The 214,943-nt window shown below is 64.3% G+C and carries 205 protein-coding genes, 3 tRNA genes and 1 pseudogene; 102 read left to right on the plus strand and 107 right to left on the minus strand.

The genetic code is table 11. The features are described from left to right. Window positions 1-365: 365 nt before the first annotated feature. Both LWE61_RS14490 and gltX read right to left on the minus strand, forming a co-directional pair. A complete protein-coding gene (locus LWE61_RS14490) occupies window positions 366-1,652 on the minus strand; it encodes a citrate synthase (protein ID WP_234151365.1) in 1,287 nt (428 codons plus the stop codon). A gap of 17 nt (window positions 1,653-1,669) precedes the next feature. Then, window positions 1,670-3,157 carry a glutamate--tRNA ligase gene (gene gltX / locus LWE61_RS14495; RefSeq protein WP_267961743.1) on the minus strand — a complete coding sequence of 496 codons (1,488 nt, stop codon included), beginning with the start codon at window positions 3,155-3,157 and terminating at the stop codon, window positions 1,670-1,672. A gap of 105 nt (window positions 3,158-3,262) precedes the next feature. On the opposite strand from gltX, the gene LWE61_RS14500 reads away from it, so the two are divergent. Beyond that, window positions 3,263-5,473, plus strand: coding sequence for a ComEC/Rec2 family competence protein (locus tag LWE61_RS14500; RefSeq protein ID WP_234151366.1), 2,211 nt, complete (start codon window positions 3,263-3,265; stop codon window positions 5,471-5,473). Here LWE61_RS14500 and lexA read toward each other — a convergent pair. The 3 genes from lexA to LWE61_RS14515 all read right to left on the minus strand — a co-directional run bounded on the left by lexA (window position 5,464) and on the right by LWE61_RS14515 (window position 8,181). Next, the gene (gene lexA, locus LWE61_RS14505; protein WP_234151367.1) at window positions 5,464-6,150 is read right to left on the minus strand and encodes a transcriptional repressor LexA; all 687 of its coding nucleotides are present in this window, start codon (window positions 6,148-6,150) and stop codon (window positions 5,464-5,466) included. The genes LWE61_RS14500 and lexA overlap by 10 nt on opposite strands. 98 nt (window positions 6,151-6,248) lie before the next feature. Further along, window positions 6,249-7,325: an aldo/keto reductase gene (locus LWE61_RS14510; RefSeq protein WP_234151368.1), complete on the minus strand. Its 1,077-nt coding sequence runs from the start codon at window positions 7,323-7,325 to the stop codon at window positions 6,249-6,251. Between the two features lie 55 nt (window positions 7,326-7,380). Next, window positions 7,381-8,181 carry an enoyl-CoA hydratase/isomerase family protein gene (locus tag LWE61_RS14515; RefSeq protein ID WP_234151369.1) on the minus strand — a complete coding sequence of 267 codons (801 nt, stop codon included), beginning with the start codon at window positions 8,179-8,181 and terminating at the stop codon, window positions 7,381-7,383. 317 nt (window positions 8,182-8,498) lie between these two features. Between LWE61_RS14515 and LWE61_RS14520 the strand changes: the two genes are divergently transcribed. Then, complete coding sequence (locus LWE61_RS14520) at window positions 8,499-9,764, plus strand: amidohydrolase family protein (RefSeq protein WP_234151370.1); 1,266 nt, start codon at window positions 8,499-8,501, stop codon at window positions 9,762-9,764. Window positions 9,765-9,871: 107 nt separating this feature from the next. On the opposite strand, the gene LWE61_RS14525 is transcribed toward LWE61_RS14520, so the two are convergent. Beyond that, the gene (locus LWE61_RS14525) at window positions 9,872-11,530 is read right to left on the minus strand and encodes an arylsulfatase (RefSeq protein WP_326490651.1); all 1,659 of its coding nucleotides are present in this window, start codon (window positions 11,528-11,530) and stop codon (window positions 9,872-9,874) included. Window positions 11,531-11,828: 298 nt separating this feature from the next. Here LWE61_RS14525 and LWE61_RS14530 point away from each other — a divergent pair, with 298 nt between their 5' ends. After that, window positions 11,829-13,886: a M3 family metallopeptidase gene (locus tag LWE61_RS14530; RefSeq protein WP_234151371.1), complete on the plus strand. Its 2,058-nt coding sequence runs from the start codon at window positions 11,829-11,831 to the stop codon at window positions 13,884-13,886. Continuing rightward, window positions 13,883-14,677 carry a transglutaminase family protein gene (locus tag LWE61_RS14535; protein WP_234151372.1) on the plus strand — a complete coding sequence of 265 codons (795 nt, stop codon included), beginning with the start codon at window positions 13,883-13,885 and terminating at the stop codon, window positions 14,675-14,677. The genes LWE61_RS14530 and LWE61_RS14535 overlap by 4 nt, the downstream gene beginning before the upstream one ends. A gap of 37 nt (window positions 14,678-14,714) precedes the next feature. Here LWE61_RS14535 and LWE61_RS14540 read toward each other — a convergent pair whose 3' ends face one another. From LWE61_RS14540 to LWE61_RS14570, 7 genes are all read right to left on the minus strand, one after another. Beyond that, window positions 14,715-15,914, minus strand: a complete 1,200-nt coding sequence (locus LWE61_RS14540; RefSeq protein ID WP_234151373.1) for a molybdopterin molybdotransferase MoeA — start codon at window positions 15,912-15,914, stop codon at window positions 14,715-14,717. Then, a complete protein-coding gene (moaC, locus tag LWE61_RS14545; RefSeq protein WP_234151374.1) occupies window positions 15,911-16,384 on the minus strand; it encodes a cyclic pyranopterin monophosphate synthase MoaC in 474 nt (157 codons plus the stop codon). The genes LWE61_RS14540 and moaC overlap by 4 nt, the downstream gene beginning before the upstream one ends. 4 nt (window positions 16,385-16,388) lie before the next feature. Next, window positions 16,389-17,180, minus strand: a complete 792-nt coding sequence (gene trpC, locus LWE61_RS14550; RefSeq protein WP_234151375.1) for an indole-3-glycerol phosphate synthase TrpC — start codon at window positions 17,178-17,180, stop codon at window positions 16,389-16,391. Continuing rightward, window positions 17,177-18,166, minus strand: a complete 990-nt coding sequence (gene trpD / locus LWE61_RS14555) for an anthranilate phosphoribosyltransferase (RefSeq protein WP_234151376.1) — start codon at window positions 18,164-18,166, stop codon at window positions 17,177-17,179. The genes trpC and trpD overlap by 4 nt, the downstream gene beginning before the upstream one ends. Further along, complete coding sequence (locus LWE61_RS14560; RefSeq protein ID WP_234151377.1) at window positions 18,163-18,747, minus strand: anthranilate synthase component II; 585 nt, start codon at window positions 18,745-18,747, stop codon at window positions 18,163-18,165. The genes trpD and LWE61_RS14560 overlap by 4 nt, the downstream gene beginning before the upstream one ends. A gap of 63 nt (window positions 18,748-18,810) precedes the next feature. Continuing rightward, window positions 18,811-20,451 (minus strand): anthranilate synthase component I family protein, encoded by a 1,641-nt coding sequence (locus LWE61_RS14565; RefSeq protein WP_234151378.1) that lies wholly within the window; start codon window positions 20,449-20,451, stop codon window positions 18,811-18,813. Further along, window positions 20,448-22,391 carry a peptidylprolyl isomerase gene (locus LWE61_RS14570; protein ID WP_234151379.1) on the minus strand — a complete coding sequence of 648 codons (1,944 nt, stop codon included), beginning with the start codon at window positions 22,389-22,391 and terminating at the stop codon, window positions 20,448-20,450. The genes LWE61_RS14565 and LWE61_RS14570 overlap by 4 nt, the downstream gene beginning before the upstream one ends. Before the next feature lie 210 nt (window positions 22,392-22,601). Between LWE61_RS14570 and tpiA the strand changes: the two genes are divergently transcribed. From tpiA to LWE61_RS14585, 3 genes are all read left to right on the plus strand, one after another. Further along, window positions 22,602-23,351 carry a triose-phosphate isomerase gene (gene tpiA, locus LWE61_RS14575; RefSeq protein ID WP_234151380.1) on the plus strand — a complete coding sequence of 250 codons (750 nt, stop codon included), beginning with the start codon at window positions 22,602-22,604 and terminating at the stop codon, window positions 23,349-23,351. 145 nt (window positions 23,352-23,496) lie between these two features. Then, a complete protein-coding gene (secG, locus tag LWE61_RS14580; protein ID WP_234151381.1) occupies window positions 23,497-23,883 on the plus strand; it encodes a preprotein translocase subunit SecG in 387 nt (128 codons plus the stop codon). A gap of 87 nt (window positions 23,884-23,970) precedes the next feature. Continuing rightward, the gene (locus LWE61_RS14585) at window positions 23,971-25,608 is read left to right on the plus strand and encodes a CTP synthase (protein WP_234151382.1); all 1,638 of its coding nucleotides are present in this window, start codon (window positions 23,971-23,973) and stop codon (window positions 25,606-25,608) included. 93 nt (window positions 25,609-25,701) lie between these two features. Here LWE61_RS14585 and LWE61_RS14590 read toward each other — a convergent pair whose 3' ends face one another. The 3 genes from LWE61_RS14590 to LWE61_RS14600 all read right to left on the minus strand — a co-directional run bounded on the left by LWE61_RS14590 (window position 25,702) and on the right by LWE61_RS14600 (window position 28,485). Further along, entirely contained in the window at window positions 25,702-26,466 is a 765-nt protein-coding gene (locus tag LWE61_RS14590; RefSeq protein WP_234151383.1) for a hypothetical protein, read from the minus strand. 99 nt (window positions 26,467-26,565) lie between these two features. After that, window positions 26,566-27,015 (minus strand): DNA polymerase III subunit chi, encoded by a 450-nt coding sequence (locus tag LWE61_RS14595; RefSeq protein ID WP_234151384.1) that lies wholly within the window; start codon window positions 27,013-27,015, stop codon window positions 26,566-26,568. Window positions 27,016-27,030: 15 nt separating this feature from the next. Beyond that, on the minus strand, window positions 27,031-28,485 hold the full coding sequence (locus tag LWE61_RS14600) for a leucyl aminopeptidase (RefSeq protein ID WP_234151385.1): 1,455 nt from the start codon (window positions 28,483-28,485) through the stop codon (window positions 27,031-27,033). A 237-nt stretch (window positions 28,486-28,722) separates the two neighbouring features. Between LWE61_RS14600 and LWE61_RS14605 the strand changes: the two genes are divergently transcribed. The 4 genes from LWE61_RS14605 to rsmA all read left to right on the plus strand — a co-directional run bounded on the left by LWE61_RS14605 (window position 28,723) and on the right by rsmA (window position 34,312). Beyond that, the gene (locus LWE61_RS14605; RefSeq protein ID WP_234151386.1) at window positions 28,723-30,981 is read left to right on the plus strand and encodes an LPS-assembly protein LptD; all 2,259 of its coding nucleotides are present in this window, start codon (window positions 28,723-28,725) and stop codon (window positions 30,979-30,981) included. A 90-nt stretch (window positions 30,982-31,071) separates the two neighbouring features. Next, window positions 31,072-32,439 carry a peptidylprolyl isomerase gene (locus LWE61_RS14610; RefSeq protein WP_407696246.1) on the plus strand — a complete coding sequence of 456 codons (1,368 nt, stop codon included), beginning with the start codon at window positions 31,072-31,074 and terminating at the stop codon, window positions 32,437-32,439. A gap of 3 nt (window positions 32,440-32,442) precedes the next feature. Next, window positions 32,443-33,471, plus strand: coding sequence for a 4-hydroxythreonine-4-phosphate dehydrogenase PdxA (gene pdxA, locus LWE61_RS14615; RefSeq protein ID WP_234151387.1), 1,029 nt, complete (start codon window positions 32,443-32,445; stop codon window positions 33,469-33,471). A gap of 4 nt (window positions 33,472-33,475) precedes the next feature. After that, complete coding sequence (rsmA, locus tag LWE61_RS14620) at window positions 33,476-34,312, plus strand: 16S rRNA (adenine(1518)-N(6)/adenine(1519)-N(6))-dimethyltransferase RsmA (RefSeq protein WP_234151388.1); 837 nt, start codon at window positions 33,476-33,478, stop codon at window positions 34,310-34,312. A gap of 315 nt (window positions 34,313-34,627) precedes the next feature. Here the strand turns inward: rsmA and LWE61_RS14625 are convergent, their stop codons facing one another. The 5 genes from LWE61_RS14625 to LWE61_RS14645 are packed head-to-tail and all read right to left on the minus strand — an operon-like array spanning window position 34,628 to window position 36,642. Continuing rightward, window positions 34,628-34,861, minus strand: coding sequence for a DUF4170 domain-containing protein (locus LWE61_RS14625; RefSeq protein WP_234151389.1), 234 nt, complete (start codon window positions 34,859-34,861; stop codon window positions 34,628-34,630). Between the two features lie 44 nt (window positions 34,862-34,905). Beyond that, complete coding sequence (locus LWE61_RS14630) at window positions 34,906-35,349, minus strand: hypothetical protein (RefSeq protein ID WP_234151390.1); 444 nt, start codon at window positions 35,347-35,349, stop codon at window positions 34,906-34,908. Beyond that, window positions 35,346-35,678 (minus strand): hypothetical protein, encoded by a 333-nt coding sequence (locus tag LWE61_RS14635; protein WP_234151391.1) that lies wholly within the window; start codon window positions 35,676-35,678, stop codon window positions 35,346-35,348. The genes LWE61_RS14630 and LWE61_RS14635 overlap by 4 nt, the downstream gene beginning before the upstream one ends. Then, complete coding sequence (locus LWE61_RS14640) at window positions 35,675-36,070, minus strand: phage holin family protein (RefSeq protein ID WP_234151392.1); 396 nt, start codon at window positions 36,068-36,070, stop codon at window positions 35,675-35,677. Before LWE61_RS14640 ends, LWE61_RS14635 begins: the two co-directional genes overlap by 4 nt. A 41-nt stretch (window positions 36,071-36,111) precedes the next feature. Next, window positions 36,112-36,642: a hypothetical protein gene (locus LWE61_RS14645; protein WP_234151393.1), complete on the minus strand. Its 531-nt coding sequence runs from the start codon at window positions 36,640-36,642 to the stop codon at window positions 36,112-36,114. A gap of 177 nt (window positions 36,643-36,819) precedes the next feature. Here LWE61_RS14645 and eno point away from each other — a divergent pair, with 177 nt between their 5' ends. The 4 genes from eno to LWE61_RS14665 all read left to right on the plus strand — a co-directional run bounded on the left by eno (window position 36,820) and on the right by LWE61_RS14665 (window position 41,185). Next, window positions 36,820-38,094: a phosphopyruvate hydratase gene (gene eno / locus LWE61_RS14650; protein WP_234151394.1), complete on the plus strand. Its 1,275-nt coding sequence runs from the start codon at window positions 36,820-36,822 to the stop codon at window positions 38,092-38,094. A 106-nt stretch (window positions 38,095-38,200) separates the two neighbouring features. Next, the gene (locus LWE61_RS14655) at window positions 38,201-38,512 is read left to right on the plus strand and encodes an FtsB family cell division protein (protein ID WP_234151395.1); all 312 of its coding nucleotides are present in this window, start codon (window positions 38,201-38,203) and stop codon (window positions 38,510-38,512) included. A 196-nt stretch (window positions 38,513-38,708) separates the two neighbouring features. Next, window positions 38,709-39,776, plus strand: a complete 1,068-nt coding sequence (pdhA, locus tag LWE61_RS14660) for a pyruvate dehydrogenase (acetyl-transferring) E1 component subunit alpha (protein WP_234151396.1) — start codon at window positions 38,709-38,711, stop codon at window positions 39,774-39,776. Then, window positions 39,776-41,185, plus strand: coding sequence for a pyruvate dehydrogenase complex E1 component subunit beta (locus LWE61_RS14665; RefSeq protein WP_234151397.1), 1,410 nt, complete (start codon window positions 39,776-39,778; stop codon window positions 41,183-41,185). The genes pdhA and LWE61_RS14665 overlap by 1 nt, the downstream gene beginning before the upstream one ends. Before the next feature lie 173 nt (window positions 41,186-41,358). Here the strand turns inward: LWE61_RS14665 and LWE61_RS14670 are convergent, their stop codons facing one another. From LWE61_RS14670 to LWE61_RS14680, 3 genes are read right to left on the minus strand one after another with little or no spacing between them, the layout of a single operon-like run. After that, a complete protein-coding gene (locus tag LWE61_RS14670; RefSeq protein ID WP_234151398.1) occupies window positions 41,359-42,030 on the minus strand; it encodes a TadE/TadG family type IV pilus assembly protein in 672 nt (223 codons plus the stop codon). Then, window positions 42,027-42,695, minus strand: coding sequence for a TadE/TadG family type IV pilus assembly protein (locus LWE61_RS14675; protein ID WP_234151399.1), 669 nt, complete (start codon window positions 42,693-42,695; stop codon window positions 42,027-42,029). Before LWE61_RS14675 ends, LWE61_RS14670 begins: the two co-directional genes overlap by 4 nt. Beyond that, on the minus strand, window positions 42,695-44,677 hold the full coding sequence (locus LWE61_RS14680; RefSeq protein WP_234151400.1) for a TadE/TadG family type IV pilus assembly protein: 1,983 nt from the start codon (window positions 44,675-44,677) through the stop codon (window positions 42,695-42,697). Before LWE61_RS14680 ends, LWE61_RS14675 begins: the two co-directional genes overlap by 1 nt. Before the next feature lie 133 nt (window positions 44,678-44,810). Here LWE61_RS14680 and LWE61_RS14685 point away from each other — a divergent pair, with 133 nt between their 5' ends. After that, on the plus strand, window positions 44,811-45,488 hold the full coding sequence (locus tag LWE61_RS14685) for a hypothetical protein (RefSeq protein ID WP_234151401.1): 678 nt from the start codon (window positions 44,811-44,813) through the stop codon (window positions 45,486-45,488). A gap of 41 nt (window positions 45,489-45,529) precedes the next feature. Then, a complete protein-coding gene (locus LWE61_RS14690; protein ID WP_234151402.1) occupies window positions 45,530-45,994 on the plus strand; it encodes a hypothetical protein in 465 nt (154 codons plus the stop codon). A gap of 54 nt (window positions 45,995-46,048) precedes the next feature. On the opposite strand, the gene trmFO is transcribed toward LWE61_RS14690, so the two are convergent. Together trmFO and LWE61_RS14700 are read right to left on the minus strand one after the other, a co-directional pair. Further along, the gene (gene trmFO / locus LWE61_RS14695; protein ID WP_234151403.1) at window positions 46,049-47,434 is read right to left on the minus strand and encodes a methylenetetrahydrofolate--tRNA-(uracil(54)-C(5))-methyltransferase (FADH(2)-oxidizing) TrmFO; all 1,386 of its coding nucleotides are present in this window, start codon (window positions 47,432-47,434) and stop codon (window positions 46,049-46,051) included. A 2-nt stretch (window positions 47,435-47,436) separates the two neighbouring features. Further along, window positions 47,437-47,784, minus strand: a complete 348-nt coding sequence (locus LWE61_RS14700) for a DUF952 domain-containing protein (RefSeq protein WP_234151404.1) — start codon at window positions 47,782-47,784, stop codon at window positions 47,437-47,439. 50 nt (window positions 47,785-47,834) lie between these two features. Between LWE61_RS14700 and LWE61_RS14705 the strand changes: the two genes are divergently transcribed. After that, window positions 47,835-49,022 (plus strand): serine hydrolase domain-containing protein, encoded by a 1,188-nt coding sequence (locus tag LWE61_RS14705; protein ID WP_234151405.1) that lies wholly within the window; start codon window positions 47,835-47,837, stop codon window positions 49,020-49,022. 24 nt (window positions 49,023-49,046) lie between these two features. Here LWE61_RS14705 and LWE61_RS14710 read toward each other — a convergent pair whose 3' ends face one another. The 4 genes from LWE61_RS14710 to LWE61_RS14725 form a co-directional block, all read right to left on the minus strand. Continuing rightward, window positions 49,047-50,336, minus strand: coding sequence for an MFS transporter (locus LWE61_RS14710; RefSeq protein WP_234151406.1), 1,290 nt, complete (start codon window positions 50,334-50,336; stop codon window positions 49,047-49,049). 151 nt (window positions 50,337-50,487) lie between these two features. Next, complete coding sequence (locus LWE61_RS14715) at window positions 50,488-50,877, minus strand: VOC family protein (RefSeq protein ID WP_234151407.1); 390 nt, start codon at window positions 50,875-50,877, stop codon at window positions 50,488-50,490. Between the two features lie 83 nt (window positions 50,878-50,960). After that, a complete protein-coding gene (gene fghA / locus LWE61_RS14720) occupies window positions 50,961-51,797 on the minus strand; it encodes an S-formylglutathione hydrolase (RefSeq protein WP_234151408.1) in 837 nt (278 codons plus the stop codon). Next, window positions 51,797-52,909 (minus strand): S-(hydroxymethyl)glutathione dehydrogenase/class III alcohol dehydrogenase, encoded by a 1,113-nt coding sequence (locus LWE61_RS14725; RefSeq protein ID WP_234151409.1) that lies wholly within the window; start codon window positions 52,907-52,909, stop codon window positions 51,797-51,799. The genes fghA and LWE61_RS14725 overlap by 1 nt, the downstream gene beginning before the upstream one ends. Window positions 52,910-53,022: 113 nt before the next feature. Here LWE61_RS14725 and LWE61_RS14730 point away from each other — a divergent pair, with 113 nt between their 5' ends. Genes LWE61_RS14730 through LWE61_RS14755 form a run of 6 tightly spaced genes read left to right on the plus strand, consistent with a single transcriptional unit; the run spans window position 53,023 to window position 57,799 of the window. Continuing rightward, a complete protein-coding gene (locus LWE61_RS14730; RefSeq protein WP_234151410.1) occupies window positions 53,023-53,934 on the plus strand; it encodes an MBL fold metallo-hydrolase in 912 nt (303 codons plus the stop codon). After that, window positions 53,931-54,536, plus strand: coding sequence for a DUF4230 domain-containing protein (locus tag LWE61_RS14735; protein WP_234151411.1), 606 nt, complete (start codon window positions 53,931-53,933; stop codon window positions 54,534-54,536). The genes LWE61_RS14730 and LWE61_RS14735 overlap by 4 nt, the downstream gene beginning before the upstream one ends. A gap of 26 nt (window positions 54,537-54,562) precedes the next feature. Continuing rightward, window positions 54,563-55,552 (plus strand): quinolinate synthase NadA, encoded by a 990-nt coding sequence (nadA, locus tag LWE61_RS14740; RefSeq protein WP_234151412.1) that lies wholly within the window; start codon window positions 54,563-54,565, stop codon window positions 55,550-55,552. Next, window positions 55,552-56,115, plus strand: a complete 564-nt coding sequence (locus LWE61_RS14745) for a DUF924 family protein (protein WP_234151413.1) — start codon at window positions 55,552-55,554, stop codon at window positions 56,113-56,115. Before nadA ends, LWE61_RS14745 begins: the two co-directional genes overlap by 1 nt. Before the next feature lie 54 nt (window positions 56,116-56,169). Then, window positions 56,170-57,060, plus strand: a complete 891-nt coding sequence (gene nadC, locus LWE61_RS14750) for a carboxylating nicotinate-nucleotide diphosphorylase (RefSeq protein ID WP_234151414.1) — start codon at window positions 56,170-56,172, stop codon at window positions 57,058-57,060. Further along, complete coding sequence (locus LWE61_RS14755) at window positions 57,047-57,799, plus strand: ribonuclease T2 family protein (protein ID WP_234151415.1); 753 nt, start codon at window positions 57,047-57,049, stop codon at window positions 57,797-57,799. Before nadC ends, LWE61_RS14755 begins: the two co-directional genes overlap by 14 nt. Here the strand turns inward: LWE61_RS14755 and LWE61_RS14760 are convergent. The 9 genes from LWE61_RS14760 to LWE61_RS14800 form a co-directional block, all read right to left on the minus strand. Next, the gene (locus LWE61_RS14760) at window positions 57,796-58,224 is read right to left on the minus strand and encodes a DUF4112 domain-containing protein (RefSeq protein WP_234151416.1); all 429 of its coding nucleotides are present in this window, start codon (window positions 58,222-58,224) and stop codon (window positions 57,796-57,798) included. The two genes, LWE61_RS14755 and LWE61_RS14760, sit on opposite strands and share 4 nt — an antisense overlap. A gap of 32 nt (window positions 58,225-58,256) precedes the next feature. Further along, window positions 58,257-59,732 carry an ABC transporter substrate-binding protein gene (locus tag LWE61_RS14765; protein ID WP_234151417.1) on the minus strand — a complete coding sequence of 492 codons (1,476 nt, stop codon included), beginning with the start codon at window positions 59,730-59,732 and terminating at the stop codon, window positions 58,257-58,259. Between the two features lie 294 nt (window positions 59,733-60,026). After that, window positions 60,027-62,120, minus strand: coding sequence for a transglycosylase domain-containing protein (locus tag LWE61_RS14770; RefSeq protein ID WP_234151418.1), 2,094 nt, complete (start codon window positions 62,118-62,120; stop codon window positions 60,027-60,029). A gap of 293 nt (window positions 62,121-62,413) precedes the next feature. Continuing rightward, entirely contained in the window at window positions 62,414-62,689 is a 276-nt protein-coding gene (locus LWE61_RS14775) for an HPr family phosphocarrier protein (protein ID WP_234151419.1), read from the minus strand. Next, the gene (locus LWE61_RS14780; RefSeq protein WP_234151420.1) at window positions 62,686-63,090 is read right to left on the minus strand and encodes a PTS sugar transporter subunit IIA; all 405 of its coding nucleotides are present in this window, start codon (window positions 63,088-63,090) and stop codon (window positions 62,686-62,688) included. The genes LWE61_RS14775 and LWE61_RS14780 overlap by 4 nt, the downstream gene beginning before the upstream one ends. After that, window positions 63,087-64,115 (minus strand): RNase adapter RapZ, encoded by a 1,029-nt coding sequence (gene rapZ / locus LWE61_RS14785; RefSeq protein ID WP_234151421.1) that lies wholly within the window; start codon window positions 64,113-64,115, stop codon window positions 63,087-63,089. Before rapZ ends, LWE61_RS14780 begins: the two co-directional genes overlap by 4 nt. Next, window positions 64,112-64,570, minus strand: a complete 459-nt coding sequence (locus LWE61_RS14790) for an HPr kinase/phosphorylase (protein ID WP_234151422.1) — start codon at window positions 64,568-64,570, stop codon at window positions 64,112-64,114. Before LWE61_RS14790 ends, rapZ begins: the two co-directional genes overlap by 4 nt. Next, the gene (locus LWE61_RS14795; protein ID WP_234151423.1) at window positions 64,567-66,126 is read right to left on the minus strand and encodes a sensor histidine kinase; all 1,560 of its coding nucleotides are present in this window, start codon (window positions 66,124-66,126) and stop codon (window positions 64,567-64,569) included. Before LWE61_RS14795 ends, LWE61_RS14790 begins: the two co-directional genes overlap by 4 nt. A 47-nt stretch (window positions 66,127-66,173) precedes the next feature. Next, window positions 66,174-66,917: a response regulator transcription factor gene (locus LWE61_RS14800; RefSeq protein ID WP_234151424.1), complete on the minus strand. Its 744-nt coding sequence runs from the start codon at window positions 66,915-66,917 to the stop codon at window positions 66,174-66,176. Between the two features lie 216 nt (window positions 66,918-67,133). Between LWE61_RS14800 and LWE61_RS14805 the strand changes: the two genes are divergently transcribed. After that, window positions 67,134-67,445 (plus strand): site-specific integrase, encoded by a 312-nt coding sequence (locus tag LWE61_RS14805; RefSeq protein WP_234151425.1) that lies wholly within the window; start codon window positions 67,134-67,136, stop codon window positions 67,443-67,445. A gap of 100 nt (window positions 67,446-67,545) precedes the next feature. On the opposite strand, the gene LWE61_RS14810 is transcribed toward LWE61_RS14805, so the two are convergent. Beyond that, window positions 67,546-68,025 (minus strand): MaoC family dehydratase, encoded by a 480-nt coding sequence (locus LWE61_RS14810; protein WP_234151426.1) that lies wholly within the window; start codon window positions 68,023-68,025, stop codon window positions 67,546-67,548. Between the two features lie 119 nt (window positions 68,026-68,144). Between LWE61_RS14810 and LWE61_RS14815 the strand changes: the two genes are divergently transcribed. From LWE61_RS14815 to LWE61_RS14825, 3 genes are all read left to right on the plus strand, one after another. Further along, window positions 68,145-68,612, plus strand: a complete 468-nt coding sequence (locus LWE61_RS14815) for a hypothetical protein (RefSeq protein WP_234151427.1) — start codon at window positions 68,145-68,147, stop codon at window positions 68,610-68,612. A gap of 146 nt (window positions 68,613-68,758) precedes the next feature. Then, complete coding sequence (locus tag LWE61_RS14820; protein ID WP_234151428.1) at window positions 68,759-70,270, plus strand: CpaF family protein; 1,512 nt, start codon at window positions 68,759-68,761, stop codon at window positions 70,268-70,270. A gap of 123 nt (window positions 70,271-70,393) precedes the next feature. Beyond that, window positions 70,394-71,464, plus strand: a complete 1,071-nt coding sequence (locus LWE61_RS14825) for a mechanosensitive ion channel family protein (RefSeq protein ID WP_326490652.1) — start codon at window positions 70,394-70,396, stop codon at window positions 71,462-71,464. Between the two features lie 3 nt (window positions 71,465-71,467). Here LWE61_RS14825 and LWE61_RS14830 read toward each other — a convergent pair whose 3' ends face one another. The 6 genes from LWE61_RS14830 to LWE61_RS14855 all read right to left on the minus strand — a co-directional run bounded on the left by LWE61_RS14830 (window position 71,468) and on the right by LWE61_RS14855 (window position 83,342). Continuing rightward, window positions 71,468-71,923, minus strand: a complete 456-nt coding sequence (locus LWE61_RS14830; protein WP_234151429.1) for an NfeD family protein — start codon at window positions 71,921-71,923, stop codon at window positions 71,468-71,470. 6 nt (window positions 71,924-71,929) lie between these two features. Continuing rightward, on the minus strand, window positions 71,930-72,928 hold the full coding sequence (locus LWE61_RS14835; protein ID WP_234151430.1) for an SPFH domain-containing protein: 999 nt from the start codon (window positions 72,926-72,928) through the stop codon (window positions 71,930-71,932). A gap of 69 nt (window positions 72,929-72,997) precedes the next feature. Next, on the minus strand, window positions 72,998-73,729 hold the full coding sequence (locus tag LWE61_RS14840) for a PEPxxWA-CTERM sorting domain-containing protein (protein WP_234151431.1): 732 nt from the start codon (window positions 73,727-73,729) through the stop codon (window positions 72,998-73,000). 259 nt (window positions 73,730-73,988) lie between these two features. Then, window positions 73,989-78,239, minus strand: a complete 4,251-nt coding sequence (gene rpoC, locus LWE61_RS14845) for a DNA-directed RNA polymerase subunit beta' (protein ID WP_234151432.1) — start codon at window positions 78,237-78,239, stop codon at window positions 73,989-73,991. Between the two features lie 73 nt (window positions 78,240-78,312). Next, window positions 78,313-82,479: a DNA-directed RNA polymerase subunit beta gene (gene rpoB / locus LWE61_RS14850; protein ID WP_234151433.1), complete on the minus strand. Its 4,167-nt coding sequence runs from the start codon at window positions 82,477-82,479 to the stop codon at window positions 78,313-78,315. 302 nt (window positions 82,480-82,781) lie between these two features. Further along, on the minus strand, window positions 82,782-83,342 hold the full coding sequence (locus LWE61_RS14855) for a superoxide dismutase family protein (RefSeq protein WP_234151434.1): 561 nt from the start codon (window positions 83,340-83,342) through the stop codon (window positions 82,782-82,784). A gap of 588 nt (window positions 83,343-83,930) precedes the next feature. On the opposite strand from LWE61_RS14855, the gene LWE61_RS14860 reads away from it, so the two are divergent. The 6 genes from LWE61_RS14860 to LWE61_RS14885 all read left to right on the plus strand — a co-directional run bounded on the left by LWE61_RS14860 (window position 83,931) and on the right by LWE61_RS14885 (window position 89,567). Continuing rightward, window positions 83,931-85,841 carry a DNA cytosine methyltransferase gene (locus LWE61_RS14860; RefSeq protein WP_234151435.1) on the plus strand — a complete coding sequence of 637 codons (1,911 nt, stop codon included), beginning with the start codon at window positions 83,931-83,933 and terminating at the stop codon, window positions 85,839-85,841. Continuing rightward, complete coding sequence (locus LWE61_RS14865) at window positions 85,838-86,296, plus strand: hypothetical protein (protein ID WP_234151436.1); 459 nt, start codon at window positions 85,838-85,840, stop codon at window positions 86,294-86,296. Before LWE61_RS14860 ends, LWE61_RS14865 begins: the two co-directional genes overlap by 4 nt. A 229-nt stretch (window positions 86,297-86,525) precedes the next feature. Continuing rightward, complete coding sequence (locus LWE61_RS14870) at window positions 86,526-87,758, plus strand: phosphoadenosine phosphosulfate reductase domain-containing protein (RefSeq protein WP_234151437.1); 1,233 nt, start codon at window positions 86,526-86,528, stop codon at window positions 87,756-87,758. Next, window positions 87,755-88,273, plus strand: coding sequence for a hypothetical protein (locus LWE61_RS14875; protein WP_234151438.1), 519 nt, complete (start codon window positions 87,755-87,757; stop codon window positions 88,271-88,273). The genes LWE61_RS14870 and LWE61_RS14875 overlap by 4 nt, the downstream gene beginning before the upstream one ends. Window positions 88,274-88,702: 429 nt before the next feature. Next, window positions 88,703-88,924 (plus strand): hypothetical protein, encoded by a 222-nt coding sequence (locus LWE61_RS14880; protein WP_234151439.1) that lies wholly within the window; start codon window positions 88,703-88,705, stop codon window positions 88,922-88,924. A gap of 184 nt (window positions 88,925-89,108) precedes the next feature. Continuing rightward, window positions 89,109-89,567: a hypothetical protein gene (locus LWE61_RS14885; protein WP_234151440.1), complete on the plus strand. Its 459-nt coding sequence runs from the start codon at window positions 89,109-89,111 to the stop codon at window positions 89,565-89,567. Between the two features lie 262 nt (window positions 89,568-89,829). Here LWE61_RS14885 and LWE61_RS14890 read toward each other — a convergent pair whose 3' ends face one another. Then, a complete protein-coding gene (locus tag LWE61_RS14890; RefSeq protein ID WP_234151441.1) occupies window positions 89,830-90,279 on the minus strand; it encodes a hypothetical protein in 450 nt (149 codons plus the stop codon). A 142-nt stretch (window positions 90,280-90,421) separates the two neighbouring features. Between LWE61_RS14890 and LWE61_RS14895 the strand changes: the two genes are divergently transcribed. Then, a complete protein-coding gene (locus LWE61_RS14895; RefSeq protein ID WP_234151442.1) occupies window positions 90,422-90,727 on the plus strand; it encodes an SOS response-associated peptidase family protein in 306 nt (101 codons plus the stop codon). Window positions 90,728-90,742: 15 nt separating this feature from the next. Here LWE61_RS14895 and LWE61_RS14900 read toward each other — a convergent pair whose 3' ends face one another. From LWE61_RS14900 to LWE61_RS15085, 38 genes and pseudogenes are all read right to left on the minus strand, one after another. Further along, window positions 90,743-91,591 (minus strand): right-handed parallel beta-helix repeat-containing protein, encoded by an 849-nt coding sequence (locus tag LWE61_RS14900; RefSeq protein ID WP_234151443.1) that lies wholly within the window; start codon window positions 91,589-91,591, stop codon window positions 90,743-90,745. Then, a complete protein-coding gene (locus LWE61_RS14905) occupies window positions 91,588-94,494 on the minus strand; it encodes a hypothetical protein (protein ID WP_234151444.1) in 2,907 nt (968 codons plus the stop codon). Before LWE61_RS14905 ends, LWE61_RS14900 begins: the two co-directional genes overlap by 4 nt. A 3-nt stretch (window positions 94,495-94,497) precedes the next feature. Beyond that, entirely contained in the window at window positions 94,498-94,791 is a 294-nt protein-coding gene (locus LWE61_RS14910; protein WP_234151445.1) for a hypothetical protein, read from the minus strand. A 10-nt stretch (window positions 94,792-94,801) separates the two neighbouring features. Further along, window positions 94,802-95,035, minus strand: coding sequence for a hypothetical protein (locus tag LWE61_RS14915; protein WP_234151446.1), 234 nt, complete (start codon window positions 95,033-95,035; stop codon window positions 94,802-94,804). Then, window positions 94,992-95,342, minus strand: coding sequence for a hypothetical protein (locus LWE61_RS14920; protein WP_234151447.1), 351 nt, complete (start codon window positions 95,340-95,342; stop codon window positions 94,992-94,994). The genes LWE61_RS14915 and LWE61_RS14920 overlap by 44 nt, the downstream gene beginning before the upstream one ends. Further along, window positions 95,339-95,893, minus strand: coding sequence for a glycoside hydrolase family 108 protein (locus tag LWE61_RS14925; protein ID WP_234151448.1), 555 nt, complete (start codon window positions 95,891-95,893; stop codon window positions 95,339-95,341). Before LWE61_RS14925 ends, LWE61_RS14920 begins: the two co-directional genes overlap by 4 nt. Beyond that, window positions 95,890-96,036, minus strand: a complete 147-nt coding sequence (locus LWE61_RS14930; RefSeq protein ID WP_234151449.1) for a hypothetical protein — start codon at window positions 96,034-96,036, stop codon at window positions 95,890-95,892. The genes LWE61_RS14925 and LWE61_RS14930 overlap by 4 nt, the downstream gene beginning before the upstream one ends. Next, the gene (locus LWE61_RS14935; RefSeq protein WP_234151450.1) at window positions 96,029-96,403 is read right to left on the minus strand and encodes a hypothetical protein; all 375 of its coding nucleotides are present in this window, start codon (window positions 96,401-96,403) and stop codon (window positions 96,029-96,031) included. Before LWE61_RS14935 ends, LWE61_RS14930 begins: the two co-directional genes overlap by 8 nt. 199 nt (window positions 96,404-96,602) lie before the next feature. Further along, a complete protein-coding gene (locus tag LWE61_RS14940; protein WP_234151451.1) occupies window positions 96,603-110,795 on the minus strand; it encodes a PLxRFG domain-containing protein in 14,193 nt (4,730 codons plus the stop codon). Between the two features lie 27 nt (window positions 110,796-110,822). Next, window positions 110,823-112,019: a hypothetical protein gene (locus LWE61_RS14945; RefSeq protein WP_234151452.1), complete on the minus strand. Its 1,197-nt coding sequence runs from the start codon at window positions 112,017-112,019 to the stop codon at window positions 110,823-110,825. 16 nt (window positions 112,020-112,035) lie between these two features. After that, a complete protein-coding gene (locus LWE61_RS14950; protein WP_234151453.1) occupies window positions 112,036-113,145 on the minus strand; it encodes a tail fiber domain-containing protein in 1,110 nt (369 codons plus the stop codon). Beyond that, window positions 113,135-113,602 carry a GNAT family N-acetyltransferase gene (locus LWE61_RS14955; RefSeq protein WP_234151454.1) on the minus strand — a complete coding sequence of 156 codons (468 nt, stop codon included), beginning with the start codon at window positions 113,600-113,602 and terminating at the stop codon, window positions 113,135-113,137. The genes LWE61_RS14950 and LWE61_RS14955 overlap by 11 nt, the downstream gene beginning before the upstream one ends. A gap of 62 nt (window positions 113,603-113,664) precedes the next feature. Then, the gene (locus LWE61_RS14960; protein WP_234151455.1) at window positions 113,665-113,988 is read right to left on the minus strand and encodes a hypothetical protein; all 324 of its coding nucleotides are present in this window, start codon (window positions 113,986-113,988) and stop codon (window positions 113,665-113,667) included. Next, on the minus strand, window positions 113,985-115,727 hold the full coding sequence (locus LWE61_RS14965; RefSeq protein WP_234151456.1) for a hypothetical protein: 1,743 nt from the start codon (window positions 115,725-115,727) through the stop codon (window positions 113,985-113,987). The genes LWE61_RS14960 and LWE61_RS14965 overlap by 4 nt, the downstream gene beginning before the upstream one ends. Window positions 115,728-115,731: 4 nt before the next feature. After that, entirely contained in the window at window positions 115,732-115,977 is a 246-nt protein-coding gene (locus LWE61_RS14970; protein ID WP_234151457.1) for a hypothetical protein, read from the minus strand. A gap of 78 nt (window positions 115,978-116,055) precedes the next feature. Further along, window positions 116,056-116,601, minus strand: coding sequence for a DUF4376 domain-containing protein (locus LWE61_RS14975; RefSeq protein ID WP_234151458.1), 546 nt, complete (start codon window positions 116,599-116,601; stop codon window positions 116,056-116,058). Continuing rightward, the gene (locus tag LWE61_RS14980; protein ID WP_234151459.1) at window positions 116,601-120,467 is read right to left on the minus strand and encodes a hypothetical protein; all 3,867 of its coding nucleotides are present in this window, start codon (window positions 120,465-120,467) and stop codon (window positions 116,601-116,603) included. Before LWE61_RS14980 ends, LWE61_RS14975 begins: the two co-directional genes overlap by 1 nt. A 12-nt stretch (window positions 120,468-120,479) precedes the next feature. Beyond that, the gene (locus LWE61_RS14985) at window positions 120,480-121,079 is read right to left on the minus strand and encodes a phage adaptor protein (protein ID WP_234151460.1); all 600 of its coding nucleotides are present in this window, start codon (window positions 121,077-121,079) and stop codon (window positions 120,480-120,482) included. Next, entirely contained in the window at window positions 121,079-121,807 is a 729-nt protein-coding gene (locus LWE61_RS14990; protein WP_234151461.1) for a phage adaptor protein, read from the minus strand. The genes LWE61_RS14985 and LWE61_RS14990 overlap by 1 nt, the downstream gene beginning before the upstream one ends. A gap of 9 nt (window positions 121,808-121,816) precedes the next feature. Continuing rightward, on the minus strand, window positions 121,817-122,548 hold the full coding sequence (locus LWE61_RS14995; protein WP_234151462.1) for a hypothetical protein: 732 nt from the start codon (window positions 122,546-122,548) through the stop codon (window positions 121,817-121,819). Between the two features lie 73 nt (window positions 122,549-122,621). Then, entirely contained in the window at window positions 122,622-123,065 is a 444-nt protein-coding gene (locus LWE61_RS15000) for a hypothetical protein (protein WP_234151463.1), read from the minus strand. A gap of 12 nt (window positions 123,066-123,077) precedes the next feature. Further along, window positions 123,078-124,178, minus strand: coding sequence for a N4-gp56 family major capsid protein (locus tag LWE61_RS15005; RefSeq protein WP_234151464.1), 1,101 nt, complete (start codon window positions 124,176-124,178; stop codon window positions 123,078-123,080). A 98-nt stretch (window positions 124,179-124,276) separates the two neighbouring features. Next, window positions 124,277-124,447 (minus strand): carbon storage regulator, encoded by a 171-nt coding sequence (locus tag LWE61_RS15010; RefSeq protein WP_234151465.1) that lies wholly within the window; start codon window positions 124,445-124,447, stop codon window positions 124,277-124,279. Window positions 124,448-124,481: 34 nt separating this feature from the next. Beyond that, window positions 124,482-125,429 carry a hypothetical protein gene (locus LWE61_RS15015; RefSeq protein ID WP_234151466.1) on the minus strand — a complete coding sequence of 316 codons (948 nt, stop codon included), beginning with the start codon at window positions 125,427-125,429 and terminating at the stop codon, window positions 124,482-124,484. Between the two features lie 27 nt (window positions 125,430-125,456). Next, window positions 125,457-127,739: a portal protein gene (locus tag LWE61_RS15020; protein ID WP_234151467.1), complete on the minus strand. Its 2,283-nt coding sequence runs from the start codon at window positions 127,737-127,739 to the stop codon at window positions 125,457-125,459. After that, on the minus strand, window positions 127,732-128,157 hold the full coding sequence (locus tag LWE61_RS15025) for a hypothetical protein (RefSeq protein WP_234151468.1): 426 nt from the start codon (window positions 128,155-128,157) through the stop codon (window positions 127,732-127,734). Before LWE61_RS15025 ends, LWE61_RS15020 begins: the two co-directional genes overlap by 8 nt. A gap of 1 nt (window position 128,158) precedes the next feature. After that, window positions 128,159-129,727 (minus strand): hypothetical protein, encoded by a 1,569-nt coding sequence (locus tag LWE61_RS15030; protein ID WP_234151469.1) that lies wholly within the window; start codon window positions 129,725-129,727, stop codon window positions 128,159-128,161. After that, window positions 129,724-130,428, minus strand: a complete 705-nt coding sequence (locus LWE61_RS15035; RefSeq protein ID WP_234151470.1) for a terminase small subunit — start codon at window positions 130,426-130,428, stop codon at window positions 129,724-129,726. The genes LWE61_RS15030 and LWE61_RS15035 overlap by 4 nt, the downstream gene beginning before the upstream one ends. Before the next feature lie 470 nt (window positions 130,429-130,898). Beyond that, the gene (locus tag LWE61_RS15040) at window positions 130,899-131,090 is read right to left on the minus strand and encodes a hypothetical protein (protein WP_234151471.1); all 192 of its coding nucleotides are present in this window, start codon (window positions 131,088-131,090) and stop codon (window positions 130,899-130,901) included. Next, window positions 131,087-131,245 carry a hypothetical protein gene (locus LWE61_RS15045; RefSeq protein WP_234151472.1) on the minus strand — a complete coding sequence of 53 codons (159 nt, stop codon included), beginning with the start codon at window positions 131,243-131,245 and terminating at the stop codon, window positions 131,087-131,089. Before LWE61_RS15045 ends, LWE61_RS15040 begins: the two co-directional genes overlap by 4 nt. Then, the gene (locus tag LWE61_RS15050; RefSeq protein ID WP_234151473.1) at window positions 131,242-132,309 is read right to left on the minus strand and encodes a helix-turn-helix domain-containing protein; all 1,068 of its coding nucleotides are present in this window, start codon (window positions 132,307-132,309) and stop codon (window positions 131,242-131,244) included. The genes LWE61_RS15045 and LWE61_RS15050 overlap by 4 nt, the downstream gene beginning before the upstream one ends. 2 nt (window positions 132,310-132,311) lie before the next feature. Then, the gene (locus LWE61_RS15055; protein WP_234151474.1) at window positions 132,312-132,782 is read right to left on the minus strand and encodes a hypothetical protein; all 471 of its coding nucleotides are present in this window, start codon (window positions 132,780-132,782) and stop codon (window positions 132,312-132,314) included. After that, window positions 132,779-133,165, minus strand: a complete 387-nt coding sequence (locus LWE61_RS20965) for a DNA translocase FtsK (RefSeq protein WP_407696248.1) — start codon at window positions 133,163-133,165, stop codon at window positions 132,779-132,781. The genes LWE61_RS15055 and LWE61_RS20965 overlap by 4 nt, the downstream gene beginning before the upstream one ends. Then, window positions 133,160-133,399 (minus strand): annotated as a pseudogene (locus LWE61_RS15065) (DUF2312 domain-containing protein); the annotation flags it as partial. The pseudogene LWE61_RS15065 and the gene LWE61_RS20965, both read right to left, overlap by 6 nt. 17 nt (window positions 133,400-133,416) lie before the next feature. Next, window positions 133,417-133,563 carry a hypothetical protein gene (locus tag LWE61_RS15070; RefSeq protein WP_234151475.1) on the minus strand — a complete coding sequence of 49 codons (147 nt, stop codon included), beginning with the start codon at window positions 133,561-133,563 and terminating at the stop codon, window positions 133,417-133,419. Beyond that, complete coding sequence (locus tag LWE61_RS15075) at window positions 133,560-134,159, minus strand: MT-A70 family methyltransferase (RefSeq protein WP_234151476.1); 600 nt, start codon at window positions 134,157-134,159, stop codon at window positions 133,560-133,562. Before LWE61_RS15075 ends, LWE61_RS15070 begins: the two co-directional genes overlap by 4 nt. After that, the gene (locus LWE61_RS15080; RefSeq protein WP_234151477.1) at window positions 134,156-134,299 is read right to left on the minus strand and encodes a hypothetical protein; all 144 of its coding nucleotides are present in this window, start codon (window positions 134,297-134,299) and stop codon (window positions 134,156-134,158) included. The genes LWE61_RS15075 and LWE61_RS15080 overlap by 4 nt, the downstream gene beginning before the upstream one ends. A gap of 177 nt (window positions 134,300-134,476) precedes the next feature. Next, window positions 134,477-134,701, minus strand: coding sequence for a hypothetical protein (locus LWE61_RS15085; protein ID WP_234151478.1), 225 nt, complete (start codon window positions 134,699-134,701; stop codon window positions 134,477-134,479). Between the two features lie 19 nt (window positions 134,702-134,720). Between LWE61_RS15085 and LWE61_RS15090 the strand changes: the two genes are divergently transcribed. The 24 genes from LWE61_RS15090 to LWE61_RS15205 all read left to right on the plus strand — a co-directional run bounded on the left by LWE61_RS15090 (window position 134,721) and on the right by LWE61_RS15205 (window position 147,351). Beyond that, window positions 134,721-135,233 carry a helix-turn-helix transcriptional regulator gene (locus tag LWE61_RS15090; protein ID WP_234151479.1) on the plus strand — a complete coding sequence of 171 codons (513 nt, stop codon included), beginning with the start codon at window positions 134,721-134,723 and terminating at the stop codon, window positions 135,231-135,233. A 148-nt stretch (window positions 135,234-135,381) separates the two neighbouring features. Continuing rightward, complete coding sequence (locus LWE61_RS15095; protein WP_234151480.1) at window positions 135,382-135,828, plus strand: hypothetical protein; 447 nt, start codon at window positions 135,382-135,384, stop codon at window positions 135,826-135,828. Window positions 135,829-135,945: 117 nt separating this feature from the next. Then, the gene (locus tag LWE61_RS15100; RefSeq protein WP_234151481.1) at window positions 135,946-136,170 is read left to right on the plus strand and encodes a hypothetical protein; all 225 of its coding nucleotides are present in this window, start codon (window positions 135,946-135,948) and stop codon (window positions 136,168-136,170) included. Next, a complete protein-coding gene (locus LWE61_RS15105; RefSeq protein WP_234151482.1) occupies window positions 136,167-136,466 on the plus strand; it encodes a hypothetical protein in 300 nt (99 codons plus the stop codon). The genes LWE61_RS15100 and LWE61_RS15105 overlap by 4 nt, the downstream gene beginning before the upstream one ends. After that, window positions 136,463-137,239 (plus strand): Rad52/Rad22 family DNA repair protein, encoded by a 777-nt coding sequence (locus LWE61_RS15110; RefSeq protein ID WP_234151483.1) that lies wholly within the window; start codon window positions 136,463-136,465, stop codon window positions 137,237-137,239. The genes LWE61_RS15105 and LWE61_RS15110 overlap by 4 nt, the downstream gene beginning before the upstream one ends. After that, window positions 137,236-137,379: a hypothetical protein gene (locus LWE61_RS15115; RefSeq protein WP_234151484.1), complete on the plus strand. Its 144-nt coding sequence runs from the start codon at window positions 137,236-137,238 to the stop codon at window positions 137,377-137,379. The genes LWE61_RS15110 and LWE61_RS15115 overlap by 4 nt, the downstream gene beginning before the upstream one ends. Continuing rightward, a complete protein-coding gene (locus LWE61_RS15120; RefSeq protein ID WP_234151485.1) occupies window positions 137,372-137,677 on the plus strand; it encodes a hypothetical protein in 306 nt (101 codons plus the stop codon). The genes LWE61_RS15115 and LWE61_RS15120 overlap by 8 nt, the downstream gene beginning before the upstream one ends. 95 nt (window positions 137,678-137,772) lie before the next feature. After that, a complete protein-coding gene (locus LWE61_RS15125) occupies window positions 137,773-138,609 on the plus strand; it encodes a hypothetical protein (protein ID WP_234151486.1) in 837 nt (278 codons plus the stop codon). Then, window positions 138,606-138,857 carry a hypothetical protein gene (locus tag LWE61_RS15130; protein WP_234151487.1) on the plus strand — a complete coding sequence of 84 codons (252 nt, stop codon included), beginning with the start codon at window positions 138,606-138,608 and terminating at the stop codon, window positions 138,855-138,857. Before LWE61_RS15125 ends, LWE61_RS15130 begins: the two co-directional genes overlap by 4 nt. Then, a complete protein-coding gene (locus LWE61_RS15135) occupies window positions 138,854-139,801 on the plus strand; it encodes a phage Gp37/Gp68 family protein (protein ID WP_234151488.1) in 948 nt (315 codons plus the stop codon). Before LWE61_RS15130 ends, LWE61_RS15135 begins: the two co-directional genes overlap by 4 nt. Further along, on the plus strand, window positions 139,794-140,714 hold the full coding sequence (locus LWE61_RS15140; RefSeq protein ID WP_234151489.1) for a hypothetical protein: 921 nt from the start codon (window positions 139,794-139,796) through the stop codon (window positions 140,712-140,714). The genes LWE61_RS15135 and LWE61_RS15140 overlap by 8 nt, the downstream gene beginning before the upstream one ends. After that, on the plus strand, window positions 140,711-141,301 hold the full coding sequence (locus tag LWE61_RS15145) for a sulfotransferase family protein (protein WP_234151490.1): 591 nt from the start codon (window positions 140,711-140,713) through the stop codon (window positions 141,299-141,301). The genes LWE61_RS15140 and LWE61_RS15145 overlap by 4 nt, the downstream gene beginning before the upstream one ends. Further along, window positions 141,294-141,587: a MarR family transcriptional regulator gene (locus LWE61_RS15150; protein WP_234151491.1), complete on the plus strand. Its 294-nt coding sequence runs from the start codon at window positions 141,294-141,296 to the stop codon at window positions 141,585-141,587. Before LWE61_RS15145 ends, LWE61_RS15150 begins: the two co-directional genes overlap by 8 nt. Beyond that, window positions 141,587-141,859, plus strand: a complete 273-nt coding sequence (locus LWE61_RS15155; protein WP_234151492.1) for a hypothetical protein — start codon at window positions 141,587-141,589, stop codon at window positions 141,857-141,859. Before LWE61_RS15150 ends, LWE61_RS15155 begins: the two co-directional genes overlap by 1 nt. Continuing rightward, window positions 141,859-142,230 (plus strand): hypothetical protein, encoded by a 372-nt coding sequence (locus LWE61_RS15160; protein ID WP_234151493.1) that lies wholly within the window; start codon window positions 141,859-141,861, stop codon window positions 142,228-142,230. Before LWE61_RS15155 ends, LWE61_RS15160 begins: the two co-directional genes overlap by 1 nt. After that, on the plus strand, window positions 142,223-142,858 hold the full coding sequence (locus tag LWE61_RS15165) for a hypothetical protein (protein WP_234151494.1): 636 nt from the start codon (window positions 142,223-142,225) through the stop codon (window positions 142,856-142,858). Before LWE61_RS15160 ends, LWE61_RS15165 begins: the two co-directional genes overlap by 8 nt. Continuing rightward, the gene (locus tag LWE61_RS15170) at window positions 142,855-143,073 is read left to right on the plus strand and encodes a hypothetical protein (protein WP_234151495.1); all 219 of its coding nucleotides are present in this window, start codon (window positions 142,855-142,857) and stop codon (window positions 143,071-143,073) included. Before LWE61_RS15165 ends, LWE61_RS15170 begins: the two co-directional genes overlap by 4 nt. Then, complete coding sequence (locus LWE61_RS15175) at window positions 143,070-143,552, plus strand: hypothetical protein (RefSeq protein WP_234151496.1); 483 nt, start codon at window positions 143,070-143,072, stop codon at window positions 143,550-143,552. Before LWE61_RS15170 ends, LWE61_RS15175 begins: the two co-directional genes overlap by 4 nt. Beyond that, window positions 143,542-143,841 (plus strand): hypothetical protein, encoded by a 300-nt coding sequence (locus LWE61_RS15180; RefSeq protein ID WP_234151497.1) that lies wholly within the window; start codon window positions 143,542-143,544, stop codon window positions 143,839-143,841. The genes LWE61_RS15175 and LWE61_RS15180 overlap by 11 nt, the downstream gene beginning before the upstream one ends. Next, window positions 143,838-144,053 carry a hypothetical protein gene (locus LWE61_RS15185; protein WP_234151498.1) on the plus strand — a complete coding sequence of 72 codons (216 nt, stop codon included), beginning with the start codon at window positions 143,838-143,840 and terminating at the stop codon, window positions 144,051-144,053. The genes LWE61_RS15180 and LWE61_RS15185 overlap by 4 nt, the downstream gene beginning before the upstream one ends. Continuing rightward, window positions 144,046-144,246 (plus strand): hypothetical protein, encoded by a 201-nt coding sequence (locus LWE61_RS15190; protein WP_234151499.1) that lies wholly within the window; start codon window positions 144,046-144,048, stop codon window positions 144,244-144,246. The genes LWE61_RS15185 and LWE61_RS15190 overlap by 8 nt, the downstream gene beginning before the upstream one ends. Before the next feature lie 16 nt (window positions 144,247-144,262). Further along, a complete protein-coding gene (locus tag LWE61_RS15195; protein ID WP_234151500.1) occupies window positions 144,263-144,487 on the plus strand; it encodes a hypothetical protein in 225 nt (74 codons plus the stop codon). Then, window positions 144,471-145,490, plus strand: a complete 1,020-nt coding sequence (locus LWE61_RS15200) for a site-specific integrase (RefSeq protein ID WP_234151501.1) — start codon at window positions 144,471-144,473, stop codon at window positions 145,488-145,490. The genes LWE61_RS15195 and LWE61_RS15200 overlap by 17 nt, the downstream gene beginning before the upstream one ends. Before the next feature lie 151 nt (window positions 145,491-145,641). Then, window positions 145,642-147,351: a methyl-accepting chemotaxis protein gene (locus tag LWE61_RS15205; protein ID WP_234151502.1), complete on the plus strand. Its 1,710-nt coding sequence runs from the start codon at window positions 145,642-145,644 to the stop codon at window positions 147,349-147,351. 77 nt (window positions 147,352-147,428) lie between these two features. Here the strand turns inward: LWE61_RS15205 and LWE61_RS15210 are convergent, their stop codons facing one another. Further along, window positions 147,429-148,229 (minus strand): glutaredoxin, encoded by an 801-nt coding sequence (locus LWE61_RS15210; protein ID WP_234151503.1) that lies wholly within the window; start codon window positions 148,227-148,229, stop codon window positions 147,429-147,431. Between the two features lie 47 nt (window positions 148,230-148,276). Here LWE61_RS15210 and LWE61_RS15215 point away from each other — a divergent pair, with 47 nt between their 5' ends. Beyond that, complete coding sequence (locus tag LWE61_RS15215; RefSeq protein ID WP_234151504.1) at window positions 148,277-148,681, plus strand: MerR family transcriptional regulator; 405 nt, start codon at window positions 148,277-148,279, stop codon at window positions 148,679-148,681. Between the two features lie 37 nt (window positions 148,682-148,718). Here LWE61_RS15215 and LWE61_RS15220 read toward each other — a convergent pair whose 3' ends face one another. Beyond that, on the minus strand, window positions 148,719-149,378 hold the full coding sequence (locus LWE61_RS15220; protein WP_234151505.1) for a 5'-methylthioadenosine/S-adenosylhomocysteine nucleosidase family protein: 660 nt from the start codon (window positions 149,376-149,378) through the stop codon (window positions 148,719-148,721). Window positions 149,379-149,384: 6 nt separating this feature from the next. After that, window positions 149,385-149,942 (minus strand): adenine phosphoribosyltransferase, encoded by a 558-nt coding sequence (locus LWE61_RS15225; RefSeq protein ID WP_234151506.1) that lies wholly within the window; start codon window positions 149,940-149,942, stop codon window positions 149,385-149,387. Window positions 149,943-150,115: 173 nt separating this feature from the next. On the opposite strand from LWE61_RS15225, the gene LWE61_RS15230 reads away from it, so the two are divergent. Beyond that, complete coding sequence (locus tag LWE61_RS15230; RefSeq protein WP_234151507.1) at window positions 150,116-151,141, plus strand: hypothetical protein; 1,026 nt, start codon at window positions 150,116-150,118, stop codon at window positions 151,139-151,141. 108 nt (window positions 151,142-151,249) lie between these two features. On the opposite strand, the gene rplL is transcribed toward LWE61_RS15230, so the two are convergent. Together rplL and rplJ are read right to left on the minus strand one after the other, a co-directional pair. After that, window positions 151,250-151,621, minus strand: coding sequence for a 50S ribosomal protein L7/L12 (rplL, locus tag LWE61_RS15235; protein ID WP_234151508.1), 372 nt, complete (start codon window positions 151,619-151,621; stop codon window positions 151,250-151,252). A gap of 75 nt (window positions 151,622-151,696) precedes the next feature. Further along, window positions 151,697-152,212 carry a 50S ribosomal protein L10 gene (gene rplJ / locus LWE61_RS15240; protein ID WP_234151509.1) on the minus strand — a complete coding sequence of 172 codons (516 nt, stop codon included), beginning with the start codon at window positions 152,210-152,212 and terminating at the stop codon, window positions 151,697-151,699. Window positions 152,213-152,667: 455 nt separating this feature from the next. Here rplJ and LWE61_RS15245 point away from each other — a divergent pair, with 455 nt between their 5' ends. Next, window positions 152,668-152,913: a diguanylate cyclase gene (locus tag LWE61_RS15245; RefSeq protein ID WP_234151510.1), complete on the plus strand. Its 246-nt coding sequence runs from the start codon at window positions 152,668-152,670 to the stop codon at window positions 152,911-152,913. Between the two features lie 29 nt (window positions 152,914-152,942). On the opposite strand, the gene LWE61_RS15250 is transcribed toward LWE61_RS15245, so the two are convergent. The 4 genes from LWE61_RS15250 to aroQ form a co-directional block, all read right to left on the minus strand. Then, a complete protein-coding gene (locus LWE61_RS15250; protein ID WP_234151511.1) occupies window positions 152,943-153,287 on the minus strand; it encodes an arsenate reductase family protein in 345 nt (114 codons plus the stop codon). Next, window positions 153,284-154,633, minus strand: a complete 1,350-nt coding sequence (gene accC / locus LWE61_RS15255; protein WP_234151512.1) for an acetyl-CoA carboxylase biotin carboxylase subunit — start codon at window positions 154,631-154,633, stop codon at window positions 153,284-153,286. Before accC ends, LWE61_RS15250 begins: the two co-directional genes overlap by 4 nt. 13 nt (window positions 154,634-154,646) lie before the next feature. After that, window positions 154,647-155,123: an acetyl-CoA carboxylase biotin carboxyl carrier protein gene (gene accB, locus LWE61_RS15260; protein WP_234151513.1), complete on the minus strand. Its 477-nt coding sequence runs from the start codon at window positions 155,121-155,123 to the stop codon at window positions 154,647-154,649. A 77-nt stretch (window positions 155,124-155,200) separates the two neighbouring features. After that, complete coding sequence (gene aroQ / locus LWE61_RS15265) at window positions 155,201-155,650, minus strand: type II 3-dehydroquinate dehydratase (RefSeq protein WP_234151514.1); 450 nt, start codon at window positions 155,648-155,650, stop codon at window positions 155,201-155,203. A 151-nt stretch (window positions 155,651-155,801) separates the two neighbouring features. On the opposite strand from aroQ, the gene thiS reads away from it, so the two are divergent. The 14 genes from thiS (at window position 155,802) to purU (ending at window position 166,486) form a co-directional block, all read left to right on the plus strand. Next, window positions 155,802-156,821: a sulfur carrier protein ThiS gene (thiS, locus tag LWE61_RS15270; protein ID WP_234151515.1), complete on the plus strand. Its 1,020-nt coding sequence runs from the start codon at window positions 155,802-155,804 to the stop codon at window positions 156,819-156,821. 117 nt (window positions 156,822-156,938) lie between these two features. Further along, window positions 156,939-157,121: a CsbD family protein gene (locus LWE61_RS15275; protein ID WP_234151516.1), complete on the plus strand. Its 183-nt coding sequence runs from the start codon at window positions 156,939-156,941 to the stop codon at window positions 157,119-157,121. Between the two features lie 150 nt (window positions 157,122-157,271). Beyond that, the gene (locus LWE61_RS15280; protein WP_326490653.1) at window positions 157,272-157,979 is read left to right on the plus strand and encodes a CoA transferase subunit A; all 708 of its coding nucleotides are present in this window, start codon (window positions 157,272-157,274) and stop codon (window positions 157,977-157,979) included. Beyond that, entirely contained in the window at window positions 157,979-158,614 is a 636-nt protein-coding gene (locus tag LWE61_RS15285; RefSeq protein WP_234151517.1) for a 3-oxoacid CoA-transferase subunit B, read from the plus strand. The genes LWE61_RS15280 and LWE61_RS15285 overlap by 1 nt, the downstream gene beginning before the upstream one ends. A gap of 138 nt (window positions 158,615-158,752) precedes the next feature. Next, complete coding sequence (locus LWE61_RS15290) at window positions 158,753-159,880, plus strand: glycosyltransferase family 2 protein (RefSeq protein ID WP_234151518.1); 1,128 nt, start codon at window positions 158,753-158,755, stop codon at window positions 159,878-159,880. Window positions 159,881-159,892: 12 nt separating this feature from the next. Next, window positions 159,893-161,419, plus strand: coding sequence for an ArnT family glycosyltransferase (locus tag LWE61_RS15295; protein WP_234151519.1), 1,527 nt, complete (start codon window positions 159,893-159,895; stop codon window positions 161,417-161,419). A gap of 102 nt (window positions 161,420-161,521) precedes the next feature. Further along, window positions 161,522-161,674 carry a hypothetical protein gene (locus tag LWE61_RS15300; RefSeq protein ID WP_234151520.1) on the plus strand — a complete coding sequence of 51 codons (153 nt, stop codon included), beginning with the start codon at window positions 161,522-161,524 and terminating at the stop codon, window positions 161,672-161,674. Between the two features lie 646 nt (window positions 161,675-162,320). Next, window positions 162,321-163,772 (plus strand): 3-isopropylmalate dehydratase large subunit, encoded by a 1,452-nt coding sequence (leuC, locus tag LWE61_RS15305; protein WP_234151521.1) that lies wholly within the window; start codon window positions 162,321-162,323, stop codon window positions 163,770-163,772. Next, the gene (locus tag LWE61_RS20650; RefSeq protein ID WP_267961745.1) at window positions 163,769-163,900 is read left to right on the plus strand and encodes a hypothetical protein; all 132 of its coding nucleotides are present in this window, start codon (window positions 163,769-163,771) and stop codon (window positions 163,898-163,900) included. Before leuC ends, LWE61_RS20650 begins: the two co-directional genes overlap by 4 nt. Further along, window positions 163,900-164,493 (plus strand): 3-isopropylmalate dehydratase small subunit, encoded by a 594-nt coding sequence (leuD, locus tag LWE61_RS15310; protein ID WP_234151522.1) that lies wholly within the window; start codon window positions 163,900-163,902, stop codon window positions 164,491-164,493. Before LWE61_RS20650 ends, leuD begins: the two co-directional genes overlap by 1 nt. A 126-nt stretch (window positions 164,494-164,619) precedes the next feature. Continuing rightward, window positions 164,620-164,943, plus strand: coding sequence for a DUF1476 domain-containing protein (locus tag LWE61_RS15315; RefSeq protein WP_234151523.1), 324 nt, complete (start codon window positions 164,620-164,622; stop codon window positions 164,941-164,943). Between the two features lie 14 nt (window positions 164,944-164,957). Continuing rightward, window positions 164,958-165,191 carry a BolA/IbaG family iron-sulfur metabolism protein gene (locus LWE61_RS15320; RefSeq protein ID WP_234151524.1) on the plus strand — a complete coding sequence of 78 codons (234 nt, stop codon included), beginning with the start codon at window positions 164,958-164,960 and terminating at the stop codon, window positions 165,189-165,191. 57 nt (window positions 165,192-165,248) lie between these two features. Next, entirely contained in the window at window positions 165,249-165,581 is a 333-nt protein-coding gene (gene grxD / locus LWE61_RS15325) for a Grx4 family monothiol glutaredoxin (RefSeq protein WP_234151525.1), read from the plus strand. A gap of 50 nt (window positions 165,582-165,631) precedes the next feature. Further along, entirely contained in the window at window positions 165,632-166,486 is an 855-nt protein-coding gene (gene purU / locus LWE61_RS15330; protein WP_234151526.1) for a formyltetrahydrofolate deformylase, read from the plus strand. On the opposite strand, the gene LWE61_RS15335 is transcribed toward purU, so the two are convergent. Beyond that, a complete protein-coding gene (locus LWE61_RS15335) occupies window positions 166,476-168,101 on the minus strand; it encodes a hypothetical protein (RefSeq protein ID WP_234151527.1) in 1,626 nt (541 codons plus the stop codon). The genes purU and LWE61_RS15335 overlap by 11 nt on opposite strands. Window positions 168,102-168,354: 253 nt before the next feature. On the opposite strand from LWE61_RS15335, the gene LWE61_RS15340 reads away from it, so the two are divergent. Further along, window positions 168,355-168,431 (plus strand) — tRNA-Arg (locus LWE61_RS15340). A gap of 61 nt (window positions 168,432-168,492) precedes the next feature. Here the strand turns inward: LWE61_RS15340 and mobA are convergent. The 8 genes from mobA to LWE61_RS15380 form a co-directional block, all read right to left on the minus strand. Next, entirely contained in the window at window positions 168,493-169,032 is a 540-nt protein-coding gene (mobA, locus tag LWE61_RS15345) for a molybdenum cofactor guanylyltransferase (protein WP_234151528.1), read from the minus strand. A 61-nt stretch (window positions 169,033-169,093) separates the two neighbouring features. Next, window positions 169,094-169,582 carry an Hpt domain-containing protein gene (locus LWE61_RS15350; protein WP_234151529.1) on the minus strand — a complete coding sequence of 163 codons (489 nt, stop codon included), beginning with the start codon at window positions 169,580-169,582 and terminating at the stop codon, window positions 169,094-169,096. Between the two features lie 204 nt (window positions 169,583-169,786). Further along, window positions 169,787-170,017 carry a sulfurtransferase TusA family protein gene (locus tag LWE61_RS15355; RefSeq protein ID WP_234151530.1) on the minus strand — a complete coding sequence of 77 codons (231 nt, stop codon included), beginning with the start codon at window positions 170,015-170,017 and terminating at the stop codon, window positions 169,787-169,789. Window positions 170,018-170,027: 10 nt separating this feature from the next. Continuing rightward, window positions 170,028-171,419 carry a ribosome biogenesis GTPase Der gene (der, locus tag LWE61_RS15360; RefSeq protein WP_234151531.1) on the minus strand — a complete coding sequence of 464 codons (1,392 nt, stop codon included), beginning with the start codon at window positions 171,417-171,419 and terminating at the stop codon, window positions 170,028-170,030. 77 nt (window positions 171,420-171,496) lie between these two features. Continuing rightward, window positions 171,497-172,855, minus strand: a complete 1,359-nt coding sequence (locus tag LWE61_RS15365; protein WP_407696247.1) for an outer membrane protein assembly factor BamB family protein — start codon at window positions 172,853-172,855, stop codon at window positions 171,497-171,499. After that, entirely contained in the window at window positions 172,845-173,561 is a 717-nt protein-coding gene (locus LWE61_RS15370) for a tetratricopeptide repeat protein (RefSeq protein ID WP_234151532.1), read from the minus strand. The genes LWE61_RS15365 and LWE61_RS15370 overlap by 11 nt, the downstream gene beginning before the upstream one ends. 110 nt (window positions 173,562-173,671) lie before the next feature. Then, complete coding sequence (gene panB, locus LWE61_RS15375) at window positions 173,672-174,544, minus strand: 3-methyl-2-oxobutanoate hydroxymethyltransferase (protein ID WP_234151533.1); 873 nt, start codon at window positions 174,542-174,544, stop codon at window positions 173,672-173,674. Window positions 174,545-174,634: 90 nt separating this feature from the next. After that, window positions 174,635-175,549 (minus strand): TraB/GumN family protein, encoded by a 915-nt coding sequence (locus LWE61_RS15380; RefSeq protein WP_234151534.1) that lies wholly within the window; start codon window positions 175,547-175,549, stop codon window positions 174,635-174,637. A 133-nt stretch (window positions 175,550-175,682) separates the two neighbouring features. Between LWE61_RS15380 and LWE61_RS15385 the strand changes: the two genes are divergently transcribed. From LWE61_RS15385 to recQ, 11 genes are all read left to right on the plus strand, one after another. Beyond that, the gene (locus LWE61_RS15385; RefSeq protein WP_234151535.1) at window positions 175,683-176,597 is read left to right on the plus strand and encodes a glycine--tRNA ligase subunit alpha; all 915 of its coding nucleotides are present in this window, start codon (window positions 175,683-175,685) and stop codon (window positions 176,595-176,597) included. Next, complete coding sequence (gene glyS, locus LWE61_RS15390) at window positions 176,594-178,948, plus strand: glycine--tRNA ligase subunit beta (protein ID WP_234151536.1); 2,355 nt, start codon at window positions 176,594-176,596, stop codon at window positions 178,946-178,948. The genes LWE61_RS15385 and glyS overlap by 4 nt, the downstream gene beginning before the upstream one ends. Window positions 178,949-179,086: 138 nt before the next feature. Next, complete coding sequence (ppdK, locus tag LWE61_RS15395) at window positions 179,087-181,753, plus strand: pyruvate, phosphate dikinase (RefSeq protein WP_234151537.1); 2,667 nt, start codon at window positions 179,087-179,089, stop codon at window positions 181,751-181,753. Window positions 181,754-181,855: 102 nt separating this feature from the next. Beyond that, window positions 181,856-181,932, plus strand: a tRNA-Arg gene (locus LWE61_RS15400). Between the two features lie 492 nt (window positions 181,933-182,424). Next, window positions 182,425-183,474, plus strand: coding sequence for an ecdysteroid 22-kinase family protein (locus tag LWE61_RS15405; protein WP_234151538.1), 1,050 nt, complete (start codon window positions 182,425-182,427; stop codon window positions 183,472-183,474). Further along, complete coding sequence (locus LWE61_RS15410) at window positions 183,474-184,562, plus strand: phosphotransferase family protein (RefSeq protein ID WP_234151539.1); 1,089 nt, start codon at window positions 183,474-183,476, stop codon at window positions 184,560-184,562. The genes LWE61_RS15405 and LWE61_RS15410 overlap by 1 nt, the downstream gene beginning before the upstream one ends. Before the next feature lie 46 nt (window positions 184,563-184,608). After that, window positions 184,609-186,198, plus strand: coding sequence for a spinster family MFS transporter (locus LWE61_RS15415; protein WP_234151540.1), 1,590 nt, complete (start codon window positions 184,609-184,611; stop codon window positions 186,196-186,198). A 55-nt stretch (window positions 186,199-186,253) separates the two neighbouring features. Continuing rightward, window positions 186,254-186,577, plus strand: a complete 324-nt coding sequence (locus tag LWE61_RS15420) for a cupin domain-containing protein (protein WP_234151541.1) — start codon at window positions 186,254-186,256, stop codon at window positions 186,575-186,577. Beyond that, the gene (locus LWE61_RS15425) at window positions 186,578-186,760 is read left to right on the plus strand and encodes a DUF4169 family protein (RefSeq protein ID WP_234151542.1); all 183 of its coding nucleotides are present in this window, start codon (window positions 186,578-186,580) and stop codon (window positions 186,758-186,760) included. It abuts the gene before it with no gap. Further along, window positions 186,760-186,957 (plus strand): hypothetical protein, encoded by a 198-nt coding sequence (locus LWE61_RS15430; RefSeq protein ID WP_234151543.1) that lies wholly within the window; start codon window positions 186,760-186,762, stop codon window positions 186,955-186,957. The genes LWE61_RS15425 and LWE61_RS15430 overlap by 1 nt, the downstream gene beginning before the upstream one ends. A gap of 38 nt (window positions 186,958-186,995) precedes the next feature. Further along, a complete protein-coding gene (gene recQ, locus LWE61_RS15435) occupies window positions 186,996-188,771 on the plus strand; it encodes a DNA helicase RecQ (RefSeq protein ID WP_234151544.1) in 1,776 nt (591 codons plus the stop codon). A gap of 36 nt (window positions 188,772-188,807) precedes the next feature. On the opposite strand, the gene LWE61_RS15440 is transcribed toward recQ, so the two are convergent. Then, window positions 188,808-191,060, minus strand: a complete 2,253-nt coding sequence (locus LWE61_RS15440) for a YadA family autotransporter adhesin (protein ID WP_234151545.1) — start codon at window positions 191,058-191,060, stop codon at window positions 188,808-188,810. A 391-nt stretch (window positions 191,061-191,451) separates the two neighbouring features. Here LWE61_RS15440 and LWE61_RS15445 point away from each other — a divergent pair, with 391 nt between their 5' ends. The 3 genes from LWE61_RS15445 (at window position 191,452) to LWE61_RS15455 (ending at window position 198,784) form a co-directional block, all read left to right on the plus strand. Further along, entirely contained in the window at window positions 191,452-192,339 is an 888-nt protein-coding gene (locus LWE61_RS15445; RefSeq protein WP_234151546.1) for a PAS domain-containing protein, read from the plus strand. Window positions 192,340-192,689: 350 nt separating this feature from the next. Continuing rightward, window positions 192,690-197,333, plus strand: a complete 4,644-nt coding sequence (gltB, locus tag LWE61_RS15450; protein ID WP_234151547.1) for a glutamate synthase large subunit — start codon at window positions 192,690-192,692, stop codon at window positions 197,331-197,333. A gap of 14 nt (window positions 197,334-197,347) precedes the next feature. Next, entirely contained in the window at window positions 197,348-198,784 is a 1,437-nt protein-coding gene (locus LWE61_RS15455; RefSeq protein ID WP_234151548.1) for a glutamate synthase subunit beta, read from the plus strand. 160 nt (window positions 198,785-198,944) lie between these two features. On the opposite strand, the gene LWE61_RS15460 is transcribed toward LWE61_RS15455, so the two are convergent. Continuing rightward, the gene (locus LWE61_RS15460) at window positions 198,945-199,595 is read right to left on the minus strand and encodes a TetR/AcrR family transcriptional regulator (RefSeq protein WP_234151549.1); all 651 of its coding nucleotides are present in this window, start codon (window positions 199,593-199,595) and stop codon (window positions 198,945-198,947) included. A gap of 147 nt (window positions 199,596-199,742) precedes the next feature. Between LWE61_RS15460 and LWE61_RS15465 the strand changes: the two genes are divergently transcribed. The 5 genes from LWE61_RS15465 (at window position 199,743) to LWE61_RS15485 (ending at window position 204,699) form a co-directional block, all read left to right on the plus strand. Next, on the plus strand, window positions 199,743-200,507 hold the full coding sequence (locus tag LWE61_RS15465) for an SDR family NAD(P)-dependent oxidoreductase (RefSeq protein ID WP_234151550.1): 765 nt from the start codon (window positions 199,743-199,745) through the stop codon (window positions 200,505-200,507). A gap of 156 nt (window positions 200,508-200,663) precedes the next feature. After that, window positions 200,664-201,839: a DUF1214 domain-containing protein gene (locus LWE61_RS15470; RefSeq protein WP_234151551.1), complete on the plus strand. Its 1,176-nt coding sequence runs from the start codon at window positions 200,664-200,666 to the stop codon at window positions 201,837-201,839. A 5-nt stretch (window positions 201,840-201,844) separates the two neighbouring features. Beyond that, the gene (locus tag LWE61_RS15475; RefSeq protein WP_234151552.1) at window positions 201,845-203,047 is read left to right on the plus strand and encodes a sulfotransferase family protein; all 1,203 of its coding nucleotides are present in this window, start codon (window positions 201,845-201,847) and stop codon (window positions 203,045-203,047) included. Continuing rightward, the gene (locus LWE61_RS15480; RefSeq protein ID WP_234151553.1) at window positions 203,044-204,039 is read left to right on the plus strand and encodes an alcohol dehydrogenase catalytic domain-containing protein; all 996 of its coding nucleotides are present in this window, start codon (window positions 203,044-203,046) and stop codon (window positions 204,037-204,039) included. Before LWE61_RS15475 ends, LWE61_RS15480 begins: the two co-directional genes overlap by 4 nt. A 21-nt stretch (window positions 204,040-204,060) precedes the next feature. Then, the gene (locus LWE61_RS15485) at window positions 204,061-204,699 is read left to right on the plus strand and encodes a sugar phosphate isomerase/epimerase family protein (protein WP_234151554.1); all 639 of its coding nucleotides are present in this window, start codon (window positions 204,061-204,063) and stop codon (window positions 204,697-204,699) included. A gap of 157 nt (window positions 204,700-204,856) precedes the next feature. Here the strand turns inward: LWE61_RS15485 and gyrA are convergent, their stop codons facing one another. After that, a complete protein-coding gene (gyrA, locus tag LWE61_RS15490; protein WP_234151555.1) occupies window positions 204,857-207,586 on the minus strand; it encodes a DNA gyrase subunit A in 2,730 nt (909 codons plus the stop codon). A 259-nt stretch (window positions 207,587-207,845) separates the two neighbouring features. Between gyrA and LWE61_RS15495 the strand changes: the two genes are divergently transcribed. After that, a complete protein-coding gene (locus LWE61_RS15495; protein ID WP_234151556.1) occupies window positions 207,846-209,135 on the plus strand; it encodes a hypothetical protein in 1,290 nt (429 codons plus the stop codon). 34 nt (window positions 209,136-209,169) lie between these two features. After that, window positions 209,170-210,408, plus strand: a complete 1,239-nt coding sequence (locus tag LWE61_RS15500) for a hypothetical protein (RefSeq protein ID WP_234151557.1) — start codon at window positions 209,170-209,172, stop codon at window positions 210,406-210,408. A 119-nt stretch (window positions 210,409-210,527) separates the two neighbouring features. On the opposite strand, the gene LWE61_RS15505 is transcribed toward LWE61_RS15500, so the two are convergent. Continuing rightward, on the minus strand, window positions 210,528-211,010 hold the full coding sequence (locus LWE61_RS15505) for an Lrp/AsnC family transcriptional regulator (RefSeq protein ID WP_234151558.1): 483 nt from the start codon (window positions 211,008-211,010) through the stop codon (window positions 210,528-210,530). Window positions 211,011-211,170: 160 nt separating this feature from the next. On the opposite strand from LWE61_RS15505, the gene LWE61_RS15510 reads away from it, so the two are divergent. The 4 genes from LWE61_RS15510 to LWE61_RS15525 all read left to right on the plus strand — a co-directional run. Further along, window positions 211,171-213,027: a histidine kinase dimerization/phospho-acceptor domain-containing protein gene (locus tag LWE61_RS15510; protein ID WP_234151559.1), complete on the plus strand. Its 1,857-nt coding sequence runs from the start codon at window positions 211,171-211,173 to the stop codon at window positions 213,025-213,027. A 59-nt stretch (window positions 213,028-213,086) separates the two neighbouring features. Beyond that, the gene (locus LWE61_RS15515; protein WP_234151560.1) at window positions 213,087-214,124 is read left to right on the plus strand and encodes a polysaccharide deacetylase family protein; all 1,038 of its coding nucleotides are present in this window, start codon (window positions 213,087-213,089) and stop codon (window positions 214,122-214,124) included. Window positions 214,125-214,180: 56 nt separating this feature from the next. Then, window positions 214,181-214,256 (plus strand) — tRNA-Ile (locus LWE61_RS15520). A 443-nt stretch (window positions 214,257-214,699) separates the two neighbouring features. Continuing rightward, a partial coding sequence (locus LWE61_RS15525) for a transposase (protein WP_234151561.1) occupies window positions 214,700-214,943 on the plus strand: 244 nt, incomplete at its 3' end.

The raw sequence follows: 214,943 nt of genomic DNA on the forward strand, positions 1-214,943 counted from the left end.
CAATATCAACATCCCGATCCCGCCGTCTGGTCATCACCAAACGGACGCAACTAAACCATCGAGATGGGGGTCCCTTTTAGACGCCGATCACCCCCATAACGGGGTCCTTTTTGCACGCCGATCCACAGCCAAGCTGGGCGCCTGGTATCTGCTTATGTACATCTCTTTCATTCTCGTGGCGTTGGTGCATCCGCCTGCCAGTCGTGAACGGCCAAGCCTTTCGCGAGGATAAGCTATCCTAACGACATTCGCCGCTCTTCATCGGCCTGACCGGCTGGTGGCGAGCAACGATCCTGCCGACTTTCCCCTACAAAAAAAGGGCCGCTCCGGTGGGAGCAGCCCTTCGCAATCTTCTGTCGATGCGATCAGCGGTTGCCGATGGCCACATAGTCACGCTCGGTCGGGCCGTTGTACAGCTGACGCGGGCGGCCGATCTTCTGCTCTGGGTCGGAGATCATCTCGTTCCACTGCGCGACCCAGCCCACTGTGCGGGCGAGGGCGAAAAGAACAGTGAACATGTCGGTCGGGAAGCCGATGGCCGACAGGATGATACCCGAATAGAAATCGACGTTCGGATAGAGCTTCTTCGAGACGAAATATTCGTCGCTCAGCGCAATCCGCTCCAACTCGCGGGCCACGTCGAAGATGGGGTCGGTGACGCCCAGCTTCTCCAGCACCTCGTTCGCGGTCTTTTGCATCACCTTCGCGCGCGGATCGTAATTCTTGTACACGCGGTGGCCGAAGCCCATCAGGCGGAACGGATCGTCCTTGTTCTTGGCGCGGGCGATATATTCGGGGATGCGGTCGACGGTGCCGATTTCGCGCAGCATGTTGAGCGCAGCTTCATTCGCGCCGCCATGCGCCGGACCCCACAGGCAGGCGATGCCCGCCGCGATGCAGGCGAAGGGGTTGGCGCCCGACGAACCGGCCAGACGAACAGTGGAGGTCGATGCATTCTGCTCATGATCGGCGTGGAGGATGAAGATCTTATCCATCGCGGCCTCGACGACCGGATCGACGACATATTCTTCCGCCGGGACCGAGAAGGTCATACGCAGGAAATTGCCCGCATAGGACAGGTCGTTGCGCGGCGACACGAACGGCTGACCCACCGAATATTTATAGGCCATGGCGGCGATCGTGGGGATCTTCGCGATCAGGCGGTGGCTGGCGATGGTGCGCTGCACCGGATCGTTGATGTCCGTCGAATCATGATAGAAGGCCGACAGGGCGCCGACCACACCGCACATGATCGCCATCGGGTGCGCGTCACGGCGGAAGCCGCGATAGAAGGTGGTGAGCTGTTCATGCACCATCGTGTGGCGCGTGATCGTGCGGGAGAATTCCTCCAGCGCCTGCGCCGTGGGCAGTTCGCCGTGGAGCAGGAGGTAGGAAACCTCCATGAAGCTCGACTGTTCGGCAAGCTGGTCGATGGGGTAGCCACGGTGCAGAAGGATGCCTTCGTCGCCGTCGATATAGGTCAGCGCCGAATGGCAGCTTGCCGTGGAGGTGAAGCCGGGGTCGTAGGTGAACAAACCCGTCTGACCGTAGAGCTTGCGAATGTCGACGACCTGCGGGCCAATGGTACCCGAGAGTACGCCATAATCCAGCGTCTTGTCATCAACGTTCAAGCTAACCTTGTCAGTCGCCATTAACCGCCCCCTTCTTTCTATGAATTGTGCCCGTCGGCGACATAGTGGGACATGTCGGACAGGCGTGCCAATGTCTCGTCTTTTCCAAGGAGGAAAACAACGTCGAATATCCCCGGCGAGGTCGTCCGGCCCGTCAGCGCAACGCGCAACGGCTGGGCAACCTTGCCAAGGCCAATACCGGCATCCTCTGCGGCGGCGCGAACGGCGGTCTCGATTGCCTCCATCGTCCAGTCTGTCAGGACGTCGAAGCGATCGGCCACGCTCTTTATCAACGCAAACGCAGCATCATCTAGCAGCACTTTGGCGGCCGCGTCGATGGGAATCGGACGGGGAGTGAACAGGAATCGTGCACCGTCCGCCACATCATGCACCGTCTTGGCACGCAGCTTCAGCGACGGCATGGCGGATTCGAGGAGGGTGGCATCCACCGTAAGGCCCTGAGCGGACAGCAATGGCGCGACCAGTGCGGCCAGACGCGCATCGTCCGCCTCCCGCATGTAATGGCCGTTCATATTCTCCAACTTCTTGATATCGAAGCGAGAGGGAGAGCGGCCCACGCCAGCCAGGTCGAACAGTTCGATCGCACGAGCGATGCTGAGCGTCTCCTCGTCGCCATGGCCCCAGCCGAGGCGCAGGAGATAATTGGCGACAGCCTCCGGCAGCATGCCCAGCTCATCGCGATAGGCATCGACGCCCATGGCGCCGTGGCGCTTGGAGAGTTTTGCCCCGTCCGCTCCGTGGATCAGCGGGATATGAGCGTATACGGGCTTTGGCCAGCCGCCCTCGATCGCGTCCATCGCGGTGATGATGCCGAGTTGGCGGAAGGCGTTGTTGAGATGGTCGTCGCCGCGAATGATATGGGTTACGCCCATGTCATGGTCGTCCACCACCACCGCCAGCATATAAGTGGGCGTACCGTCGGAGCGGAGCAGGATCATGTCGTCCAGTTCCACATTCTGCACGACGACGCGGCCCTGCACGGCATCCGCGATCACCGTCTCACCCTCTTTGGGGGCCTTGAGGCGGATGACATAGGGCTTGTCGCCGCCTTCTGCGGGGTCGCGATCGCGCCAGCGGCCATCATAGCGCATCGGCTTTCTGGCGGCGCGCTGCTCCTCACGCAGGGCGGTCAGTTCGTCCGGCGTGGCGAAGCATTTATAGGCATGGCCGTCAGCCAGCAATTGATGCGCGACCTCCGCATGGCGAGCGGCGCGGGCGAACTGGAACACAGGCTCCTCGTCGCCGCCCAGGCCCAGCCAGTCGAGGCCGTCGAAGATGGCGGCAATTGCTTCCTCGGTGGAGCGGGCGCGGTCGGTATCCTCGACGCGCAACAGGAACTTGCCGCCATGATGGCGCGCGAACAGCCAGTTGAAAAGCGCGGTGCGTGCGCCCCCGATATGCAGATAGCCCGTGGGAGAGGGCGCGAACCGGGTGACGACATTGGCCCCGGCGGCATCATTTGCACCGGTCGCATCATTTGAACTTTGTGGGCCGGCGTCTGCCAAGCTAGATCCTCACTTCGGAAAGGGCTGTACCCCGTGAACGCAGACGCCCCTAGCATGGCTTTTCAGCCGCGACAAACCCCCGTCGCCGGGCGCGGGGGACGTGCCGTGCAATGGCTGGGCCGTGTGTTCGACCCCGTGCTGGAACGGCTGCTGAGAGGAGAGCCGGAGCGGGTGCTGGAGGCGGAGCGGGCGCAATTGCCGCTGTGGTCGCCGGTCGCGCTGGGTGTGGGCATCGTCGCCTGGTTTCTGCTGCCCACGCGGTTGGACTGGATGCTGCTCATCGGGCTGTGTCTGGGTGGCGCGGCGCTGTTGCTGGGCTTTGGTGCGGCGGCTGGGCGGCTGGTTCGGGCGCTGGGGATCTGCTTGCTGCTGGTGGCTCTGGGATGTCTGCTGCCATGGGGGAAGGCGATGCTGGTGGGGCAGACGGTGCTGGCCCGGCCCGCGATGGTCCGCATGGAGGCGTCGGTCATCACTGTGGAGGCGATGAGCGGGCGGGGGATCGCGCGCATCCTGCTGAAACCGGTTGATCGGCCGGATTTGCCAGACTTGATTCGGGTGAACGCCGATCTGGAGGATATGCCGCGCGAGATTGCGCTGAGACGCGGCGACAGGCTGCGGCTGCGCGCCCGGCTCATGCCGCCGGCGGGGCCGGCTTTTCCCGGCGGCTATGATTATGCGCGCCGTGCGTGGTTCGACGGCATTGGCGCGACGGGACGGTTGCTGCCACCGCTGGAGGTGGTGCATCGCGATGCCGGGACCGGGCCGGGAATACGTGAGCAACTGTCGGGTCATGTCGCGAGCCGGGTCGGCGGTGGAGCGGGCGCACTAGCCGTGACGATGGCGACGGGTGACCGGGGGCGTATCGCGCCGGAGGATGAGGACGCGATGAGGCAGAGCGGGCTGACTCACCTCCTGTCGATCAGCGGCGTCCATGTCACTGCGCTGATCGGCGGCGTAGTGTTCCTGATGTTCAAACTGCTGGCGCTGTCGTCCCGGCTGGCGCTGCGCTGGCCGCTGTTGCTGATCGCGGCGGGCGCGGGGGCGGGTGCGGGGATCGGCTATACGCTGTTGACCGGCGCGGAGGTGCCGACGATCCGGTCCTGCGTGACGGCGCTGTTGGTGATGGCGGGGCTGGCGCTGGGGCGGGAGGCGATCAGCATGCGCTTGCTGGCGTGTGGCGCGTTGTTCGTCATGTTGCTGTGGCCGGAGGCTGTGATCGGACCGAGTTTCCAGCTTAGCTTTGCCGCCGTTGCCGCCATCGTGACTCTGTATGAGCATCCGCGTGCCCGCGCGCTGGTGCAGGCGCGGGCGGAGCCGGTCTGGGCCAAGGCGTTGCGGTTCCTGGCGGGATTGTTCATCACCGGCGTCGCGGTGGAAATGGTGCTGATGCCCATCGTGCTGTTCCATTTCCACAAGAGCGGCCTGCTGGGCGCCTTCGCCAATATGGTCGCGATCCCGCTGACCGAACTGGTAGTGATGCCCGCCGAGGCGTTGGCGCTGGCGCTCGATCTGCTGGGGCTGGGCGCGCCGTTGTGGTGGGTGGTGGAGCAGGCGCTGAGGTTGCTGTTGTTCATCGCGCATCTGGTCGCGGGGCAAAGCCTGGCCGTGGCGTTGACGCCCGCCATTATGCCGCTGGCGTTCGGACTGGCCATGACTGGGCTGCTCTGGTGCTTGTTGTGGCGGACACGGTTGCGCTGGTGGGGGCTGCCCTGTCTGGCGCTGGGGCTGTCAGGCTATGCGCTGGCCCGTGCGCCGGACATATTGGTGAGTTCGGACGGGCGACATGTGGCGGTGCGAACCAGGGATGGCGGGGTGGCGCTGCTCCGCGACCGGGCAGGGGACTATATGCGCGGGCAGATGGCGGAACAGGCGGCGTTCGGTGGGCAGTTGCAGGCGCTTGCCGACCTGCCCAACGCCCATTGTTCGGAGGATTTCTGCACGCTCGTTTTGATTGGCAGTGGCAGGCGCTATCATGTTCTTGTGACGCGCAGCCGTCTCTCGGTGCCGTGGACGGAGTTGATCCGCCATTGTGGTGCGGCGGACATCGTCATCGCGGATCGCCGGCTTCCGACGGCCTGCCGGGCGCGCTGGCTGACTCTCGACCGGAAGGATCTGGCACTGTCGGGTGCGGCGGCGATTGACCTGACGACGGGGCAGGTCCGCCGAAGTCGCGATCCACGCGATGAACATCCCTGGCAATTGCGCCTTGGCCAGGGGATGCCCGGTCCGAACGGCAAGCCCCCGACAACACTCGACCCATTGGACGGGGCATCGCCGGGGGCAGGCTCCGGGCCGGATAAGGCGCCTCAGTTGTAACGGCGCAGCAGGCCGGCCAGCTTACCCTGAATGCGCACCCGATCCGCATCATAGATTTGCGGTTCATAGGCGCCATTGGCGGGGTCGAGCCGGACCCGGCTGCCCTCTCGCCGGAAATATTTGAGCGTCGCGTCGCTGTCATCGACCAGCGCGACGACGATCTGGCCGTCGCGGGCGGTCTCGCTGCGCTGGATGAGGGCGAAATCACCGTCGAGGATACCGGCTTCGACCATCGAGTCGCCTGCCACCTCCAGCGCATAATGTTCGCCAGATCCCAGCAAGGCGGCTGGAACGGACAGGCTGCTGCTGCCCTCCATCGCCTCAATGGGGACACCCGCCGCGATTCGACCATGCAGCGGCACGTCGATGACATCGTTCGCGGCGACAGGCGGGCGAGCAGGAGCCGAGAGGATCGGTGACGGGGCAGTGGGTGCCGCCGCCTTCTTTGGCAGGACCGCGAGGCCGTCCGGCAGCTTCACCACCTCCAGCGCCCGCGCGCGATTGGGCAGGCGGCGAATGAAGCCACGCTCCTCCAGCGCGCTGATAAGGCGGTGGATACCGGACTTCGACTTGAGGTCGAGCGCCTCCTTCATCTCCTCGAAAGAGGGGGACACACCCCCAAGTTCAAGATGCTGCTTGATGAACAGAAGCAACTGTTGCTGCTTGGCGGTGAGCATCGCCTTATCTCCCTCGCCCATGGAACGGACAGGGAACATGTAGGCAACGAATCGCGTCAGGTCAAGTCGTTGCGCATGACGGGCGCAAGGGGCGGATTTCAGGGCCGCCGCGGCTCCACATTGAGCGTGCCTAGCATGGTCTGTGCCATCGGCATGGACAATATGTCATGCGGGAAACCCATCGCAATCGCACTGGCCGCGTCGAGGCGACGGATATGATCGTCACTGAATGTGATGTCGAGTGCGGCCAGATTATCCTCCAACTGGGCGAGAGTGCGTGCCCCGATGATGGGGGACGTCACGCCTGGATTGAGCAGCGTCCAGGCAAGGGCGACCTGCGCGATGGAACAGCCGATGTCGGCTGCCACAGCCTTGGCTGCATCGACGATATCGAGGTTCTTTTCGCTGAGGCGTCCCGTCGCGAGGTTGATCGCCTTGCGGGGAAGGTCGTCCTGTCCGTCGGACGCGGCATCCGGGACGACGAGATCGGCGCGGCTATATTTGCCGGACAGCACGCCACCCGCCAGCGGGGACCAGGGGATGACCCCCATGCCCATCTCCCGCCCCATGGGGATAAGCTCGCGTTCCACTGTGCGTTCAGTCAGATTATAGGCGATCTGGAGCGCGACGAAGGGCGTCCAGCCGCGGAGGTCCGCGATCGCCTGCATCCGCGACGCCTGCCAGGCGGGAATATCGGACAGGCCCGCATACAGCACTTTGCCTGACCGGACGAGGTCGTCGAACGCCCGCAATATCTCGTCCACCGGGGTCAGCCCGTCCCACATATGCAGGTAGAGGAGGTCGATATAGTCGGTGTCGAGCCGTTTGAGGCTGGCCTCTACGGCCTGCACCATATTCTTGCGATGGTTGCCGCTGGCATTGGGATCGCCGGGAGCCATCGACATCGTATATTTGGTCGACAGGACGATGCGTTCGCGACGGCCCTTGAGCAGTGGGGCCAACACCCGCTCAGACCCGCCCAGTTCGCCATAGAAATTGGCGGTGTCGATGAAATTTCCACCTGCGTCGACATAGCGCGCGACCATCTCCGCCGCCTCTGCATCACTGGTGCCCCAGCCTGTTGTCACGCCAAAGGTCATGGTTCCGAGAGACAGCGGGGAAACCCGCAAGCCTGAGCGGCCCAGCAGGCGGTAGCGGTCGAGGGTGGTGGCCATGGCGTCGTCTCCGTGGGATCGCTTGAAAGGCTTCTGAAGGTCTGTGGTGCTGGCGCTATCGGCCGGTGAAATGGGGTGCGCGCTTTTCCGCAAAGGCAGTGGCGGCTTCCCGGAAATCCTCCGTGAGAAGAGCGGCCACCTGGACATGATTCTCCAGTTCGAGTGCACTGTCGAGGCTGGGTGCGTCCAGATTGGTGTGCATGATCTGCTTGCTGTGCTTGATCGAATAGGGGGCGTTTGTCGCAATGGACCGGGCGGTTTGCAAGGCTTGCTTCAACAGATCATCCATCGGTGCGATGGCGGTGAGGAGGCCGATGGCAAGGGCTTCGTCCGCCGGAACAGGGCGGCCGGTCAGCATGATCTCGAACGCGCGACCGGCGCCGATCAGCCGGGGGAGGTGATAGCTGATGCCACACTCCCCGGCGCTCAACCCCATCTTGACCGCGCCCACATGGAAACTGGTCGAGGGCGTGCCGATCCGAATGTCGCTGGCAAGTGCCAGCCCAAAGCCAGCCCCGACCGCAGCACCCTGAACCGCGGCAATGACGGGTTGGCGCAACCGGACGATCCGGCGCATCAGAGTCGCGAACACCTCCTGCAACGCAATCCAGTTGTTCACATCCTGTGGAGCGTCGTCACCGCTCAGGACATGCTTGAGATCGAGACCGGCGCAAAAGCCCTGCCCCTCTGCAGTCAGAATGACCACGGAGCAGTCCCGGTCAGCCTCCACCGAGTCCAGCAGATCGGTCAGGCGATAGGCCAATTCTGTCGTTAAAGCGTTCCGTGCGTGCGGCCGGCTGAGGGTTATTATGGTTATGCCATCGCTCTGGCGATCAAGCCGGAAGTCACCTGTCACTTGATTTTGCTCCTTTTGACAAATGCCCCGCCCACGGGCATCGCCCCTATTGTCGGACAAAGGTTCTGGTGATGGCATTGTCGCCTGTGACGCCGCCCGGCAAGCGATCTGTGGAAGGATGCTTGCTCGCGGAGGCAAGATGGTGCGATTGGCGCTGCAATGTCTCGACGACTGGTGCGTTACGGAAGAGACTGCCCATTTTTCCGTAACGGGAGTATGGTGGATCGTTCGGCACAGCAGATCGCAGTGCGTGAAGCCCGATCGGGTCAACAGGTCGCAGTCATCGAAGCGACCGATGAGTTTTTTTGGAGGAAGACATGGCTGAGGCAGATACCAACGAAATCGCCCAGAATGCGCGGAAATACTGGTCGGCGGACGGCTATAAGGAAGGCGGCGTCATCCGCGAGGTCGACTATGCCTCGCAGTCCGGCGGCCTCGATCCTTCGCTCGAAGGCATCAAGATCGTCGACACCGACACGCACATCACCGAAGCGCCCGAACTCTTCACCAGCCGCGCGCCCGCCGCGTACAAGGACCGCGTTCCCCATGTAAAGCGCATCAACGGCACGGACCGCTGGTTTGTCGGCGACCGCGATTTCGGTACGCTGGGCGGCAACGTGATCCGCAAGGACAACAACAAGCTTCTCGGTCGACTCGCCTTCCCCAAGCTGGAAGAAGCGCATCCGGGTGGCCACATCATCTCCGAGCGCCTGAAGGCGATGGATGACATGGGCGTCTATGCCCAGATCTGCTTCCAGAATTCGGGCGTGACGCAGGCCGGTTCGCTGATGTCGCTGGGCGATCCCGATTTGGCGCTGAAGATTGTCGAGATCTTCAACGACGCCTCTGCCGAATATCAGCAGGAGTCGGGCCAGCGCATCTTCAACATGGCGCATCTGCCTTTCTGGGATCAGAAGGCGCTGGAGAAGGAAGCACGCCGCTGCATCGACATGGGCCTGAAGGGCTTCGTGCTGCCCGACACGCCTGAGCGCGTGGGCGTGCCAAGCTTCAACCATGACTATTGGACGCCGTTCCTGGAGATGTGCGACGCGACCGGCACGCCGATCAACTTCCACCTCAACGCCGCGATCGACCCGAACACGCTGACCTGGGAAGGTTTTGAGTTCGAGCAGACGCTCTCCGTCGTCGCCACCATGTTCTCCATCGGCAATGCCGCCACGATGGGCAACTGGATGGTGTCGGGCCGTCTGGACCGTCACCCCGGCCTCAAGATCGGCCTGATCGAAAGCGGCATGGGCTGGGTGCCCTTCGCCGTCGAGGCTCTGGAGCATCAGTTCAACGAGATGCTACCGCGCTTTTCCAAGATACTGACGCGTCGCCCGTGGCAGTATATGCGCGATCACTTCTACTGCACCTTCTGGTTCGAGAAGGTCGGTCCGAAGCTGCTGCTGGAGACGATCGGCGTGGACAACGTGATGTTCGAGACCGACTTCCCACACCCGACCTCGCTCTATCCGGGCGTTCAGGACCACATCAAGGATGTGCTGGGCGGCTATAGCTATGAGGTCAAGAAGAAGGTTCTGCAGGACAACGCCGTCAAGGTGTACAACCTGCCCTTCTGACCGGTGGTTCATCGACAAAGGAAAGGGCGGTCGCGATGCGGCCGCCCTTTTTACATTGTGGGATGTTGCTTCGCTCACAAGGATGCGCCGAAGTGTCGGTGTCGCTCTTACGGAGAGTGGGAACGGCCCGTGGGCAGGACGACCCCAACCCGTTCGGCATAGCGATCCCACTCGCCCATCAACTCGGTCAACTTGGCATCGTTGCTAGCGGAGAGGTCATGTGTCTCGCCAGGATCGGCGGCAAGGTTGAACAAATGCCATTGGCCGTCGCCGGTATCGGTGATTTTCCAGTCGCCCTTGCGGATCGAACGGGAACCGAACAATTCGGTGCCGAACGCCTCGTCCGGGGCATGAACGCACTGCGCCTTGCCTGTCAGATAGGGGCGTAGGGACGTGCCCTCCATCGCCTCTATCGTGCGCCCGTCGAAGGTTGCGCTGGGCCTTGCCACGCCCGCCATGTCGAGGAAGGTGGGTCCCACATCCGCAGCGGTCAGGAAAGCGCGGGCGATGCGTCCCGGCCCGACAAGATGGCCGGGGCCAGACAGAAAACTGACGCTCCGCGTTCCGCCTTCGGTCGCATAGGTCTTATAGAGCCAGGACGGTGCGGCAGATGCGCCCGCCCAGCCGGGGCCGTAGCCGACAAAGCTGGTCGCCGCACCCAGATTATCCAGTCGGTTGTCGGCCTGTTCATAGCGTCGGCGCAGTGAGGGCAGTTCATTATCGGCGTAATCCATGCCTTCCGGCCCATTGTCGGATAGGAACAGGATCACCGTATTATCAAGGTGCTTCGTCCGCCGCAGTTCCGCGATGACGAGGCCGACGTCATGATCCAGCCGCTCCACCATGGCGGCATAGATTTCCATCTCGCGTGCAGCCTGCGCTTTCTGCGCGGGCGTCAGGGCATCCCAGCCTCCTTGCGGTTTGGCACGGTCATGGGCTGGTTTTGAGGGATCGTAGAGGCCGAGCTTTGCCTGCCTTGCCAGCCGTTGATCACGCAGGGCGTCGAAGCCGGCATCATAGCGTCCCCGATAGCGGGCAATATCCTGTGGCCTGGCCTGCAACGGCGCATGGGGGGCGGTGAAGGCCAGATAGGCGAAGAAGGGCCTAGCTTTGTCCGGCCTCTTGGCTGCCTCCCGCAGGAAGCCGATCATCTTTTGCGCGAAATAGTCGGAGGAGTAGAAGTCGGCGGGGAGTTGGGGGACGATCCGGCCATCCTCCGTATAGGTGACCCCCTTGGCCGGATCGGTCGCCAGACCCAGCCCGAAATGATTATGCGCAGCGGGCAGGACCGCAAAGCTGCGCTGGAAGCCGCGATCATGAGGATCCTGTCCCGGCGCGCTGCCCAGATGCCATTTGCCGGAGAGGAACGTGCTGTAGCCGTTCGCACCCAGCAGTTCCGCCAGCGTCGCATTGTCGGGCCGCAAATAACCTTCCAGCCCTCGCTTGCCTCGCTGGTTGGGCGTGGTCAGTTCCATGGCGCCCAAGCCGACACGGTGCGGATCGGTGCCGGTCAATAGCATGGCGCGGGTTGGGGAACAGGCGGGCGCAGTGTGGAAGTCGGTGAAGCGGACGCCTTTTCGGGCCAAATCATCCAAACGGGGTGTGCGGATTTCCCCGCCAAAGGCTCCCAGATCGGAAAAGCCGAGATCGTCGGCGACGATGATGAGGAAATTGGGCGGAGGCGCTTCCTTCGCCTGCGCCGAGGCCATGCCAAGCGACGTCAAAGATAACGCCGCCAGCAGGCGGATCAATGTCTTGCGGCGCATCTCTCATCCTCCGGTCTGGTGCGGGCGGCCCTGTGCCTATGATCTTATGCGGGAGGTTGCCGCCAACCAGAAGCATTTGTGTCGATGGCCGGACATCCCTGTCGCATCCGGCACTGATCGACGACCAAGTGGATACAGCGACCGTGCTGTGCAGCAGCTTGCCGCTCTACAGCCTGAATCGGACAGGTGTGCGGTCTCTCGCCTTTACAAAGAGATTGTCATCGGGTCGGATGAGGCTTGAAGCGTGTCGATGCACGCACGACATGCCCTTTGACCCCACTGCTGCCTGCGAGTTTCGATGACCGATACCACCACCTTCCCGACCGCCAACCCGCTCCTCGATGCGACCGACCTTCCCGATTTTACGGCTGTGCAGCCGGTTCATGTCGTGCCCGCCATAGAGCAGGCGATTGCGTCGCATAGGGCGATCATCGCCGAGGTTAGCGAGGGTGCGCGGGACGATTTCGCGTCGGTCGTGTTGGCATCCGAACGGGCGGATTTCGACCTGTCTCGTACTTGGTCGCCGGTCGGTCATCTCTCTTCTGTCGCGGATACGCCTGAATTGCGGGAGGCGCATGCGGCGGGGCAGTCGCTGATGACAGCCTATCTGATGGAAGCTGGGCAGAATTCTGCCCATTATGCGGCGCTGGGCCGGGTGGCGGCGCGACCCGACTTCCGTACCTTGCCAGTGGCGCAGCAGCGTGCGGTCGATCTGGCGCTCCGCGGATTCCGACTGGCCGGCGTTGCGCTGGAGGGAGAAGCGCGTCAGCGTTTTCTTGAAATCGGTATGGAACTCAGTGAGTTGTCGACCAGCTTTGCCAACGCGGTGATGGATGCCACCGAAGCTTGGACCGAGCATGTGACCGACGAGCGCGCACTGGCGGGCGTGCCGGACAGCGACAGGGCCATCCTCGCATCCTATGCGAAGGAGAAGGGGCTGGATGGCTGGCTTATCACCCTGCGCCAGCCCAGCGTGCAGGCGATCCTGTTGCATGCATCGGATCGGGCGTTGCGGGAGCGTGTCTATCGCGCCAATGCCACCCGTGCCTCCGAACAGGCGGAAGACAAGAATTTTGATAATAGCGCGCGGATCGAAAAGATCATGGCGCTACGCCACGAGGCCGCGCAGATATTGGGATTTGCCGATGCGGCGGCCCATTCGCTGGAAACAAAGATGGCGACGGATGCGCAGGAGGCATTGTCCTTCCTCGCCGACCTTGCATCCCGCGCTCGGCCGATGGCGGAGACGGAACTGGCAGAGGCACGGGCCTTCGCCACGGCGCATTTGGGGCTGGAGGAGCTGGCGTCCTGGGATTTGTCTTATGTTGCGGAAGCGATGCGACGGACCCTGCATGGCGTGGATCAGGAGGCGTTGAAGGCCTATTTCCCGCTGCCCCGCGTGCTCGCAGGAACGGAAGCCTTGTTCGAGCGGCTCTTCGGCGTGCGGCTGGTGCCCCGGCCCGGCGTAGCGGTGTGGCATGATGACGTTATTTTTTATGACCTGCTGGACGCCAATGGACAGGTAATTGCAGGGGTTTACCTCGACTTGTTTGCACGTGCCGGAAAGCGGGGCGGAGCGTGGATGGATGTGTGCCAGTCGCGGTTCCGGGATGCGGATCGCTTTCACCTGCCCATTGCCTATCTGACCACCAATTTTGCACCGGCGGCGTGGGATCGCCCTTCGCTGCTGACGCATAATGATGTGGTGACGTTATTCCATGAGTTTGGCCATGTCTTGCATCATCTGCTTAGCGAGGTGGATATTCCCTCCGTCGGCGGCATTTCTGGTGTGGAATGGGATGCCGTGGAACTGCCCAGCCAGTTCATGGAGAATTTTGCCTGGGATCGTGCTACGCTGATAGGCCTGTCGGGCCATGTAGAGACAGGCGAGCCGCTGCCGGAAGCGATGTTCGACCGCCTGCTGGCCGCGCGCCAGTTTCAGGCGGGGTTGGCGTTGCTTCGTCAGGTCGAATTCGCGACATTCGACCTGCAATTGCACCGGGATTATGATCCGGTGGTTGGTGCGCGGGTCGATGCGACGCTGGAGCGGGTGCGCAAGGAGGTGGCGGCCATTCAGCCACCGTCCTGGAACCGCTTTGCCCATGGCTTTACCCACATTTTTGCAGGTGGCTACGCAGCGGGATATTACAGCTACTTATGGGCGGAGCTTCTGTCCGCCGATGCATTTGAGCTGTTCGCGCATAGTGATGTGTCGGGGGGCGGTGGCACAGCCTTTCGCCGAGAGATATTGGCGGTCGGGGCGAGCCGAACGGCGGCCGACAGTTTCCGTGCCTTTGCGGGCCGCGCGCCGGAAATCGATGCGCTGCTCAAGATACGGGGGCTTGTGGCGGGATGATTGCGGGTTTTGGCCTGATGGAGGATGAGGAGATCGAAATCGATCTCGCCGCCCTGGCGCTGAGCGAACTGGATCATGAGGGGGTGGACCTGGCTCCCTATGCAGAACTGTTGCGAGAGATGACCGAGCGTCTGGCGGTTGTCGGTGCGCCCGCAGTGACGGCGGTGGCGCAAGCGCAGGCGCTGGCAGCGGTGATCGGCGGCGAATATGGGTTTATGGGCGACGTCGCCAGTTATGACGCGCCGCTCAATGCCGATTTTATTCGGGTGCTCGACCGGCGGCGGGGTCTGCCGGTCAGCCTGTCCATTCTTTATGTCGCGGCTGCTCGGCGGCTGGGCTGGGCTGCTCATGCGCTTAATATTCCGGGGCATGTGCTGGTGCGGATCGGCGAAAAAGCGGCGGTGGTGATCGACCCGTTCAACGGTGGTGGAGAGGTGGCGCCAGATCGGCTGATCGCGCTGCTGGCGCTGGGTGCAGGGGAAGGTGGTGCGGGACGTCAAGAGGATGTGGCGCCCATGGCTAATCGGGCGATATTGGTGCGCCTGCTGCTCAATCAGGCGTCACGGGCGGAACAGGCGGGTGATGCGGCGCGAGCCATGACGGTCTATGATCGAATGACGGTAGTGGCGCCGGACCATGTCGAGGGTTGGTGGGCGCTAGCGCGATTGCAATTGGGGTCGGGTGAACTGGATGGCGCCCGGCAAAGTCTGAGCGCGATGCTGGAGGTGACGCGGGATCCGCAGCGGCGTGAACTGGCGACCGCCGCGCTGGAGGCAATTGCGCCTCGATAATAAAAAGCCCTGCTATTACAGGTATTTGGTGTAATTTTTAAAACAGGATTGCACGAACCTGTTCGCCCGGTAAGGCGGCTGCCGCATCTATGGGTCTTTCGACCAGCGCGTTGGAGTGGGCAAGGGGCAGGAGGGCGGCGCTATCGCGTCCCGCCACCTGTGCCACTACGCCATCCTTTACCGTCGCGCGTAGATATTCCGCACGAAGGCCTCCCTCTGGAAGGGGTACGGAGGTCGTCAGGCTCGACCAATGGGGCAGGGGAGATTCCGCTCCGCTAAAACGACGTACCAGCGGGAGCAAGAAGAGCGTTGCGCCGACGAAGGCGGACACGGGATTACCCGGCAGGCCGAGCATAAGGGCGTCGCCCAGTCGCCCCGCCATCAGGGGCTTTCCGGGGCGCATCGCGATGCGCCAGAAATCGAGGGTGCCGCCAGCCTTCAGGATGGCCGGTGCGACCAGATCATGATCGCCGACGGATGCACCACCTGTGGACACAATGATGTCGGCCTCCGCTGCCGCTCGAAAGGCTGCGGTCAGGCTGTCCAGATCGTCGGGGAAAAGGCCCATGTCTACCACCTCCGCCCCCGCCTGTGCGAGCATGGCGGCCAGCATGATGCCGTTGGAAGCTGGTATCTGTCCCGGACGGAGTGCGCCGCCGATGGCCACCAGTTCGTCTCCCGTGCCGATCAGGGCAACCCTGGGCCGACGGCGCACCGGGAGAGTGGCATGTCCCGCCATCGCAACGAGCGCGATGTGCGCGGGACCGACAAGGCTGCCCGCATCGAGGAGAGGGCTGCCAATAGCAAAATCCGTGGCGCGGGCGCGGACGTTGCGGCCGGGATAGCCCGGACCTTCGCCATTCAGTCGAATATGATCGTCGGCCGCCAGTGCCTCTTCCTGCACCAGCACGGCGTCGGCGCCGTCTGGCAAAGGCGCGCCGGTGAATATCCTCATCGCCTCGCCAGAACGTAGCAATGTGGAAGGCGATGCCCCCCCGGCGCGGGATTCGCCTGCCAGACGCCAGGGGCCGGGCAGGTCGGCATGGCGAATGGCATAGCCGTCCATGGCCGAAAGATCGGTCCATGGCTGGTCGCGCAGGGCCGTGACCGGCTTGGCGAGGAAACGGCCCTGCGCGGCAAGGAGGTCGACATGCTCGATAGGCAAGGGTGTGGCCAGTGCGAGCAGGCGTGCCTGCGCCTCTGCAACTGGTAGCAGCCCTGCCGGTGTGGCGCTCATGGCGCGGTCCAGTCGCCGGACTTGCCGCCCCGCTTTTCGGTAACGCGAATCTGGCCAATGACCATCATCTTGTCGATGGCCTTGAGCATGTCATAAAGCGTAAGGAGTGTAGCGGAAGCGGCCGTCATCGCTTCCATTTCTACGCCGGTCTGGGCGGCGGTGCGCGCAGTGGCGATCACCTCTATGCCGCTGTCGTCGGGCAGGATTTCTACCGTCACCGCTGCCAGCGGCAGGGGATGGCACAGCGGGATGATGTCGGCGGTGCGCTTGGCCGCCATGATACCCGCGATCCGAGCGGTGGCAATCACGTCGCCCTTGGCGATCGACCCTTCGACAATGGCGGCGAGGGCTGTGGGATCGACACTGATCCGGCCACGCGCGGTGGCGCTACGCACAGTCGTGGGCTTGGCCGAGACATCGACCATATGCGCCTCGCCGGTGCCGGTCACATGGCTCAGTCGTTCGGGCATTACCTTATTGACCGAGCATGGCGCGGGTGGCCGCCGCGACATCGGCCTGTCGCATCAACGCCTCACCGATCAGGAAGCAGTTGACGCCATGCTGCGCCATGGCTTTCAGATCGTCATGGCCGGTCAAGCCGCTCTCCGCAACGAAGGTGCAGCCTGCGGGCGCGCGCCCGACCAGTTCATAAGTTTTGGCGAAATCGACCGAGAAATCCCGGAGATCACGATTGTTCACGCCGATCAAACGCGATTCCAGTGCGAGCGCACGCTCCAGCTCGGCGGCGTCATGGACTTCCACCAGCACATCCATGCCATGGGCGAGGGAGGCCTGTTCTATGTCCTGCATCTGATTGTCATCGAGTGCGGCGACGATGATGAGTATGGCGTCGGCACCGATGGCGCGCGCTTCTGTCACCTGCCACGGATCGACCATGAAATCCTTGCGGATCACCGGCAGGGAAACAGCGGCGCGGGCGGCGATCAGATAGTCTTCATGCCCCTGAAAATAGGGGGCGTCGGTCAGGACAGAGAGGCAGGATGCGCCGCCTTCCTCATAGGCACTGGCATGGGCTGGCGGATCGAAGTCTGCGCGGATCAGGCCCTTTGAGGGGCTGGCCTTCTTGATCTCCGCGATCAGACCGAAGCCGCCGGCCGCGACATGGGTATCCAGCGCACGACGAAAACCGCGCGGGGGCGTCTGGGCGGCGATCAGGGCATCGAGGGCGGAGCCGCTAGTCGCGGCCTTGCGGGCGGCGACTTCCCCATATTTGGTGTCGCAGATTTCGATGAGCTTGTTGGTCATGTGTAGGCGATCCAGCAATTGAGGAGCGCGTTGGCAAGCCCCTTGTCAATGGCCTCTGCGGCTTCCTCGACGCCGCTGCGGAAGTCGGTGGCGACACCTGCGACGATCAGGGCGGCGCCCGCGTTAAACAGGACGGCGTCGCGGTAGGCGCCCGTCTCCCCCAATAGCAGGCGACGCAGGGCGGCGGCGTTGTAGTCCGCGTCGCCACCGCGAATAGCCTCTGGCGCATAGGATGGCAGGCCTGCGTCCGCGCCGGTCAGGGAATAGGTGCTGATGCGGTCATCGGCGAGGTCCGTCACATGGTTGGCGGCGCTGAGCGACAGTTCATCCATGCCGTCTTCTCCCGACACGATCATGGCGCGGGTCATGCCGATCCGCTGCATAGCCTCTGCATAGAGGGGGGCGTAATCGACCCGCGCGATGCCGACCAGTTGGCGAGTGACATTGGCGGGATTGGCGAGGGGGCCGAGCAGGTTGAAGATGGTGCGCCGTCCCAAGGACTTGCGAATGGAACCGATGCGGGCCAGCGCCGGATGGTGGGTCTGCGCGAAGAGGAAGCAGATGCCGAGATCGGCCAGTGTGGCTTCCGCCGTGCGCGATGCGCGGTCGAGATCGAGGCCCAGCGCCTCCAGCGTGTCCGCTCCACCCGCTAGGGACGTGGCGGCGCGATTGCCATGCTTGGCGACGGGCACTTCGCAGGCGGCGACGACCAGGGCGACGGCGGTGGAGACATTAAGCGTATGCAACCCGTCGCCCCCGGTTCCGCAGACATCGATGGCGTTGTCCGGTCCCTTGATGGCGATCATCCGGTCGCGCATCGCCCGCGCGGCAGCGGCGATTTCGACGGCTGTCTCGCCCCGGTCGCTGAGGGTGACGAGGAAGGAGGCGATTTCCGCATCGCTGGGCGTGCCGTCGAGCAGCGTGGCGAAGGCGGCGTTGGCGCTCGCCTCGTCCAGCGGTAGCGAGGGATCGGGGAGCAGGCTCATGAGCGGCTGGCCGGGGTCAACCCCGCGATCCGCAGGAAATTGGCGAGCATCGCATGGCCATGCTCTGTCGCGATGCTTTCGGGATGGAATTGAACGCTGTGGATGGGAAGGGTCGCATGGCGAAAGCCCATGACGGAGCCATCCTCCGCCGTTGCGTTGACCACCAGAGCATCGGGAATATCCTCCACCACCAGCGAGTGATAGCGGGTCGCGGTGAAGGGCGAGGGCAGTCCTTCGAACAGGCCAGTGCCATCATGGCTGACCGGCGAGGTTTTGCCATGCATCAGTCCGCCGCGAACGACATGGCCGCCGAAATATTGCCCGATGGACTGGTGGCCGAGGCAGACGCCGAGCAGCGGCCGACCGGCAGCCGCGCAGGCGCCGACGAGGTCGAGGCTGATGCCTGCCTCATTGGGGGTGCAGGGGCCGGGGGAGAGAAGGAAGGCGCTTGCGCCGGTGGACAGGGCCTGTCCCGCCGACAAGGCGTCGTTCCGGACAACCTCCACCTCGGCTCCCAGCTCCATCAGATAATGGACTAGGTTCCAAGTGAAGCTGTCATAATTGTCGATGACGAGGATCATGGCGCGGATATAGCGGCATCATCCCGGTCGTCCAATGGAATCGGGCCAGCGGGAACGGCTGTTTTATTGACCATAGCCTGGCGTGGCGGCAATCGCGATGGCTTCCCGCGCGGCGGCGATGAGGGCGCCGGACTTGGCCTCGCATTCGCGCTGTTCATAGGCAGGGTCGCTGTCGGCAACGATGCCCGCGCCCGCCTGCACATGGAGTGTGCCGTCCTTGAGTAGGCCGGTGCGCAGCACGATGCAGCTGTCCATGTTGCCGTCGGGTGAGAAATAGCCGACGCCGCCCGCATAGGGACCGCGCGTTTCCGGTTCCAGCTCCGCGATGATCTGGCACGCGCGGATTTTGGGCGCGCCGCTGACCGTGCCAGCGGGGAAGCCCGCGAACAGGGCGTCGAGCGCGTCTTTGTCGGGCGACAACTGACCGACGACGTTCGAGACGATGTGCATCACATGGCTGTAGAATTCGACGGTGTAGCTGTCGGTCACGGTTACGCTGCCCGCGGTGGAGACACGACCGACATCGTTGCGGCCCAGATCGAGGAGCATGAGATGCTCGGCCCGTTCCTTTGGGTCCGCAAGCAGGCTGTCGCGGTTATGCGCGTCCTCCGCCGCTGTCGCGCCGCGCGGGCGGGTGCCGGCGATGGGGCGGATGGTGACTTCGCCGTCGCGGGCGCGCACCAGTATCTCCGGGCTGGAGCCGACCAGAGCGAAGCCGGGGAGGTCGAGGAGATAGAGAAAGGGCGACGGATTGATCCGGCGCAGCGCGCGGTAGAGGGCGATGGGCGGCAGCGCAAAGGGCAGGGTGAAGCGTTGCGCCAGCACCACCTGGAAGATGTCGCCTGCGACGATGTAATCCTTGGCCGCGCGCACCATCTCGCCATAGCGGCCGGGCGGTAGAATGGCGGTCGGAGTGGCGTCTTCGGCATCCTCTTCATTACAGGTTTTACAACCAAACGGGTGGTTTGAAGAGGCGGGGGTGGACGAGGCCGAGGACCAGGACGAGGCTGGGGCTGGGGCTGGGGCTGGGGCTGGGGCTGGGGCTGGGGCTGAGGTGGGGGCCGGGAGCGGTGCGGCGAGGCGGGCGGCGGCGGCTTCCACCCGGTCGCGGGCGGTGGCGATAGCCGTTTCGGGGTCGACATGATCCCCGGCCCAGATCGGCGCGACGAGGAAAAGGGCGTCGGCCAGCCGGTCGAAGACCAGCAGCAGCGTCGGCCGTACGAAGATCATGTCCGGCGTGCCCAGCCCATTGTCGGGCGCGCGGGGCAGTTCCTCCACCAGTCCAATCGTTTCGTAGGCGAAATATCCGACGAGGCAGGAAAGCGCGGACGGCAGCGCGGGATCGCTGTCCGCACGGCATTGCGCGACGAGCGTGCGCAGCGCGTCCAGCGGCTGTTGCGCCAGCGGTTCGAAGGCGTCGCGGTCCGTCGTCCAGCGGCGGTTGACCTCCGCCTGCCGGTCCCGTGCGCGGAAGACGAGATCGGGCGCGAGGCCGATGATCGAATGGCGGCCACGCACCGCGCCGCCCTCCACCGACTCCAGCAGGAAGTCGCCGCGCTCCGGCTCCATCAGCTTCAGCGCGGCGGAGATGGGCGTGTCCGTATCGGCCACCTGCCGATGCCAATAGAGCGCCGACCGCCCGGCGCGCAGCGATGCGGCGACGGTTTCGACATCGGCCTGCCGGGGAGCCTGCGGACGGGTCACTGGGCCGCGCCGCCCTTGCGCAGGTCCGCCTCGATCCGCGCTATGGCGGCCTCGTTACGGGTCACGCCGACGGCGGTGCGGATCGCGCCGGTGAACTGCTGCGCATATTCCTGGCTCAGCACGCTGCGAAGACCCTGCCCGGTGGCGCCGAGCAGCTTGGCATCCTTGCCCGCGTCGCCCGGCTGGATCTGGTCCAGATGCAGGACCATATAGCCCTGACCATTGGGCAGCGGCAGCGCGCGCACGGCACCCTGCTTCATGGAGAAAAGGGCGATCATCGCCTCCGGCACGCGGCCATTCTGCTGCCCCAGTTGCGAGCGTTGCGCGCCGACCCGCTCCACGGGTGGAAGCGGCACGCCGACGGCGGCGACAGCCGCGGGGATGGCGGCGCCGCCCGCGATCTTCTTGCGGAGCAGCTCGGCCGCGGCCTGCGCCTTTGCCGCGCCCTGCGCGAGGACGACGGCGCGTTCCACGTCGGGGCGGATCCTGGCGAGCGGCGGGGGACCGGCGGACACGACCTGGCTGACCGCGACGAGCGCGATGCGCTGGTCCGGCACCAGCGGCACCACCTGCGGATCATCATCCTGTTCCATGGAGAAACCGGCGGTGATGATCGGCGCGATGGCCGGATCGGCGGGCTTTTCCGGCGCGCTGATGTCACGCCCCTGCGCGGTCAGCGTGGCGGTTTCCACCGCGGTCAGGCCGTTCGCCTTGACGACCTGATCGAAGGTGGAGCCACCGCCGATCTGGTCGTCGATGCTGTTCGACAGGTCGGCCAACGCCTGCTTCGTCTTGGCGTCGGTTAGCGCCTTGACGATTTCGGGCCGCGCCGAATCGAGCGTCTTCGCGGGGGTGGTCTGAATGTCCGCGATGCTGAACAGCGCCCAGCCGAGGCCGGTCTTGACCGGGCCGACGAGCGCGCCGCGCGCCGCGCCGAATACCTGCGTCGCGGCGGCGACGCTGGTCTGCCCGGCAAAGGCGGGCTGCGTCTGCGCCTCCGACACGGTGGTGGAGAGGCCAGCGTCGGACGCGGCCTTTTCCAGCGTCAGGCCCGGGCCGACCTTGGCGGCGACAGCCTTTGCCGCGCTCTCGCTGGGCAGGATGAGCTGGCGCACGACGCGCTTCTCACTGGCGCCATAGCGGGCGGCGTTGCTCTTGAAATATTGGGCGATTTCCGCCTCGGTCGGCGTGACCTTGCCCGCGAAGCGCGTGGCGTCGATCACGGCATAGCGCATACGGCGCTGCTCCGGCAGGGCGAAGAGATCGCCATTGGCGGCGTAGAAACGCTTGACCGCCGCATCGTCCGGCTTGGCGGCGGTGACAAAGGCGGCGGAGGGCAGGATGGCGACCGTTCCCGCGCGCTTTTCCAGCAGCATGGAGGCATAGGGCAGGGTCATGCCCTGTGGCGTGCGGGCGCCCGCGCCCGACGGGCTGAGCAGCAGCCGCTCCACGATCTGACGCGTGATGTCCTCGCGCAGGGCCGCTTCCGACAGCTTCTCGCGCGCCAGCAGTTCGGTGAACTGGCGCTGGCTGAACTTGCCGGTCGCATCCTGAAAGGCGGGGATGGCGGCGATTTCCGCATCGACCAGCTTCTTGCTGACCCGCATGCCATTATCGTCCGCAAATTCACCCAGGGCGAGATTGTTGACGAGCTGGCCGAGCACTTCGGAGATGGCTCCCGCGTTCAGGAACTGGCCGATGGTGAGGGCAGGCGTTTCCCGGCGGTTGTTGTCGAAGACGCGCTGGAGGCGGCTCTCCACCTCTGTCGTGCTGAGTTTCGCGCCGCCGACCGTGGCGGCCGACGCGGTGCTCTGCCCGATATTGCCGGAGAAATTCTGGAGATCGCCCGCCACGAAGGCAAAGGCGATGGCGCCGAGAAAGAGCAGGCCCACCAAGGCCCCGTACCGGGACCGGATCATCCGCCTGAAGAAACCCAACATTGCCTTAAAACTCCCGCGCCTGGGCCATAGGGTCGCCGCTTTAGGGCCAGCGGGCGCAGGCTTCAAGTCCGGCTGACGTCAAAGGCGCGGATAGCGTGGCCTGGGGCGGCACAGGAGGGCGGCGGATGGTTGAGGGGCTGGACATGCCTGTCGCTTCGCGCCATCGGCGTGCCAACGGATCAACCCCTATACGCTGAGGATGACAGGCCCATGACCACGCGCCGCCCCCTGATTGCAGGCAATTGGAAGATGAACGGCCTGAAGGCCAGCCTGGGCGAGATCAGCGCCATCGCGGCGGAAGCGGCGGCCAGCCCGGCGGTCGATGTGGCGCTGTTCGTGCCCGCGACGCTGATCGCGCCGGCTGCGGCCGCCGCGCCGGACTTTCTGATCGGCGGGCAGGATGTGCATGAGAATGAGAGCGGCGCGCACACCGGTTGCGTCTCCGCCGCGATGCTGGTGGAAGCGGGCGCGAAAGGCGTGATCGTCGGCCATAGCGAGCGGCGCACCGACCAGCATGAGACGAGCGACACCGTGGCCGCCAAGGCGAGCCGGGCGAAGGCGGCGGGCCTGTCCGTCATCCTGTGCGTGGGCGAGAGCCTGGCCGTGCGCGACGCGGGCAACGCCGAAGAGGTGGTGAGCGCGCAGTTGATCGAGTCCCTGCCGCAGGAGGCCGCGTCCGACTGGCTCTCCATCGCCTATGAGCCGATCTGGGCCATCGGCACGGGCCGGGTGGCGACGGTGGAGGCGATCGACGCGATGCACCGCGCGCTGCGGGCCGCGCTGCGCGGCGTGATCGGCGAGGATGCCGACAAGCTGCGGATCCTCTACGGCGGTTCGGTCAATGGCGAGAATGCGGCGGAGATTTTCGCGGTGGCCGACGTGGATGGCGGACTGGTCGGCGGGGCCAGCCTGACGGCGGGCAAGTTCGTGCCGATCATTAAGGCGGCCCGGAGCGCCTGATCGGGGCGCATTGAGAGACGCCTGAGAGGGCGCCTGACGGGGGACCGGGATCGCCCCGGCTGACGGCGGGGCGATCAAGGCTATTCCCTTTACGGGTCAAAGTGGGTAGGGGCACCGCGACGGTTCGCCCCCAGGGATATTCTGCATGCTTTTCACCTTCATTCTCGTCGTTCAGGCAATTGTCGCGGCGGCCCTTGTGACCGTGATTCTCATGCAGCGGTCCGAAGGCGGCGGCCTGGGCATGGGCGGCAGCCCGTCCGGCTTCATGTCGGCGCGGGGCGCGGCCGATTTCCTGACCCGCGCGACGACGGTGCTGGCGACGATCTTCGTCGGCCTCTCCGTCGTGCTGGCCTTCATCGCGGCGACTCGCCATGCGGGGTCGAGCATCGACACGTCGCTGGTCGGCAAGACGGCGCCGCTCAGCCAGGGCGCGCCGGTGCAGGGTGCAGGCGACGACGGGTTGGGCGGTGCGGCCAGCGCGGCGGGCAATGCGGGCGAAAGCGCCAATGGCGCGGTGCCGCTCGCGCGCTGACGTCCGCTACCATCGTTAAATATTTCGACGGGCGGCAGTCATGCCGCCTTGCGCTTTCGCTCATTTAAGGTTTAAGCCTCCACTCCCATGGCGCGGTTCATTTTCATCACCGGCGGCGTGGTCTCCTCCCTTGGCAAAGGCCTCATGGCCGCCAGCCTCGCTGCGCTCCTTCAGGCGCGCGGCTATCGGGTGCGGATCCGCAAATTCGATCCCTATCTCAATGTCGATCCGGGCACGATGTCGCCCTATCAGCATGGAGAGGTCTATGTGACCGATGACGGGGGCGAGACCGACCTCGACCTCGGCCATTATGAGCGATTCACGGGCGTGCCGACCCGCAAGTCCGACAATGTCACGCAGGGGCGCGTCTATCAGACGATCATCCAGCGGGAACGGCGGGGCGACTATCTGGGCGCGACGGTGCAGGTCATCCCGCACGTCACCGACGAGATCAAGGCGTTCGCGCTGGCCGAAACCGACGATGTCGATTTCGTGCTGTGCGAAATCGGCGGGACGGTCGGCGATATCGAGAGCCTGCCGTTCATGGAGGCGATCCGCCAGTTGCATAACGAGCTGGGCGATAAACGCTCCATCTTCGTGCATGTGACGCTGGTGCCCTATATCGCGGCGGCGGGCGAGCTGAAGACCAAGCCGACGCAGCATAGCGTGCGGGAACTCACCTCGCTCGGCATCCAGCCCCATATCCTGCTGTGCCGGTGCGAGCAGCCCCTGCCCGACAGCGAGCGGGCCAAGATCGCCCTGTTCTGCAACGTGCGCAAAGAAGCGGTGATCCCCGCGCTCGACGCCGCCAGCATCTATGCCGTGCCCCAACAATATCATGCCGAGGGCCTGGACGAGGAAGTGCTGCGCGCCTTCGGGATCGAGGGCGCGCCGACGCCCGGCCTCGCCCGCTGGGACGACATCATGGACCGTCACCTGAACCCGGAGGGCGAGGTGACGATCGGCGTGGTCGGCAAATATGTCGGCCTGCCGGACGCCTATAAATCGCTGCACGAGGCGCTGATGCACGGCGGCCTCGCCAATCGGGTGAAGGTGCGGGTCAAATGGCTCGACGCCGAACTGTTCGAGTCCGATGACGGGGCGGAGATCGCGGCGCAACTGGAGCCGATGCACGGCATCCTGGTGCCCGGCGGTTTCGGCGTGCGCGGGTCGGAGGGCAAAATCGCCAGCGTGCGATTCGCCCGCGAACGCGACGTGCCCTTCTTCGGCATCTGTCTGGGGATGCAAATGGCCTGCATCGAGGGTGCGCGCAACACGGCGGGGATCGCCGCGGCGTCCACCACCGAATTCGGCACCACCAGCGAGCCGGTCGTGGGCCTCATCACCGAATGGATGACCGCGGACGGCCTCCAGACGCGCGAGGCGGGCGGCGACCTGGGCGGCACGATGCGGCTGGGCGCCTATCCGGCGAAGCTTACCGGCAACAGCGTCGTCGGCAGCATCTATGGCGAGGAAGCGATCAGCGAGCGGCACCGCCATCGCTATGAGGTCAACGTCAAATATCGCGACGCGCTGGAAAAGGGCGGCCTGATCTTCTCCGGCCTGTCGCCGGACGGCACCCTGCCGGAAATCGTCGAGCGGCCCGACCATAGCTGGTTCATCGGGGTGCAGTTCCACCCGGAACTGAAGTCCAAGCCCTTCGACCCGCACCCCTTGTTCGCGAGCTTTATCGCGGCGGCTTTGAAGCAGAGCCGGTTGGTGTGATGTGCGCTGCGCCCGCTGCCCCTGTGAGGGGTGGCGGGGATGGGCGGAGTTCAGACTGGCGGCTTTCGGTGGAACAGGCAGAGAAAGTAGCCACTAGTTCCTGGCCGCACCGTCACGGACGGGGGGCGTCGTTGCCCTATTCGTGCAACGATAAAGCCAACTTCCTTCTCGGGTCAGGCATGCGAAGTCTACCGGAATAGCAGAATCGGTCACTTGCTGCTGTCCGGTACGCTTGTCGTTACGCGGCGCATGCCATCGCCATAGGGCAAACCCTTGGTCGATCGTCATGACATGACTAGCAGGTAGACCTCTTTTCTGCGAACAGGGATGCGCCGTAAACGACTGCGCCCAAAGGCCACCTAATCGGCCCTGTTGGACGATTCCGGTAAGGCAATCACCTTCGCGAACCTCTTTCCCGCGAATTAAAGAGGCAGGGATATTAACTTGATACGTTGGGAGGACCGGCGCGAGTGTCGCAATCTGGACCGCGTCACCTCTTCGCGAGGAACGTAACTGTTTAATCTTTACGATCGGCAATTCCACGGCAAAGGCATTTACGACGTGGCCTTCGTTGAGCAACGCGGCTCCACTTGCACCTCCAAAAATACCGAGTGACAAAGCACTTAAGATACCGGCGATCCTTTCGCCCGATTTACGTTGTCCCAAGATCGGCCAGTACAACAGCATCACTGCGAGGCTGCTGCCGATACCAATGACGGCGCCCCATCCCGCCACACGCAATTGAGCCATACCGAACGGGATCGGGGGATTGCGCAAATATAGAAAGGGCAAGCTAAGGCCAGCAATGAGAAACACGAGCCAAATGCCCGTCCTAGACAGAAATTGCGCTTTGCTCATGTACGAGCTTTATGACCGCTTCCCGGATCGCGAAAGTGAGAATTAGACGACCATAATTGGTCGAAAATGGCACGGCAACAAATGCTCGTCCCACCCCCCTCACGGCCCCTGCCGCCAGCGGCCGCCCTCCTGCCGCCAGAAGTGGGTCGCTATGTCGTCCCGCTTGGCCAGCGTGCGCCAGCTTTCGCGGGCGGCGGTGATGGTGTCGGCGTCGAAGAAATAGAAGATGCGGGCGAAGGCCAGCGCCTCGTCACGGAACAGGCCGTCGGTCAGGGCGATGCGGGTTGCGCCATTGGTGGCGGCGCAGGTGGAGGACAGCAGGATCGGCTGTACTTCCGGCAAGGGTGCGTCGGCATGGTCGTTGGCGAGGAAACTCTCCGGCCCGGCGTCCCAGAGCCGGGCGGAGATGCGGACAAGCTGGTCGCGGTCGGAGGACACGACGAGCAGCCGTGCCCCCTCGTCCAGGATGCGCGCGGCGACCTGCGGCAGCACGCGCTCCACGGGATCGCGGCTGAGCTGGTAGAAGTCGACGCGCGCGCCCTCTGTCATGGGTGACCGTCGTCGTCAGGCGGTTTCGAGCAGGTCCGCGACCACCCGGTCGAGCAGGCGCACGCCATAGCCGGTCGCGCCCTTGTCGTGCAGGGTGCCGGGCTTGTCCGCCCAGACCATGCCGGCAATGTCGAGATGCGCCCAGCTGACCCCTTCGAGAATATAGCGTTTCAGGAATTGCGCGGCGGTGATCGACCCGGCGTAGCGCGCGCCCATATTCTTCATGTCAGCGATGGGGCTGTCGATCATCTTGTCATAGACGTCGCCCATCGGGAAACGCCACAGCTTCTCGCCGGTCGCCTCGCCCGCGGCGGTCAGTTGACCGGCCAGCGTGTCGTCATTGGCGAAGAGGCCGCCATATTGGTCCGCCAGCGCCGCGATGATCGCGCCGGTCAGGGTGGCGAGGTCGATGACGGTCTTGGGTCCGAACGTCTTTTGCGTCCACCAGAGGGTGTCGGCAAGGACGAGGCGCCCCTCCGCATCGGTGTTGATGACCTCGACCGTCTGGCCGGACATGGTCGTCACCACGTCGCCGGGGCGCTGGGCGTTACCGTCGGGCATATTCTCGACCAGGCCGCAGACGCCGACGACATGCGCCTTTGCCTTACGCAGGGCCAGCGCCTTCATGACGCCCGCGACGGCGCCCGCGCCGCCCATGTCCCACTTCATGTCCTCCATGCCCGCGCCGGGTTTCAGCGAGATGCCGCCGGTGTCGAAGGTCACGCCCTTTCCGACGAAGGCCAGCGGTTGCGGCTGTGCGCCCGCGCTGCCGTCCCAACGCAGGGCCAACATGCGCGAGGGGCGGACCGAACCCTGCCCGACGCCGAGCAGCGCGCCCATGCCGAGGGCGGCCATGTCCTTCTCGTCCAGGATGCTGACTTCGATGCCGAGGTCGGTGAGCGACTTGCAGCGTTCCACGAAGCTTTCGGGGTAGAGGATGTTGCCCGGCTCCGCGACCAGTTCGCGCGTGAAGCTGACGCCGGAGACGATGGCGTCGGCATGGACGAAGGGGGCCGCGTCGGCGGATTCGGCGGTGACGATGGCGAGCGTCTCCACGCTGGGCTTCTGCGCCTCCGTCTGCTTGGTGCGATAGGTGTCGAATCGCCATGCGCGCAGACGTGCGCCCAGCGAGAGGGCGGCCAGCGCATCGGCGGACAGGGCGCCGCCGATGACGGCGACATGCTTGACCCCGGAGGTCAGCAGGCGTGCCGAGATGGTGCCGCCCGCCTTCTCCAGATCCGCCACCTTGCCCTCGCCCGTGCCCAGCAGGACGACGCGCAGCGTCCGCCCGCCCTCGCTGACGAACAGTTCGAACCAGCCGCCCGTGTCGCCGGTGAAGCGCGACGCCTTGGCCGCTTCCGCGATCAGGGTGGCGGATTCGAGGGGGAGGTCGACCGCTGCATCCCTGGCGATGGGATAGACCCGGCAATCGGTGTCGGCGGGGAGCGTGGCGGTCAGGGTGACGAGCATGATACGGCCTGTTCCTCAGTTTCGAATAGTTATGGCGTGTTCGGGAGATAGTGGGGAGCGCCCGCCAATGCCATCGCCAATTGCCCTTTTGTACCGATGCGAGGGCAATTGCGGGCCGGGCGGCGGGCGAGCGGCGCACGGATTCGTCGCAAGCGGGACGCATGGGCGTTGCAGCCCGGCGCAAGCAATGCGATAGGCGGCCTTTCCTATTCCCTGAAACGGCCACCGCGAACACGCATGGATTTCGTCAACAGTCGTGATTTGGGGCGAAAAGCGCCAGCGGCCAGCCTGGCCTTGCTGGCCGCGCTCGGTTGTGTCCCCGGCGCGCAGGCGCAAGACCTCAGTAAGCCGCATGAGGCGGAAGCCGTCGCGGCCAGCGCGGACGCGCCCAAGGCGGTGGGCGACGACCTCGGCTTCACCGCCGACGAACTGCTGTACGACAATGACCGGGACGTGGTGACGGCGACGGGCAATGTCCTCGTCTCCCGCGAGGGCAATGTGCTGCGCGCCGACATGGTCACATGGGACCGGGCGTCGGGCAAGGTCGTGGCCAAGGGCGACGTCTCCATCACCAACCCCAATGGCGACATTGCCTATGGCGATGTAGTAGAGGTGACCGACAGCCTGAAGGACGGCATCGTCAAGGGCCTGTTGCTCGTCACCCAGCAGGGCGACCGGATCGCGGCGGAGCAGGGGGAGCGGCGCGGGGCCATCTTCATCCTGAACCGGGCCGCCTATTCACCGTGCCGCGTGGTGGACGACAAGGGCTGCCCCAAGGAGCCGAGCTGGCAGATCAAGGCGGCGCGCGTCCTCTATGACAGCGACAAGGAGATGGTGCGCTACACCGGTGCGCGGCTGGAGATGTTCGGCCTGCCGCTGGTGCCGCTGCCGGGTCTGGCGCATCCGGTCGGCAACCGGTCCGGTTCCGGTTTCCTGGTGCCGGAGGTCGGCATCGTGCAGAACGGCCTGGAACTGGCCGTCCCCTATTATTTCAGCCTGGCGCCAAATCGCGACCTGACCGTCACGCCGCATGTCTATACCAAGGTGCTGCCCATGATTCAGGGCAAGTATCGCCAGTTCATGGACCGGGGCGCCTTTGCGATCACCGGCTACCTGACCCATGGCCGCCGGTCCGACCCGGCGACGGGGGCGACCACGTCCAAGCGGGACGTGCGCGGCTATATCGACGCCAGCGGCAAGTTCCAGCTCAGCCCCGAATGGTCGATTTCGGGATCGCTGCGGCGGGTGACGGACCGGACCTTCCTGAACCGCTACAACATCAATTATGACGACCGGCTGCGGTCGCACATCACGGCGGAGCGGATCGGCGACAAAAGCTATCTGTCCATCGCCGGCTGGGCGTTCCAGACGCTGCGCCCCGGCGATCCGCAGGGGCAGGTGCCCATCGCGCTGCCCGCCATCGACTATCGCCTGCGCCTGCGCGACCCGTGGATGGGCGGCACGCTCCAGTTGCAGGCGAACAGCCTGGCGATCACCCGCACGGCCGGGCAGGACACGCAGCGCGCCTTCGTCGGTGCGCAATGGTCGCTGCGGCGGCTGACCGGCTGGGGGCAGGAGGTCGCGCTGACTGGCTATGCGCGCGGCGACGTGTATCACAGCAGCGACAACAGCCTGACCAACACGGTCATCTATCGCGGCACGCCCGGATGGCAGACGCGCGGCATCGCGGCGCTGGCCGCCGATGTGCGCTGGCCCTTCGTCGGGCAGATGATGGGCGGCACGCAGCATATCGTGCCCCGTGTCCAGCTCGTCGCCGCACCGGCCCTGTCCAACCTCGACGTGCCGAACGAGGATGCCCGCGCCGTCGATCTGGACGACAGCAACCTGTTCGCGCTGAACCGCTTCCCCGGCTATGACCGGTTCGAGGACAGCAGCCGCATCACCTATGGCGTCGATTATCGCTATGACCGGCCCTATTTCTCCATCGAGGCGACGGTCGGGCAAAGCTATCGCCTGAACAACCGCGCCAGCATCCTGCCCAACGGCACCGGGCTGTCGGAACGTTTCTCCGACTTTGTGGGGCGCACGGATATTCGCTATCGCGATTTCCTGACGCTGACCCACCGGTTCCGCCTCGACAAGGACAATCTGGCGGTGCGCCGGAACGAGGTGGACGCGACCATCGGATCGCGCACCAACTATGCGCGGATCAGCTATCTGCGGCTCAACCGCAATGTGACGACGGGGATCGAGGATCTGCGCGATGTCGAGGAGGTCCGTCTGGGCGGGCGGCTGGCCATCGCGCGCTACTGGTCCGTGTTTGGATCGACCAGCATCGACCTGACCGGGGTGGACGACGACGCGCAGACCGCGCTGGACGGCTATACGCCGCTGCGCCACCATGTCGGCGTCGCCTATGAGGATGACTGTATCAACGTCGAATTCACCTGGCGGCGCGAGTATCAGAGCTTTGGCGACGCGCAACGTGGCAATTCGTTTCTCGTGCGGCTGGCGTTTCGCAATCTAGGCATATAAGAGAGCTGTTCCCTGGGGAGGGCGCTCAGCTTTCGTTCAGCCGCGAGGCGGCAGGCTTGTCGCTGTATATTTGGAATTGGCTTTCCTGACATGGAGAGAGAGTTGAAGGCAGTTTTGTCACGCGCGGTGCGACGGGCGCTTCTTGGGATTTCACTGGCGGCGATGGTGTCGAACGGCGTGGCCGTTCAGGCGCAGTCGGTGCCGGACGAGGTGGGCAGCAACCAGCTGGACATCCCCAAGGACGTGATGCTGTTCGGCAAGAACGACCCCACCGTGCGTAAGCCCACGGCCATCATCAACGGCACGGTCATCACCGGCACGGACGTCGACCAGCGACTGGCGCTCGTCGTGCTGGCCAACGGCGGCAAGGTGACCGACGAGGAGCGTGACCGGCTGCGCCTCCAGGTCCTGCGTAACATCATCGACGAGACGCTCCAGATCCAGGAAGCGGCGGCGAATGACATCACCATCTCGCAGGGCGAGATCGAACAGAGCTTTGCGCGGGTCGCGGGCAATTTCAAATCCACGCCGGAAGGCTTCGTCGGCTATCTGAAGAGCAACGGCTCCTCCGCCGCGTCGATCAAGCGGCAAATCGAGGGCGAACTGGCCTGGCAGCGCCTGTTGCGGCGCAAGGTGCAGCCGTTCGTCAATGTGTCGCAGGACGAGGTCAACGGCCTGATCGACCGGATGAAGCAGGCGAAGGGCAGCGAGGAGTTTCGCGTCGGCGAAATCTACCTGTCCTCCACGCCCGAAAATGGGCAGCGGATTCACGATAACGCCGAAAAGATCATCGAGCAGATCAAGCAGGGCGGATCGTTCCAGGCCTATGCCCGCCAATATTCTGAAGCGTCCACGGCGGCGGTCGGCGGCGACCTGGGCTGGGTGCGCCCCGCGCAGTTGCCGGACGAGCTGACCGCGACGGTGCAGCAGATGCAGCCCGGCCAGATCGGCGGGCCGGTGGCGCTGCCCGGCGGCTTTTCCATCGTCTATCTCATCGACAAGCGGCGCGTGCTGGCCGCCGATCCGCGCGATGCGACATTGAGCCTCAAGCAGATCGGCATCAATTTTACGCCCGGCACATCCGCCGCGCAGGCCAAGGCGACGGCGGACAGGTTCGCGTCGCAGGTCAAGGCGATCCAGGGTTGCGGCACGGCCAACGCCGTCGCGCAGAAGCTGGGCGCCGAAGTGGTGGACAATGACGGGGTGAAGATCCGCGACCTGCCGCCGCAGCTCCAGCAGATCATGGCGGGCCTTCAGGTCGGTCAGGCGACGCCACCGTTCGGCGCGGTGTCCGACGGCGTGCGCGTGCTGGTGGTGTGCGGCCGCGACGATCCGGTCGAGGGCGCGATGCCGACCTTCGACCAGGTGCAGGGCCAGATTGAGGAGGAGCGGGTGAACAAGCGCGCCCGCATCTACCTGCGCGATCTTCGCCGCGACGCGATCATCGAATATAACTGATTGATGGGGCAGGCTTCGGCAGAGACGGGGACACTCCCACCGCTCGCGGTGACATTGGGCGATCCCAGCGGTATCGGGCCGGAAATCATCGCCAAGGCATGGCAGCAGCGCGAGACGGCGGGGCTGCTCCCCTTCTTCGCGGTGGGCGACATGCGGTCGATCACGCAGGTGTCGGACGTGCCGGTCGAGCGTATCCTCGACCCGGCGGACTGCATCAAGGTCTTCGACCGGGCGCTGCCCTGCTTCCATGTGGAGGAAGGCGACACCGCCGCACCGGCCCAGCCGACGCTGGACGGCGCGCGCTGCGCCTTTCACTCGCTGGAGATCGCGACCGGGCTGGTCAAGGCGGAGGGGGCGTCCGGCCTCGTCACCGGGCCAGTGTCCAAGGCGCGGCTGGCGGAGGTGGGCTTCACCTTTCCGGGCCAGACCGAATTTGTCGCCGAACGCTGCGGCGTGGCGCGCAGCAATGTGGTGATGATGCTGGCCGGGCCGTCGCTGCGCGTGGTGCCGATCACCATCCATATCGCGCTGCGCGACGTGCCGCAGGCGCTGACCACCGACCTGATCCGCAGCCGGGCGCTGGTGACGGCGCGCGGGCTGCACCGCAATTTCGGTATTGCGCGGCCCCGGCTGGCGGTCGCGGCGCTGAACCCACATGCCGGGGAAAATGGCCATATGGGCGATGAGGAGGAGCGGATCATCGCTCCCGCCATCGCCGCGCTGATTGAGGATGGGCTGGACGTGACCGGACCCCATCCCGCCGATGCGCTGTTCACGCCGCGCGCGCGCACCCGCTATGACGCGGCGCTGTGCATGTATCATGATCAGGCGCTGGTGCCGCTGAAGGCGCTGGATTTCGACGAGGGTGTCAATATCACGCTGGGCCTGCCCATCGTCCGCACGTCGCCCGACCATGGCACCGCGTTCGACATCGCCGGGCAGGACAAGGCCGATCCGCGCGCGATGATCGCCGCGATCCGCATGGCGCGGGAGGCCGATCTGCGCCGCCGGGCGACCAGCGCGGGAGTTTGACAGCATGACATTACCGCCGCTGCGCGAGGTGATCGCCGCCCATGGCCTGCGCGCCAGCAAGGCGCTGGGCCAGAATTTCCTGCTCGACGGACAGTTGCTGGCGCGCATCGCCGCCGTGCCGGGCACGCTGGCGGGTGAGCGCGTTTTCGAGGTGGGACCGGGGCCGGGCGGCCTGACCCGCGCGCTTCTCCACGCCGGGGCGGATGTCGTGGCGGTGGAGCGGGACGAACGCTGCCTGCCCGCGCTGGCCGAACTGGCCGACGCCTTTCCGGGCAAGCTGCGCGTGATCGACGGGGACGCCATGGCGGTCGACGCGCAGGCGGAAGCGGGGGAGGGCGCGCATATCGTTGCCAACCTGCCCTATAATGTCGGCACGGCCCTGTTGATCGGATGGCTGGAGGCGGATCGCTGGACGCCTTGGTGGCGATCGGCGACGCTGATGTTCCAGCAGGAAGTGGCGGAGCGGATCGTGGCGGGACCGGGATCGGGCGCCTATGGCCGCCTGTCGGTGCTGGCCCAGTGGCGATCCTCCGCGCGGCTGGCGATGAAGGTGCATCGATCGGCGTTCACCCCGCCGCCCAAGGTGATGTCCGCCGTGGTGCATATCGTGCCGCAGGCTGCACCGGAGGGTGTGGATGCGCCCCTGCTGTCGCGGATCACGGCGGCGGCGTTCGGGCAGCGGCGCAAGATGCTGCGCCAGAGCCTGCGCGGTGTGCCGGGGGCGCTCGACGCGCTGGCCGAATGTGGCATCGACGGGGAGCGGCGCGCGGAGACGGTGTCGGTCGAGGATTATGTGCGGATCGCGCGGACGCTGGGGCGGATGCTGCGCGACGCGGGATAGGGGGTGGTGCTCCACTCAGTTCAACCATTGCGATGGTGGTGAGGAACAGGTCTGTCACCCTATAAGGCAGGGATTGCCGATCCCCCTATACAAGGGAAGGCCTCATCTGCGCTTCGCGGCGAGAGACTCAGGCGGGCGGGCGCATGGATGCGGTATCCGCCAAGGCACTGGCAGTCGAGGCACGGACGGCCTTCTGTCCGCTAGCTATCCAGCGATCGTCACTCGGTGCCAAACGCAAAAAAACGCAGCCGGGACGATGAGCCGGCTGCGCTGATCTGTATCCTGCAATCACCAGCCCATCATCGTATGCGCGGGTTATGCCTGCGATGCCGTCGGTTCCGCATCCGGGTCGAGCAGGCGATGCAGATGGACGATGACATATTTCATCTGGGCGTCGTCGACGGTGCGTTGCGCCGCGCCGCGCCATGCCTTTTCAGCGGAGTTGAAGTCCGGGAAGACGCCGACATATTCGATGGTCTTCAGATCCTCGAACTCCAGTGTCCGAGGGTCTTTGACCCGGCCACCCATGACGAGATGCAATTTGCTCACTTGTGATCCCCATCTGCTCTTGACCCGCCATCATGCGGGTGTCGTCAGTCCTCTCCCGCCTTGACCGTGCGGCTGACCGTGTTCGCCACCTTCTCCCCCGCCTTGTGCGCCGTTTCGCTGGCCCGTTCAAGGGCGCGCTTGGCGCCGGCCTTGACCGTTTCGGCGTCGGGGACATGATCCGCGAGGCGGTGTGCCCCCGCCTTGACGCTGACGGTCGCGGCCGTCAGACCGGACAGGACGGTACGAGCGGTCTCGGCCGCGGCAACCGCTTTAGCAGCCTGTTTCGCCGTGCGGACAAGGGCGGACCCGGCGGCCGCGCCTACGCGCCAGCGGGGCAGGGCGAGACCGATGACCGCGCCGACCGCGATGGCCGCGCCCGCCGCGGCAAAGGGATGCTCGCTGACGAACGCGCCGATCCGCGCCGTGCCGCTTTCCTCCGCGGCTTCGGCATCGGCGGCGAGGACTTTTTCGATGGAGGTGTCGGTCATGTCTGTTTCCTTCGTACGAAGCGGTTTCGCAGCGCGCGGGCCGCGTCGATGGTCGCGCGCGTCAGGGTGATGGCGGGACGGCGCAACAGCCAGGCCAGAAGCGCGGCAAGTCCGGCCACGGCGGACCATGTCGCCAGCGGGTGCCGGGTCGCGGACCGTCGCAGAGCCTTCTTGGCCTCGCCAATCTGCTGGTTGGCGGCCAGCGCGGCCTCCGCCTTCAGCCGGTCCGGCGAGAGCCAGCCGAGGGCGTCGTCGAGCGCGGCGTGCAATTCGGTCCGGGCGGTCGTGGCGCGCAGCCGTGCCGCATCCAGCGTGGGAACATCGCTCATCGCACGATCCCCTTCACGCGGGCGACCTGCGCCCGGATACCCAGCCCGCACAGCAGGATAGCGAGCAGGGCGACGCCCGTCACCGCGAGTAAGGCCCAGCCCAGACCCCAGAGCTGCGATAGCGCCAGCAGCGCACCGATCATCAGGGTAACGATCATGGCAAAGGCCGTGATGACAGCGATCACCGCCAGCACGGCGATCCATTTGGTGGCCGTGCCCAGCAACGCGGCGCGCAGGCGGACGAGGGACAGTTCGGCGTCCACGCTTTCGCGCGCGGCATGGCTCAGCCGCTGGACGGTCTCGCCCAGCGACGGGCCGTCGTCCCGCACCCTTTCCTGTTCCACCTCACCCATGGTCGATCGGTCGCCCCGGTCCAAATCATCGTCTGCCAAATGGGTCGCCCTCCGGCGGCCGGATGCTTGCCGAACGCAGATCAGCTCTCCTTCGAACCCCCGCGCGCAAGGCGCATCAGCACGAAGCCCACCAGTGCAGCCGCGCCAATGGCGACAGCCGGGCTTTTCCGCACGAAGTCGCGTGCGTCGCTGACGAGCTGGTCGATGTCCTTCTCATCGAGCGACTGGGCCGCGCCCGCAACGCTCTCCGCCGCCTGACGCGCGTAATCGCCATATTGCGGGCCAAGCTTGCCATCGACCGTTTCGGCGGTGTCGGCGATCAGCTTGGAGAGGCTGTGCAGCGCGGTGCCGGTGCGATCCTTGACGGAGGTGGCGGCGGCGCGGGCGCTTTCCACGGCCTGTCCGGCGGCGACGCCCGCCTGCTCCCGCCAGGCTTCGCCGGTTTCCTTCGCATGGGATGCGGCGGCGGCGGCGGTTTCCTTTGCGGCGCCGGCGGCGGCCTTGAGCGAAGAGACCGTATCCTTGGCGCCCTGCTTCACGGAAGGTGACTTCAGGCCTTCGAGATCGGCGGTTTCGAGAGGTACGGTGAGATCACCAGTTTCGTTGGACATGACGGAAATTCCCTGATTGATCGCCCGAATGCACGCTTTTTGAAGCCCGCTACGGTGCTGCAACGATATAGAAATGCACGAGCGATTCAACAGTTCCCCCCGCTTTTCGTTGATCTCCCCGGCTGCGCTGGCTAAGCGGCTCGCAACCCAGCATCGCAAGTGCGAAAAGGATAGCCGATGACCGAGATTATTTCTGTCCACGCCCGCCAGATCATCGACAGCCGTGGCAACCCCACCGTCGAAGTCGACGTCGTGCTGGAAGATGGCGGTTTCGGTCGTGCGGCGGTCCCGTCGGGCGCGTCCACCGGCGCCTATGAAGCGGTCGAGATCCGCGATGGTGACAAGGGCGTGTTCCTGGGCAAGGGCGTGCTGAAGGCCGTCGCCGCCGTCAATGGCGAGATCGCCGACGAGATCATCGGCCTGGACGCCGAGGACCAGCAGGACATCGACGCCGCGCTGATCGCGCTGGACGGCACGGAAAACAAGTCGCGCCTGGGCGCGAACGCCATCCTCGGAGTCAGCCTCGCCATCGCCAAGGCCGCCGCCAATTCGCGCGGCCTGCCGCTGTACCGCTATGTCGGCGGCGTGCAGGCGCATGTCCTGCCCGTGCCGATGATGAACATCATCAATGGCGGCGAGCATGCCGACAATCCGATCGATTTTCAGGAATTCATGATCATGCCGGTGGGCGCGACCAGCATCGCCCATGCCGTGCAGATCGGTTCGGAAATCTTCCACACGCTCAAGAAGGGTCTGCATGACAAGGGTCTGGCGACGTCCGTCGGTGACGAGGGCGGCTTTGCGCCGAACCTGTCGTCCACCACCGACGCGCTCGACTTCATCATCGAGTCCATCGAGAAGGCCGGGTACAAGGCGGGCGAGGACGTGGTGCTGGCCCTCGACTGCGCCTCGACCGAATTCTTCAAAAACGGCAAATATGAGATGGTGGGCGAGGGCAAGAGCCTGACCCCGAAGGAAATGGCCGAATATCTCGCCGACCTCGTTGCCAAATATCCGATCAAGTCGATCGAGGACGGCATGAGCGAGGATGATTTCGAAGGCTGGAAGATCCTGACCGACCTGATCGGCGACAAGGTGCAACTGGTCGGTGACGACCTGTTCGTGACCAACCCCAAGCGTCTGTCCATGGGCATCGAGCAGGGCCTCGCCAACTCGCTGCTGGTCAAGGTCAACCAGATCGGCACGCTGTCGGAGACGCTGGAGGCGGTCGAGATCGCGCATCGCAACCGCTACACCGCCGTCATGTCGCACCGTTCGGGTGAGACGGAGGACAGCACCATCGCGGATCTGGCCGTCGCCACCAACTGCGGCCAGATCAAGACGGGCAGCCTCGCGCGCTCCGACCGGCTCGCCAAGTATAACCAGCTCATCCGTATCGAGGAGGAGCTGGGTTCGGCCGCCCGCTATGCGGGTCGCGGTATCTTCCGCTGATCGACCGGCGGTCCTGACTCTGTTGGTGCGCGGCGGGATGCATCTCGTCGCGCATTAACCAAAAAGGCCTTGCGCCGCGCTCAACTTCATGATTCCAATAGAGTCGATGGCACAGCTCGCAAAATTACGTTTCCTTCTGGGGTCGGCACTGGCTCCTGCGCTCGCGACGGCTCTTCTGATCCTGTTTATCGGCTATGCGATAATCGGGCCGAGCGGGCTGCTGGCGTGGGGCAATTACACGCGCCAGCTCAAGGACCGCCGGGCCGAATTGCGGGTGGTGGAGGCGAAGCGCGCCGAACTGGCCAACCGGGTCGATCTGGTCGATCCGCGCCATGCGGACCCGGACATGGTGGACGAACTGCTGCGCCGCAAGCTGAACGTCGTGCACCCCGACGAGGTTGTCGTTCCCCTCAAATGAGCGGGTCGCCGAAGGGCGGCGGGTCGCGTCATCCTGCCGGTTCAGCCCATATGGTCCCGTTGTTCCGTGCGCCGGGTGGCGCGCCTTTCGGCTGAGCCGTCGGTCGCATCCGCCGGCCTGTGGATAGTTCCAATTGCGCCCGCCCCTGTGAATTGCCTATATCGCGTCCTCAGATAAAGAACGTGAGGATAGTTCGTTGGCCAAAACTCCGTCCCGTGCGCGTGCGGCGAAAACGCCCGATTCCCCCCCGGCGGGGCACCACAACCAGCCGACACCGGGCGAACCGACGGATTATGACGCGAGCAAGGACGAACTGCTCGAATTCTATCGGCAGATGCTGCTGATCCGCCGCTTCGAGGAGAAGGCGGGCCAGTTGTACGGGCTGGGCCTGATCGGTGGTTTCTGCCACCTCTATATCGGGCAGGAAGCGGTCGCGGTCGGCATCCAGTCCGCGCTGGTGCCGGGCAAGGACAGCGTCATCACCGGATACCGCGACCATGGTCATATGCTGGCCTATGGCATCGACCCCAATGTCATCATGGCGGAGCTGACCGGTCGCGCGGCGGGCATCAGCCGGGGCAAGGGCGGCTCCATGCACATGTTCAGCGTCAGCCACAAATTCTATGGCGGCCATGGCATCGTGGGCGCGCAGGTGTCGCTGGGCACGGGCCTGGCGTTCAGCCATAAATATAATGACGATGGCGGCGTGTGCGTCGCCTATTTCGGCGATGGCGCGTCGAACCAGGGTCAGGTCTATGAAAGCTTCAACATGGCCGAGCTGTGGAAGCTGCCGATCATCTTCGTGATCGAGAACAACCAATATGCGATGGGCACCAGCGTCAATCGCTCCTCCGCCGAAGACCAGCTTTATCGGCGTGGTGAGAGCTTCCGCATCCCCGGCATCCAGGTCGATGGCATGGACGTGCTGGCCGTGCGCGGCGCGACGGAAGAGGCGCTGAAATGGGTGCAGGGTGGCAATGGCCCGATCATCCTGGAGATGAAGACCTATCGCTATCGCGGCCACTCCATGTCCGACCCGGCCAAATATCGGTCGCGCGAGGAAGTGCAGTCGGTGCGCGAGAAGTCCGACCCCATCGACCATGTGAAGAAGATTTTGGAGGGAGCAGGCGTGACAGAGGCGGATTTGAAGGCGATTGACCAGAAGATCCGCAAGATCGTGAACGACGCCGCAGACTTTGCCGAAAATTCGCCGGAGCCGGATGCGCCCGAACTCTACACCGACGTATTGGTGGAGCGTTACTGATGGCGATCGAGATCAAGATGCCCGCCCTGTCCCCCACGATGGAGGAGGGCACGCTCTCCAAATGGCTGGTCAAGGAGGGGGACAGCGTCTCCTCCGGCGACATCATGGCGGAGATCGAGACCGACAAGGCGACGATGGAGTTCGAGGCGGTCGATGAAGGCGTGATCGGCAAGATCCTCGTCGCCGAGGGAGCCGAGAATGTGAAGGTCGGCACGGTCATCGCCACGCTGATCGCCGAGGGTGAGGAAGCGGATGCCGCGCCTGCGCCCGCCGCCGATAATACGGCCGAGGAGAAGCCCGCTCCCGAAGCGAAGGCGGAGGAAAAGCCCGCCGAAGCCGCGCCGAAGAAGGCGGAGAGCGGCACGGACAAGCTGGTGCAGGACGCGCCCGCTCCCCCCGCCGACATATCCGTTCCCGCCGGGACCGAAACGGTCAAGACGACCGTGCGCGAGGCGTTGCGCGATGCGATGGCGGAGGAAATGCGCCGCGACCCGCGCGTGTTCGTGATGGGCGAGGAAGTCGCGCAATATCAGGGCGCGTACAAGGTCACGCAGGGCCTGCTGGAGGAGTTTGGCGACAAGCGCGTCATCGATACGCCGATCACCGAATATGGCTTTGCCGGTGTGGGCACGGGCGCGGCGATGGGCGGCCTGAAACCGATCGTCGAGTTCATGACCTTCAACTTTGCGATGCAGGCGATCGACCACATCATCAATTCGGCAGCCAAGACCAATTATATGTCGGGTGGCCAGATGCGGTGCCCGGTCGTGTTCCGTGGCCCCAATGGCGCGGCCAGCCGCGTGGGCGCGCAGCATAGCCAGAATTATGCGCCCTGGTATGCCAGTGTTCCCGGCCTGATCGTGATTGCGCCCTATGATGCGGCGGATGCCAAAGGCCTGCTGAAGGCGGCGATCCGGTGCGAAGACCCGGTGGTCTTCCTGGAGAATGAGCTGGTCTATGGCCGCAGCTTCGACGTGCCTGCGGTGGACGATTATGTGCTGCCCATCGGCAAGGCGCGGATCGTGCGTCCGGGCAAGGATGTGACGGTGGTCAGCTACTCGATCGGCGTCGGCCTCGCGCTCGAAGCGGCGGAGACGCTGGCGAAGGAAGGCATTGACGCGGAGGTGATCGACCTGCGCACGCTGCGTCCGCTCGACACGGTGACGGTGCTGGCGAGCCTGGCCAAGACCAACCGCATGGTGGTGGTCGAGGAAGGCTGGCCGACCTGCTCCATCGCCAGCGAACTGGCGGCGGTCGTGATGGAGAAGGGCTTTGACGACCTCGACGCGCCGGTGCTGCGCGTGACCAACGAGGATGTGCCGCTGCCCTATGCCGCCAATCTGGAGAAGGCGGCGTTGATCGACGCGGGCCGGGTGGTCGCGGCGGTCAAGAAGGTCTGTTACCGGTAAAGGCGCGGGCGGGGTCCGGTGTTAAGACTGGACCCCGGCGGTGGCGGCTGAACCTGATGGCGGTGGCGTCCGACATGCAGCGCATAGCGCACGCGTGTCGATGCCCGCATGGGGTGTTGGGGGGTGCCGCCGGGGCTTGCTGCCTGTGCCTGCCTTCCCGCTGAGGCAGGGCGTCAGGTCGCCGTGAACAGGTTGCAGGTGGAGGCGGTCACGCCCACCACGGAATAGACGCCGGTGTTGCTGTTGCCATTATAGTCGCGCTTGTCGCGGATGGTCATGGCGGCGACCTCCCGGATTACGGTGCTGGGGGCTACGCTGGCGAAGAAAATCGGTTTATAGTCGTAGTTTAGCTCGACATAGATGACACCGCCATCCGATGGTGCTGTCACCTGGCGACCGGCCGGTCCCATGTTCGTCTTGTTCCCATCGCCCTGCACCCCATAGCTGGAGGTCCAGTTCTTGGTGCCTTTGCACCGCTGCCAGTGGATGCGATATTTGCCAGAGTAGCTGGGGTCCGGCTCCAGGCTGGAGATAATCACGCGGCCGCGTGTGTACAGATCCAGCCTGCCCGCCTGAAGCCCCGCGCCGGTCAACAGATCGTTGATATTGGCCTCGGTGATCTGCGGCGAGGTCAGCGGATTCTGGGTGCCGATGCGCGCGCCATTGTCCGCGATATGCAACGCGATCTGGCTCATCCGCATCTTGGCGATCGTGTAATAGGTCAGTTCGATGCCCGCCGTTACCGTACCCAGCACGAGCGGCAGGGCGAGGGCGAACTCGACGAAGGCGAGGCCCGATGCGTCGGCGCGAAGGGTGCGCAGCAGGGCGGCGGTCCGGGTCATCATGATGCGGGACAGACTCCGGCGGTGGCGGTGCCATAAGTGCCCTGATCGCCATAGGGCTGGTTGGTCAGGACGGTGGTCGCAAGGAAATTATTGGTGCCGCTGCCGCCGACGAACTTGTCGACGGGGAGCAGGCGCGGATAGGTGACGGTGACGGTATAGACCACCACGTCGCGCGCGCGGCCCTGACCCGCGTCGCCGCCATCCTTGTCCCACACGCCATTATTGTTGGCGTCGACAAAGGCTTCGCCATTGTTGCACAGGCCGTCGCGCCAGATATTGCCGACCGGCGAGTCCACAAAGGTTTCGGCCTGCGCGGCGGCGGCCTTGCTGAAACTGCGGTAGAAGCGACGGCTGAAGCTGACGGTGGCGTCCTTGTACAAGGCCTGGATCTGATCGCGCACCTTTGTATCCAGTTCGGTTTGCTTCGCGGCCTCGGTGCCGGTTTCGAGTGAACTGTCCCGCGCTGCCTTTTGCAGGCTGCCCTGAAGGACGGACTGCATGTAGAGGCTGTGTGCAAAGTCGAGCGCGCCGAGCAGTAGAGTGCACAGCACGGGCAGAATCAGCGCGAACTCCACCATGGTCGCGCCCTGCTGGTCGGGGAGGAGGCGGCGGCGGCCTCGGCTTTGGCCCCGATTGCGACCTTTGTTCGGATGATGCGCGGCCATCAGTTGGTCAACCGCAGTTCGGCGATGTCCGCCGCGATCTGCTGAAAACGGGAGATCAGCGTGGTGGTGTTGGTGGCGCTGTAATATTTGCCCGTGGTCGCGCAGGCGGTGAGCCGCGCTTCCGTATCCGCATTGATGCCGCCGCCATAGGAGATAACCCACAGCGTGATCTGCTTCGCCTTGATCGCGGTGCACAGACCCTCCAGCTTGGCGTTCATGATGTTGGCGATGTCGCTGTCATAGCCATTGTTGTTGACGGGCGCATAGGTCGTCTGGCGACGATCCCACCAGTGGACGCCATAGGCGGAGTAATCGTCGGTGTAGGACATGGTGTCGCCGTCGGTCATGAAGATCAGGTGGCGGTCGATGCGCGGCTTGTTGTCATTGGCCGTCGCGAACATGCCGGTGCGCGACAGGAAGCGCGCGCCCCAGATCAGGCCGATGTCATGATAGGTGTTGCCGATGGCGACCAGCGAATTGACGTAGGTTTCGAACGGCGCCGCTGTGTCCCATGCCTGGAGTTTCTTGGCCTCTGTGGTGCAATAGGCGGTGGGGCGGGTCAGGTTGTCCGTGGTGGTCACGTCGTCAATCGTGTCACCGCCGCTGTTGTAGCGTTCATACACCGCATTGGGCAGAAGCGGCCCCCATTGGGTTCCCGCCACGCTGCTGCTCGCGGGCTTGTCGATGTCCATGTCGAAGGCGTCGGTGGGGATCGGATCCCATTCGCCCGCAGGCGTCCGGTCGCTGTTCTTGACCGTATTGCGTTCCTCGACGCACCCGCCCCAGGCGACGCTGGTGTTGGCGCCGCTGGAACCGATGGGCAGGGAGACGCTGTTGTTCCAGGTCGATCCGCCAGCCTTGAGGCCGCTGACATCCAGCAAAGACTGTTTGTAGGTCCAGTTCTTGAACAGGCGATAGGTTTTGGCGGTGACGGTTTCCGTCCGCTTGCGGCGGCAACTGCGGTTGGTGCCGCTGGTGTCGGGGGCGCCGCTCCAGCTCCATTCGCCGTCGGAACCGCCCGATGTCGCTACGCCATCGTGGGGAAACGTAACCGCAACCTGATCGTAGGAACCGCCGCCGAGCGAAGTCGATGAAGGCCAGAAGCCGGAGAAGCTCTCGTTCTTCATATATTTCAAACATTCGGACTGGTCTATCGAGTCGCCATAGACTTCCCAGGCAGGGCCATTGGTCACATAATAATTGGCGACGCGCGTCTGATAGTTCCAGCTATCCGCCAGCGCCGTATTGGGCAGCAGCTTGCCGACGTTCACGTTGACCGAATAGGGGACGAAGCCGATGCGGATTTGTGCGGTCTGGTTGTAGGTGGTCGCAACCGGATCGGAGGCTCCGCACACCTCGGCGGTGTTGACCTTGACCAGCGCCTCGTAAAAGCATTTCACCGCGCGCTTGATGCCCACGATCTTGCCGTTGAGGGCGGGGACGTTGCCATTGTTGGTGCAATAGGCGTCGCCCGCGACGCAGTTCATCGACCCGGTGACGTCGAGGACGAACATGACATCGGTATTGGGGATGGCCAGCTTTGCGGTGCAGGTGACGGTCAGCGAACGGTTGGTGATGCCGAAAATCTGCATGATCGTCATCGGCACGATGGAGGTCGCGGTGCCGGTAACGGAGCCATCGGATTCGGCAAAGCTGCGCGTGCTGGTGCCGGTGCCATAGTCGCCAGCCTTGAAATTCCCGTCGAACATGGCTTTGGCGACGCCGTCGCTGTTGTCCGTACCGCTGGTCGTCCAGGCGTTGGTGCCCATCGCCTTGCGCCCCGCGAGCGCGCCTGCGTCGCAAGCATGTTGCAGCCGCGTCTTGGTGAGGTACAGGCGACTCATGTCTATGCCACCACCCAGCAGGCCGACGAGCGGAATCATCAGCGCCGCGATCAGCGCCAGCGTGTTGCCGCGCGAATCCCGAAGCAGGCGGGCCAGAAATCCGTTTTGGCCGTCCGTGCCGTTCGATGCGTTGTTCATGCCGCCTGATGCCCAGTGTATCGGGTTGGCAGGTCGATGATGCCTGCCGCCAGAGCGCCTCTTACCCCCATCGCGGTTAATAAACGCCCAAGGCGGATCGTTAACGGCGCGCCACCCGTTGGAAGCCTGTCCCATGTCTGAACACACATCGTCCGTCCCGCCCGCGCCGGACCAGCCCGAATTGCCCCAGCCGCTGCCCCTGCTGATCGCCCATGCACGGGGCGCGGACCGGGCGTGGCATGCGCTGTGCTGGCACATCGACGACCGCATGGCGCGGATCGTGCTGACCGCGCGGGAGGGCGCGGTGGCCGCCATCCGGCTGGCCTGGTGGGAGGAGGCGCTGACGTCCGACGGGTCCAAGGGGCGGGGCGAACCGATGCTGGAACGCTGGCACGCGGCCGGACCGGGCGAGGGTGACAGGGGCCATGTCCATGCCATGGCGGCGGCGTGGCGCATGTTGCTGGACCCCGAACCGATGGGCGAGGCGGAATGGGCGGAGTTCGGGCGGGGACGAGGCGCTTTGTTTCCCCTGATCGCACGCGGCGGTGATGCCGGGGTGCTGGGGCAGGGGGGTGCGGTCTGGGCCTTGTGGGATGTCGCCCGGCGCGATCCCGACCGGCAACGGGGCGAGGGGGCCTTTGCCGCCGCGATCCTGGCGGGGGAGGAGAAGCCCCGCCCGCGCATCGTGCCCCGCCCACTGTCGCTGGCCGTCGCGATGGCGATGGACGATGTGCGGGAGCGGACGTTGAGCGACCTGCGCTTCACGCCGCGCCAATATATTCGCCTGCTGCGCCGCGCCATCTTCGGCTGACGGCTTGGCAGGCGGCTGCGGTCTGCATAAGGTCCGTCGCCATGGGACGTTTCGTGGCAGGATCAATCTCGGCACTGGCGCTGGCGGCGGCGGGCCTGTTCTGGTGGACGGGGCAGGCCTCGCGTGAGCCGGTCGCCGTGACCGCACGGGCGGAGCCGCCCGCGATGTTGGGCGAGGAACTGCCGGAGGGGGACGACAATGCGATGGGCGCGGCCCCGCCTGCGCCGCCAGCCGCCACGGCGCGGACGCGGGAGGAGAAGCGTTTCGACCGCTATGATCGCGACCGGGACGGCATCATCGGACGCAACGAGATGCTGGGCAGCCGGGTCAAGGAGTTCCGCAAGCTGGACGTGGACGGCAACAACCTGCTGTCGTTCGAGGAGTGGGCGGTGCGCACGGTCGAGAAGTTCGACGGCGCCGACGCGAACAAGGACGCTCGCCTGACCCGCGCGGAATTTGCGACGACAGCCCCGCCGCCCAAGCCACCCGCCAAGTGCAAATGTTGAGGCTGGTCGCTTCCGCGTCAGCTTAGCAGGCGGGAGCGCCAACCGGTTGCGGGATCAGGCGTCGCCTGCCCCGCTATCCACCGTCAGGGACGCCAATGCCGTCTCGGTCACGCCCTGCGCCGCCATCCACTCCCCGAAGGACAGACGGGCGCGGTCCGTATAGCCCGCCTTGCGCTGTTTCTTCTTCACATCGTCGGGCAGTGGCGGGAAGAGGCCGAAGTTGACGTTCATCGGCTGGTAGGTTTCCGCGTCCGCGCCGCCGGTTATGTGGCTCAGCAGTGCGCCCAGCGCCGTATCGGCGGGCGGCGGCGCGATGGTGCGCCCTTCCAGTTCCGCGGCGGCATAGAGGCCGGACAGCAGGCCGACCGCCGCGCTCTCCACATAGCCTTCGCAGCCGGTGATCTGCCCCGCGAACCGGATATGGGGCCGCGCCTTCAGCCGGAACTCATGATCCAGCAGGATGGGGCTGCGGATGAACGTGTTGCGGTGCAGCCCGCCCAGCCGCGCGAACTGGGCATTGGCGAGGCCAGGGATGGTGCGGAACAGTTCGACCTGCCCGGCATGTTTCAGCTTGGTCTGGAAGCCGACCATGTTCCACAGCGTGCCCAGCGCATTGTCCTGCCGCAACTGCACCACCGCATAGGGCCAGCGGCCTGTGCGCGGATTGTCGAGGCCGACGGGCTTCATCGGGCCGAAGCGCAGCGTCTCCACGCCGCGTTCCGCCATCACCTCGATCGGCATGCAGCCGTCGAAATAGGGCGTGTCCTTCTCCCACTGCTTGAACTCGGTCTTCTCGCCGTCGCGCAGGCCCTTCACGAAGGCCGCATATTGCTCCCGGTCCATGGGGCAGTTGATATAGTCGCGGCCATCGCCCTCCGGCGATCCCTTGTCCCAGCGGCTGGCCTTCCAGCAAATGTCCATGTCGATGCTGTCGACATGGATGATCGGCGCGATGGCGTCGAAGAAGGCGAGCTGGTCGCTGCCCGTGCTGGACCGGATATCCTCCGCCAGCGCCATGGCGGTCAGCGGGCCGGTGGCGATGATGGTCGGGCCGCTGTCCGGCAGCGCGTCGATCCGCTCGCGCACGATGGTGATGTTCGGGTGGCCGGTGATCGCGGCGGTCACGCCCTGCGCGAAGAGGGTGCGGTCGACCGCCAGCGCGGAACCGGCGGGCACGCGGACCTTGTCCGCCTCCCGGATGATGAGGGAGCCGAGGCGGCGCATTTCCTGATGCAGCAGTCCCACCGCATTGCTGGTCGCGTCGTCCGACCGGAAACTGTTGGAGCAGACCATCTCCGCCAGCGCGTCGCTCTCATGCGCCGCCGTCATGTCGCCGCCGCCGCGCATTTCGGACAGGCGAACCGTATGACCCGCCTCCGCGAGTTGCCACGCGGCCTCCGACCCGGCCAGCCCGCCGCCGATGATGTGGATGTCGGTCATGCTCAGAATCCCTGCGGAAAGACATGGCGGCCATCGTCGCCGAGGCGCAGGATGCTGTGGCCGGAAACGGCCTTGAACGGGATTGCGCCATAGACATGGGGGAAGAGGGCGCCGCCGCGTGATTCCTCCCATTTCAACGTCTCGCGCACCGCCGCCAGATCGACCATCGCCACGACGAGCGGATCGGTGGCGCTGAAATATTTGGCCGCTGTCTCCGCCGTCTGGGCGGCGGTGGACAGGTGGATGAAGCCGTCGCGCACATCGTCCGGCGATCCGGTGAAGCTGCCGCTGTCCTTCCATTCCCGGAACGTCGGCTGGTCGAGCAATTTATAGGCAAAGAGTATGGTCATGCCGTCCCTCTAGCCCTTGCGCCCGCCCTTGTCAGTCGCGAAGAAGCGGCATGACGACGACTCCCCCGCTTTCGCCGCAGCGTTTCGAGAGGGTGGAGGCGCATGTGCGGGCGCTGGTGGAGAGCGGGGCGCTGCCCCATGCGCAATGGCTGGCGGCTCGCGATGGGGAGGTGCTGCATCGCTTCACCATGGGCCGGGCGCGCGCGGACGGCACACCGCTGCGCGAGGACGCCGTCTTTCGCATCGCGTCGATGACCAAGGCGGTGACGGCGTTCCTGTTCCTGATGCTGTGGGAGGAGGGGCGGGTCGGGCTGCACGATCCGCTGACATCCGTGCTGCCGGAACTGGCCGACCTGCGGGTCTATGACGGGGGCAAATTTGCGCCCTTCGCCACACGGGCGGCGACGCGCCAGCCGGTGATGCTGGACCTGCTGCTCCACACCGCCGGGTTCAGCCATGGCTTTCAGCAGAATCACCCCGTCGATCAGGCCTATTGGACGGCGGGAGTCGATAATTTCAAGGCGGTGAAGACGGCGGACGGGATCGTTGCCGCGCTGGCGGGCCTGCCGCTGCTGCATGATCCGGGGACGGCGTTCACCTACTCCATTGCAACCGACCTGATCGGCATCATCATCGAACGGCTGACCGGTCGTCCGCTGGACCAATTGTTCGCAGAGAGGATTTTCAGGCCGCTGGGCATGACGGATACGGGGCTCGTGCTGCGGGACGATCAGGCAGACCGTTTCACGGACGCCTGGGCCGAACACCCCCGGCGGGGCCATTATGTCTATGACACGGCGCTCGACGGTCTGTGGTCGCGGCCCTTGACCTTCGCGTCGGGGGGCGGGGGGCTGCTGTCCACCACGGCGGACTATCATCGCTTCTGCCGGATGTTGCTGGGCGAGGGCGCGCTGGATGGCGTGCGGTTGCTGAAGCCGGAGACGATGGCGATGATGGTCCGCAACCATCTACCCGATGGGCAGAGCATCGGGGCGATGGCGCAGGGCATGTTTGCGGGCGATAGCTGTCGCGCCATCGGGCAAGGGCTGGGCATAGCGGTGACGCTGCCGGGCGGGCAGGGCGCGCGACCGGCGGGGGAGATGCACTGGACCGGGCTGTTCTCCACCTTCTATTCGGTGGTGCCGTCGGAGCGGCTGATCCTGATCTTCATGACGCAGTTGCTGCCGCTGAAGCAGGATGATCTGCCGGACGCGCTCTATCGGATATTGATGGGGTGAAGCGGATGGCCCAGGCGGCCCGCTTCAGTCCTCCCGCATCGTCCCATGCGCCCTTGTGTCCCGCATCACCAGATAGGCGACTAGCGACAGGGCGGCCATGCCGCTGACATACCAGAAGAAAATGCTCTCCTGTCCCGCGCTCTTCAGCCAGAGGGCGACATATTCCGCCGACCCGCCGAACAGCGCGTTGGCGATGGCATAGGGCAGCGCCACGCCCAGCGCGCGGATATGGGCGGGGAAGAGTTCCGCCTTCACGATGGCGTTGATCGCGGTATAGCCGCTGACGATGACCAGTCCCGCCAGCACCAGCAGGAAGGCGGTGACGGGCGAACCGCCCCGGCCGATCAGCGTGAACAGCGGCACGGTGAAAAGCGTCGCGCCGATGCCGAAGGCGATGAGCAGCGGCCTGCGCCCGATCCGGTCGGACAGCGCGCCGATGACGGGTTGCAGGATCATGTAGAGGAACAGCGCGACCGTCATGATGCGCGCGGCGGTTTCTCGGTTATATCCCGCTGAATTGACGAGATATTTCTGCATATAGGTGGTGTAGGCATAGAAGGCCAGCGTGCCGCCCGCCGTGAGGGCGACGACGAGCAGCGCGGTGCCGGGATGCTCGCGGAAGAGGGCGAGGGCGGACGACGCCTTGTCCTTCGCGCGGGAGGTGAAGTCCTGCGTCTCCGCCAGTCCCCGGCGGATCAGGAAGACAGAGACGGCGAGGGTCGCGCCGACGAAGAAGGGGATGCGCCATCCCCACGCCTCCATCGCGGCCTCGCTCATCACGGCTTGCAGGACCAACTGGACGGCGAGCGCCACCAACTGTCCGGCGATCAGCGTGACATATTGGAAGCTGGAGAAGAAGCCGCGCCGCTCGCGCGTCGCCATTTCGGAGAGATAGGTGGCGCTGGCCCCATATTCGCCGCCGATGCTGAGGCCCTGGAGCAGGCGCGCGAGTAGGAGCAAGGCGGGCGCGGCCAGGCCGATGCTGGCATGGCCGGGCGTGACAGCGATCAGCAGGGAGCCGCCGCCCATCATGAGGACGGAGAGGGTCAGGCCCGCCTTGCGCCCATGGCGGTCGCAATAGACGCCCATGATCCACGCGCCGATGGGCCGCATGAGGAAGCCGACGCCGAATATGGCGGCGGTGCTGAGCAATTGCGCGGTCGGGTTGCCTTTGGGGAAAAAGACCGGCGCGAAATACAGGGAGAAGGCCGCATAGGCGTACCAGTCATACCATTCGACCAGATTGCCGAGTGACCCGCCGATGATGGAGCGGAGGCGATGCTGGTTGCTGGGCTGGCTGCTGGTGTCGGTCATAGGGCCCCCGTCCGGTTGTCGACGGTGGTTAGCCTGTGTCGCCGATGGGGGAAAGGGGTGATGGGGAACGCTTTATTGCGCCCGGTCCTGCGAAACCCGTCTGTGGAGGGGGTGGGGAGGGGCAAGTGAAGCCACCCCTCCCCGCAAAAGATCAGCCGCCGATGAAGCGCATCGCGCACAGCTTGTTTCCCGCCGGATCGCGCAGATAGGCGAGGTACATGGCCATGGGCGTGCCCGCGTGGCGGATGCCCGGCGCGTCCTCGATCGCGGTGCCGCCATTGGCGACGCCCGCTGCGTGCCATGCGTCGATCTTGTCATCGGTATCGACGCCAAAGCCGATGGTGTTGCCATTGCCGGGGGTGGCGGGCTGGCCGTCGATCGGCGGTGTGATGGCAAAGCGGCCACCCTGCGGCGTGGACCAGAAAACGCGCCCCTTGGGATCGTCAAAGCTGTCGGTGTAGCCGAGCGCGGCGAAGGTCGCGTCGTAGAATTTGCGCGATGCCTCGATGTCGTTTGCGCCGACCATGATGTGACTGAACATAATTGCTCCTGCTCCTGATGATGAAATGGGGGTGGTGATAGGCTTTTGTGACGTCGTGCCGGCCTGACCGGGCGATGCCTTCGCTATTCGTCTGACGACAGCCGCGCCGCGTGCCAGCCGACATGGTCCGCCATGAAGGTGGAGATGAAATAATAGCTGTGGCCATAGCCGGGCTGCATGCGGATCGCCGCCGGGAAGTCCGCCTTCTTCGCCGCGATGGCGAGGAGGCCGGGCTGGAGGTCGGCGAGGAATTCATCCGCATCGCCCTGATCGACCAGCAGGTTGGGCAGGCCCGCGCCATCCGCGATCAGGGCGCAGGCGTCATAGGCGCGCCATGCGTCTTCGTCCGGGCCGAGATAGCCGGTCAGCGCCTTTCGGGCGAGGGCGGACTGCGACGCGCTGCTGATCGGGGCCAGTGCGCTGACGGAGCGGAAGCGGCCGGGATTGCACAGAGCGATGGTCAGCGCGCCATGGCCGCCCATGCTGTGCCCCATGATCGACTGGCGATCCGCATCGACGGGGAAATGGTCTGCGATGAGCGCGGGCAGTTCCTCCTCGATATAGGTTCGCATGCGATAGTGCTGTGACCATGGCTCCTGCGTGGCGTCGAGGTAGAAGCCAGCACCCTTGCCGAAATCCCAGCCGTCGTCGTCGGGCACATCATCACCGCGCGGGGAGGTGTCCGGCGCGATGAAGATGATCCCATGCTCCGCGCAGGCGGCACGATATTCGCCTTTTTCCGTCACATTGGCATGGGTGCAGGTCAGGCCGGATAGATACCAGAGGACAGGCAGCTTCGCGCCCGGCGCATGGTCGGGCACGAAGATGGAGAAGGTCATCGGTGTGCCCGTGGCCGTGGACGCGTGGGTATAGACGCCCTGCGTGCCGCCATGGCTTTTCCAGCTTGAGACCTGCTCCATCAGAACACCACGACGCTGCGGATGCTCTTGCCCTCATGCATCAGGTCGAAGCCCTTGTTGATCTCGTCCAGCGTCAGGACATGGGTAATCATCGGGTCGATCTCGATCTTGCCGTTCATATACCAGTCCACGATCTTGGGCACGTCCGTGCGCCCCTTGGCCCCGCCGAACGCACTGCCCTGCCACACCCGGCCGGTGACGAGCTGGAAGGGGCGTGTGCTGATCTCCTTGCCCGCTTCCGCCACGCCGATGACGGTGGAGACGCCCCAGCCGCGATGGCAGGCCTCCAGCGCCTGGCGCATGACTTCGGTATTGCCGGTGCAGTCGAAGGTATAGTCGGCGCCGCCATCGGTCAGGGCGACGAGATCGGCCACCACTTCGGCTGTCGTCTTGCCTTTGGGATTATAGAAATGAGTCATGCCGAAACGGCGGCCCCATTCCTCCCGCTCCGGGTTGATGTCCACGCCGATGATGCGGTCTGCGCCGACCAGCCGCGCGCCCTGCAACACGTTGAGGCCGATGCCGCCAAGGCCAAAGACGATGACGTTGGAGCCGGGGGTGACCTTGGCCGTGTTGATGACCGCGCCGACGCCGGTGGTGACGCCGCAGCCGATGTAGCAGCTCTTGTCGAACGGCGCGTCTTCGCGGATTTTCGCGACGGCGATTTCCGGGAGGACCGTGAAGTTCGAGAAGGTGGAGCAGCCCATATAATGGAAGATCGGCTGGCCCTTGTAGGAAAAGCGGGTTGTGCCGTCCGGCATCAGGCCCTGTCCCTGTGTCGCGCGGATGGCGGTGCACAGGTTGGTCTTGCCGGACAGGCAGCTTTTGCACTGGCGACATTCGGGGGTGTAGAGCGGAATGACATGGTCGCCGGGCTTCACGCTGGTGACGCCGGGGCCGACTTCGCGCACCACGCCGGCGCCCTCATGGCCGAGGACGGAGGGGAAGATGCCCTCCGAATCGAAACCGTCCAGCGTATAGGCATCGGTGTGGCAGATGCCGGTCGCCATGATCTCCACCAGCACCTCGCCCGCCTTCGGTCCCTCCAGGTCGATCTCGACGATCTCCAGCGGTGTCTTGGGCGCAAAGGCGACGGCGGCGCGGGTCTTCATGGTGGCTTCCTTGGAACTTGGGAACGACAGGCGCCTGTCATAACGCCGGTCGATGACGCCGCAAGGGCCGGTTGCATCTTGCAATCCGACGGCGAGGGGGCACATGGAAGGGCATGACCGATACTCCGCCCGCCGGGCCAGACCGCCCTGCCATCCCCCAGCGCATCCCTATGCCTACCGGGGACGCCATTGCCCTGTCGCCGCGGGTGACGCGGGTGCTGGCCCCCAATCCGTCACCCTTCACCTACACCGGGACGCAAAGCTATCTGGTCGGGACGACCGAACTGGCGGTGATCGACCCCGGCCCGGCGGAAGAGGCGCATCTCGCCGCACTGCTGCGCGCCATTGGGGAACGGCCGGTCAAGGCGATCCTGTGCACTCACACCCACCGCGACCATAGCCCAGCCGCCGCGCCGCTGGCCAAGGCGACCGGTGCGACGATCATCGGCTGCGCGCCTTTCGCCATTACCGATGACGGCCCGCGCGCCGACGCGGCGTTCGACACAGGCTATGCGCCGGACGCGATCCTCACCGATGGCGATGCCGTGATAGGCGAAGGTTGGACGTTGCGGGCCGTGCATACGCCGGGCCATACCTCCAACCATCTGTGCTACGCGCTGGAGGAGGAGGGCGCGCTCTTCACTGGCGATCATGTGATGGGCTGGTCGACCAGCGTCGTTTCGCCGCCCGATGGCGACATGACCGACTATATGCTGTCGCTGAACAAGCTGATGGAGCGGGAGGATGCGATCTTCTACCCCGCCCATGGCGAGGCGATCGAGAATCCCCGCCGGCTGGTGCGCGGCATGATCGGCCATCGCAAGATGCGCGAGGGGCAGATATTGCGCTTTCTGGGTGCGAACGGCGCCTCCGCCATCCCGACGATGGTGCTGGACATGTATAAAGGCGTCGACCCCGGCCTGCATCCTGCGGCAGGCCGTTCGGTGCAGGCGCATCTGATCGACCTCGACGCGCGTTCCAAGGTTCGACTGAGGGACGATGAACGTTGGGAACTGGTCGCATGAAATCATTCCGTACCGCCGCGATACTGGTCGCGATCCTCATCGCCATCGGCGGCGGCCTCTGGTGGCTGGAGCGGTACACCAACCGCCAGATAGAAGGTTCGGTAGAGACCATCGCCACCGCCAGCCTGCAAGGTCTGAAGGAGCAGGCGCGGCTGGTGCCGTTCGTCGCGCGCTTCGTGGCGGTGACGACCAGCGAGCAAAGCCGGTTCGGCCTTTCCGCGAAACAGACGATGATCCTGCCCGGCGTGGTGCGGTACGAACTGGACCTCAATCAGATCACGGCGCAGGATGTGGCGTGGGACGAAGCGAAGAAGACGCTGACCATCTATCTGCCGCCGATCATCCTGACTGGTCCGGAAATCGACCTGAAGGGTATGCAGGTCTATGACGGTGGTGGCCTGTTGATGGCGCTCACCGATGCGGAAAAGACGCTGGACGCCGCCAACAAGACGAATGGCCAGAAGGCGCTGATCGCGCAGGCCCGCGGCGAGGTGCCGATGCGGCTGGCTCGCGATGCCGCCCGCAATGCGATAGAGCGCAGTTTTGCTATGCCTTTGCGCGCCGCTGGGATAGAGGCGCGCGTAACCGCGCAGTTCAAGTAAGCGCGACAGTTTCGAGGACGAGACCGATGACCGCCCAACCCCGCGAAAATCTCGCAGGCGTCGACCTGCTGGCTGAGATCAACCGCCTCCGCAAGGAGAAGAACGCCGTCATCCTCGGCCATTATTACCAGCGGCCGGAGATTCAGGACCTGTCCGATTTCGTCGGCGATTCGCTGGAACTGTCGCGCAAGGCGGCGGAGACGGACGCGGATGTAATCGTGTTCTGCGGCGTGCGTTTCATGGCGGAAACGGCCAAGATACTGTCGCCCGACAAGATTGTGGTGCTGCCCGACATGGACGCCGGCTGTTCGCTGGAGGACAGTTGCCCGCCGGACCGGTTCAAGGCGTTCCGCGAGGCGCATCCAGACCATATCGCGCTCAGCTATATCAACTGTTCGGCGGAGGTGAAGGCGTTGTCCGACATCATCGTGACCAGCTCGTCGGCTGAGAAGATATTGAGCCAGATCCCGAAGGACCAGAAGATCATCTTCGGCCCCGACAAGCATCTGGGCGGCTATCTGGCGCGCAAGCTGGGCCGGGAGATGCTGTTGTGGCCCGGCGTGTGCATCGTGCATGAGGCGTTCAGCGAGACGGAACTGCTCAAGCTGAAGGCCGAGCATCCCGACGCGCCCATCGCCGCGCACCCGGAATGTCCGCCGTTCATCGTGGACCATGCGGACTATGTCGGTTCGACCAGCGGCATCCTCGACTATGCCAAGGCGATGCCGGGCGACACGCTGATCGTCGCGACGGAACCGCATATCATCCACCAGATGCAGAAGTCGGTGCCGGCGAAGACGTTCATCGGCGCGCCGGGCGCGGACGGCAACTGCAACTGCAACATCTGCCCCTATATGGCGATGAACACGCTGGAAAAGTTGTATATTTGCCTGCGCGACCTCAGCCCCCGGATCGAGATGGAGGAGGGGCTGCGCCTCGCCGCCAAGAAGAGCCTCGACCGGATGCTGGAAATGGCGTCGGGCACGGTGGGCAAGGGCGACCTGGGCAACCGCTGATGGCCCCGGCTGTCACCATGGCCGAACAGGCTGAGGCCGTCCTGCACTTCTGGTTCACGGAAGTCGGGCCGGAGCGGCAGTTCGCCAAGGATGATGCGCTGGACGCGGAATGTGCGGCGCGGTTCGGGCGGTTGCGGGATGCCGTGGTGGCCAGCGATGCGGCGGAATGGCGCGGTGATGCCGATACGCTGCTGGCAGCCATCATCCTGATCGACCAGATTTCGCGCAACGTCCACCGGGGCAGCGCGGCGGCGTTCGCGGCTGATCCGCTGGGGTTGGAACTGGCGCTGTCAGGGATTGCGGCGGGCTATCATCGGCTGTTGCCGCCCGACCGGCGCGCTTTCCTCTACATGCCGTTGATGCATGCGGAGGATCGCGGAGTGCAGCACTTTGCATTGCGTTGTTTTGCCGATGAAGGGCTGGAGAAGAACCTCGACTTCGCGCGGGCGCATCGCGACGTGATCGAACGATTCGGGCGTTTTCCGGGGCGGAATGCTGCGCTGGGCCGTGCCTCCACGCCGGAGGAGCAGTCGTTTCTGGCCGAGGGTGGCGGCAACTGGTGAACGGCCGTCGCGCAGGCTGATTGCATGGGCCGCAAAATCGGCTAATCCGCCCTTATGACCTTATCGCATCCTCCCCTCGCACTGGCCCCTTTCGAGCTGGCCGGTTTCGACCTTGCCGCCTTTGTCGCCGCCACATTGGCCGAGGATCTGAACGGCGCCCCCGGCGCGGGTGGGCGTGACCTGACGTCGGAGAGCGTGATCCCCGCCGATGCTGTCTTCACGGGCGTGATGGACAGCCGGGACGCGGTGGTGGTCGCGGGCCTGCCGATCGCAGCGGCCTTCTTTCGCGCGCTCGATCCCGATGTGGAGATTGAACTGCTGGTCGCGGATGGCGATTCGGTGAAGGCGGGGAGCGACCTGTTGCGGCTGCGCGGCAATGCCCGTGCGCTGCTGACGGCGGAGCGGTCGGCGCTCAACACGGTGCAGCATCTGACCGGCATCGCCACCATGACGCGCGACTATGTGCGCCGGATCGAGGGGACGGGGACCATCCTGCTCGACACCCGCAAGACGATTCCCGGCCTGCGTGTGCTGGAGAAATATGCGACGCGGCAGGGCGGCGCGCAGAACCACCGCATGGGCCTGTGGGACGCGGCGATGATAAAGGACAATCATGTCGCGGTCGCCGGATCGGTGGAGGAAGCCGTGCGCCGCGCGGTCGCCGCCGGGGTGGAGCGGATCATCGTGGAGGTCGACCGGGTCGATCAGGTGGAACCGGCCATCGCGGCGGGGGCGACCCACCTGCTGCTCGACAATATGGAACCCGCGGTGCTGCGCGGCGCGGTGACGCTGGTCGGCGGGCGCGTGCCGACGGAGGCGTCGGGCGGCGTGCGGCTGGACACGATCCGGGCCATTGCGGAGACGGGTGTGACCTATGTGAGTGTCGGGCGGCTGACCCAGTCGGCCCCGGCGGCGGATGTGGGGCTGGACTTTGCGGCCGCCTGAACGGCTGGCCGCGCTGGCGCTGCTCCTCGCGGGAGTGTTGCCGGCGTCTGCGGGCGCGCAGGCCCTGTCCTGCGCCTTACCGGAGAGCCTGCCCCGGCCGCGAGAGGCGCTCGCGCCTCCCTCCGACCCGGCGCGCATCGTGCCGGTCACGGCCTATACGCTGGCGCTGAGCTGGTCGCCGCAATATTGCCGCCAGAGGAATGGCGAAGGGGCGTCCTTCCAATGCGGTGGGCGGTCGCGTTTCGGTTTCATCCTGCATGGCCTGTGGCCGGACGGGGACGCCCGGCAATCGCCGCAATATTGCCGGCCGGTCGCGGTGCTGCCGCCGCGCCTGTTGCGTGACATGCTGTGCACCACGCCGTCGGTTGACCTGATCCAGCATGAATGGGCCAAGCATGGCAGTTGCGGTGCGGACCGTGACCCGGCGGCCTATTTCGGCAAGGCGAAGGCGCTCTATGCGCAACTGCGCTTTCCCGACATGGTGGCGCTATCCTATCGCCGCGACCTGACCGTGGGCGATTTTCGCGATGCGTTCGCCCGCGCCAATGCCCATGTGCCCGGTGTGACGCCAGCGTCGGTGCGAGTGCGGATCACGCGCGACCGCTGGTTGTCGGAGGTGTGGCTGTGCCTGGACAAGGGGCTGGCCCATGCACGATGCGGACGGGGGCAGCAGCCCGGCTATGCCTTGCCGCTCCGCCTCAAGATATGGCGTGGCGGGACGGGCGCAATCCGCCGTTAACGCGGCTGGTCGATCACCACCGTTGCGGGGTGATGACGGTCGAGGTGCCGGCGGATGATCCGCAGGTTACGGCTGTTGGAGCGGAAGAAGAAGTCGAACGCATCGCCCACCAGCGGTATGGCGCCGATGGCGGTGTCCACCCCGACATTGGTGGCCATGCGGGCGATCTGGAATTTCGACATGCCGAGGTTGCGCGCCTCCCACACGATCCATGCGCCGATGGCCGCGCTGGCCAAGTCGCCGACGATGGGGATGAGGCCGAGGATCGCGTCCAGCCCCATGCGCTGCCGCGTGCCGGGCAGGGTGACCATCCCCTCCATCAGCCGCTCCAGAGCCTCTACGCGCTGCCGCACGGATGCAGCATCACGGCCCATGCCCGGAAAATTGCCAGCCATGCGGTCGAACTGCTCTGCGGACATCTTCACCAAAGTCGGGGCCTTTCGCGGGGTGGAGCCATCTATCTGGGGTCGCGGAACAAGCTATTCAACGGATGGCGGGCGCGGGGGGAGGGCTGGTAGCCGGTGAGCCGGTTGCGGACCAGCGCAAAGCGAATCGGCATGCCGAGCGGGATATAGGTCGCCTCCGCCAAAGAGAGGGTTTCGGCGGCGGCGAGGGCGGCGGCGCGCTCCGGTTCCGTCGCGGCATGGCGGGCGATGGCGAGTTGCGCGGCCGCATCCGCGCTGCACAGGGCGTTGAGGCCGCAGCCGATGCGGGTGAGATACCAAAGTGCGCTGTCGAACGGCGCGACCTCGTCGATCAGGCGCATGTCCGCGTCCTTCGCGGTCCAGTCGACCAGCGTGACGGGCAGGCCGATCGCGGCATAATCCTGGCGCAGGCTTTCGTGGAGCATGCGCGCACCCGGCCCGGCGGGAAGGGCGATGCGGATCGGACCCGGTGCCCCATGCGCCCGCGTCCAGTTGGTGACGACGGAACGGGCATAGCTTTGCCGCAGCGCCAGTTCCCGTTCCGACCAGGGGATTTGCGCGGGCGGGCGGGGCAGGTCCATCTGCGCGGGCAGGATGTTGGTGGCGGTTCGCCATCCGGCGAGGTTCAGCCGCTGGGCCAGTCGTTCCCGATTGATCGCCATGGCCAGCGCATCCCGCACGTCACGGTTGGCCAGAAAGGCGGAGCGGCCCTCCACCACCAACCCCAGCAAGCCGTTTACGGGGTCCGCCCGCACCGCCCGCGTCGGGGGGCTGGCGGCGGTGACATAGGGCAGGTGCTGGAAACGGCCGCCCAGTAGCAGGTCGGATTCATGCCTCTGGAAACGGGCAAAGCCGATAGCGGGGCGCACCGCGCGGACATAGAGGGGCAAGGGTGCCTCGGCATCCGCCGCCGTTGTCGCATCGTCCCGCCTGTCGCCGGGCGCGACGGGAGTCAGGGTGACGAGATCGCCCTTGCGAGTCTTGCGGAAAGGACCGGTCCCGCCGTCGCGTCGTGCGACCGCCAAGGCGGGATGGGCGAGGATTTGCAGGAAACTGGGCGCGGAGCCGGGCAGTCGGATTTCCAGCACCTCGTCCGTCATGCCCCTGACCTGTGGCGTGAGTCCTGCCAGCAGGGCGGGATTGGCGGCGAAGCGGGCGCGGAGCAGGCGGGCGACTTCCTCCGCCTTCACCGCGCCACCATCGGCCCAGTGGGTATGGCGCAGGCGGAAGATATAGCTTTCCCCGTCATCCTCCACGATCCAGCGTTCGGCCAGCGCGCCGATCAGGTCGCCGCCCGCGTCGAAGGCGACCAGCCCCTGCGACGCGGAGGCCAGCATGACCTGACCCGCCGCATTGCCGCCGTTGTCGAGCGGCTGGGCGATCTGTTCCTGTGTCCCGATGATGTCGACACGGACCGGGCCATCGTCGCCTTCCAACCCGCAGCCGCCAAGGAGCAGCAACGGCGCCAGCACCATGGGGCGAATGAGGCGGGGGAGATGGTGGCGCATGGGATCAAAAACCGAGGGTGCGAGGCATCATAGTCGCGTCAATTGTCGTGGGATGACCTTCGCCATGGTTTGTCAGGACCATGGCCTGTCTCCCATCCGCCATGGCCATTCTTCTCTCCGTCCCTGTCATCGTCCATCGTCATGCCATCCGCCTTGCCGATGAAGGGCGGTATCCCGGCTGCGGATGTCTTCCCTGCTAGGAAAAGGCCGTTTCTCCCTACCCTGTCGCTAGCGCAACGCCAACCCATGGCCTGCTTGCTCAACGCTTTGGCAGCGGGAGCGTTGCGGTCATTGTCAGGGCGCGGCGGGTGGTTCCGCAGGCGCATCGGTCGCGGGCAGGCGTGGCGGCGGCGTGGGGCCAGTCGGTGTGGCGGGCAGGGGAATGTCGAGGCGAAGGTCGCCCGCGCCACGCAGGCGGATCGTGTCGGGGGAAATTTCCACCGAAACATTGCCTGCGTCCGCGCCGATGGTGGCGTTGACGATCGCGTTGGTCGCCTCCTCCACGGTCGGGACGGGCGCGGCGTCGACCGGATCGCGGCGGATCTCCCCATTTTCCACCGCCGTGACCATGATGTCGCGCCAGATGCGCGCGGGCATGCCACCGCCGGACACGCCGGGCAGCGGGCTGTTGTCGTCATTGCCGACCCAGACCGCCGTCACCAGCCCACCGGCATAGCCGACGAACAACGCATCGCGATTATCCTGCGTCGTGCCGGTCTTGCCGAACGTCGCGGTGTGCAGCGCGGCGCGATGCCCCGTGCCACCGCGCGTGGCGGAGGCGAGGAGGTCGCGCATACTCTCCAGCGTATCGTCGCTGAAACGGCTGGGCCGGTCGAGGAGGCCAGTAAACCAGGAGCGTTCCTTCTCCGGCAGGCCGTGCGCCTTCACCGGATATTGGCCCGCTGCGATGGCGGCATAGGCCTGCGTCAGTTCCAGCAACGACAGGCCGGACGACCCTAGCGCGATGGAGTAATTCTCCGGCAGGGGCGATGTGATGCCCAGATCGCGAGCGGCGCGGATCACGGCCTTGATGCCGACTTTCTGCGCGAGGCGCACGGCGGCGACATTGCTGGATGCGGCGAACGCCTGACGCAGGGTGATGCGGCCCCGATAGTGGCCATCATGGTTGGACGGGCGATAGTCACCCTCTGTGATCGGGCTGTCGTCGACGATGTCGTCGGGTGTCATGCCGGAACGGATGGCGGCGAGATAGACGAGCAGCTTGAAGGTCGATCCCGGCTGGCGGCGGGCCTGTGTGGCGCGGTTGAAGGCGCTTTGCCCATAATTTTTGCCGCCGATCATGGCGAGAACGGTGCCGTCCGGCCGCATGACGACGATGGCGACCTGCGCCTTGCCCAAGGGTGCGCGGCGGGCGGCGCGGGCGACGATGCGCTGGATATTGCTGTCGAGCGTGGTGGTGATGGTCTGCACGCCATAGACGCTGCCCGCACGGTCGCGTGCCTCGCGGAGCACCCAATCGCTGAAATAGGTGCCGCTGGTGCTTTCCGCGACCGGCGCGACGTTGAGGCGGGCGGGGCGCAGGGCCTTGCGCTCCGCCGCGGTCAGGAAACCCGCCTCGACCATCGCGTTCATCACCAAAGTTGCGCGCGCGCGCGCGCCCGCCAGATTTTCGGTCGGAGCGAGGCGGGAGGGGGCCTTCAGCACGGCGGCAAGGATGGCGGCCTGCGGCACCGTCAGCGCCTCTGGCGGCCGGTTGAAATAATGGCGCGCGGCGGCGCGAAGGCCATAGACGTTATCGCCGAAATAGACGTTGGACAGATAGCGTTCGAGGATCTGATCCTTGGTCAGCCACAGTTCCAGCCAGAAGGCGATCATGACTTCGCGGATCTTGCGCCCTGCGGTGCGGTCGGCGGTCAGGAAGGCGCCCTTGGCAAGCTGTTGCGTGATGGTGCTGCCGCCTTGCCGCACGCCGCCCGCGCGCAGATTGCTCCACATCGCGCGGGCAATGCCGCGCGGGTCGATGCCCCAATGACTGTAGAAGCGGCGATCCTCGATGGCGATGAAGGCCTGTGGGACATGGGTGGGGAGGTCGGCGATCTTCACCGGCTCGCCCACATTCGCGCCCTTGCGGGTGATGAACTGGCCGTCCGCCGTCTCCAGCGTGATGCTGGGCGGCACATTGGGCTGGAGCGAGCGGGACAAGGGAGCGGTGATCGCCAGCCAGATGGCGGAGAGCATCAGCAGGGCAAGGAAACCGGCCGCCACCCACGCCGCGACATGAGCGCGCCTGCGCCAGCGGGGGCGGGACCGCAGACCGACCTGCGCGCCGCCATCGGGTTCGCCGCTGAACGGGTCCAGAGCCTCGAACGGCGGGGGCGACCCGGCCTGCGGCGCGGTGGGGCGATTATAGGGGTCGATGCCTGGCATGCGCGCTTATAGCTGTATTATGATTGCGATACAGTCAAGCGGCGATGATGAGGAGCTAGGCAGTTTATGATGCTTGGCAGGGCTATGGAGTGATGCAGAAGGTTGTCCCAAATTAGGACAATCATTTAAGCATAGCCGCATGGGACGGGAGCGTTACGGCCGTTGGGTGGCGACCTGATTCATCGAACGAACGCGCGAGCCAATCCGGTGGAAGAAAAGTCTGCATGGTTCGATGGTCGATTCGCAAATATTGTCCGTCAATCAGGGTGCCCCGGCGGAGAGGTGCTCCACGGTCACTCCTCGCCGAACTTGTCCTCGACCAATGTCACCAACTGTTCCAGCGCGACATGGGCGTCCTGCCCCGTGGCGCTGATCGTGATGCTGTCGCCCATGGCGGCACCCAGCATCATCAGACCCATGATCGACGTGCCGACCACCGCCGGGCCGTCCTTGGCCACCTGAACGTCGGCGGTCAGCCCGCTGGCCATCGTCACGAACTTGGCACTGGCCCGCGCATGCAGGCCCCGCCGGTTGGTGATCTTGACCGTCTGCGACAATGGCTCGCTCATCCATTCTCTCCCAGCAAGTCGGATGCGACACTGATATATTTGGTTCCCGCTTCCCGTGCGGCTGCCACCGCCTGCTTCACCGTCATCGCCTTGCGCGCGCTTTCGAGGCGGATCAGCATGGGCAGGTTGACGCCCGCAATCACTTCCACATGGCCCGCGCGCAGCAGGGAGATGGCGAGGTTGGAGGGCGTGCCGCCGAACAGGTCGGTCAACAGGATGACGCCGGAGCCATCATCGACACGGGCCACGGCAGAGGCGATGTCGGCGCGGCGCGCCTCCATATCGTCTTCAGGCCCGATGCAGATCGCCTCGATCGCTTGCTGCGGGCCGACCACATGCTCCATCGCGATGCGAAATTCTGTGGCGAGCCGCCCGTGCGTCACCAGGACAAGACCAATCATTCGGATTTCACGCCCCGTTTTGCTTCGGCCCGTCCTTGTTCGACGTCGCCGGTTCCGACCTGCTGTGTTTCGGTTGCTGTCATATCGGTTCTTGCCGCCCCCCGGCGGCGATCCTCATAGGCTTCCAAAGGTTGCGATTCCAGATTCCTGTGGGAAATGGTGAGTGAAAATCCTGCGTCGCGCAAGCGTTTCGCCATATCCTGCGCGACACAGACCGAACGATGCTTTCCACCCGTACAGCCGAAAGCGACGGTAACATAGGCCTTTCCTTCCGCAATATAGCGGGGAAGGACGGTCAGCAGCAGTGCCTCTATCTGCCCCGTCACCAGCGTATAGAGCGGGTCGGCGGTGACATAGGCCACCACATCCGTCTCCAGCCCCGTGCGCGGGCGCAGGTCCGGATCCCAGTGCGGATTACGCAGGAAACGCATGTCGAACACCAGATCGGCGTTGCGCGGCACTCCGCGCGAATAGCCGAACGACAGGATGGAGAGGGTGGTCGCCATGTCCTGCCCGAAACGCGCCCGTATCTCCTGCTGGAGCGCATTGGCGTTCAGGTCGCTGGTATCCACGATCTGGTCGGCATGGCGGCGCAGCGGCTCCATCAGTTCCCGCTCGCGGGCGATGCCGTCCGACGCGGGCCGGTCGAGCGCCAGGGGATGCCGCCGCCGCGTCTCGGCAAAGCGTCGCTCCAGCACGGAGCCGGAGCAATCGAGGAATAACGTCTCCACCGTGGCGCCGTCCGACCGCAAGGCGCGAGCGCGTTCCACGATGTTGGCCGCGTCAAAACCGCGGGTCCGGCTGTCGATGCCGATGGCCAGCGCGCGTTCCTCCGCCGGGTCATGCCCCGCCGCGACCGGGGCCGCCAGCAGCGTATCGAGCAGCATCAGCGGGAAATTATCGACCACCTCCCAGCCAATATCCTCCAGCGTACGCAGGCTGGTCGATTTGCCCGCGCCGGACAGGCCGGTGACGATCAGGATAGATTTGGGCTGGGCCGTGGAAAAGGGAGAGGAATGTGTCATTGACCCGGAAAATCCTCGATCCCCATGTCCCGCAAGGCCAGTTCCACCTTGATCGGCGCCGACCCCTCCCGTGCGTCCAGACACAGGACGGGGATTTCGACTCCGGATAGGGGGATGGACTGGCGGCGGTCGGGCATACGCTCAGGCTTATCATCCAGCCGAATCGCCAGTGCAACCGGAAGATTGTGCAGATGCGGGAATGATAGGATCCCGACATGGCGCACTTCCATCTGTCCCGCGATGGTGGCGGGCGGGGAGGCGAACAGGCGGCCGTCGCGCAGGGCGAGCTCGGTATAATCGTCGCTGACCAGTGTCGCGCCCCGGTCGATCAGGCGCAGACCAAGGTCGGACTTGCCCGAACCGCTCGCCCCCATCAGCAGAACGACGCGTCCGCCAATCGCCACGCTGGTTGCATGGAGGAGATGGGGGGCGGATGCGGCGGCCGCATCGCTCATTCCTCCCGCTCCTCATGCCCCGGCAGTTCCTCGGCCAAGGGCAGATGGACGATGAAGCGGGCGCCGGGCTGGCCGTCCGCCCGATCCTCTATGGTGATGGTGCCATTATGCCCATCCAGAATGGATCGGGCGATGGCGAGGCCCAGTCCGCTGTGCCGGCCGAAATCCTCGCCGTCCGGCCGGTGCGAATGAAAGCGGCGGAACACCGATTCCCGGTCGTCGGCATGGACGCCCGGTCCCTCATCCTCCACCGTCACCACCGCCCAGTCCTCGTCCGCGTCCAGCCCGATCCGCACCGTGCCGCCATGGGGGGAGAAACTGATGCCGTTGGCGATCAGATTTTCGAACACACGCGCGAGCCTTTGTTCGTCCCCCGCGATGGCGGGCACAGAGTTGGGCGCTTTCACGAAGCGCAGCCGCACATCATTGTCCACGCCGCGCATTTCGTGCGCGCGGATCAGGCGGCGCAGCAGCAGGGACAAGTCGATGGCGCGGAAGGTCGCGCGGGAAAGCTGAGCGTCCATCCGGCTCGCCTCCGCAATGTCCGACACCAGCCGGTCCAGCCGCAACACGTCATCCTCCGCAATCGCCATCAGGCGCGAACGCAGCGCGGGATCGTCGATCCGCCGCAGTCCTTCCAGCGCGGAGCGGAGCGAGGCGATGGGGTTTTTCAGCTCATGGCTGACATCGGCGGCAAAGCTGTCGGTCGCGTCGATGCGCTTGCGCAGTGCCTGGCTCATGTCCGAAATGGCGCGGGCGAGCAGGCCGATCTCGTCCCGCCGGTCGGGCAGGCGTGGCACGATCACCTCCCGCGCGCGCCCCAGCCGCACGCGCACGGCGGCACGGGCCAGGCGTTGCAGCGGTTGCACGATGGTCCGCGCCAGAAAGCGGGAGAGCAGGTAGGAGATCAGGATCGCCGCGCCCAGCACCAGACTGAGCCGCAACCGCTCGGCCCGCACGGTGATGGTGATATCGCGTGCGTTCTTGGTGGCGAGCAGGATCGAGCCGCGCGCGTCGAACGGTGTCGCGATGGTCAGCATGGGTGTACGGTCGGGGGCGAGGCGAAAGGCGCTGGCGGCGGTGTGCGTGGCGCGCGCCGTCAGCGCCTCCGGCCAGGCCTCGACGCTATCCTGCCGGGGTTCGGCATGGAGCGGGGGGACGCGGGCAAAGACGATGCTATCCACCACCTGGTCCAGCACGCGGGCGGCGCGCATGTTCAGCGGTTCGGTGGCCGGATCGACCATCGCATCGCCCGTGACGCCCAGCGCTACGCTATCCTCCTGCCGATGTCCGTCGGGACCGTAGAGCCGCACGCGATAGCCGGTCAGCCCTGCCAGCCGCGCGATCATCGCGGGCCGTTCATCGGCGGGCAAGGCGCGCAGGGCCGTGCTCATCAGCACCATCTCGCGCGTGATGCGGTTGATCCGCTCGTCGATGATGCGGGTGCGATAGCTGTCGAGATAGAAGAAGCCGCCGGCCAGCAGCGCGAGCGCGAGGATGTTCACCGCCAGGATGCGTCGGGCGAGCGACACGCGCAAAGGCCAGACACGCGGCATGGGCCTTGGCCTACGCATATGTCATGCTGCCCGTCGCCGCTTCGGTCCTATTCCTCGGCAAAACGGTATCCGGCGCCATAGAGGGTGTCGATCGCGTTGAACTCCGGGTCCGCCTCGCGGAACTTGCGGCGCAGGCGCTTGATATGGCTGTCGATGGTACGGTCATCGACATAGATGTCGTCATGATAGGCGGCGTCCATCAGTTGGTTGCGGTTCTTCACCACGCCGGGCCGCTGCGCCAGCGCCTCCAGGATCAGGAATTCGGTGACGGTCAGGGTGACGGGGACGTCCTTCCACGTCACCTTGTGCCGGGCAGTGTCCATCGCGAGGGCACCGCGCACGAACGGTTCCGGAGCGCCGTTGGTCGGCTCCGCATCCTTGCGCGCCATTTCGGCCCGCCGCAGGATCGCCCTGATCCGTGCGATCAGCAGCCGCTGGGAAAAAGGCTTGGCGATATAGTCGTCCGCGCCCATCGACAGTCCCAGCGCCTCGTCCGTCTCGTCCGTCTTGCTGGTGAGCATGATGACCGGCAGCGCCGAACTCTGGCGCAGGCGGGTCAGGAGTTCGATCCCGTCCATGCGCGGCATCTTGATGTCGCACACCGCAAGGTCCGGCGGATTGTCGAGCAAGGCGGTCAGCGCCGACTGCCCGTCCGAATAGAGGCGTGTCGCAAACCCCTCCGCCTGTAGCGCGATGCTCAGCGAGGTGAGGATGTTCCGGTCGTCATCGACCAGAGCGATGACGGGGGCGGTGACGTTTGCGGCGGGCGGCGGGGTGTTGGTGGCGCTCATGCGCGGTCTGCTTCCAAAAAGGGCGGGGCGCGGGCTGGGGGCTATAGGGCGCGAAGGGATAGACCATGGCGGGTCCGGCGGCAAGCTGTGGCCGTTGCCGTCGAAACGACCGGCGCGTCTGGTCGGGTTACAGGATGTTACGCGACCGTGCCTTTCGCGGACAGGTTCGTCATGCTACTCTACGGCCTTCACTTCACTCTGGGTATTGAGGTCGGCATGAGCATTTTCGACGGCATTTTGGGCAATCTCGAAGGCGTAGCCGAAAAGCTGGGTATCCCGGCGGACACGCTGCAGTCCATCGCGGCCAACGCGCAGGAGAAGCTGGCGAATGGCGGGGATCTGTCCTCGTTGCTCCAGACCGCGCAGGAGCACGGTATCTCCCTCGACAAGGTGCAGGAGCTGCTGGGCCATGCGTCGGTCGGCGACCTGATGGGCAAGGCGCAGGATCTGCTCGGTGGCGCGAGCGGTAGCGAAAGCCCGCTGGGTGGCCTGGCGGATATGGCGAAGGGCTTCTTCGGTAAGGAATGAAGGCTGGCGGACGGTGTTCGCTGGTGTTCGCGTAGAATGAAACGGCCCCTGTTCCCATCGGAGCAGGGGCCGTTTCATAGTAAGCTGACCGCCGTCTTTCTTATCCTGCCGTGCGCGCCTTCATCCAGCGTGCGGGGGTGTAGGTCATCACCAGCGTGCCGTCTTGCTTATAGACATCATTCCGGGTTCGCACGACGCCGCGCTCCGGCTTGCTGCGCGACCGCTTGGCCTCGATCACTTCACACACCGCATGGACCGTATCGCCCACGAAGGTGGGGGCATGCACCTTCAACTCGCAGTCGAGAAAGGCAAAGCCGGTGTGCTGGCCGGTATAGTTCAACACCAGTCCGTCGATGAAGCTGAAGATCATCGCCGCAGGCACCAGCCGACCCTTGATGTCGCTATGCGTTTTCACAAATTCGCTGTCGGTGAACAGCACCTCGCCATAGCCGGTGCAATGGACGAAGGCCATCAGGTCGGCTTCATAGAATGTCCGGCCCAGCGTCTTGAACCGGCGGCCGACGGGCAATTCCTCAAAGAAGAAACCATGTCCCACCATCTCTATGTCGTCGGAATTCATCTTTGCGCTCCCCCCTGCCGATAACCCCCTGTCTGGCATAGCCGTGCACCTGTGAAAAGCGGGGAGCATCACCCGATGCACATATGGACGACCCCATCCATCGGCGTTACTGTACCGTCATGATGATATCGCGTGAGGATGCTGAGCGTGCGAGAAAGCGCGCCGACCAGAAGCGGGACACGTCGGTAATCGGCATAGGCGGGGCCATTTTTCTGGTTCTGGCGGCGTTCGGCATTTATCTGTTCGTCACGGCCCAGCCCGATGAGAAGCCGGTTGTCCCCTATTCCAGCAACATGGTCATGTCGGATTCGCTCCAGTGTGACCGGCTGGTCGAGATCAGTCGGCGCGAAGGCATTGTGAAGGGCGAGCGCGCCGGCAACCGCATTCGGGTGGACGAGAAGCGATGGGCCGCGATGACGGACGAGGGACGCCGCAACCTGCTGCAATATGTCGCCTGCGCCGCCTTTGCGGGGCGTGGCCTCGACGCGCTGGACGATGGTGAAACGGTTGTTGCGATCGGCGCTGCCTCCCGCAAGGTCGTCGCCAGTGCGGGGCGGGATGGCATGAAGCCTGCCCCGTCGCGCTAGTCGCCGAGGGTGCGCCACGCTCCATGTTCAGGGCATCCGCGCCGCACTCTTACCCAAAAGCCTTAACCGGACTTAGGACTTTCTAAAAAGTTTGTCGGCTATCGTCGGCCCGATACATGCTGCAACGTTGTCGGGCTTCACAAGATATGAGCGCATTTGGACGGAAAAATGGCCTGACCGGGCGCGGTTCCTTCGGCGTGGCGCGTCCCATGCAGGGGCCTGGCGGCGGCCAGCCCGCTACCACTGCGGGCAGCCAGTTCCCCCCCATTCCCGCACCGCCGCCCCTGCCGACGCCGGGGGAAAGCAACCCCGCATCCGATCGTAACGCCGATGCCATGCAGCGGCTATCGGACCGGATGAACAACGACCACACGCCGGTCGACCAGAATCAGGGGTTCGAGGCGTCGGTCCACAAGATCAAGGAACAGGTGCTCCCCCGCCTGCTGGAGCGCGTCGACCCGGAAGCGGCCGCGACCCTCAGCAAGGACGAACTGGCCGAGGAGTTCCGCCCGATCATCATGGAGGTGCTGGCCGACCTCAAGCTGACCCTCAACCGGCGTGAGCAGTTTGCGCTGGAAAAGGTGCTGGTCGACGAACTGCTGGGCCTCGGTCCGCTGGAGGAATTGCTGGCCGACCCGGACATCACCGACATCATGGTGAACGGACCGCAGCAAACCTATATCGAAAAAAAGGGCAAGCTCCAGATCGCGCCCATTCATTTCCGGGATGAGGAGCATCTGTTCCAGATTGCACAGCGCATCGTGAACCAGGTCGGCCGTCGCGTCGACCAGACCACGCCGCTGGCGGACGCCCGCCTGCCCGATGGCTCCCGCGTCAACGTCATCGTGCCGCCGCTGTCGCTCAAGGGCACGGCCATCTCCATCCGTAAATTCTCTGCCAAGCCGATCACGCTGGACAATCTGGCCAACTGGGGCGCGATGAGCCAGAAGATGTGCACCGCGCTGAAAATCGCGGGCGCATGTCGGTTCAACGTCGTTATTTCGGGCGGTACGGGTTCGGGAAAGACGACAATGCTCAACGCCCTGTCGAAGATGATCGACCCCGGCGAGCGCGTGCTGACCATCGAGGATGCGGCAGAACTACGCCTGCAACAGCCGCACTGGCTACCGCTGGAAACCCGTCCTCCCAATCTGGAGGGTCAGGGCGCGATCACCATCGGCGACCTCGTCAAGAACGCCCTGCGTATGCGTCCGGATCGCATCATCCTGGGCGAAATTCGTGGCGCGGAGTGCTTCGATCTCCTCGCCGCGATGAACACCGGCCATGACGGCTCCATGTGTACGCTCCACGCCAACAGCCCGCGCGAGTGCTTGGGCCGTATGGAGAATATGATCCTGATGGGCGACATCAAGATCCCCAAGGAAGCCATTTCCAAGCAGATCGCCGACTCGGTCGACCTGATCGTTCAGGTCAAGCGCCTGCGCGACGGTTCGCGCCGCATCACCAATGTGACCGAGGTGATCGGCATGGAGGGCGACGTGATTGTGACGCAGGAACTGTTCAAATTCGAATATCTGGACGAGGATGCCGAGGGCAAGATCATCGGTGAATATCGCTCCATGGGTCTGCGCCCCTATACGCTGGAAAAGGCGCGTAGTTTCGGCTTCGATCAGGCGCTGCTGGAAGCCTGCCTGTGAGGGGGTGATCCGGGGGATTTAGCGGTCCGACCAATGGATGGGAGGGATGCCGGTGAGGGCCTTTCTCCGTCATCCCACCAACATCGACAGGGAACCGCTGCGGTGCAGCATGGTTCACCCGATATGATGGACCGCATCGCCCAGTGGAGCCTGCCGATCTGGCTCATCGACACGGCCGTCGTGGCGGTGGCGATCTTTTCCGCACTGGTTATCCATGCCGTCGCCATGAGCCTGTTCCGGCGTCTGGCGGCGCGCACACCGGATAGTATCGACGATATTCTCGTCGCCCATGCCCGTTCACCGCTGCGCTGGTTGATGATCGGTTTCACGCTCGCCTTCGTACGGGAGCAATTGCATCTCACCGCTGGCGCGTCGCTCTTGTGGAGTCAGGCGGCGGGCATCATCGTGCCTGGCCTTGGCGGCTGGCTGGCCATCGCGCTGATCCGTGCGGGCGCGCGTATCGTCGAACATCGTTACGACATCACGGTCGCGGACAATCTCTCCGCCCGCCGTCGCCGCACACGCAGCGCGATCATGACGCGCATCCTCGTCCTGACGGTCGGCTTCGTCACTATCTGTCTGATGTTGCTCAGCATCCCTAGCATCCGGACGGTCGGTGTCACTCTGATGGCGTCGGCGGGCATAGCGGCGCTGGCGGTGGGTGCAGCCGCCCAGCCTGCGTTGAAAAACCTCATTGCGGGCATCCAGATGGCCTTTACCGAGCCGATCCGCATTGATGATGTGGTCATCATCGACAATGAGTGGGGCCGGATCGAGGAGATTTTCCTGACTTATGTCGTCGTCGCACTGTGGGATGAGCGGCGGCTGGTCGTGCCGGTGTCGCGTTTTTTGGAGCAGAGTTTTCAGAACTGGACGCGTCATTCCTCGCAATTGCTGGGGTCGGCTTTCCTCTATCTCGACCCTTCGGCGGATATTGCGCGGCTGCGAGCGAAGTCGGCTGAACTGATCGAGTCCAATCCGCGCTGGGACAGGCGCTTCCACAACATGCAGGTGACGGATGTAAAGCCGGAGGCGGTGGAGGTACGTATCCTCGCCACCGCGCGTGATGCTTCGACTGCTTTCGACCTGCGATGCGACATTCGCGAGGGGCTGCTGGCCTTCGTCCGCGACGAAATGCCCGAAGCTTTGCCGCGCAGCCGGCAGATCAACCAGCCATCGCCCTTGCCCGCCTGACGGTCAACCCGCAGCGACATCGACTGTCAGCGTCGCACCATGCGCCGCCACAACGACCAGCCGCGCGCCCAGTGGCGCATCCGGTCCCACGGCGGTCCATGTGCCATCGTCTAGTCTTACCCGGCCTTCGCCATCGACGATCGGTTCTACCACCGTCACCTGTCGTCCGATCAGTCGGGCAGCCCGATCGTTGAGGAGGGGATCGGACGATTCCACGGGATTATCCCGATACCAGCGCCGCCCTGCCCAGGTGGCGAGGAGGCAGGCAAGCGCGAAAACCAGAATTTGCGCGGGAAGGGGCAGGGGGATGAGGAAGGCCACGCCGCCGGCGATGGCCGCTGCAATCGCGATCCAGATCAGGAAGATGCCAGGAAGCACGATCTCCCCGATGGCCAGCACCACGGCAAAGACCATCCAGCCGACCCATGGCGTCATATCGCCCGAAAAAAGCCCGCCCATCGCGCCTTACTCCTGCGGGCGGGGGCTGGATGGGCCGCTGGCGGGTATGCCGCTGCCACTGGTTGGGCGCCGGGGCGGTGTGGCACCACTCTCAGGCCCCTTTCCACCAAAGGCGTCGCGCGCCAGTTCGCCGATGCCGCCCAGTGTGCCGATCAACTGTGTGGCCTCGACCGGGAAGAGGATCGTCTTGGCATTGGGGGAGGTTGCGAACTGGCTGACCGCCTCCACATATTTCTGCGCGATGAAATAGTTGATGGCCTGGGCATTGCCGCCTGCGATCGCCTCGCTCACCATCGCTGTCGCCTTGGCCTCCGCCTCCGCCTCGCGTTCGCGGGCTTCTGCATCGCGGAAGGCGGCTTCGCGGCGGCCCTCGGCCTGAAGAATCTGCGATTGCTTCTCGCCCTCCGCACGCAGGATTTCGGCGTTCTTGAAGCCTTCCGCTTCTAGCACATTGGCGCGCTTCTCGCGTTCCGCCTTCATCTGTCGGCCCATGGCGTTGACGATGTCGGCGGGCGGGCGAATGTCCTTCAATTCGACGCGGGTGATCTTCACGCCCCAGCTGTTGGTGGCATGATCGACCACCGAAAGCAGCCGGGCGTTGATCTCGTCACGCTTGGAAAGGGTTTCGTCCTGGTCCATCGACCCCATCACGGTGCGGAGGTTCGTCGTCGCCAGTTGTAGCAGCGCCACATTGAGCTGGCTGACCTCATAGGCAGCCTTGGCCGCATCCAGCACCTGGAAGAAGACCACGCCGTCGACGGACACCATCGCATTGTCGCGGGTGATGATCTCCTGCGAGGGCACGTCGATTACCTGCTCCATCATGTTGATCTTGCGGCCGACCGCATAGAAAAAGGCCGGGAAAAAATTGAGGCCGGGATGGGCGACCTGCGTAAAGCGGCCAAATCGCTCGATGGTATATTGATAGCCTTGTCGCACGATCTTCACGCTTGCGGCCAGATAGAAGAAAACAAGGACGGCGACGAAGACGGCGAACATGCCCATGGGGATGAATCCTCTCAATATCCATCCATGACAATGCCGCGATTGGGGTCGTTAGAGAAGTGCAATTGTCTAATCATGGCCGATTTGATGCGGGAAGGGATGCTGAGCTATCCATTCCATTGGCGAGAGGTGCAATGCAAAGGCACCGCCGGATCGCTCCGTCGGGGCCTTTATCCTATCTGCGGCAGGATCAGGCGTAGCTGACCGATAATGTCTGCTTGCCTTGGCGACTGCGCGCATCGCGTAGCCGACCGCGCCGAAACCGAACAGCATCATGGCCCAGGTCGCCGGTTCCCCGACCGCGCCGGTGCTGACAAAGCTGATCGGGCCAAGCGAAGCAAAGCCGTCCGTCACGCCCGCGCTGTCAAGGCGCAGCCTCGTGATCGAACCGATGCCGTCAACACCGAAGAAGGAGAAACTGTCATGGACGCCGCCCACGATGGGCGTCCCCGAATATATCTGGGTCGCGCCATTGTAGAGCGAGATACCGATCGGCGAGGAGCCATAACCGCCCGCGACATAAAAGCCGATCGCAGAGGTGGCAGCGAAATCAACCTCGATAAAGCCGTTGAACTGGTTCGCCAGGATGCTGTCGACGGAACCCCAGAAATGGGTGCTGACGGCATGGATCGCGCTGCCGCTGATCGTAATGCCATCCTTGGTGAACGGAGACGAATAGGGTGTCAGCGACAGGATCAGGCGAGAGAAAGCGAAGTGGTCTTGACCGGATGGCGGCGGTGAACGCTGCTTCCGAAATATAGACGGCGGCGGATGCCATGTTGGACCCGCTGGCCAGCGCAACGGCTGCGCAGAGTGCGAGTGCCCGAAATTTCATAATCACCCCCCTGACTATCGACAGGATGGCGCCGGGTGGATTCATCCCCAATCATGTCCGCGGATAGGGCGATGCCATGTCGTTGCTATAGGCCGATTATTCAGGATGGCGGGATGCAGGCAAGATCGTTCACCCTCTCCGTTAAAAGAGATGCTTCGCAATGAAACAAAAAGGCCCCGGAGAAACGAATCTCTCCGGGGCCTGCTGATTATCTATTGATCGAGATTAATCCAGATCTTCCGTGGTGAAGTCCTCACCCTGGATCTTGCCTAGAACATCGTCGCCAATCGCGGCTTCCGCCGGCTGGCGTAGTTCCGCGGCATGCTCTTCCGCAGCGCTTTGCGGTGCGACGAGGTGAACCTCGTTCGCGGTCCGCATGGCGGCGCGCAGGGCGGCGTCGCGGCTGTTCGCGGCAATGCGCATGCGGCTCATGGAGGAGCCTGTGCCCGCCGGGATCAGACGACCCACGATCACATTCTCCTTCAGGCCGATGAGCTGGTCCTTCTTGCCCTGAACCGCTGCCTCGGTGAGGACGCGGGTCGTTTCCTGGAAGGACGCAGCCGAGATGAACGAACGGGTCTGGAGCGAGGCCTTGGTGATGCCGAGCAGCACGGGCTTGCCCTGCGCCGGAAGCTGACCTGCCTCCAGCTTGCTGTTCAACTCGTCCATTTCCTCGCGGTCGACCTGCTCGCCCGCCAGCAACGTGGTGTCGCCGCCGTCAGTGATTTCAACCTTCTGCAACATCTGACGAACGATCGTCTCAATGTGCTTGTCGTTGATCTTCACGCCCTGAAGTCGGTAAACTTCCTGGATTTCCGACACGAGATATTCTGCCAGCGGCTCGATGCCGAGCACTTCCAGAATGTCGTGCGGGTCCGGGGAACCGCCGATCAGGTTGTCGCCACGCTTGACATAGTCGCCTTCCTGAATGTCGATCACCTTGGACTTGGGGATCAGATATTCGACCGGCTCGCCGCCGTCCTCGGGGACGATGGCAATCTTGCGCTTGGCCTTATAGTCCTTGAGGAACTGTACGCGACCCGATGCCTTGGCGATGATCGCATTGTCCTTGGGCTTGCGGGCTTCGAACAGTTCGGCGACGCGCGGCAGACCACCGGTGATGTCGCGGGTCTTGGCCGCTTCGCGGCTGACACGGGCCAGAACGTCACCGGCCTGCACCTGCGCGCCGTCCTCGACCGAGAGCGTTGCGCCGATGGCCAGCATGTACCGTGCCGTCTCGCCGCTGGCATCGTCCAGCAGGGTGAGGCGAGGACGCAGGTCGTCCTTCGAACGCGATCCACGGAACTCGATCACCACGCGCTGCGCGATGCCCGTCGCTTCGTCGGTCTGCTCGATCAGCGTCTTGCCGTCGATCAGATCCTGATACTTCACGATACCGGGCTTCTCGGTGATGACCGGCATGGTGAACGGATCCCATTCGGCAATCCGGTCGCCCTGCTTCACTTCCGCACCATGGGCGAACAGGATCGCCGCACCATAGGGCAGGCGATGGGTCGCGCGCTCGCGGCCCTCATGGTCGATGATCGCCAGTTCGCCGTTGCGGGCGAGCGAGAGATTACGGCCATTCTTGTCCTTGATGGTCGGCATGTCGCGGATTTCCAGCGTGCCGTCCGCAATGGCTTCGAGGTTGGACTGCTCGTTGAGCTGTGCCGCGCCGCCGATGTGGAAGGTACGCATGGTCAGCTGGGTGCCCGGCTCGCCGATGGACTGTGCGGCAATGACGCCGACAGCCTCACCGATGTTGACCGGCGTACCGCGGGCAAGGTCACGACCATAGCATTTGGCGCAGACGCCCATCTTGGCTTCACAGATCAGCGGGCTGCGGATCTTCATGCCCTGGATGCCGATCGCCTCGATCCTGGCGACCATCGCTTCGTCGAGCAGCGTGCCCTCCGGAACGATGACGGAACCATCCTTACTATCGATCACGTCTTCCGCGGTCGTACGACCCAGGACACGCTCGCCCAGCGAGGCGATGGTGTTGCCGCCCTGAACGATTGCCTTCATCTCCAGCGCCTTGGACGTGCCGCAGTCCACTTCGACGATGACGCAATCCTGCGACACGTCGACCAGACGGCGGGTCAGGTAACCGGAGTTCGCGGTCTTCAACGCCGTATCCGCGAGACCCTTACGAGCGCCGTGGGTGGAGTTGAAGTACTCAAGGACGGTCAGGCCTTCTTTAAAGTTCGAGATGATCGGGGTCTCGATGATCTCGCCCGACGGCTTGGCCATCAGGCCGCGCATACCGGCAAGCTGCTTCATCTGCGCCTGCGAACCACGAGCACCCGAATGCGCCATCATGTAGATGGAGTTGATCGGGGCCATGCGGCCATTCTCGTCCTTCGGCTGGGCACGGATCTCGTCCATCATGGCGTTCGCCACCACGTCGCCGCAACGGCTCCAGGCGTCGATCACCTTGTTGTACTTCTCCTGCTGCGTGATCAGACCGTCCTGATACTGCTGCTCATAGTCGGCGACCATGGCCTTCGTCTCGTCGACCGTCGCGATCTTGGAGTCGGGGATGACCATGTCGTCCTTGCCGAAGCTGATGCCGGCCTGGAACGCGTGGCGGAAGCCCAGCGCCATGATGGCGTCAGCGAACAGCACCGTGTCCTTCTGGCCGGTGTGACGATAGACCTCGTCGATCACGTCGCCCACGTCCTTCTTGGTAAGAAGGCGGTTGACGGTGTCGAAGGGCACCTTGTGCGCCTGCGGCAGGCATTCGCCCAGCAGCATGCGACCTGGCGTCGTCTCGAACCGCTTCATATACTGCTTGCCATTCTCATCGGTCTGCGGAACGCGGCTGATGATCTTGGTGTGCAGCGTGACGGCCTTGATGAAGAGCGCCTGATGCACCTCTTCCATGTCCGACAGCAGCATGCCCTCGCCCGGCTCGCCTTCGCGCTCCATGGAGAGATAATAGATGCCCAGCACCATGTCCTGCGACGGCACGATGATCGGCTTGCCGTTTGCGGGCGACAGGATGTTGTTGGTCGACATCATCAGGACGCGCGCTTCCAGCTGCGCTTCGAGCGACAGCGGAACGTGCACGGCCATCTGGTCGCCGTCGAAGTCGGCGTTGAACGCGGAGCAGACCAGCGGGTGAAGCTGGATCGCCTTGCCCTCGATCAGTACGGGTTCGAACGCCTGAATGCCGAGACGGTGGAGTGTCGGTGCACGGTTGAGCATCACGGGATGCTCGCGGATCACCTCGTCCAGGATGTCCCAGACTTCCTTGCGCTCCTTCTCGACCCACTTCTTCGCCTGCTTCAGGGTCATGGACAGACCCTTGGCGTCGAGACGGGCGTAGATGAACGGCTTGAACAGCTCGAGCGCCATCTTCTTGGGCAGGCCGCACTGGTGCAGTTTCAGTTCAGGACCGGTCACGATGACCGAACGGCCGGAATAGTCGACGCGCTTGCCGAGCAGGTTCTGGCGGAAGCGACCCTGCTTGCCCTTGAGCATGTCGGACAGCGACTTCAGCGGACGCTTGTTGGCGCCGGTGATGACGCGGCCACGGCGGCCGTTGTCGAACAGGGCGTCGACGGCTTCCTGCAACATGCGCTTTTCGTTGCGGACGATGATGTCCGGTGCACGCAGCTCCATCAGGCGCTTCAGGCGGTTGTTACGGTTGATCACTCGGCGATAGAGATCGTTGAGGTCCGACGTCGCGAAACGGCCGCCGTCCAGCGGGACCAGCGGGCGCAGGTCTGGCGGGATGACGGGGACGACTTCGAGGATCATCCATTCCGGGCGGTTGCCGGATTCGATGAAGCTCTCGACGACTTTCAGCCGCTTGATGATCTTCTTGGGCTTCAGTTCCGACTTGGTGACGGCCAGCTCGTCCTTGAGGGCCTGCTGCTCGCCTTCCAGGTCGAGGTTGATGAGCATGTGCTTGACCGCTTCCGCGCCGATGCCGGCGGTGAAGGCGTCTTCGCCATATTCATCCTGCGCGTCGATCAACTCGTCTTCGGTCAGCAGCTGGTAGCGGTCGAGGGGGGTCAGGCCCGGCTCGATCACGATATAGCTCTCGAAATACAGCACGCGCTCAAGCTGCTTGAGCTGCATGTCGAGAAGCAGGCCGATGCGCGACGGCAGCGATTTCAGGAACCAGATGTGCGCAACGGGCGCGGCCAATTCGATATGGCCCATCCGCTCGCGGCGGACCTTCGACACCGTGACCTCGACACCGCACTTCTCGCAGACGATGCCCTTATACTTCATGCGCTTATACTTGCCGCACAGGCACTCATAATCCTTGATCGGGCCAAAGATGCGCGCGCAGAACAAGCCGTCACGTTCCGGCTTGAACGTGCGATAGTTGATGGTCTCCGGCTTCTTGATCTCACCGAAGGACCAGGAACGGATGCGCTCTGGCGAGGCGATGCCGATCTGGATCTGGTCGAACACCTCGGTCTTGGCCATCGGGTTCGCGAAATTGGTCAGTTCGTTCATGTCTTCAATCCCTCATGAGGGCTAAATCTTGGGCGAAGGGAGGGGCGCGGCATGTCCACCGCGCCCGACCTCCTTATTCCGCGGCCAAAGGCGTGTCGTCTTCGTCGCTGAGGTCTTCCAGAGCGGCGAGTTCGACATTCAGGCCCAGCGAACGCATTTCCTTGACGAGAACGTTGAAGCTCTCCGGGATGCCCGCCTCGAACGTGTCGTCACCCTTGACGATCGCCTCATAGACCTTGGTACGGCCGACCACGTCGTCCGACTTCACCGTCAGCATTTCCTGAAGCGTGTAGGCGGCGCCATAGGCCTGGAGCGCCCACACCTCCATTTCACCGAACCTCTGGCCACCGAACTGCGCCTTACCACCCAGCGGCTGCTGCGTGACGAGGCTGTAGGGGCCGATGGAACGGGCGTGGATCTTGTCGTCGACAAGGTGATGCAGCTTCAACATGTAGATGATGCCCACCGTGACCTTGCGGTCGAACTTGTCGCCGGTACGACCGTCGAACAGATCCGACTGGCCGGAACGGTCCAGACCGGCGAGTGCCAGCATGTCCGACACGTCCTGCTCGCGCGCACCGTCGAAGACGGGGGTTGCGATGGGGACGCCGGTGAGGACGTTCTGCGCCAGCTCGATGATCTGGTCCGGGGTACGGTCCTTGATCGCATCGACATAGGTCTCGCCATAGGCGTTGAGGAGCCGATCCTTGACCGCTTCCGGCATATCACCGGCGGACGGGTTCGGATTGGCTTCGCGCCAGTCTTCGAGGGCATGCTTGATCTGCTGGCCCAGGCCACGTGCGGCCCAGCCCAGATGCGTCTCGAAGATCTGCCCGACGTTCATGCGCGACGGCACGCCCAGCGGGTTCAGCACGATATCGACCGGCGTACCGTCCGCGAGGAACGGCATGTCCTCGGCGGGCAGGATGCGGGAGATAACGCCCTTGTTACCATGACGGCCGGCCATCTTGTCGCCCGGCTGAAGCTTGCGCTTCACGGCGACGAAGACCTTGATCATCTTGAGCACGCCCGGGGGCAGTTCGTCCCCACGCTGAAGCTTCTCGACGCGATCCTCGAACTTGTCGACGATCACCTTGACCGCTTCGTCATACTGCGCCTTGACCGCTTCCAGATTCTGCTGGCGCGCATCATCGGCGACGGCAAACTTCCACCAGTCGTACTTTTCGGTGCTGTCGAGAAGATCGGCGTCGATGTCGATGCCCTTCTTGACACCCTTGGGTGCGGCGGCAGCTGTCTGGCCGATCAGCATTTCGCGCAGGCGGTTGAAAGTCGCACGGTTCAGAATGCCGCGCTCGTCCTCCCGATCCTTGGCGAGACGGTCGATCTCCTCGCGCTCGATCGCCATGGCACGCTCGTCCTTGTCGATACCATGACGGTTGAACACGCGAACCTCGACCACCGTGCCGGCCACGCCGGGGGGCAGACGAAGCGACGTGTCGCGCACGTCGGATGCCTTTTCACCGAAAATGGCGCGCAGCAGCTTCTCTTCCGGCGTCATCGGGCTTTCACCCTTGGGCGTGATCTTGCCCGCCAGAATGTCACCCGGCTCCACTTCGGCGCCGATGTACACGATGCCCGCCTCGTCGAGGTTGCGCAGGGCTTCCTCGCCGACGTTGGGGATGTCGCGGGTGATGTCCTCCGGGCCAAGCTTGGTATCGCGCGCCATGACCTCGAATTCCTCGATATGGATCGAGGTGAAGACGTCATCCTTCACGATACGCTCGGAAATGAGGATGGAATCCTCATAGTTGTAGCCATTCCAGGGCATGAACGCGACGAGGCTGTTACGGCCCAGCGCCAGTTCACCGAACTCGGTGGACGGGCCGTCCGCAATGACTTCGCCAGCGTGGATCTGGTCGCCCACCTTCACCAGCGGACGCTGGTTGATGCAGGTGTCCTGGTTGGACCGCTGGAACTTCATCAGCGTGTAGATGTCGACGCCCGACTTGCCGGGTTCGACGTCTTCGGTTGCGCGGATGACGATACGGGTTGCGTCGACCTGGTCGACCACGCCCGAACGCTTAGCCGCAATGGCCGCGCCGGAGTCACGCGCCACCGTCTCTTCCATGCCGGTGCCCACGAAGGGAGCCTCTGCACGGACGAGCGGAACCGCCTGACGCTGCATGTTCGATCCCATGAGCGCGCGGTTGGCGTCATCGTTTTCCAGGAACGGAATGAGCGATGCGGCGACCGAGACGAGCTGCTTGGGGCTGACATCCATCAGAGTGATGTGATCGCGCGGCGCCATCAGGAATTCGCCGGCTTCACGCGCGGAGATGAGGTCTTCGGCGAAGGTGCCGTCGGCGGTCACTTCGGCGTTGGCCTGCGCGATAGTGTGCTTGGCCTCTTCCATGGCGGAGAGATACACGACGTCGCTCGTGACCTTATGGTCGATCACCTTGCGATACGGCGTCTCGATGAAGCCGTACTTGTTCACACGGCTGAACGTTGCGAGGCTGTTGATCAGACCGATGTTCGGGCCTTCCGGCGTCTCGATTGGGCAGATACGGCCATAGTGGGTCGGGTGAACGTCGCGGACTTCGAAGCCGGCGCGCTCACGGGTTAGACCGCCTGGGCCGAGGGCCGAAACGCGGCGCTTGTGGGTGACTTCCGACAGCGGGTTGGTCTGATCCATGAACTGCGACAGCTGCGAGGAGCCGAAGAATTCGCGCACGGCGGCCACGGCGGGCTTGGCATTGATCAGATCGTTCGGCATCACGGTCGACACGTCGACCGAGGACATGCGCTCCTTCACGGCGCGCTCCATGCGGAGCAGGCCGACGCGATACTGGTTCTCCAGCAACTCGCCCACCGAACGCACGCGGCGGTTGCCGAGATTGTCGATGTCGTCGATTTCGCCCTTGCCGTCCTTGAGGTTTACCAGTTCCTTGACGACGGCGAGGATGTCCTCGCGGCGCAGGGTGGTGATCGTGTCCTCGGCGTCGAGGCCCAGACGCATGTTGAGCTTCACGCGACCCACGGCCGAGAGGTCATAGCGTTCCGGGTCGAAGAACAGGCCAGCGAACAGCGCATCGGCCGTCTCGCGCGTCGGCGGCTCGCCGGGGCGCATGACGCGGTAGATGTCGCTGAGGGCGTGGTCGCGGTCCTCGGCCTTGTCGACCTTCAGCGTGTTGCGGATCCACGGACCCGTGTTCACATGGTCGATGTCGAGCAGTTCGAGACGGTCGATACCGGCCTGATCGAGCTTTTCGAGATTTTCCGGCGTCACTTCGTCGCCAGCCTCGATATAAATCTGGCCGGTGGCATCGTTGACGAGGTCGAGCGCGGAGTAGCGGCCGAAGATTTCCTCGGTCGGGATCAGCAGCGTCTCAAGGCCATCCTTTGCAGCCTTGTTGGCGGCGCGGGGGCTGATCTTGGTCGCGGCGGGGAAGATGATCTCGCCAGTCTTGGCGTCGATCACGTCGAAGCTGGGCTTCAGGCCGCGCCATTGCTCGACGACGAACGGGATCTGCCAGCCGCCTTCACCACGCAGATAGGTGATGCGGTTGTAGAATTCGGCGAGGATTTCCTCGGCGTCCAGACCCAGCGCATAGAGCAGCGCGGTGACCGGCAGCTTGCGCTTGCGGTCGATGCGGACGTTGACGATGTCCTTGGCGTCGAACTCGAAGTCGAGCCACGAACCACGGTAGGGGATGACACGCGCGGCGAACAGATATTTGCCCGACGAGTGGGTCTTGCCACGGTCATGGTCGAACAGGACGCCTGGCGAACGGTGCATCTGGGAGACGATGACGCGCTCGGTGCCGTTGACGATGAAGGTGCCGTTGCCCGTCATCAGGGGCATGTCGCCCATGTAGACGTCCTGCTCCTTGATATCGAGGACCGAGCGGGTTTCGGTGTCTTGGTCCACTTCGAACACGATCAGGCGCAGGGTAACGCGCATCGGCGCGGCATAGGTGATGCCCCGCTGGCGACATTCCTCGGTGTCGTACTTGGGATCTTCGAGTTCGTAATGAACGAAGTCGAGTTCCGCCGTACCCGCGAAATCGCGGATCGGGAAGACGCTGCGCAGCGTCTTTTCCAGACCGGACACATAGCCGATCGAGGGATCGGACCGCAGGAACTGCTCATAGCTCTCGCGCTGAACCTCGATGAGGTTCGGCATGCGCACGACTTCATGGATATTCCCGAAGACTTTGCGGATGCGCTTCTTGGTCGCGTCGCGATTGGCGACGGGAAGGAGGGGCTTAGTTGCCATAAGGAGTTCCTGCCTCGATTGGTCCCGAAATTCTTTCCGTATCCCGACGGACGCTCAGCCCAGAGCGAGTCTCACGAGAGATCCGCCCTGTTGTTCAGACGCAAAAAAGTGCGGGCCGGGGCTGTCCGATCCGCACTTGAGCGATTGATAATCCCCGACTTTCGCCCCAATTCATGGATGTCATTCGCAAGGTGACATCCTTCCCGGACGAAGGAGGACGGGTGGCTCCGGTTGACCGCAGCCGCCCCTGTTGGATCGCGATATAGCGAGCTGTTGGATGGTTGGAAAGGGGTAAGTCCCGCTTATTTGCCGATTTTCTCGATCACGCCGCACAGGATACGCCCGCCGCTGTTGCCGCTGGGGTCGGTCTTGTTGTCATCGGGACCGGCATGGACGACGAAAGCCGCGCCATCCGCGTCCAGGAGCGTGGCAAGAGCCGAATGGGCCATGAACGTGCCGCTGCCGGTGCCGTCCGCACCGACCACGATGTCGGGCAGGTCGCCCTGATGCGGGCCTTGCGGATTCTGGAGGCCATGCTGCTTGGCATCGGGATTGAGATGCCCGCCCGCCGTGGTGAAGCCGGGTACCTCGCACTTGCCGGTGGTGTGGATATGGATGGCGTGCAGGCCGGGCGAGATGCCGTTCACGCTGGCCGTGCCATGCAACATGCCATCATGGACTGTCAGCGTGACCGTGCCCGCTTCGCGTCCCTGCGCATCATGCAATGTTGCCTGCGCCACATTCTTGGCGACGACGGGCTTGGACTTGGATGCGGCATAAGCGGAGGATGCGCCGAGTGCAGCAACTCCGGCCATCAGGGCGAGGGCGAGGGCGAGGGGGGCGGGGCGACGATGCTGCGGCATTGGCATATTCCCTTTGCAATGATGGCGGCCACGGGCCGGGCATGCCGGTCTATCCCCTCTCCGGGCGGAAGCGGCAATCGGAAAAGTATGAGGGGGCAAAAGAGTTCCGGTCGGGCCTTCAGAAAGGCGCCGATTGTGCATTACGGCCTGTTAAGAGGGCAGTGAGATTTTCTGGCCTGTTCAGGTCGTTACGGCAGCAAAACCGCCGTAATTTTATCAATATCTTGCACGGTGAGAGCAAAACCGATTTCGCGCGCGAAATGGGTGTTTTTGACGGTGTGCCGGCATGATGCGCGGCCCCGATATGACCTCCGTACCAGACCTCCGCCGGAGGATAGGCCGGGCATGGCAGCTCTACCGGCGTGACCTTCGGATCGCTCGTCGAGAGCGGTGGAATTTGCCGTTCGTTGACCTATTCACGGCGGCGCGGCTGGGCGTCTTTTCCGGCAATAGGGCGCTTCTTATGCCGGGAACCGTCACTCGGATGGTTCGTGGCCTTACGAAGTTCGGGTTCCAGCCGCTGGCAGACGCGCCAGGTTGTATATTCGAAAGTCTGCCATGCGAAGCATCCGTACGGAGGCCCGTCGCATGAAGCTGTTCGAGGGCCTCTTCATCGACGGCTTCGCAGGTGGCGGCGGTGCGTCCACCGGCATCGCCCAGGCCATTGGCCGCGACGTCGATCACGCCATCAACCACAGCGAAACCGCGATCGCTATCCACCGGGCCAATCACCCCGGCGCTGAGCATCATTGCACGGACATTCGCATCCCGATGCTGCCCCAGACGGTGACGCGCGGCCTGCCTGTGGCGGGTGCGTGGTTCTCCCCTGACTGCAAGGAGTTCAGCAAGGCGAAGGGCGGGCCGGTGAAGGACCGGAGCATCCGCGCCCTTTGCTGGGAGGTCGTGGCCTGGCTGAAGGATGTCCGCCCTGAGCGCGGCTATCTGGAGAATGTCGAAGAGTTCGAATACGCCGCGCCGCTGGACGAGGGTGGCAACCCGATCAAGGGGCAGGAGGGTCGCGAGTTCAAACGGTTCGTCAAGGCGATCCGCGCGCTCGGCTATCGGGTCGCATGGAAGATCCTGCGCGCCTGCGACTATGGCGCGCCGACCAGCCGCAAGCGGCTCTACATGGTGATGAGCCGGGACAAGGGGCCAATCTTCTGGCCGAAGCCCACGCATGGCGCGCCGAACTCGCCGGGCGTGCGCAGCGGCAAGCTGCTGCCCTACCTGACGGCGGCGTCCTGCATCGACTGGAGCATCCCGTGCCCGTCCATCTTCGGCCGCGCACGGGAGCTGGCGGAGGCCACCAAACGCCGGATCGCCCATGGCGTGATGCGCTATGTCGTCAATGCGGCCCGGCCGTTCATCGTCGGCAGCGACCGTGCCCCGCACATCACCAAGTTCCGCAATGGCAGCATCGGCTCGGATATGGCTCTGCCCATGCCCACCGTTACGGCGAACGGCGAGCCAAAGCGGCCAGCCGGAGCGACGCCGCTGGGGATCGTGGACACCGTCCTCGCTCCCCACATCATGACCAACCGCAATTCGCAGAAGCCCTTCAACGGGGCGGACGAGCCGACACACACCATCACCGCCGGCGGGGCACACCTCAACGCGGTGCAGGCGTCCCTTGTGACCTATGGCCAGCACGGCGGGCGCAACCGTCCAGTGGATGAGCCGCATCATACCGTCGCGGCTTCGAAGAAGGACACGAACGGCGTCATCGGCGCAACACTGGTCGGGGTTGGAGGCCGCCGTGGACAGAGTCCGCCGATGGCCGTCGACGGCGTCTACCCGACCACGACCACGAAAGCGGATGCTGCGGTTGCGACGGCCTTCTTATCGCACTTCTACACCAGCAACACCAATGGGGGCGAAGGCGACCCGGAGGCCCCAGTAAAGGCGATCACGGCAGGCGGCCAGCACCACGCCGTCGTCACTGCCCACCTGGAGCAGGCGAACGGCGGCCCGCGCAACAAGAATTCGGCGGGCCGGTCCGCCGAGCGCCCCCTGTCCACCGCCACCACGACGGGATCGCAGCAGCGCATCGTGCAAACGACGATGATCGCCAACGATGACCTGCCGCCGGAGCTGATGGACCGGGCGGTGCAGACCGCCGCCTTCCTCGTGAAATACTATGGCACCGACAGTGAGAACGAGGCGGCCCAGATCCAGCCCGTTGACCGCCCGCTGGACACGGTCACCACTAAGGCCCGCTTCGCCGTCGTCACCGTCACCATTGATGCTGTGACCTATGTCATCGTGGACATCGGCCTGCGCATGCTCAAGCCGCGCGAGCTGGCGCGGGCGCAGGGCTTCCCTGACGACTATGTGCTGGATCCCATCGTGCGGAAGTACCTTCGCGGGAAATGGGTCGAGCGTCCGCTGACCATCGCGGAGCAGATCAGCGCCATCGGTAACAGCGTCTGCCCGCCGGTCGCGCGGGCGCTCGTGGCGGCGAACCAGCCGGGCCTTCCTGAAATGCGGAGGGCGGCATGAATATGCTCCTCCCGCTTGCGACGTGGGTGCCGATCCTCGATGGCGACGATATAGCCGCACGCATCTACCTTGAGCATTATGCCAGTGAGCGCAGCCGTGCGCGCCGTATCGAGCGCGATACGAAACTTATCATGGGGCCGGGGCAGAAGCTCCTGCTCGCCACGCCATGCCGCCGCGCATTATTCGGCTGGCGGGTGTTCATAGACGACGCTGGGCAATCGGGGGTCAACTGCGCCGTCTTCTCGAACCGAGGCGCAGGCCGAGCCTCAGACTTGATCCGCGCAGCTGATGTTATCGCCGACCGTCGCTGGCCGGGCGAGAGGCATTACACCTATGTCGATCCGCGCAAGGTCGGAGGCAACCCACCGGGAAATTGTTTCCGGCACGCGGGCTGGCGGGAGTGTGGCTTGACGAAGAAGCGCGGGCTTCTCGTTCTTGAGCGGAGGGCAGCATGAGCGGCTGGCACCCCAATCCCGGCTATCCGCCCACATTCACGCCGTCTAGCGACGGCGACGAGTGTCCGCCTGATCGCATCTTGGCGACGGAGGCAGAAAGCGCGCGTGTGTTTGTGCGGCTTGCGAACGGCCGGGAGTGCGCTGGGCACTGGCCGGTGCTGGGCAGGCCAAAACCTACCCGGTGGAGCGTAATGGGCAGCGACTGGGATATAGCGTTTTGGAGGCGAGGATGAGCATCGACAATCTGTTCGCCCGTGGCGCCCGTATGGTCCATCAGGAAGCCGTAAATCTTACCCTGGCAAGCCTGCTCGCCTATTGGGATCGTCACCAGCACTATGCCATTGCATGGTCGGGCGGGAAGGACAGCACCGCCACGCTGACGCTACTCATCCATCTGATCGAGGCGGGTGAAATCCCCCAGCCAGAATGTCTTCACGTTTTTTACGCTGACACACGGCAGGAGATGGCACCAATACAGGTGGCCGCCGAGCAAATCATTGCACAGTTGCGCCAACGCTGCTGGATCGTCGTCCATGTCGTTCGCGCTGCCATGGATAAACGGTTCATGGTCTACATGCTGGGCCGGGGCGTACCTCCTCCAAACAACAACACCCTGCGCTGGTGCACACGGCAGATAAAGGTCGACCCAATGTCGATGGCGCTGGAGCAGGCACTTGAGGGTGCACCCGGCACCGCGCTGATGATTACGGGCGTGCGACAAGGCGAGAGCGCGATCCGCGACGGGCGGATCCGCATGTCCTGTTCGAAGGATGGCGCGGAATGCGGCCAGGGCTGGTTCCAGGAGGTGCTGCCCAATGCGAAGGGCATTAAAGGGCGGCTGGCGACGCTTGCCCCTTTACTGCATTGGGGGGTCTGCATCGTCTGGGACTGGCTCAAGGTGTACGCCCCGCAGCCGGAATTTGGGGGCTGGCCTACAGCAATCCTTGCCGACGCCTATGGTGGTGACGATGCTGTCGAGAAAAATGCCCGGACGGGGTGCATAGCGTGTCCGCTTGCTGAGGACGACACCGCCATGCGCAACATCGTCGCGATGCCCCATTGGGCACATCATGCACCACTGCTCGACCTGAAGGCTGTTTATCGCAAGCTGCGTGAACCAACTATGCGGCTTCGGAAGGCAGGGGCGGAAACCCTCAAGGACGGTTCGCTGGCTTCCAACCCACAGCGAATGGGACCGTTAACGTTTGAAGCTCGCCTTTGGGCACTTCAAGAGATCCTCGCCATCCAGGCGAAGGTCAATGCTGACGGTGAACGTCTCGACCTGCCCGGCATTGATATTCTGAACAGTGAAGAGGAAGCACGCATCCGAGAAATGATCGCGGCAAAGACCTGGCCCAACGGATGGACTGGCGATGAACCGGCCGCCGATGTTTGGCTTGATGCCGTCTATGGCGATGGCTCCGTTCAGCCGATCCTGTTCCGGGAGCTTGTGGGGCTATGACAAGCGAGGGTAAGATCGTCAGCCAGTTGGAGCTGACCCCGCTCGGTTCGGCCGATAGCCATTGGAGGATCAATGATCTGCGTTCGGGCGTGGAGTGCATGGTATGGCCTTGGACGCGCGACCGCCCTGATCTGACCGACTGCATCGCAGAACGCCTTCCCGGCCGCCCGTGGCTCCTCCAGCTATGGGAGCCGATCCAGACCAAGGCCCCATCGCCCGCGCACTGCACACCACATTGCTGCTACAGCCGGACGGTCATCTTCTACCACCAGCCCTACATTCGCGGTCCCAAGAGCATATCCAGATGGCGGGATGGGAAAGTCCACGTTTCGGATGGCGGGTTCGCCGATTATGGTCAGGTCGAAACTCGGCTGTCGTGGGATGATGTCGTTGCGTTCGACGGCGACCATTTCAAGATCAATGGCGGCCGGGTGGTCTGGCGCCACCAACGCTGGTGGATGTTCCGCGCAGCGCGGCGGGTAGCGCAGGTCGTGCTGCTGGGTGAAAAGGAATGAGCGTTTCGCCACACCCGGCCGACATATGCGCTTGTGGCCATGACCGGGATGAACATGGTGCCGATGGCCATTGCCAGCACCATCACGCCCCGACCCCATGCACATCCTTCCGGCTGTCCTGTACCGCTGCGGAAATGGCGGAGGCATATGATGAGTGGTCGCGCATCTGCGAGGAGCGGGGGGTATGACGTGCGAGCGCGTAACCCTGCCCGTCGGCGGGACGGCATTCGTCTGCTCGTCTCGTCGCCGCCAGAAATGCCACTGCGGCCGGACAGCGTCGTTGCTGTGCGATTGGAAAATGCCTGACCGCGAAAGCGGGACATGCGACGTGCCGATTTGCAAGGATTGCGCCACGTCGCCAGCGCCGGGCAAGGATCTGTGTGCGGCGCATGCCGAAGCATTCGAAAAGTGGAAGCGGGATCGGCAACCATGAGTCTCGATCTGAGCAGCGAATTTGAGAATATCGTTACAGCACAGGTGACGCGCTTCACTGCATGGGCGTCGAAAAACTGGCAGCTCGACAGCAAGGACGAACTGGAGATGCGGCGGCAGGGTCATTCTGCGGACTATCTTGCAGGCTATAATGCTGCCTTGGACGGACTTCAGATGGCGATTGAGGTATGGATCGATGAGGGAGGGCCTTCATCGTGAGCCGCTCCTGTATAGTCACCGCCTGCGAGGGCGAGGTAGGCCACGGCCAACGTATTTGCCGTACCCACTATGCGAAGCTGTCCGGCCGCACTCGGTCACGCCTGTCGTTGACCGCCCGGAACCGACGGTCTGACGTCACCGATGAGATATGGGACCGCGCACGGCGCGAGATTGAGGGAGAAGCATGAGCGTCGAGAATATCCGCGAATTGCGCTGCGACCGGTGCGGCGAGGCGGTCACGCTTCGGAGCCATGAGGACACCCCAACCCCTTGGGGGCAGCTCACTGTCCTGCGCGGCTTCCGGGGCGATCAGTCGGACGATCTTTGCACGGCATGTGTGGACAGCCTCAAACTGTGGTTTTCCGCCGCTGACCAGCCGCCAACGATCGCAGAAGCGTTGCCGATGGAGCCTGCGCCCGCGCCTCTGGCGCTCGGACCCACGGCGGAGCAGCACCGGGCGGCTGTCGGTATCGTCATCGCGCAGATGCGCGCCCAGGTCGCATCCGTACTGGAGCTGAGCCTATCCCTGAACCTGCCAAAGGACGCCGCTCAGCCTTTTCCGATGTCGTACGAGGGCATTGAGGAGCGCGCGCAGGTGGCGGTGGACACGCTCTTGATGCTGTTCGAGCCGGTCGCTGCATGAAACCCCGGCGTCCGCGACATGAACCCAGCCGACCGTGGGAGCCGCATGAGGACGAGAAGCTCGCAGAGATCACGCGGATAGGGTTGGATAATCATTGGTGGCCTCTGGCTCTGCCCGACCGGGGCTATCATGAAATCGACGATCGGCGGCGCGCGCTCGACATTCGCAAGGCCCCACTGCTTTGATCGACGTCACACCGTCGCAACCCGCTTGACCGAATCACGCCGAATGTTCTCATCTTGTTCTCATGGGAACGAGAAAGTCACAGCGGTTCATTTGGGCAGGCGCTGCCACGGTAGGCGCGATGATCCGTGAGGGATGCGTGGTGCAGGCGACATGCACGGACTGCGGCGGTGTCGCGCCCATTGATCTGCATAAGTTGCTGGCTACCAAAGGCCCGGATTACAGCCTCGTCAATCGCCACTGCCGCTGCCGTCTGACCGAGGGATGCGATGGCTGGAACCGGTTCCTTTACCTGCGGGGTGTGATGGTGCCGCTGTGGACCGTTGAAAGAGCCGATGACGTGTTGCGCCAGGAGCGAGCCATGCGGGAGGAGGCGAGGGCGTTTGGCGTTTCGTTTGACTTCTCGACCACCCCGCGATTGTATCCCGCCATGTGCAACAGAGCAGAGCGCGGCGACACCCATCATATCCGCACGCTGTTTGGCGCTGCGATGCTGCGGGAGTTCAACGATGGCCCGCTGGTCGTTCATCCGAAAGAACCCGGCGTCGTGGTTCGTCAGCAGGACGGGCAACTCGTCGTGGAGCAGATGACATGGGGCTTTCCGGTGTCGCTGGCGAGCAAGCGTGATCCCCACCGCTCGATATGCGGAGGCCGTGGGCGAAAAAGGGCGCATGACGGAGACGTGGCTATCGGTGACGGACCAGCCTGTCTTCGCATGGGCGGGCCTATGGCGGGAGTCCGACGAATGGGGCACCGTCTATACGGGCGTCATGACGGCCAACGCTCCAGAGCTGGCCCACATCCATGATCGCTCGCCCGTCATCATCGATCCTGTCGACTGGATGACCTGGCTTACGGCACCGCTGCCGGATCTCTATCAGTTCGACCGGCCATATCCGGCCGATCGTATGATCGTTGAAGCGACGGAAGTCCCATGGTTCCAGCGACCAGTAGCGCCACCGACGGCGCGATCATAGAATAGTTCGTCGGTTCTAGCAGCTCCCGTCAGGGCGCTCGTCCTGCACATCGTTCCCGCACCGCCGCGCAAGGCCGGGCCGGATTACGGCCTTGTAGATCGACCCCGCGCCGCGCGTGACCTTGTTCCACTCGATGCGGCACTCCCGACATTCGCCCAGCGTGATCGTGTGGGGCGTGGTGACGGCGATGCGGTTGGCCCGCGCGGTGATCCGCTCGAGCGGCGCGTCACCGGCCGTGTCGAACTGCCCAATGCCCTGCATCGCGCCCGACAGCTCGTTGTTCTCGATCAGCGCGTCCGTGACGCCGTTGCGCATCTGCACCCCATCGGCGTGGAACCCGTCGGTCCATGTGCCGGCACAGGCGCGCTGCGGCACGTTCAGCGTGACCGAGCCGCCGACGCGGCACTCGGTTGGCTTGCCGATCACGTCGGCGAAGCGGTTGCGGACGACGGTCAGGCCCGCGACCCGGCTGGCAATGATCCCGTCCTCGCCCAGCAAGAGGAATCGGCTGTCGGCGATAGTCACTCCGGCCGCCTGATCGATGACGATGCCCTTCTTGGCGTCCGTCACCAGCGCGCCATCGATGCGGATGCGTCTGCCCGCGATCTTGATGGCATAGCCGTTCGGTCCCAGCGCCATGGCACCACCGGTCGCGCGGTAGGTTCCCGACCGCAGCCGCCAGCCCGCTCCGGTGATGACCAGACCACGCAGGGTGGACCCGCCCAGATTGAGCGTGGTCTGTTTCGGCATATCGCGGGCAATGCGGACACCCGCGCAATCGCTGCCCTTTGCCACCGATATGGTGCTGCCGGGCGCGGCGGACGCCAGCACGGCGGCGAGGGTGGCGCAAACCACGGCGCTCATGCTGCACGCTCCCGAACGCCAGCCGCGCCTGTGCCGTCATCGAGACGCGGAAGGCCATACAGGTCGAAAGGCATTGCAGCACGCCCGGCCGGGACGCGATTGAGTAGGGGGCTATCTACGCCATCGACGGCCAGCGTCTTGGGCCGATAGTCCCCGCGCGACGACAGCGCGCCGCCACCCGTCGCCGCCTTGTACCAATCGCTGTAGTTGATCGCGATGGCACCAAGCCGGCTGTTGCGCTCCGGCAAGAACGCGGTCGCGTCGCCCAGCGTCGAATTGCCCTGCGCGTCGCCCGCCATAACGACGCCGATATGGCCGACCTGGTGCCGCATTCTCCAATTGCCGGTGCGCAGCGGCTGGCGGCCATAGGGAATCCCATTCACCTGGCCTATCGTCTTCCACAAGGCTGGGTTCGGCAAATCGCCAGCGACCGAAAGCGGCATCTCAGCAACAGCCTGATACCAGACACGGCTGGCGGTGGTCGCGTTGCCGTCATGGACCAGATAGCCCTTGGGGTAGAAGCGGCCCGCCGCAAAGGGAACATCGACCGGGGTTTCCGGTGCGTAGAACCCTTCCGTTTTGGTGTTGAACGACGGGACGGCGCAATAAAGGAGCGTCATCTCCGCGACTTTGTGCAGATAGCCCTGATCGTTATAGTCGACGTTCAAGCGCGCTTTTGCCTGATGAGCGCGTGTTGGCGTGACCGCGTCGAACCCGCCATCCGACCCGCAATAATGCATGTCGATGTTCGTCATGTCGGAGAGCGTTCCGTCGCCGCCGATGCGGAATGACGGCTGGCTTGCTGCGCCAGCCTGCCGCACGAAGACATTGGCGAAGCCCATGCCCATGACCGTGGATTGCTCGCTTCCGCACAGCGCGATCGCGGAAGACGTGTTGCCGTCGACCGTCGTCTCGACGTTCGTGAAAACATGCCCGTCGACCTTGTGGACACCGGCCAGCGTGATCTGACCCTGACCGCCAATAGGAAGATTGTCGAAACGGCACCCGGCGGCAAAAACCGGGTACATCATTGGGCCGATAGTGTCGTTGTGATACCAACTCCCGACCATTCGTTGGGTGACTTGCCATGTCCCCATATAGCCCGCGCCGGTGATGCCTGCCGCGCCGGTCACATTGGCATGCTCGACCCGAACGTCCGACCGGAAGCCGAACCGCCAGATTGCATTGTTGGCACTGCCGGACCCGATCCGCTCGAAAATGTCACAGTCCCACAGCGTCATATGACTGAGGACATTGGCAATGCCCGTCACGACAGAGCCGGTTACGCCGTCGACCACGATGTTGTTGACGTTGGACGAGACGCCCTCGCTGTCGACCATGATGTTGTGGAACTCGACCCGGCGGCTGATCGCGCGCGAGGCGGGCGCACTGCCATCCGGCAGTTCGCCGCGCATGCGGCATAGCTGCGAGGTCGCGCCCGAAGCTGCCACGATGTGCAGCGGGACCAGCGTCCCGCCCGTCGTGGCCGCCCGGACGGAATAGGCACCGGTGTTGCCGCCACGGACCGAACCGGCAACGTCGCGCAGCATGATGAAGCCGCCGTCAGGGTCGTTGTGCGCCAGCCCGCCGCCGCGCGCGTTGTTATAGGCCGCAATGGCCGCTGATGCGGTCGCCATGTTGGCATAGCTGGCGGCGCTGCCGGGGTCTGCCGTGGTGCCGACCTGGACCGCAGGGGCCGCGCCCGCCGTGCCATCCTGATTGACCCACGCATGTACCGCCGAATATTTGCCTGCATAGTCGCGGACGAACGGCAACTCCTGCTCGACCAGGGCGGACGGGAACGCCACGCCCTCTACCCAGCTATCCCACGCCTCGCCGACGAACGGATAGACGCGGACGCGGATGCCGCCACCGCCATCGGCCAGACCGGCACCGCTGACCGCGACGCGGTAGCTGGCGGCAGGGAGACCAGAAGGGAGGCGTCCCGCCTCTGGCGTGTACGCGCTGCGGCCCATAACCTGCGTGCCGGCCGCCGCACCATCGACCCCGGCGACGCGCGCCCACATCTCAACCTTGTCCCACTGGCGACCCGCACGCGGATAGCGGTGCGTCCCGGTCACTTCGACATCAAGCGTGCCGGCTGCGGTCATCCGCTGGTGAGGCGGTGTCAGGATGCGGACCTTGGGCTTAGGGTATGCGCGGCTGTCGTTGCGGACGACGCCCGCATTGACGACGATCTGGGCGGAGCCTTCGATAAAGCCTGCCGCAAAGGTGAAGACGACATCGACGTCCGGCTGATGGACCTGTTCGTCCAGCGTCACATAATAGCTGTTCGCCCCGGCAGGCAGGAACGTGAGGTGATTGCCGCCCGATGACCATGCGCGGCGAAGCAGTCCGGTGCCGCGTGCCGTATAGGCCCGTGTCGTCGGCGCGCCGTTGGCAAAGCCCTGCTTGCCCATGCTCACGACGAGCTTGCTCCAGTCCAGCGGGATCAGGCCGTCGGCAAGCGTCACCTTCACCACCCAGCCGTTCGTGGGGAGCAGGATGGGGTCGCCAGCGGCAAGGATGGGGGAGGTGGCAGCCGCGAGATCAAGCAGGTTGCCCATCACCTCGACGCCGACGATGGCGTTCGGTGGAGGGAGAACGACGGCCTCAGCCGTCAGTGCGAGGCTCCATGGTATGACGACGCCGTCAGCCCCGGTGGCCGTGCCGTTGATGTTCTGGGTGTTCCCCGCCCCGATTGCTGTCGTTGCCGAGATGACGCCGGTCGCGACATTCAGGGTAAGATTGTTGCTACCGCCCGCCTTTGCATAGGTGACGGGAGCCTTGAGGCCAAAGAGGCCGAGCGTGCCCAGAACGCCGGATGCGCTGGCAACCTTGCGGGTGAGAACCTTCGCGCGCGGTGAGCCGCCGGAGGTCCGGTTGGGGAGAAAGCCGCCCATGGATCAGGCAACCTCAGCGCAGGCAATGACCATGCCGCTTTCCAGCCACCAGACTTCAACCGACCCGGCCGGGAAACGAGCGCCGCCATTAGCGTTGGCCAGTCCAGTGCCAGCGCGCACCCGGCAATCGGTCGTGGCGTAGATGCGATAGAGGCCCGGTCGGGTGACGGGCGCGCTGACCGCTGCATTGACCTCGAACATGGACCCTTCTGCCCCCTGCGGCTGCGCCGCCAGCGCATCTAGGGTGTCGTTCTGATCGACTGGGCGGCGGCCATGCGGCGTCACTTCAATGGACATGACAGGATTCCTACTTGGTGGAGGCGGCGAAGAAGTCGGCCAGCCAGTGGAGCTTTTCGTTGGCGGCGGTCAGCGCGGCGTCATAGGCCCGCAGCAGCGAGCCATTCTGGCTGTCGCTGAGGCAGCGACGCGCGGGATTGTCAGGACAGGGTACGTCCCCGTCCGGGATGGCCGGATAGGGCGTGGGTTCGGTGCGGGTGCTATCGGGCAGGCTGAGCCGCCCGCTGGCGGCGCAGCTCGTCAACGACAGCGCCAGTAGCGGGGCCAACAGGGCGGGCCGCGCCGACCGGATCGTGCGACTGAGCTGATTGCTGGGCATCGTGCAAATCCTCCTCGTTGCGCCGGGCGACATCCTGCCGGGCGGCGGAGTTGATGTTGGCGGCGCGCTCTGCACCGAGCGTACGGACCGCTGTGTCTGCGGCCTGCCGGGCGTCGTGGTCCCTGATGACGGCGGCGTCGTGCCGAGCGAACCAGACCAGCACAGCGGTCAGGATCGCGCCCGTGATCGCAATGCCGAGAGCGGCGCGGCCCAAGACGGGCGACGGCATCATGCGGCTACCCGCGTACGCATCCAGCCGTAGGTGAAGTCCTCGTTGGCTTCCCGCGCGCGCGTGATGGTCTTGTAGCGTTCGCCCTGCGAGCAATTCAGCGCGGCGACCATGACCTTGTCGGCTTCCGCTCCCCGTGCCTTGCGATAGGCCGTGAGGGCACGGATCGTCTCACCCTGTGGCCGTATGTCCCCATCTTCCTTGATGTCAGGATAGAGCTTGCCACGCTGGTTGAAGGCGTTGAGCCATTCCTGAAGCCAAAGCGCGGGCCGGGCGACGCCCAGGTTCACGCCGGAATCGAACAGCTCAGCACCAACGGCAGGACTGATCTCGGCGACAGCGGCAAAGCCAGGCTTCACGGCATATTCCGTGTAATAGATCCTGACGGCTGTTTCCCGCGGCAGGTTCCTCATCGGGCCGACGTAGCCGTTTGCCACCGCCACGCGCTTTGTGATGCCCCACATCGTTTCTCCGCCTGGATCTGACGGATGGTTGGAATAACCACCCTCCACGCCGATGGTCCGATTGATGATCGCGAGAATGACCGGATTCATGAGCGTTTTCCTTTTTCGCAAGATCGGTGCCGCCCTGCCTGCCGCTGCTTTTCGAGCTGATAGGCGTGGTAGAGAGCGACGCCCGCACACGGCACGCTGACGACGACGCTCAGAACGGTGAGAATCTCGACGAACTCAGGCACCGCTGGCCTCCTCTCCGGGAAGGGAGATGCCGAGGCGCTTCAACCTGTCCCGGTACAGAAGTTGGGCACCATGCAGCAGCAGCGGAAATCCGACGGCGCCGAGCGTCATCGAGATCGGCACGGCCGCGATGGGATTGAGGGCGCCGTAATAGACCGCCACGACGCCTATGGTGGCGAAGGCAGGCAGGGCCGAGATTTCGGAATAGGCGCTCCAGCGCCGACGGCGTTGCCAGCGCGAAAATTCCGCCGGATCGCTGGGCGGCTCGGCGGCCAGTCCCCAGAAGACGGCACCCAGCTTGCCCCCGATTACCGTGGATGTGGCCACGATGCACAGGAACCAGAGCCAGACGGACTCGCGCAGCTCCATGGGGTCAGCCATGGCGGGCAGCGGTCTGCGGAGAGGGGGGAAATCGCGTCACGGTTCGGCCTCGTCAAAGGACCGCACTCATGCGCGATAGATGTCTGAACGAACTCTAGAGGATTGAGGTTGCGGTGCCAATCGCAAATGCGGCACCGAACATCATGCTCGGTGCCGCCTGTTCGCCGACGAGCGCGGGGGTGGGAGCCTACTCGTCAGAAGAGTATAACAGCTCCGGGGCCTCTTCGTTCAATCGGTCCGCCAATTTCGGATTGAGAGCCACGCCGCCGATTTTCCTCTCACGCATGCCGGCGCGCGACCGCATCGACTGCCTGATGGAGCGGACGGTGATGGGATAGTCTGGGTTGGCGTCATTGAATTTCGCCATCCGTTCCTCGATCGGCGTCGTGTCCTCGTCCGCAAGCACCGCGGCGTCCATGTCGTTGAGAATGCCCCGCCGCTCATCAAGGATGCGCTGTTCCCGGTTCTTCATCGATCGGTTGCGTTCGTACCGCTCGGCCAGCTCGGCCGGGGTGAAGCCCAGCGCCTGCTTGATGGCCGACGATGCATCCATCTCCTCCATGATCGGATCGCCCTGAAGCGTCCGAGCGCCCTCGGTCATATACCGGGTCGCGCGCATGAGATCCTTGGCGAACTTGGGCGACATGGTTTCAATGCCCCGTTCGACATGACCGTTGAGCGCCTGCGACGTCCCGACCCACGCATTGCGAAGCATCCCGACGCCAGCGCCGAGGATTTGCATCGCCCAATAGTCGAACTCGGTTGCGCCTTCCATTTCCCGGTCAGGCGAGCGGAACCACAGGTCCGGCATGCCGATGCGGTTGGACAGGTCGATGCCCAGAAGGTCGCCCGGCACGCCATTCAGCGCCATGCCGCCCAGCCGGTGGCCAAGTACGTCAACGACGGCGCGCTTGAAATCGTCCTCAGCATCGTCACCGAACATGAGCGAGGCCAACATGATCGCGATACCGTACAGCCAGGTGCCGCGCACGCCCGCCGACAGCATCATCATGCCGGTTGTGCCTGCGAGCTGGGTCAACGCCTCACGCCGGTCTGACGTCGTCCCGCCCTTCACGGCCTGATGGGCGTCGCGGAACAGCCGCCAGAGCATGTTGGCGTTGAAATTGCGGAACACCAGCAGCGCCTTGGCGGTGTCGGACTGCATGACGCGGGGGCGGCTGGTGTTCTGATAGTCAAAGTGGATCTTCCACGTCAGTTCCGCAGCCTTGTCGATAGCCATGTCATGGGAAAGGCCCTTCTGCGTCCCCATGCGATAGGCGGCGAGAAAGGTCACTTCGCGGTTCATCCGCTCCGTGTGGTGAAACGCTACGCTGATCGCGGCCATGACCTTTGCCCGGACCGGGCTGTAGGCCACGCCGGAATCGCCTACACCCGCGAGGTCGTGGGATTGCGTCCGCTCGATCAGCCCCGTTTCATAGGCCGCCTCCATCGCTTTGCGTTCGAGGTCGGTCAGAGCCTTGGCCTTTCCGGCGTGCCCTCGGCCGAGAGCGAAGTCGCGCAGGGATTTGCTCAACTCCGCAGAAGCGCGGGCCGCACCCCGGCCGGGCCGTCCGTCATAGGCGGCGAGGATCGGGACGCCCAATACTGCCGTTTGCGCGGTGTTGACCAGAGCGGCGGCAGGACTGACCGAGAGGAAATAGACGAACGCGGCCGACGTCACCCGTTGCGCCAGCGCGCCGCCGGTCGGGTTCATGATGAATTGGTGCCGCCGCGCCATCTCGTTGACGACAAGACCGGCGCGCACAGGGTCGGGCATGGTCTTGCCCTGATCGCCAGCCAGAGCCAGAGCCTCGTCAAGATCGAGCGCATATTTCAGGCGCGCGAGCTGGTGGGAGCCATGGAACATGTGGTTGCCGAACGCGCGCAGGGCGTCGGTGGTGAAACCGGCCCGTCCTTTTCGGTGGATGCGGCTGGTTCGCACCGACATATCGGGCATCGTCTCCAACCACCGCTGCCAGACTGCGTCCTTCACGCCGTCGCCGACGTCAGCACCCTCCAGGATGCTTTCAATGTCGGCGATGAACCGCGCATCCACCTGGTTACGGAGTTTTCCGCCATCCTGAAGGACGCCATGCTCGACGTCGTGCCCCGCTTTGCGCATCTCGGCCGCGAAAGCCTGTTGAGGCCCCGTTTTCTCGAACCGGGAAAAGCTGATGACGTCGCCGCTGTCCCTACTCTTCACGGACACGAAGAAATTGCCGAACCGGGCGAGAGGGAAATAGGGGCCGGACAGATTGTTCGTCTCGAAGAAGGCCCTCATGCGCGTCATGCGCGCACCTTTTGCCCAGCCCTGCATCTGCTTGGCCCGCGCCAGCTCCTGCTCGGCAGCCTTCACCCTGTCGTCGCGCTCCGCGTCAGCGGCCCCGCTGTTGGCGATGTCCCACATCTCGGTATCGAACGCGCGCTGCGCCTGCCGGAATTTGATGTCCAGCGCCTTGGACAGATTGTCGAGCAGGATCTGTTCGAAAGCGTCGGACAGCGCCTTATAGCTGTCGCGCACCTGCACATAGATCCGCTGAGCCTCTGGCGAGAGCGCCTTGAACAGCGGCGTGAGTCGGTCGTGGGCGACCTGTCGCGATGTGTCGCGCGCGACCTTCGCCGCGGCGGCCTCATAAGCCTCTGTGCCCGCGCCCTCCGCGAGTATTTGGCGATCCAGCTTGGTGATGGAGGATGTGAACGCCTCGGCCGGGTCTGCGCCGTCCAGTGTCGCCTCATGCATAAGGTCCATGAGGGCGGTGTTTTCGGCCCGGTGCAGCACACGATATTTGAGCCAGGGCTGAGCGACATCGTCTGCCCGCGCGTGCCAACTGTCGCGCATCTGGTCCATGGCCTGCTTCAGGCGCAGATATTCCTGCGCGGCGGGCAGGGGGGCGGCCAGTTCCGCGAGCAATGGTCGTAGCGGAACAGCAGCGAGGATGCTGGCGCTGCCATCCATGGCGTTTGTCACGAGATTGTGGACGAAGCCGGGCGTCACCGCATCGATCACGCTCTCAGGCGGCACGACGCGGCTGTAGAATGTCTGCCCGGCACCGGCCGGACGCGCGACCGTGGTGTGGGAGTGGATCGCGGCAATTGCGAGCGCCTGCAATTGCGCTGGCGTCACGGCGCCGATCTGACGGCCGAAACGTCGCAGGAGCCACGCTTTCAAGCCACCGAGGAGGCGGTCAACCATCTCACCCACCCCGGCTGGAGCCAGTGCCCGAAGCTCGATGGCATAGGCGGCGAATTCTTCCACCTCTTGACCGAGCGGCGGGCCGGCCGCTTCCACGCGCGCCAGGGCTTGCTGCCAATATGCGGCGTTGCCGCGATCTGCCGTGGCCTCGCGGAGAGCAGCGGAGCGATAGAGCGTGGAAAGACGGCCTAGGAGGCGCTGCCATGCCGCATCACCCACCAACGGACGGACGCCGGCATGGAACATCTCATGGAACAGCACCGGAAGGGCGGTGCGGCTGGTGAGACGATCCGCGACCAGGTGGATACGCCCATCGGGCGTGGTCATGCCCTGGACTGCGCCTTGCTCGCTGCTCTTCTTGACCACGTCACGCGCCGATAGTATCTTGCGCGCTGGTTTGGTCGACACTCCAGACGCAACAGGAGCGTGCGGAGGGGCAGCCCCCGGCAATCCCTTGGGATTGACTAAAGCGTCGGCCAAACCCTCCCGCACATAATGCAGACGATTTTCGCTGGCGGCGCGTTTGAGATCGGCCGCGATGACGCTGTCGCCATCGTCCTTGCCATAGACGGACAGGACAATCGTCGTGCCGTCCGCGCTTGCCGTGACGGGAACGAAGATGGGGTCGTTCTGGGCGTCCCGCCCTTCGATGACAATCACGAGAGAGCCGTCATCACGGCGCGACGGGAAAACCGCGCGCGGGTCGGCGATCAGGTCAGGCAGCGCCTTCCACACCGACAGAGGGACGGCGGGATGTTCGCGGCGTGCCTTGGCAACCTTCGCCCGCGCCATCATGATTTCGCCATCGGGCATGCCGAGCGCCTTGAGGACGGCAGGGGTCTTGCCGAGGCGGACCAGCGCCCGCCCAACGCCATCGCCGCGCACGATGGCGTCGATGGCGCGCGACCATGCATTGGTATCTGCGCGGCTCTGCGCGCTCCGCAGTCCCGCACCTGGCAAGGTTGCGCCTGTGGTGTGCAGGACGATGCTGCCTGCGTCGATCAATGGCATGATCGACGCTCCCACGCCGGTGTCCGCCAGATGAGCGGCAAGGCCTTCCGTGGAGGTGAAGCCGCCGCCCTCCAGATTGCCTATGCTGTGCGCGGATGGTTCATCCGCGTCGACCCCGGCGTCCTGCTTCACGCTCTTCGCTTCCACCACTTCGGGGGCCTCGAACGGACGCTCTTCGTAAAGGTCGATGCCTTGGGCATCCTTGGCCTGCATGTAAGGGATGCTCACCGTGCCGCCATCGTCCTCGGCCTGCACATACCAGCCGCTGTCGTTCCAGCGATGACCGGAGACGGTGAAGGATTTTCCGTGCCAGAACATTTCCGTATCGACGGGCGCGCCCGCGCGCAGCCATGCCGGCGGCGGGACGGGGTTCGTCCGGATGTCCACCTCAAGGTCGGAGAGTGCCTTGTCATAGCGGGCGAGGTCCGCCGCCATGTGGAACGGCTCGGCCGCGACCGCGCGCAGGCGCTCTATAGACGCCTCGCTCTCCGAGATGCCTGCCCGCTGGCGCTCGATGTCAGGCCCGAACCGACGCAGCGACTTTTCAAGCCCCTGCATCGATCCACCACGAAATTCCTCGCCATCGATCTCCATGCGCAGTTGCGGGTCTGCTGAAGTGCCCGGCCAGTAGATGGTCAGGTCATGGCCACCGAACATGCCGAGAGCCTTAGGTTCGTCTCCGACATGCATATTGTGCGCGGCCCAAGCCTGAATGGCCTCGTCTGCGTCCTTGCGCTTGTCGTGGATCTTGCCGTCGATGGTGACGCTGAACCCGTCTGCTGTGTTGTCGGCAACAATCTTCCCTACCGTCGCCGCCGTTCCCTTCTCCTCGATCGCCCTCAGTTCGGCGCGCGTGTCGGCAATCAGGTTGGTCAGACGCCGGGATTGGCTCAGCGCATTGGCGACGCCTTGCGTGTGCAGACGCTCGCGGCGCTGCGCGCCGTCGAGCTGCTTGCGTAGCTTTTCCCGGATCAGGATGCGGGGATCGCCAGCGGCTTCAGCGAACGATTGGAGGATGTCGCTCTGCTCATCGGCCGCCGCTTCGCCCTCTATGACGCGCGTGCTGTCGTCAGCCTTGAGGAACGCGGTGATGAACCGCTGCTTGATCGCCAACACCTGCCAGCGTCGGCCGTCCAGCCGGTCGGTAAGATAGCGATATTCCTCGACGGTGTTCCACTGGTTGCCCTGCCGTTGGCCCCGACCGTTGCGCTGCTCCAGGTCGCCCGGCATCCATGGCGCGTCCATATGGTGCATGGCGCGCAGGTTGCGCTGCATGTTGACGCCGACGCCGAGCGTGGCGGTGCTGCCGATGACGACGCGGATTTTCGCCGCGTTCATCTTGAGCGCGATTTCCTTGCGCTTGTCCTTGCTGGTGCTGCCGTCAACGACCGCGATCTGTTCGCGCGAGATGCCCGACGCCACCAGCCGCTCCACCACGTCGCGGATGGTTGAGAAGGACGGGAAGGTACGTGTCTGGCGGTTGCCCTCGCCGTCCTTGCCCAGACTGCGGGTCACGCGATTGGAAAAGCCCTGTTCGGCGAAAATCACCTGTGTCGTCTGGGGGTGCCAGTCGTAGATCCGTTTCACATTATCCACGACGTTGGACGCCTTGCTGCCCGGATCGTCGAACGACGTCCCTTCCTGCCCGGCGAGGGCCTCGCCGTCATATAGACGCACGTCGAAGCTGGCCTTGGCCGCCAGCCCCTCGGTAATGATGGGCGATTCTGGCGCACCCGACGCCATCGCGTCCTTGCGCTCCTTGCCGGTCATGGACCGCCACCGGCGCGCATAACCGCGGAGCTGCTCGAATATGACCTTCTGCTGTGGTGTCAGGTCGGATGTGACGTTGATGACCCGCTTATAAGGGCGGTCCTGCGCGCCCTCCGTCCGGCCGTTCAGCAGTTCGGCGCGCTCAGCTTCGGTCAGCTCATCGGCCATGGTCTTGCCGGACGCCGTGCGGCGTGGCTGCATTTCCGGCATGTCGTCGGCGAACACCGTGTCCATGTACTGGCCGATCATGCGGCGCAGCTCTGGGACGTTGATGAAGCCCGCCAGCCGGGTGACGGCTTCATATTCCGCCGCGGCGTTCTGCTCGACGTCCATGACCTCACGGGCGAAGCTGCCGAACCAGCCGTCCCACTGATCGATGCCGGCGGCCTGCATTTCCTCCTGCATGATGTAGCGCATCATGTGGAAGACTTCGGTCAGCGTGTTGGTGACGGGGGTGCCTGTGAACAGATGGACGTTGCCACCATTGTTCTGCGCCCGGACATAGCGGGTCATGAACGACAGCGCGATGGAGCGATCGGAGGTCTGGGTGTTCAGACCCTTCATCTTCATCCTGGTGCTGATTGGCGGCTTCTTGAATTCGTGCGCCTCGTCCACCTGAAGCATGTCGATGCCGAGATCCTCGAACGCGATGGCGCCCTCGCGGCTGGCCCGGCTGGACTGCTTCTTGATCGTTTCGATGATGCGCTGACGCATCTTCACCAGCTCTTTGGCCGTGGGTGAGCGGAGCTTCTTCAGCTCCTCCGGATCATCCCACATCTCGTCTTTGATGGTCGCGCCGTCCTCTACGGCTGCTGCATAAGCCTCCTCTTCAAGGGCCGCGATGTCCTCGCGTGCCATTTCCATCAACGTCTCTTCCTTGAAGGCGAAGCGATCAATGAGGCTGTGCGGGACGACGACCGCGTCCCAATCGTCATTGGCGATCTGGCGCATCTTCACGTCGATGACGGCGGGCGTGAGATTGTCGATGTAGAGAATTTTGGCCGCTGGATACATCATCTGGATTTCAGCGGCGACGGTCTTGCTGTTGGCATTGTGGGCCAGGATCAGCGGCTTGCGGGCGATGCCATAGCGGCGGCTCTCGACGGCAATGCCTCCCATGGTGAAGGTCTTGCCAGTGCCCACCTCATGAGCGTTGAGGCTGCGCCGCGATACGATGCCGCGCCAGATGGCGTCGCGTTGATGCGAGCGAAGATCGAACGGGCCTTCGCCCAACGACAGCGCCATCCCTTCGAACCGCAGGAACGATCCGTCGAATTTCGGCGTGGCAAAGGCGTTGCGCACCTCGTTGTATTCGGCCTCGACCGCGACCCGCCGTTCAGGGTCCGACCAGAGCCAGTCCGCGAACTTCGTCCGCATCTCAGAAATCTTGCCGTTGACCTCCTCGGTCGCGGCGTTGTCGACATATTGCCCGCCTTCGCTGTCGCGCCTGCGGATGGTAACAGTCTGATTGCTGAAGGCCGCGTTGACGAGCCGCTGAAAGCCATATTCGGCCGTGCCGAAACCTGTGCGCGCCTCTGGGCGGCTCTTCGCGCGATCATCGATCCGAACGGACCAACGCCCGGCATTGTAGCGGACCTCCACACCCTTCGGGTCGGGCAGGGCAAGCATGTGGGCGACGAACTGCCCATAGACATCGGGCGAAATCCATGTCGCGCCCAGTTGCGTCTCGATCTTGAAATAGGGCACGTCGGCGGGGACGACGGCCGCCAGCGCGTCTACATTGCGCTGGAGATGGGTCATTCCCTCGGCAACGGCGGCCTTGGCCTGTCTCAGCTTCTCGCGGACATTGCCCGACAGGTAGAGGTCGGACGGCAGCACATCACCGCTGGCCAATTCGAACGCGGCCCCGTTGGCGAGCAGCTCGGCCTTGGCTTCGTCGCGGCTGACCTTCGCCCGCGCCGCGATGGCGTCGAGCGAGGGATTAACGCTGCTGTTGCGCTCCAGCACGAACGCCTCAGCTATCGTGGGGTTGTCGATGCTGGGCGCGGCGCGCGTCGTCGTGCGCGACAGGATGGCGGCAGGCTTTCCGTCGATCTCCAGCGCGGCAAGGGCTGGATAGAAAGGATCGTCGATTTTCTTCAGGTAGGAGAGGCCGAAGGAATCCGCGAGCGCGCCGTGCGCCTTGCGGAACGCGGTAAATGCCGAACTCAACGCCTTGCGTTCAGTGGATGGGTCGCCTTTCCGCTCCGCATCGATCAGAGCCGCATATTTTTGCCGCATGTCGATGAGCTTGCCGAGCTGCTCCACGCGCTGCGCGGTCGCGGCCTTGTCCTTTACGGCATAGGCGCGCACCTCCGCCGCCGGTGCCAGATGCTCACCGCGCACGATAAATAGGCCATCCGCCGTCCTCGTCAGTGCGCCCTCGCGGTCCGCCGTGTGGTTGGCGATAAAGCTCAGATGCTGCACGCGCTGTTCGGCCTGATAGGCGCCCTCCGGCACGGCGGCGACGATGCGCTGGAGCTGAGCGGCCATATCGTCCGGTCGATGGACGATCAGACCCGGTTGGCCGCGCGTGGTTCCATGCCCGAAATCGATCTTGCCAATGACGTGGGCGGGATTGGCGGCATAATATTCGTTGAGGAACACCTCACCATTGGCGGTTTGGAATGGCGCAGACCGTATCCAGCCCTCGCTATCGGCGAGGCTGATCGGCTCGGCCCGTTTGCGCAGGATGATGATGTCGGTCACCACCTTCGTCCCAGCATATTCGGCGAAGGCCCCGGATGGCAGGCGGAATGCGGCCACCAATTCGGCCCTCTTCGCCAATTCGCGGCGTATGCCGGTAGCCTTCTTGTCCATCGTGCCAGACGACGTGATGCCCATGACAAGGCCACCAGCGCGCACCTGGTCGATGGCCTTCAGGAAGAAATAATCATGGAGGAAAGGGGACAGCCGATCATAGCGCCGGTCGGAAATGACAGTGTTCTCGAACGGCCAGTTGCCGATGACGGCGTCATAGAAGCCGTCGGGCGTCTTGCTGTCCTGATAACCCATCACGCGGATATTGGCGTCAGGATAGAGGAGCTGGGCCATCCCGCCGGTCAGGCTGTCCAGTTCGATCCCAGCGAGGCGCGACCGGGCGGCGACATCCTGCGGCATCATGCCGAAGAAATTGCCGATGCCCATGGATGGCTCCAGCACCCGGCCGCCCTGAAATCCCATGCGCTGCATCATGGCCCACATCGCCATGACCGTTGGCGGGTCAGTGTAATGGGCATTGGTGATGGAGCGTTGGGCGCTCTGCCACTCTTCCTTTCCCATCTGGTCGCGCAACCAGCGGTCGCGCTCCGCCCACGCTTCCTTGGGCATGGGGCGGTCCCATGTGCCCTGGAACAGCTCCTGCCCGAAGCTGCCCCAGCCGGTATAGCCCGCCAGCACGCGCTGCTCCTCCGCCGTGGCGGCGCGAGCTTCCTCGCGGATGGCGTTGTAGGTTTCGATGGCCTGCCGGTTGCGGTCGAACCGGGCGACCGGGCCACCGCCAACGATTTCTAGCGGGTTGGCGATATGGAAGTTGCCGGGACCGGATCGAGCCGGGCTGGCGACTATGGAATCAGATTGGACCTTTTTCGGCGTGTCCCGAAAAAGGTCTACGCCTCCGTCTGTTCCTGCTGGCTTTCCGGCTCCAGCAGCAGCTCCTCGCGCTCCGCCTGTTCGCGCGCGTCCGTCACCGGCATCCCCGCCTTCAACAGCTCGTCGTTCCGGCGCCACATCCGTTCCTGCACCACGAACGCCAGCTTCTCCGTCAGGCCCTGCGCTTGCAGGTTGGCCCACATCTGCGGGCTGTCCTGTTTCCAAGACGCCAGTATCCGGTCGCGCAGCGGTATCGTCTCCGACACCTCTTCCGTCTTGTACCGGCGATACTCCGCCTCGATCGCCGCCTTGTCCAACAGGTTGGGATTCTCGGACATGATCGCGTGCCAGCTCCGGTGTGGTGCCGCCCGCTTCGCGCTCGATGAGTTGTGCGAGGTCGGCGGCCGTCAAATCAACAGGTGCCCAACGGTTTACACCCTGCGATGCGAACTTGTCGCCGTCTTTCTGCGACACGCGATAGAGGATGCTCACCCCGGACTTGCTGGTCGGCACCGCGCCGCGCATGGCGCTGGCACCGATATGCACCCACACATTGACGCCGGTGTCCTCATGGCGGAGCGAAAGGCCCACATCGCCCGACACGGCAACACCGCCCTCATTCTTGGCGACAGGGTTGCCCGGTTTTCCGTTCCGGCCCGCATGCGGCGCAAAACCCGCCGGGACCAGCGTGGAAGATACGGCGCGCAGATAGGCCGTGGTGTCGGAAAGGAAGGCATCCTTCACCCCTCCGATCAGCCCATAATCCGTGTCGCGGTTCTTGCCGCCTTCGATGGGGGTGTAGCCGTCGATATGCTCGACGTTCCAGTCATCGCGCAGCGTCCGGGCCGCGCCCGTAGATTTGGGCTTCGCCGCTTTCGACGGCCGGGCGACTTCCGATCCCAACGCGCCTGCTTCCTCAACGGGCAAGCCCTCGGCCAGCAGCGCAGTGTGGAGTGCTCGCGATTCGTCTGGCGTGGACATGCCATTCGTGTCGAGGCCAGGATAGTTGCGCGCGCCTTCCCAGAAGGAGAGGAGGTAGGGCGTGATCCTGTTACCGAAGTCTTCGCGCATCGCCTTGGCGTAATCGGCAAAGCCGCGCACGCCCGCCTCGATATAAGCGCCCGCGATCGTCATGCCCGCAACGAGGGCCTCCGGATCGACGCCGCTGTTCAGATTGCCCATCTTGGAGCGCAGCAGCGCGCGGGCGGCCTCGACCTTGTCCGCGGTAAACAGTTTGTTCGCCGCGAAGGGGTCGGCCTTCGAATCTTGTTGGGTCGAAGGCATTGGCGTGGCGATCCCTGGAGACACCTTCGCTTCGCGGGCGGGCAACTTTTCAGGATCGCTTAATGGTTCGACCGACGGTGCTGGCGGCGCGGGCTTTTCTGCGGTTTCTCCGGCACCCAGCGCGCGGAGCAGCATAGCCTCCTGCGCCTCACTCCCATCGGTGCGCCCACGTTCGAGCATGGCGGCCCGCACCGCCTGTTCGTCGGCGTCGGTGGGCTGATACGCTTCAAGCGACTGTCGCTCGTTCGGAAGCAGGATTTCGTGATCGTCTCGGGCCTCCTGAACAGCCTTGTCGATCTGGCCCTGCGTCACGGACCCCACTGGGCCAAGCGTGACGTCGCCGCCATCACCCACACCACCGTTCGCAGACTGGAAGACGATATGTCCGTCGCGCTCGATCAGCTTATAGCCCTTCGGCAGAGCGGCCGCGCTGATCGCACGACGCGCATCGAATTTTGGCTTGCTGCGCGAACTCATCTCTTTGCGCGCTGCCTTGGCGCCAGCCGCGAAGGCTTCGGGATGCGCGGTATTGTCTGCCGTAATGGGTGCGCCGCTATCCCGCGAGGGCACGCCCAGTTCATTTGCAGCACCAGCGCGGAAGGCTGCACGCTCGGCCGCGGGCGCTGTAGCGCGGCGGACCATATTGTTGGCATCGACCACAGCAAGGGCGTCCTGGCGGTCTGAAACGTCGTCAGCATCGGCCACAGGAACAGCGGCTGGGGCGGAAGCCAACGCTGCCGCTACTTTCGTGCCCGCCGGTCGCAAGGTCTGTGCCGGATCTTTCACCCATTGCTGGAACTGGTCGAATGGCATCGGGGTGATGTCGCCCAGACCGGCCCAGCCCTTCTCATAATTCGCAAGATAGCCCCGCCGCGCCGCGCCTTTGTCCGGGAAGCCGACCATGACTTTATGTTCGTCGAAGCTGCCGTCCTCATTGATCTGATCGACGATGAAGACGGGATTGGTGGCGTCGTCGGCCTTTGGGCCAAGGAACACGTCGACGTGATCGCCGTCGGCGCCCTCGCTGCGCTTCACATAGCCGTAGGTATGCTTGAGCGGGGGCCATTCCGGGCGGCGGCTGGTGCCGGCAGGGTTCTCGATGCTGACGTCCAGGCCACCGATAGCGACATGGCCTTTGGCGTAATTGCCCGCTTCTTTCTGCGCGTCGGTCGGTTCGGGCAGGTCATTGAGCGGGGAGGTCGCTGCCTGCGCCTCGGCTGCGGCGATGGGCGATGCCGGGGCGGCGATAGCGTCGATGGCGGCTGTGACGCGCTTTCTCTCGGCCAATAGCGGCTTCGTCCAACCGTTGTTAGTTTTCGCCTGATCGGCCAGATAGCGAAGGCGGTCGCGAAGTTCCGCCTCGGATTTTCTGCCGATGTCAGCGGCCGGGTCGGGCCGTACAGGGGCTTTGGGTCGGCTGGCCGGAGCGACAACAGGCTGGTCGGCTGTCGCAGGCATCTCCCCGGCTGGAGCAATCTCCCCCGTCTGGGGGTCTATTGTCTCGTCGCGCGCGGCCGCAGGGTTAGCGGCGGGCGCTTCCGGGGCTTCGACAGGCGCAGGGTCGGCGGCGGCAACCTTTACGGTTTCTGCAACAGTTGATGGCGGTTGAGCTGTCAAGGATTGCTTGACAGCTGCCGGGTCCACCAACTGCGCGTTGCCTGCTTCGATCTCGCTGAGCGGGATTTGCAGTTCCTCACCGCCGGGCGCTTTGACCCACACCGCGTCCTCGGTCTGACCGATGAACTGGACAGGGGTTTCGATCCCGGCCGCGACGAGTGTCATGGGGCGGGCGGGCGCGTCGCTCTCCACCGGGACCGGCACATCGATCGACATCGGCGCGGGGGCGGGAGCGTGCTGCATCGCACGACCCAACGGCCCGGATGGCGGGGGCGGCGGCGCGGCAGGGGGTGCGACGGCAGCGGGCGGCTGGGCAACCGGCGTGGCCGCCTGCGATTGGTCGGACTCGGCACGCGCTTCGGCCATGTCTTCCTGCGCGACGCGAGCAATTGCGGCATTAACGCCAGCAAATGCCCCGGTCTGCATGAGGGTGGCCACCGCAGTCTTACCCGCCGCGTCGGCGCGCTCGGCCCAGAAATCACCCCAGCTCTTGTCTGGGTTGGCTATGGCCGTGTCGATGGCGTCCTGCATGAAAGTCGCCGCCTGCTCTGTCGGCATTTCACGCAGGAGATATTGGCTCAGAAATTTGGTGAACCCGACCTTGCCGAAACGGTCGGCAAGCCATCCCATCGGCAGCATCTCCGTGCCAGCCTCAACCAGCCCTTCACCTGCGCCGCCCAGCAACGCCATGCCCGGCGATGCTCCGCGTTCACGATATTTCGCATAGGACTGGGCCTCGGTCTGGCCGCCCAGAATTGCCAGACCCACGCCGGGACCGGCGACGACGCCCGCCGCGATACCGGGTGCGGTCTGGATGATGCTTTGCAGCCCCCCATAGGCAGCGTCTGCCCACCAGCTTTCAAATTGCGGCTTGGCATCCTGCGCGCGTCCGGCGGACCGGGCGTAATCGCGTTCGGTGTTGGTCTTGCCGAACAGGGCACGCTGTTGCTTGAGACTGAGGCCCGGCGCATCCGGCATGCGCTTTTCCACCCAGTCATCGATAAACGATCCGGCCGTGTCCTCGAATTTCATGCGGACGCCTTGCCCGACCTGCCGAAAGGCTTCCTTGCCAGCCATCGCCGCACCTTTGAGCGCATTGCCGAGGGTGGGGGCAGGGCGCGATGGCTCGGACAGGCCACTCTCGCCCGGCAGGCGCTGTAGCTCGCTGTCGCGCCGCGCCACGATGGACCGCATGGCGTTGGGATTGCGGATGGTGGAGGCCAGCCCGGTATCAAGTGGCTGGCGCTGCCCCATGGCACCCGTGGCCACCGCTATTTCCTCTGCGGTGGGCGTGCGGGAGGAGACAGGGGCGTCGACGGCGCCGGGCGCGTACCAAGGGCCGAATTCGGGTGCCAACTCGCGCTTGAGCCTCGCCGCCCGGCCCAGCACCTCTATGCCATAGCGCGCAGTCTTCACGCCCCATTTTTGACGGTCCGTCCCAGCGAAATGCTCCTTAACGGCATCCGCCATGGAATAGCCCTTGTCGAGCCTCTCGCGGATTTGCTTGGCGGCGGCAGGGATCGACTGGTTCGGATCATATGGGTTGATGCCCAGACGCGCCGCCGTGTCGTCCAGATATTGCATCACACCCTTGGCCCGGCCCCATTGCGTCTGAACGCCCAGCGCCTGCGAGTTGTATCGCGATTCCTGCTCGGCCAGCGCCATGATGACGTTGACGGGAACCTGATATTTCTTCGACGCTTCGACGAAGATTGGCTTCAGGTTCGCTGGGAGCGGAACAGGACCAATCTCCGCGCCTTTGCCCGGCCGCGCACGGTTCGACACAACGGGAACACTGGGCGCGGCGATGGCGGGCAGGTCGAGCGGACCTATGTCCGGCATGGCGGCATCCGTCGCCTCGATGTCGGCAAGGGCGTTGTCGAGCGGGGACTGCTGGAAAATGCTTTTGACCACGGGATACTCGCAGATTGGGGGAAGGGGTCAGTAGAGCGGGGGCATCACGCCACGCCCGCCGCTTGGTGCGCCGGAGGACATGACGCCGCGCGCGCTGGAACGCTGGCCGTTCAGCACCGAAACGGCGCGAGCCGTTTGCTCTTCAGGTGAGAGTTTATAAAAGGAAGGATCGCTCTCGGAGAGCCGCTTGGTGATGTTTTCCAAAGACTTGCGAACATCTTCGGGGGTCTCGACGCTATCGGCGGGCGGCGCGCGATAGGCCGCACTCGCCTGCGCGCCGTTCACATCCTCTTCCATGCGATAGCCATGCAGGGTCGCGTCACGGCTGGCGGTTCGCTGGGCCTCCCTGCCGGCGGCCTGATCGTCGATGACACCTTTTGCGCGCAGCTTGCCAATGTCATAGCCAAACTGCCGCCTGTCACCCGCCGCATCCGCGACCGCCTTTGCGCGCGCCGCCTGCGCGGCCCGCAGTTCTGCCAGGCTGGCTGTGACCTGTTGCTCCGGGGACGTTGCCCATAGGGCGGTACGCGCGAAATCGTCGGAGCTGGCGAAATCTTGGCTGAACTCCTTCCCCGAATCGCTATCCTTCCATTTGACGCGCCAGCCGCCCGTGGCCTCCGTGCCGGTCTGTACCTTCGTGGTTTTCCCCGTTTTCTTGTCCGTCCGGTCCTCATAGATCGGCTGCATGATCTGCTCATGGCCGACGAGGTCCATGCCGTTACCGATGCGGCCATTGAGATCGGCGAGCCGTTTGAAACCGCCCTCATGGTCGCCCATGGCGAAACGCTGGGCAGCGACAGACCAGTCCTTGGTCCGTGCCTTGCCGTCTTCGCTGTCCAGATACTGCTGGAAGTGGGCAGCGCGATCATTCTCGCCGCGCTGGATGTAGCCTTCGATCAGCTTTGGCACGGACGTGGATCGATAATAATCCATGAAGCTGCCCACCTTCTTCTCGGCTTCGTCGCGTGAAATTGGCAGATCGGTGTCCTCGATTTTCCGCACCGCCCCCTTCTCGTCGATCATTCCCGAAGGATCGGCCGGGATCGCTGGCCCGCGTGTCAGGTCGCCAATGTCTCGCTCCCGCGCTGCGCGCGCATCTTCGATTGCACTGCGCTCCATCTTGCGAGTCTTGCGATCGTCGATGACGCCCCGCACCTGCTGGCCAAGTTTGAGGCCGCCCTGCACGCCGTTCATGAACGCGCCGAGGCCCATACCGAAACTCATGTCTATTCCCCTTGGATCAGGCGGCCTTGCGGATCACGGATTTCTCGGTGGACTTGCCGCGCGGCAGGATCTTGTCGACCTTGCGGTCCAACTCCTGGATGGCTCCCAGCGCGACGCCCAGCGCATCCGTGATGGGAATGACCTTCCCATCGCCCTTGCCGGTGGCGGCGTGGAAGTCTTCCGCATAGGGGCCAATGTGACGGCCACCGTCGGCGATCCCCTCCTTGTAGGACCATTCCTCCACCGGCATCTTGCGGACGGCCGCCAGCACGCCCTTCACGGGAGCCTTGTCCTCCTTGAAGTCCTTGGAGGACAGGAGCGACATGCCAGCACCCGCAATGGAGCCGAGCGCACTCATGAAGCCGCCCGACGACTGCTGTTGGGCCTGCCATGCCTGAATCTGGTTTCCGTACAGCCCGTTCAATGCGCTGGCCTGTCCGGCATAACCGTTCATGGCTGTGCCGTAGCCAGATTGCAGGACGCCCATCGATTGGGTGTATCCGGCATTACCCGCCGCTGTGGTTCCGGCCGCCGTCGATCCTGCACTCACGCCGAGGCCCAGCGAGGACGCTGCCGAGCTGGGCAGGCCGTTGCCCATGTTCACGGCGTCGCCCTTCAGGGCAATCGCCTCTTTGCGAACGGCGGATCGCGCGGTGTTTTCCGCGCCAGCCGCCGCCAGCGCGGTGCCGGTGTCGGCGGCGCGCTCCACGCCCGCATAGCGTCCGCTGGTCGGACTGATTCCCGCTGCGGCCATGGTGCGTTCGCGGCTGGCGGCCTGCCGGGTGGCGTTATTGATGACGTCGGCGCGCGCTTCAGCCGCGACGCTGCCCTGTCGTTCCGCGCTGTCCCACGTCTTGGCCGAGCTGATGAGGTCATCCTGCATCGGCTGGTAGACGGACTTGTATCGCGCCCGGTCCTCAGACGCCCATTCCTGCGCCTGCCGCGACGCGGCGAGCTGCTCGGCGCTGACCTCCTTGGTCAGCTCCGCCATCGTGTCGTTGCGCTTGTTCTCGGCCGCCCACTGCTCCTTGGAGATGGCAAGCCAATCTTCGCCGAGCTTCGCCTGTTTCAGTGCGGCCTGGCCGATCTGCGGATCGGGACTGGGTGCGCTTGAACTACCGCCCATGGGAAACTCCTTGTCGAGAGGCGAGGGGGATGAACCGACATTCGGACCGAAGCATGCCCAGGACGATGATGTCCTGTCCGCTGGGGCCAGCGTTGCGCATCACGCCCTCCTGCCTGAAGCCGAGATGCTGGTTGAGGCGAAGGGCGCGCGCATTGTCTGCGGGGACGAGGCCGGTGACGCGGCGGCGGTCGGCCTCAACGAACGGAAAGGCGAAGCCAGCCGCGAGGAAGGCTTTCGCTCCGAACAGGCCCGTGCCGTTGCTCGCGAGATGAACGTGGCAATCCGTCTCGGTCCACCGGTCATAGACCGCCACCCCCCGAATGTCGGCGTCGGGCGCCGCGACATCGTCGTTGACGCCCCAGCCGATAGCACGCGCATCGGGGAAAAAGCGGATGCCTATCACCCGTTCTGCCCACGCGATAAGGCCGTTCCCATCGTTAAGAAGAAGTCTCAGCATATCCCACCATCATACTGAATATGCTTGCGACTATGCCCTATAGTTCCAAAGGCTGGTAGGGGCTATGTGAGGGCGGCCACGATCTCGATCAGGGCTGCCCGAATATGGGCAACGTCTGCTTGCAAGCTGTTGAAATCGGCTTGCGTGGGTGCCGCGCTGATGGGTGCGGAGGCAAGCGGAGGGACCGCTATGGCCGTTATAGCCTCATTTTCGTCCTGCTCTGCGCGCTCAAGGGATGCGACCGCACTTCGCAATTTCGCGATCAACTCACGCAATGCTTCGCCGTCGCCCTTCCGCATCGCCGCTTTTGTGCCGTCGCCCTGCCGCCCCGACAGGACACCCACGACTTCCTGAAGCTGGCGAAACTCCTGCGGGCTGATTGTCATCCTGCTGCCAGTTCCGATGGGGATGCGCCGATGGATATGGCGGTCACCAACTGGTTTCCACGCACCTCCACCTCCCAGGTGCGCGCCAGAAAGCCGCCGGGGAGGCGGCACGTCAGGTTCATGTCGACGATGTCGGCCACCGGCTTTCCGTCGGCATAGACGGTGACAAGGAACAACGGCTCAAATTCGTCCACGGGGGATAGCAGGGAACCCGCAAATGTGACCAGGCCAAGCGGCATGGATGGAAATGTCCCGCCGGTGACGTCGCCGTCGATGAGGGCTTCATTCGCCTCGCGGATCGCCTGTGCCAGCGCCTTCGACGCGGCGCGCTGCTCCGGGGTCATGGCGCTCTCGCCTTCGATCAGGATGGCGCCAAAATTGGTGTCGGCGGGCAGCACAAACCGCTTCGACCGCCAATACATCTCGCCATAGGACGTCGATATGGCGTCCCATTCATAGATGTCTTCGCCGTTCTTGAGCAGGTATAATGCCCCGCCAGCGGTGTCGGAGAACATGGCGTCGGCGCTGTCGCTTCCGCGCGTGATGAACGGCGTTTCTCCGGTCAGGTCGATGATGAGCATGCCCGTGCGCTCAATGCCATCGCCGTCTGTGAAGGCGTAGCAGGTCAGGTATCGCCCGTTGAACGATCCCGCCACGAAGCTGTAGGGGTTCATGCGCAGCCAGTCGTCGCGCGTGATGAGGTTGCGCGTGATGGTGTTCGCCCCGCTCTGGCTGATGACGACGAGGCCGTCCGTGGACGGGTAGGCGATGGAAGCGCCTAGGTCGACAATCCCGCGCGCGGATACGCAGGGCAGGTTCACCTCCAGCTTTTCCATGGACATTGTGTCCGGGCTGGTGCCAGCGACGACATAGGGCTGTCCTTGCGTCAGAACGGCCACTGCCGAGCCGAAGACGCCCAGACCCATGATGGGAAAGTCCACGGTCAGAATGTATTTTTCCGGCCATGCGTGCGGTTTGTATGGTTCGGAGAAGTAGAGCTTTTTGCCCTCGAACGCCGCCATGATGCCGTTCGGCAGCGCAATTAGTCCCGCCAATCCGTCAGGCGGTGTGTTGTAATCGAGAGAGGCAAGCGGCTCGGCGAACGGATGGTCGGCGATGACGTCGACGAACGGCGTGATGCCCACGGCCCGCTCAGCGATGAAATAGAGCTGGGTTTCCCCCAACGCGCTGGTCTGCGACCGGTAGATCCGCATGCGATTGATGGCCCGGTCGGCGGCGGGCACGACGAACCCCGTAACCTGCACATCCAGCCCCGGACTCCAGAGCAGAGGATTGCTGACCGGCGACGGCTCGCTCTCCTCGTCGAGTGCTGTCACCCACGTATAGGCGTAGAGGATGGTCTGTTGCAGCGTGGGATCGGGGGAACCGCTGACCAGCGCGGCGGCGGGTGGCGTGAGCGGGCGTTGCAGGGCGAGGGGATAGGTGGAACCCGCTGCCCGGACCTTCGGCACGCCGTCGCCGGTAATGTACAGCCTGTTCTCTGCGATCGGTGCCGGTACAACATTGACCGGCACCGACCATGACAGCCACTCGTCGCCATGGAGGTATATGGCCTGAGCGGGTTCATCGAGATGATGAGCATAGCGCCCGCGGCGAACAGGCATGATTGCCCCATTCTCCAGCTTCGTATTCTCCGCCGCCTGCGCCGCACTATTGGGCAGCAGCCGGGGAATGAGCCGGGGGATTTCGCCTGTGAAGGCCGCAATGCGGATGCTCATCGGATCAACGGCGCTGCGTGATCGCGGAAAGGCCGGTCCGAATCGCGGCCAAGTGGACGCCCATGTCCTCCAGTCCGTCGAGCTGGACCAGCTTCTCCGAAAACGCCGAGACGGCCGGATCGGCGAGGAACTCGCGGATGGCCTGCCGTTCAGCCGCGACCGTGGCGAGATGCTCTGCCGCCTTCTTCGCATCGTCCTCGGCAATGATCTGCCGCATCTCTTCAAGGGTGGGTATTTTTGCGCTGGTCATGTCTTGCCTTCCGTTCTGCCTGACGGGTTGTCCGCGATGGCCGGGAGGCAGTGACCCGGCTATCGAATGTGAGGAAGCCTATCCCGGCCAGCCGCCCTCAATGTCGACGGCATCCAGTTCGGTTTGCGTCGTCGCGGCATCGATCGACGCTCGCAGGTCGCTGGCTCGCCCGTGCGCGGCGTCGATGAACGCCAGCCCGGTCAGATGGACCGTGATGATCTGCTGGGCGGTGAGGGGGACGCGGCTGTTGTCCTTCAGCGTCCAGGTCGTTGCAAAGGACAGGTCGAGGAGGAGCGCGGCTGTCGCGCCCGCCGCCGCGCCGGACACATTGTCACGGGCTTCCTGATCGCTGTCGAATACGCCGATGCCGGGCACGTCTATGCCCGAATCGATCACGGTCGCCCGTTTAAGCTGCACGGACAGCCACATATCGACCTTCTGCTGCGCCAGCGGCGCGACGAAGGGGAGCAGGCTCTCTCCATCTTCCGCGATCACATAGGCGCCTATATCGTCGGCTTCGACTGCGACCTCTCCGGCTTGCAGGTGCGACATGGCGTGGGGCGTCAGGTCGAGGGCTGTGCGCGGAACCTCGCCCGGCACGCCCAGATAGAGGAACCGGCTCATTATTTGTACCTCCGGTCGCTCATGACCTTCGAGACGCCTGCGGGATAGAAGATGTCGGCATCGCCTTCGGCCCGCAGTTCGACGGTAGCCCAGGTGTTCGCGGCGATTTCAGCCTGTCCAAGCACAGGCATGCCGTCCTGCATCGAGCCAGAGCCATCGGTGAAATCAACTTCAGCCCCGTTGACCCGCGCCGAAACACGAAACCAACGCCAGCCCGACGCAAAGCTCTGCCGGACCTTCCCAGTTACGTACAGCGTGCCAGCAAACTCAAAATAGACCGAATGACTCGTGAGTAGGATCGTCGCGTCGTGCGGAGGATATTCATTCCCCCACTCATCGAACCCGCCGGGGTAACTGCGACCAGCACTCCAATGATTTGCGGTGCTATAGCTGGTGGTGATGAGGCTGACGCTGTTGGGCGCGATCAGCGGCGTCGTGACCGCCTCATAATCCAGATGATCGGTCTTGATGCTGCGCGCGATGAGGTCGCCAAGGAAATACGCCTTGCCGCCCGCGATGACGAGGACATCCTCATCATCGCCCAGGGCAATGGACTTGGCGCGTAGGCCGATAAGCGAGCCGGAACCGCTCGCGGTGGAACGCATGACCGCCCGGTTGCCACCTGCCTCCACGACGTTTTCAAGATAAGCCTGCGTTCGTCCGTTCACTCCGGCGAGAACACCCGCGTTGGTCTGCACCTGTGAATAGAGCGGTGCGAGCACCGTCTGGTCGCGGATTTCCTCCAGAGTGGCGGGACGAAGGGCGCAGCGATACCAGTCGAGGGTCTTGGCAGGCTGCGAACCGGTCCATCCTTCCCAGTTCGTCATCCTGACGATAACGGCCCGATCGGCGTTTGCAGGCGCCTGGATCAATTGGCTCCACCGATAAACCTTGCCTACCTGTCCTGCGCCAGGAGCGGACCCGGTGGAATCGGGATCAGCGTACATATTGACGCCGTCACCTCCAACGCCCCCATTGCCGCTGTTGAGGAACTGCACATAGCAGCCGGCGCCTTCGAGGGTGCCTGCGATCAGTTTTGCATGCACCTCTGCCACAAGCCATTGGAATGGCCGTATGCTGCGGAGCGCACTGGGCTGCTCCTGCTTGTGCCCCACGGTCTGGTTGGCGGCGGCGGCATCCCGCAGCGCATATCCAACTCCGTTCTCGCCCGTGATGCGCTGCGCCAGCCAGCCGAAACCCCAATCCTCCCAGTCGGCCGGGAATGCGGTGTCGTCGGGAAAGTTCAGGAAGCCCGGATTGGGATTGAGGGAGCCGAGCGATATACTGGCGGCGAGGATGGAGCTGGTGCGCGCTGAACTCGCCTGTTCCGTCGCGACAGATGCCTGAGACGCGGCGGTGCTGGAGCTGCCGGCCGCCGCCGCCGCCGCGTTCTGCGACACCCCTGACCAATAGTTTGCGGTGTCACGGTGAGACTGGGCCGACGTGGAACTGCTCAGCGCGGCGGAGGCGGATCCAGCTGCCCCGCTCGCGCTGGAACTGGCTTGCCCTGCCGATGTGCTGGCCTGTCCGGCCGAGGTCGCCGCGGTGGTCGAGCTGTTCTGTGCAGCGAGGGCGGAATTTCCGGCCTCGCCTGCCTTGGTGGAGGCGGTGGACGCGGATGTCGATGCAGCGGAAGCGGCGTCCTGCGCGGCCTTCTCCGACGTGATGTCGTCGAAGTCGAGGGAGCGTACATGGAAAACCGCGTTGCTGAAAGGAGAGTTCCAGTTACAGTGGATTCGGGGACGCCCCCATGCATAGCTGCCGGTGCACAGCCACTCGAACGACCGCGTAACAAAGGTCTGGAAGGGAAGGGCGTCGCCGTCGATGCCGAGCGTCTCATAGGTGAAATTGCCATCGCCATGGGCGAGACAGAAGCCCACAAAATGCACGGACGCAACGCCATTCGTCGCGTTGATGACGCGGGCGAGCTGCACTGTCACGCGGTAGCGATGGCCAGTAATGGGCACGAAGGGCGCGCGCTGAGCTAGGACATTCGTAGCTAACGGCTGGGTCGCAAAGACCGGATATTCGGCTGGCCCGAAATAATTGTCGGCGTAGGCGGCGGCTCCGGCAGAATCCTGCGTGGTTTCGTCGTAAATCCAGAATGGCCTTTCCGCCGGCGAGAAGCCCGACGGCCGCGAAACGGACGCTGCTATCCGCGCGGTGACCGCCGATGATGTAGCGGACTGGGCGGACTGGGACGCTAATCCGGCCTGCGTCGTCGCGGTTGAGGCGCTGCCCGCTGCCGCGCCCGCGCTGATCCCTGCCGAATTTGAACTGTTGGCTGCGTTGGACGCATGGCTGCTGGCGAGACTGGCGGAACCGGCGGCGCTGCTGGAGCTGGAGCTGGCCTGCCCAGCCGACGTGCTGGCTTGCCCGGCGGAGGTGTTCGCGTTCGTCGCCGATACAAGCGCGGCGGCGGCCTTCGAACCGGCATCGTCGCGATAGGTTGAGGCGGCGCTCGCGGAAGTTGCGGCGGCAGACGCCCCCTGCGCTGCCAGCTCGCTCTCGGTCACGTCCCTGATCGTCAGGCCAGACCATTGTGCGTCATGTGTGGGGTCATTCCACGGGCCGTTCGAGACAACGAGCGGCATGATGCGAACGGCATCCGACGGCGTGGTGATGAGATAGTCGACCGACGTCCAGACGTTCGTTGTCGTTGCCTGCGGGATGACGAAGGTGATGGTGCCGGCCGCATTCTGCGTCGCGACCCCGATCAGCATCGGAAAGGCGAACGTTCGCGCGTAGCAGCGCACGCGCAACTTGCGGCTGGCGTAATTTCCCTCACGCCAGTCCCGCTCGTAAATGTCGCGGTTGATTCCCTTGAACCAGTGGGTCGATCCGTCTGGCGGCAGGTCCGCCACATCGGTAACGACGGTGGTCCATGCGGCGTCCCACTTGCCTTTCAGGCCGTCGCTCGCCGTGGGCTTGGCGACGAGGTTTCCAGAGGCATGACTTTCAGCGGCGATCCGGCTGAGCTGCGCCGCGCTCGCGCTGTTGCCGCTGTTGCTCGCCTGCGTGGCCGCACTAGATGCGCTGGTCGATGCGGCGGATGCCGATCCGGCCGCCTGATCGGCTTTGCTGCTCGCGACATTCGCCGACCCGCTCGCGCTGGATGCGCTGGTCCCAGCCTCCGATGCTTTGTTGATGGCGACCGACGCGGACCCTGCGGCACTGGACGCGCTGCCCGTGCTGTTGGTCTGGCTCTGCGCCGATGCATTGGCCGCTTCGATGGCGCCATCCTCAGCGTCGCGCGCGGCGTCGCGCGCGGCGGTCGCCTGAACGAGAGCGGCGGTGACGTTGTCCTTGGCGATTTGCGCCGTGGATGCGCTGGTCGCCGCGGCGCTCGCGCTGGCTGCGGCACTGGCGGTGCTTCCATAGGTGTTGAACAGACCGTCGATGTCGGTTTTCGCCTGGGCGAGATCCTCCACCATGATCGCGACGCTCGACGTGCCTATGGCGGTGCCGGGGAGGGCGGTGTTCGTTGCCCCGGCCTGCGCCGGGCGCAGCGCATCGATGGGCGTGCCATCCGCATAGGTGAAGCCGACCTCGCCCCCGACGGCCACCAGTTCCTGTAGCGCGGCGGTGGTCAGGCGCAGCTCGACCGCATCGCCCGCGCTATAGGCACGCGGCTCACTACCCTCCTGTCCGCGCACGACGGTCAGCGCATCGCCGATCCTGCCGGTGCAGCGCAGATATTCGATCTGGGCGCTATGGTTTTCGAGGGCGAGGGGAAACCAGTCGCCGACGTCCGGCGTGGCGGGAAAGCGAACGCCGTGGCCCAGTTGCACCATGATCGTGGTGGAGGCAGCGGAGATGGACGCCGACAATCTGGAACGGCTGTTGTTCTTGAGCTTGAGCGTCACTTCGCGCGGACCTCACATGAAACGGGATTTGGCACGCGCTGGCGCGCGCTGCTGGCCTCGGATGCTGAGGTTGAAGCCCTTATCCATCGCCCGTTCGAACAGGCTGATGTGGTGCGCGGCGAGAGCCGGGTTGCTGAACGGCTGGTTCGGAATTGCCAGCAGCGTTCCCAGCGCGCCGTTGGCGATGTCGCGGCCGTGAAGGTCGCGCAGGAAGTCGGGAAGCTCATCCGCCAAGGGCGCGGGCATGAGGAACAGGCTCAGCTCCAGCTTGCCCGGCTGGGCGCGGGGGACAAGCTGTAAAGCAGCCGGGCTGCGTTGAGTGATGGCCCACGGCATGCCGTCGTCGCCGAACTCGGCATCTGAATAGCGCGTCTTGCCGAGGGGGCGGCCATCGAACGCGCTGCTCTCGATGTCGATCAGGACGGCATCTTCGGGCGTGCAGGGGATATCGGTTTCGGTGCCGTCGAGCGTTATGCTGTGCCGGCTGCGCCAGCACCGCGTGCGCTTGCAAAAATCCTGCGCCGCATCGATGACGTGGGCGCTGACCGTTGGTTCAGGCGCAGTCGTCGCAGAGGGCAAAATCCAGCGGAAGAAGTCCGTTGGATCGGCCATCAGACTGGCCCCGTCGCTTCGCTCTTGATGCCGGGTGAACGGTTAGGGCTGTTTAGCATCTCCTTGTTCAGCTTGATACCGACGGAGGTGGCGAACTGCTGATAGTGCAAGGTCGCACGCTGGCCATTGCCTGCGTAAGTCGAGTCCTTGCTGTACGCGCGATAGCAGACGAAATCGACGAGGGCGGAGATGTAGATGTCCGGCAGCGAGAGATTGATTTCGTAGGACGCAATCTCTTCCGGTTCGTCGTCCTCTGCAACTGCGATAGCGGCTGGCACCGTCGACAAGACTGCTTCGATTTTGCCTGTTCCGGTGTTGCCTGGATAGACGTAGAAGCTGCGCGTATCTTCCTCGTCATAGATATAGTGCTTCACGGCCTGCTTGAACGGGAGGACATTGCTGTCGTGCCAGTCGCGGTGCTGGGCGTCGAGGATGTCGCGGGACACGATGCGGATTGCGGAACCACCGGTGCGCAGATGGTTCGGTGCATCGCCGACGGCGGTGATGTTGCGAACGATGCGGAGCAAAGACAGCGCGTCGTCGGGTATCTGCTGCCAGGTGCCCGCCAACAGGGGGATCACGCGATTTTCGCTCGATGCCGACGGCTTGTGCAGCACGATTTCGCGCTGACCGTCGTTGAGCCACATGCACAGCTCAACGAGCGGCCAGCGCACACTCGTTTCGTCGAGGATGATGCGCCGCGCGCGGTCGAGGATATGCGACGCCATCCCCATGGATCAGCCCTCCGCCTTCTTGGCGTCGAGGACGGCCTTGATCTTGTCGGGCTTCCACTTGCCGTTGGGACGATGACCGAACAGTTCGTCATATTCCTTGGCAAGCGCCTCACGGTCGAGACCGCCGTCTTCGCCGCCCTCATCCTCGTCCGTGGATTCGGCGCCGACGCCATCCGCTGCGTCGGCGCCGCCATCGCCAGCATCCCCGGCATCGCCGGTTTCAGCGCCGCCCCCGTCGTGCTGGCCATGGATAGGAAGAATGGTGTTGTCCGCCGGCGGCCGAGGAGAGGTTTCGGACGGCGGCGGAGCGAACTCGCCAGGAGGCGAAGCAGGATCGGGGATCGCGGGCGGCTCCACGAATTCCACGATTGGAAAGTCGCCCAGACTGGCCTCGCCGAGCGCGATCTTGTCGACCAGCAGCATCTGGTCGAACTGATCGAAATCGGACATTTCGGGGATCGACTGCACCCAATGGGTAAGAGCGCGGGCATCCTGCGGGCCGCGCACGATGAAATAGGGGCCGTCGAACTGCTCGCCAAGACCGCCGACGAGTGCGGCAACCTCGCCGTTGGCGGGACGGAAGCCGTCACGGATGCTGAGCAGGCGCGAGATGTGGTCGGTTTCCTCGACTTCGGCAACATGGCGGCCGTCGTCGTCAGGCTTGAAATGATAGGTTTTGGTGTCGAACTCGACCTTCGTGCCCTCAGGGCGCTTGATGATGGATTCGATGAGCATGCGAAGCTCCTTGCGGCGGATGACGAGGGGAAACCGGCAGGTCGCAAACGGCGCGACCTGCCGGTTCGGCTTTCTACTGGGCGTAGAAAAGGATCAGGTTCACCTTCTTGGCCGGGTCGGCCGCGACCTGGCCGCTGAACTTGAGGCCGATGCCGCGCGGCGTGGCGACCGCCGACAGGACCAGCGCGTCGATCTTGGCCGGGTCTTTCAGGGCGTCCAGCGCGGTCCCTGCGGCGAACAGCTCCGTACCGGCGTCGCGGGCGTTGTCCTGCACGCCCACTTCGCCCGTCATGATGCCTGCGCTGCACGTCACGCCCGCAAACGCGCCTTCGGGGACCAGCTTATAGTCCACGATATGCGCGAATTCAGGCAGGACGCCCAGTTCCAGGATGGCACCGGCGGGAAGAGCGGTGGTGAACGTGTACGGGAACTTCGCGACGTGGACCGCGCCCGCGCTCTGGGGGCGCGGCGGGGTCCGGGTGCCGAGGGCAAAGCGGGAGAATACAATGGTTGCCATGTCCTGCGCTCCTTACTGCGTCGGGTCTTTGGCATAGGTGTCGAGCGCCATCGCGCCGAAGTCCCTGCCATTGAAGCGCGTCTTCTTGACGCCGATGATGGTGCCCGCGACGACGGTCGGCTCGTTGCCGTAATCGTCCTCCTCCTCCTTCCAGGTGAAGCGCAGGCCGCCCGCTGTGCCATAGGCGACGACACCGGCCTGACGGCCGAGGAACAGCCCGCGCGCGGCGGGCAGGTTCGCGCCAGCACCATAGTCCGCGAACCGGATTGCCGATTCATGGCTGTGGAGGACGCAGTTGTTCACCATGCCAAGGCCGCCCTTGAAGATCGGGCTGCTACGGCCTTCCGCACCGGCCGCAGCCTTCTGGATTTCCAGCCAGCCGGTCGCGCCCGCGCCGGTGCGCATGTCATGCTCCTGGAACGGAGACATGAGGCAGATGTAGTGCTTCTCCCCGTTCACATCGACGGGCAGCATGTTCGCCGTCTTGGGGTCTTTGGCCTTCATCATGCGCGCCTGCACGCTGGCCTTTTCAACCAGGTCGCGGTCCATCTTGTCGGTCGCGGTGATGGTGGCCTTGCTGGTGGCCGAGCCACCGAACAGGATATGCTGGCCGTCCGGTGCCTGGACCGGGTTGCCAGCGTGGCCCGTGTAATCGGTGTCTTCGAGGAAGTCCTCGTTGATCCCGCGTGCGCCCGACAGATAGATGAAGTGCAGTTCGTCGATATACTGCGACCAATAGTCGGAAAGCCGGGCTTTCGCGATCTGACGCAGATTATGGATGGTGCGCTTACGCGTCATCTTGCCGCCCGCCGACACAGGGTGGCGGAGCTGGTCGATTGCCACTTCGTCCGTATAGAACTTGAGGCTCTCTTCCTTGCCCTTCACGCGGTTGTCGCCCGCCGTCGGTTTGCCGCGCAACTGGACGGACAGGTCAAAGCTGATCTTGTCGCCCGCGTCGCTCTCCAGCTCGGTTTTCTGCTGGATGATGTTGTTTTCATCGCTGCCGATGAATTTCTTGCTGAAGTAGCTCTTCTTCACCGTGTCGAGGAAGAGAGAGCCACTCCACTTCTTCTGCGCCTTGGCATCGCCGAAGGGGATGACAGTCTGACCCATGATGTGCCCTCGTGGAGTTGAATCCGCAAAGAGCACTCATGCGCTGTTCTGCTGCGCCGCCGTTTCTGCCTTATAAGGCAGTATCTTGCAACACGTTCCTAAGACACAGTGTTAGGTTGATCCGGCTCCCGATTGAGGAGCCGGACCTTGAGCGCGGGCGGGGCATCGACCGAAATGCGCGCGAGCTGGCCCGACTTTCGCTCTACCGTCAGGATAATGCCGTCTCCAATCTGGAGCTGGCCGCCCACGCGCACGTCGAATTTCATCATGTTCCCACCCTCTGTTGAAGCGGAACCGGCCCGATCAGGCGCGGCCCAGATAATCTTCGAGGTCTGCTTTCGACAGATTTGCCAGCGCGTCCTCATAGTCGAGCATGCGTCCTTGGGTCAGGAGCGCGTCGAGGTGGCCGAACTTGCCATCCTCATCCGCATCATGCTCGGCGGCAGGCAGATTGTGCAGGGTCGGCGGCAGCTCCACCTTGGCCTTGCTGGGCTTCGGCTTTGGCTTCGGTTCCTCTTCGCGCTGGCCGTCGACCTTGGGCACCGGTGCCGATGCGGCCGGGATGCCCATTTCCTCCTTCCAGATGGCATGCGCCAACTTGAGTTGCGCCCTGTTGGACAGACCGCCGTTGTTCGGGTCGGACGTGACCTCGCGCACGACGGTGTCGAAGGACATGAGGCGCGTTTTGTTGGCCTTCAGGTCGGGGTTGGCGGTCAGGAACTTGTCGACGTCACCATTCCAGCGCGCGACGACGCCCTCGTCATGCTGCTGCTGGTGGGCCAGCTTGTTGGTGAGGCCGTTCTTTTCCTCGTTCAAGGCGTCGAGCTGCGCCCGGAACTCCTTGGTGGTGATGTCGCCATCGTCGAGCTTGTCCGAGAGCGCATCGGCGCGCGTGGCGATGTCGGCCAGCTTCGTTTCGATGTCCTTCGGATCGACGCGATCCTTGAGCGCCGGAATGACGGGTTCGGGATCGTCGTCGTCATCCTCGTCGGCTGCGGCTACGCCGTCGTCCCGTCCTGCGGCTTCGCTGGCGGCAGCACGCGCAGCGGCGGCGTCTGCCTCCGCGTCATTTGCATCGAGCTTCTGCTGTTCGCTCAACTGTTCCGCGCCATCTTCGCCATCGTCGCCGTCGGAATCGTTGCCTTCATCGTCCTGCTGGCCGTCGTCGGCTTCGTCGCTCTCCAATTCCTGCAATCCGGCCAGCTCTTCCTCGGTCAGGAGGGCTTTTTCGGCGTCGGTGAAACCATTCATGTCAGCGTCCTTTGCTGTGGGTGTGGGTCAAGCGCCTGGCTGCGGCGCGGGTGGTTGCTGTTGGGCGAGGGCGGCCTCCTGTGCGGCCTGTTGCTCCGCCGCCTGCTGCTGGGCCTCGCCTTCCATGACGCCCGCAATCCGGGCGTCCTCCTCTTGCTCGGTCCGGGACATGATCCCGGCCTCGTGCAGGATCTGGTCGGCGACGGGCACGGCGGCCGGCGCGGACAGCATGGCGAGCGCGGCCTCCAGCGCCGCCTTGGTCGCGCCGACATTGCCCGCGGCGATCGCGCTTATGGCCTTCTGCGTCTCGGCGCTGAGGCGCTGCGCCTGCGCGGCCTTCTGCTGCGCACTGGCGTTCTTGTCGGCGATGGTCGCGTCGGTGAGGGCATCCTGGCGCTTCTGCTGGGCCTGCTGCGCCTCCTGCCGGGCGATCTCCTCTGGCGTCAGCTCCTCTGCGTCGGGGTCGCGCATGCCTGTGATCTGCCGGATGCGCTTCACCAGCTCGTCGCGCTGGGGGATGTCCATCATCTCGACCGTGAGATCCAACATGACCAACGCCACCTGCGGGTTGACCGGGGTGAGCTGGACGAGAAGCTGGATCAGCTCGTCGACCTGCGCCTGCCGGACGGACGCGCGCCAATCCTCCTCGCTGATGACGAAGTCGGCCTTGGTGCGGACAATGTCGTTTTCCGGCAGACCGTCGTTGATCGTCGCATATTCGTGGGTGCCGCGCATGTTGGTGATGCGGAAGGCTTTCTCCTCCGTCATGTGCTGCTCGACATTCGCAAGCTGCTTCTCGCCCTGAACCTGCGCGGCGAACCGCAGATTGTCGAAGATACCGGCCGTGGCCATCGCGCCCTGTTCCTGCCGTCTGCCGATGGCGAGACCGGATGTGGCGTTGGTGCTGCGGCCTAGGTTCTCGTCGGTGACGCCAGACTGGGTCTGGATCATCATGATGGACCGGCTCATGAGGTCGAGGTGGGCAGGGGCGAGGGCGCGGTCGGCGTTTATGTCCAGTCGCTTGTTCGGCCTCACCACAATCACAGCGTCGGGGCGGCTCACCTCCTCCAAATACTCATCGATGTCCGGGACTGCGCCCTCTTCCATGATGGTCTTGTTGGTGGACAGGATGTGAAGCGCCTTGGACGCGCGCTTGTTGATGTCGCGCTGAATGTCCTTCATGCCCCGGATCATGCCATAGGGCATGCCGTCCTTGCGGCGGCGGTAGCACCAGATTGGCGTGAACGGGAAACGGTTGTGCCGGTACGGGCTGGTGCCGACATAGAGCAGATGGGCCGTCGTCATGATGGCGACGTGCATCCGCATCATCACCTTTTCGACGATGCTGGCCCGGCCGCTCTCCACCTCATCGACGTGCGGTTGAAAATCCGGGTCATAGACCTCGCCCTTGAAGTCGCCGCGGCGCAGACGCTTGACCTTCACGGGCATGCGGAACCAGCATTCGATAGCGCGGAAACGGTCGCGGCTGACGCCAGTCGCTTCCAGCGAACCCTCCGTGACGGATTCCTCCAGCGCGTCCATGGCCTGATCGCCGTTGATCCAGTCGGACCCGTCGGACCCGGCCTCGCGGCAGGCTTCACGCAGGTGATGGAGGCGCTTCGGGAACAGTGCGGCCCCGATGTCGTAATCCAGCCATTTCGACCGGAACATGTATCGGCCGTCCTGTAGGTCCATTTCGGTGGCGGCGCTGTCCCACAGCATATTCCGCCAGTCCTCATAACGGGAGTAGAGCGGCTCGCCGTCGTCCTCGTCCTGGGCGCCATCCTCCAGCCAGCCGATGCCCGCCTTGACGCAGTCCTCGAACGCGCGCGAGCGGTGGAAGGGAGAACGGTTGACGTCCGACAGATATTTGAGGAGCTGCGTCTTGCGCTCGGCGGGCTTGCTGTCATCGGCGCGGCGCGGCAGCACCTTGTAGTCGGAGCGGCTGCGCTTCTCCGTGCCGATGACCCAATTCACGGTGGTGGCAATGACATTGTAGACCAGCGGTTCTTGGCCCCGGTCGGCAAGGATGCGCTTGTCCTCATCCTTCCACTGGTCATTGTCGTACATGGCCTCGTCTTCGGCCATCTCCGCCCGGTTCTCGCTCTGGCGCTCCAGCTCACGCTGATAGTAACCGATCAGGCGGCGATGGAGATGGATGCCTTGCCAGCCGTCCAGGTCGGACTGGGTGCCGCCGCGCGCGCTGACTGGCAGCATGTTGTTGCCATTGGCGTGAAGGCGCTCTTCGGGGTTGTTCCGGCGCACGACGCCGAATTCAGGCCCCTGCGCGGTATTGGCGTCGTCAAACACGGTCTGTCACCTCGGCGTGATGCTCCTTGCCGTCGCTGTCGATGCGGACGGCGTCCGCCACGACCACGCGCTCGAAGGGGGCGGGGGGGATGGTGAGGAGGTCGCCCAGATGGTCGCGGATGATCGACGTGATGCGGATGCACATCTGCGGCGACGGCGTGATGCGAAGGTGCTGGCAGAACTGGAATGACGTGCGGACGGCGTGACGCGGTTCGCCGATCTCCTCCGTCCATATCCACGCGTTGCGCTGCATGACGACGCATGGCGTCACCTTTTCGTGGCCCTCCATGTGGGTGGGCACGATGACGAGGCAGGGGTGCAGTTCGTCGCCGAACCATGTCGCATAGACGGTTATGTCGCCGTGGCGGAACCGGCCATGATAGCGCGTGAGGTCGAGAGCGTATTGACGGGTTGTCATGTCAGGATGCCATTCCAGATCTGCGTTTGCGGGTTGGTCGGGTGCCAGCGGTGACGGCATGCTCTTCCCAGCCCTGCGCCCACTGGCGGATGGCGTCGGCGCCTTCGCTGTTCTCGTCGTGCTTGGGGGTCGGCTTCCAGACGGCGAGGCGCTCGTCGCGCTCCTTGCCGTAATTGGCCAGCCGCTGGAGGCCGAGCGCGCAGCCGCTTTCATCGAACCACGCCTGGCTGAACTTCGTCCGCATCAGGTTGATGCCGTGCGTAACCTCCGCGACGCGGGGAACGATCTCGAAACGCCAGGTCGGGCGCAACTGGCGCAGCAAGTCGATCGGCGCGGCGACGACATTGGCGAGCTGGCGCTTGTGGTCGGCGTCGTGGGGCAGATAATGGGTGCCCCAGAGATAGCCCAGCGCCTCCAGCTCCTTGACATAGTGATCGAACGGCATGCCGTGATCTTCGATGTAATTGAGGAAGCGGTGGGCGGGCGCGACGTGCTGATGCGTCCATATGCCGGTGCCGTCGCGGTTGCCGATGTCCCAGAATGTGTTGACCGGAACATGGCTGACATGCGGCACGGTGGTGATGCGGCCGGACCTGCGGGCGGTTGCCAGCTGGATCGTGTAATATTTGCCCTCGGTCGACTGCTGGAACGCCTCTTTCGACGTGGAAGGATATTCCTGCCACATCTTCTCCGGGTCGCCGGCGAAGTCACTATCGCGGGTCGCGATGTACCATGCGCGCTGGCGCAGGCTCAGCGTGGTGCGGCACGCGGCTTCCACGGTGTCGAAGTATTCATGTTCCTTGGCGGTGATGATGACCCCCGCCGGGTCCATGTGATAATCTTCGTTCTTCCACCACGGCTCGAAATTGAAGCGCCATTCGCGGATGGTCAGGGGGCGGTCGATCTGGGACCGCTCCTCCGCCTTGGTGGCCATCTCGTGATAGGCGCCGCCCTGTCCTTCGGCAGTGCTTTCGATGATGGCGATGCCATCCTTGGGCACGGCCGGGAGTGAGCCGGTGAGAACCTCGCGCGCCTTCTGCGGGTATTTCGCGCATATCTTGCCGAATTCGGAGATGTGCAGGCGGTGGATGGTGCCGCCGCGCATCGATGTGGCGACGCGCACGCTGCTATTGTTGTGGGCGAAGAGCAGCTCGGTCGCGCTGTCCTTCTTCAGCGGCATGACAGCGCGCAGCGCCGCAGGGAGGTTGTCGTAAGCGAACTTGACCTTGTCGCGGAAGATGCTCTCCGCCGCCTCACGCTCATGGGCGATGATGCCGCACCGCTGGTTCGGGTTGAACAGGGCATGGTCGAGCCACATGATCGCGATGAGCGTGGTGAAACCCAACTGCCGGGCTTTCAGGATCAGCGTGCGGAACCAAAGGCGCTTTATCAGGCGGCGCTGTGCCCGGTTCGGTCGGAACGGCATGACGCTGGTGCCGTCCGCCATGGCGTCGTCCTTCGTCATGATGACATAGAGCTGGCCGGAACAGACGCGCCACATCGGGTCCGCCAGGCATTGCTCCAGCTCCACATCGTTGCTGGGCACGAAGTCGTGGCTCATCACGCTCATTCGTCATCACCGTCATCACAGGTGGACGCCGGCGTGAGGGCGCTGCCACGGCCCTGCATGTCCTGGACGATCATGTGCAGCGGGTTCCCCTCGCTGCCGTCGGGCTTGCCTTCCTTCAGCCACCCTTGCAGCCGGACGATGCTGTCGAGGGCGGATTTTTGATCGTGCCACGCAATTTCGACGACCTGCCCTGTCGCTGCATCGGTGGCTTGCCGCCGTTTCAGCGCCCCGCCATGGGGTTGTCCTTCCAGCTCCTCCTTTGCTGGAACCCCGTCGAACTCCTCCCGAATTTTGAACCGCGTCAGCGATACGGCGGTGCCGTAATCCATCTCCGTCACATTCTTGAACGTGCCGTCTTCATTGAAGAACTGGCGCGGATCAGAGAATGCGAGATAGGCATATTGCTGCATCACACGCTCGCGCGTGATCTCGAATTTGGCGGCGTCCTTCGCCCGGATCGCTGCGATGGCGGCCTTTACCGCAGGCTGGCGCAGGAGGCGCGACGCAGCGGTGCGGGCGGCTTGCCCGCTGGCCCGATAGCCCGCGCGGGCATAGGCGGCGGTGGCGTTCAGCTCCGGGTCGCTCAGATATTCATGAACGAACCTCTCCTGCTGCATGGAGAGCCGCTGCGTGGCAGCGTTCTTGGCCTGCCCGGCCTTCTTCGGACGGGAAGCCTTCTTCGGCTTCTTTCGCTCGGTCACTGCCCACCCTGCACGCTGATGCGCAAGAATCATCGCGCGTCTGATCGGTGTTACGCAAGCATTTTCAGATGGATAGATGAACTATCTCGAAAATGTCTTAGGTGTAACATGTTAAGTCATTGAAATTGCATGTTTGAAAGGATGATGGGCCGAGCGGCTACGTGAACCGGAATTACCCGTGGGTGACTTGGCCGGAAAACATTCGTAACATCGGCCCATGCCAGGTGAACTCGACGACATTGAAGCGCAGGTTGACTGCCCGAAATGCGGGTTGGAAATCAGTGTGCCGTATCGAATTATCAGGTTGCAGAAGTCAGTGAGCTGTCACTGTGGGGCCATGCTCGTGCTTGAGGACGACACGTCAATTGGCTGCATTCAGCGCCTAATCGATGATGCCAACCCGTCAGTAGGGTCGAACGACGACTGAAGTTATGGCGCTCGCGGGCATGTCATTCGATCAACGGTAAACGCTACATCCTCCTCTCGCGGGATCGCGCCGCCGCCAACTCGCCCCGCCACCGTTCGACCTCCTCTTGCGCCTCGGTCTGGTAGAGGGGATTGCCATGTTCCGCCGCCTGTTGCTGGCGGGCCAGCGCGCGGGCCAAGGCTTCCTCGCACTCGAATTCGGACCATGTACGGTTGCGCCGGCGTCGCGCTGTCATGCCGTGGGCCATTTCTGATCGATGCGATCCGCCAGCGCCAGAAGCTCATGCCATTTGTCTTCCAGCGCCTCCCGCACCTCCGGACGGCGCTCGTCGGCGATGTCGATCGACACGCGAGCGGCCAGCGCCCGGACCTCGTCGGAGGGACGGCTCATTGCGCTGGTCTTTCGACGCGCCAGCGCAGGTCTGCGCCCTTGCCCAGCACCGCGGCGAGCGCACGGCGGATGGGAATGTCGAAGTTGCTGCGATGATAGCTGCTCATCATGTCGCTCGGCGCTGTGACGGTCAGCGTGGTGCCATTGACGTCGAGACGGGTTGGCTCGAACCAGATTGCAAACTCGGCCTTGGGGACCGCTTTTGCGATCTGCGCCCGGATGGCGCGCGCGCTGTCGCACTCCCCGCTGGTGTCGAGCGTCGGGCGGATTCCGTTGCCGCTGCTCACCGGCGGCGGTTCGAAGCGCACGCCTGCCTTCGCATCACGCAGGACGCGGGCCGTGGCTTCGTTGATCCGATTGTACCACGCCCGGTTCCAGTCCATTTTGCGCGCACCCGCCCGGCCTTCGCCCAGCCAGTAATCTCGGAACGCCTCGGCCTCCGCATGATAGGCCCCGTCCGGCCACTGGCGCGCCTTGGCCCTTACGGCCGACGGCAGGTCCGCAATGGCGGGCGGCTCCCATGTCTCGGATATGCGTTCGCCGCGATCCCGTTTCGCCCTTTCATGCTCGGCTTTCCCATCACCGCCCCCCTTGGGGGGTAGGGGGGCTTTAACCTTATTCCTTTCCTCACTCTCTGGGGTGACAGCAGTGTCACCCTCCCCATGACACGGTTGTCGTCCCCCCTGCGTCAAATCGTCAGGGGGGTACGACACATCGTCAGGGGGGTACGACAGATTGTCACGGGGCCTCGACAAAATGACAGGGGGGTCCACATGCGAAACCTTCACGGGCTTATAGGTCGGGAACCTGAAGGCGCTCCACCCTTGCCCGCCGTCCTCGCGCTGGCGCTCGATGCGCTCCAACAACCCGATTTCCTCCAGCCGGAGTATGTGGCGCTGCACGGTCCGGGTCGACACCTCGACCTCGTCGGCAATGCGCCTCACCGATACGAAGCACTCATCTCCGCGCGGGTTCATCCAGTTGGCGATGCCGACCAGCACCGCCTTGGTCACAGGATCTCCGGTGCGCTGCTGCCGCGCCCAATGTTCGGCTTCCCACGACATGGTCAGGATGCCCCGGAGTGTGGCGCGACCTTGGCGGGGCCGACTTCCTCGACCGTCCAGCCGCCGCCTCGCCGTCCTTTGGGGATCGCGATGCGGAAGACGAACGGGTAGAGGCTTGCCGCCACCTTCATCTTCACCTTGGCGTCCTCTTCGATGATCGCCGCGGAACCCTTGACGTCGTGCAGCTCCATGGTGCCGTCGGCCAGCATCACGGGGAAATCCACTTCGAGGAACGTGTTGTCGGCGAGCCGGAGCTTGATACCTTCGAAACGATACCAGACGATCTCGCCCGCGAGTTGGCGCGGGCGCAGAACCTCATCCTCATAGCGTTGCTCGGTCTGGTTCTTCTCGCCGACCGGCAGTCGACCGAGAGCGCGCAACTGTGCTTTGGGATCGACAGTCGACGGCAGGGCGTCAGGTGAGAGCCGCCCGTCCGCAACCAGTCGCCGTACGAGCGCGTGGCGCCGGTTCATGACCGGGACTCAGCGATCGAGGCGGACACTGGCAATCCTTTGGCCGCCATATCAGCATTATATCGCTCGACCATGAGGGCCAGCGCGGGATGGGCCTCGCCGTTGGGGGGGATCAGCACGTCACGCTTGCCGACATGGTTGGGCGGGCCGACGACGCCGCGCGTCTCCAATTCTGCGATCAGCCGGGCGGCGGCGTTATAGCCTATCCTCAACTGCCGTTGGAGCCAGCTCGCCGACGCGGTTTGATGGTCTATGACGAGACTGAGCGCGGTCGTGAACAGCTCGGCATTGCTGGCCGAGGGGGCAGGGGCAGGGCGGTCCGGCACCGGCCGCCCATCATGCGCCTCGAACATGCGCGGCGTAGGCTCTGCGGGTCCGTCCATACCCAGCGCCGCCTTGTAGGTGTCCAGCAGCGCCTCGGCTTCCTGCCGAACATGCTTCTCCAGCCTGCGGAGGCGAACGACAGCGCGCACCGTTTTGACGTCATATCCGGTCGCCTTCAGCTCAAGATAGACGTCCTTGATGTCGTCGCTGATCCCTCTCTTCTCCTCCTCCAGCCGCTCGATGCGTTCTATGAGCAGGCGAAGCTGGTCCGCCGCGATATTCCCTTCGGACATATGGTCCCCCTGTCTGCTTATCTGGGCCGTTGACGCAGCGCGCGGACATCCGACGGGCTGACGCGGTAGGCGGTGTTGGACACGCGGCGCGCGATGGTGGCGTCGCAGCGGACGACGGGCAGCATCAGGCGCACGGCGTCGCGGGTGAAGGGGCAGCTAATCATGCGGCTGCACCGGCGACGAATTTGTCCGCCTCATGGCCCCATGCGTCCCAGCCGGGGTGCCGCTGGCGCGCGAACAGCTCGACGAACCGGACGCCGTTCTTCGCCATCCGCTGGCAATAGTCATATTGCTCGTCCGGCTTGCGGCTATGCTCGCGCCGTTCGGCGTCGATGACGTGCAACTCCTCCGTCTCGATGATGTTGCGCAGGTTGTTGGCGGTCGCCGGACTGCCCAGCGTGCCGATCAGATAAGGCTCGCAGGCGCTGCGCAGGACATAGCCGGTGCCGAACGCCGACTTCCCGTGCTTCGTCCGCTTGTGCCACGCGCCGCCCGTGACGTACCGGAACCCCCAGTCGTCGAGCAGTTGCAAGGACTGACGCAGCGTCGGCCAGCACGCCCACATCTTCAGGATGCAGTCGCCACGACCCAACTGGGCGACGGGCATCGCCGCCAGCTCCTCCCATGTCATCGTGCCGTACTGGGCCTGCGGGCTTTTGCCTTCACCCTTGGCCGAATAGGTTTCGAACCGCGTGGCCGGATCGGCGAGGATGAGGTCATAGCCGAGCGGTTGCAGCTCGCCGAAGGGCCAGCCGCTCACCGCATCCACTCGTCTTCGGGGTAAAGATGGGGTTCGGCGTCTGCCTGCATGCGTCGATTGGCGCGGACGCCGACCAACCAGCCTATGCCGTAGGCCAGCGCGCTAGCGCCGAGCGACGCGCACCAAATTGCGAGGTCCATATTCCACTCTCCTAGGCAGGACACGATTGGGATGGGTCGCGCACCGGGCGCGACGACGACGGGACGAGAAGTCCGGATTTGGGACATTTTGCGCCATTCCGACGCGCGCAAAGCGGTTGAATTCGCGCGCGCGCGCGTGCAATTGTTCCATGCATGGAATGGAAGCCCGCCCCGACATCAGGACGTGTGCGCAGCTTGGTCGGCCACGCCGTAGAAGCTGTTTGGTGGAACCTTGCCGCCGGTGTGATGCATGATCTTCACCATCAGCGCCCGGCCGGGGATCACTTCACCCTTTGCGGCTCTCGTGATGGTAGACGGCGCGCATCGGCACTTATTGGCCAGACGTGTCGCGTTTTCTCCCGGCTGTTCAAGCCATTCGCGGAGGGTCATTTCGTCCTTCATCGGGACGGAATTGCATAATATGCAATATACGGTCAATCTCCATATTGCATATCCTGCCGTGGTGACGGGCAGCACGGCATGCAATTTTCGGAGGATGAAGATCCGCCTTGCTGAATTCCGAGACCGCCTTGGCCTCACGCTCGAACAAATGGCGGAGAGGATCGAGGCGTCAGACAGCCAGCTTTCGCGTTGGGAAAAGGGCAAGAGCAACATCCCGTCCAGCCGCCTCCCAGAGCTGGCACGGGCTTACGAGTGTCGTCTGTCCGAAATATTCGTGGATGACGATTACGCGGACGAGGATTTGGAATTAGGCCCCGACCAGCTCACTGACATGCTTCGTCTCGCCCAGAATGAGATGGTCGCTGGAACGTCTTTCGCGGACTGGCCGCGAGCCGTCGCGACAAATCTGCATGAACAGCTAAGGCAGATTCAAGCTGCTGGCGGGTTGCGATTGAGTTCGGGTCAAGTGACGCAGACTGGCAAAGCTGATCGATCTCGGCGCTCCAGTATCGGAGCCGCGCAGGAAGGATAGCGCATTCTACTAAACATGGATTGCAACCGGGGCGGCACGCCGGGTTTTTCAAGTACACATTGTTCTCCAAATGGCCGCTATGCTGTCGCTCGCTTATAATTATTGGTTAACGCGAGGCGAACGGGATGTGCCGAGTGGGCTTTGACGAATGAACCAGACAGGCTGTAGGCCAGCGTGGAAATCAGTTTCTCTCTGGCTCATGATAGGTTCGGGGCTTGCTGCTGGATCGTTGCAACTTGACCTGCACCGCCGAGGTGAAAATACCGAAATAAACGCAGCTCATGACATCGCAGTTGAGGAGCGCCATTGGAACGAAGCGATTGCCATGGCTGATGTGTCTATGCGCGACACAAAGTCTTGCCTGGAATCTGACCCTTTGGCTGACTGCAGGCAGGACTGGAAGATGCGCGACCGTATCCGCTTCTATAAGCGTATGATCGACGAGAGTGGACCCGAACTTTACATCGGCGCCAGCCCGCGCACCACAACCCGAGAATACCGGAATATATGCCTGCTCGTGTTTATGGTGGCTTGCATCTTACAGGCGCGCCGCCTGTTTTGGCGCGTCCGTGCGCGCAGATCGACAGCTTTGTAACCCACCAAGTTTCATCGGCTGCGAAATAAATTGCATAACATGCAATATTTGCGTTGACCGATAATTGCACAATATGCAAGAAACCTCCAAGGCGCATGATGTGCCGTGGAGGTTTCAATGGCCCGCAACAAGGTCAACACCAGCCGCCCGAATAGGACGGCCCCCATACCCGGCAAGCTCTATGCGCCGCGCGGCACCAGCTATGCCGCTGAGCTTCTCTACCTGATCGCGACGGATCGTCGGTGCATGGCGCACGCGGCTGGCATGATCGCTTCGGTCATCGCTGGTGCGATTGCCGTCGTCGGGTTGGTGGTCATGGTCGGACCGGATTTCGCACGATGAGCGTCGAACTCGCTATCGACGCGGCGGAGCGTTGCGGAACCTGCGGCCACATCCGGGCGGCCCACTGGGGTCAGAGCGGTCGCATCCTGGAGCTTTCGGGCGAATGCCGCGCCTTCGTGCCGTCGGATGACACCTATCTGCGCGCAGCGGCTCCGCTGCTGGTCGCGGCGCTGGAGGCGCTGTTGGATGCAACGGTTGAGGCGGACCTGAGCCATGGCGTTGCCCTGTCGAACGAAGAGGCGGAGGCGCGGCAACTCGCGCAAGCCGCCATCGCAGCGGCGCGAGGTGTTGCATGATCGACATCGCCGCCCTGCAAGCCCCTTTCGAGTGTCACGAACATAGCTGGCGCGCGCAATCCGTTGCCCGGTCCGCTACCAGCGCGCAGGCGCTATGCTATCTCACCTCCCGTTCCGTACAGGATCGTCTGGATTCGGTTTGCACTCCCGCTGGTTGGCAGGGCAGCTTCGCGGAAACCGCGACCGGCCGCGTGATCGCCACCATCTCCATCAACATGGACGGCCAGTGGATCGCGAAGAGCGACGGGGCAGGGGCCACGGCGATGGAGGGCGAGAAGGGCGGCCTCTCTGCGGCGTTCAAGCGCGCAGGGGCCATGTGGGGCATCGGGCGCTATCTCTACAGCCTTCCAGCCGTGTGGGCCGAGTGTGAGGTCGTGCGGAACGAGAGCGGCCCTGTCCTGCGAAACGGCAAGCCGATCTGGAAGAAATGGACCCCGCGCGGGCAGAGCCAGCTTGAGGATGCCCTTCATGCGCTGTTCGAGCGGCTGCATCACCGCGCCGCGCCGCCCGCCGAGCGCCAGCCTATCGAACTGACCGGGCGCAGGGCGCAGGAGGCGCTGCCCGCCCCGGAGCAGGCACCTATCCCCCTGTCCGAAGCGCCTGCCTTCAAGATGCCGCCGGTCGTGTCCACCCTCATCAACGGCCTGGCGGGCGCGCTGAAAGACGGTTCTGCGGATCAGTTCTGGCGGGACCATTACCGGCATGTGCCGCAGGTCTGGCAGGCGTTCGTCGTCGCGGAGAAAGAGCGGATCAAGCGTGAGGCCCGACCGTGAGCGGCACGCGCGAGCGTCCGGCCGAGCTGCTGCCGGTGGACACGAAGGGCCGGGCGCACTGGCGCAAGGTCCACATGGATGCCGACCGGCGCCAGCCGATCAACCTGCCCCATCCCAAAGGAGATCGGCCCAGTGTCTGACCCGGTCAAACTGTACCCGGACCTCACGCTCCTGCGGTCGCCCGTTATCAAGCCGGAACGCATTTCGCCCGTCGCCAGGACGGACGTTGAGCGCGACGTGGGCGCTGTGGGTGTCGGCTCCATGCTGATGCCGGACGGCGAGCCTGTTGTGTTCCTGTCCCTCCACCAGCCGGACGGTGAGACGGTGATTTCCTACCTCAACCAGACGCGCCTCGGCATGCTGTTCGAGCTGCTTGGCGTGAAGATGGACGAGGTCAGCGTCAGGCTCGCGCGTAACCCGCAGCAGGCCGCCCACTAGCTCCCCCGAAGCCTCGGATGCGTCCCCCCGCATCGCTTGCTCCCCTGCGGATCGGCTGTCGAGGCCGGTCGATCCGCCAACCCGGAATTATGCCCATGGCAACTGCGGCTCCCCAATTTGTACTCGATCCCGGCGCGCCAGGCGGTGACAGCACGGCTATCCGCTACGTCGTCTCCGGGCGTGCGGGATTTGCTCTGCTGTTCATCCATGCGCGTGTCATCGGCGCAGGCGATGGCGAACGTGAGCGCACGCGCATCGAGATTGCCGCGACTGGCGATTGGGGACCGTTCGGCCATGTCTGGACGCATGCCAGCGGCGATTGGCGCGAATGGCTCGCGGACTTGGAATTCCACTACGGCATGAACAAGCTGGCCGGGTGCCGCTTCATGGCTCCCATGGACGTCGAGGCCGCCAAGCAAAAGGCGCGCGAAGTCATTCGCAATCTTCGCGAGCGGCAGGCCATGTCCAGGGAAGACGGTCACACGTTGCGATCTGCGTTGCGCGAGGAGTTTGAGTGGGGGCCGGGAGGTTTTCTCCGGGAGCTTGACGATAAGACCGCCGGCTTGATGTCTCGCTACACCATTTGGGACTGGTCGTTCCAGGAGCCGTCGCGCGATTGCCGGGGCTTTTGGGAGCATGTCTGGACGCCCTTTGCGGCTTACCTGAAATCTGAATTGCGCGCCGAGCAAGGCGGGCTGGCTAATGACGGGACGGGCACTGCCGACGGTCCTGCAAACTTTGCGCGCACAGAGCCTTTCGGGTGCCAGCCCGCCACCTTTTCCAACGGATCTCGTCAGCGGAGCAAACCCATGACCTTTAAGACAAGAATCGCGCTGGCCGTCATCGCCATCCTGTTCATCGTCGGCGGCATTGCGCTGGGCGATCCCTCCTATCAGGAGCAGGTCGCGCGTGAGCTGGGACAGGTGCGGTGAGCCGTACCCGCGTGAACCCCTTCGCCGTCGGCACTCCCGAACGGCTGATCTTTGATCGCTATCGCAAGAGCAATGACGCTGCCCTGGCGGCGGAGAAGGCGGCGGCGGTCGCGATGACGGAGGCCAAAGCCTATCGCTCCTCTGCGGAACGGTATGCGGAGGCGCTGCGGGCGCTGGGCCATGGCGACAAGGTGCCGGGCCAACCCGCGCTGCCGAACTATGCGGAATTGGGAGGCGGGGCGCAGTGAGCGACGGCACCGCCATCGAATGGACCGACGCGACGGTCAACGCCGTGAACGGCTGCACCGTCCTCTCGCCGGGCTGCAAGCATTGCTACGCGATGCGGCTGGCTGGCACGAGGATGAAGAACCATCCCACGCGCGTCGGCCTGACCGTGGATACGAAGGCCGGACCGGTCTGGAATGGCGATGTTCGCCTGCATGAACCGGCCTTGCTCCAGCCGCTCCGCTGGAGGAAGCCCAAGCGCATCTTCTGGAACGCGCACGGCGACCTGTTCCATGATGCGGTGCCGGATGCGTGGATTGACCGGGTGTTCGCCGTCTGCGCGGCGACGCCGCAGCACTTCCACCAGCTGCTGACCAAGCGGACGGAGCGGATGCGGGAATATCTCACCGCTCGCAAGGCCGCCAAGCCCATCATGGTGCCGATCGGCGATGGGACTTTGGTGCAACATCCGTTCAACAGCGAGTTGAGGCCGCCCCGCTACATCTGGCTCGGCACCAGCGTCGAGGACGACGCCCATGGCCGCGAGCGCATCGCTGATCTGGTCGAGACACCGGCCGCTGTGCGCTTCCTGTCGATGGAGCCGTTGCTGGGGCCTGTCGATTATCTCGCCCAATATCTGCACGCGCTGCACTGGGTGATCGCTGGCGGCGAGAGCGGGCCGCGCGCCCGGCCGATGCACCCGGACTGGGTCAGGACGATCCGCGACCAGTGCGCCGCGGCGGGCGTGCCGTTCTTCTTCAAGCAGTGGGGGGAGTGGGTGCCTGCGAGTGTCGGTGTTGCCACCCACATGATCCGCAGTGATACCGGACATGTTTTCCCAGAACCTCGCGATCCAGCGAACTGTGACCATTTCTGGTCCGGTATCGCAAAGCTGGGCAAGAAGGCCGCCGGCCGCCTGCTGGACGGCGTCGAGCATGGCGCAATGCCGGAGATGGCCCATGGCTGATCGTCCCATCCCATTCTCTGCGCCAATGGTGCGCGCGCTGCTCGACGGGCGGAAGACGCAGACGAGGCGGGTGTTGAATTTGCCGCCTGCGCCGTCGCATCTTGGTAATTGGGAGGCATCCACAGTCGGCGGCCCCGGCATCCTTGATGGAGAGGGGCGCGAAACGCCGGAATGGCCATGCGTCTGGCACACCCGCACGGGTGCGGTGGTCGTCCCCGCGTTTACGGTCGGCGACCGCCTCTACGTCCGCGAGGAATATTATCATCGTGGGCACTGGGCGCCGGTCGATGGTGCCCAAACTAAGGGCGGCAAACAGAAGTGGGCCTTCGTACCCGCTGATGACGTGATCCTCTTCGACGCGCCGGCCGACTTCCGCAAGGGGCGGCACAGTGCCGATCCTGCGACCGTCGCCTGGCATAAGCGGCTGGGGCGGTTCATGCCACGCGCCGCATCGCGCCTCACGCTCGCCGTGACGGACGTCCGGGTCGAGCGACTGAACGATTGCAGCGAGGCGGATGCGCTGGCGGAAGGTATTGACCGCATCCACTTCCCCGAAGTGGGCGAATGGGGCTGGCCGCAACGGCGTTACGCCGAACTCTGGGACAGCATCAACGGCCCCGGCGCGTGGGATGCCAACCCGTGGGTAGTCGCCGTCACCTTTGAAGTCCGGAAGGGAAACATCGACGCAGCGAGCGATCCTCTGTCCATGTGGGTTGTCACGGAGAACCCCTCCGACTTCCCCGGCAAGTTCGTGGCGCGGCTTTGGTTTGTTACCGCTGGAGCTATGGCGACGACGGAATATTACCACGTCTCTGCCACGCTGGAAGGTGTGCGCGAGCTGCTGCCGCCGGGCTTGGCGTGCATTCAGCGGTCGCCGGGCGACGAACCCACGATCGTGGAGATATGGCTGTGACGCTGCCCACGATCCTTGTCGCCGGGCTGGGCCGCTGCGGCAGCTCCCTCGTCATGCAAATGCTGTCAGCGGCAGGCATACCGACCGTGGGTACCTATCCCGATTTCGAGGATGAAGGAGAGGTGCGCCTACGCAGCGATCCGGGCGCGTGGTCGCAGGTGGCGCAGGGCAGGGCGGTCAAGGTGTTGGACCCGCACCTCGACACCCCGCCACATGGGTTCGACTATCGCTGCATCTTCCTGACGCGCAATCCGGCCGAGCAGGGGCTGAGCATCCTCAAGCTGCTCGGTGCGCCATCTGACCGGCGATCCCGTCGGGCAATGCTCGCAGACCTCAGATTGAGTGATGCCAAGGCACGGCAGGCAATCATCGGGCTGGTGGGCCAATATTACAATCTGCCGTTCGAGAGCATCATCACCGATCCGCGCGGCACCGCTGAACATTTGGCCAGCTATCTCTATCTCCACCGCCGCCGTGCGCGGATCGACGTCGACGACATGATCGACGCGATGGCGGCCTGCGTCCGGCCGCGTGACGTCGCATGCCTCCCCTATATGCTCGAAGAGGAGCTTCTCCGAAATGCCTGACCTCATCGACCGGGCAATCGCCTGGGTAAAATCGCCGACCTACATCGACTTCACGACCCGCCAGCTCGCCGTCTTGGGCGTGGTGCTGGCCGAGCCGCAGCCGGTCAAGGTCAAGGATCTGGCGGCGACGCTGGCTGTCAGCAAGCCCGTCATCACCCGCGCGGTGGGTGTGCTGGTCAAGCACAGGCTGGTGGAGCGCCAGAAGGGGCGGGATCTGCGCAACTGCTTCATCGCGCCGACGGAAGCGGGGCGGCTGTTCCGATCGCTGTTCGCGGAGTCCGAGTGATGGAAAACGGAACGATGATGCTCCTGCCGCCGCGCGACGACTTGTGCCAGGTCTGCGCTGGCAATCACGAGCCGAACTGGCCGCACAACGCCCAGAGCATGTACTATCAGGTGTCCTTCCAGATGCAGCACGGTCGCGCGCCCAACTGGAATGACGCTATGGAGCATTGCTCCGACGAGATGCGTCAGCTCTGGACTGAGGAGCTGGTTGCGCTGGGCGTGGATGTGGAGGCCGGGCAGGTCAATCCGCCGAAGAGCGGTGTATCGTCGTGATGGACCACCGCACCTTTCGAGCAAGCCTCGTCAAGATCATGCCGGGCTATCGCTGGACGGTCCACAAGGCAGGACCGGCCGCCAAAAGGCTGGTTGCCACTGGAATTCAGTCCAGCGGCCTCAACAGGATTTCCACCCTTCAGGTCACTTGTGCCAGCACGGAGGGTGGTGAATATTTCACGGCTCGATCCGCTGGCTTTGGACGCCGGGCGCCGTGGCTTCACCAGAATGGTGACAGGACGTTGGCGCGCGCGCTGCGTGGGCTTCAAATCCACTACCGGGCGATGGCGGCTAGCTATTCCGGCCACGAGCAGGCGTTGGAAAACGGGCGTCGAGCTTGCCCGGAGAATTTGGAGGCGGCCCATGGCTAAACGATTTGGACGCAATCAAAAACGCGCCCTTCGCGAAGAGGCTTCGCGCGCTCACGGTCGGACGGAACGACTGCAATCAGAATTCGCGAACAAGCTCCGCATCTATGGTGACCGGGAAAGCGGCCTCAACGCTGAGCTTGTAAAGGCGCGTGGCGATTTGCGCAGTCTGGAAGACGAGATGGTCAACTGGGCGCAGCGCATCGTCATCCATCTGGGGGACGAGAGCGCCTTTGCGCGCACCTTTCACACCAAGGTAGCAGAGCCGTGGATGACCGAGGTTCTGCTCGGAAGAGGCGGTTGGCAGGTGGATGTCCCCTTGGAACCGCTCTCGTCGTCATTGTGGCACCCGCATGACCGTTCGATCTCGCTGAAGGCGTCCTATCGTGTCGTCCAGCTATTCGCGATGTTCGTTGAAAAGATCGATGACGACTACCGGATGCAGCGCGTCATAGCTTGGCGAATTGGCCCGGAGGACCGGCATCGCCTGTATTATGCGATAGACGTCCGAACGCTCCAGCAAATTGGACGAGGGGGAGAACGTCATCCGCTTGTTCGAGAAATGCAGCGCATCATGACCAGAGCGATGATGGAAGCGTGGGCATCTACTTCGGCGGGAGGGGCAAGATGATCCAGCCGTTTAACTTGGAGCGCATCATCGACGCGGCGATCCGCGACGCCGTGGACGCCCAGGTCGACGCAGTGACAGAAGCCGCGATTGCGGATGTGCGCCGTCGGATCGCCGCGCAGAAGGCCGTGATTGTCATGTCCGCCCTCAAGCATTTCGACATCGTGCGGAACAGCGACCGCCTCACCATCACCGTAAGGGACACCACCCAGCCATGAGCGGCAACTTCGATCCCCATATGCATGTACCGGGCGTCTGGCGTTGCGCGAAGTGCAGCTTCACGCTCTACCAGGCCAATCTCAATGCCCAGGACGGAACTGTCACGGCGCGCGATGAGGCGGGCGACAACTGTCCGAACGATGGCGCGCCGCTATGGCGTGTGACTTGGAAGGACTACGCCACCGAACAGGTCGCGATGGCGGAAGATTGCATCAACCGGAAAAGCGCAGAAATCGAGCGGCTCAAGCATGCATTGGCACCCTTTGCCGAGGTCGCTGAGGATATTCCCTGCGCCGTTACAGATGCCGGCATCTATTCGGTCGATCTTCCGGCTGGTTCGTTTCGACTTGCCCATCACGTCGTTGGAGGCGTGATCGCTGGCCGCCCTGATAGCTTAGATGTCGGCAACTATGACGCCGCCGACCTTTCAATGCTCACGCCTGCCGAGCTGACCGGGTTCACAGACGATGCAGAATGACCCCAACGCCCCGACCGTGACCGAGGAAATCGCCGCACGCCTCAAGCGTTGGTGCATGAACACCGGCTATGACGGCGGCGTCAACAGCCCGCCTATGGTGGCTTTGCGTCACATCGAAGCGCAGGCGATGAAGATGCTGGCGCTGGAATCCGCGCTTCGGGGACTGATCCCCACCAATCTCGATGCCCTCCATCCGAAAATTGCGGATGATGTGGTCCTTCCCGTCGACATGACGATGGGCGAGGTACGGGCGGCGCTCCGCGCCCTAGCCGGGAAGATCGGGGAATGAGCCAGTGGTTCAAGGATAGGCGGCAAGAGTTCATTGCCGCGACGCTCCGTCAATTCGGCCAAGTGCGACGGGCGGACTTGATGAGGGAGTTCGACATTTCCTCTGCTCAGGCCGCTAATGACATTGCCCTATTCCTCGCCAGCGAACCGCAGCACGTCCGTTACGACGTCAGCGCCAAGGCCTATGTGTTGGAGGACATAACCAATGGATAGTGATTTGGGGAAATTTGTCCGCGTGCGCAGCAACCGGTTCGACGTGCGCCACGAATATTTGCAGGCTGACGGATCATGGAAGCAGGCGAAGTGTGGGCCGGAAGGGTTCTGCCGCGAGTGCAACGTCCGTGGCGCGCCGGTGCCTGAAGGCGGCGTTCGTCCGGCCGGGGAGGCGCGCGACCATGTCCGGTGAACGCTGGCCCCGATTCATGACCCGCACCGTTGCCTGCGAGTATGTCTCCCTCACTGTCGCCCAGTTCGAACGCGAGGTCATTGTGGGCCGACTGCCGGGCGCGGTGGAACTGGGCGGCCGGGACCATTGGTGCCGCACCCAGCTCGACAGCTATCTTGATCGCCTCGCGGGCAGTTCCGAAGGCGATTGGCGGAAGAACCTCCCTATCTATCAGAGCTTGAACGATGCGCCGCGCCGATAAGATCAGCCTGCCCCATGTGAAGCGCACGACCGCGAAGGGGCGGACCTATTACTATTTCAACACTGGGAAGACGGATGAGGCTGGGAAGACCATCTTCAAGCCTCTGCCCAACCCGCGCGATCCGGGTTTCGGTGGAACCTATGCCGCGTTGCTGGGGCACCGGAATCGTAAGGTCGACGTCAATATCATCACGGTGTCCAAGCTGGTGGATATGTACCAGCGCAGCCCGCATTTCAGCAAACTGGCAAAGAACACCCGAAAAATCTACGACACTTACCTGACCGCGTTCGTCAACGACTTTGGTCCGGCCGAGGCCGCGCTTCTTGAGCGGAAGGACATAGTTTTCGCGGTGGACAAGCGAGCGGAGACGCCGGGCGCCGCCAACATGTTTCTGAAGGTGGCGCGAGCGATGTACCTGTGGGCGAGGCGGCGTGGCCACCTCACGACGGACCCATGCAAGGACATCGAGTTGCTCGAAATCGGCGAGCATGAGCCATGGCCCGACGCCCTCGTGGAAGAAGCATTGGCGTGCGACGATGACCGTGTGCGGTTGGCCGTACACCTCCTGTATTTTACCGCGCAGCGGATTGGCGATGTGTTGTCGATGCGCTGGCCGGACCTTGTCGATGGCGTGCTGTATGTCACCCAGCAAAAGACGAGGCTCGCCCTTGAGATACCGCTTCACCATCGGCTGGAGGCGGAGCTGGCGCGGACCACGAAAGCCGGGATGACGATTATCGCCGGGCAGCATGGCAAGAAGCTGTCCCAGGTCACGGTTCGCCTTGGCTTGCAGGAATGGGCGCAAAAGCGGGGCCATAAAATTGTGCCTCACGGGCTGCGGAAGAACGCCGTCAACGGCCTGCTGGAGGCTGGCTGCTCAGTGCCTCAAACGGCCTCTATCAGTGGCCAGTCCATGGAGATGGTGGCGCATTATGCGAAGCGTCGGAGCCAACGGAAACTGAGCCAGGCGGCCATCAAAATTTGGGAGGGGAACAGGAAATGAATTTTCAAACGTTGGAAAACCGGCCGGAAAAAAGGTCTGCAATGGGCGGCTACTGTAATCGGCCTGTTAACCATGCCCGGTTATACGGGCTTTGCGGTTGCTTCGTGCGGACCCAAAAATCAATCATATGACAAGAGAACGGGACGTCTTCATGCAGGGATCGGGTTCGCCACTGGCGAAATGGGTAAGGCGCAAGTCGATCAGCCAGCGATTGAACATCCAGGTGGTGGCAGCACTGGGGCTTAGTGGCTGTCTCATCGCCACTGTTGTCGGTGGGTCGGGTATCAGTATCGGCATGATCGAGCAGGACAATCTCATTTCCGGTCAGGCGCTGAAATCGGCGCTGCTGGAAAAGGACTTCGCCTCGCTGGAGCGCGACGTGTTCCGCCATGCCTTGCTGCGTAGCGAGGAAACTCGTGTCGCTTATGAGAGCAATCTGGCTGACCTCGCCAAGTCGATCGACGAAGCGCGCGCCACCATGGACGCCAGCGATCGTTCGCTGGTCGATGCCGTGGCCAGCAACGCCGACGCTTATCATGACACGGTCGGCAAGGTGATCGCCGCCGGTCCCACTGACGCGACCGGCGTCGCCGCGATCATGGCCGCCGGCGACAGTGTCGACGCGAGCATTGAGAAGATCCGCGAGCCGGTCATCAAGCGAGCCGAGGAAATTGCGGAGCAGCAGGCCAGCCTCGCCACGCTCATCATGGCGGTGACGGTCGCCATCGCGTCGTTGGCGGGCATTGCCTCCTTCGTGCTGGCCCGCGTCATCAAGCGCGCCATCGGCGATGAACTGGGCGGGATCAGCAGCGCCATTTCCCGCATCGCTCACAATGATTTCAATGTCGAAGTGGGGAACAGCGGTCGCCAGGACGAAATGGGCGAACTTGCCCGTTCCGCCGAAACCCTGCGCGAGACGAGCCGTGCCAAGGTGCAGTCGGACGCCGACATGGTTCGCATGGTCGAACTGGTCGGGCAAGCGCTGCGTCGCCTCGCGGATGGTGACCTGACCGTGCAACTGCCCGACCTTGGCTCCGGCTATGCTGCGGTGCGCGCGGATTTCAACGTCGCGATCCGCCGTTTGCATGACGCCATGTTGTCGGTCGCGGACTCCGCCGCCAATATTCGTGGCGGATCGAGCGAGATTAGTCAGGCATCCACCGATCTGGCCCAGCGTACGGAACTCCACGCCTCCGAACTGGCGAGCGCGGCGGAGGCGGTCAACGCCATCACCAGTGCCATCGGCGGTACGGCGGCCAGCGCGCAGGAAGCCAACAAGGGTGTGCGCGACGCCGTGCAGGAAGCCGGGCAGGGCGGCGAAATCGTCCGCAGCGCGGTGGAGGCAATGGCCAGCATCGAGGAATCCACCGCCCAGATCGGCCAGATTATCGGCGTGATCGACAGCATCACCTTCCAGACCAACCTTCTCGCCCTGAACGCGGGTGTCGAGGCGGCGCGCGCCGGTCCGGCGGGCAGCGGCTTCGCCGTGGTGGCGAGCGAGGTGCGGGCACTGGCCCAGCGTTCCGCCGACGCGGCAAAGGACATCAAGACGCTGATCGATTCCAGCACGACCGAAGTCGCCTCCGGCGCCGATATGGTCCGGCAGGCGGGCGCCGCGCTGGCACGGATCAGCGAGCGGATCGACGGGGTGACCAGCGTCGTGACGGATATCAGCCGCTCGTCCAGCGAACAGTCGGTCCGCCTTGGCCAGACCAACAAGACGATGGCCAGCATGGATCAGGTGACGCAACAGAATGCAGCGATGGTGGAGGAAAGCTCTGCCGCCGCCCGCAACCTAGAACAGGAAGCGGATGCTCTGTCGTCGCTGGTGGCGCGCTTCGCGCTCAGCCGTGCGGCATGATCGGAGCTGTTGACTGAGGAATAGGGGGGGAGGCCGGGCGGTAACGTCCGGCCTTTTTTTCTGTGGTGCGGATGCGTCTATAAGGCCACAGCATGGGAGGCCGGACCAGCGATGCCCAGTGCGGATAGGCCCATCCAGATTGCCATGACGATCATCATCAGATTTTCGGTCAGCGACAGAAAGCCGAGCGGCACATTGCTCGCCCCCCCGACGCACGCGCATTTCAGGTCGCGTCGGTCGATATAGACCGCCTCGACGACTGACGCCGCGCCGACCGATCCGACGAACAGCGCGACCGGCACGGATAGCCAGGGCAGCACGCCCGCCACCATCAACAGTCCGGCGGCCCCTTCCGCGAAGGGATAGAGAGTAGCATAAGGCACCCAGCGTTTGGCCAGCAAGTCATAGTTCAGGAACATCGTCGCGAAGCTCTCGATATTCTGGAGCTTCAGCAGCGCCAGCATCACCATCGAGAAGCCAATGAACCACTCGGCGGCGCGCACTGTAAAGGCGTTGTCTGTAGCCGCGACGCTGGCCGCCATTGCGAGCAGTGCGGTCATCGCAAACAGTGCGACGACGGGGCGGTAGGTCGTGGCCTTGGGGTCGACGACGCGCTTGCCGAGGAAGCGGCGCAAATCATCATGACCGCCGACGCGCACTCCGTCGATGAAGATTTGTGGTGTCGTTTTGACGTCATGCTCCGTCTTGAACGCCTCTGTCGCTTCGCGGGTCGTCAGGTGGTGATCCTCGACCGCATAGCCGGATTGTTTGAGGAGGTGCCTTGCCTTGATGCCATAGGGGCAGCTGTGGGTGGGCATCACCATCCGGTAGATCACCGCCCGCTTGCCGTTCCCATCATTCTTGCTCGCCGCCGCCATCGCACATGTCCTTGTTCTGTCGTCGGCACGTCTATACCTTCCGTACCATGGTACAGAGTCAAGAGGTTCCTTCGCTGACGATCGGCGGGCTGGCCGCAAAGGGCGGTATGGGTGTCGAGACAGTGCGCTTTTACCAGCGTCGCGGCTTGCTGGATACGCCGTCGCGGGCGGGTGGGGTGCGTCGCTATGGTCAGCGGGACGTGCAGCAGTTGCAGTTTATCCGCCGGTCCCAGTCGGCGGGCTTCACGCTGGAGGAAATCGGGGAGTTGCTGTCGCTGGACGCCGGTCAGGACCGTAGCCGCGCCCGCGAACTCGCCACAAAACGCGCAGCAGCATTGGATGAGAAGATCGCCGAACTCACCCGTGCTCGCGATGCGCTGCGGCGTCTTGCGCATGAATGTGGTGCGGGTGACAAGGGACCATGCCCGATCCTGACGTCCTTCGACGCGTGACTGACGACCAGGAAGCTGGAAAGGAGAAGCCTCCTCCCTATAGCCGCCCAATCAACCCTTCCATCCCAGCCGCTGCCCGTGCAGATGCGGCTGCAAGATTGGCGCGAAAATCGCCCGCGCTATCCTGATTGGCATCGTCGGTCGTCGCCTTGATACCCGCCCAGGGCAGGCCTGCCAGGGTGGCGAACTGGGCGAGCGCGCCCGTTTCCATGTCCACTACATCCGCGCTCAGTCCTTCGGACAGGAAACGGGCATGGTCGGGACATTCGACAAAGGCATCGCCACTGGCGACACGGGCGGCGGGCAGGCCGGTGCCGGGGTCGGGCAGGGCCACATAGGCGTCGATGATCGACGGTCCCACTGGTACAAGGCCGGGGGTGAAGTGGACAAAGCCCGTTGGGCGCTCTGCCCCATAGTCATGCTGGATCGCATGGGCGAGATAGAAGCAGTCGCCGGGCAGTGCGCTGATCTTGCCCGCCGTGCCGGTGATGGCGAGTAGGTCCGCCGGATGGCGGGCGTGCAGCGTGGCGGCTACGGTCGTCAAATTGACCTTGCCGATGCCGGTAACGGCTACAATGATCTCATGCCCCAACGCCTCAACCCGGCGCGCAGCGGGCCAGCCGTCGAGGATCGTGCCAGAGCCGGGCAGGAAGGTGTCAGCCTCCTCCGGCAGGGCGGCGAGCAGGATGATCCGCATGGTTCCTCAGTCTCCGGCAAAGGTGCACAGGGCGCGCGGTGTGACATTCCGGTCGCGCAGTTTGGCGGCTCCACCCAGATCGGGCAGATCGACGATGAACAGAGCCTGCTCGACCCGTGCGCCCGCGTCGCGCAGCAACTGCACGGCCGCCAGCGCGGTGCCGCCCGTCGCGATCAGGTCGTCCACCACCAACACGCGCTGACCGGGCAGGACATGGCCAACATGCATCTCGATCCGGTCGGTGCCATATTCCAGCGCATAGTCGATCCCGACAGCTTCGCCGGGCAGCTTGCCCGGTTTGCGCAGCATCAGCTTGCCCTTGCCGAGTACGTAGGACAGCGCGGAGGCGACGATGAAGCCCCGCGCCTCTATTCCGGCGACCAAGTCCACCTCATCAATGTCCACAAAGTCCGCCAGCCGGTCGATGGTGTCGCGAAAGGCCGGGCCGTCCAGCAGCAGCGTGGACACATCGCGGAACTGGATGCCGGGCTTGGGATAGTCCGCAATGGTGCGGATGCGAGCGGCAATGTCCGCATTGGCGGTGACAGGACTGGCGCTGGACATGATGATTCCCTGAAAGGCACGTTCCGCCTGCCTAGGACATGGCCGATAGAGGCTGTCAAGGGTACGCCACCTGTAACGGGAGGGTCGCTTGGCCGGACCCAGCAGTCATTTCATCGTATATGGTGCAGTGCAACGGGATACGGGCGTGGGCTTTGGGACGTTGCTCCTTCGCTATGATCGAAACAACCGCCCTTTATCGCCCCGGCCTCACCGCGATTGCCGCTGTGCTGGCCTTGTCTTCCACCTCTGTTGTAGCGCAGGTTGCGCTCCCTGATGTCGCCACTCCTGCGGAGGCCGTGGCCCCGGTAGCGCCTGTAGAGGCTCCCGTACAAGAGATGTCCTCGGCTGCGCCACAGACCGTACAGAGCCTGCCGGTTGCCCCTGCGCTTCCCGCGCTCTCGGTAGAAACTCCTGCTGAGGTCGCCTCGCCGCGTGCAGAATTCAGTTCACGTGCTGGTATGGCCGCACCGGCGAGGCCGGCGGCTCGTGAAGCTGAGGTCACGCCCAGACAGGCATCCGCAGTTCCGGCAGCCGCAATGTCGCCAACGGCACCTGTAGCCCAGTCTCCGGTCGTCACGCCTGCCCCCGTGGCACAGGACTCCAGTCACGCGCGTGCTGAACCGTCGCGCACCGAGGCCATGGCATCGGACGATATGGGTTCTGCGGGCTGGGTTCTCCTCGGTGGTGGTTTGCTGATCGTCGCAGGGGGAGCAGCCTTTGCGCTCAGCCGACGTCCGCGGCGTCGCCATGAGGAGGTCGTCGGTTATGATGTGCCTGTCGCGCCTATCATGCCCGCCGCGCGTCCGGTTCCTGCAACCGTTGCTTCCGTTGTGCCTGCGCAGGCTGTTGCACCGCCGCAGGAGCATTTTGCGCGGGTCGCTCCGGAAGAGCCGCGTCGTGCTAGGGTTGCTTCGGTTGACCGTGTTCATAGCGATGCCAGCTATGATGATCGCCGTGCCCTGCTGGAGGCGATGATTGCCGAGGCTCCGTCGCGGGCCAACCCGTTCCATTCGCGGCGTAATCGCCTGCGCCGGGCTGACTTCCTCCTGCGGACAGGGCAGGCGCAGCCGAAGGATGGCCTGACTGCTGCCGAGCGAGCCGGCGTCGAACCGGCGATGGCGTCGGACCGCTGGTCGGAAATGCGCTTTGGTGGCGCGCAGAAGGCGCGCATCAGTTGGAAGCCCGCCCCGGCGCGCTGACGAGATCAGGAAGGGCCTTTGCCGTCGGGTGAGGCGCTTACAAAGCAAAAGGGCGGTCCCTTGCAGGGCCGCCCTTCGCTTTTCTGTCTTCCGAAAGGAAGGAGAAGATTACTTGAGGTCGACGGTCGCGCCGGCTTCTTCCAGCTTCTTCTTGGTCTCTTCGGCTTCAGCCTTCGAAACGCCTTCCTTGATCGCCTTCGGAGCGGACTCGACCAGAGCCTTCGCTTCGGTCAGGCCCAGGCCGGTGATGGCGCGGACTTCCTTGATGACGTTGATCTTCTTGCCACCGTCGCCGGTCAGGATCACGTCGAACTCGGTCTGCTCTTCAGCAGCCGGGGCAGCAGCAGCGGCAGGGCCGGCAACTGCGACAGCAGCGGCAGCCGAAACGCCCCACTTCTCTTCGAGAGCCTTCGACAGCTCAGCGGCTTCGAGGACGGTCAGGGCGGAAAGCTGGTCGACCAGTGCGTTGATGTCAGCCATGATATTCACTCCATTTCTATGCGGGCAAAGGCCCGGCTTGATGTGGTTCAGTCAGATAAAATCGAAGATACGACCTCAGGCCGCGTCCTTCTCCGCATAAGCGTTGAAGACGCGAGCGAGCTTCGAAGCCGGGGCCTGAACGACCGTGGCGAGCTTCGTTGCGGGCGCCTGCACCAGACCGACGATCTTCGCGCGCAGTTCGTCGAGCGAAGGCAGGGCGGCGAGGGCCTTGATGCCTTCGGCATCCAGAACCTGCGTACCCATGCCGCCGCCAACGATTTCGAGCTTGTCGTTGGTCTTGGCGAACTCGACCGCGATCTTCGCGGCCGTCACCGGGTCGGACGACGTTGCCAGACCGACAGGGCCGGTCAGCAGGTCGGCGATGCCGGCATAGTCGGTGCCTTCGATCGCGATCTTGGCCAGGCGGTTCTTCGTGACCTTATAGGTCGCGCCTGCATCGCGCATCTTCTGGCGCAGGACTGTCGATTGCGCGACGGTCATACCCAGGTTGCGGGTGACAACCACCACGCCCTGAGTCTGCACGGAAGCATTGAGCGAGGAGACCAGACCGGCCTTTTCCTTGCGATCCATGCCATTACTCCCATTACGCCGAACCATCCCAAGGGGAAGGACCGGCGCGGTTGCGTATGCCTGACGCGCACGGCATCGCTGCCGCCGCCTGTCAGGCGCGAAATGTCCGGGGGAATGGTTGACTGAACCCGCATGTGCCAAAGGCCGTGGCCTTGGAATCGGCGGGCAGACCCGGTTAAGGCGAACCTCGACCGGCAAGAACTTTTTTCCCCGTCTAGGCTGGAGGATTAAGGCGGCCAAAGCCACCACCAGCTGTCTCGGACGGCGATCCCCATCAAGGGGTTCTGTGCGGCCCATTATCGGGATCGAAGGATGTTGTCACGCGAAAAATCGCTGCCGGACTAGGCGCTTCGCGGACCTCCCCACGGATTTTGCCGATTTTGAACGGGAGTTGAGCCGTGGGGGCGTCGTGGGGATAGATAATGCATTAGCCGTTCCATATATGTGTTTCGGCTATGATTGCGCATGCGGTTATTCGCACCCGCATAGAGGGACTGCGGGTGACGCATGCGGGCGTGGAATTAGGCCCAGTCACTGTCTCCATCGGCGTCGCAACCGTGCCTGACCATTGCTCCGCCGAACGTCTGGTCAAGACGGCCGACGCAGCCCTTTATCGGGCGAAGGTGGCGGGTCGTAACCGGATCATTCTGGCGACGGTGCGACAGGATGGGGGCGGACGGGATGGACAGCAAGTCGCCTGACAAGTCGGGCGATCCTGCCGTCCTTCGCGTCAGAGGATTTCGCGCACGATATCCTGTGGACGGCAGTAGCGCACGCCCTTGTCCGTCTCCACAAAGGGGCGGGTGACATAGGCGGGATTGGCGACCATCGCGTCGAGGATAGCGTTATCCTCCATCTCCGGCAGCCCCTTCTCCTCCGCATCCGTGCCGCGCGTGCGAATGGCATCTTTCATGCTTAGGCCGGAATCGCGGATAATCTGGACCAGTTTGTCGCGGGCGTAGGGCGTCTTGAGATACTGCACGACCGTCAGTTCGACGCCGGGCGTTTCCTCAAGAATCGCCAGCGTCTTGCGCGACGTGCCGCAGGCCGGATTATGCCAGATGGTGGCCTTCATGGCTCCTGCCTCGCGAGCCATTCCTCAAGCCACTTGATCGTATAGTCGCCGTTCTGGATGTCGGGGTCGTTCAACAGCGCCTGATGGAGGGGGATGGTCGTCTTCATCCCCTCGATCACATATTCCTCCAGCGCGCGGCGGAGGCGCATCAGGCAGCCTTCGCGCGTGCGGCCATAGACGATCAGCTTGCCGATCATGCTGTCATAATAAGGCGGCACGACATAGCCCTGATAGAGACCGCTATCGACGCGGACATGCATGCCGCCGGGGACATGATATTGCGAGACCTTGCCGGGCGACGGCGCGAAAGTGCGCGGGTCTTCGGCATTGATGCGGCACTCGATGGCGTGGCCGTGGAACTCGATGTCCTTCTGCTCGACGGACAGGGGCTTGCCCTCCGCGATGCGGATTTGCTCGCGGACGAGATCGACGCCGGTAATCATCTCCGTCACCGGATGCTCGACCTGAAGCCGGGTGTTCATCTCGATGAAGTAGAATTCGCCATTTTCGTAGAGGAATTCGATGGTGCCCGCACCGCGATAGCCCATGTCGGCCATTGCCTTGGATACGATGCCGCCCATCCGATCCCGTTCCGCAGAAGAGATGACAGGGGAGGGGGCTTCCTCGAAAACCTTCTGGTGACGGCGCTGGAGCGAGCAGTCTCGCTCACCCAGATGGATGGCGTTGCCCTTGCCATCGCCGAACACCTGAAACTCGATATGGCGGGGGTTGCCCAGATATTTTTCGAGATAAACGGTGTCGTCGCCAAACGCGGCCTTCGCCTCAGACCCGGCCTGCTTCATCAGCGTTTCGAACTGGTCTTCGGACGGCACGACCTTCATGCCACGCCCGCCGCCGCCCGATGCCGCCTTGACCAGCACCGGATAGCCGATCCTGTCGGCGACCGCCTTGGCTTCCGCGATATCGTTGATCGCGCCATCGGTGCCGGGGACGAGCGGCAGGCCCAGTGCGCCCGCGGTGCGCTTGGCCTCCACCTTGTCGCCCATGGTGCGGATATGCTCCGGCTTGGGACCGACGAAGATGATGCCGTGCGCTTCCACGATTTCCGCGAACTGTGCGTTTTCGGACAGGAAGCCATAGCCGGGGTGGATCGCGTCCGCACCCGTGATCTCCGCCGCCGCGATGATCGAGGCGATGTTGAGATAGCTGTCCTTGGCGGCAGGCGGTCCAATGCAGACGGCCTCGTCCGCCAGACGCACATGCATGGCGTCGGCATCGGCGGTGGAGTGAACGGCTACCGTCTTGATGCCCATTTCATGGCATGCGCGGTGGATACGCAGCGCGATTTCGCCGCGATTGGCGATGAGCAGCTTTTCGATGGTCATGCGCGCGCCCGGCTTATTCGATCACGGCGAGCGGCTGGTCGAACTCGACCGGCTGGCCATTCTCGACCAGGACGGCCTTGACCGTGCCTGCATGGGTGGCGGTGATGGGGTTCATGACCTTCATCGCTTCCACGATCAGCAGCGTGTCACCGACATTCACCTGCTTGCCCACGGTGATGAAGGGCGCGGCGCCCGGCTCGGCGGCCAGATAGACCGTGCCGACCATGGGGGATTTGAGGGCGTTGGCGGCTGCCACCGGCGCGGCGGGTGCCTCGGCCGTGGGGGCAGCGGCAGGCGCTGCGACTGCCTGCGGTGCGGGTGCATAAAATTGCGGGGCCGCCTGCGCGCCAGCTTTGCGCGCTACGCGGATGCGGCGTTCGCCATGCTCGACCTCTATCTCGGTCAGGCTCGTTTCGTCGAGCAGTTCCGCAAGCTGGCGGACCAGTCCGACATCAACCTGCATCGCGCCCTCGTCTTGCTTGTCGCCCATGAGCTTCCCGTTTCGTCCCTGATTATTCTTGTGAAGTGCGCAGCCGCCTATTGCGATTAGGCGTTCAGCGCAACCGATTATAGCCCGGCCAGATCCAATGCGGCGCGCAGCGCCAGCAGGTAGGAGTTGGCGCCGAAGCCTGCGATACTGCCCTTTGCAGCCATGCCGACATAGCTGCGATGGCGAAATTCCTCGCGCGTGTGCGGGTTGGACAGATGCACCTCGATCACCGGCACGCTGATCGCCTTGATCGCATCATATAATGCGATGGAGCTGTGGGTAAAGGCACCCGCGTTGAGCAGCACCGCTTTGGCGCCCATCGCATTGGCCTCGTGCAGCCAGTCGATCAAATGGCCTTCATGGTTGGACTGGCGGAAATCCACGTCGACGCCTGCCTCATTCGCGGCATCCTCGACCCGGCCGGCAATATCGTCCAGCGTGTCATGGCCGTAAATGTCGGGTTCGCGCAGGCCCAGCAGATTGAGGTTGGGGCCATTGAGTACATATATGGTCGGCGTTTCGGCCATGCCCGGTCTGTCCTTCGTCGTGAATGTTCTGGTCCAGTTGTCCTGGGCCGTAAAGGCTGTGGTTGATTGCGCGTCCTGCCCGCCTCTATATGGCGACGCTATATGGCCAATGGGCCGATGTTGCAAAACCGAAAGGAAGCGAGTGCCTGCCATGACCATTGACGGAACCATCGGTATCAGGGTCAATGGCGAGCATCGCCGCATCCGCCAGGGCATGACGATCGCGGATCTCGCCAATTCGCTGGGGTTGGCGCCGGAGAAGGTGGCGGTCGAGCGGAATCTGGAAATCGTGCCCCGCTCCACCATCGCTACTGTCGTGATCGAGGACGCCGACGAGATCGAGATCGTGCATTTCGTGGGCGGTGGAGATCATGCTGTCGCACCGGCTGCGGAGGGTAAGGCGGACGATAGCTGGACCGTAGCGGGCCAGACGTTCCGTTCGCGTCTGATCGTGGGAACCGGGAAATATAAGGACTTTGCCCAGAACGCCGCGGCGCTGGAGGCGTCTGGCGCGGAAATCGTCACGGTTGCGGTGCGCCGGGTCAATGTCTCCGATCCCAATGCGCCAAGGCTGACCGACTTCATCGACCCGAAGAAGGTGACATATCTTCCTAATACAGCCGGCTGTTTCACTGCCGACGATGCGATTCGCACCCTCCGTCTTGCTCGTGAGGCAGGTGGCTGGGAGTTGGTTAAGTTGGAAGTATTGGGCGAGGCCCGCACCCTCTATCCCGATATGCGAGAGACGCTCAAGGCAACGGAAGTCCTCGTGAAGGAAGGCTTCAAGCCGATGGTCTATTGCGTGGATGACCCGATCGCCGCGAAGCAATTGGAAGAAGCGGGTGCGGTCGCCATCATGCCGCTCGGCGCGCCTATCGGTTCCGGTCTGGGTATCCAGAATCGCGTGACCATCCGCCTGATCGTCGAGGGGGCGAAGGTTCCCGTGCTGGTCGATGCTGGCGTGGGCACCGCGTCGGATGCCGCTGTCGGCATGGAGTTGGGCTGCGAAGGCATATTGATGAACACCGCTATTGCGGAGGCAAAAGATCCCGTCCTGATGGCGCGCGCCATGCGGCTGGCCGTCGAGGGCGGGCGCGCGGCCTATCTCGCCGGTCGCATGGGGCGGCGCATGTATGCCGATCCCTCCAGCCCGCTGGCTGGCCTGATCTGATCACATCCGTCGCAACCACCTGCAACTCATCGCATTTCCTGGTTTTCGCGGGAACGGGTGACGGGCGTGCTCGTTAAGATCTCATTCGGTTTGAATAGAGATCTGGAGGACGCTGACATGGGTGAGCTGATCGACAAGGCCAAGGGCGCCGTGAATGACGCTATCGGCAAGGGCAAGGAAGAGCATGGTCGCAAGACCGGCGATGATGCGCTCGTTGCAGAGGGCAAGGTTCAGCAAGCAAAGGGCGCCGGACAGAAGCTGAAGGGCGCTATCAAGGGTGCACTTGGCGACAACATCTGAATTATCCTGTTCGAAGCCCAGAGGCTTCGGGTCGCAGAGGGGCCGTCCTGCTAGTCGGGGCGGCCCTTTTTCCTTGCAAGCCATGCGGACTTCCGCCTAATCGGGATAGGTCAACTTGCACTGCAACATGGGTCAAGAGGGGCCATACCCGTGAAAAAAATCTATCCCGATGCTGCGGCCGCGCTGGACGGTTTGCTGTTTGATGGCATGCAAATATGTTCGGGCGGATTTGGCCTGTGCGGCATCCCCGAACGATTGATCGACGCGGTTCTGGAAAGCGGCGTCAAAGATATTGTGGCTGTTTCCAATAATGCTGGGATAGACAATGAGGGGCTGGGCAAGCTCCTCCGCACGCGCCAGATCAGGAAGATGATCTCTTCCTATGTCGGCGAGAACAAGGAATTCGAGCGGCAGTATCTTTCGGGCGAACTGGAAGTGGAATTCTGTCCGCAGGGCACCCTGGCCGAACGCTGTCGGGCTGGCGGTGCGGGTATCCCCGGCTTTTATACCAAGACGGGCGTTGGGACGCTGGTTGCCGAGGGCAAGGAAGTGAAGACCTTCGACGGTCAGGATTATATCCTGGAGCGGGGAATCTTCGCCGATCTCGCGATCATTAAGGGGTGGAAGGCGGACGAGGCGGGTAACCTGATCTTTCGCAAGACGGCGCGCAATTTCAACCAGCCGATGGCGACCGCCGCCAAAATCTGCGTCGCGGAGGTGGAGGAGATTGTTCCGGTGGGTAGCCTCGACCCCGATGCCATCCATGTGCCGGGCATTTATGTGAAGCGCCTGATCTTGGGTGCGCCCTATGACAAGAAGATAGAGTTTCGAACCGTTCGCGAGAGGGAGGGCGCATAATGGCCTGGACACGCGATGAAATGGCGGCCCGCGCGGCGCGCGAGTTGCAGGACGGTTTCTACGTCAATCTGGGTATCGGCATTCCGACGCTGGTCGCGAATTATATCCCGGATGGCGTGGAAGTGACGCTCCAGTCCGAGAATGGCATGCTGGGTATAGGCCCCTTCCCCCTGGCCGGGGACGAGGATGCCGACCTCATCAACGCGGGGAAGCAGACGATTAGCGAACTGGCATCGTCCAGCTATTTCGGATCGTCTGACAGCTTCGCAATGATCCGGGGCGGCCATATCGACCTGACCGTGTTGGGCGCGATGGAAGTCGCGGAGAATGGCGACATTGCCAACTGGATGATCCCCGGCAAGATGATCAAGGGTATGGGCGGTGCGATGGATCTGGTCGCGGGCGTCAAGAAGATCATTGTGGTGATGGAACATACCAGCAAGAATGGCGATCCCAAGTTCATTCCATCCTGCACCCTGCCGCTGACCGGCAAGAATGTGGTCGATATGATCGTGACAGACCTCGCTGTCTTCCAGCGTCCGGATCATGACACGCCTTTCCGTCTCGTGGAACTGGCACCGGGCGTGACGGTGGAGGAAGTGGCCGCCAAGACGACGGCGCATTACACCGTCTGACAGGGACGAAGCAGGGCAGGGGCACCGACAACCACTCACGCAGGCGCCGCCAGAAAGCGGTTGAGTGGGAGCGCCGGGCAAGGCATGTCCCTCCCATGGAGCAGGTTGCTTCCAGTGCGCAGGGCGAAGGATTAAGACTTGCTGGGTTTCATGGCGTCCGAGCAGCCTGCACTACAGCAGGAAGGTGTGCTCGAACTGGCGGTGATCGTTCCCGTCCTCAACGAGGTCGGTAATATCCGCAAGATGGTGGATGCGCTTGGCGAAACGCTGGGGGCGATCAACTGGGAAGTGATATTCGTGGATGATGGCTCCACGGATGGCACGATCGCCGAGATCGACACGCTGGCCCTGTGCCATCGGCATGTTCGCGCCATCAAGCGGTACAATCGCAAGGGGCTGGCGTCCGCCGTGGTGGACGGCGCGATGAGCACGGCAGCGCCCGTTGTCGCGGTCATCGATGGTGATATGCAGCATGATGAGCGGCACCTCCCCGCCATGTATCGCGCGATTGCGGAGGATCGATCCGACATGGTGATCGGCACGCGCTATTCGGGCGGTGGTACGGCGGATGGGTTCAGTGCGACGCGATTGAGGGGGAGTCTGGCGGTTACGCGGTTTACCAATGTGATCATGCGGACCCGATGCTCCGACCCGATGAGTGGTTTCTTTGCGATACGGCGCGACCGGCTAGTCGAGGTGCAGCCTCGCCTGTCCGGCATTGGTTTCAAGATCATGCTCGATATTCTGGTGAGCAGCAGGCAGGGATTTCGAGTGACCGAGCAGCCCTATGATTTTCGCAGTCGGCAGAGCGGCGACAGCAAGATGAGTGCTAAGGTCCTGATCGACCTGTTCGTTTTCTTCATCGACAAGACGGCGGGCCGTATATTGCCGACGCGGTTGATCCTGTTCCTGATGGTCGGGACGCTGGGTGTGCTGGTGCATCTGGCGGTGTTGCGGGCTGTGCTGGGGCTGGGCCATGCTTTCCCGGTTGCACAGACCATGGCCGTGCTGGTCGCCATCGCCTTCAATTTCGCGCTGAACAACATGGTCACCTATGCGAGCCAGCGGTTGCGCGGCTGGGCGATGGTCAAGGGGTTGCTGTCTTTCTACCTTGTCTGTGGAACGGGCGCGCTCGCCAACATCGGTGTCGGCTCCCTGATGTTCAACAGCCATTCGACATGGTGGCTGGCCGGTATCGCGGGCGGGGCAACCGGCGCGATCTGGAACTATGCCGCTTCCTCCCTCCTGACCTGGCGCATGAAATAACGGGCTTCTGACGTGGCTTCGGGGCTTGAGCGGTCGCGTCTGGCCGGAACATGGCGTGACGCGATGATCATCCTGCTGGCAGTCTTCGCCTTGCGTTGTATCGCGCTGGGCAATCCGAACATCCATGTGGATGAGGACTTCTACCTGCTGGTGGGCAGGAAGATGTGGGAGGGCGCTTTGCCCTTCGTTGACATCTGGGATCGCAAGCCGATCGGTTTGTTCCTGATCTATGCGGTGGCAGCACCTTTGGGCAACGGGGTGCTGGCCTATCAATGTCTCGCCACGCTGTCCGTCATGGTAACCAGCCTGATCCTCTATCGCATGGGCCGCTGTTATGCGGATCGCCCCACGGCCGTTCTGGCTGCCATCGTCTATCCCACGATATTGAACCTGTTCGAGGGGGTGGGTGGGCAGTCGCCGGTTTTCTATAATCTGCCGATGACGGCGGCGGCAGCGATGCTGATGAGCCTGTTCATCGAGCGGGATCATGTGCCGTTCCGGCGTCTGGTGAGCCGGGGCGTGCTCGCGATGCTGCTGGTGGGGATCGCGCTCCAGGTCAAATATAGCGTGGTGGGCGAGGGGGGCGCTTTTGGCCTGATGCTGTTGTGGCTGGCGTGGCGACGCAGCAGTGTTGTGGCGGCTCTCGGCTGCGGACTGCTGTGGGCGGGGATCGCGCTGGCGCCGACGCTGCTGGCGTTTGGCTATTATGCGTTGCAGGGGCAGGCTGAAGCCTTTCTGTTCGCCAATTTCCTGTCTATCGCCTTGCGAGGAGGGGAGGAGGCATCCGTGCTGGCTCCGCGCTTGCTGGAGATATTCAAGGTGTTGGCGCTGCCTCTGGGCTTTGCGCTGGCGGGACTATGGGCGCGCCTTTCGGGTTGGCGGGGATTGGCGCTGTCGGACGCGCATCGTTTCATCCTGTTCTGGAACGGGGCGGCCTGGCTGACCTTTGCCGGGTTTGGTACCTATTTCACCCATTATGCTCTGGCGCTGGCCGGACCGGTCGCGCTGGCCTTTGCTTTCTCCAGCGGATTGTGGCTGCGGTTTCGCAGTGTCTGTATCGTCGCAGGAGCCGTCGCCAGCATCGTGGTGGTGCGGGGCGATCTGGCCTATCGTGGCGGTCCCGATGCGCTGCGGGAGATGGCGCGGGCGATGCGGGATACGCGCAATTGCCCCTATGTCTATGCGGGGTCGGCGATGCTGTACACGCTGGGGGACTTCTGCCTTCCGACGCGCTTTGCCTTTCCCTATCACCTGAATCTGACACGGGAATATCGGGCGTTGGGGGTTGATGCGGATGCGGAGTTGCACAAGATAACCAACCGGATGCCTGATTATATGGTGGCGATCACGCCCCCGCCTGCGGACCTGCGGCCGGATGTCGACCGGGCCATGCATATCTTGTTACGGAAACGGTATGATGAGGTGATGCGCTATCATCAGGGTGGGGGGCATTATGTCGTGCTGTACCATCTGAAGCCTGGCTTTGTGCCGTTGCCCAATGCGGTCGATTATGGTCGGGAGGCCACCGGGCGGCCCTGATCCGGGATAAGGCCGCAGGAAATCGGGTGTGCAGGACCGCAGCTCGCTGGGCGGGCATCGGGATCGCCGGCGGTCGGGAAAGTTCAGGGTGGACGGATGGATATGCCGGAGGCAGTCCTGCACGCCACGCCACGCCACGCCACGCCACGCCACGCCACGCCACGCCACGCCACGCCACGCCACGCCACGCCACGCCACGCCACGCCACGCCACGCCACGCCACGGCACAGCAGTTGCGGGGCGGCGCGGGGCTGAGATGCGGGTAACGCGCATAACCTGGCCACATGAGGCATCGTCTCAAGGGGCATCGTCTCAAGGGCCAGGGACGCATGAGGCATCGCCGCATGAGGTATTGCCGCATGAGGCAGGGACGTAAGGGGCAGGCGGGACAGGCGGGCCAGGAAAAAGTGTCGCAAGGCACAAGGATGTGGGGAAACCTGAGCAGGGGGGCGGCACCGTAACGGGCGAGCACCCAAAGGACCAGAATCCAAAGGCCAGCGCCGTGAAAGACAGGGCCGCGCAGGACAGGGCAGCGGGGGACAGCGCAGGGATGCAACGTGGAGTGCGTCGCGCGAACGGCAAACGCGGTGGCGGGCAGGAGCGGGCAGGGCAGGTAGGCCGGTACGGCAGGGCAGGGCAGGGCAGGGCAGGGCAGGCAGGGCAGCCCACAACACACAGGCCGAACAATCCCGAAAGGCTGCGCGTACCGGCAACAGGACCGCTGGCCCTCAAGCCGCACAGGAGGGGGCGCAATCCTCCCCATCCGATCCTATATGGCGGGTAAGCCATGCGAACAGGCGGACAGAGCCACGCCCGCCATGCGGATAAAGCCGATTGCCATCGGTCCCACCGCACAAATAGTCTTTCGTGGGCACGGGCGAGACGCTAGGGAGAACGGATTATGACACATCCGACGACCTTGTACGAAAAAATCTGGAACGCGCATGTCATCGACCGGCGCGACGATGGCACCTGTCTGATCTATATCGACCGCCATCTGGTCCATGAAGTGACCAGCCCGCAGGCGTTCGAGGGGCTGCGCCTCGCCGGGCGACCGGTGCGGCGGCCCGACCTGACGCTGGCGGTGCCCGACCATAACCTGCCCACCACGGCGCGGGTCGATGCGGCGGGCCACCGCCTGCCCATCGCGGACAAGGAAAGCGCGCAGCAGCTCGCCGCGCTGGAGGCCAATGCGCCTTCCTTTGGCATCAAATATTTCGGCGCGACGGCGGCGGAGCAGGGCATCGTGCATGTGGTGGGACCGGAGCAGGGCTTTACCCTGCCGGGCACCACGCTGGTGTGCGGCGACAGCCACACGGCGGCGCATGGCGCGCTGGGCGCGCTGGCGTTCGGCATCGGCACCAGCGAGGTGGAGCATGTCCTCGCCACGCAGACGTTGCTGCTGAAACAGTCCAAGTCGATGGAAATCCGCGTCGACGGCACGCTGGGTTTCGGCGTCACGCCCAAGGATGTGGTGCTGGCGATCATCGGCAAGACGGGCGCGGCGGGCGGCACCGGCTATGTGCTGGAATATCGCGGCGACACCTTCCGCAACATGAGCATCGAGGGTCGGCTGACCGTCGCCAACATGGCGATCGAGGGCGGCGCGCGGTCGGGCCTGTTCGCGCCGGACGAAAAGACGTTCGAGTATCTGAAGGGCCGCCCGATGGCCCCGCAGGGCGCGGACTGGGATGCGGCGGTCGCCTACTGGCGCACGCTGCACACGGATGAGGGCGCGCATTTCGACCGCACCGTCACGCTGGCCGCATCGGACATCGCGCCGACCGTCACATGGGGCACCAGCCCGGAGGATGTGGTTGCGATCACCGGTGTCGTGCCCGATCCCGAAAGCTTCGAGGATGCGTCCAAGCGCGTCGCGGCGGCCAAGTCGCTCGACTATATGGGCCTGCGCGCCGGGCAGCGGATGCAGGACATCGCCATCCAGCATATCTTTATCGGCAGTTGCACCAACAGCCGCATCGAGGATCTGCGCGCCGCCGCATCCGTGGTGCGGGGCCGCCATATCGCGGGCAGCATCAAGCAGGCGCTGGTCGTGCCCGGCTCCGGCCTGGTCAAGCGGCAGGCGGAAAGCGAAGGGCTGGACCGTATCTTCATCGAGGCCGGTTTCGAATGGCGCGAGCCGGGCTGCTCGGCCTGCCTCGGCATGAACCCGGACAAGGTGCCGGCGGGCGAACATTGCGCATCGACCAGCAACCGCAACTTCATGGGCCGGCAGGGTCCGGGATCGCGGACGCACCTGGTCTCGCCCCTGATGGCGGCGGCGGCGGCGGTCGAAGGGCGGCTGGCGGACGTGCGCGACATGATGACGGAAGAAAAGGCAGGGGTCGCATGAAGAAGATTTTCTGGGTGCTGGCGCTGGGCGCCGTGGCGAGCGCGGCGATGGCGGTCGGGCTGGGCCGGGCCGCCGACGTCAAGCCCGCAAAGCTGGCGCGACCCGCCGGGCAGCAGGCCGCGCGCTGATGGACGCCGTCCACCATATCGAGGGGCGCGCCTATCCGCTGGGCCTCAAGAATGTCGATACCGACATGATTATCGCGGCGGAGTGGCTGAAGACCATTTCGCGCACGGGACTGGGCAAGGGCGCGTTTGCCGCGCTGCGCACCGCGCCCGACAATGTGTTCGACGATCCGACCTATGCCGGCTCGCCCATCGTGATCGCGGGCGATAATTTCGGATGCGGGTCCAGCCGGGAACATGCGGCATGGGCGATGCTGGACATGGGTATCACGGCGGTGATCGCGCCCAGTTTTTCGGACATCTTCTCCGGCAATGCGTTCAAGAACGGCATTTTGACGGTGATCCTGCCGCAGGACGCCATCGATCGGCTGATCGAGGTGGCAAAGACCGACGCGATCCACATCGACTTGGACAGCCAGACGGTGACGACGCCGTTTCAGGACCGCTTCACCTTCGAAATCGACGCCTTTCGCAAACATTGCCTGACCAACGGGCTGGACGAAATCGGCCTGACTTTGGGGCAGAGCGACAAGATTGGCGTGTTCGAACAATCCGATGGTGCGGCCCGCCCCTGGCTGGTCCCGGCCCACGCCTGACGGTTCGCTTTCCCTGAATTTCCGTCCCCGGTCTTGCCGCGATTTCGCGCCTGTCCTACCTGCTAGGGACGGGCGCCTTCATCGGGGGCAGGCCGGTGGTTTCTTCCGATCAAACGAGGATGTGCAATGACGACTTTTGATGACCGGGAGCGCGCATTTGAGGCCAAGTTCGCGCACGATCAGGACATGCAGTTCCGTGTGACCGCGCGCCGCAACCGCCTGCTGGGCGAATGGGCGGCGGCCGCGATGAAGCTGACCCCGGCGGAAACCGACGCCTATCGCAAGGCGGTCGTGCAGGCCGATTTCGAGGAAGCGGGCGACGAGGATGTGGTGCGCAAAGTGTTGGGCGACCTGATCTCCGCGGGCACCGACCTCGACGAGGCGGCGGTTCGCACCGCGCTGGCCGAGAAGTCGGCCGAGGCGCGCCGCCAGATCATGCACGAAAGCTGAGCGGAGCCGATCCCATGCCCATGGCCGCCGACGATATTGCGCAGATGATCCGCGCCGCCATCCCCGATGCCGAGGTGGAGATCACCGACCTGGCGGGGGACGGCGACCATTATGCCGCCCGTGTGGTGGCGGAGAGCTTTCGCGGCAAGACCCGCATCGCACAGCAGCGCGAAGTCTATGACGCGCTGGGCGGGCGCATGGGCGGCGTGCTCCATGCCTTGCAACTGACCACCGCCGTTCCCAATTGAGGGACAGCCTATCAACGTCGGGCGGCAACGCCCATGGAAGTGCAGGATTTTGAAGCCATGACCGACGCCGTCCACGCCAAGATCGATTCCATCGTGAAGTCCGCCGATGTCGTGCTGTTCATGAAGGGCACGCCATTGTTCCCGCAGTGCGGTTTTTCGAGCCGCGCCATCGCCATCCTCGACCATGTCGGCGTCGCCTATGAGAGCGTCGACGTGTTGCAGGACCAGGATGTGCGGCAGGGCATCAAGGCCTATTCCGACTGGCCGACCATCCCGCAGCTCTATGTAAAGGGCGAGTTTCTGGGCGGCAGCGACATCATGATGGAGATGTACGAGGCCGGTGAGTTGCAGGAATTGATGACCGCCCGCGGTGTCGCGCGCGCGGAATAAGCGCGGGGCGCAAAGCCCAGCAGGCGAGTGCGCAACAGGGGGAACCGGGCGTGAGTGAAAATTATGTGCTGACGCTCGCCTGCGACGATCGGCCGGGCCTTGTCATGGCGGTCGCGCAGCATCTGTTCGAGCGCGGCGGCAATATCGTGGACGCGCAGCAGTTCGACGACGCCAGCACCGGGCGGTTCTTCATGCGCGTGGTGTTCCAGCAGCAGACGGCGGCGGACCTGTCCTTCGAGGCGGGGTTCGCGCCGGTGGCGGAGCGATATGGTATGCAATGGTCGTTCCGGCCGTTGCGGGCGCGGCGGCGGGTGCTGATCCTCGTCTCCAAGTTCGACCATTGCCTGATCGACCTGTTGTACCGCTCACGGCTGGGCGAATTGGGCATGGATGTGGTGGGCGTCATCTCCAATCACCCGCGCGAGGCGCTGGGGCGGCTGGACCTGGGCGACGTGCCCTTCCATTTCCTGCCGATGGCTAAGGACGGCAAGGCGGAGCAGGAAGCGCGCATCCGCGCTATCGTGACGGACACCGGCGCGGAGCTGGTCGTGCTGGCCCGCTATATGCAAATCCTCTCCGACGAGATGTCGGAATGGCTGTCGGGGCGCTGCATCAACATCCATCACAGCTTCCTGCCCGGTTTCAAGGGCGCGAAACCCTATCATCAGGCCCATGCCCGCGGGGTGAAGATGATTGGCGCGACCGCCCATTATGTGACGACCGACCTGGATGAAGGGCCGATCATCAGCCAGGACGTGGAGCATATCACCCATGCCGACACGCCGGAGGATCTGGTCCGCAAGGGGCGCGACATCGAACGACGGGTGCTGGCGCGGGCCGTGCGATACCATATCGAGGATCGCGTCCTGCTGAACGGCAGCAAGACGGTGGTGTTCACCGACTGACGGGGCGCGACGGCGGCGCGGACTCCGGCGGCGACCCCAGCGGCCGTTCCAATGCCCGTTCAAGCGTTGGTGCGCAGGTGGCGAGCGGGAGCCAGCAGGGCCAGCCGATCCCGATCCGCGGGGCGTAGCGGGCGACGGGCGCCAGCGGCCATGATCCGGGCAGCGGCGTGCGGCTGTGATTGCCGGTGAATGCGCGGGGCCAGAGCGTGCCGGGCGCGCCATTGCCCAGCCAATGCTCACCACCCGCGAAATCCCGGCGCAGGGCGATGGCCTGCACGGGACCGGTCTTGCCCGCTCCCGCCTGCTGCGGCACCTGATGATATTCGAAGAAATTGCGGAGAGCGCCCGTGCGATCGGTGATGACCGATTGCGCGAAATAGACATGGGAAAATTCGGCGGCGACGCGGGGGAAGAGGAGCAGCCGAGCCGGCTGCCCCGCGGCGACGGGCGCCGGGGTGAAACGGATCGCGCTGACTAGCAGCAGGGGGAGCAGGACGGCGGCGGCCTGCACCGGCCTGCCTCTGGCGAATCGCAGGAAGAGGAGCGCGAACAGGGCGAACAGGGGCAGCATCCATTTGAAATAATGGACATTGCCATAGGCCCACAGGCCGGACGGCAGCAGGTCGACATAGGCAAGGGTCAGCGCCGCATGGACGGCGGCGACGGAGCAAAGTAGCAGCGCCTCCGCACGGGCGATCCGCCCGGACAGAGCCGTGAACAGCATCCCCGCAGCGCCGAGCAGCAGCCATGGACAGGCGGCAAGCAGGCCCTGCCCATCGGGATACCAGGGGCGCGGTTCGATCAGCAGCAACCACGCCTTCCACCCCAATTGCCCGAAATTCAGGCCATAGGCGGCGGACAGGCGCAGATAGTCGGTCGGTTGCCAGCCATAGACGGCGAGGTGCAGCGCCGCATAGAGGCTCGTCGTCGCCAATCCCGCGACCACCACCGGCCAGAGCGTGGCGACGCGCCGATGCAGGATCGCCGCCCCCGCGACATAGGCCGCAAAGATCAGCGCGATGGAGCCGTCGGCAAAGCGGGTGGCCGGGATCAGCGCGAGTATGGTGCCGAGCAGCAGGCGGTCGGCCACGCCCTCCCCGCCGGAAAAGGCGAGGGACCGCGCCGCCGCCTGCCAGATCAGGCAGGCGGAGAGGGTGGTGGTCCAGGGCGTGATCCAGTGCACGCCGATGCGGGGATAGAGCAGGGTGGTCGCCACGAAGAGCAGCAGCGCCAGCCGGGAGGAGACGGCGCAGCGCAGCGCAATGGCGCGAAAACCCGCCCATGCGCCGAGCAGGCAGAGGCCGTTCACAAGGCTGTAGGCGATCCATGTCGGCAACCAGGCGAAGGGCAGCACCGCCAGCGTATAGCCGAAGGGATACCAGTGAGCCGCCGGGGACAGGTCGCCCCGTGCCAGCGCCCGGATCGACGCGCTATACTGGTCCTGATCGGCCCAGCCCAGCCAGTAGACGGTGGCGTCGGTGGGCAGCCGTTCATGATGGATCGCAGCGATGAGGATGTAGAGGAGGGCCAGAGCGACCATCTGCGCGCGCGGGGTCGCCAGCGGTCCCGTCCGCGTGGCGTCGCCGTTCCACCCTCCTGCCTGCCCATGCGCCATTATGCTTCCTGTCCTCCCGTAGCCCGGCAGCCGGGAAGGGCGCGCGGGCGATGCGGCTGTCTTTGCGGGGCTTACGCCAAGGGGGCAAGGGGATGGCTGTCGATTCCTCCGGGTCGTTGCGTCTTGTCCCAGGGGAAAGGGGGAGGGGATAGGCCTCCGGCGGGCCGGCGTCATCCATGGTGAGAGGTTTCGATGAAAAAGCCCGCCTTTTCTCTTGGCCAGTGCCATCAAAACTGGTAGCGCCCCCTGCGAAGCACCCGTAGCTCAGCTGGATAGAGCGTTGCCCTCCGAAGGCAAAGGCCACACGTTCGAATCGTGTCGGGTGCACCATTCCTCCCCATATTCCGACCGCGACCATCCAGAGGCAGGCTTTGCTTCGGGCGCGCTCCCCTTATCTCGCCAGCTTATCCAGATCCTCACGCCGGTTCACATTGGCGGGGATGCTGTCCGTCTCGATCCGGCGGGCGCCGATGCGGTCGGCGAAGTGGCGGACGGCGTGGCTGGCGGAGGTGGTCAAGATCGCCTCCAATATGGGGAGCGCGGTGACGGGCCATAGCCCGATGACCGGCTGTGCGGCGAGACAGGCCGGAGCGGGGGCGAGCCGCGCGCGGAGGTTCGCGGGGAGATAGGGGCTGTCGACGCCGCAGGTCAGCACCGCCGCATGGCCGTGGGCGGCTGCATGGCGCAGCGCGCCCGCAATGCCGCCCAGCGGGCCCTGATGGGGGACGGGCCAGTCGGGCGCGCAATCATGGCCCGGCTCCTGCCGCCCGACGACGATCACCGCATCGCATTGGGCGGCCAGCGTATCGACGGCATGGTCGATCAGGCGGCGTCCGTCGAGCAGGGCCTGCGCCTTGTCGCTGCCGAAACGGGTGGAGAGGCCGCCCGCCAGCACCGCGCCCACTATGCTGCCATGATCCGCGTCGTTCATGCCGGGGATGATAGGGCGTGCGGCGGGCCGGGGCGATCAGTTTATGCTGTGGGTGGCCGCCTCAGACCGCGCGGCGGCCGAAGACCGGGCGTTGCGGGGCGACGCCGGCCGGGCGCGGGCGTGCGATGGAGGCGGGGGGGGACGGCGCAACCGGCGCGCGGGCGGCAGGCGGGGCCTCGCCCGTGCCGATGGTGCGCTCCAGCACCGTCATCGTCTCATGAAACAGGCTGCGCAGGCCGCGCACATCCTCGGCCAGGGCATCGGGCAGCTCGGTGCGATCCTCGATGCAGCGGCGCGCGGTCATCTCCAGATATTGCGACAGTTCCGCCACCCGCTCCGCCCCCAATTGGCGCGATTCGCCCTTCAGGCTGTGCGCGGGCAGGACGAGCGCGGTCGCGCTGCGGGCCTGCATGGCGTTCTCGATCGCGTGGATGGAGGTGACGCCGTCCTGCCGATAATAGCCAAGGATACGGGGCAGCGCCGACCCCAGCTCGCGCCGGGCGGTGGCGAGATCGGTATCGCTGATGAGTGGAAGATCACGATAGGACATGACGTCGCATCTTCTCCGTTCGGGGATGAAATCGAACAGGGAGCATTGATCCTGAGCAGTAAAGATGTGTTTAATTCGCGGTCTTTTCTGCGGCGTCTTTTGCCTCCGTCAGTCGAAGAGGGGACGGGGCAAGCGGGCGCGCGGACCGGGACGGTATAGCGGGAATCCAGCCGTTTCCATCTCTGTTCCGTACCCCTGACGGGTTCACGCGCCATGGGGTGTCAGCAGAAATTGCGTGGCGTCCGCGTCGTCGGAGAGGGTGCATTGCCATCCGCGTGCATGGGCCATGTCCGGCACGTCCCGGCGCGCGATGGGATCGTCGGAGATCAGCAGCACGGGCGCGCCGCCGCGCATCGCCCTGGCCGCGCGTAACACGGGCCAGGGACAGCGCATACCGCGCGCGTCGACGATCAGCGGGGCCGGTTGTTCGGCCATGACCGGCGGATCAGCGTTTCTTGGCCTTGTCGAAGGGGTTGGTGCTGCCGCGCAGGTTCAGCCGCACCGGCACCGCGCCAAAGCCCAGCTCCTTGCGGATGCCGTTGACCAGATAGCGGCGATAGCTTTCCGGCAGTTCGTCGAGTCGGTTGCCGAAGACGGAGAAGGTCGGCGGGCGGGTGCGAACCTGCGTGATATAGCGCAGCTTGATCCGCTTGCCGCCAGGGGCCGGGGGCGGGTTGGCCTCCAGCGCCTCGTCGAACCAGCGGTTGAGGAGCGATGTCTGAATCCGCTTCGACCATGCCTCCCGCGTTTCGAACGCGGCGTTGATGAGGTCGTCGATACCCTTGCCGGTCGCGCCGGAAATGGTGAGCAGCGGCACGCCCCGGCATTGCGCCAGCCCTTCGTTCAGGGCCGCACGGACGCCCTGATAGAGCGACGAGCCATTTTCCGACACATCCCATTTGTTGAGCGCGATGATGAGGGCCCGCCCCTCCTGCAACACCTTGTCGGCAATCTTGAGATCCTGCACCTCCAGCCCAAGCGTCGCGTCAAGGAGGAGGACGACCACCTCCGCGAAATCGACTGCGTGGAGGGCGTCGGCAACGGACAGCTTCTCCAGCTTGTCCTGCACCTTCGCCCGCTTGCGCATACCCGCCGTGTCGATCAGCCGCACGTCGCGCATCTCATTGTCGAAGTCGCGCCACTGCCAGTCGACGGCGATGGAATCGCGGGTGATGCCCGCTTCCGGCCCGGTGATGAGACGGTCCTCGCCCAATATCTTGTTGATGAGCGTGGATTTGCCCGCGTTGGGGCGGCCGACGATGGCGAGTTTCAGGGGGCCACGATAGTCCTCGTCCTCCGCATCGCCTTCGGTATCGTCGCCAAATTCATCCTCCTCCCGCTCGATATGCGGGCGGATGGCGCCGAACAGGTCGGCCAGCCCCTGACCATGTTCAGCGGAGAAGGCGACGGGTTCGCCAAAGCCGAGCGAGAACGCCTCCATGATGCCATGGTCGCCCTGGCTGCCCTCCGCCTTGTTGGCGAGGACGACGACGGGCGTGTCGCCAGCGCGCAGCCAGCGGGCGATATGCTCGTCCAGCGGCATCAGGCCAGCGCGGGCGTCGATGACGAACAGGGCGAGGTCGGCGTCCTGCACCGCAGCCTCCGTCTGCGCGCGCATACGGCCGGGCAGCGTCTCGATCGCGTCTTCCTCGAAACCCGCCGTGTCGACGATGCGGAATTTCAGGCCGAGCAGTTCGGCTTCGCCCTCACGCCGGTCGCGGGTGACGCCGGGCATATCGTCCACCAGCGCCAGCTTCTTGCCGACGAGGCGGTTGAACAGGGTCGATTTGCCGACATTGGGGCGCCCGACAATGGCGATGCGTGGCGCGGGCGGCATGGTGGCGAAATCTCTCTGGTTGGTGGGCCGCCGGAGCGGCCAGTAAAATCAAACGGCCAATAGCATGGCGTGGCCCATCAGCGATAGGCGACGAGTCGCCCATCGTCGGTGAGGATATAGAGCATCCCGTCGGCGGCGACAGGGGCCAGCGACATCGCGCCTTTCATCTCCCGCTCGTGCCGGATCGACCCGTTGGCTGGGTCCACCTCGGTCAGCTTGCCCTCCGTCGAGACGAGGATGAGGCGGCCACCGGCCAGCAACGGACCGTGCCAGCGCACGATCCCGCTCTTCTTCTTCTCATTCTCGAAGGCGGTGAGCTGGCTGATCCAGCGGATCTTGCCGGTCGCGCGCTCGACGCAGAACAGGCGGCTGGCATCGGTGACGACGAAGACCCAGTCCCCCGCGATGGCCGGAGTGGCGACGCCCGCGATGTTGATTTCCCACAGGCGCTGGCCGCTGACCAGTTCATAGGAGGCCATGCGGCCGCCCTGCCCGATGGCGAAGACGCGGCCACGGTCGATCACCGGATCGGCGTCGATGTCGGTCAGCGCGGCGACGGTGGTGGAGATGCTGGTGCGGCTGAGCGCATCGCCCCACAGCACGCGGCCATTCTCATAGCGATAGGCGGTGAGTTCGCCGGAGCTGAAGCCCGCGATCACCGTGCCCTGCGCCGCCGCCGGGGCGGCCACGCCAAAGATGGCGGTGGACTGCACCGTGCCGCTTTCGGTCCAGACGACCGTGCCGTCTTCCTGCGACAGGGCGAAAATCTGGTTATCCTGGCTCATCACATAGATATGGCCATTGGCGACGGTGGCCGAGCCGCGCAGCGGGCCGCCGGGGCGCTTCTTCCATAACTGGCTGCCGTCCGCGATGTTGAGCGCTGCGACATCGCCGATGCCGGTGGTGACGTAGAGGCGGTCGCCGCCGACGGACACGCCGCCGCCGAATTCCGCATTATTGCCCTTGCCGTCCTTGTCGCGGACGCTGCTGGTCCACAGGCGCGCGCCGCTCTTTGCATCGAACGCCGAGACGGTGGCGTTGGTGTCGATGACATAGAGCTTGCCGCCGCTGATGACGGGGGAGGAGGCGAGGCGCGCACGCTTGCCGCCGCCAGCGATGGAGGTGGACCAGGCCTGGTTCAGGCTTTCGCCCAGCGCGACATGGCCCATCGCCTTGCTGCTGTCGCCGCCCGGCTGCGCCCAGTCCGCATTGGTGGTGGGCGCGGGCAGGGTGACGGGCGTGTTGGCCACGCTGTCGTCCACGACCACCAGTTGGTTGCCGCCCAGGATGGACGTGCGGTTGCCCAGCACCGGCGTGGTCGACTTGGGCTTGTTGCCCCGACCGCCACATGCCGCCAGCGTCAGCACGCTGCACCCCATCAGGGCGAAGGCGGCGATCCGAACGGTGGACTGTTTGAGGCCGGACTTATTGGGCATTGGCGCTGTTGTCCTTCGTTTCGCCGGGGCGCGGCGGCATTTGCGCGTCCACCCCCAATAGGCTGGCCATCTGAACGGCCCGTGTCTGAATGGTGCGGGGAACGCCCGTATCCTTGGCGATATTGGCGAACAGGGCGCCCGCCAGATCGCGCTTGCCCAGCTTCATATAGGCCAGCGCGCTCATCTCGCCCGCGCTGCCGAACCAAGGGTTGCCGCTTTCCGACAGGGGCTTGAGACGGTCGATGACCGCCTGCGGGGCCATCGTGTCGAATTCCAGCGCCGTCTGGCGCACCAGCGCGAGGTCGCGATAGGGCTGGGCCAGCGTGGCGTCGGCCGCGATCGCGCGATAGGCGGCGATGGCGCCCTTGGCGTCTTCCTTCTCACTCTTGATACCGGCCTGCACGAGTAGGGCGCCGGCGCGATAGCCATCCTGATCGGTCCCCGCGAGGGTGGCCAGCGCGGCGTCGTCGGGCTTGCCCGACACGGCAGCGGTGAGCGCGGCGGTGTAGCGTTCGCCCGCCTCGTCCGCCGCGGCATGGGTGTGGTTCTGCCACAGCAGCCAGCCGCCGAACGCGATCAGCCCCGCCACGATCAGGCCGCCGATCAGCAGGCCGTAACGCTTGCCGAAATTCGACAGGTCATCCTGCCGCACGGCTTCATCCACCTCGCGCATGAAGGCGTCGTTCGGGGCCGGCGTCAGGGCCAAATCGTCTCTCCTCGCGATGGGCAAGTCAAAGGGTTGGAAATAGAAGGCTGGTTGCTTAGCCGCGCACGCGGTTGAAGGCCATGATTTTTTGGCCGGTCATTCCCAGGCTCTCATTTCTTGGGCCGGTACACCTGGTCTTCCGTGGGAAAGTTGCGCGCGCGCACGTCGGCGGCATAGTGGGCGGCGGTCTCGCCGATGCTGGTCGCCAGATCGGCGTAGCGTTTGACGAAGCGGGGCACGCGGTCGAACATGCCGAGCATGTCGTCGATCACCAGCACCTGCCCATCGCATTGCGCCGATGCGCCGATGCCGATGGTGGGCACATCGACGCTCTGCGTGGCGGCGATGGCGATCTCCTCCATCACCCCTTCGATTACCATGCCGAACGCGCCCGCCCGCGCCACGGCCTGCGCGTCGGCGATGATCTTGTCATGTTCCTCCCGGCTCTTGCCCCGCGCGGCATAGCCGCCCAGCGCGTTCACCGCCTGCGGCGTCAGGCCGATATGGCCCATGACGGGAATACCGCGCTGGCTGAGGAAGCTGATCGTCTCCGCCATCGCTTGTCCACCTTCCAGCTTCACCGCGGCGCAGCCGGTTTCGGCCATGATCCGGCTGGCCGAGGCGAACGCCTGCTGCGGTGACGCCTCATAGCTGCCGAAGGGCATGTCGACGATGACGACGCTGTGATAGCTGCCGCGCACCACCGCCGCGCCATGAGCGATCATCATGTCCAGCGTGACGGACAGGGTGGAGGGCAGGCCATAGATCACCTGCCCCAGCGAGTCCCCGACCAGCAGCATGTCGCAATGGGTGTCGAGGATCTGCGCCATGCGCGCCGTATAGGCGGTGAGCATGACGAGCGGTTCCTGCGTCCGGCCATCGACCTTGCGCCGCTGGATCGCGGGTACGGTCAGCCGCTTGATCGGCGCGGGCGTGGGGTTCGCGCGACTGGTCGAGGTGTCGAGGACGAAGGTGGTGGACATGGGGACGCCTTGTAACGAAGTCGGGACGGGGTGGCGAGTCTGAGGAAAGGGGATGCAGGGCCGGGTACGGGCAGGCTGAACCCTGTCGCCCTATTCGACGCGCTTTACGGTCAGGCCCTTTGCGGCCAGCAGTTCCTGCACGCTGCCCTTGCCCGCCAGATGGCCTGCGCCGACCGCGACGAAGACGGTGCCGGGCTGCGCCATTCGATGGGCGATCCATGTCGCCCAGTTGCGGTTGCGCTGGTAGAGCAGGGCCTCCGCAATCTCCGGCATGTCCTTGAGCGAATCATTCATGTCGTCGGCCAGTGCGCCGGGACGCCCGGCGGACCATTCGCTGACCATGCGGGCGATCTCCGCCTCCGCTTTCTCCGCCTCCGCGATAGTGGCGGTGAGGAAACGGACCTGCGTCGCCTCCGGCAATCCGGCGAAGAAGCCGAGCTGTTCGTCGACGCTTTCCAGCGCCAGCACCGGCTTGCCCTTGGTCGTCGCGGTGTTCTTCAGCACCTCGTCCACCCCGGCATCGGGATCATAGCCCAGCTTCTCCAGCGGGGCGATGGACAGCGAGACGGCGGCGAACCATGGATGGAAAGGCTCCAGATGCGCGCGCGGTATGCCGAGGCGGTCGAGCAGCGCGAAATAGCGGGCGCGGGTCGCGGCATCCAGCTTCTCGCTAAGCGGCGGGCCGTTGGCGTCGATGGCGAGGCGGGCGGTCGTTTTCGCCACTTCCGTATCGGTCGGCACCGTTTCCAGCACCAGCGCGGACGATTGGTCGAACGCTGCCCTTACCGGACCGTGGAACCAGCGCACTTCGCGGCGCAGGACATGGATGGTGCCGAACAGATAAAGGGTGGTGTCCTTGTCCCGCACCACCCACAGCGCCGGTTTCGCCAGCGTCTCCTTCGTCACGGTGCGCGCGCCGATGGGCGCGAAGCCGGGCGAGGTGAGCAGCAGGATCGCGGCAAAGCCGGTGGCGAGGCGGGTCAGGAAGCGGGTGAGGACGGGCATGTCCCTCCTTTCGCCGCTTTGCGGGCCGGGCGCAAGTAATGGCGGGCTGGATGCCGCCTTGCTTGACCCGAACCGGCCCTTGCGCCAAAGCGACGCCCATTGAATCCATGCCCCCAACGACAGGCGGACGAGCTTGGCAGAGCAGCAACCCTTGAGCTTCCAGTCGCTGATCCTCACGCTCCATGATTATTGGAGCGCGCAGGGCTGCGTCATTCTGCAACCCTATGATATGCGCGTGGGGGCGGGCACGTTCCACCCCGCCACGACATTGCGCAGCCTTGGTCCCGATCCGTGGAACTGCGCCTATGTGCAGCCCAGCCGCCGCCCGACCGATGGCCGCTATGGCGAAAATCCCAATCGCCTCCAGCATTATTACCAGTATCAGGTCATCATGAAGCCGTCGCCGTCGAACCTTCAGGAGCTGTATCTCGGCTCGCTGGCGAAGATCGGCATCGACCCGCTGGTCCATGACATCCGCTTTGTGGAGGATGACTGGGAAAGCCCCACGCTGGGCGCATGGGGGCTTGGCTGGGAAGTGTGGTGCGACGGGATGGAGGTCACCCAGTTCACCTATTTCCAGCAGATGGGCGGTTTCGACTGCAAGCCGGTCGCAGGGGAACTGACCTACGGCCTCGAACGGCTCGCCATGTATATTCAGGGCGTGGACAGCGTGTACGACCTGCGGTTCAACGATCCGGTCGGGGATCGCCCGGCCGTGACCTATGGCGATGTCTTCCTCGCCAATGAGCAGCAGATGTCGAAATGGAATTTCGAGGTGGCGGACACGGACAAATTGTTCCGCTGGTTCAAGGACGCCGAAGCCGAATGTCAGGCCAGCATCGCCGCGAACGTGCCGCTGGCCGCCTATGACCAGGCGATCGAGGCGAGCCATGTTTTCAACCTGTTGCAGGCGCGCGGCGTGATTTCCGTGCAGGAACGGGCCAGTTACATGGGCCGGGTCCGCGACCTCGCCAAGGGAAGCTGCGAGGCGTGGATCGAGGCCAATCGCGCGGGCTGGGAAGCGAAATTTCCGGGGTGGACGGCATGACGGATTTTCTCCTCGAATTGCGCTGCGAGGAAATTCCCGCGCGGATGCAGTTGAAGGCGTCGGACGATCTGGCGCGCCTGTTCATCGAGGAACTGGCGAAGTCGGGCCTGAAGGCGGAGCGGATCACCAGCTTCGTGACGCCGCGCCGCCTTGCCCTGATCGCCCATGGCCTGCCGCTCCAGACGGACGCGGTGAGCGAGGAACGCAAGGGACCGCGCGCCGACGCGCCGGCGCAGGCGCTGGAGGGCTTCCTGCGCTCCACCGGACTGACGCGCGAGCAACTGGTTGAGCGGACGGATGCCAAGGGCAATGCGATCCTGTTCGCGGTGATCGAAAAGCCGGGCCGCCAGACCGCCGACGTGCTGGCCGAGGCCGTGCCCGCCATCGTGCGCGCCTTTCCCTGGCCCAAGTCGATGCGCTGGGGCGATACCTCCGCCACGACCGAAAGCCTGCGCTGGGTCCGCCCGTTGCAGGGCATTGTTGCCATATTGGGTGAGGAGCTGGTCGCAATAGAGGTGGAGGGTGTTACCTCCGGCTATGCGACCGTCGGCCATCGTTTCCACCACCCCGGCGAGATCACCATCGGCGGCTCGGGCGACTATGCGGAGAAGCTGCGCGCCTGCCATGTCATCGTCTCCCATGCGGAGCGGCAGGCGATCATCGCGGAGCAGGCGGCCGCCCTCGCCACCGCGCGCGGATACAGCCTGATCGAGGACAAGGGGCTGGTGATCGAGAACGCCGGCCTGACCGAATGGCCGGTGCCGCTGCTGGGCGATTTCGACCCCGCGTTCCTGGACGTGCCGCCGGAGGTCATTCAGCTAACCCTGCGGATCAACCAGAAATATTTCGTGCTGAACGGCGCGGACGGGAAACTGGCGCCCGCCTTCATCTGCACCGCCAATATCGAGGCGAAGGACGGTGGTGCCGCCATCGTCGCGGGCAATGGCAAGGTGCTGGCCGCGCGGCTGAGCGATGCGCGCTTCTTCTGGGAGCAGGACAAGAAGACGACGCTGGCCGATCATGCGCAGAAGCTGGGCCGGATCACCTTCCACGAAAAGCTGGGCACCGTTGCGGACAAGGTGGAGCGGGTCGCGAAACTGGCGCGCTGGCTGGTGGAGGAGGGCATCGTAAAGGGCGCCTCCGCCGACGATGCGGAACTGGCGGCGCGTCTGGCCAAGGCCGATCTCGTAACCGAGATGGTCGGGGAGTTCCCCGAACTTCAAGGGCTTATGGGTGGCTATTACGCCCGTGCCGAGGGGTTGTCCGACGCGGTGGCCGATGCCGTGCGCGACCATTATAAGCCGGTCGGGCAGGGCGATGCGGTGCCGACTGCGCCGGTTACGGTGGCGGTGAGTTTGGCGGACAAGCTTGATACGCTTTTTTGGCTTTGGTTCTCAGGCCAAAAACCGACCGGATCGAAAGATCCGTTTGCTTTGCGTAGAGCAGCAATAGCTATAATCGGCTTGCTTCAAGGCCATGCAATTCGTTTGCCTGTCAAGTTAGCTTTTGCTGCAACGCTAGCATGTAGACTAGCAAAATCCGCAAATCCCGCTTCTTCAATAAAAAGTGACCAACCCAGCGCGGTCACTTCTTCTATATTTGAAATAATTAGACGTGGGGGGCATTTGCGCCTGAGCAACACTCTAGAAAAATGGCACTGGAGTGATGATCTTGAGCAAGAGACTAAAACCACTACATCGTTTTCGATTGATCTTTCAGCAAACCAAAAGGAATTGCTCGACTTCTTCGCAGACCGTCTCAAGGTCCAGCAAAAGGAAGCGGGCGTCCGCCACGACCTGATCGACGCGGTGTTCGCGCTGGGCGGGGAGGACGACCTCGTCCGCCTGCTCGCCCGCGTGAAGGCGTTGCAGGCGTTCGTGTCCACCGAGGACGGCGCCAACCTGCTGGCGGGGTATAAGCGCGCAGCCAACATCCTGAAGAAGGAAGGGTGGGAGCCGCAGCGCCCGCCGATGGCCGCCCATGGCACGCAGGGTATTGCCCAGACGGGCGAGGAAGATCCGCTGTCGCTGGTCGAAGATCCGGTCATCGCCGGAGCGGTATCGGACCTGTCCGTCACCGCCCCCGCCCGTTACGAGCGGGAGGCGCAGGAGGTGGCGCTGGCCGATGCGCTGGATGCAGCCGAACCCGCCGTGGAATCCGCGCTGGCGCAGGAGGATTTCGCGGCGGCCATGGCGGCGCTGGCGTCGCTGCGCGCGCCGATCGACGCCTTTTTCGACAAGGTGACGGTGAATGACGCCGACCAGAATAAGCGTGGATCACGTTTAACGCAGTTGACGCGCATCCGTGCTGCAATGCACAAAGTCGCCGATTTTTCTCGGATCGAGGGCTGAAATCCTGTTCTTTTGTCGGAGTTTTTCTCTCGGCATCCAGAACAGGGCCAGGTCGATAGTTGCAGGGGGAAGGCGGACGATCCGGTTTGTTACAGGTCGTCCGGCCTTCAATATTCAGAAGATAGAGAGAGCTAAGCCATGACTCGCTATGTGTATCGTTTCGGTGGTGGCGTTGATGACGGCGGCAAGGGTGACAAGAACCTGCTGGGTGGCAAGGGCGCCAATCTGGACGGCATGGCCGCTATCGGTCTTCCGGTTCCTCCCGGCTTCACGCTGACCACCGAATTGTGCACCGCCTATTATGCGGATGGCGAGAAATATCCCGACAGCCTGAACGCGGAATTCGCCGCGGGCATCGCGCATATCGAGGGGGTCACGGGCAAGATATTCGGCGACCCCGCCGACCCGCTGCTGGTGTCGGTCCGCTCCGGCGCGCGCGTTTCCATGCCCGGCATGATGGACACGGTCCTTAACCTGGGCCTCAACGACCAGACGGTGGCCGGTCTGGCGACGGTGTCGGGCGATGCGCGTTTCGCGTGGGACAGCTATCGCCGTTTCATCCAGATGTATTCGGACGTGGTGCTGGAACTCGATCATGGATCGTTCGAGGAAGCCCTTGAAATCGCGAAGGAAGACAAGGGCTATTCGCTCGACACCGAACTGACCGCCGAGGACTGGCAGGCGCTGGTCAAGGAATATAAGTCGCTGGTCGAGAAGCAGTGGGGCAAGCCTTTCCCGCAGGATGTGCATGACCAGTTGTGGGGCGCGGTCGGCGCGGTGTTCGGGTCGTGGGAATCGGACCGGGCCAAGGTGTATCGCCGCCTGAACTCTATCCCCGGCGAATGGGGCACGGCGGTCAATGTGCAGGCGATGGTGTTCGGCAACATGGGCGACACGTCGGCCACGGGCGTTGCGTTCACGCGCGATCCGGCGACGGGCGAAAACGCCTATTATGGCGAGTATCTCATCAACGCACAGGGCGAGGACGTGGTGGCGGGCATCCGCACGCCGCAATATCTGACCAAGACCGCGCGCGAGAGGGCGGGCGCCAAGCCGCTGTCGATGGAAGAGGCGATGCCGGAAACCTATGGCGAACTGGCCAATGTCTTCAGCATCCTGGAGACGCATTATCGCGACATGCAGGACATTGAGTTCACGGTGCAGCAGAACAAGCTGTGGATGCTCCAGACCCGGTCCGGCAAGCGCACCGCCAAGGCCGCGCTGAAGATCGCCGTCGACATGGCGACCGAGGGACTGATCACCGAGGAGGAGGCCGTCGCCCGCGTCGACCCCGCCGCGCTGGACCAGTTGCTCCATCCAACGCTCGACCCCAAGGCACCGCGCGACGTGCTGACCAAGGGCCTGCCCGCATCGCCGGGCGCGGCATCAGGCCAGATCGTGTTCGACGCCGATTCGGCGGAGCGGCTCAACGAACTGGGCGAGGCGGTGATCCTCGTCCGGATCGAGACCAGCCCGGAAGACATTCACGGCATGCATGCGGCCAAGGGCATCCTGACCGCACGCGGCGGCATGACCAGCCATGCGGCGGTGGTTGCGCGCGGCATGGGCCGTCCCTGCGTTTCCGGCGCGGGGTCGCTGTCCATCGACAATGTGGCGAAAACCCTGCGTATCGGTGATCGCGTCCTCAAGGAAGGCGACATCCTGACCATCGACGGCGCGACCGGCGAGGTGATGGCCGGGTCCGTGCCGACCGTGCAGCCGGAACTGGCGGGCGATTTCGGCGTGCTGATGGTCTGGGCGGACAAGGTGCGCCGCCTGAAGGTGCGCGCCAACGCCGAAACCCCGCTGGATTGCCGCACCGCGCGCGATTTTGGCGCGGAGGGCGTGGGCCTGTGCCGGACGGAGCATATGTTCTTCGACGCGGCGCGAATCACCGCGGTTCGCCAGATGATCCTGGCCGACAGCGAGGCGGGCCGCCGCGAGGCGCTGGCCAAGCTGCTGCCGGAACAGCGCAGCGACTTTGCGGAGATTTTTGCGGTGATGGCGGGCCTGCCGGTCACGATTCGCCTGCTCGACCCGCCGCTGCACGAGTTCCTGCCGCACGGCGACGGCGAGTTCGCCGAGGTGGCGGAGGCCGCGGGCGTCAGCATCGACCTGCTCAAGCGCCGCGCGTCGGAACTGCATGAGTTCAACCCCATGCTGGGCCATCGCGGTTGCCGCCTGGGCGTGACCTATCCCGAAATCTACGAGATGCAGGCCCGCGCCATCTTCGAGGCGGCGATTTTGGTCGCGGAGCAGAGTGGCGCGGCGCCGATCCCCGAGGTCATGATCCCGTTGGTCGCGACCAAGCGCGAACTGGAACTGATGAAGGCGATCGTGGACAAGGAGGCGCAGGCCGTCTTTGCCGAGAAGGGTCGGACCATCGAGTATCTGGTCGGAACCATGATCGAGCTGCCGCGCGCTGCGCTGAAGGCTGGTGAGATTGCCGAGGTGGGCGAATTCTTCTCCTTCGGCACCAACGACCTGACGCAGACGACCATCGGCATCAGCCGCGACGATGCCGGCCGATTCCTGACGCAATATGTCGACAAGGGCATTTTCGCGCGCGATCCGTTCGTCAGCATCGACGTAGAGGGCGTGGGCGAACTGATCCAGATCGCCGCCGAGCGGGGCCGCAAGTCGCGCCCCGGGATCAAGCTGGGCATTTGCGGCGAGCATGGCGGTGATCCGGCCTCCATCGCCTTCTGCGAAGCCACCGGCCTCGACTATGTTTCGGCCTCTCCCTACCGCGTGCCCATCGCGCGGCTGGCGGCGGCACAGGCGGCTTTGGCCCACAGGAAATAAAAAGCGAAATTGCGTGAAAAGGGGGGTTGCCAGACCGGGAAACCCCTTCTATCAGCGCAACTCCCGACGCGGTACGGTTCACCGGCACCGCAGAATGGGCAGGCACCCGTAGCTCAGCTGGATAGAGCATCAGACTACGAATCTGAGGGTCGGACGTTCGAATCGTTCCGGGTGCACCATTCTCCTCCCGATGGAGAGAGAAGCTAGACAGGCGGCGAAAGCCGCCTGTTTTATTTTGTGGGTCGGCCGGATGGGCGCGACCCCGCAAGTCCCATGAGTATTGGTTTTTCCCGATCGCTGACAGGCGTGGGCGCAGCGGCGCGTCCGATGCTCTTGGGCCATCGGGCGCTGTGAGCGCTCCGGGTGGTGCAACCCGCCTTCCTTCTATCCGACAGGTCTTTGTCGCCCGGTTGCGGAGGGTGAACAGCCAGCGATCCCCTTCATCCTGCCAGTCTCCTGCGCATTGTGGGCGTTCGCGTTGAACAGCCATGTCCGCTCTCCGCAGCGATTTGCGTCTTGCGGCAGGGAGCATAGCGAGAGCCCGGCATTGGCTTGACACGATATTCACATAATAGATAATGATGTCGAAATAACGAACAATGTCGGTGTCCGTCGATGGTTGATGGCGCCGGACATGCTGCGCGTCGTCGCGCGGCAAACGGGAGAGTGGAATGACGACGCTTGCGACGCTGCCGGTGCCCAGGACGCTGACGGAGGCCCTTGATCACGATTGGCTGCGGCGGGCGCTGGCCCCGGTCACGGGCGGCAAGCCGATCACCGCCGTGGAGACGGTGGAGGTGATCCGCACGGTCGCCACCAAGCTGCGCTTCACCATCGCGTTCGATGGCGCGGAGGGGGGCAGCGAAGCATTCTGCCTCAAGGGCCTTCTGGACGTGGATGCGGCGGGCGCGATGGGCGGGCCGGTGACAGTGCTGGAGTGCGATTTTTACATCCATCTGGCCCCGAAGCTGGCGGTGCGGGTGCCCGACTGCGTGGCGACAGTGGTGGACCGGGACGCGAAGTTCGGCGTGGTCATCATGCGCGACGTGGTGGCGCAGGGCGGGCGCTTCTGCTCCGCACTGGACGCCTTCACCGCCGATGAGGCCGCACAGAGCCTCGATCAACTGGCGCTGCTGCACAGCGGCTCTCCGTTGCTGGACGAGCTGCCATGGATCAACCGCCGGGTCGCCGCGCTGGCCAACAGCAATTATGTGACCGAGGAACTGTTGCAGGAGTTGCTCGACGGGCCGCGGGGCGAAGGACTGCCCGCCGCCACGCGCGACGCCGCCCGGCTGCGCGCCGCGATGAAGGTGCTGGCGGAGCGCGACCTGCAATCGCCCGATTTCCTGATCCATGGCGATGGCCATGCGGGCAATATCTTCCGCACCGCCGATGGCGCGGGCCTGATCGACTGGCAGTTGCTGCAACGGGGGAGCTGGGCGCTGGACGTGGCCTATCATATCGCCGCCGTGCTGCCGGTTGAGGTGGCCGAGGTGCATGAGCGGGCTCTGCTGAACCATTATCTGGACCGGATGCAGGGGCTGGGCGTGGCGATGCCCGATGAAGAGGCGGCATGGGCCGAATATCGGGCGGCTGCGGCCTATGGCTATTATCTGTGGGGCATCACGCGCCGCGTCGATCCCGCGATCATCACCGTCTTCACCCATCGGCTGGGGTCCGCCGTGACCCGGCATGACAGCTTTGCGCTGCTGGGCCTGTGATGACCGGAACAGCACAGGACGGGGGAGCATCGGCATTGGGCAATGTGATCGTCGCGCCGGAGACGCGGGCGCTGGACGAACTGGTGGCGCAGCTCACCCCCTGGTTGCAGGCGCGGCTGCCGCAGGCGAACGACCTGGGCATCGTCGATCCGTCCTATCCATCGGGCGCGGGCCAGTCGCATGAGACGATCCTGTTCGACGCGCACTGGACGGAGAATGGCGCTCCGGTCGTGCAGGGCTGCGTCGTCCGCATCAAGCCGATACGCCATCAAATCTTTCCCGACGACCTGTTCATCGAACAATATCGGGTGATGGAAGCGCTGCACCGCCATGGTGTGCGGGTGGCGAAGCCGCTGTGGCTGGAGGAGGATGCGGCACTGCTCGGCGCACCCTTCTTCATCATGGAGCGGGTGCAGGGGCGCGTCGCGGTCAGCATCCCGCCCTATCGGGAGCAGGGCTGGGTCGCGGAAGCCACGCCCGCGCAGCGCCGCCACCTGTGGGAGGAAGGGGTCCGGCATCTGGCGTCGATCCACACCGTTCCGCTCACCGAACTGCAATTTCTGGCGGGACCGGAGGGCGCGCGCGACGGGCTGAAACAGGAATGGGACAAATATGTCCGCTTCGTCGACTGGGTGAGCGAGGATCGGCCATGGCCGGTGCTGAAGGCCGCGCTGGAGCGGTTGCGCGCGCAATGGCCAGCCAACCAGCCAGCCGGGCTGGTCTGGGGCGATTCGCGGCTCGGCAACCTGATGTATGACGCGAATTTCGACGTGGTGGCGATCATGGACTGGGAGCAGCCGTCTCTGGGCGGGGCGCTCCATGATCTGGCGTGGTGGCTGACCATGTCGGAGCAGATGCATGGCGCGACCGCAGAGAGTCCCCACCTCGACGGCATGGGCACGCGGGCGGAGACGATCGCGCTGTGGGAGGAGCTGACCGGCATCTCCGCGCAGGACATTGAATGGTATGAGGATTTCACCCGGCTCAAGAGCAGTTGCCTGAATGTCCGCATGTCGGCGCTGAAAGGGCGGCCCGCACCGGACGAGGCATGGCTGGCGCAGCGGCTGAAGGTCACGCCGCCCGCCTGAACCATCGCGATACGCATAATCAGAACAGACGAGACAGGAGAATAGCATGGCGAGCGAGGCGCACAGGGAGCCGGTAACGGTGGACGACGGCGCAGGGGAGGCCGGTCGCGCCGCCATTCCCCGCTATGCCTGGTATGCGCTGGCCGTGGTGGCGGGCGCCAACCTGCTCAACTATCTCGACCGCTATATCCTCTCCATCCTGGCCCAGTCGATCAAGGCCGACCTGAAGCTGGACGATGCGCAGCTCGGTTTCCTGCTCGGCACGGCGTTCGCGGTCTTCTATGCGGTGGTTGGCATAGCCATGGGGCGGATCGCGGACCGGGTGAGCCGCCGCAAGCTGATGGCGTTCGGTGTTGCGCTGTGGTCGATCATGACCGCGCTGGGCGGGGCGGCGACCAATTTCCTGTGGCTGAGCGCGGCGCGGATCGGCGTGGGCGTGGGGGAGGCGACGGCCAACCCCTGCTCGCACGCGCTGCTGAGCGACATATTCCCGCCGCGCAACCGGGCGATGGCGCTGGCGGTCTATCTCTCCGGCTCCTTCCTGGGCAGTGCGGGGGCGATGATCCTGGGCGGGCTGATCGTCCAGCATTGGGGCGACTATTGCCAGGCGGTGCCGCTGGCGGGCGCATGCGACGTGGCCGGGTGGCAGGCGGCGCTGATTCTGGTCGGCCTGCCGGGTATCCCGCTGGCCCTTCTGCTGCTGGGCGTGAAAGAGCCGTTCGAGCCGAAGTCGGACGGACAGTCGGTGGTGCGTATCGTCGTGACCGAACTGGCCGCTTCGCTGCCGCCCTTCACCCTGTTCACCATCAAGCGGATCGGCGGTCCGGCTGAGATGCTGGGCAATCTGCGGTTGATTGCAATCGTTACAGTGGTGGCGGCCGGACTTGTCTGGCTGACCGGCGACGTGGCGCAATGGGTGGCGGCAAGCATCGGCATCTATGCGGTCGTGACATGGGGACAGGTGCAGAAAATCCGCGACCGGCCGCTGTTCGCGCTGACCTTTGGCTGCCGCACGTTCATCCTGACCATGCTGGGGGCCGCGTTGCTCGGCTGTATCGGGGGCGGCGTGAATATCTGGGCCGCGCCCTATGCGATGCGGACCTTCGCGCTCAGTCCGGTGCAGGCGGGCGTGTCGCTGGGCTTGCTGCATGCCGCGGCGGCGGTGGCGGGCGTATTGTTCGGGGGATGGCTGACCGACCGGATCAAGCTGCGGGATCGGCGTGCGCCGATCTGGGTCGCGCTGTTCAGCCTGATCGGGGAATTGCCGTTTCTGGTGGTGATGCTGCTGGCGTCCGGTTCCACGGTGTTTCTGGCGGCGTTCGTGGGCTTTGCCTTCTTTTCGTCGCTATGGGGCGGGGCGTTCGCCGCGCTGGGGCAGGATCTGGTGCTGCCGCGCATGCGGGGTGCCGCGGCGTCGGCCTTCTCCCTTTTCGCCATCGTGGTGTCGAGCGGGGCCGGTCCCTATTGGGCGGGCAAGGTCAGCGCGCTGACCGGATCGTTGCAGGCGGGGCTGTTCAGCCTGATGCTGCTGGTGCCGGTGGTGATCGTGCTGTTCCTGTTCGCCATGCCGCGCGTGGCGGCGGCGACGCCGGAGTCGCGCCGGACGCTGGCGACGGCGGCCGGCGAACCGGAGTAGATCGGGCGAAGAGGGAAGAGGTTGATCTCTGCCGGGCAGGGCGTAGGGAGGGGGCATGGCCTCCAACATCCTCGCCCCTCTGCCCGATGCCTCCACGGCGGAGGTCTTTACGCAGTTGCTCGCCCGTCCCGGCCTGCGGATCGAGCGAATCGTCTCCGCCGGGCAGGTGACGCCAGAGGATGCGCCCTATGACCAGCCGGATGACGAGTGGGTGCTGCTGATCGCCGGAAGCGCCCGGTTGTGGATCGAGGGGGACGGCGAGAGGGCCTTGACGCCCGGCGATGCGCTGCTGATACCGGCCCATGTCCGGCACCGCGTGACCTGGACGCAGGCCGATCCGCCGACCGTCTGGCTGGCGGTCCATATCGAGGGGCAGTGAATGGCCGAGATCATCAACCTGCGCACCGCGCGCAAGGCCCGCAAGCGCGCCGATGATGCCACGCTGGCCGAGCAGAATCGCGCCAAGTTTGGCCGGACAAAGGGCGAGAAAGAGCGGGACCGGATCGAGGCGGAGCGGCTGGTGCGCCGGATCGACGGCGCGAAACGGGAAGGAGACGCCTGATGCGGTCCACGGGGGATAGCGTGTCCGTGCGCCTCTATCATCTGGACGGGGACGAGGGGGCGGCGACCACCCTCTTCTATGGCTCCATGACGGAGGCGCTGGAGATCGCGGCGCTGGAGCCGGAGGAGGTGCAGGACGGCCTGTTCATCGCGACGGACAATGACGTCATCGCCTATCTGGACCTGATCGACTACTGAGCTTTCCCCGGCGGGACTGCGGCCCTATAGCCCGCACGATGCACGCCGATCCCCACCGCCTTCTCCATGATATTTTCGGATTCGAGCAGTTTCGCGGGGTCCAGCATCAGGTCGTCGATCGGGTGCTGGCGGGGCGGGGCACGCTGGCCATCATGCCGACCGGTGCGGGCAAGTCGCTCTGCTACCAATTGCCGGCGGTCGCGATGGAGGGATGCTGCGTTGTCGTCTCGCCGCTGATCGCGCTGATGCATGACCAGTTGCGGTCGGCGCGGGCGCTGGGCATCCGCGCGGCCAGCCTGACCTCCGCCGACAATGACTGGCGCGAGACACAGGATCGGCTGCGGGCGGGCGAACTCGACCTCCTCTATGTCGCGCCGGAGCGGGCGAGCGGGGAGGGGTTCCGCAACCTGCTCTCCCAAGCGAAAATCTGCCTGTTCGCCATCGACGAGGCACATTGCGTTTCCGAATGGGGGCATGATTTCCGGCCGGATTACAGGCTGTTGCGGCCCTTGCTGGATGCGTTCGGGGATGTGCCACGCCTGGCGCTGACCGCCACCGCCGACGCCCATACCCGCGCCGACATATTGGTGCAGTTGGGATTGCCGGAGGAAGGGCTGGTCATCTCCGGCTTCGACCGGCCCAACATCCGCTATGCGGTGCAGCCGCGCGACGGGCTGACCGGGCAGATCGGTGATGTGCTGTCCGCCAATCCGGGCGCGGGCATCGTCTATGCGACCACGCGCGCGGCGACGGAGAAGCTGGCGGAGACGCTGGGCAAGGGCGGGCGGCCGGTGCTGCCCTATCATGCGGGCCTGCCGCCGGAGGTGCGCGCCGCCAACCAGTCCGCCTTCCTCGCCAGTGAGGAGATGGTGATGGTCGCGACCGTTGCGTTCGGCATGGGCATCGACAAGCCGGACGTGCGCTTCGTCGTCCATGCGGGACTGCCCAAGAGCATCGAAAGCTATTATCAGGAAAGCGGTCGCGCGGGGCGTGACGGCGAACCCGCGATGGCAACCCTGTTGTGGGGGGCGGAGGACTTCGCCCGCGCCTTCCAGCGGATTTCGGAGGTGGAGCAGAGCCGCCAGCAGGGGGAGCGGACGCGGATCGGCGCGCTGGGCCATCTGGTGGAGACGGGGGCGTGCCGACGGGCCGTGCTGCTGCGCCATTTTGGCGAGAATCCGCCGCCGACCTGCGGCAATTGCGACAATTGCCTGTCACCACCCGCCAGCGTGGACGCGACCGTGACCGCGCAAAAGCTGCTGTCCGCCGTGTTCCGCACCGGGCAGAGTTTTGGGCTGGGCCATATCGAGGCGGTGCTGACCGGGCGCACCAATGACAAGATCAGCCAGCGCCAGCATGACAAGCTGTCCGTCTTCGGCATCATCGAGGGCGAGGAGATGGCGCTCATCAAGCCGGTCGCGCGCGCCCTGATGGTCCGCGATGCGCTGGAGACGAACGAGCATGGCGGGTTGACGCTGGGTCCGGCGGCGCGACCCTTCCTGCGCGGGGAGGAGCCGGTGTCGCTGGTCCTGCCGCCCGCCCGCGCCCGGCGAGGCAAGCGGGGGAGCGGTGCGGAAGCCAATCCGGTCGACGATCCGCTGTTCGACGCGCTGCGCGCCTGCCGCCGCGACCTGGCGAAGGAAGCGGGGGTGCCGCCCTATGTCATCTTTCATGACAGCACTCTGCGCGACATGGCGCTCCAGCGGCCCCGGTCGGAAGTGGACCTGTCCCACATCACCGGCGTCGGCGCGCGCAAGCGGGAAGCCTATGGGCAGGCATTCCTGGCCGTGATCGCCCGCTTCGGCAACGTCTGACCGTAACAGGGGCTGAGCGCGGGACGAGCCTGAGCCTCAGAAGGCCAGGCCGACACCCGCGTTCGCACCGCCCTGCTGCCGGCTGTTGTAAGTCGCCCCGGCCTTCAGGATCAGGCGGCCATTGTCCGACGCGCGGGAGAAGCCCATGGCGATGGCGGTTTCGCCCTGCCAGACGCTGGTGCCGACGCCGATCATGTTGCGTCCGGCCTCGATCGGCTGCGGGATGGCGGAAAGGGCCATGGCGGACGCGGTGCCCGCCTCCGCATCGCGGCGCAGGCCGTGGAGCTCCTGCCCGAATTGCGCGAAACGGCGATCGGTATAGGCGTTGGCGGTCAGGAGGCCGCGGCTCATGCCGTCCATCAACTGGCGCATGTTGACCGCATCGGTGGCGCTGCTGCCATCGGCGACGTTCGTGACCTGCCGCTCTGCCCCCACGCTGCCGACGGAGAGGCTGTTGGCCCGGTCGGCGACAGAGCCATAGCCGACGGCGACGCTGCCCGTCGCCAGTGCCTGCGCTTGTGTGCCCAGAGCGGTGCCGTGTTCGCCCGATGCCGCCGCGCCTGCACCTGCGGCGATGCTGTTCGCGCCGGTTGCGGCGGGTTTGGCGAAGGCGGCTGTATTGTTGACCTGCACGAAGCCGTCGGTGCCGTCGCGCAGGGCGTTGACGATGGTGGTGTTGCTGGCGAGCTGGACGTTGGTGGCGTGGAGTTGCGCGCCATTCACCGCGTCGGTGGAGGTCGCGCTGACACCGCCCGCGCGAACATTGGTGAGGCGAGTGCCCTGATGGCCCGCAAAGGTCACAGTGTCGCGGTCGCCGCCCACCGCGCCGTCATAGGTGACAGCCCGTTCGCTGACTGTCGCCACGGCATCGACCCGCTGGTTGATGTTGGTGACGCTGGCACCGAGGCTGCCCAGCGCATCGCCGACATTGGTGTAGGTGGCGGAGCCGGTCGTCCCGTCCGCGCCCACGGTGGCGAGGGCATAGGCGGGCGCGGAGAGGCTGCCGTCCGCCTGCACCGTCGACCCGCCGCCAAAGTGTGCGGCGGTGCTGGCGGCGGCGGCGGCCGAGCGCTGGCCGGTGCGGGCCACGGCGTCATTGGTGGCGGCCAGTTGCGCGCCATTGACCGCATCGCGCGACCCGGCGGCGACCACGCCGTCCGCCACGCCGGTCAGCTGCTGGTCCACTCCGCCGCGCGCCGCACTATAGGCGTTGACGCTGCTGTCGTAGAGCAGGGCGTCGTTGCGCATAGTGGAGACGCTGGTCGAGACGGCGGTGAGTTGCGCGACCGTGACGGCATCGTCATCCGCTATGCCCGCCGCGACGTTGGAGAGGCGCGTGCCGCTGGTCCCGCTGAAACGGACGACGGTGCGGCTGCTGTCCTGATATTTCACCGCGCTGTTATCCAGCACGGAGAGGTCCAGGCCGAGTTGCGCCACTGCGCCATTGGTGGCGTGAAGTTGCGCGCCGTTCACCGCATCGCTGCTGTTCGCGCCGACGGCGCCTGCCGCGACATTGGTGATTCGGGTGCCGCTGGTTCCTTGCAGGGTGACGAGATCGCGCGCGCTGCCGTCATAGTGGACGGCGGAGGCGGCGATGCCCGTCACCGCGTCATGGACCGCGGTAAGCTGGGCCACATTGACCGCGTCGGTTGGCTGCGCGCCGGCGGCGAGTCCGGTGATACGCCGCGCGCCGACGTTGACCTCCGCCGCTGCGGTGCCGCCGACCAGATAGGCGCTGGTGCCCAAGCTCGCCCCGGTGGCGAGTGACCCGGCGCCCAGCGCCACGTTGCCCGCATGGGTGGCGGATGCGCCCGCGCCCAGCGCAATGGCGCGACTGGCCCCTGTTGCGGTGCTGGCAAGGTCGCCGATGGCGATGGCGTCCAGCGCCCCGGCGCTCGCCCCCATGCCCGTCTGGCCGAGACCGGTGATGCTGTTCCCGCCGATGGAGAGGCCGCGCGGTGTCGAGAGACCGAAGCTGTCCGCCTGGCTGTTGCAGCCCGGATCGGTGAGCAGGTCGACCTCTCCACCATTGATGTCGATGGCCCCCAGGGTGATGGGTGCGCCGCTCGCGATATTGGACAGGGTGGAGGTGAGGCCGAGGTTGACCGGGGCAAGCAGATTGAGCAGCGACTCGACCGGGCCGAGCACCGGCACGAGCACATCGCCGACGATGTCCGTCACCACCGAACGGGGCAGGCGCACGCCGGAACAGGCGCCGACCACTTCGGCCTGTGCGGGGGCGGGCAGGCCGATCCCCACCATGCCTGTCACGGCCAGGATCAGCGGCATTCCCACCGCAAGCCTCTGAACAGCCCGTCGCGCCGGACGTCGCCGGGAAGCTGGGTGGGTGATCGCACCCGTTTCGCCATGAATCATTATCTTCGCTCCGTCCGCGACAGGCCGTCTGTCAGGAACGGGCGATTATGACCGGGTAGAGTAAGGGCGGCGCGACCCGCATTTTCCTGATGTTTGCGGATAATCCGAAAGGTCGCGGGCGTGACGGGAGCCGCATGGTTAATCGGATTACACCAAAACGGAGAAGAAAGGCCGCGCTTTTCCGGCGCATTTTTTTGCTGCATTGCAACATGGCGGAAATGGATGGTTTATGGTTCCAATTGTATTTGCCAACATTTTCAATGGATTACATAAATTATGCGTTCTTCAGCGAAAGGGGACGACCATGTTCTTGGAGAGACTGCCCGGTAAAGTTGTCAGCGCGACCGCCTTTGTCCGAAATTTCGGCGCCTATGCCCGCAACGCGGGGAGCGAGCCGATCCATATCCTCAACCATGGTCGCCCGGCGTGGTCGCTCATCACCACCGACTATCTCAATCGGCTGGCGAAGGCGGGGGCAGGGGGAAGTGAGCAGGACAGGGTCGCATTGGCCATGATCCTCGACACGATCCCGACACTGGTCATCATGACGGACGGCGACCTTCAGATCGTACGGATCAACTCGGCGGCCCGCCATGCGCTGCGCGTCGGAGACGAGGATGTGCATGGAACGTCGCTGTCCAGCCTGATCGCGGACCAGCGTTATCAGTTCGTCCTGCGCGCGGTGGAACGGGTGGGGCAGACCGGCATCACCGAAACGCTGGACGTGGATACGGTGAATGCGCCGCCGCGGACCTATCATGTGAAGGTCGAGCGCCATGCCGAGGGGGTCGCGATCTTTGCGGACGAGACCACGGCTCAGACGCTGGTGCGGGATCGCTATGCCGTTGCCGACGCCTATGAAGATCTGATGGATGCGCTGCCCGGCCTGGCGCGGGGGACGATCAATGCGCGCGGCGTGATCGCCACCGCGTCACAGGCGCTGGCCGACCTGGTACAGACCGATCCGGTGAAGATCGCAGGCATGCGCCTGTCCTCGCTGTTCCATACGTCGGTGCGGACCGACGTGGCGGACGCCATAGAGAAGATGCTGAACGACCGCATCCCCTTCACCATCCCGGCCAAGTTGCAGGCGGGCGGAATCGAGACGATGGCGGTGATGCTGAGCGCCGCGCCCCATCCGGCGCATGGCAAGCATGACGGGGCCATCTTTCTGCTCCAGAAGCAGATGTAGCGACAGGGGCCTCTGGCGACAGGAGAAGGGGCAGGAGGGCGCGGGCGTCCCCCGTTCCCTCCGACTGTCGCATTTCCTGTGGGGGAAAGGCGCGCGGGGCGTCCCGAAATAATTCTCCTCTGTTACCGTTTTTCGCGATACTATCTGCGGCGGACAGGCCCCAAAACAGGCCGTCCGCCGCGCGTTGCGTGCAAATTTGCAGAACCGGGCCAGCCGTTCTATGAAGAACGGTCGCGATGGCACGTGGAAACTCGGCCGCAATCGAGTCTTCCCTCGCGGCCCCGATTATGTATAGCGCGCACGCTTAAAGAACCGATCCGTCAGGGTCGATACGGAGGATGAGACGCGGGATGAGTTATCCGGCAAACCAGGGTTTGTACGATTCGCGCAACGAGCATGACGCTTGCGGCGTCGGTTTCATTGCGAATATTCGTGGGGAAAAGTCCAACGAGGTCGTCCAGCACGGCCTCCAGATCCTGATCAATATCGACCATCGCGGTGCGGTGGGCGCCGATCCGCTTCTGGGCGATGGCGCGGGTATCCTGATCCAGATTCCGGACGCGCTGCTGCGCGACTGGGCGACGGGCGCTGGACTGACGCTGCCGCAGCCGGGCGACTATGGCGTCGCCATGTGCTTCCTGCCGCGCGATGACGCCTCGCGCGATTTCGCCGTCTCGCATTTCGAGAAGCTGATCGCCAAGGAAGGCCAGACGCTGATCGGCTGGCGCGACGTGCCGGTGAACCTGGATGGCCTGGGCCAGACCGTGCTGGACGAGAGGCCGACGATCCGTCAGGCCATCATCGGCCGCGGCGAGGATTGCGCCGATCAGGATGCGTTCGAGCGCAAGCTGCTGGTCATCCGCAAGCAGACGCTGAACCCGATCGACGATCTGGGCACCAAACATAACCTGCCCGGCCTGCCCGATTTCTACATGCCGTCCATGTCGACGCGCACGGTGGTCTATAAGGGCTTGTTGCTCGCGGGTCAGGTCGGCAGCTTCTACACCGACCTGTCGAACCCGCTGTGCACATCGGCGCTGGCGCTGGTGCATCAGCGTTTCTCGACCAACACCTTCCCCAGCTGGAAGCTGGCGCACCCCTATCGTTACATCGCCCATAATGGCGAGATCAACACGGTGCGCGGCAACGTCAACTGGATGAACGCGCGCCGCCGTGCGATGGAATCGGAGCTGCTGGGCGCCGACCTCGACAAGATGTGGCCGATCATCCCGCACGGTCAGTCGGATACGGCGTGCCTCGACAACGCCCTCGAACTGCTGGTCGCGGGCGGATACAGCCTCGTCCATGCGATGATGATGCTGGTGCCGGAAGCCTGGGCGGGCAATCCGCTGATGGACCCCGCGCGCAAGGCGTTCTACGAATATCATGCCGCGCTGATGGAGCCATGGGACGGCCCCGCCGCCGTGGCCTTCACCGACGGACGCCAGATCGGCGCGACGCTGGACCGCAATGGCCTGCGTCCTGCGCGCTTCATCGTCACGAAGGATGGCTTTGTCGTGTGCGCCTCCGAATCCGGCGTTCTGCCGATCCCGGAGGAGAATATCGACCGCAAATGGCGGCTCCAGCCCGGCAAGATGCTGCTCATCGACATGGAAGAGGGTCGCATCATCGAGGATGAGGAGATCAAGGCCAGCCTTGCCTCCGCCAAGCCCTATGCCAAGTGGCTGGACCAGAACCAGTATAAGCTGAAGGATCTGGAAGTCGTGGAGGCGCAGGACGCGCACCACCTGCCCAACGATCCCGACAGCCTGCTGCACCGTCAGCAGGCGTTCGGCTATACCCAGGAAGACACGCAGAAATTCCTGGAGCCGATGGCGCGCAACGGCGAAGACCCGATCGGGTCGATGGGCACCGATACGCCTATCGCTGTGCTGTCCAGCAAGTCGCGGCTGCTCTACGACTATTTCAAGCAGAATTTCGCGCAGGTCACGAACCCGCCCATCGATCCGATCCGCGAGGAACTGGTCATGTCGCTGGTGTCGATGATCGGCCCGCGTCCCAATCTGCTGGGCCGTCAGGCGGGCACGCATCGGCGGCTGGAGGTGGATCAGCCGATCCTGACCAACACCGACCTGGCGAAGATCCGCTCGGCGGAGGCATCGCTCGACGGTGCGTTCCGAACCGCGACGATCGACATCACCTGGGATGCCGCAACCGGCGCCGCCGGTTTGCAGCAGGCCATCAAGGAGATGTGCTGGGTCGCGACCGAGGCCGTGCTGGCCGATAAGAACATCCTGATCCTGTCGGACCGGGCGCAGGGCGCCTATCGCATCGCCATGCCTGCACTGCTCGCCACGGCAGCCGTGCACCATCACCTCGTCCGGCAGGGCCTGCGCATGCAGACCGGCCTGGTCGTGGAGACGGGCGAGGCGCGCGAAGTGCATCATTTCTGCGCGCTCGCGGGCTATGGCGCGGAGGCGGTCAATCCCTATCTGGCGTTCGACACGCTGGAACAGATCCGCGTTCGCCAGAACCTGCCCGTCAGTGCCTATGACGTGCAGAAAAACTATGTGAAGGCGGTCGGCAAGGGCATCCTGAAGGTCATGTCCAAGATGGGCATCTCGACCTACCAGAGCTATTGCGGCGCGCAGATTTTCGACGCCATCGGCCTGTCGACGGCGTTCGTGGACAAATATTTCACCGGCACCGCGACGACCATCGAAGGCATCGGCCTCGACGAAGTGGCCGAGGAGACGGTGCGCCGTCATGCGGCTGCCTATGGCGACAACCCCATCTATCGCAACATGCTGGATGTGGGCGGGGCCTATGCCTATCGCGTGCGTGGCGAGGAGCATGCCTGGACGCCGACCAGCATCGCGGACCTGCAACATGCCGTTCGCGGCAACAGCCAGGACCGCTACGCCGAGTTCGCTCACTCGATCAACGAGCAGGCGGAGCGGATGCTGACCATTCGCGGCCTGATGGACCTGAAGAAGGCGGACAAGCCGCTGGACATCAGCGAAGTCGAACCCGCCGTGGACATCGTCAAGCGGTTTGCGACCGGCGCGATGAGCTATGGCTCGATCAGCTGGGAAGCGCACACCACGCTGGCCGTGGCGATGAACCGCATCGGCGGCAAGTCGAACACGGGCGAGGGCGGCGAAGACCCGGTGCGGTTCAAGCCGATGCCGAACGGCGATTCCATGCGCTCCTCGATCAAGCAGGTCGCGTCGGGTCGCTTCGGCGTCACCGCCGAATATCTGGTCAACGCTGACGACATCCAGATCAAGATGGCGCAGGGCGCAAAGCCCGGCGAGGGTGGCCAGTTGCCCGGTGACAAGGTGGACAAGACCATCGGCGCAACCCGGCACTCCACGCCGGGCGTGGGCCTGATCTCGCCCCCGCCGCATCATGACATTTATTCGATCGAGGATCTGGCGCAACTTATCCACGACCTGAAGAACGTCAACACCGGCGCGCGCATCTCCGTGAAGCTCGTGTCCGAAGTGGGCGTGGGTACGGTCGCGGCGGGCGTGTCGAAGGCGCGGGCGGACCATGTTACCATTTCGGGTTATGAAGGCGGCACGGGTGCATCCCCGCTGACCTCGCTGACCCACGCGGGCAGCCCGTGGGAGATCGGCCTGGCGGAGACGCAGCAGACGCTGCTGCTCAACGGTCTGCGCTCGCGCATCGTGGTGCAGGTCGATGGCGGCCTGCGGACCGGCCGCGACGTGGCGATCGGCGCTCTGCTGGGCGCGGAGGAGTTTGGCTTTGCCACGGCACCTTTGATTGCAGCGGGTTGTATCATGATGCGCAAATGCCATCTGAACACTTGCCCGGTCGGCGTGGCGACCCAGGACCCGGTCCTGCGCGCGCGCTTCACCGGCCAGCCGGAACATGTCATCAACTATTTCTTCTTCGTTGCCGAGGAACTGCGCCAGATCATGGCGGAGATGGGCTTCCGCACGCTGGAGGAGATGGTGGGCCGGGTCGACCGGGTCGACATGAAGAAGGCGATCACCCATTGGAAGGCGCATGGCGTCGACCTGACCAAGCTGCTCTATCAAGCGCCGCCAGCGTTCGGTAACAGCCTGTATAATACGGGAACGCAGGATCATGGGCTGGAGCATGCGCTCGATAATGAGCTGATCGCGGCGGCCCTGCCCGCACTCGACAATGGTGCGCCGGTGCAGATCGAGCGCAAGGTGGTGAACATCAACCGCACCGTGGGCGCGATGCTTTCCGGTGAAGTTGCCAAGCGTTATGGCCATGCCGGCCTGCCCGACAACAGCATTACCGTGCGTTTGCAGGGTGTTGCAGGGCAGAGCTTCGGTGCGTTCCTGGCGCATGGCGTCACGCTGGAACTGACCGGCGACGCCAATGACTATGTCGGCAAGGGGCTGTCGGGTGGCCGCGTGATTGTGCGTCCCCCGGTGAATGTGGAACGTGATCCGTCAGCGAACATCATCGTCGGCAATACGGTCCTGTTCGGCGCCATCGCGGGCGAGGCCTATTTCAATGGCGTCGGCGGCGAGCGGTTCGCGGTCCGCAATTCGGGCGCGGTCGCGGTGGTCGAGGGCACCGGCGATCATGGCTGCGAATATATGACCGGCGGCGTGGTGACGGTGCTGGGCATGACCGGCCGCAATTTCGCGGCAGGCATGTCGGGCGGCATCGCCTATGTCTATGACGAGGATGGCCTGTTCCGTGAACGCTGCAACCTCGCCATGGTCGATGTCGAGACGATCGACGCGGCCCGTGACGAGGAGGACGGCTCTGGCCGCCCAACGCAGCGGTCCAATGGCGTGAACAACAATGGCATGGGCGACATGCTGCGCCACGACGCGGAACGCCTGCGTATCCTGCTGGAGCGGCACCATCTGTACAGCGGCAGCGTGCGAGCGCGCGCCCTGCTGGACGACTGGCAGGCCACGCTGGGCAAGTTCGTCAAGGTCATGCCGCGCGACTATCGCCGCGCCTTGCAGAATCAAGAGGCCGAGCGCCTCGCCACCGCGACCATCGCGGCTGAATGATCGGAGTATAAGTAGTGGGAAAAGCTACGGGTTTCCTGGAGATCGAGCGCAAGGAGCGCACCTATCTCCCGGCCGAGGACCGGCTGAAGAACTGGAACGAGTTCGTCGTTCCGCTGACCGAACCGGCCCTGAAGGATCAGGCGGCGCGGTGCATGAACTGCGGAATTCCGTTCTGCCATAATGGCTGTCCGGTGAACAATATCATCCCCGACTGGAACAATCTGGTTTATGAGGATGACTGGAAGAACGCGCTGGAAGTGCTTCACAGCACGAACAACTTCCCGGAGTTTACCGGCCGCATCTGTCCCGCCCCGTGCGAGGCGGCGTGCACGCTGAACATCGAGGATACGCCAGTCACGATCAAGTCGATCGAATGTGCGATCATCGACAAGGGCTTCGACGAAGGCTGGGTCGTGCCGCAGCAGGCGCGGGTGAAGACCGGCAAGTCCATCGCCGTCGTCGGGTCCGGCCCGGCGGGCATGGCCTGTGCGCAGCAGTTGGCGCGCGCGGGGCATAGCGTGACCCTGTTCGAAAAGAACGACCGGATGGGCGGCCTGCTCCGCTATGGCATCCCCGACTTCAAGCTGGAGAAGCATCTCATCAACCGCCGTCTGGTCCAGATGGAAGCGGAGGGTGTGAGCTTCAAAACCAGCGTGGAGGTCGGCGTTCAGGTGTCGGTGGATTCGCTGCGCGAGAATTTCGACGCGGTGGTCCTGTCGGGTGGCGCAGAAAAGCCGCGCCCGCTGGAAATCCCCGGCTATGAGCTGACCGGCGTTCGCTTTGCGATGGAGTTCCTGACCCAGCAGAACAAGCGCAATGCAGGCGATGAGGAGCTGCGCGCGGCACCGCGTGGCACCATCTCGGCCAAGGGCAAGCATGTCGTCGTCATCGGTGGCGGCGACACCGGCTCAGACTGCGTGGGCACGTCCAACCGCCATGGTGCGGCATCCGTGACCCAGTTGGAGATCATGCCCAAGCCGCCGCTGAAGGAAGATAAGGCCGCAAGCTGGCCGCACTGGCCGCTCAAGCTGCGGACATCCTCCAGTCATGAAGAAGGCGCCGAGCGCGATTTCGCGGTCGTGACCAAGCGGGCCATCGGCGTGAACGGCCAGCTCACCGGCCTGGAATGTGCGCGCGTCGAATGGGTCGGCGGCAAGATGCAGGAAGTACCCGGCAGCGAATTCACGCTGAAGGCGGATCTGGTGCTGCTGGCCATGGGCTTTGTCGGTCCGATCCAGACCGGCCTGATCGAGCAGGCGAATGTCGCGCTGGACGCGCGCGGCAATGTCGCGGCCAACATGACCGACTATACCACCAGCCAGGAAGGCATCTTCACCTGCGGCGACATGCGTCGCGGTCAGAGCCTGGTTGTCTGGGCGATCCGTGAGGGCCGCCAGTGCGCCCGCGCGGTCGACCTACACCTGATGGGCAAGACCGACCTCCCCCGTTAAGGGGTTGCCCCGCCAAAGGGCTGGAAAAATGGAAAATGGCCAGATGATGCTAGGGCGTCATCTGGCCATTTTCCTATCATCTGCTCTGCCTTGCCTCTTCCCTATCTGTAGCAGGATTTTCCCATTTCATAAGCTAGACCAATAAGATGGCGGGCTAATCTCAGCGATAGGCTCCACCATTGGCGCTGATCCCGTCGAGCACGAAATCGACGATGGCTTCGTTGATGGCGGCTTCATCCGCAAGGCCGGGCGGGAACATCCAGTCGCGGAACATCACGCAGGCCAGCACCGCCGCGAAGGATACGCGGACCATCAGCTTTGGCGCGACCCGTATCTCTTCCGCGCCCAGCCTGCGTTTCATGGTCGCTGCGCCCCGGTCGAAATAGGCGGTCAGGCTGTCGATCTCGCTGACCCCCTGCATCGACCCCGGCGCATAGGTCTGCGCCACCACCAACGAGAGCAGCATGCGGCTGTGGCCGGTCAAAAACTCCTGCAATTCCGTGATGTAGCGGTGCGCGCTCTCCCGCATCGTGGCGCGATCATCGGCGCTCGCGATCTGGGTAGCCAGGAAATCGGTGAAGTGCCGGTTGAGGGGCGTGAAGATCGCCTCCCGGAACAGGTCGGCCTTGGACGCGAAATAGCGAAAGAGCTGCGCCTCCGTTACATCGGCGCGCCGGGCAATGGCGGCAGTGGTCGCGCCGGAGAAGCCGGACTGGGTGAATTCCTCCTCCGCCGCGCGGGTGATGCGGTCCATGATCTCCTCCGGCGTTCGTCTTTTGCGGCGGACGGACGCGTCGCTGGTCGAAGTCATGAGGTGGTGCTTTCCCTTGCTGTCGCTTGTCGGTCTTACTGATAGCGCATACTATCTTGTGGATCGAGTCCGCGATGGCGGTCCGGCGAGGAGGATGAGGATGCGCAAGACTCCGCAGCGTGCCGAATGATGGTGCCGGGCATGGACATGAGCGGCCGTGTCGCCATCGTGACCGGGGGCGGAACCGGGATCGGTCGGGCGACCGCGTTGCTGTTGACTCAAATGGGCGCAGATGTGGCGATCGCCAGCCGCAGCGCGGCGCCGCTGGGGGAGGCCGCGAAGGCCATTGCGGATGCCACGGGCCGACGATGCATCGCCGTGCCGACCGATGTGCGGGAGGAGGAACAGGTCGTCGCGCTGGTGGAGGCCTGCGTGGCGAGGCTGGGGCGTGTCGACATCCTCGTCAACAATGCAGGCGGCACGCGCATGATTCCGCTGACCGAGATTTCGACGAAACTGTGGGAGCGGAGTTTCGATCTGAACGCCACCGCCGCCTATTTTGCGACGCGCGAAGTAGGTCGGCATTTTATCACGCAAAAATCAGGTGTTATCGTCAATATCTCGTCCATGGCGGGGGTGCATGGGGTGAAGGGCGGGGCGCATTATGCCGCGTCCAAGGCGGCGCTCCAGATGTTCACCCGCGTCACCGCCGCCGAGTGGGGGCGATATGGTATACGCTGCAACTGCGTCGCACCCGGCATGATCGCGACCGAACTGGCGCGGGCGGCGTGGGATGAGGCGGGGATCGACATGGCGGCAGGCGTACCTTCCGTCCCGTTGTGCCGTGCGGGGACGCCGGAGGAGGTAGCGGCGGCCATCGTCTTCCTGGCCAGCGACGCCGCATCCTATATCAGCGGGGAGACTTTGGCGGTGGCTGGCGGCCCCGATATGGGTGGCATCGCCGATCTATGATGGGCGTTCCATGGGACTTGCCAGCAATAAAGATAGTGAATACTATCATATGAGTCGGCCGGGCAGGCTGGTGTGTTCTTCACGCAAAGAGGATGTAGTCGGCGCGGCAGTGCCTGGTTGCCCCTCAGCGGTTTCACGATTTGGCGAGGCATTGGCATGAGCGGCATCGGTCCTACGATCTTGGAATATCTCACCGATCTGGAGGGGGCGGTCGGCGAGTTGGCCAACACCTGGCACCCGGACGATCCCACCTATCGGGCGGACGTGTACCGCCAGACGATGGCGAGTTTCTCCTACAGCTATTTCGCCTATTTCCATGCCACGCCGGAGCATCCCGACTGGTCGCCGTTGTGGAACCCGGTCTACACGTTGCAACCCAACCCGGACGATATCTACACCTACAGCCCGATCCGGGGCGATCTCAGCTATCGGGTCAGCGGCAACCGGGGAACGGTGCATATCTTGAGCTTCACCAGCCAGCGGCACATGTCGGGCATGGTGGACGATATCAGCATGATCGGCGGTCATAACGAGATTGACGATGCCGACATCGTATTCGAACCCAATGGCGATTTCGAGATACTCTTCAGTGCAGAGCGTCCTGCCGGGCATCACGGCAATTGGGCGCCGATACACCCGGAGGCGACGGGCCTGTTTACCCGCTTTCGCATGTATGACTGGGAGCGGGAAGTGGACCCGGTGCTGTCCATCGAATGTCTGGACCCGGTCGGTCCCAAGCCACGGCTGACGCAGGCGGACATCGTGGCGCGTATTCAGGAAATGGCGAAATTTCCGATGCGTAAGACCAAAAGCTATTACCGGTTGCAAAATGCGGTGAAGGATGCGGTGGGCTTCAATGTCTTTCAGCCGATCCGCATGAAGGGTGCGCTGGCCAAGCAGGTGTATTGGCCCGCCTGTTTCCAGTTTGAGGAGGATGAGGCGCTGGTGATCGAGACGGAGATTCCAGGCCATGCGCCGTATTGGAATATCCAGCTCAACGATCCCTATTTCAACGCGCTCGAATATGTCTACCGCACCAGCAGCACCAATGGCGCGATGGCGACAGTGTCGTCGGATGGGAAGTTCCGCGCCATCATCTCCCTGACCGATCCCGGCGTGCCGAACTGGCTGGACCCGGCAGGGTATAAGGAGGGCGGAATCTATGGCCGCTGGTATGATTGTGACAGCGAGCCCCTGCCCACCATCACGCGGGTCAAGCTGGCGGCGCTGCGCGACCATCTGCCGCCGGACACGCCGGTCGTGACGGCGGAGGAGCGGGCGGACGAACTGCGCCGCCGCGTCCGAGCCTGCCAGCGCCGCCGCCGCTGGTAATCGCCATGCAGGGACTGGAAGACAGAATAGCACCGCCTACCCGTTTCGCACGGGCGGCGGACCTGGCGCACGAACTGGCCGCTGCCAAATATGGGGCCGACGATTTCGGGCCGGACGATTATCAGGAGGGGCTGCGGATCCTGCTACTCTCCATGGACTATGATCCCAGTTTTACGGAGCGAGGGCGAGCCATAGCGTGGGGATCGGTGGTGAACACACTGGCGGCCCGCGCCCACGCCGTACGGGCGATGAAGGAACGGCCCGGCTTTGACGCGGTACCGATGCTGGCGCCGGTCATCATCACCGGTATCCCCCGCACCGGCACGACCGCGCTGCACAAGTTGATGGCGGTCGACCCGCAGTTTCAGGGTTTGCAGGGCTGGCTGATGGACTCCCCCATGGTGCGTCCGCCGCGCGACACATGGGACGCGAACCCGCTGTTTCAGGATGCCGTCGCCCGGCTGGCGGAACGCTATGCCGCGACGCCGGACAAGTTTGCCGCCCATGCCATGGCGTCGGAGGAGGTGGACGAGTGCCTGGGACTGCTGCGGCAGGGTTTCGTCTCCAACCTGTGGAATTGCGGATGGTCCGCGCCCAGCTATGACCTGTGGTGGCAGAATCAGAGCGAATTGGCCTCCTACCGATGGTTGCGCAGCCTGTATCAGTTGATCGGGGCGGATGCGCCAGACAAGAGGTGGCTGCTCAAGAATCCCGGCCATGTCGACAATCTGGACATCGTCTTTGCCATCTTCCCCGACGCGAAGGTGGTGCTGACCCACCGCGACCCGGCCAAGGCGGTGCCTTCGCTTTGCTCGCTGCTGATGCGCGGCCATGCGCTGATGGAGGATAGCCCGGCGGCGTTGCGCGCACCGATCATGGGCATGCGCGAGACCGAGAAATGGGCGCGGGCCATCCGCCGGTCGGAGGCGGTGAGGGCGACCCATGGTGCGCAGATCCTCGATGTGGTGCAAGGCGACCTTCACCGCGACCCGATGACGGTCATCGACCGCATCTATGGCTTTGCCGGGTTGGACCTGTCGGAGCCTGTCCGCGCCGCCATGGCCGAGCGCATCGCCGCCGACCCGGAATCCGCCCATGGCGCACATCGCTATTCCGTCGGGGATTTCGGCCTGACGGAGGGAGCGATCCGGGAGCGGTTCGGCGATTATGTCGAACGGTTCGGCCTGCGGGAAGGAAAGACAGCATGAAGGGGGCCTGGTATCCGGGGCAGGGTAGGCCCATCCTCATCGAGAATTTTCCCGATCCTGAACCCAGCCCCGGCGAATTGCTGATCCGGGTCCATCGCTGCGGCATCTGCGGGACCGACCTGTCGATGACCAAAGGGGAGGCGTGGGACTATGGTCCCGGCCAGTTCGGCCATGAATATGCGGGCGAGGTTGTGGCGCTGGGCCGCGATGTGGAGGGGTATCGTGTCGGTGACAGGATCGCGGTGCTGCCGTCGCTGAGTTGCGATCCGTGCAGTGGCGCCCATGGCAATCATGTGCTGTGCCGTCATCAGGGCGGGGTGACGCAGGGCTTTGCTGAACTGGCGCGGGTGCCCGCCCGCGTGGCGGTAAAGCTACCCGACACGCTGTCACTGGCCGACGGGGCGCTGATCGAGCCTATGGCGATCAGCCTCTATGGCGTGCGCCTGTCGCGCATCACGCCCGGCGACCGTGTGCTGGTGCTGGGCGGCGGCACGGTGGCCCTCTATGCCATCTATTGGGCGCGACGGCTGGGCGCGGGGCGCATCGTCGCCATGTCCCGGTCGGAGCGGCGACGCGACCTGTCGCTGCACATGGGGGCAGACGCCTTCATCCCCTATGGCGATGGGGAGGTCGGCGCGGTGGCAGAGGCGTTGGGTGGCCCGCCCGTTCTGGTTTATGAGTGTGTCGGCAGTCCGGGCATGTTGGGTAAGGCGCTGAGCCATGTCGGGTTGTTTGGGCGGATAGTCTCGCTGGGCTTCTGCACCAGTCCCGATCCTGTGATGCCCGCCATGGCGTCCTATAAATGCGCGACCATGCAGTTTGTCGTAGGCTATGCGATGCGCGATTTCCTCTATGTCGCGGATCAGATGGACAAGGGACATGCCGACCCAAAGGCGCTGATCAGCAACGATATTCCTCTGTCCGCAATGCCCGCCATGTTCGAAAAACTGCGCGGTCCCAATGCGGAGAGCAAGGTGCATGTGCTGCTTTAGCGGCAACGGAGGGAGCGGGTGATGGGACGACACAGGCTGGGCACCACCTGCCATCCGTTCGAGCCGGACGGTCCGGGCGCGGCGTCAGTGCGGGCGCGGGCATTGGGGTTCGATCATGTTGATGTGATGCTGGGCGTGGACCCGGCGACGCTGGCGCTGCCCATCGGCATCGCCATCGCTGCGCCGATCCCGGTCGCGGGATGGACCATGTGTCCGGCCTTTGCGCAGGGCGAGGGGCAATGGGACGCTTGTGTGGCGGCGTTTCGCGCGGCGCCGGGCTGTCTGCTGGAACCTCTGGCCGGGAGTGTGGTGGATAGTATCGCGAGCGTGCGCGCGATGCTGGCGGCGGTGCCGGGGCTGCGGCTGGCTGTCGATACCGGGCATGTCGCGGGCTGGGGGGAGGATCCGCTGATCCTGCTGGAGCATGCTGCCCATGTCCAGTTACGGCAGGGTGGCGGCGGGCAACCGCAGTTGCGCCTTGATGATCCGGCAGGGGCGGTCGATTTTGCGGCGGTGCTGGGGCGGCTCGACGCTATTGGTTATGATGGGGCGCTGACGATAGAATATTTCGACCGACCGGCGTTCGGCATGCCCTTTGCCGATTGCCATGACGCGACGGTGGAACTGGCCCTCCATGTGCGGGGCCTGATGGGGGAGTGACAGACGCGCAGTGCGTGATGGTCTGTGGCCATGCACAGAGAGTCTGTCCTGTTTCGTGGCGGACCCCGGCCCGCAACATTAGCCGGAGTGACCGGAACAGATCATAGCTCTTCCCCTTCACCCCGACGCCAAGGCCCGGTGAAGGGGAGGATATGCATCAGCCTTCGCTGTCCCCAGCCGTAGCACCGCCTTCGGACGTCGCTTTGCTTTCCGTGACGACTTCGGCGTCGTCTTCGCTGCTCTCGCCGATCTTGGCGGCGCTCACCACATGCTCATTATCAGCCACGTCGAACAGGCGCACGCCCGCCGATCCGCGGCCGATCACGCGCAGGCTGTCCAGTCCTATGCGGATGAGCTTCGCCTGATCCGTCACCAGCATCAACTGGTCGCCGCGCGTCGCGGGGAAGGAGCCGACGACAAGGCCGTTGCGGGCGATATTGTCGATGTTCGTGATGCCCTGACCACCGCGATTGGTACGCCGATATTCATAGGCGGACGACAGCTTGCCATAGCCATTGGCGCAGATGGTGAGGATGAACTCCTCGCGCTTGACCATGTCGTCGAAACGCTCCGCCTCCAGCGAGGGTTCGCCTTCGCGGTCGGGCTTCCAAGGGGCGAAGCGCAGATAATCCTCGCGCTCTTCCGACGTGGTTCCGATGCGGTGAAGGATGGAGAGGGAGATGACCTCGTCCCCGTCCTTCAGGCTCATGCCGCGCACGCCGGTCGAGTTGCGGCTCTGGAACTCGCGCACATCGTCGGCCTGGAAGCGGATCGCCCGGCCCTTGCGGGTCGCGAGCAATACATCGTCCTCATGGCTGAGCAGGGCCACGCTGATCAACCTGTCGTCCGCGTCGTCGCCCTCGAACTTCATGGCGATCTTGCCGTTCGACGGGATGTTGGCGAAGGCGTCCATGCTGTTGCGGCGGACATTGCCCTTGGCCGTGGCGAACATGACGTGCAGGTCTTTCCACTCCGCCTCATCCTGCGGCAGGGCAAGGACGGTCTGGATGGTTTCTCCCTCCGCCAGCGGCAGGATGTTGACCATCGGCCGCCCGCGCGTGGCGGGGCCACCTTCGGGCAGGCGCCAGACCTTCAGGCGGTAAACCTTGCCATGGGTGGAGAAGAACAGGACCGGATTGTGGGTGGAGGTGACGAACATCTCCGTCACGACATCCTCATCCTTGGTCGCCATGCCTGCGCGGCCCTTGCCACCGCGGTTCTGCGCGCGGAAACTGTCGAGCGTGGTGCGCTTGATATAGCCGGCCATGGTCACGGTGACGACCATGTCCTCGCGCTCGATCAGATCCTCGTCCTCGATGCCGTCGGCGGCAGGGGCGATGGTGGATTTGCGGGGGGTGGCGAACTCGTTCTCGATCGCGTCGAATTCCTCGCGCATGATCTCGAACAGGCGCACGCGGCTGCCCAGGATCGCGAGGAAACCCTCGATGGCGGTGGCCAGTTCCGACAACTCGCCACCGATCTCGTCCCGGCCCAGTGCGGTCAGGCGATGCAGGCGCAGATCGAGGATGGCGCGAACCTGAACCTCAGTCAGCTTGTAGATGCCGCCCGCGATGGTCGCCTCATCCGCTTCGATCAAGCGCACATAGGGGGCGATCTCGCTCGCATCCCATTCGCGCGCCATCAACCGCTCGCGCGCTTCCGCCGGGCTGGACGAACCCCGGATGATCTTCACCACCTCGTCCAGATTGGCGACGGCGATGACGAGGCCCAGCAAGATGTGGGCGCGCTCGCGGGCCTTGGCCAGTTCGAACTTGGTGCGGCGGGTGATGACCTCTTCACGGAAGCGGACGAACGCCTCGATGATGTCGCGCAGGTTGAGCAGTTCGGGGCGGCCGCTGCGAATCGCCAGCATGTTGGCGGGGAAGCTCGACTGCGCCGGGGTGTGCCGCCACAACTGGTTCAGCACCACTTCCGGCGTGGCGTCGCGCTTCAGTTCGATGACGATGCGGACGCCGTCGCGGTTCGACTCGTCGCGAATGTCGGAGATGCCCTCGATCCGGCGGTCCTTGGCGGCCTCCGCGATCTTCTCCACCAGACCGGACTTGCCGACCTGGAAGGGGATTTCGGTCAGTACGATGGATTCGCGGTCGCCGCGGGCTTTCTCGATCACATGGCGCGAGCGCATAATGACGGAGCCGCGCCCGGTGTGATAGGCGTTGCGTGCGCCGCCCTGACCCAGGATCAGCGCGCCGGTCGGGAAATCGGGCGCGGGCACGATCTCCATCAATTCCTCGATGGTGATGGCGCCATTGTCCATATACGCCTTGCAGGCGCGCAGCACTTCGCCAAGATTGTGTGGCGGGATGTTGGTCGCCATGCCCACCGCGATGCCGCCCGCGCCATTGACCAGCAGGTTGGGGAAGCGTGCGGGCAGAACCTGCGGCTCGCTCTCCGACCCGTCATAGTTGGGCGTGAAGTTGACCGTATCCTTGTCGATGTCGTCGAGCAGGCCGACTGACGTGACCTTGGCCAGACGCGCCTCGGTATAGCGCATCGCCGCCGGTGCGTCGGGGTCCATGGAGCCGAAGTTGCCCTGACCATCCATCAGCGGCACGCGCAGCGACCAGTCCTGGGTCATGCGCGCCAGCGCGTCATAGATGGAACTGTCGCCGTGCGGATGATATTTACCCATCACGTCACCGACGATACGCGCCGATTTGCGGTATGGCCGGTTCCAGGTGAAGTTCATTTCATGCGCGCCGTACAGGATGCGGCGGTGCACGGGCTTTAGGCCGTCGCGCACATCCGGCAACGCGCGGGCAACGATCACCGACATGGCGTAGTCGAGATAGCTCGACTTCATCTCATCGACGATGTTGATGGGGCTGATGTCCGATGGATCGGCGAGGGCAACGGTGTCGCTCAAGGCTCTACTCTTCTTGCTTTTCAGAAATATGTCCGGCTCAGAAAAGCCCTAGTGCGACGGTCCTGCCAATGCTAGCCAAAAGCGTCAGCGGTGCATGTACCCCTTAAGTGCATGCTCTGCGGGGCGCGGTGTCATGTCCCCCATGACATTGGGGAACATGACCATTATAGCCGCGTTCAAACGCCGTTCACGCGGCCTTCCCTAGGTCCGTTACCATCGCGGCACGCTGATAAGTGATGCAATTGATTGGAGATGCCTGATGCGTTTGAAGTCTGCCCTGGCCCTTGGGCTGATGGTGCCGCTCGGTGGCGCGGTCCTGCTGGCCGCCCCTGCCAATGCCGCAAAGAAGGAAGAGCAGGCCGCCGCGCCGTCGCTCAAGCCTAGCCCGGCCTTCGTGAAAGTCTATGTCGAGGCGGACAAGGCGCTGAAGGCAAAGGATTTCGCCACCGCCCAGACGCAGATTACCGCTGCGGAAGCGGCCGCGACCACGCCCGACGACAAATATCTTACCGGTTCGCTCTGGCTGAACCTGGGCCTTGGCCAGCAGAATGAGGCGACGCAGCGCAAGGGCATCGAGCAGATGCTGGCGAGCGGCAAGGCCGGTCAGGCCGATGTCGCCAAGTTCAGCTTCTTTGCCGGGCAGTTCGCGCTCAAGGCCAAGGATTATGATCCTGCGGTCAAATATTTCAACGACTCGATCACCGCCGGTTATCCCGGTTCGTCCGCGCATGTGATGCTGGCGGAGACCTATTTCGGCAAGGCGTACCAGAATGTCGCTGGCAACCAGTTGAACCCGGCGGGCAAGCAACTCGCCATCCAGGGTCTCGGTGCTCTGAAGAAGGCGATCGAGGTGCAGGCCGCAGCCGGTCAGCCGGTCGAGGGTGGATGGTATACGCGCGGTTTCCAGATGTCCGCGCTGGCGTCCGCGCCCGACGCGGCCTTCTGGTCCAGCCAGGCGCTCAAGACCGATCCCAAGCCGGAGAACTGGCGGATCGCGCTGCGCACCTATCAGGATGGGCACAAGACGATGACGCGGGACGAGAACCTCGACCTGCTGCGCCTCATGCAGGCGACTGGCGCGCTCAAGGAGGCCTATAGCTATGGCGAATATGTCGACGCCGCGATGAAGGGCGGCCTGTTCGGCGAAGCCAAGTCGGTGATCGAGGGCGGTCGTGCATCGGGCAATCTGGGCGCGAGCCAGTTGGCCGACGTCTATCAGGTCGCGTCGAACGGCATCGCCAGCGACAAGGCGTCGCTGCCCGCGTCGGAGGCTTCCGCCGCCAAGGCCGCCAATGGCCGCCTCGCCTCGTCCACGGCCAGCGCCTATTATGGCTATGGCAATTATGCCAAGGCCATCACCCTCTATCGGCTGGCCCTCCAGAAGGGCGGCGTCGACGCGAACGAGGTGAACACCCGTCTCGGCATCGCGCTGCTCAAGTCGGGCGATGTCGCGGGCGCCAAGGCAGCATTTGCCACGGTGACGACGCCGGGCATCCGCAAGGATATTGCCGACCTATGGTCGGTGTGGCTCAGCTCGAAGGCGGCATGACCCCATCGTGACAGGACAGGAAGAGGGAATGAGGATGCAGGACAGCCATCGACGGCTGGGCGTAAAGGCTTTGGTCATGGCCGCAACGGTCATGACCGGTCTTTCCGGTCCGGTGCTGGCCGCACCCTATATGATGGACGATGCCTTCCGCGCCAGCGTGGAAGGCATCCAGTCCAGCCTGCAACAGGGCGACACCAACGGCGCCCAGTCACGGGCGCAGGCCCTTGTCAGCGCCGCCGACCAGCCGTTCGAGAAATATACGGCGGGCCAGTTGATGTTGCAGGCGGCGGTGGCGCGGGCCGACTATCGCTCGCAGCGGCTGGCGCTGACCACCATCCTCGATTCAGGGCAGGCGACGGCTGCGGAGGCCCCGCGCCTGCGCGCCATCGCGGGCACCCTCTCGGCGATGCTGGGCGACCGCAAGGACGCCATCGCCCAGATCGATTATGCCAATGGTCAGGGCTATGCCACGACTGAAAGCCAGATCGCGCTGGCCGATGCCAAATTCCTGCGCAACGACGCCAATGGCGGCACGACCGCGCTGGACGAGGCCTTTGCCCTGCAAGCCAAGGCGGGCAAGCCGGTTGCGGCAAGCTGGTATGATCGGTCCATTTCGCTTGCCTATCGGGCGAAGCGGTTCGATCTGGTCGCCCGCTGGACGCAGGCGAAGCTAGCGGCCTATCCCAGCGCGCCCAACTGGCGCAGCGGCATCATCAACTATGTCGCGGGAGCGGGCACTGCGCCCGACCAGAGCGTCGACCTCTACCGCCTGATGGCGGCGACCGATGCGCTGGCCAGCGAACGGGACTGGCTCGCCTATTCCTCCGTCGCGCTCCAGAAGGGGTCTGCGGCGGAAGGCAAGGCGGCGCTCGATACTGGGTTGAAGGCGGGGAGCCTCGATTCCATCGACGCGGCGCTCCAGAAGGAGTTGATCGCGCTGCGCCCCAAGGCCGCCAAGGCACTGGCGGAGATACCGGCGCTGACCGCGAAGGCGAAGACCACCACGACGGGCACAGCCGCGCTGGCCGCCGCCGATGCGCAGTTCGCGGCGGCATCCTATCCGGCAGCAGTGGAACTCTATCGGGCGGCCTTGGCCAAGGGCGGCATCGACGCCGACCGCGCCACGACCCGGCTCGGCGTCGCGCTGGCCCGGTCCGGCGATCTGGAGGGTGGCAAGGCGATGTTGGCCACGGTGAAGGACGGTGCATGGGCACCGGTCGCGGGCTTCTGGACCGTGTGGGTCGATCGCAAGCTGGTCCGCAATCCGGCCTGAAGGTCTGCGCTGGCTGTGATGCCCGATTTATTGTGAAGATGCCCGGCCAGGCGCTGTCTGGCCGGGCATTTTATTGTGTGAAAGGGTGAGAGCAGGGGGCAGGGCGGCTGCGTAGCTTCCTAACCTTCGCTGCCTGCCACGGGCACGCCGACCTGCGCCTTTGACGTGCGGATGGTCAGCGATGTCTTGACGCTCGCGACATTGGGCGCGGGGGTGAGTTGAGAGGTGAGGAACTGCTGAAAGCTTTGCAGGTCGCGCGCCACCACCTTCAGGATGAAGTCGATCTCGCCGTTCAGCATATGGCATTCGCGTACCTCTGGCAGGGTGGCGATATGGTCTTCGAACGCCCGCAGGTCGGCTTCCGCCTGGCTGCGTAGGCTGACCATCGCGAACACGGTGATGGTATAGCCCAGCGCCGCCGGGTCGATCTCCGCATGATAGGCGCGGATGATACCGCGGTCCTCCAGCGCCTTTACTCGGCGCAGGCAGGGCGGGGCGGTCAGGCCGACATGGCGGGCAAGATCGACATTGGTCATGCGCCCGTCACGCTGCAACGCCCCCAAAAGCTGCATGTCGATCGCATCGAGGGCGTGGCTGCTCATGGTCGTGTAATTTCCTGCCAAATATAGGGGTCGTCCCTATAATATGATTTCGCGACATTCAATTGTCCCACAATGCAACGTCCCGAAATTTGCGGCTGGTCGCCCGCCATTATGCCTGCTTAAAGACGGGTTCATAGACTGTGTTTTTTCAGGACGATGCGTGCGGTTCAACGATCTCATTCCGACCATATTGTCCGGTCGCGGCGAAGGCCAATGGGCCAACGCGATCCTGTGGCGGCAATGTGTTGACCTGCTGGCCCAATATGATCCGGGCAGCGGTCGGGATGCGGCGGACCTCGATCCTGTCGCCACGACCCTGCGCTCGATCAGCGGGCAGGTGGAGCGGGAGCAGAAGCTGGCTGCCCTGCGCGAACTGGGCAACAGGCTGACCTCGCCCCGGCTTGTCCGGTTGTTGCTGGCCGACGACGCGCCGGTCCAGGTGGCGGCGATGGGCAAGGCGCGACTGGCGGATGTCGAATGGCCGTCGATCATCGCGGAAGCCGGGCCGCTGGCGCGCAGCATCCTGCGCCGACGTAGCGATCTGGGCGCTGAGGCGCGGCGGGCGCTCGATGCCTTTGGCCTGACCGACATGACGCTGATCGACCTCAGCCTGAACGCGGACGAGAGCGCGACGGATGTGCTCGAACTGGCGGATTTGGCAGGACCGACCGATGTAGCGGATCCTGTCGCCATGGCGGAACTGGCCGAGGTATTTGAGCTACCCGCCCGGCCTGCACCCGTCGCCCCGTCGGTGCCTGCCCCGACCCTCCCGCCGATGGGCGAGCAAAGCCAGATCCGCCGCATCGTCGATCGCATCGAACGCTTCACCAGCGAGCGGCAGGAGCGGGGCCACCCGCATCCTCTCACGGTCGCCACCGCAGCATCGCGGGCCGATCACGGACGCTTCGCCGGGGGCGAGGAGCGGGGGGAAGACAGGAGCGCGGAGGCCACACAAGCCATCGGCAGCGTCACCTTCCTGACCGATGCCGACGGTGTCATCCGCACCCTGCACGGTGCGCCGACCGCGACGCTGGCAGGCTATCGGCTCGCCACACCCTCGCTGGACCGCAATACCGGACCGGACGGCCAGATATTGGGCGCTTTCCGTCGTCGGGGCGCCTTCCGGGAAGGTCGGCTGACCATCGGTCAGGGGTTGCTGGCCGGATGCTGGCTTGTCGATGGCGATCCGCTGTTCGACCAGCGAAGCGGGCGCTTCACCGGCTATCGCGGCATCGCCCGCCGCGCCCGCCGCACCGACATCGCACCCTTCATCGCCGCACCACAGGTAGCTGCCGGCGCGCAAGATTCGACCGGCGCCGACGTCACCAGCGATGCAACCTCGCTCCGCCAGCTCATCCATGAACTGCGGACCCCGTTGCATGGCGTCATGGGCTTTGCCGAGCTGATCGAGGCGCAATTTCTGGGACCGGTCAACGACAGATATCGCTCCATGGCGGGCAATATCGTGTCCGACGTGCGCAATCTGGTCGATATTCTGGACGACCTCGACATGGCCAACCGCGACGACCGGCTGGCCGCCGTTCCGGACGCCGGTGGCACGGATGCCGCCGCCCTGCTCGCGGATGCGGTAGCACGGCTTGGTCCCGATGAAGAGGGGCGGCAGAGGCTGCTCCTCGATCCGGCAGGGGCGTTGCCCTCCGTCGATGTCGCGCCGACGATTGCGGAACGGATGATCGTGCATTTCGTGCGGGCGCTGACCGGCTGCGTCGGCACGGAGACTCTGGGCGCCCGGTGCCGCCTGGAGCGGGACCGACTGTCGATCGAGATCGACCGCCCGGCGGCCATGGCCGACCTGTCCGACGCCCAACTGTTCGATTCCGGGTTCGAGCATGTTGCGGTCAACATGGATGCCCCCGTGCTGGGCGTGGGCTTCGCCCTGCGCCTCGTGCGTCGGCTGGCGCAGGCGAACAAGGGGCTGCTCGCCGTTCATCCCGGCCATTTCGCGCTCGTCCTGCCCCTCCCGGCAACGATAGTGGATCAGGAAGTTTCGTCCTGAACTGATCCCATCGCCGGGCGTGCAAGGAATTGGCAAGCCGAACGCGCTATGACGGGGGCATGACACCCCGCGACAGCCTGCTCTCCCCGCCCGAAGACAGCCAGTTTCTGGCGTGGGACAAGGCGCTTGGTCGCCGCTTCATGCTGTTCGTCGATACAGAGGAAGAGTTTGACTGGGACGCGCCCTTTGACCGGGACGCGACGCAGGTCACGGCACTGGACGGGCTGGCACGGGGGCAGGCCTATTTTGCGGCGGCTGGGGTGCGCCCGGTCTATCTGGTCGACTATCCCATCGTCCAGAACAACGCGGCCGTCGCGCTGCTGCGCGAATGGTTGGCCGACGGCAGCGCCGATGTGGGCGCGCACCTCCACCCCTGGGTCACGCCGCCGCATGAGGAACTGGTGAACCCGCGCAACAGCTTTGCCGGCAATCTCCCGCCAGATCTGGAACGGGCAAAGCTGCTCGCCCAATGCACCTATATGGAGGAGCGGCTGGGCGTGCGGCCTCTCGCCTATCGCGCAGGGCGCTATGGCATTGGCGATGCGACGGCACAGAGCCTGCTGGAGGCGGGGTTCGTGTTGGACTGTTCGATCCGGTCGCGGTTCGATTACTCCGCGCATCATGGTCCGGATTTTTCGGGCCTGCCGCTGCGTCCCTATCGGCTGGGACCGGACCATCGGCTGGTCGAACTGCCGCTCTCCACCGCTTTCACCGGCCATCTGGGGCGTGCGGGCGAGAGGCTGCACCGGCTTGCGAGCCGTTGGGGCAAGGCAAGCGGCGCATTGTCGCGTGCGGGCCTGTTCACGCGCGTTCCGCTGACACCGGAAGGCGTATCGGCGCGCGAGTGCGTCGCAGCCATCGATTCGCTGATCGAGGAGGATGTGCCGGTCCTGAGCTTTTCCTTCCATTCTCCGACGCTGGAGCCGGGCCATACAGGCTATGTGCGGACAGCGGCGGACCTCGACGTTTTTTATCGTTGGTGGGACGTGGTGCTGGACCATCTGGCGCGCCGTTCGATCTTGCCCATGGGACTTTGTGACTTTTTGGCGGCGACGGGAGCCGTCACGAAGGACGAACGCTCTTGCCAAGCGGCATGACCCTCCGCTAACCGATTGTCGTGGTGAGGCGCTGATCGTCTCGCCCGGCATGGTTGGGGCCTGTAGCTCAACGGTTAGAGCTGGCCGCTCATAACGGCTAGGTTGCGGGTTCGATTCCTGCCGGGCCCACCATTTCAAAAAAATCCAATTAAAACAATAGTTTATCGATTCCCTCATTTTGGGCCACCATTGTCTTCTTGCCTAAAAAATCCTCTTTTTTCATTGGCTTATTGCCCTGTCTGTGGTCGAAATAGGGCCACTCGAGCCAGCAACCTAGCGGCATTTGTCTCTCGGAGGGGCAAAGCGCATGCGGACCGCTAAAACTCGATTTAATGGCAACATTGAAACCAATGTGTGGCCTGGCGTTGGTCTATGCTCAATGGCTTGCATTGGGACATTCGCGACAGTCCGCTTCGGAGCAGTGAAGCCAAATAAGCGGCCATTCAAGCACCTTGGATGGCCGCTAACTGGCGTCCCGGCGGCCTCAGAGGCTGTGTCAGAACGATGGCGTAACGGTAGACGATCAAGTTCCGATATGATTCCGAGGGGTTGCGAAACCAACCTTGGAAGCCATCATGTGGAACCCGACCGCCCGCGCGTATCATAGCCGTGCAGAGCTTCGCTATGGAAGCGATCTTACCGACGCGGAATGGTATTTGATCGAACCGTATTTGCCCGCTCCGTGCCAATGTGGACGGCGACGGCGTTGGCCGATGCGCGAGATTTTCGAGGCTATTTTCTATTTGCTGCGGGCAGGATGTCCTTGGCGGCTTCTGCCCGACAGCTTTCCGCCATGGCGCACAGTCTACCGATGGTTTT

Origin of the sequence: Sphingobium sufflavum, assembly GCF_021403115.1 — a bacterium.
In the GTDB taxonomy this organism is placed as follows: domain Bacteria; phylum Pseudomonadota; class Alphaproteobacteria; order Sphingomonadales; family Sphingomonadaceae; genus Sphingobium; species Sphingobium sufflavum.

Excerpts from the sequence above, each read along its gene's own strand:
- LWE61_RS14715 (WP_234151407.1), bottom strand. The coding sequence starts at position 50,877 with ATGTTCAGTCACATCATGGTCGGCGCAAACGACATCGAGGCATCGCGC.
- rapZ (WP_234151421.1), bottom strand. The coding sequence starts at position 64,115 with ATGACACATTCCTCTCCCTTTTCCACGGCCCAGCCCAAATCTATCCTG.
- LWE61_RS15405 (WP_234151538.1), top strand. The coding sequence starts at position 182,425 with ATGACGACGCTTGCGACGCTGCCGGTGCCCAGGACGCTGACGGAGGCC.
- LWE61_RS15515 (WP_234151560.1), top strand. The coding sequence starts at position 213,087 with ATGACACCCCGCGACAGCCTGCTCTCCCCGCCCGAAGACAGCCAGTTT.
- LWE61_RS15355 (WP_234151530.1), bottom strand. The coding sequence starts at position 170,017 with ATGGCCGAACAACCGGCCCCGCTGATCGTCGACGCGCGCGGTATGCGC.
- LWE61_RS15105 (WP_234151482.1), top strand. The coding sequence starts at position 136,167 with ATGAGCGTCGAACTCGCTATCGACGCGGCGGAGCGTTGCGGAACCTGC.
- LWE61_RS14970 (WP_234151457.1), bottom strand. The coding sequence starts at position 115,977 with ATGACCAGCGCAAAAATACCCACCCTTGAAGAGATGCGGCAGATCATT.
- LWE61_RS15045 (WP_234151472.1), bottom strand. The coding sequence starts at position 131,245 with ATGAGCCGTCCCTCCGACGAGGTCCGGGCGCTGGCCGCTCGCGTGTCG.
- LWE61_RS15150 (WP_234151491.1), top strand. The coding sequence starts at position 141,294 with ATGCCTGACCTCATCGACCGGGCAATCGCCTGGGTAAAATCGCCGACC.
- LWE61_RS15275 (WP_234151516.1), top strand. The coding sequence starts at position 156,939 with ATGGGTGAGCTGATCGACAAGGCCAAGGGCGCCGTGAATGACGCTATC.
- LWE61_RS15365 (WP_407696247.1), bottom strand. The coding sequence starts at position 172,855 with ATGCCCAATAAGTCCGGCCTCAAACAGTCCACCGTTCGGATCGCCGCC.
- LWE61_RS15475 (WP_234151552.1), top strand. The coding sequence starts at position 201,845 with ATGCAGGGACTGGAAGACAGAATAGCACCGCCTACCCGTTTCGCACGG.
- LWE61_RS15195 (WP_234151500.1), top strand. The coding sequence starts at position 144,263 with ATGACCCGCACCGTTGCCTGCGAGTATGTCTCCCTCACTGTCGCCCAG.
- LWE61_RS14735 (WP_234151411.1), top strand. The coding sequence starts at position 53,931 with ATGAAATCATTCCGTACCGCCGCGATACTGGTCGCGATCCTCATCGCC.
- nadC (WP_234151414.1), top strand. The coding sequence starts at position 56,170 with ATGACCTTATCGCATCCTCCCCTCGCACTGGCCCCTTTCGAGCTGGCC.
- LWE61_RS15210 (WP_234151503.1), bottom strand. The coding sequence starts at position 148,229 with ATGGCGGCGGCGAGCAAGAATGATGGGAACGGCAAGCGGGCGGTGATC.
- LWE61_RS15170 (WP_234151495.1), top strand. The coding sequence starts at position 142,855 with ATGATCCAGCCGTTTAACTTGGAGCGCATCATCGACGCGGCGATCCGC.
- thiS (WP_234151515.1), top strand. The coding sequence starts at position 155,802 with ATGACCATTGACGGAACCATCGGTATCAGGGTCAATGGCGAGCATCGC.
- LWE61_RS15460 (WP_234151549.1), bottom strand. The coding sequence starts at position 199,595 with ATGACTTCGACCAGCGACGCGTCCGTCCGCCGCAAAAGACGAACGCCG.
- LWE61_RS15245 (WP_234151510.1), top strand. The coding sequence starts at position 152,668 with ATGATTGCGCATGCGGTTATTCGCACCCGCATAGAGGGACTGCGGGTG.
- LWE61_RS14825 (WP_326490652.1), top strand. The coding sequence starts at position 70,394 with ATGATGGACCGCATCGCCCAGTGGAGCCTGCCGATCTGGCTCATCGAC.
- LWE61_RS20650 (WP_267961745.1), top strand. The coding sequence starts at position 163,769 with ATGAAGAAGATTTTCTGGGTGCTGGCGCTGGGCGCCGTGGCGAGCGCG.
- LWE61_RS14920 (WP_234151447.1), bottom strand. The coding sequence starts at position 95,342 with ATGATGCCGTCGCCCGTCTTGGGCCGCGCCGCTCTCGGCATTGCGATC.
- LWE61_RS15055 (WP_234151474.1), bottom strand. The coding sequence starts at position 132,782 with ATGAACCGGCGCCACGCGCTCGTACGGCGACTGGTTGCGGACGGGCGG.
- LWE61_RS14795 (WP_234151423.1), bottom strand. The coding sequence starts at position 66,126 with ATGCCGCGTGTCTGGCCTTTGCGCGTGTCGCTCGCCCGACGCATCCTG.
- LWE61_RS14925 (WP_234151448.1), bottom strand. The coding sequence starts at position 95,893 with ATGAATCCGGTCATTCTCGCGATCATCAATCGGACCATCGGCGTGGAG.
- LWE61_RS15335 (WP_234151527.1), bottom strand. The coding sequence starts at position 168,101 with ATGGCGCATGGGCAGGCAGGAGGGTGGAACGGCGACGCCACGCGGACG.
- LWE61_RS14525 (WP_326490651.1), bottom strand. The coding sequence starts at position 11,530 with ATGCGCCGCAAGACATTGATCCGCCTGCTGGCGGCGTTATCTTTGACG.
- LWE61_RS15410 (WP_234151539.1), top strand. The coding sequence starts at position 183,474 with ATGACCGGAACAGCACAGGACGGGGGAGCATCGGCATTGGGCAATGTG.
- leuC (WP_234151521.1), top strand. The coding sequence starts at position 162,321 with ATGACACATCCGACGACCTTGTACGAAAAAATCTGGAACGCGCATGTC.
- LWE61_RS14705 (WP_234151405.1), top strand. The coding sequence starts at position 47,835 with ATGACGACGACTCCCCCGCTTTCGCCGCAGCGTTTCGAGAGGGTGGAG.
- LWE61_RS15125 (WP_234151486.1), top strand. The coding sequence starts at position 137,773 with ATGGCAACTGCGGCTCCCCAATTTGTACTCGATCCCGGCGCGCCAGGC.
- LWE61_RS15425 (WP_234151542.1), top strand. The coding sequence starts at position 186,578 with ATGGCCGAGATCATCAACCTGCGCACCGCGCGCAAGGCCCGCAAGCGC.
- LWE61_RS15485 (WP_234151554.1), top strand. The coding sequence starts at position 204,061 with ATGGGACGACACAGGCTGGGCACCACCTGCCATCCGTTCGAGCCGGAC.
- LWE61_RS15165 (WP_234151494.1), top strand. The coding sequence starts at position 142,223 with ATGGCTAAACGATTTGGACGCAATCAAAAACGCGCCCTTCGCGAAGAG.
- LWE61_RS14595 (WP_234151384.1), bottom strand. The coding sequence starts at position 27,015 with ATGACAGAGGGCGCGCGCGTCGACTTCTACCAGCTCAGCCGCGATCCC.
- LWE61_RS14860 (WP_234151435.1), top strand. The coding sequence starts at position 83,931 with ATGAAGCTGTTCGAGGGCCTCTTCATCGACGGCTTCGCAGGTGGCGGC.
- rplL (WP_234151508.1), bottom strand. The coding sequence starts at position 151,621 with ATGGCTGACATCAACGCACTGGTCGACCAGCTTTCCGCCCTGACCGTC.
- LWE61_RS14665 (WP_234151397.1), top strand. The coding sequence starts at position 39,776 with ATGGCGATCGAGATCAAGATGCCCGCCCTGTCCCCCACGATGGAGGAG.
- LWE61_RS14655 (WP_234151395.1), top strand. The coding sequence starts at position 38,201 with ATGGCACAGCTCGCAAAATTACGTTTCCTTCTGGGGTCGGCACTGGCT.
- LWE61_RS15215 (WP_234151504.1), top strand. The coding sequence starts at position 148,277 with ATGGTACAGAGTCAAGAGGTTCCTTCGCTGACGATCGGCGGGCTGGCC.
- LWE61_RS14855 (WP_234151434.1), bottom strand. The coding sequence starts at position 83,342 with ATGCCGCAGCATCGTCGCCCCGCCCCCCTCGCCCTCGCCCTCGCCCTG.
- LWE61_RS15220 (WP_234151505.1), bottom strand. The coding sequence starts at position 149,378 with ATGCGGATCATCCTGCTCGCCGCCCTGCCGGAGGAGGCTGACACCTTC.
- LWE61_RS14995 (WP_234151462.1), bottom strand. The coding sequence starts at position 122,548 with ATGCTCATCGAATCCATCATCAAGCGCCCTGAGGGCACGAAGGTCGAG.
- LWE61_RS15155 (WP_234151492.1), top strand. The coding sequence starts at position 141,587 with ATGGAAAACGGAACGATGATGCTCCTGCCGCCGCGCGACGACTTGTGC.
- LWE61_RS14990 (WP_234151461.1), bottom strand. The coding sequence starts at position 121,807 with ATGGCGTCGCATATCCTCGACCGCGCGCGGCGCATCATCCTCGACGAA.
- LWE61_RS15010 (WP_234151465.1), bottom strand. The coding sequence starts at position 124,447 with ATGATGAAATTCGACGTGCGCGTGGGCGGCCAGCTCCAGATTGGAGAC.
- LWE61_RS14960 (WP_234151455.1), bottom strand. The coding sequence starts at position 113,988 with ATGACAATCAGCCCGCAGGAGTTTCGCCAGCTTCAGGAAGTCGTGGGT.
- LWE61_RS15285 (WP_234151517.1), top strand. The coding sequence starts at position 157,979 with ATGGCCTGGACACGCGATGAAATGGCGGCCCGCGCGGCGCGCGAGTTG.
- LWE61_RS15415 (WP_234151540.1), top strand. The coding sequence starts at position 184,609 with ATGGCGAGCGAGGCGCACAGGGAGCCGGTAACGGTGGACGACGGCGCA.
- LWE61_RS15380 (WP_234151534.1), bottom strand. The coding sequence starts at position 175,549 with ATGCCCGTCCTCACCCGCTTCCTGACCCGCCTCGCCACCGGCTTTGCC.
- LWE61_RS14535 (WP_234151372.1), top strand. The coding sequence starts at position 13,883 with ATGATTGCGGGTTTTGGCCTGATGGAGGATGAGGAGATCGAAATCGAT.
- LWE61_RS15050 (WP_234151473.1), bottom strand. The coding sequence starts at position 132,309 with ATGTCGTGGGAAGCCGAACATTGGGCGCGGCAGCAGCGCACCGGAGAT.
- LWE61_RS14490 (WP_234151365.1), bottom strand. The coding sequence starts at position 1,652 with ATGGCGACTGACAAGGTTAGCTTGAACGTTGATGACAAGACGCTGGAT.
- LWE61_RS14585 (WP_234151382.1), top strand. The coding sequence starts at position 23,971 with ATGGCGCGGTTCATTTTCATCACCGGCGGCGTGGTCTCCTCCCTTGGC.
- LWE61_RS14800 (WP_234151424.1), bottom strand. The coding sequence starts at position 66,917 with ATGAGCGCCACCAACACCCCGCCGCCCGCCGCAAACGTCACCGCCCCC.
- LWE61_RS15110 (WP_234151483.1), top strand. The coding sequence starts at position 136,463 with ATGATCGACATCGCCGCCCTGCAAGCCCCTTTCGAGTGTCACGAACAT.
- LWE61_RS15505 (WP_234151558.1), bottom strand. The coding sequence starts at position 211,010 with ATGAGCAGCCACGCCCTCGATGCGATCGACATGCAGCTTTTGGGGGCG.
- LWE61_RS14815 (WP_234151427.1), top strand. The coding sequence starts at position 68,145 with ATGATGATATCGCGTGAGGATGCTGAGCGTGCGAGAAAGCGCGCCGAC.
- LWE61_RS14540 (WP_234151373.1), bottom strand. The coding sequence starts at position 15,914 with ATGAGCGCCACACCGGCAGGGCTGCTACCAGTTGCAGAGGCGCAGGCA.
- LWE61_RS14975 (WP_234151458.1), bottom strand. The coding sequence starts at position 116,601 with ATGAGCCGGTTCCTCTATCTGGGCGTGCCGGGCGAGGTTCCGCGCACA.
- LWE61_RS14630 (WP_234151390.1), bottom strand. The coding sequence starts at position 35,349 with ATGACCGACACCTCCATCGAAAAAGTCCTCGCCGCCGATGCCGAAGCC.
- LWE61_RS14875 (WP_234151438.1), top strand. The coding sequence starts at position 87,755 with ATGACAAGCGAGGGTAAGATCGTCAGCCAGTTGGAGCTGACCCCGCTC.
- trmFO (WP_234151403.1), bottom strand. The coding sequence starts at position 47,434 with ATGACCGACATCCACATCATCGGCGGCGGGCTGGCCGGGTCGGAGGCC.
- LWE61_RS14945 (WP_234151452.1), bottom strand. The coding sequence starts at position 112,019 with ATGAGTTTCGGTATGGGCCTCGGCGCGTTCATGAACGGCGTGCAGGGC.
- LWE61_RS14745 (WP_234151413.1), top strand. The coding sequence starts at position 55,552 with ATGGCCCCGGCTGTCACCATGGCCGAACAGGCTGAGGCCGTCCTGCAC.
- LWE61_RS14710 (WP_234151406.1), bottom strand. The coding sequence starts at position 50,336 with ATGACCGACACCAGCAGCCAGCCCAGCAACCAGCATCGCCTCCGCTCC.
- mobA (WP_234151528.1), bottom strand. The coding sequence starts at position 169,032 with ATGAACGACGCGGATCATGGCAGCATAGTGGGCGCGGTGCTGGCGGGC.
- LWE61_RS15090 (WP_234151479.1), top strand. The coding sequence starts at position 134,721 with ATGCAATATACGGTCAATCTCCATATTGCATATCCTGCCGTGGTGACG.
- LWE61_RS14885 (WP_234151440.1), top strand. The coding sequence starts at position 89,109 with ATGAGCGTCGAGAATATCCGCGAATTGCGCTGCGACCGGTGCGGCGAG.
- LWE61_RS15430 (WP_234151543.1), top strand. The coding sequence starts at position 186,760 with ATGCGGTCCACGGGGGATAGCGTGTCCGTGCGCCTCTATCATCTGGAC.
- grxD (WP_234151525.1), top strand. The coding sequence starts at position 165,249 with ATGACCGACGCCGTCCACGCCAAGATCGATTCCATCGTGAAGTCCGCC.
- accB (WP_234151513.1), bottom strand. The coding sequence starts at position 155,123 with ATGGGCGACAAGCAAGACGAGGGCGCGATGCAGGTTGATGTCGGACTG.
- LWE61_RS15140 (WP_234151489.1), top strand. The coding sequence starts at position 139,794 with ATGGCTGATCGTCCCATCCCATTCTCTGCGCCAATGGTGCGCGCGCTG.
- LWE61_RS14865 (WP_234151436.1), top strand. The coding sequence starts at position 85,838 with ATGAATATGCTCCTCCCGCTTGCGACGTGGGTGCCGATCCTCGATGGC.
- LWE61_RS14560 (WP_234151377.1), bottom strand. The coding sequence starts at position 18,747 with ATGATCCTCGTCATCGACAATTATGACAGCTTCACTTGGAACCTAGTC.
- LWE61_RS15200 (WP_234151501.1), top strand. The coding sequence starts at position 144,471 with ATGCGCCGCGCCGATAAGATCAGCCTGCCCCATGTGAAGCGCACGACC.
- LWE61_RS15005 (WP_234151464.1), bottom strand. The coding sequence starts at position 124,178 with ATGGGTCAGACTGTCATCCCCTTCGGCGATGCCAAGGCGCAGAAGAAG.
- LWE61_RS14675 (WP_234151399.1), bottom strand. The coding sequence starts at position 42,695 with ATGGCCGCGCATCATCCGAACAAAGGTCGCAATCGGGGCCAAAGCCGA.
- LWE61_RS14775 (WP_234151419.1), bottom strand. The coding sequence starts at position 62,689 with ATGAGCGAGCCATTGTCGCAGACGGTCAAGATCACCAACCGGCGGGGC.
- LWE61_RS14685 (WP_234151401.1), top strand. The coding sequence starts at position 44,811 with ATGTCTGAACACACATCGTCCGTCCCGCCCGCGCCGGACCAGCCCGAA.
- LWE61_RS14520 (WP_234151370.1), top strand. The coding sequence starts at position 8,499 with ATGGCTGAGGCAGATACCAACGAAATCGCCCAGAATGCGCGGAAATAC.
- LWE61_RS15030 (WP_234151469.1), bottom strand. The coding sequence starts at position 129,727 with ATGAGCGTGATGAGCCACGACTTCGTGCCCAGCAACGATGTGGAGCTG.
- LWE61_RS15495 (WP_234151556.1), top strand. The coding sequence starts at position 207,846 with ATGCGTTTGAAGTCTGCCCTGGCCCTTGGGCTGATGGTGCCGCTCGGT.
- LWE61_RS15225 (WP_234151506.1), bottom strand. The coding sequence starts at position 149,942 with ATGTCCAGCGCCAGTCCTGTCACCGCCAATGCGGACATTGCCGCTCGC.
- glyS (WP_234151536.1), top strand. The coding sequence starts at position 176,594 with ATGACGGATTTTCTCCTCGAATTGCGCTGCGAGGAAATTCCCGCGCGG.
- LWE61_RS15040 (WP_234151471.1), bottom strand. The coding sequence starts at position 131,090 with ATGACAGCGCGACGCCGGCGCAACCGTACATGGTCCGAATTCGAGTGC.
- LWE61_RS15175 (WP_234151496.1), top strand. The coding sequence starts at position 143,070 with ATGAGCGGCAACTTCGATCCCCATATGCATGTACCGGGCGTCTGGCGT.
- ppdK (WP_234151537.1), top strand. The coding sequence starts at position 179,087 with ATGACTCGCTATGTGTATCGTTTCGGTGGTGGCGTTGATGACGGCGGC.
- LWE61_RS14590 (WP_234151383.1), bottom strand. The coding sequence starts at position 26,466 with ATGAGCAAAGCGCAATTTCTGTCTAGGACGGGCATTTGGCTCGTGTTT.
- LWE61_RS14805 (WP_234151425.1), top strand. The coding sequence starts at position 67,134 with ATGAGCATTTTCGACGGCATTTTGGGCAATCTCGAAGGCGTAGCCGAA.
- LWE61_RS15015 (WP_234151466.1), bottom strand. The coding sequence starts at position 125,429 with ATGAATGGTTTCACCGACGCCGAAAAAGCCCTCCTGACCGAGGAAGAG.
- LWE61_RS14635 (WP_234151391.1), bottom strand. The coding sequence starts at position 35,678 with ATGAGCGATGTTCCCACGCTGGATGCGGCACGGCTGCGCGCCACGACC.
- LWE61_RS15190 (WP_234151499.1), top strand. The coding sequence starts at position 144,046 with ATGGATAGTGATTTGGGGAAATTTGTCCGCGTGCGCAGCAACCGGTTC.
- LWE61_RS14965 (WP_234151456.1), bottom strand. The coding sequence starts at position 115,727 with ATGAGCATCCGCATTGCGGCCTTCACAGGCGAAATCCCCCGGCTCATT.
- LWE61_RS15085 (WP_234151478.1), bottom strand. The coding sequence starts at position 134,701 with ATGAAGGACGAAATGACCCTCCGCGAATGGCTTGAACAGCCGGGAGAA.
- LWE61_RS14610 (WP_407696246.1), top strand. The coding sequence starts at position 31,072 with ATGGAGAGAGAGTTGAAGGCAGTTTTGTCACGCGCGGTGCGACGGGCG.
- LWE61_RS15095 (WP_234151480.1), top strand. The coding sequence starts at position 135,382 with ATGAACCAGACAGGCTGTAGGCCAGCGTGGAAATCAGTTTCTCTCTGG.
- LWE61_RS15315 (WP_234151523.1), top strand. The coding sequence starts at position 164,620 with ATGACGACTTTTGATGACCGGGAGCGCGCATTTGAGGCCAAGTTCGCG.
- LWE61_RS15350 (WP_234151529.1), bottom strand. The coding sequence starts at position 169,582 with ATGTCCTATCGTGATCTTCCACTCATCAGCGATACCGATCTCGCCACC.
- rpoB (WP_234151433.1), bottom strand. The coding sequence starts at position 82,479 with ATGGCAACTAAGCCCCTCCTTCCCGTCGCCAATCGCGACGCGACCAAG.
- LWE61_RS15160 (WP_234151493.1), top strand. The coding sequence starts at position 141,859 with ATGGACCACCGCACCTTTCGAGCAAGCCTCGTCAAGATCATGCCGGGC.
- LWE61_RS14950 (WP_234151453.1), bottom strand. The coding sequence starts at position 113,145 with ATGGGCGGTAGTTCAAGCGCACCCAGTCCCGATCCGCAGATCGGCCAG.
- LWE61_RS14690 (WP_234151402.1), top strand. The coding sequence starts at position 45,530 with ATGGGACGTTTCGTGGCAGGATCAATCTCGGCACTGGCGCTGGCGGCG.
- fghA (WP_234151408.1), bottom strand. The coding sequence starts at position 51,797 with ATGGAGCAGGTCTCAAGCTGGAAAAGCCATGGCGGCACGCAGGGCGTC.
- LWE61_RS14955 (WP_234151454.1), bottom strand. The coding sequence starts at position 113,602 with ATGCTGAGACTTCTTCTTAACGATGGGAACGGCCTTATCGCGTGGGCA.
- LWE61_RS14700 (WP_234151404.1), bottom strand. The coding sequence starts at position 47,784 with ATGACCATACTCTTTGCCTATAAATTGCTCGACCAGCCGACGTTCCGG.
- LWE61_RS14900 (WP_234151443.1), bottom strand. The coding sequence starts at position 91,591 with ATGAGCGCCGTGGTTTGCGCCACCCTCGCCGCCGTGCTGGCGTCCGCC.
- trpC (WP_234151375.1), bottom strand. The coding sequence starts at position 17,180 with ATGACCAACAAGCTCATCGAAATCTGCGACACCAAATATGGGGAAGTC.
- LWE61_RS14880 (WP_234151439.1), top strand. The coding sequence starts at position 88,703 with ATGAGTCTCGATCTGAGCAGCGAATTTGAGAATATCGTTACAGCACAG.
- rpoC (WP_234151432.1), bottom strand. The coding sequence starts at position 78,239 with ATGAACGAACTGACCAATTTCGCGAACCCGATGGCCAAGACCGAGGTG.
- trpD (WP_234151376.1), bottom strand. The coding sequence starts at position 18,166 with ATGAGCCTGCTCCCCGATCCCTCGCTACCGCTGGACGAGGCGAGCGCC.
- rsmA (WP_234151388.1), top strand. The coding sequence starts at position 33,476 with ATGACATTACCGCCGCTGCGCGAGGTGATCGCCGCCCATGGCCTGCGC.
- LWE61_RS14985 (WP_234151460.1), bottom strand. The coding sequence starts at position 121,079 with ATGGCCGATCCAACGGACTTCTTCCGCTGGATTTTGCCCTCTGCGACG.
- LWE61_RS14905 (WP_234151444.1), bottom strand. The coding sequence starts at position 94,494 with ATGGGCGGCTTTCTCCCCAACCGGACCTCCGGCGGCTCACCGCGCGCG.
- LWE61_RS14770 (WP_234151418.1), bottom strand. The coding sequence starts at position 62,120 with ATGCCAGGCATCGACCCCTATAATCGCCCCACCGCGCCGCAGGCCGGG.
- LWE61_RS14645 (WP_234151393.1), bottom strand. The coding sequence starts at position 36,642 with ATGTCCAACGAAACTGGTGATCTCACCGTACCTCTCGAAACCGCCGAT.
- gltB (WP_234151547.1), top strand. The coding sequence starts at position 192,690 with ATGAGTTATCCGGCAAACCAGGGTTTGTACGATTCGCGCAACGAGCAT.
- LWE61_RS14810 (WP_234151426.1), bottom strand. The coding sequence starts at position 68,025 with ATGAATTCCGACGACATAGAGATGGTGGGACATGGTTTCTTCTTTGAG.
- LWE61_RS15100 (WP_234151481.1), top strand. The coding sequence starts at position 135,946 with ATGGCCCGCAACAAGGTCAACACCAGCCGCCCGAATAGGACGGCCCCC.
- pdxA (WP_234151387.1), top strand. The coding sequence starts at position 32,443 with ATGGGGCAGGCTTCGGCAGAGACGGGGACACTCCCACCGCTCGCGGTG.
- LWE61_RS14780 (WP_234151420.1), bottom strand. The coding sequence starts at position 63,090 with ATGATTGGTCTTGTCCTGGTGACGCACGGGCGGCTCGCCACAGAATTT.
- LWE61_RS20965 (WP_407696248.1), bottom strand. The coding sequence starts at position 133,165 with ATGGACGGACCCGCAGAGCCTACGCCGCGCATGTTCGAGGCGCATGAT.
- recQ (WP_234151544.1), top strand. The coding sequence starts at position 186,996 with ATGCACGCCGATCCCCACCGCCTTCTCCATGATATTTTCGGATTCGAG.
- LWE61_RS14895 (WP_234151442.1), top strand. The coding sequence starts at position 90,422 with ATGACGGAGACGTGGCTATCGGTGACGGACCAGCCTGTCTTCGCATGG.
- LWE61_RS15500 (WP_234151557.1), top strand. The coding sequence starts at position 209,170 with ATGCAGGACAGCCATCGACGGCTGGGCGTAAAGGCTTTGGTCATGGCC.
- LWE61_RS15180 (WP_234151497.1), top strand. The coding sequence starts at position 143,542 with ATGCAGAATGACCCCAACGCCCCGACCGTGACCGAGGAAATCGCCGCA.
- LWE61_RS14765 (WP_234151417.1), bottom strand. The coding sequence starts at position 59,732 with ATGCGCCACCATCTCCCCCGCCTCATTCGCCCCATGGTGCTGGCGCCG.
- LWE61_RS15470 (WP_234151551.1), top strand. The coding sequence starts at position 200,664 with ATGAGCGGCATCGGTCCTACGATCTTGGAATATCTCACCGATCTGGAG.
- LWE61_RS14890 (WP_234151441.1), bottom strand. The coding sequence starts at position 90,279 with ATGAACGACCAGCGGGCCATCGTTGAACTCCCGCAGCATCGCAGCGCC.
- leuD (WP_234151522.1), top strand. The coding sequence starts at position 163,900 with ATGGACGCCGTCCACCATATCGAGGGGCGCGCCTATCCGCTGGGCCTC.
- tpiA (WP_234151380.1), top strand. The coding sequence starts at position 22,602 with ATGACCACGCGCCGCCCCCTGATTGCAGGCAATTGGAAGATGAACGGC.
- LWE61_RS15440 (WP_234151545.1), bottom strand. The coding sequence starts at position 191,060 with ATGCCGCTGATCCTGGCCGTGACAGGCATGGTGGGGATCGGCCTGCCC.
- aroQ (WP_234151514.1), bottom strand. The coding sequence starts at position 155,650 with ATGGCCGAAACGCCGACCATATATGTACTCAATGGCCCCAACCTCAAT.
- LWE61_RS14830 (WP_234151429.1), bottom strand. The coding sequence starts at position 71,923 with ATGGGCGGGCTTTTTTCGGGCGATATGACGCCATGGGTCGGCTGGATG.
- LWE61_RS14725 (WP_234151409.1), bottom strand. The coding sequence starts at position 52,909 with ATGAAGACCCGCGCCGCCGTCGCCTTTGCGCCCAAGACACCGCTGGAG.
- nadA (WP_234151412.1), top strand. The coding sequence starts at position 54,563 with ATGACCGCCCAACCCCGCGAAAATCTCGCAGGCGTCGACCTGCTGGCT.
- LWE61_RS14510 (WP_234151368.1), bottom strand. The coding sequence starts at position 7,325 with ATGGCCACCACCCTCGACCGCTACCGCCTGCTGGGCCGCTCAGGCTTG.
- LWE61_RS15025 (WP_234151468.1), bottom strand. The coding sequence starts at position 128,157 with ATGACAACCCGTCAATACGCTCTCGACCTCACGCGCTATCATGGCCGG.
- LWE61_RS15070 (WP_234151475.1), bottom strand. The coding sequence starts at position 133,563 with ATGATTAGCTGCCCCTTCACCCGCGACGCCGTGCGCCTGATGCTGCCC.
- eno (WP_234151394.1), top strand. The coding sequence starts at position 36,820 with ATGACCGAGATTATTTCTGTCCACGCCCGCCAGATCATCGACAGCCGT.
- panB (WP_234151533.1), bottom strand. The coding sequence starts at position 174,544 with ATGTCCACCACCTTCGTCCTCGACACCTCGACCAGTCGCGCGAACCCC.
- LWE61_RS14820 (WP_234151428.1), top strand. The coding sequence starts at position 68,759 with ATGAGCGCATTTGGACGGAAAAATGGCCTGACCGGGCGCGGTTCCTTC.
- der (WP_234151531.1), bottom strand. The coding sequence starts at position 171,419 with ATGCCGCCCGCGCCACGCATCGCCATTGTCGGGCGCCCCAATGTCGGC.
- LWE61_RS15250 (WP_234151511.1), bottom strand. The coding sequence starts at position 153,287 with ATGAAGGCCACCATCTGGCATAATCCGGCCTGCGGCACGTCGCGCAAG.
- LWE61_RS14910 (WP_234151445.1), bottom strand. The coding sequence starts at position 94,791 with ATGTCCATTGAAGTGACGCCGCATGGCCGCCGCCCAGTCGATCAGAAC.
- LWE61_RS15000 (WP_234151463.1), bottom strand. The coding sequence starts at position 123,065 with ATGGCAACCATTGTATTCTCCCGCTTTGCCCTCGGCACCCGGACCCCG.
- LWE61_RS15230 (WP_234151507.1), top strand. The coding sequence starts at position 150,116 with ATGATCGAAACAACCGCCCTTTATCGCCCCGGCCTCACCGCGATTGCC.
- lexA (WP_234151367.1), bottom strand. The coding sequence starts at position 6,150 with ATGCTCACCGCCAAGCAGCAACAGTTGCTTCTGTTCATCAAGCAGCAT.
- LWE61_RS14530 (WP_234151371.1), top strand. The coding sequence starts at position 11,829 with ATGACCGATACCACCACCTTCCCGACCGCCAACCCGCTCCTCGATGCG.
- LWE61_RS15185 (WP_234151498.1), top strand. The coding sequence starts at position 143,838 with ATGAGCCAGTGGTTCAAGGATAGGCGGCAAGAGTTCATTGCCGCGACG.
- LWE61_RS15445 (WP_234151546.1), top strand. The coding sequence starts at position 191,452 with ATGTTCTTGGAGAGACTGCCCGGTAAAGTTGTCAGCGCGACCGCCTTT.
- secG (WP_234151381.1), top strand. The coding sequence starts at position 23,497 with ATGCTTTTCACCTTCATTCTCGTCGTTCAGGCAATTGTCGCGGCGGCC.
- accC (WP_234151512.1), bottom strand. The coding sequence starts at position 154,633 with ATGACCATCGAAAAGCTGCTCATCGCCAATCGCGGCGAAATCGCGCTG.
- rplJ (WP_234151509.1), bottom strand. The coding sequence starts at position 152,212 with ATGGATCGCAAGGAAAAGGCCGGTCTGGTCTCCTCGCTCAATGCTTCC.
- LWE61_RS14600 (WP_234151385.1), bottom strand. The coding sequence starts at position 28,485 with ATGCTCGTCACCCTGACCGCCACGCTCCCCGCCGACACCGATTGCCGG.
- LWE61_RS15080 (WP_234151477.1), bottom strand. The coding sequence starts at position 134,299 with ATGGACCTCGCAATTTGGTGCGCGTCGCTCGGCGCTAGCGCGCTGGCC.
- LWE61_RS15465 (WP_234151550.1), top strand. The coding sequence starts at position 199,743 with ATGAGCGGCCGTGTCGCCATCGTGACCGGGGGCGGAACCGGGATCGGT.
- LWE61_RS15205 (WP_234151502.1), top strand. The coding sequence starts at position 145,642 with ATGCAGGGATCGGGTTCGCCACTGGCGAAATGGGTAAGGCGCAAGTCG.
- LWE61_RS15420 (WP_234151541.1), top strand. The coding sequence starts at position 186,254 with ATGGCCTCCAACATCCTCGCCCCTCTGCCCGATGCCTCCACGGCGGAG.
- LWE61_RS15480 (WP_234151553.1), top strand. The coding sequence starts at position 203,044 with ATGAAGGGGGCCTGGTATCCGGGGCAGGGTAGGCCCATCCTCATCGAG.
- LWE61_RS14680 (WP_234151400.1), bottom strand. The coding sequence starts at position 44,677 with ATGAACAACGCATCGAACGGCACGGACGGCCAAAACGGATTTCTGGCC.
- LWE61_RS14605 (WP_234151386.1), top strand. The coding sequence starts at position 28,723 with ATGGATTTCGTCAACAGTCGTGATTTGGGGCGAAAAGCGCCAGCGGCC.
- LWE61_RS14730 (WP_234151410.1), top strand. The coding sequence starts at position 53,023 with ATGACCGATACTCCGCCCGCCGGGCCAGACCGCCCTGCCATCCCCCAG.
- LWE61_RS15320 (WP_234151524.1), top strand. The coding sequence starts at position 164,958 with ATGCCCATGGCCGCCGACGATATTGCGCAGATGATCCGCGCCGCCATC.
- LWE61_RS14835 (WP_234151430.1), bottom strand. The coding sequence starts at position 72,928 with ATGGGCATGTTCGCCGTCTTCGTCGCCGTCCTTGTTTTCTTCTATCTG.
- LWE61_RS14670 (WP_234151398.1), bottom strand. The coding sequence starts at position 42,030 with ATGATGACCCGGACCGCCGCCCTGCTGCGCACCCTTCGCGCCGACGCA.
- LWE61_RS14790 (WP_234151422.1), bottom strand. The coding sequence starts at position 64,570 with ATGAGCGATGCGGCCGCCGCATCCGCCCCCCATCTCCTCCATGCAACC.
- LWE61_RS14935 (WP_234151450.1), bottom strand. The coding sequence starts at position 96,403 with ATGGAGCTGCGCGAGTCCGTCTGGCTCTGGTTCCTGTGCATCGTGGCC.
- moaC (WP_234151374.1), bottom strand. The coding sequence starts at position 16,384 with ATGCCCGAACGACTGAGCCATGTGACCGGCACCGGCGAGGCGCATATG.
- LWE61_RS14570 (WP_234151379.1), bottom strand. The coding sequence starts at position 22,391 with ATGTTGGGTTTCTTCAGGCGGATGATCCGGTCCCGGTACGGGGCCTTG.
- LWE61_RS15300 (WP_234151520.1), top strand. The coding sequence starts at position 161,522 with ATGCCGGAGGCAGTCCTGCACGCCACGCCACGCCACGCCACGCCACGC.
- LWE61_RS14870 (WP_234151437.1), top strand. The coding sequence starts at position 86,526 with ATGAGCATCGACAATCTGTTCGCCCGTGGCGCCCGTATGGTCCATCAG.